Annotated in this window: 198 protein-coding genes, 3 tRNA genes and 1 pseudogene (2 of these 202 only partly in view); 95 read left to right on the top strand and 107 right to left on the bottom strand. The window is 39.0% G+C overall.

What is annotated here, in order from left to right; translation table 11 throughout:
* Together lpxD and L2B55_RS02425 are read right to left on the bottom strand one after the other, a co-directional pair.
* On the bottom strand, positions 1 to 544 hold the 5' portion of the coding sequence (gene lpxD / locus L2B55_RS02430; protein WP_237850316.1) for a UDP-3-O-(3-hydroxymyristoyl)glucosamine N-acyltransferase. It extends 497 nt beyond the left edge of the window; 544 of the gene's 1,041 nt are visible here — the first part of the coding sequence; it begins with the start codon at positions 542 to 544; its stop codon lies beyond the left edge, outside the window.
* Between the two features lie 186 nt (positions 545 to 730).
* Positions 731 to 1,951: an HD domain-containing protein gene (locus L2B55_RS02425; RefSeq protein WP_237848701.1), complete on the bottom strand. Its 1,221-nt coding sequence runs from the start codon at positions 1,949 to 1,951 to the stop codon at positions 731 to 733.
* A gap of 117 nt (positions 1,952 to 2,068) precedes the next feature.
* Here L2B55_RS02425 and porX point away from each other — a divergent pair, with 117 nt between their 5' ends.
* Entirely contained in the window at positions 2,069 to 3,619 is a 1,551-nt protein-coding gene (porX, locus tag L2B55_RS02420; RefSeq protein WP_237848700.1) for a T9SS response regulator signal transducer PorX, read from the top strand.
* A gap of 66 nt (positions 3,620 to 3,685) precedes the next feature.
* Here porX and L2B55_RS02415 read toward each other — a convergent pair whose 3' ends face one another.
* A complete protein-coding gene (locus L2B55_RS02415) occupies positions 3,686 to 4,540 on the bottom strand; it encodes a DUF2911 domain-containing protein (protein ID WP_237848699.1) in 855 nt (284 codons plus the stop codon).
* A 190-nt stretch (positions 4,541 to 4,730) separates the two neighbouring features.
* Between L2B55_RS02415 and L2B55_RS02410 the strand changes: the two genes are divergently transcribed.
* Positions 4,731 to 5,795, top strand: a complete 1,065-nt coding sequence (locus tag L2B55_RS02410; RefSeq protein WP_237848698.1) for an aminotransferase class I/II-fold pyridoxal phosphate-dependent enzyme — start codon at positions 4,731 to 4,733, stop codon at positions 5,793 to 5,795.
* Here L2B55_RS02410 and L2B55_RS02405 read toward each other — a convergent pair.
* From L2B55_RS02405 to L2B55_RS02390, 4 genes are all read right to left on the bottom strand, one after another.
* The gene (locus L2B55_RS02405) at positions 5,778 to 6,476 is read right to left on the bottom strand and encodes a M15 family metallopeptidase (protein WP_237848697.1); all 699 of its coding nucleotides are present in this window, start codon (positions 6,474 to 6,476) and stop codon (positions 5,778 to 5,780) included. The genes L2B55_RS02410 and L2B55_RS02405 overlap by 18 nt on opposite strands.
* A 17-nt stretch (positions 6,477 to 6,493) precedes the next feature.
* Positions 6,494 to 7,720 (bottom strand): alanine dehydrogenase, encoded by a 1,227-nt coding sequence (locus L2B55_RS02400; RefSeq protein WP_237848696.1) that lies wholly within the window; start codon positions 7,718 to 7,720, stop codon positions 6,494 to 6,496.
* A 138-nt stretch (positions 7,721 to 7,858) separates the two neighbouring features.
* Entirely contained in the window at positions 7,859 to 8,293 is a 435-nt protein-coding gene (gene tsaE, locus L2B55_RS02395) for a tRNA (adenosine(37)-N6)-threonylcarbamoyltransferase complex ATPase subunit type 1 TsaE (protein ID WP_237848695.1), read from the bottom strand.
* 54 nt (positions 8,294 to 8,347) lie between these two features.
* A complete protein-coding gene (locus L2B55_RS02390; RefSeq protein ID WP_237850315.1) occupies positions 8,348 to 9,538 on the bottom strand; it encodes a sensor histidine kinase in 1,191 nt (396 codons plus the stop codon).
* Between the two features lie 213 nt (positions 9,539 to 9,751).
* On the opposite strand from L2B55_RS02390, the gene gltX reads away from it, so the two are divergent.
* The 3 genes from gltX (at position 9,752) to L2B55_RS02375 (ending at position 13,339) form a co-directional block, all read left to right on the top strand.
* Complete coding sequence (gene gltX / locus L2B55_RS02385) at positions 9,752 to 11,269, top strand: glutamate--tRNA ligase (protein WP_237848694.1); 1,518 nt, start codon at positions 9,752 to 9,754, stop codon at positions 11,267 to 11,269.
* A 135-nt stretch (positions 11,270 to 11,404) separates the two neighbouring features.
* Entirely contained in the window at positions 11,405 to 12,223 is an 819-nt protein-coding gene (locus L2B55_RS02380) for an N-acetylmuramoyl-L-alanine amidase (protein WP_237848693.1), read from the top strand.
* A gap of 519 nt (positions 12,224 to 12,742) precedes the next feature.
* On the top strand, positions 12,743 to 13,339 hold the full coding sequence (locus tag L2B55_RS02375; protein WP_237848692.1) for a YceI family protein: 597 nt from the start codon (positions 12,743 to 12,745) through the stop codon (positions 13,337 to 13,339).
* A gap of 53 nt (positions 13,340 to 13,392) precedes the next feature.
* On the opposite strand, the gene L2B55_RS02370 is transcribed toward L2B55_RS02375, so the two are convergent.
* The 3 genes from L2B55_RS02370 to L2B55_RS02360 all read right to left on the bottom strand — a co-directional run bounded on the left by L2B55_RS02370 (position 13,393) and on the right by L2B55_RS02360 (position 16,477).
* The gene (locus tag L2B55_RS02370; protein WP_237848691.1) at positions 13,393 to 13,638 is read right to left on the bottom strand and encodes a helix-turn-helix domain-containing protein; all 246 of its coding nucleotides are present in this window, start codon (positions 13,636 to 13,638) and stop codon (positions 13,393 to 13,395) included.
* Positions 13,639 to 13,967: 329 nt separating this feature from the next.
* The gene (locus tag L2B55_RS02365; protein WP_237848690.1) at positions 13,968 to 14,660 is read right to left on the bottom strand and encodes a response regulator transcription factor; all 693 of its coding nucleotides are present in this window, start codon (positions 14,658 to 14,660) and stop codon (positions 13,968 to 13,970) included.
* Positions 14,661 to 14,677: 17 nt separating this feature from the next.
* Positions 14,678 to 16,477 carry a sensor histidine kinase gene (locus L2B55_RS02360; RefSeq protein ID WP_237848689.1) on the bottom strand — a complete coding sequence of 600 codons (1,800 nt, stop codon included), beginning with the start codon at positions 16,475 to 16,477 and terminating at the stop codon, positions 14,678 to 14,680.
* A gap of 133 nt (positions 16,478 to 16,610) precedes the next feature.
* Here L2B55_RS02360 and L2B55_RS02355 point away from each other — a divergent pair, with 133 nt between their 5' ends.
* Positions 16,611 to 17,345: a hypothetical protein gene (locus L2B55_RS02355; protein ID WP_237848688.1), complete on the top strand. Its 735-nt coding sequence runs from the start codon at positions 16,611 to 16,613 to the stop codon at positions 17,343 to 17,345.
* An 81-nt stretch (positions 17,346 to 17,426) separates the two neighbouring features.
* Here the strand turns inward: L2B55_RS02355 and L2B55_RS02350 are convergent, their stop codons facing one another.
* Positions 17,427 to 17,804, bottom strand: a complete 378-nt coding sequence (locus L2B55_RS02350) for a DUF3127 domain-containing protein (protein ID WP_237848687.1) — start codon at positions 17,802 to 17,804, stop codon at positions 17,427 to 17,429.
* Positions 17,805 to 17,854: 50 nt separating this feature from the next.
* Between L2B55_RS02350 and L2B55_RS02345 the strand changes: the two genes are divergently transcribed.
* The 3 genes from L2B55_RS02345 to tsaA are packed head-to-tail and all read left to right on the top strand — an operon-like array spanning position 17,855 to position 20,002.
* Positions 17,855 to 19,036 (top strand): THUMP domain-containing class I SAM-dependent RNA methyltransferase, encoded by a 1,182-nt coding sequence (locus L2B55_RS02345; protein ID WP_237848686.1) that lies wholly within the window; start codon positions 17,855 to 17,857, stop codon positions 19,034 to 19,036.
* Positions 19,037 to 19,094: 58 nt separating this feature from the next.
* On the top strand, positions 19,095 to 19,304 hold the full coding sequence (locus L2B55_RS02340) for a hypothetical protein (RefSeq protein ID WP_237848685.1): 210 nt from the start codon (positions 19,095 to 19,097) through the stop codon (positions 19,302 to 19,304).
* 2 nt (positions 19,305 to 19,306) lie between these two features.
* Positions 19,307 to 20,002 (top strand): tRNA (N6-threonylcarbamoyladenosine(37)-N6)-methyltransferase TrmO, encoded by a 696-nt coding sequence (gene tsaA / locus L2B55_RS02335; RefSeq protein ID WP_237848684.1) that lies wholly within the window; start codon positions 19,307 to 19,309, stop codon positions 20,000 to 20,002.
* Between the two features lie 63 nt (positions 20,003 to 20,065).
* On the opposite strand, the gene L2B55_RS02330 is transcribed toward tsaA, so the two are convergent.
* The 3 genes from L2B55_RS02330 to L2B55_RS02320 all read right to left on the bottom strand — a co-directional run bounded on the left by L2B55_RS02330 (position 20,066) and on the right by L2B55_RS02320 (position 22,037).
* Positions 20,066 to 20,266, bottom strand: a complete 201-nt coding sequence (locus L2B55_RS02330) for a YwbE family protein (RefSeq protein WP_237848683.1) — start codon at positions 20,264 to 20,266, stop codon at positions 20,066 to 20,068.
* Positions 20,267 to 20,396: 130 nt separating this feature from the next.
* Positions 20,397 to 21,215, bottom strand: a complete 819-nt coding sequence (locus tag L2B55_RS02325) for a hypothetical protein (protein WP_237848682.1) — start codon at positions 21,213 to 21,215, stop codon at positions 20,397 to 20,399.
* 141 nt (positions 21,216 to 21,356) lie between these two features.
* On the bottom strand, positions 21,357 to 22,037 hold the full coding sequence (locus L2B55_RS02320; protein ID WP_237848681.1) for a hypothetical protein: 681 nt from the start codon (positions 22,035 to 22,037) through the stop codon (positions 21,357 to 21,359).
* Positions 22,038 to 22,235: 198 nt separating this feature from the next.
* Here L2B55_RS02320 and L2B55_RS02315 point away from each other — a divergent pair, with 198 nt between their 5' ends.
* On the top strand, positions 22,236 to 24,149 hold the full coding sequence (locus L2B55_RS02315; RefSeq protein ID WP_237848680.1) for a YfbK domain-containing protein: 1,914 nt from the start codon (positions 22,236 to 22,238) through the stop codon (positions 24,147 to 24,149).
* A gap of 83 nt (positions 24,150 to 24,232) precedes the next feature.
* Complete coding sequence (locus L2B55_RS02310; RefSeq protein ID WP_237846691.1) at positions 24,233 to 25,537, top strand: IS1380 family transposase; 1,305 nt, start codon at positions 24,233 to 24,235, stop codon at positions 25,535 to 25,537.
* 190 nt (positions 25,538 to 25,727) lie between these two features.
* Here the strand turns inward: L2B55_RS02310 and L2B55_RS02305 are convergent, their stop codons facing one another.
* The 5 genes from L2B55_RS02305 to L2B55_RS02285 all read right to left on the bottom strand — a co-directional run bounded on the left by L2B55_RS02305 (position 25,728) and on the right by L2B55_RS02285 (position 34,026).
* The gene (locus L2B55_RS02305) at positions 25,728 to 27,164 is read right to left on the bottom strand and encodes an efflux transporter outer membrane subunit (RefSeq protein WP_237848679.1); all 1,437 of its coding nucleotides are present in this window, start codon (positions 27,162 to 27,164) and stop codon (positions 25,728 to 25,730) included.
* A gap of 4 nt (positions 27,165 to 27,168) precedes the next feature.
* Positions 27,169 to 30,366: an efflux RND transporter permease subunit gene (locus tag L2B55_RS02300; protein WP_237848678.1), complete on the bottom strand. Its 3,198-nt coding sequence runs from the start codon at positions 30,364 to 30,366 to the stop codon at positions 27,169 to 27,171.
* A 59-nt stretch (positions 30,367 to 30,425) separates the two neighbouring features.
* Entirely contained in the window at positions 30,426 to 31,598 is a 1,173-nt protein-coding gene (locus tag L2B55_RS02295) for an efflux RND transporter periplasmic adaptor subunit (protein WP_237848677.1), read from the bottom strand.
* Between the two features lie 270 nt (positions 31,599 to 31,868).
* Positions 31,869 to 32,327: a hypothetical protein gene (locus L2B55_RS02290; RefSeq protein WP_237848676.1), complete on the bottom strand. Its 459-nt coding sequence runs from the start codon at positions 32,325 to 32,327 to the stop codon at positions 31,869 to 31,871.
* A 148-nt stretch (positions 32,328 to 32,475) separates the two neighbouring features.
* Entirely contained in the window at positions 32,476 to 34,026 is a 1,551-nt protein-coding gene (locus L2B55_RS02285; RefSeq protein WP_237848675.1) for a helicase HerA-like domain-containing protein, read from the bottom strand.
* A gap of 89 nt (positions 34,027 to 34,115) precedes the next feature.
* On the opposite strand from L2B55_RS02285, the gene L2B55_RS02280 reads away from it, so the two are divergent.
* A complete protein-coding gene (locus L2B55_RS02280) occupies positions 34,116 to 35,189 on the top strand; it encodes a WD40/YVTN/BNR-like repeat-containing protein (protein WP_237848674.1) in 1,074 nt (357 codons plus the stop codon).
* Positions 35,190 to 35,192: 3 nt separating this feature from the next.
* Here L2B55_RS02280 and L2B55_RS02275 read toward each other — a convergent pair whose 3' ends face one another.
* Positions 35,193 to 35,402, bottom strand: coding sequence for a DUF3820 family protein (locus L2B55_RS02275; RefSeq protein ID WP_237848673.1), 210 nt, complete (start codon positions 35,400 to 35,402; stop codon positions 35,193 to 35,195).
* A gap of 109 nt (positions 35,403 to 35,511) precedes the next feature.
* A complete protein-coding gene (locus L2B55_RS02270; protein ID WP_237848672.1) occupies positions 35,512 to 36,435 on the bottom strand; it encodes a hypothetical protein in 924 nt (307 codons plus the stop codon).
* Positions 36,436 to 36,733: 298 nt separating this feature from the next.
* Here L2B55_RS02270 and L2B55_RS02265 point away from each other — a divergent pair, with 298 nt between their 5' ends.
* On the top strand, positions 36,734 to 38,263 hold the full coding sequence (locus L2B55_RS02265) for a glycoside hydrolase family 10-like protein (RefSeq protein ID WP_237848671.1): 1,530 nt from the start codon (positions 36,734 to 36,736) through the stop codon (positions 38,261 to 38,263).
* Here the strand turns inward: L2B55_RS02265 and L2B55_RS02260 are convergent.
* The 3 genes from L2B55_RS02260 to nagB form a co-directional block, all read right to left on the bottom strand.
* A complete protein-coding gene (locus tag L2B55_RS02260; RefSeq protein ID WP_237848670.1) occupies positions 38,256 to 39,473 on the bottom strand; it encodes a carboxypeptidase-like regulatory domain-containing protein in 1,218 nt (405 codons plus the stop codon). The genes L2B55_RS02265 and L2B55_RS02260 overlap by 8 nt on opposite strands.
* Before the next feature lie 110 nt (positions 39,474 to 39,583).
* Positions 39,584 to 40,717, bottom strand: coding sequence for an acyltransferase family protein (locus tag L2B55_RS02255; RefSeq protein WP_237848669.1), 1,134 nt, complete (start codon positions 40,715 to 40,717; stop codon positions 39,584 to 39,586).
* Positions 40,718 to 40,837: 120 nt separating this feature from the next.
* Positions 40,838 to 42,769 carry a glucosamine-6-phosphate deaminase gene (gene nagB, locus L2B55_RS02250; RefSeq protein WP_237848668.1) on the bottom strand — a complete coding sequence of 644 codons (1,932 nt, stop codon included), beginning with the start codon at positions 42,767 to 42,769 and terminating at the stop codon, positions 40,838 to 40,840.
* A gap of 240 nt (positions 42,770 to 43,009) precedes the next feature.
* Here nagB and L2B55_RS02245 point away from each other — a divergent pair, with 240 nt between their 5' ends.
* A complete protein-coding gene (locus tag L2B55_RS02245; RefSeq protein WP_237848667.1) occupies positions 43,010 to 44,218 on the top strand; it encodes an anhydro-N-acetylmuramic acid kinase in 1,209 nt (402 codons plus the stop codon).
* 91 nt (positions 44,219 to 44,309) lie between these two features.
* Here the strand turns inward: L2B55_RS02245 and L2B55_RS02240 are convergent, their stop codons facing one another.
* The 5 genes from L2B55_RS02240 to L2B55_RS02220 all read right to left on the bottom strand — a co-directional run bounded on the left by L2B55_RS02240 (position 44,310) and on the right by L2B55_RS02220 (position 53,383).
* Complete coding sequence (locus L2B55_RS02240) at positions 44,310 to 46,808, bottom strand: zinc-dependent metalloprotease (RefSeq protein ID WP_237848666.1); 2,499 nt, start codon at positions 46,806 to 46,808, stop codon at positions 44,310 to 44,312.
* Between the two features lie 102 nt (positions 46,809 to 46,910).
* On the bottom strand, positions 46,911 to 48,179 hold the full coding sequence (locus tag L2B55_RS02235) for an aspartyl protease family protein (RefSeq protein ID WP_237848665.1): 1,269 nt from the start codon (positions 48,177 to 48,179) through the stop codon (positions 46,911 to 46,913).
* A gap of 271 nt (positions 48,180 to 48,450) precedes the next feature.
* Complete coding sequence (locus L2B55_RS02230; RefSeq protein ID WP_237848664.1) at positions 48,451 to 50,739, bottom strand: TonB-dependent receptor; 2,289 nt, start codon at positions 50,737 to 50,739, stop codon at positions 48,451 to 48,453.
* A 135-nt stretch (positions 50,740 to 50,874) separates the two neighbouring features.
* On the bottom strand, positions 50,875 to 51,192 hold the full coding sequence (locus L2B55_RS02225; RefSeq protein ID WP_237848663.1) for a hypothetical protein: 318 nt from the start codon (positions 51,190 to 51,192) through the stop codon (positions 50,875 to 50,877).
* 190 nt (positions 51,193 to 51,382) lie between these two features.
* Positions 51,383 to 53,383 carry a urocanate hydratase gene (locus tag L2B55_RS02220; protein ID WP_237848662.1) on the bottom strand — a complete coding sequence of 667 codons (2,001 nt, stop codon included), beginning with the start codon at positions 53,381 to 53,383 and terminating at the stop codon, positions 51,383 to 51,385.
* Between the two features lie 83 nt (positions 53,384 to 53,466).
* Between L2B55_RS02220 and L2B55_RS02215 the strand changes: the two genes are divergently transcribed.
* Positions 53,467 to 54,363 carry a LysR family transcriptional regulator gene (locus L2B55_RS02215; RefSeq protein ID WP_237848661.1) on the top strand — a complete coding sequence of 299 codons (897 nt, stop codon included), beginning with the start codon at positions 53,467 to 53,469 and terminating at the stop codon, positions 54,361 to 54,363.
* Between the two features lie 75 nt (positions 54,364 to 54,438).
* Here L2B55_RS02215 and L2B55_RS02210 read toward each other — a convergent pair whose 3' ends face one another.
* The 5 genes from L2B55_RS02210 to L2B55_RS02190 all read right to left on the bottom strand — a co-directional run bounded on the left by L2B55_RS02210 (position 54,439) and on the right by L2B55_RS02190 (position 58,103).
* Positions 54,439 to 55,122, bottom strand: a complete 684-nt coding sequence (locus L2B55_RS02210) for a TIGR00266 family protein (RefSeq protein ID WP_237848660.1) — start codon at positions 55,120 to 55,122, stop codon at positions 54,439 to 54,441.
* Positions 55,123 to 55,839 (bottom strand): TIGR00266 family protein, encoded by a 717-nt coding sequence (locus L2B55_RS02205; protein WP_237848659.1) that lies wholly within the window; start codon positions 55,837 to 55,839, stop codon positions 55,123 to 55,125.
* Between the two features lie 8 nt (positions 55,840 to 55,847).
* Positions 55,848 to 56,507: a TIGR00266 family protein gene (locus tag L2B55_RS02200; protein ID WP_237848658.1), complete on the bottom strand. Its 660-nt coding sequence runs from the start codon at positions 56,505 to 56,507 to the stop codon at positions 55,848 to 55,850.
* A gap of 38 nt (positions 56,508 to 56,545) precedes the next feature.
* Positions 56,546 to 57,694, bottom strand: a complete 1,149-nt coding sequence (locus L2B55_RS02195; protein WP_237848657.1) for a M48 family metallopeptidase — start codon at positions 57,692 to 57,694, stop codon at positions 56,546 to 56,548.
* A gap of 133 nt (positions 57,695 to 57,827) precedes the next feature.
* Positions 57,828 to 58,103, bottom strand: coding sequence for a DUF4242 domain-containing protein (locus L2B55_RS02190; RefSeq protein WP_237848656.1), 276 nt, complete (start codon positions 58,101 to 58,103; stop codon positions 57,828 to 57,830).
* A gap of 219 nt (positions 58,104 to 58,322) precedes the next feature.
* On the opposite strand from L2B55_RS02190, the gene L2B55_RS02185 reads away from it, so the two are divergent.
* From L2B55_RS02185 to L2B55_RS02155, 7 genes are all read left to right on the top strand, one after another.
* Entirely contained in the window at positions 58,323 to 58,733 is a 411-nt protein-coding gene (locus tag L2B55_RS02185; RefSeq protein ID WP_237848655.1) for a DsrE family protein, read from the top strand.
* 159 nt (positions 58,734 to 58,892) lie between these two features.
* Entirely contained in the window at positions 58,893 to 59,246 is a 354-nt protein-coding gene (locus L2B55_RS02180; RefSeq protein ID WP_237848654.1) for a hypothetical protein, read from the top strand.
* A 15-nt stretch (positions 59,247 to 59,261) separates the two neighbouring features.
* Positions 59,262 to 59,984: a peptidylprolyl isomerase gene (locus L2B55_RS02175; protein ID WP_237848653.1), complete on the top strand. Its 723-nt coding sequence runs from the start codon at positions 59,262 to 59,264 to the stop codon at positions 59,982 to 59,984.
* Positions 59,984 to 60,751 carry an exodeoxyribonuclease III gene (locus tag L2B55_RS02170; RefSeq protein WP_237848652.1) on the top strand — a complete coding sequence of 256 codons (768 nt, stop codon included), beginning with the start codon at positions 59,984 to 59,986 and terminating at the stop codon, positions 60,749 to 60,751. Before L2B55_RS02175 ends, L2B55_RS02170 begins: the two co-directional genes overlap by 1 nt.
* A 69-nt stretch (positions 60,752 to 60,820) precedes the next feature.
* The gene (gene hutI / locus L2B55_RS02165; protein ID WP_237848651.1) at positions 60,821 to 62,074 is read left to right on the top strand and encodes an imidazolonepropionase; all 1,254 of its coding nucleotides are present in this window, start codon (positions 60,821 to 60,823) and stop codon (positions 62,072 to 62,074) included.
* A gap of 35 nt (positions 62,075 to 62,109) precedes the next feature.
* Positions 62,110 to 62,445, top strand: a complete 336-nt coding sequence (locus L2B55_RS02160; RefSeq protein WP_237848650.1) for a hypothetical protein — start codon at positions 62,110 to 62,112, stop codon at positions 62,443 to 62,445.
* Between the two features lie 24 nt (positions 62,446 to 62,469).
* Positions 62,470 to 63,516 carry a formimidoylglutamase gene (locus tag L2B55_RS02155; RefSeq protein ID WP_237848649.1) on the top strand — a complete coding sequence of 349 codons (1,047 nt, stop codon included), beginning with the start codon at positions 62,470 to 62,472 and terminating at the stop codon, positions 63,514 to 63,516.
* On the opposite strand, the gene L2B55_RS02150 is transcribed toward L2B55_RS02155, so the two are convergent.
* The 3 genes from L2B55_RS02150 to L2B55_RS02140 all read right to left on the bottom strand — a co-directional run bounded on the left by L2B55_RS02150 (position 63,517) and on the right by L2B55_RS02140 (position 66,472).
* Positions 63,517 to 64,092: a 5-formyltetrahydrofolate cyclo-ligase gene (locus L2B55_RS02150; protein WP_237848648.1), complete on the bottom strand. Its 576-nt coding sequence runs from the start codon at positions 64,090 to 64,092 to the stop codon at positions 63,517 to 63,519.
* 12 nt (positions 64,093 to 64,104) lie between these two features.
* Positions 64,105 to 65,397 (bottom strand): HAD-IB family phosphatase, encoded by a 1,293-nt coding sequence (locus L2B55_RS02145; RefSeq protein WP_237848647.1) that lies wholly within the window; start codon positions 65,395 to 65,397, stop codon positions 64,105 to 64,107.
* A 100-nt stretch (positions 65,398 to 65,497) separates the two neighbouring features.
* A complete protein-coding gene (locus tag L2B55_RS02140) occupies positions 65,498 to 66,472 on the bottom strand; it encodes an NAD-dependent epimerase/dehydratase family protein (RefSeq protein ID WP_237848646.1) in 975 nt (324 codons plus the stop codon).
* 522 nt (positions 66,473 to 66,994) lie between these two features.
* Here L2B55_RS02140 and L2B55_RS02135 point away from each other — a divergent pair.
* Positions 66,995 to 68,170: a formimidoylglutamase gene (locus tag L2B55_RS02135; RefSeq protein WP_237848645.1), complete on the top strand. Its 1,176-nt coding sequence runs from the start codon at positions 66,995 to 66,997 to the stop codon at positions 68,168 to 68,170.
* A gap of 1 nt (position 68,171) precedes the next feature.
* Here the strand turns inward: L2B55_RS02135 and L2B55_RS02130 are convergent, their stop codons facing one another.
* Together L2B55_RS02130 and purD are read right to left on the bottom strand one after the other, a co-directional pair.
* Positions 68,172 to 68,786, bottom strand: a complete 615-nt coding sequence (locus tag L2B55_RS02130) for a hypothetical protein (protein ID WP_237848644.1) — start codon at positions 68,784 to 68,786, stop codon at positions 68,172 to 68,174.
* 106 nt (positions 68,787 to 68,892) lie between these two features.
* On the bottom strand, positions 68,893 to 70,167 hold the full coding sequence (gene purD, locus L2B55_RS02125; protein ID WP_237848643.1) for a phosphoribosylamine--glycine ligase: 1,275 nt from the start codon (positions 70,165 to 70,167) through the stop codon (positions 68,893 to 68,895).
* Between the two features lie 220 nt (positions 70,168 to 70,387).
* Here purD and L2B55_RS02120 point away from each other — a divergent pair, with 220 nt between their 5' ends.
* The 10 genes from L2B55_RS02120 to L2B55_RS02080 all read left to right on the top strand — a co-directional run bounded on the left by L2B55_RS02120 (position 70,388) and on the right by L2B55_RS02080 (position 78,711).
* Positions 70,388 to 70,951 (top strand): Crp/Fnr family transcriptional regulator, encoded by a 564-nt coding sequence (locus tag L2B55_RS02120; RefSeq protein ID WP_237848642.1) that lies wholly within the window; start codon positions 70,388 to 70,390, stop codon positions 70,949 to 70,951.
* Between the two features lie 53 nt (positions 70,952 to 71,004).
* Positions 71,005 to 71,331: a DMT family transporter gene (locus L2B55_RS02115; protein ID WP_237848641.1), complete on the top strand. Its 327-nt coding sequence runs from the start codon at positions 71,005 to 71,007 to the stop codon at positions 71,329 to 71,331.
* A 154-nt stretch (positions 71,332 to 71,485) separates the two neighbouring features.
* Entirely contained in the window at positions 71,486 to 71,881 is a 396-nt protein-coding gene (locus L2B55_RS02110; protein ID WP_237848640.1) for a DUF1801 domain-containing protein, read from the top strand.
* A 37-nt stretch (positions 71,882 to 71,918) separates the two neighbouring features.
* Positions 71,919 to 72,050 (top strand): hypothetical protein, encoded by a 132-nt coding sequence (locus L2B55_RS18845; RefSeq protein ID WP_255696541.1) that lies wholly within the window; start codon positions 71,919 to 71,921, stop codon positions 72,048 to 72,050.
* A 233-nt stretch (positions 72,051 to 72,283) separates the two neighbouring features.
* Positions 72,284 to 72,814 carry a c-type cytochrome gene (locus tag L2B55_RS02105; protein ID WP_237848639.1) on the top strand — a complete coding sequence of 177 codons (531 nt, stop codon included), beginning with the start codon at positions 72,284 to 72,286 and terminating at the stop codon, positions 72,812 to 72,814.
* Positions 72,815 to 72,834: 20 nt separating this feature from the next.
* The gene (nosZ, locus tag L2B55_RS02100) at positions 72,835 to 74,805 is read left to right on the top strand and encodes a Sec-dependent nitrous-oxide reductase (RefSeq protein ID WP_237848638.1); all 1,971 of its coding nucleotides are present in this window, start codon (positions 72,835 to 72,837) and stop codon (positions 74,803 to 74,805) included.
* Between the two features lie 133 nt (positions 74,806 to 74,938).
* Entirely contained in the window at positions 74,939 to 75,952 is a 1,014-nt protein-coding gene (locus tag L2B55_RS02095) for a nitrous oxide reductase accessory protein NosL (RefSeq protein ID WP_237848637.1), read from the top strand.
* A 79-nt stretch (positions 75,953 to 76,031) separates the two neighbouring features.
* Positions 76,032 to 77,240: a nitrous oxide reductase family maturation protein NosD gene (locus L2B55_RS02090; RefSeq protein ID WP_237848636.1), complete on the top strand. Its 1,209-nt coding sequence runs from the start codon at positions 76,032 to 76,034 to the stop codon at positions 77,238 to 77,240.
* A complete protein-coding gene (locus L2B55_RS02085) occupies positions 77,237 to 77,944 on the top strand; it encodes an ABC transporter ATP-binding protein (RefSeq protein ID WP_237848635.1) in 708 nt (235 codons plus the stop codon). Before L2B55_RS02090 ends, L2B55_RS02085 begins: the two co-directional genes overlap by 4 nt.
* A complete protein-coding gene (locus tag L2B55_RS02080; RefSeq protein ID WP_237848634.1) occupies positions 77,944 to 78,711 on the top strand; it encodes an ABC transporter permease subunit in 768 nt (255 codons plus the stop codon). Before L2B55_RS02085 ends, L2B55_RS02080 begins: the two co-directional genes overlap by 1 nt.
* A gap of 6 nt (positions 78,712 to 78,717) precedes the next feature.
* On the opposite strand, the gene L2B55_RS02075 is transcribed toward L2B55_RS02080, so the two are convergent.
* From L2B55_RS02075 to L2B55_RS02010, 14 genes are all read right to left on the bottom strand, one after another.
* A complete protein-coding gene (locus tag L2B55_RS02075) occupies positions 78,718 to 79,932 on the bottom strand; it encodes a hypothetical protein (RefSeq protein WP_237848633.1) in 1,215 nt (404 codons plus the stop codon).
* Positions 79,933 to 80,115: 183 nt separating this feature from the next.
* Positions 80,116 to 82,068: a right-handed parallel beta-helix repeat-containing protein gene (locus tag L2B55_RS02070; RefSeq protein ID WP_237848632.1), complete on the bottom strand. Its 1,953-nt coding sequence runs from the start codon at positions 82,066 to 82,068 to the stop codon at positions 80,116 to 80,118.
* A gap of 194 nt (positions 82,069 to 82,262) precedes the next feature.
* Positions 82,263 to 84,467 carry a hypothetical protein gene (locus tag L2B55_RS02065; protein ID WP_237848631.1) on the bottom strand — a complete coding sequence of 735 codons (2,205 nt, stop codon included), beginning with the start codon at positions 84,465 to 84,467 and terminating at the stop codon, positions 82,263 to 82,265.
* A 151-nt stretch (positions 84,468 to 84,618) separates the two neighbouring features.
* Entirely contained in the window at positions 84,619 to 86,997 is a 2,379-nt protein-coding gene (locus L2B55_RS02060; RefSeq protein WP_237848630.1) for a glycoside hydrolase family 38 C-terminal domain-containing protein, read from the bottom strand.
* A gap of 591 nt (positions 86,998 to 87,588) precedes the next feature.
* Entirely contained in the window at positions 87,589 to 89,523 is a 1,935-nt protein-coding gene (locus tag L2B55_RS02055; protein ID WP_237848629.1) for a DUF1565 domain-containing protein, read from the bottom strand.
* Between the two features lie 18 nt (positions 89,524 to 89,541).
* Positions 89,542 to 91,479: a right-handed parallel beta-helix repeat-containing protein gene (locus L2B55_RS02050; protein WP_237848628.1), complete on the bottom strand. Its 1,938-nt coding sequence runs from the start codon at positions 91,477 to 91,479 to the stop codon at positions 89,542 to 89,544.
* A gap of 16 nt (positions 91,480 to 91,495) precedes the next feature.
* Positions 91,496 to 92,311: a sugar phosphate isomerase/epimerase family protein gene (locus L2B55_RS02045; RefSeq protein WP_237848627.1), complete on the bottom strand. Its 816-nt coding sequence runs from the start codon at positions 92,309 to 92,311 to the stop codon at positions 91,496 to 91,498.
* Positions 92,312 to 92,314: 3 nt separating this feature from the next.
* Entirely contained in the window at positions 92,315 to 93,190 is an 876-nt protein-coding gene (locus tag L2B55_RS02040; protein WP_237848626.1) for a phytanoyl-CoA dioxygenase family protein, read from the bottom strand.
* A 13-nt stretch (positions 93,191 to 93,203) separates the two neighbouring features.
* On the bottom strand, positions 93,204 to 94,604 hold the full coding sequence (locus L2B55_RS02035; RefSeq protein WP_237848625.1) for a sugar porter family MFS transporter: 1,401 nt from the start codon (positions 94,602 to 94,604) through the stop codon (positions 93,204 to 93,206).
* Positions 94,605 to 94,640: 36 nt separating this feature from the next.
* Entirely contained in the window at positions 94,641 to 95,633 is a 993-nt protein-coding gene (locus L2B55_RS02030) for a phytanoyl-CoA dioxygenase family protein (protein WP_237848624.1), read from the bottom strand.
* A gap of 413 nt (positions 95,634 to 96,046) precedes the next feature.
* Positions 96,047 to 97,495 (bottom strand): sialate O-acetylesterase, encoded by a 1,449-nt coding sequence (locus L2B55_RS02025; RefSeq protein WP_237848623.1) that lies wholly within the window; start codon positions 97,493 to 97,495, stop codon positions 96,047 to 96,049.
* A 130-nt stretch (positions 97,496 to 97,625) separates the two neighbouring features.
* On the bottom strand, positions 97,626 to 100,361 hold the full coding sequence (locus tag L2B55_RS02020; RefSeq protein ID WP_237848622.1) for a glycoside hydrolase family 38 N-terminal domain-containing protein: 2,736 nt from the start codon (positions 100,359 to 100,361) through the stop codon (positions 97,626 to 97,628).
* 60 nt (positions 100,362 to 100,421) lie between these two features.
* The gene (locus tag L2B55_RS02015; protein ID WP_237848621.1) at positions 100,422 to 102,791 is read right to left on the bottom strand and encodes a GH92 family glycosyl hydrolase; all 2,370 of its coding nucleotides are present in this window, start codon (positions 102,789 to 102,791) and stop codon (positions 100,422 to 100,424) included.
* A gap of 57 nt (positions 102,792 to 102,848) precedes the next feature.
* Positions 102,849 to 104,642 carry a hypothetical protein gene (locus L2B55_RS02010; protein ID WP_237848620.1) on the bottom strand — a complete coding sequence of 598 codons (1,794 nt, stop codon included), beginning with the start codon at positions 104,640 to 104,642 and terminating at the stop codon, positions 102,849 to 102,851.
* A gap of 380 nt (positions 104,643 to 105,022) precedes the next feature.
* On the opposite strand from L2B55_RS02010, the gene L2B55_RS02005 reads away from it, so the two are divergent.
* Complete coding sequence (locus L2B55_RS02005; protein ID WP_237847370.1) at positions 105,023 to 106,369, top strand: IS1380 family transposase; 1,347 nt, start codon at positions 105,023 to 105,025, stop codon at positions 106,367 to 106,369.
* 163 nt (positions 106,370 to 106,532) lie between these two features.
* Here the strand turns inward: L2B55_RS02005 and L2B55_RS02000 are convergent, their stop codons facing one another.
* The 5 genes from L2B55_RS02000 to L2B55_RS01980 all read right to left on the bottom strand — a co-directional run bounded on the left by L2B55_RS02000 (position 106,533) and on the right by L2B55_RS01980 (position 118,018).
* A complete protein-coding gene (locus L2B55_RS02000) occupies positions 106,533 to 108,713 on the bottom strand; it encodes a right-handed parallel beta-helix repeat-containing protein (protein ID WP_237848619.1) in 2,181 nt (726 codons plus the stop codon).
* Positions 108,714 to 108,760: 47 nt separating this feature from the next.
* A complete protein-coding gene (locus L2B55_RS01995) occupies positions 108,761 to 110,830 on the bottom strand; it encodes a hypothetical protein (RefSeq protein WP_237848618.1) in 2,070 nt (689 codons plus the stop codon).
* Positions 110,831 to 111,026: 196 nt separating this feature from the next.
* A complete protein-coding gene (ltrA, locus tag L2B55_RS01990; protein ID WP_237848617.1) occupies positions 111,027 to 112,304 on the bottom strand; it encodes a group II intron reverse transcriptase/maturase in 1,278 nt (425 codons plus the stop codon).
* Between the two features lie 648 nt (positions 112,305 to 112,952).
* The gene (locus L2B55_RS01985; RefSeq protein WP_237848616.1) at positions 112,953 to 114,761 is read right to left on the bottom strand and encodes a RagB/SusD family nutrient uptake outer membrane protein; all 1,809 of its coding nucleotides are present in this window, start codon (positions 114,759 to 114,761) and stop codon (positions 112,953 to 112,955) included.
* A 26-nt stretch (positions 114,762 to 114,787) separates the two neighbouring features.
* On the bottom strand, positions 114,788 to 118,018 hold the full coding sequence (locus L2B55_RS01980) for a SusC/RagA family TonB-linked outer membrane protein (protein WP_237848615.1): 3,231 nt from the start codon (positions 118,016 to 118,018) through the stop codon (positions 114,788 to 114,790).
* Between the two features lie 445 nt (positions 118,019 to 118,463).
* On the opposite strand from L2B55_RS01980, the gene L2B55_RS01975 reads away from it, so the two are divergent.
* The gene (locus L2B55_RS01975) at positions 118,464 to 119,471 is read left to right on the top strand and encodes a LacI family DNA-binding transcriptional regulator (RefSeq protein WP_237848614.1); all 1,008 of its coding nucleotides are present in this window, start codon (positions 118,464 to 118,466) and stop codon (positions 119,469 to 119,471) included.
* Between the two features lie 131 nt (positions 119,472 to 119,602).
* On the opposite strand, the gene L2B55_RS01970 is transcribed toward L2B55_RS01975, so the two are convergent.
* The 7 genes from L2B55_RS01970 to L2B55_RS01940 form a co-directional block, all read right to left on the bottom strand.
* On the bottom strand, positions 119,603 to 121,822 hold the full coding sequence (locus L2B55_RS01970; RefSeq protein WP_237848613.1) for a glycosyl hydrolase family 95 catalytic domain-containing protein: 2,220 nt from the start codon (positions 121,820 to 121,822) through the stop codon (positions 119,603 to 119,605).
* A 43-nt stretch (positions 121,823 to 121,865) separates the two neighbouring features.
* The gene (locus tag L2B55_RS01965; RefSeq protein ID WP_237848612.1) at positions 121,866 to 122,519 is read right to left on the bottom strand and encodes a beta/alpha barrel domain-containing protein; all 654 of its coding nucleotides are present in this window, start codon (positions 122,517 to 122,519) and stop codon (positions 121,866 to 121,868) included.
* Positions 122,506 to 123,519, bottom strand: coding sequence for a sugar kinase (locus L2B55_RS01960; protein WP_237848611.1), 1,014 nt, complete (start codon positions 123,517 to 123,519; stop codon positions 122,506 to 122,508). The genes L2B55_RS01965 and L2B55_RS01960 overlap by 14 nt, the downstream gene beginning before the upstream one ends.
* Positions 123,468 to 124,922 carry a glucuronate isomerase gene (uxaC, locus tag L2B55_RS01955; RefSeq protein WP_237848610.1) on the bottom strand — a complete coding sequence of 485 codons (1,455 nt, stop codon included), beginning with the start codon at positions 124,920 to 124,922 and terminating at the stop codon, positions 123,468 to 123,470. Before uxaC ends, L2B55_RS01960 begins: the two co-directional genes overlap by 52 nt.
* Before the next feature lie 45 nt (positions 124,923 to 124,967).
* Positions 124,968 to 126,185: a mannonate dehydratase gene (uxuA, locus tag L2B55_RS01950; RefSeq protein ID WP_237848609.1), complete on the bottom strand. Its 1,218-nt coding sequence runs from the start codon at positions 126,183 to 126,185 to the stop codon at positions 124,968 to 124,970.
* Between the two features lie 26 nt (positions 126,186 to 126,211).
* On the bottom strand, positions 126,212 to 126,973 hold the full coding sequence (locus L2B55_RS01945; protein ID WP_237848608.1) for an SDR family NAD(P)-dependent oxidoreductase: 762 nt from the start codon (positions 126,971 to 126,973) through the stop codon (positions 126,212 to 126,214).
* Positions 126,974 to 127,040: 67 nt separating this feature from the next.
* Positions 127,041 to 128,348 carry an MFS transporter gene (locus L2B55_RS01940; protein ID WP_237848607.1) on the bottom strand — a complete coding sequence of 436 codons (1,308 nt, stop codon included), beginning with the start codon at positions 128,346 to 128,348 and terminating at the stop codon, positions 127,041 to 127,043.
* Positions 128,349 to 129,012: 664 nt separating this feature from the next.
* On the opposite strand from L2B55_RS01940, the gene L2B55_RS01935 reads away from it, so the two are divergent.
* Positions 129,013 to 129,339 (top strand): DUF1016 N-terminal domain-containing protein, encoded by a 327-nt coding sequence (locus L2B55_RS01935; RefSeq protein ID WP_237848606.1) that lies wholly within the window; start codon positions 129,013 to 129,015, stop codon positions 129,337 to 129,339.
* Positions 129,340 to 130,044: 705 nt separating this feature from the next.
* Here L2B55_RS01935 and L2B55_RS01930 read toward each other — a convergent pair.
* Complete coding sequence (locus L2B55_RS01930; protein ID WP_237848605.1) at positions 130,045 to 131,148, bottom strand: HigA family addiction module antitoxin; 1,104 nt, start codon at positions 131,146 to 131,148, stop codon at positions 130,045 to 130,047.
* Positions 131,149 to 131,203: 55 nt separating this feature from the next.
* Entirely contained in the window at positions 131,204 to 131,524 is a 321-nt protein-coding gene (locus L2B55_RS01925) for a type II toxin-antitoxin system RelE/ParE family toxin (RefSeq protein ID WP_237848604.1), read from the bottom strand.
* A 544-nt stretch (positions 131,525 to 132,068) separates the two neighbouring features.
* Between L2B55_RS01925 and L2B55_RS01920 the strand changes: the two genes are divergently transcribed.
* The 17 genes from L2B55_RS01920 (at position 132,069) to L2B55_RS01845 (ending at position 148,384) form a co-directional block, all read left to right on the top strand.
* Positions 132,069 to 132,284 (top strand): hypothetical protein, encoded by a 216-nt coding sequence (locus tag L2B55_RS01920; protein ID WP_237848603.1) that lies wholly within the window; start codon positions 132,069 to 132,071, stop codon positions 132,282 to 132,284.
* Entirely contained in the window at positions 132,251 to 132,391 is a 141-nt protein-coding gene (locus tag L2B55_RS19020) for an ISAon1 family transposase N-terminal region protein (protein WP_420854513.1), read from the top strand. The genes L2B55_RS01920 and L2B55_RS19020 overlap by 34 nt, the downstream gene beginning before the upstream one ends.
* 341 nt (positions 132,392 to 132,732) lie before the next feature.
* Entirely contained in the window at positions 132,733 to 133,350 is a 618-nt protein-coding gene (locus L2B55_RS01915; RefSeq protein ID WP_237848602.1) for an ISAon1 family transposase, read from the top strand.
* Between the two features lie 199 nt (positions 133,351 to 133,549).
* Complete coding sequence (locus tag L2B55_RS01910; protein ID WP_237848601.1) at positions 133,550 to 134,461, top strand: toprim domain-containing protein; 912 nt, start codon at positions 133,550 to 133,552, stop codon at positions 134,459 to 134,461.
* Between the two features lie 122 nt (positions 134,462 to 134,583).
* Complete coding sequence (locus tag L2B55_RS01905) at positions 134,584 to 134,964, top strand: plasmid mobilization protein (protein WP_237848600.1); 381 nt, start codon at positions 134,584 to 134,586, stop codon at positions 134,962 to 134,964.
* Between the two features lie 50 nt (positions 134,965 to 135,014).
* Entirely contained in the window at positions 135,015 to 135,956 is a 942-nt protein-coding gene (locus tag L2B55_RS01900; protein WP_237848599.1) for a relaxase/mobilization nuclease domain-containing protein, read from the top strand.
* A 26-nt stretch (positions 135,957 to 135,982) separates the two neighbouring features.
* Positions 135,983 to 136,525 carry a hypothetical protein gene (locus L2B55_RS01895; protein WP_237848598.1) on the top strand — a complete coding sequence of 181 codons (543 nt, stop codon included), beginning with the start codon at positions 135,983 to 135,985 and terminating at the stop codon, positions 136,523 to 136,525.
* 272 nt (positions 136,526 to 136,797) lie between these two features.
* Positions 136,798 to 138,411, top strand: coding sequence for a type I restriction-modification system subunit M (locus tag L2B55_RS01890; protein ID WP_237848597.1), 1,614 nt, complete (start codon positions 136,798 to 136,800; stop codon positions 138,409 to 138,411).
* A complete protein-coding gene (locus tag L2B55_RS01885; RefSeq protein ID WP_237848596.1) occupies positions 138,398 to 139,567 on the top strand; it encodes a restriction endonuclease subunit S in 1,170 nt (389 codons plus the stop codon). Before L2B55_RS01890 ends, L2B55_RS01885 begins: the two co-directional genes overlap by 14 nt.
* 50 nt (positions 139,568 to 139,617) lie before the next feature.
* Positions 139,618 to 140,178: a hypothetical protein gene (locus L2B55_RS01880; protein WP_237848595.1), complete on the top strand. Its 561-nt coding sequence runs from the start codon at positions 139,618 to 139,620 to the stop codon at positions 140,176 to 140,178.
* Between the two features lie 4 nt (positions 140,179 to 140,182).
* Entirely contained in the window at positions 140,183 to 140,638 is a 456-nt protein-coding gene (locus L2B55_RS01875) for a helix-turn-helix domain-containing protein (protein WP_237848594.1), read from the top strand.
* Positions 140,638 to 141,090 (top strand): hypothetical protein, encoded by a 453-nt coding sequence (locus L2B55_RS01870; RefSeq protein WP_237848593.1) that lies wholly within the window; start codon positions 140,638 to 140,640, stop codon positions 141,088 to 141,090. Before L2B55_RS01875 ends, L2B55_RS01870 begins: the two co-directional genes overlap by 1 nt.
* Positions 141,091 to 141,192: 102 nt before the next feature.
* Positions 141,193 to 144,048, top strand: a complete 2,856-nt coding sequence (locus L2B55_RS01865) for a type I restriction endonuclease subunit R (protein ID WP_237848592.1) — start codon at positions 141,193 to 141,195, stop codon at positions 144,046 to 144,048.
* 33 nt (positions 144,049 to 144,081) lie between these two features.
* A complete protein-coding gene (locus L2B55_RS01860) occupies positions 144,082 to 145,365 on the top strand; it encodes a putative phage abortive infection protein (RefSeq protein ID WP_237848591.1) in 1,284 nt (427 codons plus the stop codon).
* A 54-nt stretch (positions 145,366 to 145,419) separates the two neighbouring features.
* Positions 145,420 to 146,349, top strand: coding sequence for a DUF6731 family protein (locus L2B55_RS01855; protein WP_237848590.1), 930 nt, complete (start codon positions 145,420 to 145,422; stop codon positions 146,347 to 146,349).
* A complete protein-coding gene (locus L2B55_RS01850; RefSeq protein ID WP_237848589.1) occupies positions 146,333 to 146,791 on the top strand; it encodes a hypothetical protein in 459 nt (152 codons plus the stop codon). The genes L2B55_RS01855 and L2B55_RS01850 overlap by 17 nt, the downstream gene beginning before the upstream one ends.
* Before the next feature lie 522 nt (positions 146,792 to 147,313).
* A complete protein-coding gene (locus L2B55_RS01845) occupies positions 147,314 to 148,384 on the top strand; it encodes a hypothetical protein (RefSeq protein WP_237848588.1) in 1,071 nt (356 codons plus the stop codon).
* Between the two features lie 178 nt (positions 148,385 to 148,562).
* Here the strand turns inward: L2B55_RS01845 and L2B55_RS01840 are convergent, their stop codons facing one another.
* Positions 148,563 to 149,858 carry a J domain-containing protein gene (locus L2B55_RS01840; RefSeq protein WP_237848587.1) on the bottom strand — a complete coding sequence of 432 codons (1,296 nt, stop codon included), beginning with the start codon at positions 149,856 to 149,858 and terminating at the stop codon, positions 148,563 to 148,565.
* Between the two features lie 172 nt (positions 149,859 to 150,030).
* On the opposite strand from L2B55_RS01840, the gene L2B55_RS01835 reads away from it, so the two are divergent.
* Both L2B55_RS01835 and L2B55_RS01830 read left to right on the top strand, forming a co-directional pair.
* The gene (locus L2B55_RS01835) at positions 150,031 to 150,237 is read left to right on the top strand and encodes a hypothetical protein (RefSeq protein WP_237848586.1); all 207 of its coding nucleotides are present in this window, start codon (positions 150,031 to 150,033) and stop codon (positions 150,235 to 150,237) included.
* Positions 150,238 to 150,563: 326 nt separating this feature from the next.
* A complete protein-coding gene (locus L2B55_RS01830; RefSeq protein WP_237848585.1) occupies positions 150,564 to 151,655 on the top strand; it encodes a PDDEXK family nuclease in 1,092 nt (363 codons plus the stop codon).
* On the opposite strand, the gene tnpC (L2B55_RS01825) is transcribed toward L2B55_RS01830, so the two are convergent.
* From tnpC (L2B55_RS01825) to tnpA (L2B55_RS01815), 3 genes are read right to left on the bottom strand one after another with little or no spacing between them, the layout of a single operon-like run.
* Entirely contained in the window at positions 151,633 to 153,174 is a 1,542-nt protein-coding gene (tnpC, locus tag L2B55_RS01825; protein ID WP_237845764.1) for an IS66 family transposase, read from the bottom strand. The genes L2B55_RS01830 and tnpC (L2B55_RS01825) overlap by 23 nt on opposite strands.
* Before the next feature lie 51 nt (positions 153,175 to 153,225).
* Positions 153,226 to 153,555, bottom strand: coding sequence for an IS66 family insertion sequence element accessory protein TnpB (tnpB, locus tag L2B55_RS01820; RefSeq protein WP_255696433.1), 330 nt, complete (start codon positions 153,553 to 153,555; stop codon positions 153,226 to 153,228).
* A complete protein-coding gene (gene tnpA, locus L2B55_RS01815; RefSeq protein ID WP_237845749.1) occupies positions 153,555 to 153,830 on the bottom strand; it encodes an IS66 family insertion sequence element accessory protein TnpA in 276 nt (91 codons plus the stop codon). The genes tnpB (L2B55_RS01820) and tnpA (L2B55_RS01815) overlap by 1 nt, the downstream gene beginning before the upstream one ends.
* A 36-nt stretch (positions 153,831 to 153,866) precedes the next feature.
* On the opposite strand from tnpA (L2B55_RS01815), the gene L2B55_RS01810 reads away from it, so the two are divergent.
* The 4 genes from L2B55_RS01810 (at position 153,867) to L2B55_RS01795 (ending at position 158,386) form a co-directional block, all read left to right on the top strand.
* Positions 153,867 to 154,097, top strand: coding sequence for a hypothetical protein (locus tag L2B55_RS01810; RefSeq protein WP_237848584.1), 231 nt, complete (start codon positions 153,867 to 153,869; stop codon positions 154,095 to 154,097).
* Between the two features lie 410 nt (positions 154,098 to 154,507).
* Complete coding sequence (locus L2B55_RS01805) at positions 154,508 to 155,866, top strand: IS110 family RNA-guided transposase (protein ID WP_237847101.1); 1,359 nt, start codon at positions 154,508 to 154,510, stop codon at positions 155,864 to 155,866.
* Between the two features lie 82 nt (positions 155,867 to 155,948).
* On the top strand, positions 155,949 to 156,932 hold the full coding sequence (locus L2B55_RS01800; protein ID WP_237848583.1) for an HNH endonuclease: 984 nt from the start codon (positions 155,949 to 155,951) through the stop codon (positions 156,930 to 156,932).
* A gap of 221 nt (positions 156,933 to 157,153) precedes the next feature.
* Complete coding sequence (locus tag L2B55_RS01795) at positions 157,154 to 158,386, top strand: AAA family ATPase (RefSeq protein ID WP_237848582.1); 1,233 nt, start codon at positions 157,154 to 157,156, stop codon at positions 158,384 to 158,386.
* Here the strand turns inward: L2B55_RS01795 and tnpC (L2B55_RS01790) are convergent.
* The 3 genes from tnpC (L2B55_RS01790) to tnpA (L2B55_RS01780) are packed head-to-tail and all read right to left on the bottom strand — an operon-like array spanning position 158,372 to position 160,569.
* Positions 158,372 to 159,913: an IS66 family transposase gene (tnpC, locus tag L2B55_RS01790; RefSeq protein WP_237848581.1), complete on the bottom strand. Its 1,542-nt coding sequence runs from the start codon at positions 159,911 to 159,913 to the stop codon at positions 158,372 to 158,374. The genes L2B55_RS01795 and tnpC (L2B55_RS01790) overlap by 15 nt on opposite strands.
* 51 nt (positions 159,914 to 159,964) lie before the next feature.
* The gene (gene tnpB, locus L2B55_RS01785; RefSeq protein ID WP_255696433.1) at positions 159,965 to 160,294 is read right to left on the bottom strand and encodes an IS66 family insertion sequence element accessory protein TnpB; all 330 of its coding nucleotides are present in this window, start codon (positions 160,292 to 160,294) and stop codon (positions 159,965 to 159,967) included.
* Positions 160,294 to 160,569 carry an IS66 family insertion sequence element accessory protein TnpA gene (tnpA, locus tag L2B55_RS01780; RefSeq protein WP_237845749.1) on the bottom strand — a complete coding sequence of 92 codons (276 nt, stop codon included), beginning with the start codon at positions 160,567 to 160,569 and terminating at the stop codon, positions 160,294 to 160,296. The genes tnpB (L2B55_RS01785) and tnpA (L2B55_RS01780) overlap by 1 nt, the downstream gene beginning before the upstream one ends.
* 100 nt (positions 160,570 to 160,669) lie before the next feature.
* On the opposite strand from tnpA (L2B55_RS01780), the gene L2B55_RS01775 reads away from it, so the two are divergent.
* Entirely contained in the window at positions 160,670 to 160,918 is a 249-nt protein-coding gene (locus tag L2B55_RS01775) for a hypothetical protein (RefSeq protein WP_237848580.1), read from the top strand.
* Between the two features lie 303 nt (positions 160,919 to 161,221).
* Positions 161,222 to 161,371, top strand: coding sequence for a S24/S26 family peptidase (locus tag L2B55_RS19015; protein WP_420854530.1), 150 nt, complete (start codon positions 161,222 to 161,224; stop codon positions 161,369 to 161,371).
* 198 nt (positions 161,372 to 161,569) lie between these two features.
* On the opposite strand, the gene L2B55_RS01770 is transcribed toward L2B55_RS19015, so the two are convergent.
* Complete coding sequence (locus L2B55_RS01770; RefSeq protein WP_237848579.1) at positions 161,570 to 161,959, bottom strand: helix-turn-helix domain-containing protein; 390 nt, start codon at positions 161,957 to 161,959, stop codon at positions 161,570 to 161,572.
* Between the two features lie 130 nt (positions 161,960 to 162,089).
* Between L2B55_RS01770 and L2B55_RS01765 the strand changes: the two genes are divergently transcribed.
* Positions 162,090 to 163,004, top strand: a complete 915-nt coding sequence (locus L2B55_RS01765; RefSeq protein ID WP_237848578.1) for a HEPN domain-containing protein — start codon at positions 162,090 to 162,092, stop codon at positions 163,002 to 163,004.
* On the top strand, positions 162,997 to 164,694 hold the full coding sequence (locus L2B55_RS01760; RefSeq protein ID WP_237848577.1) for a hypothetical protein: 1,698 nt from the start codon (positions 162,997 to 162,999) through the stop codon (positions 164,692 to 164,694). Before L2B55_RS01765 ends, L2B55_RS01760 begins: the two co-directional genes overlap by 8 nt.
* On the opposite strand, the gene L2B55_RS01755 is transcribed toward L2B55_RS01760, so the two are convergent.
* Positions 164,691 to 165,407: a hypothetical protein gene (locus tag L2B55_RS01755; protein WP_237848576.1), complete on the bottom strand. Its 717-nt coding sequence runs from the start codon at positions 165,405 to 165,407 to the stop codon at positions 164,691 to 164,693. The genes L2B55_RS01760 and L2B55_RS01755 overlap by 4 nt on opposite strands.
* A gap of 236 nt (positions 165,408 to 165,643) precedes the next feature.
* Here L2B55_RS01755 and L2B55_RS01750 point away from each other — a divergent pair, with 236 nt between their 5' ends.
* Complete coding sequence (locus tag L2B55_RS01750) at positions 165,644 to 165,799, top strand: hypothetical protein (RefSeq protein ID WP_237848575.1); 156 nt, start codon at positions 165,644 to 165,646, stop codon at positions 165,797 to 165,799.
* Between the two features lie 59 nt (positions 165,800 to 165,858).
* Positions 165,859 to 166,788 (top strand): annotated as a pseudogene (locus L2B55_RS19010) (recombinase family protein); the annotation flags it as partial.
* A 586-nt stretch (positions 166,789 to 167,374) separates the two neighbouring features.
* Here L2B55_RS19010 and L2B55_RS01745 read toward each other — a convergent pair.
* The 8 genes from L2B55_RS01745 to L2B55_RS01710 all read right to left on the bottom strand — a co-directional run bounded on the left by L2B55_RS01745 (position 167,375) and on the right by L2B55_RS01710 (position 172,379).
* Positions 167,375 to 167,448, bottom strand: a tRNA-Asp gene (locus L2B55_RS01745).
* Positions 167,449 to 167,509: 61 nt separating this feature from the next.
* A tRNA-Asp gene (locus tag L2B55_RS01740) sits at positions 167,510 to 167,583 on the bottom strand.
* 64 nt (positions 167,584 to 167,647) lie between these two features.
* Positions 167,648 to 167,721, bottom strand: a tRNA-Asp gene (locus L2B55_RS01735).
* A gap of 129 nt (positions 167,722 to 167,850) precedes the next feature.
* Entirely contained in the window at positions 167,851 to 168,291 is a 441-nt protein-coding gene (locus tag L2B55_RS01730) for a response regulator (protein ID WP_237848574.1), read from the bottom strand.
* A gap of 13 nt (positions 168,292 to 168,304) precedes the next feature.
* Positions 168,305 to 169,624 carry a sensor histidine kinase gene (locus tag L2B55_RS01725; protein WP_237848573.1) on the bottom strand — a complete coding sequence of 440 codons (1,320 nt, stop codon included), beginning with the start codon at positions 169,622 to 169,624 and terminating at the stop codon, positions 168,305 to 168,307.
* Positions 169,621 to 170,238 carry a TlpA family protein disulfide reductase gene (locus tag L2B55_RS01720; protein WP_237848572.1) on the bottom strand — a complete coding sequence of 206 codons (618 nt, stop codon included), beginning with the start codon at positions 170,236 to 170,238 and terminating at the stop codon, positions 169,621 to 169,623. The genes L2B55_RS01725 and L2B55_RS01720 overlap by 4 nt, the downstream gene beginning before the upstream one ends.
* 222 nt (positions 170,239 to 170,460) lie before the next feature.
* Complete coding sequence (gene prfA / locus L2B55_RS01715; RefSeq protein WP_237848571.1) at positions 170,461 to 171,534, bottom strand: peptide chain release factor 1; 1,074 nt, start codon at positions 171,532 to 171,534, stop codon at positions 170,461 to 170,463.
* Between the two features lie 77 nt (positions 171,535 to 171,611).
* A complete protein-coding gene (locus L2B55_RS01710; RefSeq protein WP_237848570.1) occupies positions 171,612 to 172,379 on the bottom strand; it encodes a UDP-2,3-diacylglucosamine diphosphatase in 768 nt (255 codons plus the stop codon).
* Positions 172,380 to 172,522: 143 nt separating this feature from the next.
* Here L2B55_RS01710 and L2B55_RS01705 point away from each other — a divergent pair, with 143 nt between their 5' ends.
* Entirely contained in the window at positions 172,523 to 174,637 is a 2,115-nt protein-coding gene (locus L2B55_RS01705; RefSeq protein ID WP_237848569.1) for a prolyl oligopeptidase family serine peptidase, read from the top strand.
* An 85-nt stretch (positions 174,638 to 174,722) separates the two neighbouring features.
* On the opposite strand, the gene L2B55_RS01700 is transcribed toward L2B55_RS01705, so the two are convergent.
* Positions 174,723 to 177,443 carry a TonB-dependent receptor plug domain-containing protein gene (locus tag L2B55_RS01700; RefSeq protein ID WP_237848568.1) on the bottom strand — a complete coding sequence of 907 codons (2,721 nt, stop codon included), beginning with the start codon at positions 177,441 to 177,443 and terminating at the stop codon, positions 174,723 to 174,725.
* Between the two features lie 280 nt (positions 177,444 to 177,723).
* The gene (dcd, locus tag L2B55_RS01695; RefSeq protein ID WP_237848567.1) at positions 177,724 to 178,260 is read right to left on the bottom strand and encodes a dCTP deaminase; all 537 of its coding nucleotides are present in this window, start codon (positions 178,258 to 178,260) and stop codon (positions 177,724 to 177,726) included.
* 195 nt (positions 178,261 to 178,455) lie between these two features.
* Between dcd and L2B55_RS01690 the strand changes: the two genes are divergently transcribed.
* The 3 genes from L2B55_RS01690 (at position 178,456) to L2B55_RS01680 (ending at position 181,970) form a co-directional block, all read left to right on the top strand.
* Positions 178,456 to 179,103: a 4'-phosphopantetheinyl transferase family protein gene (locus L2B55_RS01690; protein WP_237848566.1), complete on the top strand. Its 648-nt coding sequence runs from the start codon at positions 178,456 to 178,458 to the stop codon at positions 179,101 to 179,103.
* Between the two features lie 26 nt (positions 179,104 to 179,129).
* Positions 179,130 to 179,918, top strand: coding sequence for a carbohydrate-binding family 9-like protein (locus tag L2B55_RS01685; RefSeq protein ID WP_237848565.1), 789 nt, complete (start codon positions 179,130 to 179,132; stop codon positions 179,916 to 179,918).
* A 99-nt stretch (positions 179,919 to 180,017) separates the two neighbouring features.
* Positions 180,018 to 181,970, top strand: a complete 1,953-nt coding sequence (locus L2B55_RS01680; protein ID WP_237848564.1) for an LTA synthase family protein — start codon at positions 180,018 to 180,020, stop codon at positions 181,968 to 181,970.
* 147 nt (positions 181,971 to 182,117) lie between these two features.
* Here the strand turns inward: L2B55_RS01680 and L2B55_RS01675 are convergent, their stop codons facing one another.
* From L2B55_RS01675 to L2B55_RS01665, 3 genes are all read right to left on the bottom strand, one after another.
* Complete coding sequence (locus tag L2B55_RS01675; RefSeq protein ID WP_237848563.1) at positions 182,118 to 182,822, bottom strand: DsbA family oxidoreductase; 705 nt, start codon at positions 182,820 to 182,822, stop codon at positions 182,118 to 182,120.
* Positions 182,823 to 182,955: 133 nt separating this feature from the next.
* On the bottom strand, positions 182,956 to 185,517 hold the full coding sequence (locus tag L2B55_RS01670) for a family 20 glycosylhydrolase (protein ID WP_237848562.1): 2,562 nt from the start codon (positions 185,515 to 185,517) through the stop codon (positions 182,956 to 182,958).
* A 174-nt stretch (positions 185,518 to 185,691) separates the two neighbouring features.
* A complete protein-coding gene (locus tag L2B55_RS01665; RefSeq protein ID WP_237848561.1) occupies positions 185,692 to 185,829 on the bottom strand; it encodes a hypothetical protein in 138 nt (45 codons plus the stop codon).
* A 49-nt stretch (positions 185,830 to 185,878) separates the two neighbouring features.
* Here L2B55_RS01665 and L2B55_RS01660 point away from each other — a divergent pair, with 49 nt between their 5' ends.
* Genes L2B55_RS01660 through L2B55_RS01650 form a run of 3 tightly spaced genes read left to right on the top strand, consistent with a single transcriptional unit; the run spans position 185,879 to position 187,411 of the window.
* The gene (locus L2B55_RS01660) at positions 185,879 to 186,445 is read left to right on the top strand and encodes an LOG family protein (protein WP_237848560.1); all 567 of its coding nucleotides are present in this window, start codon (positions 185,879 to 185,881) and stop codon (positions 186,443 to 186,445) included.
* 10 nt (positions 186,446 to 186,455) lie between these two features.
* Entirely contained in the window at positions 186,456 to 186,854 is a 399-nt protein-coding gene (locus L2B55_RS01655) for a VOC family protein (protein WP_237848559.1), read from the top strand.
* A gap of 11 nt (positions 186,855 to 186,865) precedes the next feature.
* Positions 186,866 to 187,411: a YfcE family phosphodiesterase gene (locus tag L2B55_RS01650; protein WP_237848558.1), complete on the top strand. Its 546-nt coding sequence runs from the start codon at positions 186,866 to 186,868 to the stop codon at positions 187,409 to 187,411.
* Here L2B55_RS01650 and L2B55_RS01645 read toward each other — a convergent pair.
* The gene (locus L2B55_RS01645) at positions 187,408 to 187,965 is read right to left on the bottom strand and encodes a hypothetical protein (RefSeq protein ID WP_237848557.1); all 558 of its coding nucleotides are present in this window, start codon (positions 187,963 to 187,965) and stop codon (positions 187,408 to 187,410) included. The genes L2B55_RS01650 and L2B55_RS01645 overlap by 4 nt on opposite strands.
* Before the next feature lie 119 nt (positions 187,966 to 188,084).
* On the opposite strand from L2B55_RS01645, the gene L2B55_RS01640 reads away from it, so the two are divergent.
* From L2B55_RS01640 to L2B55_RS01620, 5 genes are all read left to right on the top strand, one after another.
* Positions 188,085 to 188,978: a polyphosphate kinase 2 family protein gene (locus L2B55_RS01640; protein WP_237848556.1), complete on the top strand. Its 894-nt coding sequence runs from the start codon at positions 188,085 to 188,087 to the stop codon at positions 188,976 to 188,978.
* A gap of 170 nt (positions 188,979 to 189,148) precedes the next feature.
* Positions 189,149 to 190,174 carry an AI-2E family transporter gene (locus L2B55_RS01635; RefSeq protein WP_237848555.1) on the top strand — a complete coding sequence of 342 codons (1,026 nt, stop codon included), beginning with the start codon at positions 189,149 to 189,151 and terminating at the stop codon, positions 190,172 to 190,174.
* Positions 190,175 to 190,253: 79 nt separating this feature from the next.
* On the top strand, positions 190,254 to 190,484 hold the full coding sequence (locus tag L2B55_RS01630; RefSeq protein WP_237848554.1) for a YtxH domain-containing protein: 231 nt from the start codon (positions 190,254 to 190,256) through the stop codon (positions 190,482 to 190,484).
* A gap of 52 nt (positions 190,485 to 190,536) precedes the next feature.
* Positions 190,537 to 190,911: a phage holin family protein gene (locus L2B55_RS01625; protein ID WP_237848553.1), complete on the top strand. Its 375-nt coding sequence runs from the start codon at positions 190,537 to 190,539 to the stop codon at positions 190,909 to 190,911.
* Positions 190,886 to 191,317: a hypothetical protein gene (locus L2B55_RS01620; protein ID WP_237848552.1), complete on the top strand. Its 432-nt coding sequence runs from the start codon at positions 190,886 to 190,888 to the stop codon at positions 191,315 to 191,317. Before L2B55_RS01625 ends, L2B55_RS01620 begins: the two co-directional genes overlap by 26 nt.
* Before the next feature lie 235 nt (positions 191,318 to 191,552).
* Here L2B55_RS01620 and L2B55_RS01615 read toward each other — a convergent pair whose 3' ends face one another.
* Together L2B55_RS01615 and L2B55_RS01610 are read right to left on the bottom strand one after the other, a co-directional pair.
* Positions 191,553 to 192,884, bottom strand: coding sequence for a transposase (locus tag L2B55_RS01615; protein ID WP_237848551.1), 1,332 nt, complete (start codon positions 192,882 to 192,884; stop codon positions 191,553 to 191,555).
* 197 nt (positions 192,885 to 193,081) lie between these two features.
* On the bottom strand, positions 193,082 to 193,762 hold the full coding sequence (locus L2B55_RS01610; protein ID WP_237848550.1) for a YiaD family glycine zipper/OmpA-like lipoprotein: 681 nt from the start codon (positions 193,760 to 193,762) through the stop codon (positions 193,082 to 193,084).
* A 184-nt stretch (positions 193,763 to 193,946) separates the two neighbouring features.
* Here L2B55_RS01610 and L2B55_RS01605 point away from each other — a divergent pair, with 184 nt between their 5' ends.
* Genes L2B55_RS01605 through L2B55_RS01595 form a run of 3 tightly spaced genes read left to right on the top strand, consistent with a single transcriptional unit; the run spans position 193,947 to position 196,261 of the window.
* Positions 193,947 to 195,029 carry a sensor histidine kinase gene (locus L2B55_RS01605; RefSeq protein ID WP_237848549.1) on the top strand — a complete coding sequence of 361 codons (1,083 nt, stop codon included), beginning with the start codon at positions 193,947 to 193,949 and terminating at the stop codon, positions 195,027 to 195,029.
* Between the two features lie 3 nt (positions 195,030 to 195,032).
* On the top strand, positions 195,033 to 195,500 hold the full coding sequence (locus tag L2B55_RS01600) for a hypothetical protein (protein WP_237848548.1): 468 nt from the start codon (positions 195,033 to 195,035) through the stop codon (positions 195,498 to 195,500).
* Positions 195,500 to 196,261 carry a LytR/AlgR family response regulator transcription factor gene (locus L2B55_RS01595; protein WP_237848547.1) on the top strand — a complete coding sequence of 254 codons (762 nt, stop codon included), beginning with the start codon at positions 195,500 to 195,502 and terminating at the stop codon, positions 196,259 to 196,261. Before L2B55_RS01600 ends, L2B55_RS01595 begins: the two co-directional genes overlap by 1 nt.
* Positions 196,262 to 196,283: 22 nt before the next feature.
* On the opposite strand, the gene L2B55_RS01590 is transcribed toward L2B55_RS01595, so the two are convergent.
* The 4 genes from L2B55_RS01590 to L2B55_RS01575 form a co-directional block, all read right to left on the bottom strand.
* Entirely contained in the window at positions 196,284 to 197,087 is an 804-nt protein-coding gene (locus L2B55_RS01590; RefSeq protein WP_237848546.1) for a class I SAM-dependent methyltransferase, read from the bottom strand.
* 87 nt (positions 197,088 to 197,174) lie between these two features.
* The gene (locus L2B55_RS01585) at positions 197,175 to 198,590 is read right to left on the bottom strand and encodes an efflux transporter outer membrane subunit (RefSeq protein WP_237848545.1); all 1,416 of its coding nucleotides are present in this window, start codon (positions 198,588 to 198,590) and stop codon (positions 197,175 to 197,177) included.
* Entirely contained in the window at positions 198,559 to 201,702 is a 3,144-nt protein-coding gene (locus L2B55_RS01580; RefSeq protein WP_237848544.1) for an efflux RND transporter permease subunit, read from the bottom strand. The genes L2B55_RS01585 and L2B55_RS01580 overlap by 32 nt, the downstream gene beginning before the upstream one ends.
* Positions 201,703 to 201,742: 40 nt before the next feature.
* Positions 201,743 to 202,891: an efflux RND transporter periplasmic adaptor subunit gene (locus L2B55_RS01575; RefSeq protein WP_237848543.1), complete on the bottom strand. Its 1,149-nt coding sequence runs from the start codon at positions 202,889 to 202,891 to the stop codon at positions 201,743 to 201,745.
* 306 nt (positions 202,892 to 203,197) lie between these two features.
* On the opposite strand from L2B55_RS01575, the gene L2B55_RS01570 reads away from it, so the two are divergent.
* Positions 203,198 to 205,324: a TonB-dependent receptor gene (locus L2B55_RS01570; protein ID WP_237848542.1), complete on the top strand. Its 2,127-nt coding sequence runs from the start codon at positions 203,198 to 203,200 to the stop codon at positions 205,322 to 205,324.
* Between the two features lie 62 nt (positions 205,325 to 205,386).
* Positions 205,387 to 206,025 (top strand): hypothetical protein, encoded by a 639-nt coding sequence (locus L2B55_RS01565; RefSeq protein ID WP_237848541.1) that lies wholly within the window; start codon positions 205,387 to 205,389, stop codon positions 206,023 to 206,025.
* A 75-nt stretch (positions 206,026 to 206,100) separates the two neighbouring features.
* Here the strand turns inward: L2B55_RS01565 and L2B55_RS01560 are convergent, their stop codons facing one another.
* The 4 genes from L2B55_RS01560 to L2B55_RS01545 all read right to left on the bottom strand — a co-directional run bounded on the left by L2B55_RS01560 (position 206,101) and on the right by L2B55_RS01545 (position 209,785).
* Positions 206,101 to 206,607 carry a DUF192 domain-containing protein gene (locus L2B55_RS01560; protein WP_237848540.1) on the bottom strand — a complete coding sequence of 169 codons (507 nt, stop codon included), beginning with the start codon at positions 206,605 to 206,607 and terminating at the stop codon, positions 206,101 to 206,103.
* A gap of 82 nt (positions 206,608 to 206,689) precedes the next feature.
* Positions 206,690 to 207,181, bottom strand: coding sequence for a DUF4199 domain-containing protein (locus L2B55_RS01555; RefSeq protein ID WP_237848539.1), 492 nt, complete (start codon positions 207,179 to 207,181; stop codon positions 206,690 to 206,692).
* A 500-nt stretch (positions 207,182 to 207,681) separates the two neighbouring features.
* Positions 207,682 to 209,226, bottom strand: a complete 1,545-nt coding sequence (locus tag L2B55_RS01550) for a C1 family peptidase (protein WP_237848538.1) — start codon at positions 209,224 to 209,226, stop codon at positions 207,682 to 207,684.
* 25 nt (positions 209,227 to 209,251) lie between these two features.
* Positions 209,252 to 209,785 carry a YfiT family bacillithiol transferase gene (locus L2B55_RS01545; RefSeq protein ID WP_237848537.1) on the bottom strand — a complete coding sequence of 178 codons (534 nt, stop codon included), beginning with the start codon at positions 209,783 to 209,785 and terminating at the stop codon, positions 209,252 to 209,254.
* Positions 209,786 to 209,895: 110 nt separating this feature from the next.
* Here L2B55_RS01545 and L2B55_RS01540 point away from each other — a divergent pair, with 110 nt between their 5' ends.
* A complete protein-coding gene (locus L2B55_RS01540) occupies positions 209,896 to 211,665 on the top strand; it encodes a DUF885 domain-containing protein (protein ID WP_237848536.1) in 1,770 nt (589 codons plus the stop codon).
* Positions 211,666 to 211,719: 54 nt separating this feature from the next.
* Here the strand turns inward: L2B55_RS01540 and L2B55_RS01535 are convergent, their stop codons facing one another.
* The 5 genes from L2B55_RS01535 to L2B55_RS01515 all read right to left on the bottom strand — a co-directional run bounded on the left by L2B55_RS01535 (position 211,720) and on the right by L2B55_RS01515 (position 218,207).
* Positions 211,720 to 212,520, bottom strand: coding sequence for an alpha/beta hydrolase family protein (locus L2B55_RS01535; protein ID WP_237848535.1), 801 nt, complete (start codon positions 212,518 to 212,520; stop codon positions 211,720 to 211,722).
* Positions 212,521 to 212,541: 21 nt separating this feature from the next.
* Entirely contained in the window at positions 212,542 to 213,846 is a 1,305-nt protein-coding gene (locus L2B55_RS01530) for an IS1380 family transposase (protein ID WP_237848534.1), read from the bottom strand.
* 57 nt (positions 213,847 to 213,903) lie between these two features.
* The gene (locus L2B55_RS01525) at positions 213,904 to 215,025 is read right to left on the bottom strand and encodes a TolB-like translocation protein (protein WP_237848533.1); all 1,122 of its coding nucleotides are present in this window, start codon (positions 215,023 to 215,025) and stop codon (positions 213,904 to 213,906) included.
* 77 nt (positions 215,026 to 215,102) lie between these two features.
* Positions 215,103 to 215,981 carry a class I SAM-dependent methyltransferase gene (locus tag L2B55_RS01520; RefSeq protein ID WP_237848532.1) on the bottom strand — a complete coding sequence of 293 codons (879 nt, stop codon included), beginning with the start codon at positions 215,979 to 215,981 and terminating at the stop codon, positions 215,103 to 215,105.
* Between the two features lie 135 nt (positions 215,982 to 216,116).
* Positions 216,117 to 218,207 (bottom strand): carboxy terminal-processing peptidase, encoded by a 2,091-nt coding sequence (locus L2B55_RS01515; protein WP_237848531.1) that lies wholly within the window; start codon positions 218,205 to 218,207, stop codon positions 216,117 to 216,119.
* 220 nt (positions 218,208 to 218,427) lie between these two features.
* On the opposite strand from L2B55_RS01515, the gene L2B55_RS01510 reads away from it, so the two are divergent.
* From L2B55_RS01510 to L2B55_RS01495, 4 genes are all read left to right on the top strand, one after another.
* Positions 218,428 to 218,706: a hypothetical protein gene (locus tag L2B55_RS01510; protein ID WP_237848530.1), complete on the top strand. Its 279-nt coding sequence runs from the start codon at positions 218,428 to 218,430 to the stop codon at positions 218,704 to 218,706.
* 167 nt (positions 218,707 to 218,873) lie between these two features.
* Complete coding sequence (locus L2B55_RS01505) at positions 218,874 to 220,508, top strand: M1 family metallopeptidase (RefSeq protein WP_237848529.1); 1,635 nt, start codon at positions 218,874 to 218,876, stop codon at positions 220,506 to 220,508.
* A 14-nt stretch (positions 220,509 to 220,522) separates the two neighbouring features.
* Positions 220,523 to 220,831: a hypothetical protein gene (locus L2B55_RS01500; protein WP_237848528.1), complete on the top strand. Its 309-nt coding sequence runs from the start codon at positions 220,523 to 220,525 to the stop codon at positions 220,829 to 220,831.
* Between the two features lie 285 nt (positions 220,832 to 221,116).
* Entirely contained in the window at positions 221,117 to 221,329 is a 213-nt protein-coding gene (locus L2B55_RS01495; RefSeq protein ID WP_237848527.1) for a hypothetical protein, read from the top strand.
* Positions 221,330 to 221,416: 87 nt separating this feature from the next.
* On the opposite strand, the gene L2B55_RS01490 is transcribed toward L2B55_RS01495, so the two are convergent.
* On the bottom strand, positions 221,417 to 222,169 hold the full coding sequence (locus L2B55_RS01490) for a hypothetical protein (RefSeq protein ID WP_237848526.1): 753 nt from the start codon (positions 222,167 to 222,169) through the stop codon (positions 221,417 to 221,419).
* Positions 222,170 to 222,335: 166 nt separating this feature from the next.
* On the opposite strand from L2B55_RS01490, the gene ffh reads away from it, so the two are divergent.
* The 6 genes from ffh to L2B55_RS01460 all read left to right on the top strand — a co-directional run bounded on the left by ffh (position 222,336) and on the right by L2B55_RS01460 (position 228,796).
* The gene (gene ffh, locus L2B55_RS01485; RefSeq protein WP_237848525.1) at positions 222,336 to 223,670 is read left to right on the top strand and encodes a signal recognition particle protein; all 1,335 of its coding nucleotides are present in this window, start codon (positions 222,336 to 222,338) and stop codon (positions 223,668 to 223,670) included.
* 141 nt (positions 223,671 to 223,811) lie between these two features.
* Positions 223,812 to 224,375: a DUF4136 domain-containing protein gene (locus L2B55_RS01480; protein ID WP_237848524.1), complete on the top strand. Its 564-nt coding sequence runs from the start codon at positions 223,812 to 223,814 to the stop codon at positions 224,373 to 224,375.
* A 375-nt stretch (positions 224,376 to 224,750) separates the two neighbouring features.
* The gene (locus tag L2B55_RS01475; protein ID WP_237848523.1) at positions 224,751 to 225,341 is read left to right on the top strand and encodes an RNA polymerase sigma factor; all 591 of its coding nucleotides are present in this window, start codon (positions 224,751 to 224,753) and stop codon (positions 225,339 to 225,341) included.
* Positions 225,334 to 226,596: an energy transducer TonB gene (locus tag L2B55_RS01470; RefSeq protein ID WP_237848522.1), complete on the top strand. Its 1,263-nt coding sequence runs from the start codon at positions 225,334 to 225,336 to the stop codon at positions 226,594 to 226,596. The genes L2B55_RS01475 and L2B55_RS01470 overlap by 8 nt, the downstream gene beginning before the upstream one ends.
* Before the next feature lie 36 nt (positions 226,597 to 226,632).
* Complete coding sequence (locus L2B55_RS01465; RefSeq protein ID WP_237848521.1) at positions 226,633 to 228,489, top strand: M1 family metallopeptidase; 1,857 nt, start codon at positions 226,633 to 226,635, stop codon at positions 228,487 to 228,489.
* A gap of 46 nt (positions 228,490 to 228,535) precedes the next feature.
* Entirely contained in the window at positions 228,536 to 228,796 is a 261-nt protein-coding gene (locus L2B55_RS01460) for a YciI family protein (RefSeq protein ID WP_237848520.1), read from the top strand.
* A 92-nt stretch (positions 228,797 to 228,888) separates the two neighbouring features.
* Here L2B55_RS01460 and L2B55_RS01455 read toward each other — a convergent pair whose 3' ends face one another.
* Positions 228,889 to 229,413: a 5' nucleotidase, NT5C type gene (locus L2B55_RS01455; protein ID WP_237848519.1), complete on the bottom strand. Its 525-nt coding sequence runs from the start codon at positions 229,411 to 229,413 to the stop codon at positions 228,889 to 228,891.
* 233 nt (positions 229,414 to 229,646) lie between these two features.
* Here L2B55_RS01455 and L2B55_RS01450 point away from each other — a divergent pair, with 233 nt between their 5' ends.
* Positions 229,647 to 230,183: a 30S ribosomal protein S16 gene (locus L2B55_RS01450; protein ID WP_237848518.1), complete on the top strand. Its 537-nt coding sequence runs from the start codon at positions 229,647 to 229,649 to the stop codon at positions 230,181 to 230,183.
* A gap of 151 nt (positions 230,184 to 230,334) precedes the next feature.
* A protein-coding gene (gene rimM, locus L2B55_RS01445; RefSeq protein WP_237848517.1) for a ribosome maturation factor RimM crosses the window boundary here: on the top strand, positions 230,335 to 230,686 show its 5' portion. 182 nt of this gene lie beyond the right edge of the window; only the first 352 of its 534 coding nucleotides appear in the window; its start codon is at positions 230,335 to 230,337; its stop codon lies beyond the right edge, outside the window.

Below are 230,686 nucleotides of genomic sequence, written 5' to 3'. Positions count from 1 at the left end.
CGCTACCAATAACGGTTCCTGAGTGGATAATTACATTATTGCCAATCACACAATCTGAATAGATTTTAACACCGGCGAAAATGGTAGTATTATCTCCAATTTTAACATTATCTCCAATATAGGCCTGTGGATAAATTTTAACGTTCTGACCAATTTTAGCATTGTTGCCGATATAAGCAAACGCCCCTAAGTACAGATTATCCCCCACAGTTGCCGATTGGCTAATATAGGATGGCTGTTCGATCCCTGATTTATTTTGTTTAATAGTATTATACTTCTCAAGCAGAATTGAAAAGGCCGAATACGCATCATCAACCCTGATTAAAGTACACAGTACTTCACCAGTTAGCACTAAATCTTTATTAACAATAACTACTGAAGAGTTGGTGGTGTATAGATGTGGTAGATACTTTGGATTAGCTAAAAATGAAAGAGCACCTGTAGTACCTTCTTCAATTTTCGCTAAAGTTGAAACTGTAACATCCGGATTGCCTTCTACAACCCCATTCAATAATTGACCTAATTCCGCTGCGGTAAACAGGATCATGTATATGTGCTTTTTTTAAAAATTTTACAAAGGTGATGAAAAATCCTGCACATTAACAAATGAATATTAAGTGCAAAAGTAATGTTAACAAGTAGAATCCTATTTAAACGGCTGATTGTTTGAATAATTGTTAATGTTAATATGCTAACCTTTTAATTCAATTATTCATGCCACTCATTTTTTTTAAATTTTAACCGAACATAGGTAATATTTCTCAACTGTTTTAGCGAGTGCTTCAATATTAAAATTATCTGAAGCATCAGTTAAATCAATCACAGAGCCGTCTTTCCTCAAAATCTCTATGCTGTCAACTTTTTTATAGGCACTGTTAGAAATCATGTCAGTAAAAACAAAATAATGCACCTCTTCATCCGAAATATCAAAATATTGCTTTACCTGTCGCTTAATTTCTTCAATTCGAGTAATACCTATAGGTTCTTTTTGTATCTCGACCCGATACAGTTTACGGCTTATTAACGATTTACACAGATAAGAAAGTATCTTATCATCATGGTCGGCCCAAATTTTTATGCATGTATTAATATCATGATCATCTAACTTAACAAAATGATCCAGATAGATTTCATCAGATAGGAAACGAGCATGTGCTATCCGGTTGTATAGAAACAATTTAAACGAAGGTGTAGCAAATAATTCAACACCGCGTAAAGCAAGCTCCTTTGCCCTTTTTAAAACTTTGAAGAGCATTGTTTCACCAGCAATCACAGATTTATGCAAATAAACTTGCCAATACATGAGTCTACGGGCAATAATGAACTTCTCTACTGAATAAATCCCTTTTTCCTCTACCACAATCCGATCATTGGCAACATTCAGCATTTTTAAGATTCGGTCGTAGCTAATTACACCTTCTGACACTCCCGTAAAAAAACTGTCGCGGTTCAAATAATCCATCCGATCCAAATCCAACTGACTAGATACCAATTGATGTAAAAAGCGCTTTGGATACCGGTCATTAAAAATATCAATTGCCATGGTAAGCTTGCCATTAAACTCCTGATTAAGCTTATCCATAATTAAAGCTGATATCGTTTCATGATGCACATCTTCAATAATGTAGTTTTCAAGCGCATGAGAGAACGGACCATGACCAATATCGTGCAGTAAAATAGCCACTGTTACGGCTTCTGCTTCAGTTTCTGTAATTTCATTACCTTTTGACCGTAGGGTTTCAATGGCCAAACTCATCAAATGAGTGGCCCCCAAAGCATGCTGAAAGCGTGTGTGCATAGCTCCGGGGTAAACTAAATGCGTCATGGCGCATTGTTTGATATTTCTTAATCGCTGAAACCAAGGGTGCGATAATAAATCGAAAATAATTTCGTATTGTATATTAATGAATCCGTAAACTGGGTCATTTACAATTTTCTTCTTATTGAGCATATCTACATAAAGGCTACAAATTTGGTAAATTTACAGTTGAAAACGCAGCAAGTGTTTCACTGTTTGTTTGATTTATTGTCTTACTTAATCAATTTTAACAATTAAATACTACGAAATATGCAGGAACCTACAATTCTTTGGGCTGATGACGAAATTGATTTATTAAAACCGCATATCCTTTTTTTGAAAGATAAAGGTTATTCCATTAAAACCGTAACCAATGGCAGCGATGCTTTGGATGCTTTTAAAGCGGAACACTTCGATCTGATTTTTTTAGACGAGAATATGCCAGGCCTAACCGGTTTGGAAACCCTAACCGAAATAAAAAATATCAACACTGATGTTCCGGTAGTTTTAATTACCAAAAGTGAAGAGGAGTACTTGATGGAAGATGCTATTGGTTCAAAAATAGATGACTATCTTATCAAGCCCGTTAACCCTAAGCAAATACTGCTTACCATTAAAAAAATACTCGACAACAAACGCTTAATCGGAGAAAAAACGGCATCCGCCTATCAACAGGATTTTCGTAACCTTCTCATGACCTTAAATGACAATTTAAATTATGAGGAGTGGGTTGATGTGTATAAAAAACTTATTTACTGGGAGCTTGAACTGCAAAACCTGGAAGACCAGGGCATGCATGAAATTTTAACCCAACAGAAGCGTGAGGCCAACATGCAGTTCTGTAAATTTGTAGAGAAGAACTATATTAAATGGCTCAACGATCCGGAAAATGCCCCTACCCAATCGCACCAGCTCTTACGAACTAAGGTATTTCCTTTTATAGACAATACACCCACATTTTTTGTATTGATCGATAATTTGCGTTATGACCAATGGAAAATTATTAGTCCGATAGTGAGTGAATACTTTAGGATTGAGAGCGAAGAAACGTACTTCAGTATTTTGCCAACAGCTACCCAATATGCTCGAAATGCTATTTTCTCGGGATTATTGCCAATGGAAATGGAAAAAAGGCATCCTAATTTGTGGCAAAATGACGAAGATGAAGGCGGCAAAAATCTTTATGAAGAAGAGTTTTTGAGTGAGCAGTTCAAACGTTTACGTCGTGATGTAAAGTTTACCTACACTAAGGTTTTAAACTTTGAACAAGGAAAAGATCTTGTTGACAATATTCATACTTTAATTAATAATCCATTTAACGTAATCGTGTACAATTTTGTGGATATGCTTTCGCATGCGCGCACAGAAATGGAGATTATTCGCGAACTGGCATCAGATGAAAAAGCTTATCGTTCATTAACCTTATCGTGGTTTGAAAACTCACCGCTTTTTGAGGCATTGAAAAAGCTGGCACAAAAGAACATTCGCTTAATTATCACTACCGACCACGGAACAATACGGGTAAAAACACCAAGTAAAGTAATTGGCGATCGTAATACCAATACCAATCTTCGTTATAAACAAGGTAAAAACCTAGCGTTTGAGCCCAAAGAGGTTTTTCACGTTAAAAACCCTGCAGATGCCCACTTACCAAAAGTAAATGTTAGCCAAAGTTTTATTTTCGCCAAGGAAGATGAATATTTTATCTACCCTAATAATTATAATCAGTTTGTGAATTATTATAACAATACATTTCAACATGGGGGTATTTCTCTGGAAGAGATGATTATTCCGTTTGTGGTGCTGAGTCCAAAGGGATAATTAGATTATCATCACACAAAAAAGGAGTCCAGAACATTATCGAGACTCCTTTTTTTAATAGTTTAATTATTTTCCACTTTTCGCTTGTGCAATTAACTTATCATTAAGTGCTACATAATCATTATTGTTGGCCTTTGCAGCAACAGATTTTGATTGTTCTGCAGTAGCAATTGCTCCTTTATAATCCTTCATCTTATACTGAATTTTGGCTTTCAGATGCATAACCCAAAAGGCATCAGGCTGTTGTTTTACTGCCTCATCGGCCCAGGTTAAAGCTTGTTTCAAGTCACGATTGGTGTCAAAATAGTAAGATGCCGCCTGGAAATAAGGTTTTTTATCACCTTTCATTGCCTCATCAATTGAAGCCATGATCTTACTATCTATCTCGGCAGTTACAGTAAAATATACCTCAACATTATCCCACATAAGATCAATGTCAGCAGTATTAGCGGTCATATTATCAACCGTCATGGTGAAGGTTTCGACACTAAATGGCAGTTTACGGGTTTTGGCTTTGAATCGAACCACATCCTCTTCTTGCTTATAACCATCAACACCCCAGTTTTTTAAACCTTTATTGATGATTATTTCCCAGTCGCCTTCAGACGGAATGGTGTAAAGAACATATTCACCTGCTGAAATAGCCATGCCATTAATTTTCACATCTTCACCAAATTTAATTTTTGTTGCCGCATTGGCTCCTGTTCTCCACAGTTTACCATAAGGAACTAAATCACCGAAGACTTTACGACCCTTGATGCCAGGGCGAGAATAGGTGAGCTCGATTGACGATAAAGCAAAATCCTGTTTAATAGTTTGAGTAGGGCTTGGCGCAGGCATTTTAACACCTTGAGCCATAGTAGTTGCGCCAGTCATTGCAATAGCAATGGCTGCCAACATAGTAAATAGCGTTTTTCTCATGATGATAGCTTTGATTAGTGGTTCTAAGTTAAGAAAGTCTGTAGTATTAGCAGTTATTATTTTTGTTACTTGGACAATCAATCTTTTGCCCAACCAAGAGACTTTCAAAATCCGATTATAGGTGCTTATATTTTTTCAACTGAATGAATTTTGGTTGTTTCAAAGGCCTCATGTTATTATCTTCGGAAACATGCATAGCCCGCTTAACATAACTGCTCACAATGGCCGAACTGTATTACTAAACAACGAAGAGTTTCTTGTTTTTGCAGGAACTTCATATTTAGGAATTGCACAGAATGCTGATTTTAGAAGTTATTTACTTGAAGGCTTTGAACGATACGGCACCAATTATGGTAGCTCCAGAAGAGGAAACATAATTCTTCCAATTTTTGAGCAAACAGAGAGCTACCTGGCTCGTTTAATCGGCAGTGAATCAGCTGTCACCCTATCTTCAGGCATGCTCGCCGGTCAGTTACTGCTTAAACAATTTGAAGAGCATGCTCATTTATTTATTGCCCCCGGAATACATCCTGCTCTGAAACCTCAGAACTATCACTCTCGGTCTCATTCTTATGAACAATGGACAACACATGTTTTAGAAGAGCTCCATAGGCACAAATTCCCTGAAGCCGTAATCTTTTTAGATACAATAAATATTCTTCATGCAAAGCGATATGATCTTAGCTGGTTAAGCCAACTTCCAACAGACCTAAAACTAATAGTAGTCATCGATGACTCGCATGGATTTGGCTTACTTGGAGAAAAAGGGGAAGGTCATTGGCCTAAATTACCTCAGAAAGCTAACATTGAGCTTATAATGGTTACTTCAATGGGGAAAGCTCTTGGTGTCCCAGCTGGACTAATTGCAGGCACAACTGATCGCATAAATAAAATTAGAGCTGAAGGGATTTTCGGGGCAAGCTCACCTCCTATTCCGGCTTACTTACATGCCTTTATAAAGAGTGAAAAAATTTACACTAGTCAACGCAAGACATTAACCCACCTGACAGAATTATTCAGAATTTTAACTGAACCTATCAGAGATAAATTTATCTCCGAGGATTTGCCGGTCTTTTATATTGAAAACACTTCTGTTGCACCACAACTGCTGACAGACAAAATTATCATCTCTTCATTTCCATATCCAACTCTTCAAAGTAAATTGATAACCCGGGTAGTACTTAACAGCTGCCACACTGAGGAAGATGTTAAATTTTTAGCCAGTCACTTAAATATTTTACTGAAACCTTTGTAGGTCTTCAAAACTTATATCTGTCAACTCAAAGTCCTTCCAGCCATTAAAATCATAATGCCACCATTCTTCCTTATAAACTGTAAAACCGTTTTTTGACATAATTTCTTTAAGCATTTCCCGGTTTTTAAGCACTTTCTTCGAGAGGTTTTTATATTCCGAATGGGCCTTTTCAGTAAAATCGTCAAATGGTGTTGGCATTTTTAGCTCTTTGCCAGTCTTTAAGTTGATAACTGTCAGGTCGACGGCGCACCCTCGATTATGCCTTGAGCCTTTCCAAGGGGCAGCCACAAAGACTGAATCTTTTTGTTTTTCGTAAAAAGCAACCGTTACAGTATAAGGGCGATATGCATCAAAAACTTTCAACCCCAAACCTTTGCTACCCAGCTCCCTCTGAACATTTTGCAAGGCTTTTGCTACCGGTAAACGAGCAAATGCTGCAGCAGTGCTATACATCTTCTCTCCCATAAAGTTATTGGCAGATGCATAACGTATATCGAGTGCAATATTGGGAATAACTTTTTTCAAGTCTATTAAGGCTTTGTTCGAATCAATTTTCAACTCCTGTTTATACAAAACAGTATCTGCAACAACTTTCAACCCATATTTATTAGGCTGAACAGATTGACTGTACACACTTCCTAACCCTATGGAGAATAATGTAAGTAAAAGCTTAAATTTCATAGGCCTAACGTAAACAGTTACACTTGTGCAGCAACAAGCAGGTCCAGATCTTTAAATGGCAGGTTAAACTGCTCTCCTAAATATTTGTTGGTCAAATGTCCTTGATAAATATATACGCCATGACGTACACCTGCTTTATTCCACAGCATATTCTTTATACCTCCATGATCGCCAATATCTGTTAAAATAGGAGTAAAGATATTGGTAAGTGCATAGGACGCCGTGCGTGCAACCCTTGATGCAATATTAGGAACACCATAGTGAATCACGTTATTCTTGAGGAAAACCGGATTGTCATGATTGGTAACATGCGAGGTTTCAAAACATCCACCCTGGTCAATACTTACATCAATAACTATTGAATCAGCCGGCATTTGAGCCACCATCTCCTCGCTTACCACACAAGGCACTGAACCGTTTTTAGCTCTGATTGCTCCAATAGCCACATCGCAAGTTTTTAATGCCTTAAGCAGTACCTTAGGTTGAATAACAGAAGTAAACACCCTTTGGTTCAAACTACTTAGTAAACGGCGCAAGCGATACAATGAGTCATCAAATACTTTTACTTCGCAACCCAAAGCCAATGCCGCACGAGCTGCAAATTCTCCAACAGTTCCTGCGCCCAAAATTACAACCTCAGTTGATGGAATTCCGGTAACACCGCCAAACATCATACCCTTACCATGTTTGCTATTGCTCAAATACTCAGCAGCAATTAAAATAGCTGTGTTCCCCACAATTTCACTCATGGAACGAACTACCATAAAGCTTCCGTCTTCGTCTTTCAAATATTCATATCCCAGCGCTGTAAGTTTTTTATTCATCAACGCTTTGATAGTTTCATCTTTCAGACTTGCTAGGTTTAGAGCTGAAATCAGAGTTTGCCCTGGCTTCATTAGCTCAATTTCAGCCATTGAAGGCGGCGCCACTTTCATTAGAATGTCCGACTGAAACAATGCCGTTCGATCATAGATGATTTTGGCTCCGGCATCGCTGTATTTCTTATCAGAAAAACGAGCACCTTCTCCAGCGCCTGCTTCTACATGTACCTCATGCCCATTACTTACCAGAACCTCAACTGAAGAGGGAGTAATAGCAATGCGCTTTTCCTGAAAAGAGGTTTCACGAGGAATGGCAATAACAAGTTCCTGTTTTTTATGTTTCGGTTTTTGTAACGATTCCTGAGGTTGCATTAATGCCTGTTTTGCAACTTCACTAAATCCTTGCATGGCTGTAGAACTCATTAACTATCTTTTGATTAAAATGCCTTAATTTTCAAAAATAACAAATTATAAGATGCGATGAGTTTCGTAAATTAAGAATTTAGATTTAAGCCCATAGTTAGTTCGCTCAGTGATGAAGTCAAACCAATTTCGGCTATATTAAATAGTGTGTTTAATAAAACTTAATTCCCTTGCTCCATTTTCCATCTCGGTGATAACCACCTCCGTGTAGTTTTCCGGCAACAGGTTAGGAATTTTTGAGGGCCACTCAACAAAACAGTAATTACCGCTATAAAAATATTCTTCATATCCCATATCAAGCGCTTCCATTTCATTTTTTAGCCGGTAAAAGTCGAAATGATAAACTACAGAATGATCTGCGTCATACTGATTAACCAATGAAAACGTAGGACTCGAAACTATTTCTTCAACTCCTAATTCTTTACAAACTTCTTTGATAAATGTAGTTTTTCCGGCTCCTAAGTCTCCATTAAAAATAATTACCCTGTCAGCACCTGCAAAAACTATCAGTTGTTGGGCAGCATCAGGCAAGGCGTTTATATTATCGATTTTAATTGATTGTGATTGCAGCATTAGTGTTGAACGGCTAAATTTCTTGCATCAAAAATAAAAAACCTTAGGTTAAAGTTAAGCTACCTTCTTCCCTGCATTTAATATCACCCTGAAAGTGGTGCCTTTGCCAAGCTCTGAATCCTTAACAAACACCTGGCCTTTATGATAATTTTCAACAATGCGTCGGGTTAGCGATAATCCAAGTCCCCATCCACGTTTGCGAGTAGTGTATCCAGGCTGGAATACGGTTTCAAATTTAGACTTTGGAATACCCGTTCCGGTATCTGTCACATCTATGTAAACGTGAGTTTTGTTTTGAGAAACGTTGAGTGATATCTTCCCTTCATTTGTTCCGATGGCATTAACAGCATTCTTACACAAATTCTCAATTACCCATTCAAAAAGAGGCACACTTAATTCGGCCTCTATCGAATCTCCGTTTACTTCAAACTTGATTTTCTTAGTAATCCGCTTCTCAAGGTAGTTAATAAAATTGCGCACCACTTCTTTTACGTTATGTTTTTCTAAAACTGGCGCTGAACCTATTTTAGAGAAACGTTCGGCAATAATTTCAAGACGCATGACATCATTCTCCATTTCATCCAGTAATTCTGCATCCTTATGACCATATTTTTCTTTCAAAATTTCAATCCATGCCATTATTGAAGAAATAGGAGTACCCAGCTGATGTGCCGTTTCTTTAGCCATTCCAACCCAAACCTGGTTTTGTTCAGAACGCCGAGAAGAACTAAAAGCAAGGTAAGCCAGGATTAAGAACACTGTTATACCGGATAACTGCCGATATGGATAATATTTCAATGAAGTCAACAACTGCGAATCTTTATAATATACAAAGAGTTGCTCTCCAGTGGCAATCTTTATGTTTATAGGGGGGTGTTGATCCTTCATGACTTCCAATTGTTCACGAAAATATAAAGGATCATATGTGCGCGACTTATCATTTGGGTTATTTGTTTTAGTACTATCCAGTTCTTTATACGCAAGAATCTTGTCCTCCGAATCAGCAAGAATTGCAGGAATTTGAGCGTATTTGTTTTGAACATCAGTTAAAAAATCAAGAAAGTGCTCATCATCAACCTCGCTTTTAAGCTTCGTACTAAATGCCCATAACTCTGCATTCCTTCGCTCGCTTTCAGCCATCATACTCACCAAATAATTTGTATAAACAAGTGAAATAGCACCTATGGAAAGTGCGAAAATCAATAGCAATAACTTCCAGCGTCTTTTCTGACTATAAAGATCCATTCTCATTCATGCCAAATTACAAAACCTGCGTGAAGTACAACTTAAAAACAGCAATTTTTAATTGACGTATCAACTATTTCTTTATTCAAATGCTATAATTACAATTTGCACCTCTTTGTAAAACGCCAACATGATAATTTACGGTATATTTGCCACCAGTTTGAAACCGAAAGGCAGGCCTATCTGCATATGTCTTTCACCTCATAAAAATTTATGGCAAATAAAGTAAGAGTTCGTTTTGCGCCAAGTCCAACAGGAGGCTTGCACCTAGGCGGAGTGCGCACGGTTTTGTTTAATTATTTATTCGCCAAACATCATGGTGGCGATTTCATATTACGCATTGAAGACACTGACCAAACCCGTTATGTAGAGGGAGCAGAAGAATATATTGTTGAATGCTTAAAATGGTGTGGTTTGAATCCCGATGAAAGTCCTCAAGTTGGAGGCCCATTTGCACCATACCGCCAAAGCGAACGCAAACCTATCTATCGCCAATATGCCGAGCAATTAATAAATGCAGGCTTTGCATACTATGCCTTTGATACTACGGATGAGCTTACAGCTAAAAGGGAAACTATTCCAAATTTCCAGTATGGCCATGAATTCCGGAATCAAATGCGCAACTCACTTTCACTTTCTCCAAGTGAAGTTGCTTCTCTCATTGAGCAAGGCGTACCACATGTGATACGAATTAAAATGCCAGCAAATGAGACTGTAACTTTCAATGATATGATCAGGGGAGAAGTGAGTTTCGATACAAATTTGGTTGACGATAAAGTATTATTAAAAGCAGATGGAATGCCGACGTACCACCTTGCTGTTGTGGTTGATGATTATTTAATGAAGATATCACATGCATTTAGAGGAGAGGAGTGGTTGCCATCTGCTCCAGTGCATATTTTACTTTGGAAATATTTAGGATGGGAATCAGAAATGCCTTTATGGGCACATTTACCGTTGATTTTAAAACCTGATGGGAATGGTAAACTGAGTAAACGTGATGGTGACCGTTTAGGATTCCCCGTTTACGCCATGAACTGGACCGACCCTAAATCGGGCGATTTGACTAAAGGTTTTAGAGAGTTGGGTTTCCTTCCTGAAGCATTTATCAACCTTTTGGTAATGCTTGGTTGGAATGATGGCACAGACCAAGAGCTTTTCTCATTAAATGAAATGATTGAGAAATTCTCCATTGAACGCGTTGCAAAAGCCGGCGCTAAATTCGACTTTGAAAAAGCCAAATGGTTCAATGCTGAGTGGATTAAGAAAGCCGATACAACGGAATTAAGACCTTATTTTCAACAAATATTAAATTCCAATGGAGTCCCTGTTACCAATGTTGATTACCTGGATAAAGTAACTGCACTTGTAAAAGACCGTTGCGTGTTATTGCCCGATTTTTGGCAGCAGGCCTCTTTCTTCTTCCGTCGCCCGCATACTTTAGAATTGGACGGCATTAAACCTAAATGGACTGATGAAAAAACAGGGTTCTTCAACTCGTTAATTACAGTTTTTGCGCAGGCTCCATCATGGAACGCAACCGATTTAGAAAACGATTTTAAAGCCTTAGGAACTGAAAAAGGTCTGAAAATTGGTGAGATTATGCTTCCATTGCGCATTATGCTTGTTGGAGGAAAGTTTGGCCCGGCAGTTTTTGATATTGCCGAATTGATTGGAAAGGAAGAAACCATTGAGCGTATTAATTTGGCGCTTGCACAAATTAATAACTAACGTACTCAATCTATACGAAAAAGAGGTCCCTGAAAGTTTATACTTTCGGGGATTTCTTTTTTCACTTGGCTTAATTTCATTTCGAGAACTTGTAATTGACCAGCTTAATTCCTTTCTTACACTAACTTTGATTCCATGAACATAAAACTTAACTCTTTATTTCTTACGATTTCAATACTCTTTGCAGTTACCTCCTGTTCTCCAAATCCGTTTGCAGCTAGTGAAAAAACGTATAAACAAAAACTGAAAACATATATTAAAACCTTAAAACAAATGGAACCAACAGCATTGGACTCTGTTGCTTCATCAGACTGGGTGGCCACGGTAAACTTCAATATGCGCAAGCCTAACTTTGTTATTTTACACCATACAGCACAAGATTCATTAAAACAGACTTTAAAAACCTTTACACTAACCAAAACGCAGGTTAGTGCACACTATGTAGTTGGCAGGAATGGGAAAGTGGTACACATGCTTAATGACTACCTTCGTGCATGGCATGCTGGCAATTCAAAATGGGGAACCTGTACGGACATCAATTCTAACTCTATTGGCATTGAACTGGATAATAATGGTAAAGAGGCATTTACCGATGCCCAAATTAATAGTTTACTGTTTTTATTGGGCAAGCTGAAAAAAGATTATAACATTCCGGCTACCAACTTTATTGGACATGCAGATATCGCCCCTACTCGTAAACCAGATCCAAGCGAACTATTTCCTTGGAAAAAATTAGCAGATAAAGGTTATGGCCTATGGTACAGCACTCCGCTTGATACCGTTCCTTGTAACTTTAATGCTCAAGAGGCTTTAAGAATCATTGGTTATGATACCCGCGATTTAAATGCGGCTATTATTGCGTTTAAGCGACACTTTATACAAACCGATTTAAGTCCTGCACTTACCGATTCGACCAAAATGATCTTGAATAATTTGTATAAGCAGTACCAATAGTACAAAAGCTTTAACTATTACAAATGCACAAAAAACAGGCCGTCTAAAAGCCAGTCTGTTTTTTGTGCATTTTTTTTATATCTCTTTATCTCAAACTGACAGAAACAAGAGATCTTTCCATTGCCTCATTTGTCACATTTTAGCTACCAAACAGCACAACCGAAGATATACGCAATACTCGAGCTCCTTTGCCGTTTATTTTTTTGAATTTTCTACAATGAATAAAATTTTCTAATGTTATGCATTTTCAAAAATCACAGCATTATTACATCAACTTAACATTTAAATAATGAAGAGGTTGGATATTTGTAATGTTCAAAAAAGGAAAAAACTTTTCTTCATATACATTGGATTGGATGACCGGCCGGCTGGGAAGTAGGCCGGTTTTTTTATGTTCATTTTTATCTGCACAAGCAATTAACCCAGTTGGCCTCAACTGCACATTAACCATGATTTAGGTCATGAAAATATTAGTAAAAACTTAGCCTATTTGCGTAATAATAAATAATTGAAAGTTATATGCGTAAGTTTTTACTTTTATTCTTTGTAGTATTTTCAATAGGCTCTACAAAAGCAATTGCACAACAATCAACCTATAAGCTGGCTGAAAAGGAAAGCAAAATTTTTATCCATGGTACTTCAAGTGTTCACGATTGGACAGCCCTGTGTGATCAACGTTTGGGTTCGGTTTCTTTGACAATAGAAAAAAACCGTCTTAAGTCTTTGCAAACATTTAGCTTGAGTATAAAAGCTAAATCTATTCGTAGCATCGACGAAAAAGGGGCCTATTATGATGATGTAATGGACGGAAGGATTTGGAAAGCACTTGAAATAGATAAATTCAGCGATATTACCATCAGTCTTAAACAAATAAAAGCAATAAAACCTGTCGCTGATAAAGCAGAAGTTGATGTTATTGCTTTAGTAACTATTCACGGGGTAAAGAAAGAAGTACCTGTAAAAATAGTGGTTGAGACAATTGGATCATCTATAAAAGTTAGTGGTAAAAAGCAGATTAAAATGCTTGATTATGGCGTACAACCACCAACGATTCTACTCGAATTCTTAAAAACGGGGAATGAAATAATAATTGATTTTGAACTGTTTTTTAAATAATACTTGCAAAAGCTATTGTTAAAGATGGAGGGGAATGATTTCCCCTTTATCTTTTAAATTTTAATACAATTGAACAAGCCCGCCATAGAGATATCAAGCGTATAACAAATTAATCGAAGTGTTTTTACTGAAAGATGCTGTTTGCCGGTTTCAACGCGGGCAATATTAATACCTGTGAGGTCATAAAAATCTTTCTGACTAAGTTGTTTCATCTCTCTTGCTCTTTTTATTTCCAGCGCAATCCGAAGCCTGAATTTGGCATCGGTATTTTCCAAATAATCAAAATTAGTGTTGAGCATAAGAGATAGTTGGGATTTAGCATCCAAATTATGCTTATCGCAGTTATAATACAAATTATGTTTAAACTTCAAATAACCAACAAGCTAATTATCAATATCTTAAAAATAAATACCGACTTTTTTGTCAGTTTGTAAAAATATTTTCCCAATCACCATTATAACTCCATAGATTTGATCTAGATTGATTTTTGAATAATTAAGTTACAATCTTCCCCCCATCTGCTTATAACAACATAGACAATTAAACAGTATCTCAAGAGGTTGTCGTTCCTTACAACCTCTTTTTTCATCAAGATAATCTTTACGTTTTAATGTGAAAGAAAAAGAGATTAATAAATCAACTTATAACCTCTTCCATGTACGTTGATAATCTCAATAGAATCATCAGACTTCAGCAACTTTCTGAGTTTGCTAATATAAACGTCCATACTACGTGCATTGAAATAATTATCACTTCCCCAAATTGAAACCAGGGCTTGTTCACGGCTGAGCACATCGTTTTTATGCTTACATAGTAAATGCAGCAACTCTGACTCCTTTGCTGATAGTTTCAGCGCCTGGTATCCATTATGGATTTCCTGAGTAACAGGGTCAAATAACATTGAGCCAACTTTATATTGCTCAGGAAGTTTTTCTTCTTCGGATTGAAGATTACTGCGCTTGAGAAGGGCATTAATGCGGAGAAGTAATTCTTCAATGCGAAATGGCTTGGTTATATAATCGTCACCACCAATGTTAAACCCCTGAATTTTATCCTCTAACATTGATTTGGCAGTAGCAAAAATAATAGGCACACGATCATTTAATTCCCTTATCTCTTTACCTAAAGTGAAGCCGTCCTTTTTAGGCATCATTACATCCAAAATACAGACGTCATAATGGTTAAATTTTTGAAATGTTTCCAATGCTTGTTCCCCATCAACACACAGGGTTACATTATAACCTCCTTTTAATTGAAGGTACTCTTGCAAAATCATACCCAAATTTGGATCATCCTCAACTAACAATACTCTTTTGCCCATATTTTTAAAATCAAAGCTTAATTCAATGTAAAACTTAGTTCAAAAGTACTGCCCTTTTGAGGTTCACTTTTAACCGATATATTTCCTTTTAACAATTTAATTATTGAATACACATAATTTAAGCCCAAACCGAAACCCTTCACATTGTGCAAATTTCCTGTATGAGCCCGGTAAAATTGATCGAACACGCGACTTTGTTGCTCACGTGTCATGCCTATTCCATTGTCTGTAACTCTAATGAGCAATAAGTCACCTAAATTTTGAGTAGCAATAATAATTTTAGGATCCACTGCTGAATATTTAAGGGCATTGTCCAGCAAATTAAAAATCACATTATTAAGGTGTAATTCATCTCCCAAAATAACAGATTCAGTTGCTTGAAAATCGAAATTTATTTGTGCATTTCGTCTTCTAAATTGAAGATCCATGCTATCCGCCACCGCTGAAATGAGATCATGCATCACAACAGGTTTCCTATCTAGCCTTAGATCACTTTTTTCCAAACGGGCAAGACTCAACACCCGCTCAACATAACTACTCAATCGAAGGTTCTCATCATAAATAATACCTGCGTATCTGCTTACCATAGTTTTATCGGCAGCCATTTGTTCATCCCGCAAAGCTTCACTTGCCAACATAATAGTAGCAACCGGAGTTTTAAACTCATGGGTCATATTGTTAATAAAATCGCTTTTCATTTCAGAAAGCTTCTTTTGCCTCAACAACGCAGCTATTGTTACTCCAAAGCAGGCCATAATTACTAAAACAATTAATGAAGAAGCGATGATTATTACTCCCATTTTTTCCATAATAAAATCAGCCTTATCAGGGAACACTACAGTTAATATCCCAGCATTATGCAACACATCCTGTGGGAATAATGTAGTTTGAAAACAATTGTCTTTGCCTTGCAATGTATTCTGTTTAGTTGAAACTGTTTTATAGACAACCTTACTACTATCATTCGTTAATGAAAACTGAAAATCAAGATCAACTCCTGCTTGTTTAAACCCATTTTTTAACAATGAATCAATCTCATGAGGCTTAACTCTGTCCAACAAGGAGCGCTTTTGCACATCAGCCTCTGCAGCAATTCTCTCAAAAACCTCAATCCTTTTTTTAAACCTTGAAACTGAATCAATCCAGGCTCTTACTAATTTATCTTTTTCAACATCTTCTGGTTCATCAACTGTGGAAATTCGTTGTTCAATTCTTAGTTCATGTTGATTTCGAAAATTAGGAGGCATTGGAGGGTGTGGCGGAATATTTTGACTATGAAAAAGGATAATACTGGTATCAATCTTTCCCTCTGGACCAACCCTAACAATTACACGACGCTGTTTATCCGTTAAGACCTTAAACTTTGAGGCAGCGTTTCTCCATCTTTTCGGGTGAGTATAAATCATTTCATCACCTTGTGGTGTAAAAACCATTACCCTTGGGCTATTGAATAAAGAGTCCTTTCTCACCCACTCAGCAGGTTCCGGTGCAAATGATCTAACTATCTTTACCTCTTCAACACTCTTATGATGTTTTATTCTTTTATGCTTCTTTTCTTTGGGAGGAGGAGGAGGCAACTTTAATGCAGAGTCTTTCTCAATCTTTATAATTGGATTTATCCTGGTTTTTATAATTTGAAGAACTTCACCTTTTTCAAGTTTTGCTGCTACCGTTTGTAAAACCGTATTTACTGACTGATCAAACAACTGGGATTTAAGCCGGTAGGAATCATACAAGAAATAACCTTGCATGCACAAAAGCCCTACTAACCCCAAGCCAATGGCAATTACTGTAAATACAAACCCTTTCTTTTTCATAAGAGACTTTATTGATAACACAAAACTAATCAGCAAATTACAGCTACAATAACATTTAACACTTTTTAACATCGCTTTAACAAATTTTCACCATTCACCACCTTACATTTGACAAATAGACACTTACAAAGCGATGAGAAAGACATTATTAATTGCAAGCTTGGCCGCCATCAGCATTGCTGCTTACGCTCAGGAAAAGGAACCCAAGAAAAATGTAGTTTATCGAAAAATTGAAATTAAAGGAAACGACACGATTGTTGACGTAACTAAGAAATATGATCAATTAACCGAAGCAGAACGTAAAGAACTGGATAAGCTTAAAGAATTCGAATTTGGCCCTAACCACCAAAGAATTAAAGTTGTAAAAAAACTGGATAGTGCTAAAATTGCGCAACTTAAAAAAGAAGGCAAATACATTGAAAAAAGTGACACAGAAGTCATCATTTTAAATGATGGTGATCATGGAGTTGTTTCTTGGGCGCCCAAAGGAAAAACCTTTGAAAGAAAACTCTCAACTACTGATAGTGCTGGACGTAAAAAAGTAATTGTGATGCACATAGATGGAGACAGGGAGATTGATGAAGAGGTAATCATTACAAGGCACCCTCCCTTGCCACCACCTCCAGGTGAGCATAGAATGATGTTCCGTAAACGTCTTTCTCCTGATTATAACCTAAATTTCTTATTACCGGCAAAGGGTTCAATACAAGTTCTGGTTAAAGATGAAGATGGAAAAGAGATTCATAAGGAAACTGTACCTAATTTCAATGGCAATTACAATAAAACTATTGAGTTAAAGCCCGGCAAATACACTTTGAGTGTAAGTCAGAAAGGCAAACAGCTACTTAGCTACGCATTCGAAAAGTAACTTCTCTTCGTATAATAATAATGAAAGCCATTCCTGAGTAGTCGGAATGGCTTTTTATTTCTTGGTTAATGTTTTTGTTAGTTAGAATGGAAGATCGTCAGCTTCACCCGCGTCACTTGACAAATCAGGAGGAACAAATGATGGCATCTCATCAACCGGAGCCCCGGCAGCTGCACCAGTTAAAATGTTTACTCTCCAAATTTGAAGTGTATTAAAATAATCGGTCTTACCAGTTTTTGGATTGTTCCAGGCGCGACCTTTTAAGTTGAACGACACTTCCACCATATCACCCACTTTACATTTATCCATTAACGAAACTCTGTCTTGAATGGCTTCGAACTTAATAAACTCAGGATATGAAGGATTTTCCGCGTACTCAATAACTAATTCACGCTTACGAAATGAGGCTGTAACCTCCATCACCTCTGAAATTTCGTGTATTTTACCTTTAATGTCCATAATATTGACGAATTTAGCCTGCAAATTTAACAATCAATTCCTTTTAACAGATGTCTGTTTTCAACAAACCTGAAAAAATAATCATTACTTGTCCTAAACACCTGGCAACATACCTTCGTAGGGAGGTTTTATACCTTGGCTTTGAGATTAGAGACGAAGGGGCAACCTTTATAGAAACTATTGGCACATTAACCGACTGCATAAACCTAAATCTGAATATCCGAACGGGCAACAACGTATTGTATGAACTAAATAGTTTCAGAGCGATGGATGCCGACAAATTATACGATGAGTTAATAAAAATGCCTTGGGAAGCCTGGCTGGATGAAAATGGTTATGTATCGGTTACCTGCAATGTGAACAATCCGTTCATTGACAATACCATGTTTGCCAACGTCAGAGTAAAAGATGCCATTGTTGACCGCTTGACGCAAAAACGTGGTCGTCGCCCAGATTCAGGACCGAAGCGAGACAAGGCTGTCATCCACCTGCACTGGCAAGAGGATCGGGCTTCTGTTTATATTGACACTTCAGGCGAAACGCTTTCAAAACACGGCTACCGTAAACATCCGGGCTTGGCTCCTATGCAGGAAAATCTGGCAGCAGCTGTAATTATGGCAACTGGATGGAATGGCGAAGGTCATTTAATTAACCCAATGTGCGGCAGTGGCACTATGGCGATTGAGGCTGCACTTATTGCATTGAAACGTCCGGTAGGACTGTTCCATGATAATTTTGGTTTTATGCATATTAAGGGCTTTGATGAAAGTGTTTATATAGCTGCACGTCGAAAGGCTCGTGAATTGTCAAGAAAGCTCATTCCGGGAAAAATTATTGCAACCGACTTAAATCCGAAAGCTGTGGAGCTTGCCCGGAAGAACGCCATAACTGCCGGTGTTGAACAATATATTGACTTTGCAGTATGTGATTTCCGTGAAACAGAAGTTCCGGATGGTGGCGGAGTGATAATTTTCAACCCTGAATATGGCGAACGTCTTGGTGATTTTGATGAGCTTGTTGAAATCTACAAAGGTATTGGCGACTTTATGAAGCAAAAATGCAAAGGCTATAACGGATATATCTTTACGGGTAGCCCTAACTTGGCAAAAAAGGTAGGATTGAAAGCTTCACGTAAAATAGAGTTTTATAACTCGAAACTAGAATGTCGATTATTAGAATACGAATTGTACGATGGAACAAAGCGGACAGATGCACGTCCAACTAAAAACTAATTCAGTATGTGGGATCTCCACGCCATATTCAATCAGGTTAAGCCACTACTAAAGGCATATGAATCACCATTTATCGCCCGCTCAAATTATGAGTCGAGATATGAACTATAGTACTGATGTGGAGGCAAAGGATTTCCTTAAACCTAAACTATTGAAAGGAAAACCCTGTTTTCATTTAAAAAAAGAATCAGACAATGAGCTTCTGGCACAAATTGAAGAAGTTCTCGATAAAGGATTTGCATTGTACAAGACCAAGGGCTGGATATAATAATGAACTCATTTACATTTCAACAGATTGGCATTATTCATTCTCCTTTCAAATCGAAGTTCGGAATTCCACGACAGCCAGGGCTATCTCCTTCATCGGTCGCCGTTTTGGAACTATTCCCTCCCTACAATCAACCTGAAACAGTTGAAGGACTAGCAGATTTTTCACATGTGTGGATCGTTTTCGCTTTTCATGCCACTGCCGAACGTGGATGGACACCAACTGTACGTCCTCCTCGCCTGGGCGGAAATGAACGGATAGGAGTGTTTGCTACACGATCTACACATCGCCCCAACCCTATAGGCCTTTCAGTTGCCGAACTGGAACGAGTTGAATTTGACAACGAAAAAGTTCTGATTCACTTGAGAAATATTGACCTGATGGATAGAACCCCGGTTCTAGACATTAAACCGTACATACCTTACTCTGATGCCATTCCAAATGCTTTTGGAGCTTACGCCAGCAACGCGCCACAGCCGAAACTTACCGTTTTTTTTGAGCCAGAGACCGAAATGCAACTAAAAACAACACCAGAGTTGCGACAATTAATTATTGAGGTAATTAGCCTGGATCCCCGACCGGCATATAAAGAAGGAAGAACCGACGACAAAATCTATGGTATGGCGATAGGAGAGGTGGATGTTAAATTCAAAATAAACCAATATGTGGCAACTGTAGTGGCAATTAACAATCAATAAAGCCGGCAGAAAAATATCTTTTGAGTAGCTTGCCTTGATTTATAATGTCTAGGCAAACCTGATTTATTCTTCTTCAAAAATTTCTATCACTCTTCCTATTTGCCCATCTTCCAAACGTACCTTAATCCCACGATGATGGAAGGGAGCCTTTGTAAGCAAATCTTTTACAAATCCACGGGTTCTAATGCCGGTTCGTTGGTCTTTTTTTAAAATAATATCTACTTCCAATCCCGGGTAAATATTGTTTCTTGTTTTTCCGTCCATCTTTAAACTTATTGAGTCCAAAGATAAACATTGATGAAAACATCAATAGTTAAAAAACACAAAAGGCTCCCAAAATGGAAGCCCATTAAAACATACCTATATCAAATATTTTTCTCTTAAACAGCTTATATTAAAACTGATAATAAAAACTCAAATTGAGGAATGAGTTAGTTTTCGTTGAAGTCAGTTCAGGTTGTTTACCCAATACTGAAAGCTGATAAGCTGCCTCAAAAATATAATGAGAGCGGTTATAAGCTAAGGGAAGTTTTAAATTGTATGACATCAAATCAAAATTACTCGAGAACTCCTTTACAGTTTCATCTTGAAATCCACCAGGCAGTATATTTCCAAACAGTCCCTTATTCTTTTTAACAACATATTCATTATAGTAATGCCTTGATCCTCCCACTATTTCAACTCCAGGGCTTAAGGTTATTATATCTCTATCAGAAAAACTTCCCAAGCTAATCTGTTTTGAAACCCCAAAAGTTGCGAAAATATCTTCCTGATCCCCAAAAGCATAATCAACACTCAACCCAGTGCTTAACCACCATGCATAAGTCAATGATGCACTTGCAATGTTATTGTTTGCAGCCTGAAGCATTGGAGACGTAGATGGATAAAATGTGTGTTGGTAATTCAAGTCTGCAGTAACGTTTTTACCAAGATTAAGTTCAAAACCTGCGCCTAAGGCTGTTGCTGAAACAGTAGAACTCTCCTGAGTATTCAACAACTTATAGGCACTTGCCGAAAAATATAATCCAGCTGGAAAGCGTAAGGTTCCATTAGTTAATACATAGGGAAGCCTGCTTTCGCTGGTTTGCCCATAATAATTTGAGTTTGTACTATAAATTGCTGCGAGTGTAAAAGTGGTTTTTGTACTGTCACTTTGAGCAAAGCATTTTAGAGCCGAGAAACAACACAATAAGCTTATGTATAAATATTTCATTTAAAATTTCAGTGGTTTAGTTTACAGTTAAAATTTAATATGGCAAATAGCTTTATTACGCTGAATGTATATTAAAGCAAAAAGTTAAGAGGCTGTCCCAAAATCAATTTTTGTATCAGCCTCTTCAATTGATATTAGTGATTACTTAATACCTAAACCTGCGCCAATGCGTTGCTTAACTTTAATAGTCGGACGAATAGGCTTAACCACTGCGGCCCCTTTTACATGAGTGTTTGCAGCAGCCCCTTTATTTAATGTTGCATCTGCACTTGCCTTGGTATTTTCTTTGACAATAGTAGCTGTTTCCTTACTCTTTTCTTTTTCCTTATTAGATACATCTACCTTAACTCCAGCTTTTACTTCACTAGTTTCTGACTGGGAGTTAGATGAAGCTACTTCACTAACAATAGCACCCTTTGTTGAAGTTTCTGTTTTGGTTGCTGAATGAGCAGTAACACTTACAGTTGCACCATGATTATCTTTAGTATTTTCATCTAATTTAGCTTTTGCAGCATCTTTAATTACAACTGCTGCTTCTTTTGAGGTTTCTGCCTCTGCTTTTGCAGTTTTCTTCAACTCTTCTTTCTCAGCTTTTAATTGTGCTTTTTTCTTTTCTGCAGATTCCTTAAGCTCAGCGTTAACAGTTGATTCTGCCTTTACGTCAGTACTGGTTTGAGATTTTGCAGAAGCATTACTTGTACCGTTTGTTTTAATCTCATTAGAAGATTTAGCAGTTGCATTTACTGAGGTGTTTTGTTTAGTCTGTGCAAATGTTGCTGTTGATAGTAATAATATCGAAGCTAGTAATCCTGTAGTTTTCATATTCTCGTTTTGTTAGTTTTTATACAGCCAAAACTCTAAACTGAATATGAAATGCAAATGAAAATGCATTTTAAAGTAAAAAATTATTACCAATCTTCAACACCCCATATTTCTTAAACCTTTCATGATTCACTAATTTTTTTAAAGTCCTTATGGAATTGTTTTACAAGCCGCATCATAAAGTAAAATTTAATTGCCATGAAAACACTCTTCCATTTATTCACACTGGCAGCACTTTTTGCCTTCACAAACTGCAGCCAGCAGAAAGTTCTGCAAGGCCAAGTAAAATCAGCTGAAACCGGGGCTCATTTAAAAAACGCTGAAATTATACTTAAAGGCACTAAACTAACCTCACATACCAATTTCCGGGGTCGGTTTAACCTTAAATTGAATGACAGCGCTAACGTAATAATCGTTAAGGCTAAGGGCTTCGAACCAAAAGAAATAAAACTAACCGACAATGAGCCTATTGAAGTAATGGTGGTTCCTGAAGGGCATACTCTTTATGAAGTTATTGTTCCTATGAAAGAGAGCATGCTAAAGGAAGAAGATAAAACCATGATTAGGGCTTCAGCACCGGTTAATGATAGTAAAGTATATTATAAACATACACAAGGAATAACTTTGCCAGCTCAGCCTCCGACTCAAGCTCAGCCAAAGTATAATACGGAAGATTATTCTCCTCTGAATGAGAATGGCTTCAAGTTGGTTACTCAAAACCCACTTTCAACATTTTCCATTGACGTTGACAATGCCTCTTACTCCAATATACGCAGGTTTATAAATCAAGGCTCCTTACCTCCGGTTGATGCAGTTCGAATTGAGGAAATGATTAATTACTTCGACTACAATTATGATCAACCAACAAGCATGGCCCCAGTAGCTATTCACACCGAAATGGCTACCTGTCCCTGGAACTCACAACACCAATTAGCACGGATTGGCATACAGGCCCGCAAAGTCCCTATCGATAATTTACCTGCATCAAACCTGGTTTTTTTAATTGATGTTTCAGGCTCAATGGATCAAGAAAACAAACTACCCTTGGTTAAATCCGCCTTTAAACTGTTAGTAGATAAACTCAGATCTCAAGATCGGGTGTCAATAGTAGTTTACGCTGGAGCGGCGGGGGTAGTTCTTCCTTCAACCGAGGGCAATGAAAAAACTAAAATCAAAAATGCACTTAACCAGTTAGAAGCTGGTGGTTCTACGGCTGGTGGCGAAGGCATCAAGCTTGCTTATAACATTGCCCGACAAAACTTCATTGCAAAAGGCAATAACAGGGTGATATTAGCAACCGACGGCGATTTCAACGTGGGAGTCTCAAGCGATGGAGAGCTACAGCGTCTGATAGAAGAAGAACGTAAGAGCGGCGTTTTTCTTTCGGTATTAGGCTTTGGAATGGGCAATTACAAAGACAACAAACTTGAACTGTTGGCCAATAAGGGCAATGGTAATTACGCCTACATCGATAATTTTAATGAAGCTAGGAGAGTTTTTGTTAACGAATTTGCTGGTACACTGTTTACCCTAGCAAAAGATGTTAAACTCCAGATTGAGTTTAATCCACTAATTGTACAATCTTACCGTTTGATTGGCTATGAAAACCGGTTACTAAACGATGAAGATTTTAATAATGATAAAATTGATGCTGGCGAAATTGGTGCAGGACAAACTGTAACTGCTTTGTATGAAATTATTCCTCAAGGAGTAAAGAGCGACTTTTTGCCAGTCATCGACAAACTAAAGTACCAGTCAGAAAAACCTGCTGCACCAATAAACAAAGCTGAACTACTCACAGTGAAACTAAGATACAAAGAGCCTAATGGCGATAACAGCAAACTCATTAGCAATATTCTGCAAAATAAGAGCATTCCAATTGGAGAAAGCAGCAATGAATTAAGATTTGCAGCAGCTGTTGCTGAGTTCGGCATGCTCCTAAGAAAATCTCCATATAAAAATAACGCTAACTACGACCAGCTAATTCAATTGGCGTCCACAGCTCTTAAAAATGACAATGAAGGCTACAAGCACGAGTTTTTACGATTAGTTAAAACAGCTAGAGAATTAACTCTTACCAACGACAAAGCAGTAGTTAACCTAGATCATTAAACCTGAATTATGCAATAGATTATTAAAGTAATCGATAAGTGTCTTTATATTAGTCACCCAAAGCGATTTACAACTTCACCCTGATGGTTAATTTGCCCATAGAGTATTCAGACAAACCCGTAACCCCATTTGGCGGGATGAGTTTACTAAAGCGCATGCTTGATAAGACCCAGATTTATGAACAGCTTAATAAACTGGCACTGCCTGTTGCAGGCTCCAATCGGGGATATTTACCATCGGATATTGTTCGGTCCTTTTGGTTAGGTATTTGGACGGGGGCCAGTCGTTACATTCATTGCGACTGGGTAAGATACGATACGGTTCTTCAAGACATTTTCGGTCTGAAGCAGATGCCTTCTCAGAGCACCTATAGTCGATTTTTCAATAAATTCAATCAAGCCAAAAATACAGAAGTCTTCCCTGCCCTGCAGCAGTGGTTCATGGAGCAGCTGGAAATCAACACAATTACGGTTGATTTTGACAGTACCGTTATTACCCGGTATGGAGAACAGGAAGGCAGTGCCGTAGGTTATAATCCCAATAAAAAGGGCAGGAACTCCCATCATCCTCTGATGGCTTTTATCAGCCAAACCAGAATGGTGGCCAATGCCTGGTTGCGACCCGGAAATACCGCGGCCAGTTCTAATTGCGTAGCATTTATGCAGGAAACCTTTGATTGTTGTCTGCAGGGGAAGAAAGTGGGTTTGGTTCGTGGAGATAGTGGCTTCTATACCGAAGAAATCCTTGATTACCTTGAGCAAAAGCGGCTAAACTACGTGGTAGCCGTCAGAATGTATCCCAATATAAAAAGCGAAGTACTCTGCCGGAGCGCATGGATTACCCTTAGCAAAGGAATAGAGTTGAGTGAAATGACTTTCAGCCATTCACAAGGTAAGCCAAGGCGGTATATTATTGTCAAAAAACGGGTAGAGGATCGGCCTAATTGCACAGGTAAACTTCTTTTTGAGGATATGCCAGGGTATCGGTTTAGTTGCTATGTGACCAATTTGGATTTACCTCTTGACCAGGTATGGAACATTTATAATTCAAGGGCCGATTGCGAGAATCGGATTAAAGAGCTCAAACAAGATTTTGGTCTGGAAAACTTCTGCATGCAAAACTTTTGGGCAACAGAAGCCTCCTTCCGGTTCATCATGGTAGCCTATAACCTGATTAGTCTTTTTAGACACTTTGCTTTAAATGAACACAATAAAGCTACCCACCAAACACTAAAATCCTATTGCTTTGCATTAGGAGCCTGGACTGCAACTCATGCCAACAGAAAAGTGCTAAAAATCTCATTGCCCCTCAAAAAGCGGCAATGGATGGATGGATTATTTGCTAAAATTGACCTGCTGGATGGTAAGTTCTCCTATTCTAATGCATAATTCAGGTTAAAATTGACAAGAAATAACTGCAGAATGAATATAAAAATGATGGTTAAACAACTTGGAGCCCATCCACCTCCCCATGTGGGTAATGTCCTCCACCCCTCGGATTGCTTGCTAGGACAAACGAAACGACGATAATTAAAAGAGCTTGTTCCATGCCTTTAACCTTGAGTTAAAGGCATGGCTTTTAGCGCCATCCCCCGCCTAATGAACGGTAAAGTTCTACCAGTATGCTTAAGCGTTGTCTTTTAATGTCTGCCAAATTCAGTTCGCTTTGCAAGGCTGTTGCTTGAGCAGTCAGCACTTCCAGATAGTCTGCCATTCCACTACTATACAATAAACGAGCATTTTTTACTGCTGATTTAAGTGTTTCAACTCTGGTTTGCTCGATCCTTTCCTGCTCAATGATCTTGTCAACTTTAACTAATGCATCAGTTACTTCGGCTACCGCAACTAAAACTGATTTTCTAAAATCGATTGCAAATTGTTCTCTTTCAATTTTAGCAATTTCATATTGCGTTCTTAATTGTTTGCGCAAAAAAATAGGTTGAGTAATTGCCCCTGCCGCTGTAGCAAACAAAGACCCCGGAACACTGAACCAATTGCTGGCTTCAAACGTGTTTAATCCTCCCGCAGCAGTAATAGTAAGCGAAGGATACATGGCCGCTTTGCTAATCCCAACTCGGGCATTTGCACTTATTAAAGCTAGCTCACTTGCTCTCACATCAGGCCTGTTACTTAATAAATTAGCCGGAACACCTGCATTATATTGTTCTTGAAGCTGCACCCTGTAAATGTTTTGTCTTCTGTCAATTGCCTTAGGCATTTCGCCGATTAACAAACTCAAGGCACTTTCCTGGAGAGCAATATTTTGTTCGAGCTGGGGGATTAATAAAGCAGAATTTAAGCGCTGAGCTTCTGCCTGTTGCACCGCTAACGTTGTTGCAAGCCCAGCATCACGTTGTAAACGAATAACATTTAAAGTGCTGTCATTTAACACCAAGTTATCTTTTGCAATGCGCCTCTGTTCATCAAGCATAAGCAGATTGAAATAACTTTGTGCAACAGCAGCCACAACCTGTGTTTGTATTGCCCTCGCCGCTTCAGTAGATTGCAAATAACCTGCTAATGCAGCTTCCTTTTGGGAGCGTATTTTACCCCAGATATCTGCCTCCCAAGATAAACTTAGCGCCGTTTGATAATCCTTTACATATTTTGAACCTAGAAACTGGCTAGCACTTATTCCACTAAGACTATTATCCGACGGCCTTGTAATTGCTGCCGAAAGCTGCAAGGACAACTCTGGAATGTTTCCCAATTTTGCCTGGCCAAGTATTTTTTCTGCTACCTCTATGCTTTTTATTGCATTCCGTAAATCAAGATTATTATGAATGGCGCTATCGATTAATGTAACCAACTCAGCATCCCCAGATACAATTCGCCATGGCATTTTACCAGCCATATTTGCCGTATCAACCGTTGCAGCTGCGTATTCGCGGTAATGATCAGGCATATTTTGCTCAGGACGTGTATATTTTTCGCTTACCCTGCATGCTCCACCGCCTGTAATCAATCCCACAAACAAAAGGCCTCTTAGCAATCTGTTTTTATTATATCGATTCATTCTATTAACTGTTATGTTGATGAACTGTAGGTGCCATGGGCTCATCCTGATCAGCAAATTTGTTTAGATAGGCCTTACCTGTAATTAACTCTTGCAGGTATTGAAATACAATAAATAATACCGGAATAATAAACACCCCCAATACAACTCCTGCCAGCATTCCTCCTGCCGCACTAATACTTATTGAGTGATTACCAATTGCCGATGGCCCGGTAGCACGCATTAAAGGAATCAATCCAACAACAAATGCAATAGAGGTCATAATAATTGGACGGAGCCTCAACCTGGCCGCTTCAATAGCCGCCCCCATTAAGCTCATTCCTGCTCTGCGCCGTTGAATGGCATACTCAACAATCAAAATCGCATTTTTTGCGAGCAAACCAATGAGCATAATCAACCCTACCTGAACATAAATATTATTCTGTATTCCGGTAAGGTTAATCGCCACAAAGACCCCCAGCATTCCGGTTGGAATAGATAAGATAACCGCCAGTGGAACAATATAACTTTCGTATTGCGCTGCCAACAAAAAGTATACAAAAATTACACACAATGAGAAGATAACAACCGATTGTCCTCCAGACTCCTTTTCCTCCTTACTCATACCTGTCCACTCAAAAGAATAACCCTTTGGTAGCTTTTGAGCTGCCATAGCTTCAACCCGTTCTAATGCATCACCTGTACTGAATCCGGGTTTAGGCATAACGTTTACTGTAATAGAGTTAAACATATTATATCGATCCAATGACTCAGGTCCATAAACACGTTTTAACCTGGCAATTGTATTAATCGGAACCATCTCGCCCTTATCATTTTTAACAAACGCTCCATTTAATCCTGCTTCTGTATTTCTGAATGGAACATCGGCCTGCATCATCACTCGATAGTATTTACCAAAACGATTAAAGTCTGAAGCTATCATCCCTCCAAAATAAGCCTGCATTACCGTCAATAAATCCTTTACATTAACTCCGAGTTGTTTCGCTTTTACTTGATCAACTTCCAGTTCGTACTGTGGATAATCATTCTTGAAAGTTGTATAGGCTACCGCTATTTCTGGTTGTTGCATCAGCTCCATATTAAATGCATAAGCTGTTTGAGTGAATTTATCAAGGCTTCCACCGGTCCTATCCTGCAATACCATTTCCAAACCATCAACATTACCAAACCCAGGTACGGTTGGCAGGGTAAACACAAAGAAATTCGCTTCCTTGATTTGAGATAGTTGTTGCCCCATCAATGCAGTAATGCCCATTACGTCCTTCACCAAACCTCTCTGTTTAAGGTCCCTCAGGTTAGCAAAGGCCACCCCAAACGAAGGACTCGTAGAAAAGCTCAACATGTTAAATCCACTGATACTGATAACATTATTCACAGGATGCAACGCCAGCAATAGGCTATCGGCACGTCGCATAACATAATTGGTACGCTCAAGAGAAGCGCCTGCAGGCAATGAAACTGCTACAGCAGCAAAACCATTATCTTCATTTGGAATAAACCCTCTGGGCGTTGTGATCATAAAGTAAACAGTCGTGGCTGTTATAACAGCCAAGCCTCCCAATGAGACCCATTTATGCCGAACTAAAAACTGCAGACTTCGGGTATACTTAGACGTCATTGCGTTAAAGCCTGCGTTAAAAGCAGTAAAGAATCTTCCCCAGAAGTTTTTTTTATGCTGAACACCATCCCCTCCGGAATGAACATTTTTCAAGAATAATGCTGAAAGAGCCGGACTTAAGGTTAAGGCATTTACCGCCGAAATTAAAATGGCTGTAGCCAATGTAAATGCAAACTGGCGATAGAACACCCCCGTAGGACCGGTAAAAAAGCCAACAGGCAAGAAAACTGCCGACATCACTAGCGTAATGGATACTATAGCACCAGAAATTTCGCCCATGGTAGAGATGGTAGCCTTGCGTGCAGGCCAATGTGTGTGCTCCATTTTCACGTGAACGGCTTCAACTACCACAATGGCATCGTCAACCACAATTCCTATTGCTAATACAAGAGCGAAAAGTGTAAGTAAATTGATCGAGAAGCCAAACAAAAGCATAAAGAAAAAAGTACCGATAATAGCTACCGGAACTGCAATAGCTGGTATTATGGTCGAACGCAAATCCTGAAGAAACAGAAAAACTACAATGAATACCAAAATAAAAGCTTCAATAAGCGTACTCGTCACTTGATCGATAGATTCATCAAGCTGTTTTTTCGTACTATAAATTGTATTGAAATGAACACCTTGCGGAAATGCCTTTTCCGCTTTAACCATCAGCTCATTAATTTGCGATTGCACCTCGTTGGCATTTGATCCTGCTGTCTGAAATACTGCCACCATGGTACTTTGTCGGCCATTGTTTTTAGTGTCACCGGCATAAGTGATTGACCCAAACTCTACTTTTGCAATATCTTTTAAACGTAATATTGAACCGTCATTATTTGAACGAATGATGATGTTTTCATAGTCAACCGGCTTATTTAATTTCCCCTTGTATTTAATCACATACTCAAATGCTTCCCTACTGCCCTCACCAAACTTACCAGGGGCAGCTTCAAGGTTTTGATCATGAATTGCTGCTAAGACTTCTTGGGGGGTAAGATTGTAAGAGGCTAATTGTTGCGGATTAAGCCATATGCGCATTGCATAGTCCTTATTACCAAAAATAATGGCTTGTCCTACACCCGGTACCCTTTTTATTTCAGGAATGATGTTAATTTTACCATAATTCTGCAGGAACGTTTCATCATACATTTTCTCATGAATTTCATCAGCATATAAGCTGATCAGCATAATAAAACTATTCAACTGCTTGACAGTAGTAATACCTGATTGTACCACCTCAACCGGCAACTGGTTGGTTACCCCGGCAACCCTGTTCTGAACATTTACAGATGCTTGATCCGCATCAGTTCCTAATTTAAAAAACACACTTATGGATACTGAACCATCATTACTTGCGGTTGATTTGATGTAAGTCATGTTTTCAACCCCGTTTATAGCTTCTTCCAATGGAATTACTACCGAACGTAACACCGTTTCAGCATTGGCTCCGGGATAACTTGCTGTAACCTGAACACTTGGCGGTGCGATATCTGGAAACTGCGTAATAGGCAACGAATACAAGCCTATCCCTCCTAACAACACCAATATCACTGATATTACTGTTGCCAACACTGGTCTTTCTATGAATTTCTTAAGCATGTAAGTTTAATTGATGTTAACACACCTTTTATTTCGAAGATTCGAAGCTGTACACTTGCTTATTTTTGCAGCTGCGATTTGATTACACTATCAGAATTCATTGGCTTTGGAATGATTTTCATTCCATCCTGTAAGTTGCCAATACCGGCAAATACAACTTTATCCCCTTGCTTCAGTCCTTCTTTAACTACGTAGGTTGTTCCGCTCTTACCTCCTACAGCAATCGGAGTTGCTTGTATTTTATTGCTATCTGCAAGAGTATACACAAATATTTTGTCCTGCATTTCCAAAGTTGACTCCTGAGGGATAACCAATGCTTTTGGATTATTTACTGTAATTCTGATTTTACCGGTATTACCTGAGCGTAAGATACCGTCGTTATTAGCAAAAGTTGCTCTTAAGCTAATCGATCCGGTTGCTTTATCGAACTGGCCATCACCCATTTGAACTTTACCTTTTTGCGGATATTCACTACCATCAGCCAAGATGAGTGTCACTCCCGACAAGTTTTTGAGCTTTTCTTCAAGTGTTTTCCCTGGGTATTGCTCTTTAAAGCGCATAAATTCTGCTTCACCCACTGAGAAGTAACCATAGACTTCATGCACATCCGAAAGCATAGTCAATGGCAACTCATCAGATTTACCCACCAAACTTCCCACACGCTGATTTAATCTGCCAATGAAGCCGCTTACAGGGGCTATAATTAGGGTATACCCAATGTTTACCCTAGAAGAAGCCAGTTGTGCTTTTGCTTGTTCAACATTGGCTTTAGCTGTTTGATAATTTGATTTTGCAATTTTTAACTGAACTTCGGCAATTACCTTGTTCTGAACCAATGGAGTAAGTTTATCAATTTCTACCTGTGCATTTGAAAGACTAGCTTCAGCGGCATGAACTGCGGCAATGGCAGTATTTACTTGTTCTCTATAAACACGATCATCGATTTTGAACAAAGGCTGACCTGTTTTAACGTATTGGCCTTCGTCAACAAAAACCTTTTGCAAATAACCCTCAACCTGCGCCCTAACTTCAACATTAACTCTACCTTGTAATGAGGTGGTATATTCTGTGTAGGTGCTAGCTGGAACTGCTTTGACCGTTATTATGGGCAACTCCTGAGGCTGCATTTGGTACTGGTCTTGCTTTGCTGGCGATTTGCAACCTTGAAGAATTACCCCTGCCGCTATCGTAAGTAATAAGAAATGAATTGCCCTTGACATTTTCTTATCCATAGTTGTATTTGTATTGTTTATGTGAATATTTAATTAAGAATCCAATTTAGCACTGATTCACAACACGTTATATCGGCGATAGTTTTTCTACCTGAAATAACTTTTAATGAAAATTACAAAATAATAAGGGAAAGGGAATGCGGCAGTTTGGGCTATTTCATAAAACGAATAAAAATTTTACCCAGGATAACTATCAGGTTAATAAATAGTTGAAACGAAAAGAGCCAGAAAGACATCTTCCTGGCTCTTTTCGGTTTCATATAAGAAATACTATCCGAACATATTGCCGAAAAAACCACCAATACCTCCAGAAACCGATTTCAAAATATTTTTATCAATGCCGATAAATGAAGCGAATCCATCCAAATCAGCACTGTTACCAGATTCTTTAAACTTCTCAACAATTTTCTCTACTGCAAAAGGAACGGTGAAATCTGTAATTTTTTGTGCTTGGGCTGAATCCATACTCATTCTTGAAGTAAAGCTTTCAATTAAGCCCGAAGATAAAACCTCCATTACCGGGTTGCTGGAATCGGCCGCATCCTTACCTGTTAACAAGCCTATAACATCATCAAGTTTACCTCCAAACACCTGCTTTTTAATAGTATCAACCAATGAGCCGCTGACACACTTTAATGTAGGTTCAATTTGCGCTGCATCTAGACCCAATACCGTTTGCGCATTCTCGACAAACTCTCCTTTTATAGCATTTACAATAGGTTCAAACATCGTTCTTTGATTAAATTTAGAATTGTGAAAGTAGAAAATTTTTCAGAAATAAATTATGCATGCATATATAATTCTGATTCAAAAAGCAAAGTTAAATAAACTTTTAACTCCAACGAAAGAATCTACATTCTACAAACTTTTGGTAACATTAAAACCAACTTTTCTTTCTTCTTGAAGTAGAAGATAAGCCCAAAACTCCTAATAGTCCGCGAGTAACCTCACGAATAATGGTTTGGCCGGCACGGCTATTAATAGCCTCCTCAATCACATTAGGTTCATTGGCCTCCCTTTTTTCTTCCTTGGCTTGTTGCTTGGCCTGTTCGGCTTCAGCCTGCTGCTCTTTTACTTTTGTAATTTTTTGTGTAAGTATTTCAAAAGCGCTCTCCCGATCAATTTCCTCATTATATTCTTTAGCTAAGTCAGACTTATCAACTAATGCATCCATTTCAACAGGCGATAGCACATCCATACGTGATTGAGGCGGAGTAATTAGTGTGTGCGCTAGAGGGGTAGGAATACCCTTTTCATTAAGAACAGTTACCAAGGCCTCACCAATACCCATTTGGGTTAAAATCTCTTCAGTTACATAAAACTCGGTTTCAGGATAGTTTTGAGCTGCTAGTTTAATTGCCTTACGATCGATAGCGGTGAAGGCCCGTAATGCATGTTGAACTTTCATCCCCAACTGTCCTAACACCTCATTCGGCACATCTGCCGGATTTTGAGTCACAAAAAACAATCCCACTCCTTTTGATCGGATCAGTTTTACCATGGTTGTAATCTGATCAAGCAGAGCTTTACTTGCCTCATCAAAAATCAGGTGGGCTTCATCAATAAAGATTACCAACTCAGGCATATCGGCATCACCACGTTCAGGAAATTTCTGATAGATTTCTGCCAACAGACAAAGCATAAAAGTTGAAAAGAGACGCGGCTTGCTTTGTAAATCAACCAATCGGATAATATTAACATAACCACGACCATTTTCATCTTTGCGCAATAAATCCTCAACGTCAAATGATTTTTCTCCAAAAAACTTATCTGCGCCTTGCTCTTCTAATGCAATCAGTTGCCTCAGAATAGCACCAACTGAAGCCGGACTTACTGCACCGTAAGAGGCCTCAATTTCATCCTTTCCTTCAGCCGTAGCATATTGCAATACTTTGCGCAGGTCTTTTATATCTAATAGCGGTAATTTTTTATCATCGCAATACTTAAACACTAATGATAAAACACCCGATTGGGTATCGTTGAGGTCTAAAATACGAGACAACAATACCGGTCCAAACTCTGAAATAGAAGCACGCAGTCGCACACCTTTTTCATCTGAAATCGACATTAACTCCGTTGAGCAACCCTGACCGTTCCATTCAATTCCAATCTTTTGGGCTCTTTCCAATGCTTTAGGGTTTGCTTCACCAGCCTGGCTTATTCCGCTTAAATCCCCTTTAATGTCCATTGCCAATACAGACACTCCTTTATCAGATAGTTTTTCACAAAGCACCTGCAAGGTTTTGGTTTTCCCCGTACCAGTGGCACCGGCAATCAATCCATGACGATTGAATGTTTTCAGCGGAGCCTTAACCTGATTTTTCTCAAGTACCTCTCCATCTAAAATTGATGTTCCCAAAATGATGCTATCACCTGAGAATGTATATCCCGCATTAATTACTTCACGAAATTTTTCATTTTTATCCATAAGGAAAACGTATTATTAAGTTGGATTTGTGATTTGACTTAAAGCTAATTTACATCAAATTGATTAACAAAAAAGATAACACAATAAATATGAACCCAATTAAACTGTTTACCATCGCTCTCTCGACATTAACACCTTTTTCATGTTTTTCCCAAAAAGGTGATATTCAATTATTTAAAACCGATTCTTCAACTCACATCAGAGCCCTTGCAGTTGCAAACGACGATGTTTTATACTTTGGAGGGAGTAAAGGAATGTGGGGCTATACCGTAGATGGAGGGAAGAGCTGGAATATGGGAAAAACCGATCCTGAATGGCAAAAAACAGAATTCAGGAGTATTGCCTTATTACCATCCGGTGAATTATTAATGGCAAATATTGCTTCTCCTGGATATATTTTAAAATCATCAAATAATGGCAGACATTGGCAAAAAGTTTACACTAATAACAACGAAGAACAATTCTTTGATGCAATTACATTCAGCAATAATCAGAGTGGTTGGGCTTTAGGAGATCCGCAAAATGGATGCGTTCAGCTGTTAAAAACTACAGACGCAGGCAACTCATGGACAGCAACAGACTGCAAGTTATTACCCGTTTTAGAAAAAGGGGAAGCGTTCTTTGCATCATCAAACACCTCTATTGATGCTAAAGGCAACCATGTTCTAATTGCCACTGGAGGTCCCAAAGCAAGAGTTTTGTATTCGCATGACAATGGCGCTAACTGGGCAATTACAAGCACCCCAATTCAACAAGGTGAAAAAATGACCGGCATTTTTACTTTAGCAATGTACGACAAAAACAGAGCTGTTATTGCAGGCGGTAATTATGATGATAAAACCAAAACCAACAACACCTTTGCTTACACAACTAATGGCGGCAAAACTTGGCAATCTCACTCTGTAAGCGCTTCAAAAGATGAGACAACCCAATTGCCATTTGTTTCGTGTATCCAGTTTGTGCCGGGAGGGCAAGGCAAAAAACTTTTGGCAGCTTGTTCCCCGGGTATTTATTTTTCAGAAGACATGGGAAAAAGCTGGAAAAAAATAAGCAACGAAAGTTTTTATACACTAAGAATTTCACCATCAGGTAAAACCGCATGGTTTGCCGGCCCTAAAGGCTTAATCGGCAAACTGGAATTAAGTAAATTATCCCTTAAATAGGTACTACTTCATTAACGGCTTTAGGAGATGCTCCAGGCCGTTAAGTTTAATTTCATAGATCGTATGTAAAAGCATGCCCAACTTTCCCGAAGGAAACCCCTTGCTATGATACCAAACAAGGTAAGGTTCGGGCAGATTGCATAAAACAACCCCTTTATATTTACCATAAGGCATTTTCATTGTTACAAGATCTTTCAACAGTTCAGCGTTCACGTTCAGTTATTTATAATAGCCGAAGATACACAATTCACCTTTCGGTTTAAGTAAAAGAAAAAGCGGCTTGAAGGTTATCTTCAAGCCGCTTTGCAATTTTATGCTGTAACTATTTTAATGTAAAGGTTGATGAGCCCAACTTAGCACCTTCAGTAAACAAATTAACTGTATAACTTCCGGCAGCCCAGCCTTCGCTGTTTAACCATTCAATTGCATAATTCGGGTTATTTTTAGCATATACCATTGTAGTAGAAGTGGTATATTCAATTTTTTCACCCCCAATTACTAAATCCTTAGAAGCTTCTGCAGCTGATGTTGATGAAACAATTTTACCTGATGGATCAACAATCTGCATAAAGATCATATACGGACCTTCCTGTGCCAAATCATTTGGAGCTACTGCGAAGTCAGCCACTAAACGATCAACATTTTTAGCACGCACATTGTCAACAAATTTACCGCTGCTCTTACGTTTAAAGGTTTTTGCATTAACAAAAGAAGCTTTAAGCATCGATGCAAGAGTAACCTTGCTGCTCAACTCAGTATTTTGCGCCGTCAAATCTGCATTTTTCTTATTCGATTCATCCACAGAAGTTTTTAGCGTAGTATTTTCTGCTACTAATTGCTCTTTCTCCTGCTTCAGCGTTTCAATCTCAGCAATGTACTGATTGATGGTTTCTTTTAGATTGGCAATTTCTTTCTTCGTTTTTGAAAGTTGAGCTGCATTTAATTTGCCATTACGTAATGCAACCTCCAACTCTTCAATTTTCGCGCTAAGTTCTTTTTCTTTAGCTTCTAAATCGGTAGTTAATGTTTGATTTGAGGATTTAACAGTATTCAATTCAGTTTTAAGCTTTTCAAGCTCTAACTGTAATGATAACTTTTCATCAGTAATCGTGATAAGTTTCGCTTCCTTTTCATTCTTATTTAAGAATAAATAAGCGTTAGCTCCAAGCAATAGCACAATAATGCCTGCGAGGATGTAAATCCAATTTTTAGATTTTGATTCGTCGGTGGTCACTGTATTTTCCATTTTATTAGAATAAGCTTTTAGGTTGTGTTATTTTTTAGTTGTTTATACCATCAATTTTGCAATGCCTGTTATTATTAAAAGACCTGCTGATTTTTACCTACTTTTGCTCCCGAACAATATTTAATTCAATTCTCGGTTAAGTAGGTTTAAAAGTGAATACAAGTTTAGTGCCATCACAATTTAAGCATTTATACTATGTATTAACAGCAATGTTTCATAAAGCCGGGCAATTATTTCCACGCTATGGGAAGCCTGTAAACTAGAAATGTGAGCACGATTAAAATTTGAAGGAATAATAATGACGAACACCCCAAGCCGAATAGTTATCACTTTAATCTTCTTATTGTATTTGTTGCCGGTAAAAGCACAAAACAATCTTCCTCCCAAAAGGGAGCTTAGAGGCGTTTGGATTGCAACCGTAGCCAATATTGACTGGCCAAGCAGTAAACAGTTAAGTGCAACAGAGCAGCAAGATGAGTTCAAATACATACTCGACCAGCATAAACGTACCGGCATTAATGCCATCTTCGGACAAGTCCGCCCTGCGGCAGACGCATTTTATGCAAAAAGCCGAGAGCCTTGGTCGTTTTGGCTAACGGGACAACAGGGGCGCGCTCCTTTTCCGCTTTATGACCCTTTAGAGTTCATGATTGAAGAATCACATAAAAGGGGAATGGAGTTTCATGCTTGGTTTAATCCTTACCGAGCTACACATACTAGTGGCAAAGGCATAGTTGCTCCATCTCACATCACCAAAAAGAAACCCGAATGGTTTTTTAATTACGCTGGTCAGCTATTATTTAACCCTGGCATACCTGAAGTACGTGAATATATCGTATCAGTAATTATGGATGTTGTACGAAATTATGATATAGATGGAATTCACTTCGATGATTATTTCTACCCGTATCCTGAACCGGGACAATACATCCCTGACTGGAATACTTTTAAAAAATATTCTAATGGCTTTACTACTATCGAAGATTGGCGCAGGAATAATGTTAATTTACTTATAAAAATGGTTAACGACAGTATTAAGGCTACCAAACCTTATGTAAAGTTCGGCATTAGTCCTTTTGGCATTTGGAAAAACAGCTATCAGGATGAAGAAGGATCTGATACACGTGGAGGGGCTTCCTACTACAACCAATTTGCAGATTCGCGCAAATGGATAGAAGAGGGATGGGTTGACTACATGTTGCCTCAAATTTATTTTAACACTGGGCACCCAAAAGCAGACTTTGAAACCTTAACCGATTGGTGGGCCAACAATGCCTTTGGTCGTCATATTTATATAGGCATGGGAGCCTACCGTATAGGAAGCGACCCAGCCTGGAGAAAACCTAATCATATGCCTGAACAAATAAAGTATACTCGCTCATTTGAAGATGTTTATGGACAGGTTTATTTTAGCTCTAAATCGCTTACAAGAAACATTCAAGGTTTTACTGATACGCTAAGAAACAATTATTACCGATATGCCGCTCTGCTGCCTACCATGCATTGGATAGACAGTATTCCACCAAACGCTCCACAAAATATCATTGCCGAGCAAACCAACCCTGGAGTAGTTAAAATAAGTTGGGAAGAGCCCTTACCCGCATCAGACGGTGATAAGGCCAGAGGCTATGTGATTTACCGAGTGTCTCAAACTGAGACATTTGACATTAATGATCCAAGAAAAATTATTGGGATAGTTTATAATCAAACTCAATTTGTAGACACTGAACCCAAAACTAAGCAAACATACACCTACGTAGTATCAAGTATTGATCGGATGCAGAATGAAAGCACGGATTATTGCGTAATAACAATTCCGGTCAATTAAGTAGGTTTCCAATAATATTCTCCTGCTCAAATTCGGTTATCAGGCGTTGCTCTAAAGGGTTGCGCTTGATAATTGGGTTATTAAACCAAAACACCGGATCATATGGAGTTTTCCTAATAGACTCATAATCATGCGTTTCCGGATGCATGTTTCTAACCTCCATAGTTGGATCAATTTCAAAAACAAAGAATAGACTTTCAGCAACTAAATTGATTCTGCGCTCTTTATAGATAGTAAACAACGAAACCCTTGTTTTGATATAATCCAGCGAGAGCAGGTCTGCTCCCAACTGTTTAAATCTGACTTCATAATCCAGGCGTGTTTTATCAATAGTCTCAACGTATTCCCGCTCCCACCCCGAAGGCTGTATAAGTTTATTAGTTTTATCGATAAACGTTCCCTGCACTTTTAATATCTCAAATGTATCTTCATCAATAAACATATGCCCATAGGTACTATCATACTTGCTCTTAGTACTTCTATAACTTATTTCTGCTATGGTTTGTCCGGTTGAAGGGTCATTAAACCGATTTACTAACTCATAAATAATACGCGCCCTTTTAACATTGGCTATAGGCTCTGAAATTTCTAAGCTTAAGGATGCATCGGAGTAAATTCTAAACAGCCGGGTAATTATTGATTGATTATAAATATAAACTCTATTGCCGGTGTCTACATCCTTAATACCATAACGGGCCTGTTTTAAGTCCCAAACTTTAACACCGTTATTGTTTGTACAAACATCATAAAAAGACTCCAGTATTTCGGTGCAAATTGAATCGTTGCGATTAAACTGTCTATAAAACGCTCTGCCTGTTAACTGATTTTTTCTAGTCCTAAGGGCTTTGTCTCTTGCTTTGGCAATTAATTCAGTCACATCATCCTTATATCGAACCTTAACCTCTTTAAGCAATATAATTGTTGGAGTTAGCCCAATTACCAATAAGCCCGTATCAGGAACCGGTACCATCTTACTCTCAAACCCTAAACATGACACTTTTATTAATGCCGGCAAACTATCTAACCGAAGCTCAAAAAAACCGGCATCATTTGTTAAGGTCCCCCTGGATTTATCGAATAGTTCAATGCTTGTATAAGATATTGGCTTATTATTATTCAAATTATAGGTATAGCCCTGAATAATAACCTGACTGTAAGCACAATTTATGCAGAGAAGAAATGAAAGTAAGAGCGTTAGATAATTTTTCATGGCTAAAGATTCTATTTAAAATTTAGCCATAAAATTTGAATAATTAAAAACAAATCGCACTGACAATTAACCAATTATCAGTGCGCCTCAAATACTAAAAACCTAATATTTTACACCTTGATAATAATTTTACGTTTGTACATAAACATCATCAAACCTGAAAACACTAACACCCAAATTAGTGCATGAACCAATGAAGCATTAAGTGGGGAAAAATAAGGCACAATAAAAGTATTGTACAAATAGTTAAGCAGGCTCCTTTCTTGTCCATCCGCTCCGCTAACTTTTATTAGCCCGAACGTTTTTACCATGAACCCTGAAAGAAAGAAGGCTGTAATAGCATTCATCCCAAACGCTACGCAAGGCGTTGTAAAGCGCTTATACCCCTGAACATCTATCAGCCAGTAAGACAGAGCAAATACAGCAGCCCCCAACCCGGCAGTATAAAGTACAAAAGAACTGGTCCAAAGTGATTTATTAATTGGAAAGAAAAGATCCCAGATTAAGCCGGCACCAATACTCAACATAGCAAAAACAAACAACCATGATATTTTAATAGCATTATCAATCGGTTTACGCATCCAAATGCCACAGAGTGTACCCAACAAGCCTGTTGCTACTGCAGGCAAAGTACTTAAAACCCCTTCTGGATCCCAGGTTTTAGATTGTTTCCAAACATGGTTGGTTGTAAGAATCAGACGATCTGTCCAAGCAGCCAAATTTGTTCCAGGCTCCATATTAGCATATCCAATGTCTGGCACCGGTATAAATGTCATCAATACATAGTACAACACCAGTAAGGTTCCTGCTGTCCAGGCTATGGTTTTAGGCTTTGCTTTTAAAAAGACGATGGCAGAAATAAAAAAAACTATCCCAATCCGCTGAAGAACACCCAAAATTCGGACACTAGAGAAATCAAACTTCGGATAGAAAGCAAGCAATAATCCTAAGCCGAATAGCTTTAAGCTTCTAATAGTAATACTTTTAAGCGCTTCTGCATGAGCCTCAGGGTTGTCCTTCTTACCAGATAAAGCATAGGCAATAGAAATTCCCACAATAAATAAAAAGAAGGGGAAAATAAGATCCGTAGGAGTACACCCGTTCCATTTTGCATGCTCTAACGGTGGATAAATGTTCGACCAGCTACCTGGATTATTCACCAAAATCATGGCAGCTACGGTTGCGCCTCTAAAAAAGTCTAAGGAGAGCAGTCGCTGTTTCTTTTCTTTAATAACAGTTTGCATTGGTTCTTACTTTATGGCTTGATACTTTTCTTGCATCTGCTAGTTAAGAAAAAGGTTGCTGACTTACAAAAAATGCCCCCGGTAAAACCGAGGGCATCTAGTATTATTTTATTTACATAGTTAGTAATGCCATCTTACAAAGGCTTCCATGGCAGCATAATCAGACAAACCAAGTTTATCGTACAATTGAGCAGTTCCACTGTTACGCTCTTCAGCACGCTGCCAGAACTCGCGAGCATCTTGCCCCTGGAATACCACTCCGTCTTTTTGCGACTGGTGCTTCCATATTCCAAAACGTTTAATCAAAACCTGCTCCGGACTCATTGGAACTGCCATTTCAATTTCATGAATATCCCACTCAGCCCATGCTCCACGGTATAACCACAACCAGCAGTCTTTTATCCACTCTGCATTAGCAGGATCAGCTTTTAACCTTTTTAATGCTTCAAAAATCACATCTAAACAAACCTTGTGAGTTCCATGCGGATCAGCTAAATCTCCTGCAGCAAAAATTTGATGAGGTTTGATTTGTTTAATCAAATCCATCGTGATTTCAATATCCACATCAGTTGGTGGATTTTTTTGAACAGCACCAGTTTCATAGAACGGTAGATTCATAAAATGAGCGTTCTCCTCCGGAATACCTACAAAACGACAGGTTGCTTTAGCCTCTCCCACACGCATCATTCCTTTTATCTGACGCAATTCATGTGTATCTATCTGACTTGTTTTCTTCGCTTTTACAAATGAAGCAATGTCATTATAAACCTTGCAAGCATTGCTATTATCAAAGCCGAATTTATTGTTAAAGTTTACCACAAACTCAGCAAAACGAACTGCCTCATCATCAGCCACGGCAATATTACCTGAAGTTTGGTAGCCTACATGTACTTCGTGGCCCTGATCATGCAAACGTTGAAACGTCCCACCCATTGAGATGATATCATCATCAGGGTGTGGCGAGAAGATAATAACACGCTTTTTAGCAGGCTGCGCGCGCTCTGGGCGAGTTGAATCGTCTGCATTAGGTTTACCTCCCGGCCATCCGGTGATGGTATGTTGTAGTTGATTGAATACATCGATGTTAAGGTCGTGGGCATGTCCGTATTTAGACAATAGATCTCCCATACCGTTATCGTTATAATCTTTATTGGTTAGCTTTAATATTGACTTGCCAAGGGTTAATGCCAGGTGACAAACCGCCTTTTTCGTCATTGCGTTATCCCAAACCACAGACTCAACAGCCCAAGGAGTTTTAATTTTGGTCAACTCACTTGAACATGCTTCGTCAATTACAAAGGTGGTATTAGTGTGCAACTGCAAGTAAGAAGCCGGCACCTGATCAGTAATTGGGCCTTCAACAGCGCTTGCTACAATACTTGATTTACCTTCGCCCCAACCCATTAACACAATTCGACGAGCCTTCATTATTGTTGATACCCCAGTAGTAATGGCTTTGCGAGGCACATTACGCAAACCTTGAAACTCACCGGCAGCCGCCGCACGGGTAACCTGATCTAGGGTAATTAAACGGGTTCTTGAATTTTGCAAGGAACCTGGTTCGTTAAATCCAATGTGACCGTTTCCACCAATTCCTAATAATTGAAAATCAAGCCCTCCTAAATCCTCTATCTTTTGCTCGTATGCGATACAGAAGTCTGCAATTTGCTCCTGTGGTAATGTACCATCAGGAATATTATAGTTTCCTTTAGGTATATCTACATAATTAAACAACTGATCTTCCATAAAACGCACATAGCTATGAACAGAGTCAGGTTGCATTGGAAAATATTCATCCAAATTAAATGAATACACATTAGAGAAGCTCAGTCCTTCTTCTTTATGCAAACGAATTAATTCTTTATACACTTTAATTGGAGTAGAACCTGTAGCAAGGCCCAAAACAACGTGTTTCCCTTCTTGTTGACGTTGACGAATTAAATCGGCAATTTCTTTTGCTACAGCAACTGACGCTAAAGAAGAATTGCTGTAAATCTGGGTTGGAATTCGCTCAAAACGAGCCCTTCCTTGATTTGCTGAACTGTTACTCATATTTAAAGTTTCCTTAAAAAAAATAGCCAAAGTATAGGTATTTGGCAAGCTATTATATGTTTTTTTAAATCAGATTCAAAAATAGCATTTTAAGTTTAATTATTTGTCAATACAATTTCAAAAAAAACTGACACGAAATCCTTCAATTTTTATCAAAATTTCAATATTGCTCGGATTTAAACGATGTTTAGCTAAAGAACTTAAATTTACCTTTTTTCTAACTACAATTACCATATCTCCATGCTGCAGCAAATTGAACGGCTATATCGTATTTCAAAACAAAGCGAACGTCTAATCATCGGACTTATGTCGGGCACATCATTAGATGGATTAGACGTTGCTTTATGTAAAATTAAAGGCTCGGGACCTCAAACTGAAGTTCAAATTCTTCAATTTGATACAATTGGTTTTGATGAAGATTTTAAAGAGGAAATAAGAAAAATATTTGCCAAACCAGAGATAAGCTTCGAACAACTATGCGTTCTCAACCCATGGATAGCCATTAAACACGCTGAGCTCATTACCAAATGTTTAAAAAATTGGAACATAAAGTCAGAAGAAGTTGACTTGATTGCCAGCCACGGGCAAACGGTGTTTCACATGCCTAAGCGTTTGCATCAAAAAGAAAAATTTGGCAATTCAACCCTTCAAATCGGCGATGGCGATCATTTGGCTGTAAATACCGGCATTATTACGGTAAGTGATTTCAGACAAAAACATATTGCCGCTGGCGGTGAAGGGGCCCCTCTAGCCGTTTATGGAGATTATCTCATTTTTTCGAAAAAGGGAGAAAATCGAATCATGCTTAACATGGGAGGGATAGCGAATTTCACTTACCTTTCGGCAGATTTGGATCCGTTAAAGGTATTTTCAACCGACGTGGGTCCCGGCAATACCTTAATTGACGCTTTCGTTCGGAAATATTTTCCAGGAAAGGACTTTGACGAAGATGGAAAAATAGCCCTAAGTGGTAAATTAAACGCAGAACTACTAAACAGTTTAAATGATCATTCTTTCTTTTCTGAAGAATATCCTAAATCAACCGGGCCAGAGTTGTTCAGCATTGCTTATGTTGAGAATGCCATTCAGAAAAGTAACACAGATTTTTTAAAACCTGAGGATATTATTTGCACACTCACTCAGTTCACAATTGATTCAATAGTTACCTCAATCAAGGAGTGTTTTAAATCAAATCAAATACTTCATTTATATTCCAGTGGCGGAGGTATTCATAACCCTGCAATTATGAATGGGCTGAAAGAAAACTTACCGAACTGTATTTTTTATTCAACCGAAGAACTAAATATTTTACCGGACGCGAAAGAAGCTGTATTGTTTTCAGTTTTAGCTAACGAGTTAGTAGCAGGAGAGAAGGAAAACCTATTTGGCAATATGCAACGTGAAATCCCCAAGGTAACAATGGGTAAAATTTCGTTTCCAATGCAGTAATACGTTATAAAAAGCCTAAAAATAAAGAGCCAGGAGTTCGAAATACTAATTTCTTATTCCTGGCTCTTTTTATTATTAAATCAAAACCTTATTAAGATTTCGGATTTAAAATATCTTTTATACGTTGCGATAAATCTTCAAGGTGAGCTTTATTTACAGAAGCATATTTAGGCATTGCTGCAACAATTTGACTTTGTAAAGTTTTCAACTCCATTTTTACTAACGGACGCAAATCAGATAAAGTTTGATCTGGTCGACGCATTTGCTGTGGAATATTTTCCTGATTTACAGGAGTTAACAACTGAGCCAAACGCTCTACATATGCACGTTGTAAGTTTCTGCGATACGTATCGATGTTTTTACCTGTCGCTAATTCAGCCCATACTCCTGCTCTAACATCTTTAAGCAACTCACTAACGGTATAAGTAGTTCCAGGGTTAGTGGTTTCGAATTCAATTAAACGTCCAATTTTATCTCCGTTTAACATACCGTTCAGCACATTTACCTGGGCAGCCCTAACGCGGTCAACCACATTCGACTGATCGAACTTACGCAAAATTGACTGATCAATTAACCAAGTAGGAGTAGCCATTGCCTGTTCATTTAAGAATGCCACAGCTTTCTTTTGAACATCTTTAGAAACCGGCATATATACATCTCCCTTTTGATCGTATGATTTAGGAGTTTCATATACACCACCAATATTTTTAATAACGTGACCCATGTAACGTCCCCATTGGGTGGTTAACTCTCCGTACATTTCTTTTAAATCCCCATAATCTTTGCCTTCTTCATATGTCCACTTTGTTAAGTTAGGCAACACACGCTTAAGATTTTTAATACCGTACATACTGGCTTTTACCGCATCGTTACCTAAATCTTCGTTTTGTGAACGAGGATCAGCAGGATTCGATTCAGTACCAAAGAAATACAATGGATCGCCTGAATGCTTAACAATCATTTTATTCAGGGTAGATTCTTCTTCTTTGGCTGATTTAACACCAGGAATTACACGATATCCCCAGTCAATAGCATAACGGTCATACACACCAATGGCAGGATACAAATTCACTCCTTTGTCTTCAGGTTGTGCAACATAATTAAAACGTGCGTAATCCATAATTGATGGAGCAGTACCCATCTTTTGGGTGAATGTTGCTGAACGTAATGAATCAACTGAATAAGCGAAACTTGAACCAAAATTATGGCGTAAACCTAAAGTATGTCCAACCTCATGAGATGAAACGAAACGAATCAACTGACCCATTACCTCATCCTTGAAGTTCATTGTGCGAGCATCAGGGTTTACAGCCGAAGTTTGAATAAAGAACCAGTTACGAACCAGTTTCATTACGTTATGATACCAACCAATATGGCTTTCAATGATTTCACCTGAACGAGGGTCTGCCACATGCGGGCCATAAGCATTAGGAATGTCTGAAGCAAAATAACGGATTACAGAATAACGAGCATCTTCAGTACTGAACTCTGGATCTTGCTCAGGAGTTGGAGCTTCTTTACAAACAATGGCATTTTTAAAACCAGCTTGTTCAAATGCTTTATTCCAGTCGTTTACACCGGCAATTAAGTACGGGCGCCATTTAGCAGGAGTAGCAGGATCTAAATAATAAACAATTTGTTTCTTAGGCTCCACCAACTCACCGCGTTTGTATGCTTCCATATCTTTAGGCTCTAATCTCCAACGACGGATGTAGTTTGTTCTAGCCACTTGTTGCTCTTCTGCACTAAAGTCAGCCTGACTTTGAGCAAAATACCCAACACGACTATCAAAAAAACGAGGCATCATTGGTACTTTAGGCAACAACAACATCGAATTGTTAATTTCAACAGTTGCTATACCTCCAGCATCCATTGGGTTTGCCCCAGAAATACGATAAGTAAATACATTCTTTACCTCAACATTAATTGGGTAACTTTTTATACTACTGATATATGAGCGGCTTTCATCTGCTCCGGCGATACGATATTTTTTACGGTCAGATTCGGGAAACGAAAATGTAGTATTATCTTTTGCAAACAGGTCCGTAACATCAATTACCACACCTGCGGAGTCTTTTGCAAGGGATTTAATATCCAAACTGCCAATAATTGGCTGAACGTTTGAGTTTTGAACTGACTGGAACATATCAGAGTTCTTATCAACTACTACATCGTAAGAAATCTCACGAATAAATACTTTTTTCTTCTCAAACTTCTCGAAACGTAATACTTTCGAATCCATGATTTCGCCCCCATAACCAACACCGTTAGCAGTTTTAACGGTACGTGTTACCAGCAAAAAGTCACGATTCATCAATGAATCAGGAATCTCATAGAAATAACGATCCTCTACTTTGTGAACGTTAAATAAGCCCTTATCGGTAATTGCCTTAGAAGTGATAACCTCAGAGTAAGGTCTAATACCCGGTTTTGTCATTGGGTTGCCTTGAGGACCTTGTTGAGGCATAGCTCCCATTGGCGCTCCAGTACGCTGAGGCATACCTTTTTGTTGTGCTAATGCCGGCAAAGCAATAGCCCCTGCGAGCAATAGAATGCCCGCAAACTTTAAGTTCTTTTTACAATAGTGCATTGAAGTTTTCTTTTGTAAGGTTAAAGCAACAAAACTACACCTTCACCTCATTTTTTTACTATAAAAGGGAGGGACAACAGAGATTTTACAATAACCAATCTATTACACCCTACGTTTAAGTGTAAGTACTACATAATTAGAGCCTGTCGTGTTTTTTCTGTGGAATTGAATTAACAAGCCTCGGTTGTCTTTTGAACGGAGTAAATTATCAACTTCAGAAACTGGCATTTCTGAAACAGGTCTTAAATTGATGGAAATAATTTCATCATCCTTTTGTAAACCGGCCTGATCAGCAGGTGAACCTGGTTGAACCAATGAGACAAAATACCTGCGCGAATCTTTTGACGAAGTAATTAATTCAAGACCGCTCATATCGTGTTCAAATGGCAGATTAAAATAAGCATTAGGCTTAAGAAACATTTGTGATCGTTGATAATCAAAAATAACCGTAAAACGCTTCAACAAGTCATTTCCGATATTTCCATTTCTGTTATTTGCTAACACTTTAGCCGTAACATCATTATGATTGGGAAACGAAGTAATTACATTATTAACCTCAATATCACTAAAGGCCAAATGTTTAATCCTGCCAATATGCCCATCAATTGGACCACTTAAACCTCGACCTAAAAACGCACTAAGCGTGGAGTCAGGAACTTTAATAGCGGGATTAGTTGAAGGTTCCAGTGAAACAGGATGTCCTGCTCCAGTATCAATTATCAATTTAGTTTTTACAGAGGTATTATCTTTCATAATTACATCGGCAAAAACATAGGCTCTCTGATTTTCAATCAATAATGGTATGGGTTTGCATTTACGAGGTGGTTTAAATTCATCACTATTAAAAACCGTGATCACCTGATTAACATAATTTATCTTTACAACAAAGCTGCTAAAAAAGTCATAGCCAATAATCCCAAATACTGGCATGCCCACGTATGAAGTTAAATCAAGAATATCTTTCGGCAAAATTGCCCCTGCCATGATCGGACATTCTGCTTTACCGATGCTCATGTTCATTCCGGTAACTATTTGAGCTATTAAGTCATCGCCTTCGCCCAAACCTTTAATGGTTACTTGGCGACCCAGCTGGAGATTTAACGAATCTTTTAAAGATGGGTTGGTGATTAATACTATACTTACCCCACTATCGAGAATAAAATTAAATGGTCCTTTATCATTGATATAAACTGGTAGAATGATAAGATTACGATTAAACTCAAATGGCATCGTAAACTGACTCTTATTTTCTTTAATCTGAAACTGATATTGTGAAAAAGCATTTAAACCCGAAAACAATAAAAATACACTTAGCAGGAGTTTCCTGTAGAAGTTTGGTAGCTTAAATGATATGTTATCGTAACAAATCATTTTTTATGGCGGTTTAAGTTTTCGACTAGGGTTTTATGGCTGAGAGCGCTATATATAAATATAACAAAAAACCACCTTTTAAGATTGTATATAGTGTAATATTTTTAATAGATAATTAACTTATTGTTTATTTTAATTACTGCCATTGAGTCAAATAAAAGATCGAGTTAACTACTAGTTAAATTTATATAGCTAAAATTCACTATTACTTTCGGTTTAAAACAAAAAAAAACGACCCAAAAGATCGTCTTTCCTGTAAATAGCTTCATTGCTAATTGGCAAAAGGAACAGTTATGCCAAATGTTATATTTCTACCAATATTTGACACCCCAATTCCTTTGAATCGGCTTAAATGATCTATATAATTCTTGTCAGTTAGGTTTTTGCCCGACACAAATAATGAAACAACAGGTTTACCTGCTTTTGAGTGTATAGTTGCTCCAATTGATAAGTTTAGTAAAGTATATCCATTTGATACTGTTTCAAAAGGATCTACTTTATCTTGCTTAAAGCTTGTTTCTACCCCTAAACTAGCATACAAATCTGTTAATGCTGCCTCTTTTTTCCCTTCAAAATCATATCGTATTGTATTAATTAATTTAGCTTGCGGAATAAATGGAAGGTCTGTTTTTGCTTCGTTGTTAGTTCCACGAGTATAGGCAAAAGAGTTCTCAAAGTGCAGTTGATCAACCGGGTGAACATCAAAACTGAATTCTAATCCTCTAATTGCTGAATTCCCCTGAACATAACGATAAACCGGAAATAACTCTCCATCAACAACAATTTCCTCGTTATTGGTATTCTGATAATAGATATAATCGTTTATGAAATTATAATACCCGTTCAACTCAATTGTAAGGTACTTGCTCACCCAATCCATTGAAGCATCAAATTGCAGACTAGTTTCTTGCTTTAATTCGGGATTACCGATCTCATATCTAAAAGCGCCTTCATGCACTCCATTGGCACTAAGTTCAGCAATATTTGGAGCTCTAAACCCACGACCAATATGACCTTTCAGGTTAATCTTTTCACTTAACTGATGAGTTGCTCCAACTGAAGCTGAGATATTAGAAAAACTGTTTGAAAATGCACTAAAATCAAACTCCTCTTTTCCATTAATTTTCCTTGTATCGAAACGCATTCCTGCATCAATGCTAGTCTTTTCCCATTCCTTTTTAACATAGGTAAATATCCCTCCGGAATACATGTCATATGCTGGGATCAGCGCTTCTTCACCCCTATTACTATTATTCTGAATTATTCCAGAGATTCCAATCACAGGAGCCCAGCCGTTAATTGCCTCGAAGTAATATTTACTGTCTAACGAATAGGTATTCAGATAGAAATAAGCAGAAGGATCTACAATTGATTCTTCCAGCTCCCTGCGTTGATTATTTTGAAAACCTAGTGTGGTTTTTAAAAACCCGCTCCCAACACTAACATTAGAGTTTAAAGCAACCTTCTGATGTGTTATATGCTGAAAAGGAAGAAACAAAGAGCGACTTTTTAAATCAGTTGCCGAAACTGTATTCCCTTCCATATCAACAAATTGTCCATTAGCGTCTCTTTCTCCTTCAGTTAGACCAAGTTTGGAATTAAAACGCGAGTAGCTTAAGTGGGCAAAACCCCAGTTTTTACTGAGTCCGACCATCGCAGCTATATCATCTTCTCTAAAAGCGCTGTTATACACGCGCTCTACAGGAGATTTGTATGACATTGCATTTTTGTATGTTCCGTTAATTCGATAAACAAAGCCATTGGCATTACCGTCAAATTGGATATTTGTTGCAGTTAAACCATTATTAGTTGAGTAATTGGTGGTAAATTGACCTTTTACAGCTCCTGGATTAGCAACCACCGGATCAATTATATTAATAACCCCTCCCAAGGCATCAGAGCCATAAAACAAACTGGCAGGACCACGCAATACTTCTACCTTGGCAGCACCATATTGGTCAATTTCAATACCATGTTCATCTCCCCATTGTTGCCCTTCTTGTTTTACGTCATTATTCAATGTTACTACCCGGTTATAACTCAATCCGCGAATTACAGGTTTGGAAATCGCACTTCCTGTTGTTACCTGAGAAATACCAGGAACATTACTTAAGGCATCAACAATATTGGAAGCCCCGCTTTGCACCAATTGCTGACGGGTCACTGTTTCAATCGGGGTACTGTTTTTTGAATTTTTGCCCATTATCGGAGACCCCGTAACAACAACCTCATCAGCTTCTATCACAGACATTTCGAGCTCAAAATCCACTTTTGCTGTACTTGCCAAATCAACTGTCTGAGTAAGGGTTTTGTAGCCAACACAACTTACGTCAATTAGGAGTTTGACTCTAGGCACATTAGTCAGCAGATAATCCCCGTTATTATTTGTAACTGTACCTACACGCAAACTTGAAACGCCCACGAAGGCACCTATTATAGGCTGCCCATTTTGTTTGTCTGTAACTCTTCCGGTTAAGTTAGCCACAGGAATCACATTCGCTGAAAGACTAACAGCCGAAAAAATAAATGCTATAAAAAAAATTAAGAACTTTGCTTTCATAAATTTCATATATACATGACGCCCGACCTTTCATTTCTGGCAAGCATGCAACTATTTAATACGTGATAATTGGAAATACTAAAATGTGCTTCATCGCATTAAACATTTACTCGACGAATGCAGTGAATCATGAAATTAGAACAAAGCAGGAGGGCCTCTTAACTCCTTAAGGGCAAGATTAAATAATTGAGGAGAAAGGTTTTCTGTTGCAAAAACCTTGTAAACAAAATGATGAACAGTTATTGAGAAATTCTTTTCAACAAGAAAGTCTTTGACAAAGTGAAAATGACAAATCAAACAGGAGGAAGCTTCAGTGCATTCCTTTACCACATGGCATTTTGCAATATCAGTAGAAGCTGCTTGAATTGAAGTATCTGTATCATGATGGTGCAATACGGCAAAAGGAATTTGTGTTATAAGGAATACTAAGAATAGTATGCCCGATAAACTCATCCTCAAATTTCGTTTTTTTGCTGCATGTCTCACACTACAAAAGTAATAGAGTAAATAAAACAAACCAAATCACCGAAAACCGAAACCTTAAGCGTAACAAAGTCTTTATTTTAGCCGACCTGTAAGAGATTTGAAAACCCCTTCTCAAGCATAAAAACAAGGAAGGGGCTTTTGTTTAGTATTTCTGCTGCTAAAACAAGTTATTTAATACGCTATCATCAACAAGATTAGGTATGGTAACCTTCAGAGTAGGCGTTCTATCCATTTCTCTTTCGATAGCAAAACGAGCTTCTTTATTTCGGGCCCAGCTTCTTCTGGCAATACCGTTGTTTACATCAAAAAACAGCATGTTCTGTAATTTCAGGGCAGCCTCGTCGGTTCCATCCAAAACCATTCCGAAGCCCCCGTTAATAACTTCACCCCATCCAACACCTCCTCCATTATGGATTGAAACCCAGGTTGCGCCCCTAAAACTATCGCCTATAACATTGTGAACAGCCATATCGGCAGTAAACTTGCTACCATCGTAAATATTGCTGGTTTCTCTAAACGGAGAATCCGTACCGCTTACATCATGGTGATCGCGACCCAAAACAACCGGAGCTGACAAGAGTCCTTCCTTAATGACTTCATTGAATCTTAACGCAATTTTAGCACGGCCCTCAGCATCAGCATAAAGAATCCGAGCCTGAGACCCTACCACCAGCTTATTTTCTTCAGCGTTGTTAATCCAGACGATGTTATCCTGCATTTGTTGCTGAATTTCAGCCGGTGATTGTGCTTTAATTTCTTCCAAAACTTCTTTGGCAATTCTGTCTGTAATTTGCAGATCCTTCGGATTGCCAGAAGTACATACCCACCTAAAAGGACCAAATCCATAATCAAAGCACATAGGCCCTAAAATATCTTGAACATATGAAGGGTATTTAAAATCGATTCCATTTTCGGCCATTACATCTGCTCCGGCTCTGCTACATTCCAATAAAAACGCGTTACCATAATCAAAGAAGTATGTGCCTTTTGCGCAATGACTGTTAACAGCAGCAGCATGTCGTCTAAGCGACTCCCTTACTTTCTCTTTAAAAAGTTCAGGATTAGAAGCGATCATTCGATTAGCTTCCTCAAAGCTTAGGCCTACCGGATAGTATCCGCCTGACCATGGATTATGTAATGAAGTTTGGTCAGAACCAATTTCAATAAAGATTTGTTCCTGATCAAATCTTTCCCAAACGTCTACAACATTGCCAATAAACGCCAAAGAAACAGTCTCTTGCTTTTCCTTTGCGACCTTCACCCTTTCCACCAACAATCTCATGTCTTCAATCAATTCATCCACCCAGCCTTGTGAATGTCTTTTTCTTGCAGCAGCGGGATTTACTTCGGCACAAACAGTTATACAACCGGCAATATTGCCCGCTTTCGGTTGAGCGCCACTCATTCCACCTAAACCTGCTGTAAGGAAGACTTTTCCTTTTGTTTCGGCATTCTGTCCAAGTTTCTTACGGAAAGCATTCATTACAGTAATAGTTGTTCCATGAACAATACCTTGCGGACCAATGTACATATAAGAACCGGCTGTCATTTGACCGTATTGAGTAACTCCCAATGCATTATATTTCTCCCAATCATCTGGAGTAGAATAATTAGGAATCATCATTCCGTTGGTTACCACAACTCTAGGAGCAGCTGTACTTGAAGGAAACAAGCCCTGAGGGTGCCCACTGTAAATATTTAGAGTTTGCTCATTGGTCATGGTTGCCAAGTACTGCATCGTTAACAGATACTGTGCCCAGTTTTGAAATACTGCACCATTACCGCCATAGGTGATTAGCTCGTGTGGGTGCTGTGCTACCGCTGGGTCCAGGTTATTCTGAATCATCAACATTATTGCAGCTGCCTGCAAACTTTTATTCGGATATTCATGGATTGGGCGAGCATACATAGCATATTCTGGCATGAAACGATACATGTAAATCCTGCCATATTTTTCCAATTCCTCTAAAAACTCAGAAGCCAGCTCTTGATGCCAGTGAGCTGGAAAATAACGCAATGCATTACGTAAACTAAGTTTTTTTTCTTCCTTACTTAATATCTGTTTCCTTATTGGCGCATGGCTTACAGTTGTATCATATGATTTTTTCTTTGGCAATTGAGATGGAATGCCTTGAAGTATTTGCTCTTTGAAAGTCATAACACTATGAGTAAATGGTTTACGCAAAAATAAACGCTACATTTGATACCTATAAATACCATTTTCATCATCAATTAATAACCATGAGTTATCAAATAGAATTACGCCATCTGAAATACTTCCAAGTACTGGCCGAGGAATTAAAATACAGAAAAGCAGCAGAACGACTGTTTATTTCTCAGCCTGGACTTAGCCGGCAGATTAAACAAATGGAAGAACTCTATAAGGTTAGTTTATTTGACAGAACCAAGAAGAAGGTAGAGCTAACAGAGGCTGGTATTTATCTAAAAAAAGAGGCGGATTTTATATTCAACCATCTGGATACCATTCAACAGCAACTTGAAAACATTAGTTTGGGAAAAGAAACCGAAATCCGAATTGGCTTTTTAGGTTCGGCTGCACAAAGGGTCATTCCTGAATTGGTGCTGAAGTTAAATAAAGAATACCCTGGCATTAGGACAGTTTTAGAAGAATTGCCCAATAAATTACAGGTTGAACTTATTGAAAAGAGTAAACTCGACCTAGGCTTTGTTCGCACTCATCAATTTAAAGAAGGCATAGCCAAATACCTTGTGCATCAGGATACCTTTTCTCTGGTGCTACCAATAGACCATCTTTTAAATAAACCCAGTTATGAATCGGTAAAATCACTTCGTTCTGCTCCCTTTATTTTTTTCTCGAGCGAAGACAGTCCCTTTTATCATGATCTGATCATGAGCATTTGCGAAGATCACGGATTTAGGCCTCAGGTTTTTCATAAATCAGTAAATGCATTAACCATTTTTAAACTGGTGGAAGAGGGTTTGGGCATTGCCATTGTACCCACAGGGCTTCAATACGGTTTCGATTTAAAAGTCAAATTTCTGGAACTCACTCATATCCCTCAACGCACCCAATTATTTGCCATATGGAAAGAAAACAATCGAAAACCGGCATTAAAGAATGTTGTTGATTTGTTGACAAAGGAAGCTGTTGACTAGAGTCCGAATAATAGCATAACAAAGAAAGGTGACCAATTAGCCACCTTCTTTATAAAGTTCAATCCCTAAGATTAATTAATTTTTACCCGCCGGACGGAACGGGTGCACCCAACTAATAAACGGACCAATTTTGCGAGTCTGAATCCAAACTTTACCTTTTCCGCTAAAACGACATACCAATCCTTCTCCTGAGAAGAATAAGGATTTATAACCCCCAACTCTCGAAATTTCATATTGCAGTCCCTCGGTAAAGGCAACAATGTGCCCGGTATCTACTAAATAACCGTCCTCAACATCAATTTCAATAATACCTCCGTAAGAGTTAAACCATAAATCACCCTGACCAGAACATTTTATCAAAAAGAAGCTTTCGCCCGAGAAAAAGCCTCTCATCAGGCCTTGAAACTTAGTCTCAACATTAACGGTTTCTGCCGAAGCCAAAAAGGCCGTGTTCTGTAAATAAATGGTTTCATTATTCAAATAGATATGTTCTACATCTCCCGGGCAAGCCGGTGCAATTTGAATATCGCCATTTCCATTTACTGCTGAAAACTCGTTAATAAATAGTGACTCCCCAGTTAAAAAACGAGAGAAACCGCCCTTTAATTTGGTTTTCATTTCGATATTGGTATCCATGGTGGCCATAGCTGCGGCTTCAACCTTTAGTTTCTGCCCGGATGGTATATTGATGGTTACAAAACCATAATCAGGCTTGCAATCCATTTTAAAATCAAATCCTTTTTTATCTTGAGTTTCCATTTATTTCCTTGCTTTAAGTCTTACGCCCAAAATATTTCCGAAAGAGGTTGTGTTGTGCGATTGAATCCATACAGTCCCTTGTCCCTTAAATTTGCATACTAAGCCTTCACCGCCTAAAATAGAGCTGATCCAGCTCTTTCCGGCTTTGCTCAATGAGAAATTCAAGCTTTCTTCAAAGGCAACAATATGCCCAGTATCAACAATATATTCGCCATTAACTTGAACCGGGTAAATGGCGCCAAATGAGTTAACTATTACGGTTCCTTTACCTCTTATTCCTAACCAGAATAACCCTTCTTTAGAAATAAGTGATTTAAAGCCCTGCCAGTTCATATCAATATCAATCTCTGGACTGCTGGCCACGTAAGAGCCTCCTTGTACAATGATTCCCTCACCGTTTAGCTCCTTAACCATCATATCACCGGCGTGCGTAGCTCCTAACCAAACGGTTCCGCCTTGACTGCCTGCCGAATAATGGTTTAAGAAGAAACTCTCACCTGAAATCATTCGTTTTAATCCTTTCATTATACCACCTGAATTCTTTTTATGAGTCGTAGTAGTCATTTGAATAAATGGACTCATTGCAATCATAGCGCCTGCTTCGGCAGTAAACTCCTGACCAGGCATTAGATTAATCTCTGCGGCTGATGATCCTGGACGCATCCTGATGGTTACGTCGAGTTTATTTGTTATAGTATCTGTAATTTGTGCTTCCATGTGAAATCTTATAAATGTTTGTTAACCCATGATGCCAAACCTGCCATGTTGCGGGTCTGCAAATAAATCTTACCTTTTCCTTCTACTCGGGTAACAAATCCCTCACCACCAAAAAGGCTTCCGAAAATTCCTCCTGCCAACTGTGGCTTAAGTTTCATATCCGGCTCATAGGCAACTAAATGGCCTGAATCCACTATGTATTCCCCATTAATTTCCTTTTCGATGATTCCTCCGTACGCACCAAAAACTACTTTTCCCTGTCCCGAAACCTCCAATTTGAAAAGCCCTTCACCTCCAATTAAAGAACCAAAACCAGCCCATCTAACGCCCAATTTTACACCGGGATCTGAAGCAATATAAGCCCCTCTTTGAATGCAATAGCTCTCGCCGTTCAATTCTTTTACATTAATATCTCCAGGGGTAGGTTGAGTTAAGTGGAGACTTAACGATTTATCAGTATTATTGGTAAAATGATTAATAAATAAACTTTCACCACCCAAAAACTTTTTAATTAATCCCCCGAAGAAACCGCCATTGAATTTTGCTGTCATATCCAACTCTGCCGACATACTCGACATGGCATCTGACTCTGCAATGAACGTTTCACCGGGTTCTAGCTCCACCGCTACGTGGGCAAAAACTGGTTTTCCTAGAACAATTAGTTTCATTGTATAGTTGGTTTTAATAAATTATTGACGATTGCGATTTATTTGCTTTTTTGTAATACAGCTTTAAAAGAATTGAAATTCCCAGGCAAAGGTGAAAACCTTAGGTTAATTTTTTTTATTCTTTCTTTTAAATTATCAATACGATCCTGAGTGCTCGGGTGGGTAGATAAGAAAGACAAGTCTATAGTTTCTTCTACCTTTTTATTGAGTTTAGTTTCGTGTTCTTTTTTCAGGGTTTCAAAGAATGAGATTAATCCCTGAGGGTTTATCTTAGCAGCAACAAGGTAATCAAGACCTGTTTCATCGGCTTCGTGCTCAAAAGCCCTACTATTTGAAAGCGAAGCTAGATCACCTCCAATATTGGCAAACGTTCCGGCCAGGGCACTTACATCACCTAGGGTTGCAGCAAGGATGGTAAAAACCCCTATATTATTGATTACACTTCTAATATGATGACGACGAGTGACGTGCGCCAGCTCATGCCCCAAAACTCCCATTACCTCTTCCCACGATTTGGCATTTTCAATTAACCCGGTTTGTACAACAACTTTTCCTCCAGGTAAAGCGAATGCATTAATTGTAGGATCTTTAACAAAATATAAGTCGACTTTGTACCCTTGACTTTCAACTTGTTTGAATAATGGACCAGCAACCTTAACAAATTCCTTCTCTAAAGAATCATTTTGAATGATATTATATTGTAAGGATAGGGCTGTAAAAAGCTTATCTCCCGCAGCTTTCTCCCATTCAACCGGAACTTGAGAAGCGAGTCCTTCCACCATTTTATCTTTTAACAAATAAAGAGCTCCAATTAGTAAAACAACAGCCCCTAACAAAGCAAGAGTTCCTAACATCAATTTGTTCAACATTTTCTTGGCGTAACTGACCTGTTCGTTAAGGTTTCGATTTGCTACAATTACCTCATTCTTTAATACCGATTTATCTGAAGTGTAAATTGATATATTGTCGTGATCTTTATCTCTAAAAAAAACAAAACGATTCCCGGCTCCACCTGCATTAATGATTAAGTTCATCAAACTAATGGAATAGTTAATTGCTTCTGAATCGAAAAACACTCCACTAGCCGTTAAGAACAGATTACCGGAACATCGTCCTCCTGAAATGTTTGGATGAATTAGTATAGCTTGATAGATCTGTGGTTTAATTTGGTTTTCTTGAATAAGCATGGTAAACTACTGGTGATAAATGTAGCTGCCTAAGCTATTTTTTTCAAAAGGAAAACTAATGGGAAAGTTTTCAACAGTATGATTCAATCTCTTTAACAACAAAGGCGGTAAAACCGCCTTTGTTTATATATTATTATGCTTCTGCAGTTGTGGGATCAATAATTTCAGCAACCTTTGATATTTTATTGGCAGGAAACCCGCCAAGTTCGGCATGTTTCTTAACCTCCTCTTCATTTGGTGCGATGTATACACAATATATCTTATCGCCCGTAACGTAACTGTGCACCCATTGAATTTGAGGACCCATTGACCTTAAAACATCGCAAGACTTTTGCGCAATTCCGGTCAGTTCATTCTGGGAAAGATTGCCCACATTAGGGATTTCTCTTTCAATCACAAATTTTGGCATATAACCTCCTGATTAATATTTATTGAAAAAAGATTTGCTGGTCAAAATCACAAAAGCCTTGTAATGATGGAAGGATGTCTTGTTCTTTTAATGAAAAATGAATCTGTATAAATCTATTGATTTACATGAACTTAAGCAATTTAAAATTAAAAGTTATTCAGCAAAAACAGCTTGAAAGCACTCTACATTCAGTAATTTTACACATCTAAATTTATTGCTATGAAAAAGCTACTCATTTTTATGGGGCTCCTGTTCCCATTATTCACTTTTGCTCAAAAAACCGACTATAAAGTGGTATTTGACCTAACGAGTAAGGACACGTCTGATCACCGGTCTATAATAAGGTGGCTAAATGGAATTACAAAATCAACACCTGATGCGAAATTAGAAGTAGTGATGTACTCAAAAGGGCTTGAAATGGTACTTAAGGATAAGTCAGTAGTTGCTGATGACATTTCAAAGTTAGTTGCAAACAAGAACATTTCATTTGTGGTGTGCGAAGCTGCAATGAAAAATCAAAACATCGACAAAAGTCAGCTTTTGCCAAATGTTACAACAGTTCCTGATGGCATTTATGAGATTCTTATGAAGCAAAGGCAAGGCTGGGGCTATATTAAAGCGGCCCGATAAATACGTGGAACAGGCAATTTAGTTATCTCAAATTGCCTGTTTCTTTTTAAACATACCCTCAATTTGAATGAGCCTATTTTAAAATGAAATGGATAATTTAGCGCGTTTTAAAACAAGGGTGCTTTAACACCGTTCTCTAACTTAAATTTATAAATTCAAATGACTCCATCAGAAATAAATATAAAATGGCCCAAACTTCAGACCCGCATTGCTGAGGATTTTGACAGTGATACACCTGACCTTAAAGTAATGCTCTTCCTCATCGGTGTTCAGGAACTAGGCAAAGGGCCAAAGAAATTCTCCAAAAGACAAAAAGAAGAATTGATGCACATAGCAACTTGTCGCTTGTTTAGCGATATGGGCTTTTATGAACTTAAAGGACTTGATCAAGACGGTTGGCCGCATTGGGAACTGGTAAAAAAGATACCAAACTACACCATGCTCGAACAGGAAATGTTAATGAAATCGCTCATTGTGCATTATTTTGAACAACTTTACGATACCTCTTTCTAAACCAATTAAAATTACATGAAAAAGCTTTTTTATACGTTACTTTCTTTTATTGCTCTTTTCAATACAACACAAGCCCATGCTCAAAAAAAACAACCTAATTACTACGTAAAATTTACCACAGATTCTGGAATTTGTATCGCCAGGTTATATAATTCTACTCCACTGCACCGAGACAATTTTATTAAATTAACTCAGCAGCACTTTTACGATAGCCTCATGTTTCACCGAGTAATTAAAAATTTTATGATTCAAGGTGGAGACCCTGATTCAAAACGAGCACCCAAAGACAAAGTATTGGGAGAAGGCGATACAGGCTATACCATTCCAGCAGAGTTTAACGACAGTTTGTTTCATAAAAAAGGAGTTTTAGCTGCAGCACGAGATAACAACCCGGCTAAAGCTTCAAGCGGATGCCAATTTTATATTGTTCAAGGAAAGAAATTTACTGATGCAGATTTAGCTAAGTTAGAACAAACCCGGTTGAAAGGCAGAAAAATCCCGGCTTCACAACGAGAAGTTTATAAAACAATTGGCGGCACTCCTCACCTCGACCAAAACTATACTGTATATGGGGAGGTCGTAAAAGGCCTTGAAATGGTTGATAAAATTGCTTCCACCAAAACAGATGAAAATAACCGCCCTGTTACGGACATAAGAATGAAAGTTGAATTACTTTCAAAGCGTGAAACTAAAAAATTAGAAAAGGAATTAAAGAAGCAGCAAAAGAGCAGTAACTAATGAAGATTATCTCATATAACGTAAACGGTATCCGTTCTGCAATTTCAAAAGGTTGGCTAAGCTGGCTACAAGCTACTGCTGCTGATGTTGTTTGTTTGCAAGAGATTAAGGCCCATCCTGAAAACATTCCACAGGAAATCACCCTACTTGAAGAAATGGGATACAGATATCAGTATTGGTATCCCGCTCAAAAAAAAGGTTATAGTGGCGTGGCAATTTTATCGCGTTTACAGCCGGAGGCAGTTGAGTTTGGCTGTGGACACGAGCAGTACGACTTTGAAGGACGAATGGTTAGGGTTGATTTTGCGGATGTTTCGGTGATGAGTGTATATATTCCCTCCGGATCAAGTGGAGAAGAGCGGCAAAATATAAAGTTTGAGTTTTTGGACTTCTTTATGGAATATGCAACTCAACTACGTTGGAAATATCCTAAATTAATTATCTCCGGCGATTACAATATTTGCCATCGTGCCATTGACATCCACAATCCTAAATCAAATGCAAACTCCTCGGGCTTTTTACCTGAAGAACGCGAATGGATGGAAAATTTTATTAGCAGCGGTTTTATTGACACGTTTCGCCATTTCAACAGAGAACCTCACAATTATACCTGGTGGAGTTTCAGGGCTAATTCCAGAGCCAAAAACTTAGGCTGGCGCATCGATTATCATTTGGTCACAAAAGAGCTTGAGACTAGTTTAAAACGAGCAACCATTTTACCTGAAGCAAAGCATTCAGATCATTGCCCCATACTTTTAGAACTTTAAAATTAACAAGTTATGAGTTTTGGATTAGAAATAACTCGTAATTTGTAACCTAAACCCGGTAATTACAAAATGTTAATCGTCAATATAAAACAGCTTTGCGGTATTCAGCCTGAAGGAAAATTAAGACTCCAAGGAGCTGAAATGGCTGAACTCCCCTCAATTGAGAATGCCTGGTTGAAAATAGAACATGGCAAAATTGCCGACTTTGGCTCAATGGACAACCTTGGGCATACCGAAATGCTTTCTCTGGCTCAAGGCACACAGTCTGAAATTGTAGATGCTCAAGGCAAATTGGTATTACCAACTTGGTGTGACTCTCATACACATTTAGTTTTTGCCGCCTCGCGGGAAGAAGAATTTTTGATGAAGATCCAGGGAAAAACCTACGAAGAGATCACAGCTGCTGGCGGAGGTATTCTTAACTCTGCCCGCAAACTAGCAAATACATCTGAAAGCGAACTCTACGACAGTGCTGCACTTCGCCTACAAGAGGTAATGAGTTTAGGAACCGGTGCTATTGAGATTAAAAGCGGTTATGGATTGAGTTACGAAGCTGAATTAAAAATGTTGCGTGTCATACGGCGCTTAAAAGAAACGTTTCCATTGCCAGTAAAAGCAACATTTTTAGGGGCTCATGCATTTCCACAAGAATACAAGCAAAATCAGGAAGCGTATTTAGACATGCTTCTAAATAGGTTACTTCCAGAAATTGCCGATGAAGGTCTTGCAGATTATATTGATGCTTTCTGCGAACAAAACTACTTTTCAATTGAACAGACCGAACGGGTGATTGAAGCTGGAGCCAAATTTGGATTAAAGGCCAAAATTCATGCAAATCAATTTACCAACTTAGGAGCAACACAAGCATGTGTAAGAAAAGGGACACTTTCTGTTGATCATTTAGAAGTTACAGATAATGCTGTTATTGAATCCTTAAAGGGAGCCTCAACCATGGCAACATTATTACCGTCTTGTTCTTTGTTTATAAACATCCCTTTTGCAAATGCACGGGGAATGATTGATGCCGGGTTAGGAGTAGCTCTGGCTACGGATTTCAACCCAGGGACCACTCCATCAGGAAACATGAATTTAGTTGTCGCATTAGCATGTATTAAAATGAAAATGCTTCCTAACGAAGCAATAAATGCAGCAACCTTAAATGGCTCTTATGCTATGGATTTATCTACGACTCACGGCAGTATTACAAAGGGTAAACAAGCCAATTTAATAATTACAAAAGCTATTCCTTCGGTAAACTTCATACCTTATGCTTTCGGATCCAACTTAATTGATTCAATTTTAATTAAGGGAAGAAAAATTTAGCAAACTGTCTTTAAAACAATTAAAGAAAAAGACTTATGATTTTAGTTTCCAAACGATTTCTTAAAATGCTGACGGGCAATTTTGCTCAAGCCATTACTTTATGGCCGTTTGTGATTCTAAAATCAACTGAACTGAAAAAAGATTGGACACTAATAAATCATGAACGCATTCATTTGCGGCAACAAATTGAATTACTTTTAGTGTTCTTTTATTTGTGGTATGCAATTGAGTTTTTGGCTAGATGGATTATCTGCAGAGATACCAATAAGGCTTACCACCATATCTGTTTTGAGAAGGAAGCTTACCTTAACGACAACAATCCGGAATATTTAAACACACGAAAGCTTTTCTCATTCCTCAAATACCTATAAATTTAACCTGCCAATAATAACACCATGAAACTGCAAGTTTATTCGGATGAGTATATTTTAGGCCTGACCTCCATCCGGGAACACGAAACCAAAATAGGAGAACGCGTATTAACCGTAGCCTCAGTCAATAATCTCCTGGAAGACTTGGTCAATTCTCCCGCCCGATTTGTTTTACTGGGATTACCCGAGGATATAGGAGTGAAGGCAAACCTCGGGCGAACAGGAGCTCATAATGCCTGGAGCGGTGCATTGAAAGCCATATTGAATATTCAAAGCAACGATTTCTTTTCCGGCAGTGAACTATTAGTTCTGGGACATATCGATTTTACAGATCTGCTTGCTGCTTCCGAAAAGCTAAATCCACTCCTGCATGACCAAGCTGCAGAGCTCCGAAAACTGGTTGAAGAAGTAGATAAGCGTGTAATTAAAATCGTAAGACTTATTGCTAAGGCAGGTAAAATTCCAGTAGTAATAGGAGGCGGGCATAATAATTCATATCCTATAATTAAATCAGTTGCCGAAGGTTTACATGAAGCAGGACAACTACCCAACAGAATGATCAATTGCATCAATATGGATGCTCATTCTGATTTTCGTCCATTGGAAGGTCGCCACAGCGGCAATGGCTTTAGTTATGCCTACCACGAAAAATTATTGAAGAATTATTTCATGCTTGGCTTACAGCAGAACTATCAGCCACAAACTGTACTTAATGAACTAAAATCTAATCCAGATTTAGGTTATATAACATTTGAGAGTATTTATCTACATGCCAAAATTGACCTAGCTTCTGCGGTTTTAGAAGGCATTAACTTCGTAAAAGATCTTCCAACAGGTATTGAAATCGATCTTGACACTGTTGTTAACATCCCATCAAGCGCTGAAACGCAAAGCGGATTTATGGTAAATGATGCACGACGTTACATTCATAATACTGCATGCTTATTAAAACCAGCCTATTTGCATATAGCCGAGGGAGCTCCTTCACTTGCCAACAATAACAATGACAATCGGGTAGCCAAAACCATTGCATACCTGGTTAGCGATTTTATTAAAGCGGTAAGAAAATAGTTAAAAATGGATAAGTTGGGTGGGGGTGATACACTCATCGAGCGGAATATCAAACTCATTATAATCCAAAATGGCAGCAATGGGTTCAAATTGAGACAAACCAATTGTTTTAACATCTGATCTGCATTCGATTAAAAACCTGTCATAAAAGCCTTTGCCATAACCAACCCGGTATCCTTTTTTATCAACAGCTAAAAGGGGGACCAATACCATGTCAATTTCTTCTGGCGATACCAGGTTCCCTTTAACCGGCTCAGGAATATTCCAGTCATTTTTTGCCAGCTCCAATTCATCATCCATTAAAAAGTGCATTAACGTTAACGATGAAAAGTTACTTTGGGGAACAGCAATTTTGATATGAGGATATTCTCTTTTTAAAAAGGCTATCAATAACGAGGTATCAGGCTCATGCTTTTCAACAATTGACAAAAATAGGTGTAGTACCTTTATATTCGTAAAATCAATTTGCTTAAAATGCTGCAGTAAAGCGTGATTTATTTGATCAAACTCTCCCTCCGAAAGATTCTTCCTTTTTGAAAGGTACAGCTTACGCAAATATGCCTTTGACGACTCCAATTCTAATAATTCCTAATACAACAACCTGAACTTAATGGTATGCTCAATTTTCTTCAAGGCCTTTATTACCTTTTTATCGTACTCAGTATTTACATCTGTAATTACATATCCTATATGTTCATTGGTTTTAAGGTATTGAGCCAAAATATTAATGCCATGACTGGCCATTACACTATTAATTTGAGCCATTATACCTGGCACATTTTGATGAATATGTATTAAGCGATGAGCCTTTTCTTGTGTTAACAGCTGAATATTCGGAAAATTGGTACTTAAATAACTTGATCCTTTATTGATGAAGTCGGCCATACGTTTAGGAATGAATTCACTATTACGCGGATTATTCTTACGATCGTCAAAAACAACAATCCCCATTTTGGTACACAACTCAAGATTCAGCTTATCTTTAGCACTTCCCAAAAAACCAATTGTTTTAAGTGTTGACGCTACTTGCAACTTTTCAGGCTCTACAATAACATTACTACCAACCAATAACATTCCCACATCCGCTACATATTTTTCTTCAAAAGATGATTTATGACGAATGGAGAAACCATCCTTTTTCAGAATATTGATTGACTCTTCAGGAATATCACCAAGGCATAAACAAAGTATCCTGTTCTTAGGATATGAAATAGCCATTGGCAAATTATTTACATACAAAAACTCATCAAAACTTGGCAAAATGTGATCGGCATTTTTTACCACACTCGATCTTTCAATATTTTCAGTATAAGCAAAGAATTTTTTAATCAACCCTGATTCCTTCAGTTGAAAATCGGAATAACCATCGCCAATGCCGTATAAGTTACCATCCCAATTCAGTTCCTTCAGGAGCTTTACCTTGCCACCTTCCTGAGACAACGGGTTTTCTGTATCATACCCTACAATAGTTCCTTTCTTGTCAAACTCAAAGGTATTCGCATAAATGTTCTCAGGTCTGATTTTGTAATCACTTACAACCGGAGTGATAAATTCCTTAAAGCCGCCTGAGACGATATAAACCTCATCAGAATGCTTCTCAAAGAATTTACGGTTACGCGAAAAAGACTTCGAAACCTTTTTCTTCAATACCTTAACCAATTTTTTAAGATGCTCTTCATTAGCGCCTAACAATTTCACGCGTTCACGCAAGCTTTCTGTAAACGACAAACGCCCTTCCATGGCGGCATTTGTATAGTCTTCAATCTGCTTTAATACTTTATTTTTATCAGGATGTCCATCTAGCGAAATCTTTACCAATTCGTCTAATGCTTCAACCTGGGTAAAGGTACTGTCGAAATCAATGATATATCGGTTCTTCAAAGCTCTATTTCCTTACTTTACTATTAATAGTCACAACAAAAATCTACAATTGTTTCTAATTTTGAAATAAACTTTCGTATTTATTACAAATATAAACGATTTAAAGCTGTGTTTTTTGTCGTGCAACAATATCCACAATACTTTGTTGAACCGGAATAAATGAATGACCAATAGCATTCATAATTCTTTGATTTGAATAGAACTGGATTACGGGAGCTGAAATTGCAGTATCACGGGTTAATGCAGGCTCTTTTCCTGTAATCCATGAAATAAGCTTAGCTGCTCTCCATCCAATTTCTAAATGCCATTTTTTTATGTTGATGGATGGCGCAGGTTTATTCAGGTGATTTGCAATTAGAGCAAACAACTCTTTAAAACTCAGATTATCAGCATTTAAAATAAAACGCTTGTTCGTAATTTTTTCAGTTTCCATCAGTTTTATCATACAGGCACTTACATCCCTAACGTCAACATAGCCACAACCGCCTGCAGCATAAAACTTATTACCTTTATTTATTACTCCAAACAACCGACCGCTTCCTCGCTCCCAATTGTCCATGCCCAAAATAATGCTAGGATTTACAACAACTGCCTCTAAGCCTTCTGCAACTCCACGCCAAACCTCATTTTCACTTTCATACTTACTAATGGCATATGCAGTATTGGTAGGCAGGTATTCAAACTTATGATCTTCCGTTATCAACTCACCAGGTTTGGCAAAACCAATCGCTGCAATTGAACTTACATGCATAAGCTTTTTTACGCCCATAGCTAAACACGCATTAACAATATTTGCAGTGCCTTCAATATTGGTTTTATACATTTCAGCCTTATATTTTGGATTTAATGCAACTTTAGCGGCACAATGATAGACATGCATCACTCCCTGCATTGCATCTTCCAATGAGTGATAATCAAGCACATCGCCTTCAACCCACTCAATTGGTTTATTTTGCAGTTGGAAAGGAATTGAGGAGGAAGCGCGTTTAAGCGCTCTAACATTATTGCCTGCATTTATTAAATCAAGCACCAATTGAGTTCCTAAAAAACCCGTTGCGCCGGTGATAAAAATCATAAATATTTTTTTTACCTCCGCAAGATAGAAATTTTAGGGGAGGACTCTTTTAAGTCGGTGTATTAGTTTTTGAGGAACCTCCGCTTTGCAATAAATTAAGCACGTTAGGCACAAGTGCAGTTAATGCAGTTATAAGGGCTAATATTCTACCCGCAATTTGCTCCTGAGTAACAAAGAAAAATATTCCTATTGAAACCACAGCAATAACAATAGGCAACCTTATTTGCGACCAATTCCTCTTCTGCTTTAAATAGCCTGGTAAATGGAAAGTAAAGTAACGTCTTTAACTGCTGTTCTTTAGTAAACAGTTCTCCTAATTGAGTCATCAAGGGAATAAACTGATACTCCCTGGGTTGATGGTTTTAGGCAGAGACATGGTACTAATATAAATTTCGCCTTTATCACATTGACTTACAATACTTTAAAATAAATTACAATTCTTAGATCAAGCATTAAGGCACAATCCATTTCCTTTTTCCATTTTCCTTCGTTACTTTGTTGCTGCAAAAACCATAGTACCCCATGAATCTGTCTGATTTTCTTTCTCCAATCAATCTTGAATCAATAAATACCTCATTAAAATTTGAGCCGTTCCATTTAGGCAGCGTAATTACCTCTTTTATGGAAGAAGGTAATTTCCCTGACCTGGAAGGAATGAACCTTGCATTAGTAGGAGTTGAGGAAGATCGACTTTCAATCGGAAACGCTGGTTGCGCAACTGCTCCCGATCACGTTCGCAAGTATTTATATAAACTTACAGAAGGTGATTTCAAAGCTAAAATTGTTGACTTAGGCAATATTAGGGCAGGACAAAAAGTACGCGACACCTATGTTGCACTACGGATTGTTTGCGAAGAGTTGATGAAACAAAATATTGTTCCAATCATTATTGGAGGCGGGCAGAATCTTACTTATGCCCAATACCTGGCTTATGAAGGAATAGAACAAAGGGTAGACTTGGTTTCTATTGACAATCAGTTTGATTTAGATACGACCGCTGAAGATCAAGAAACCAATTCGAAATCATACTTAAACAGCATCATCTTACACGAGCCGAACAACTTGTTTAACTATAGTAATATTGGGTATCAAACTTATTTCGTGAGCCAAGATAGCCTGCGCTTAATGGATAAATTGTATTTCGACACCCATCGTTTAGGAGAAATCAATCAAAACCTGCAAGATGCAGAACCGATAATTAGAAACGCCAACATGATTAGTTTTGACGTATCGTCAATTCGTCAAAGCGATGCTCCTGGAAATGGCAATGCTTCCCCTAACGGCTTTTATGGTGAACAAATTTGTCAGTTGTGCCGTTATGCGGGCATGAGTGATAAGTTACTTTCGATTGGTTTTTATGAAGTAAATCCACTTTTCGACAAGAACGGACAAACAGCTCATTTATTAGCCCAAATGATTTGGTGTTTTATAGAAGGTTATTATAATCGGAAACAGGACTATCCTTTTAATCCAACAGAGGATATGACCAAGTACCGCGCTTTCTTAACAACAGATAGCCATGAGGTTATTTTTTATAAAAGCCCTAAGACAGGAAGATGGTGGATGCAAGTTCCATTCCCAAATAAAACCAAAAATGAGCGATTTTACTTAGTTCCTTGCAGCTATAATGATTACCAGATTGCGAGCAACGGCGAGATGCCTGATCGTTGGTGGAGAACTTATCAGAAATTGATATAAATTATTTATTTCGGTATCGGCTAGACATGGAGCCAGAAACCAGGAAGGCAGCCCCGGCAATGAATGCTAACGAGCCTAGTATTATTGCCCAAACTGCTCCGGCACCGCCTGTAATTGAAAAAATTCCCAATAATACTGCGGCTGCCCCAACAATCATTAATGCTGCACCCAAATAAGTTTTTCCATTTTGAGGAGGGACTGGCATTAATACTTTATAATCATAATGTTTTTTGAAAGTATAATTCCTTCGATAAGTTTTATTAGAGTAAAGCTGTTGTTTTTGTTTTGTATTCTCTAGACTTAAAGTTTTGGTTAAAGATCGCTCAGAATCCTGATCTGGCGTTTTGGATATTAAGGACCTATTAAATTGCGGTTCATTAACCGCCATATCGATATTTAAAGTTGAATCCACATCTCTTCCCTCCTTAATCACTTGTAATAAATCAGATTCTTCAATATTATTCACAGCTAAATCACTATCATTTTTCAACTCCGTATGAGTAATTTCAGTTTTAATGGCTGGATTTACTTTCACAAAAATTAGTTCACGAGAACAAGATGTAAAAAGTGAGGCTAAAATCAATAATGGGCAAAGGAGTCTAAAACTGATTTTCATAATAAACGTTTTGTCTCATCAATCTAATGAATTTCTTTATAAAAACATAAAACGGCCCGACAACAAGAGCTGCCGGACCGTTTTATTCACAATGACTATTGTTTATCTATTTTAAATCGAAGCCAATATCGGTACGATAGTATTTACCATCAAAACTGATCTTTTTCGCATTCGCGTTAGAAACAGCCAGTGCCGAAGGGATATCAGCACCAAGTGTAGTTACGGCTATTACACGTCCGCCATCTGTAACTATTTTGCCGTCTTTTTGAGTGGTACCAGCATGAAAAACCATACTACCTTCAACCGTGTCAAATCCTGATATTTCCTTACCTTTTTCATAATCGCCAGGATATCCACCCGAAACCAACATAATTGTTGTTGCAGTACGCTCATCAACTTCAAAAGATTTTTCAGCAAGATTTTCGTTAGCCACACCAAGGAACAAATCAACTAAATCGGATTTGATACGAGGCAATACACTTTCGGTTTCCGGATCACCCATTCGAACGTTGTATTCAATTACGTAAGGTTCACCACCATCATTCATTAAACCAATAAAAATAAAGCCCTTATATGGAATATTATCTTTCTTTAAGCCTGCAACAGTAGGGATAACTATGCGTTCTTCTACCTTTTTTATAAATGCTTCATTTGCAAACGGAACTGGAGAAATTGAACCCATTCCTCCTGTATTTAAACCAGTATCACCCTCACCAATTCGTTTATAGTCTTTTGCAGAAGGCAATAATTTATAGCTTATACCATCTGTTAATACAAATACTGATAGTTCAATCCCTTTCAAAAACTGCTCAACAACTACGGTTTTGCTGGCATCCCCAAATTTAGCATCAGCTAGCATTGCTGTTAATTCGCTCTTAGCATCTTCCAGTGATTCGCAAATTAAAACACCTTTACCTGCCGCTAAACCATCCGCTTTCAATACAATTGGTAACGATTGTGTTTCTAAATATCTCAGGCCTTCTTCCAACTTATCTGCAGTGAAACTTGCATAAGCTGCCGTTGGAATATTATGGCGTTTCATAAACTGCTTAGAGAAATCTTTACTTCCTTCAAGAGTTGCTCCTAATTTCTGAGGACCAATAACCGGAATCAATTTCAGTTGTTCATCAGCCAAAAAGAAATCGTGGATACCTTTCACCAATGGCTCTTCCGGTCCAACAACTACTAATTTGATTTCATTTTGAAGCACAAACGTTTTTATACCTTCAAAATCAGTTGCTTTGATTGCCACATTTTGTCCGCAAGAAGCCGTTCCGGCATTTCCAGGTGCAATAAATAATTGGCTGCATTGTTTACTTTGAGAAATTTTCCATGCAAAGGCGTGTTCACGGCCACCCGATCCGAGAAGTAAAATATTCATGTTAAGTGTATAGAATCTCTTAAATTTAATACCAACAGATTAATGCGTTAGAAATTCATCTAAAGGGGAAAAGATGCATTCGTGCATTAAGAATAGGTGCAAAGATAGAAAAATGGCACAAATCTGACCACAGTATACCAGACACATAGCGCAGATATAACTAAATTTACTGACCTATTGAAAAGGAAGATTAGCTAACTACCATTTACTACTTATAGTTTTGGACATTAAATCAATTATACAAGCCGTTTATACATTACCGGATGGTTCTTTGAAAAAGTTGCAGAAGCAGCTTTCAATGGTGAATTATCCTAAGGGGTACCACTTGTTTCATGCCGATAAAACTGAAACCGATGTGTATTTCATTGCCTTCGGAATTGCCAGGGCTTATTGCTACACGGCTGAAACCGAAGTTACCTTTTGGTTTGGCAAAGAAGGTGACATAGTGCTTTCTTACAACAGTTATATCAGAAACCAACCCGGTTATGAATTCATTGAATTACTAGAAGACAGCACTCTTTTTCACCTAAAAACATCAGCTCTCCATCAGTTATTTAATGAAGATATTCACCTTGCTAATTGGGGACGTAAATTGGCAGAGCTTGAACTGATAAAAACCGAAGCCCGCCTAATTTCCAGACAGTTTAGACCAGCAGGAGAGAGGTACCGGGAATTACTTGAACAGCAGCCAGAGTTAGTACAACGTGTTCAGTTAAGTCACATTGCATCTTATCTTGGAGTTACCCAAGTTACCCTAAGTCGTATAAGGGCTGAAATACGATGATTTTTTATCATTTGTTAAAGGGCAACTAAAAATTAGCTCCGACCTTTGCACCCATGAACTGGATCATATTAATAATAGCAGGATTATTTGAAGTCGGATTCGCTACCTGTTTAGGAAAAGCAAAACTCTCTACCGGAATAGCATCAACCATGTGGTACGGCGGCTTTCTTGCATGTTTAACCATAAGTATGCTATTATTGATGAAAGCCACACAAACCCTACCTATCGGCACTGCTTATGCTATTTGGACCGGCATAGGGGCCGTTGGCACAGTTCTAATGGGCATCCTTTTCTTTAATGAACCGGCAGATTTTTGGCGCTTATTCTTTATTACAACCTTAATAGCATCAATCATAGGGCTGAAAGCAATGGCCAGCTAAAACGATTGATGCGAACATTGCTCTAACTGGCTTTGTGTTTTTTGTTTTGACGATTATATTGGCTAAGAATAAAGCCAACTGACTAGTGCAGAGCATCTCTGTTTCTAAAAAACAAAGAACAGTACAATACAGAACCTTTAAATAAAACCGGGAAATGATAAACAAAGACACCCAAACCTATAACAATGCTCAGCTAAACGAAGAAGACAGGGCAATATGTAATCTGCTATCGCAGGAGATTAGTGGTATTTTACCTGATGCCGAAAATAAAATTTGGCATGCTCATCCCGTTTGGTTTTTGGATGGGAACCCAATTGTTGGCTATAGTAAACTTAAAAGCTGTGTTCGTTTATTGTTTTGGAGCGGACAATCATTTGATGAAGAAACTTTACAAAATGAAGGCAGCTTTAAAGCCGCCGAAGCTCGCTATACCGCATTAAGTCAGGTAAACAAAAATGATTTGAAACGATGGATCGAGAAGTCGAGACATATTCAATGGGATTACAAGAACTTAATTAAGCGTAAAGGCCTGTTGGAAAGAATTAAATAAATGACACTTTAGAGGAGCGGCTTCGCCAAACCCTAAAATGAAAAACATAGACCACAAAAAGCTTCAACAATGTGAAGCTTTTTTATGCGATCCGGATGGTCCTCGCAAAGTTCCCTTTCGTTTCTTTAAAGCCGATGAATTCGCACAGTTAATCGGCTATTTTGTTTAAAGGTAGATCATTCACGGTTTACTACTTCTTGTTTTATAAAGCCCAAAGCCCATTTCGACCACCTGGTTTATTTGCTTAACGAGAATATATTTTTCACCAAACCTAAATTTCTTATCATAATCTCTTCATTGTTTTTTAAAATTATGTATATTTAAATGAGGGGGTTATGATGACAATCAAATGACTTCCAAACTAAAAACACTTCCCTAGTCAACCTAAATGACCTTAATAATATGAAAAAATCTATCATTACAACCCTAAGCCTGATGGCAACAATTCTTATCATCGGCTCTTGTGGTGGAGGCGGATCTACCTCAGAAAAATCTACAAATGAAACAGAACAACCAGAAACAACACAAACTCCATCTGAACAACCTGAAGCCAAACCCGAGTCAAAAGCTGACCCTTCAACTTATGACCCTAAACGTGGTGAAGGAAAATTCAACGAATCCAATGTAAAACTGGGAGCTTTAGATGCAGCGATGGCTGATAAAGGCAAAGCGATTGCCGCAACCAAATGCAACTCATGTCATAAACAAACGGATGAAAAACTGGTTGGCCCCGGATGGAAGGGTGTTACCCACAGAAAAACACCACATTGGATTATGAATTTTATTACCAATCCTGATCCAATGATTTCAAAGGATCCTGAATTACAGGCTCAACTGGAGATATGTTTGGTGCGTATGCCAAATCAAAATCTTAATGATGAGGAAGCAAGAAATATTTTGGAGTATATGCGTCAGAATGACGAAGTAAAATAAAAAATCTCAAATAAACTGCAATGATAAGTAATAAATTAATTGTCGGACTATTGTTCGTTGTGGCAATGTCGATAACATCTTGCAAGCCCAAAGGAACTACTAGCGTCATAAGTGGAGATGCTGCCACAAAAGTCTACGTACCACCGGGCCAATATGATGAATTTTACAACTTCGTATCAGGTGGCTTTAGTGGTCAATTGAGCGTTTATGGCATACCTAGTGGACGCCTACTGCGTGTAATTCCTGTATTCTCCTCTGACCCTGAAAAAGGCTGGGGATTTAATGAAGAAACAAAACCAATGCTCAATACATCACATGGCATTGTACCTTGGGACGACCTTCACCACGTGGAAATGTCACAAACCAACGGCGAAGCAGATGGCAAATGGGTGTTTGTAAATGGGAATAATACTCCAAGGCTAGCGAGAATAGACCTTAAAACATTTCGCACTGCAGAAATCCTGGAACTTCCCAATAGTGGCGGCAACCACAGTTCGCCTTTCGGCACCGAAAACTCTGAATATATAGTTGCCAGTACAAGATTCAGTGTTCCGTCTGATGCTAATCCCGATGTGCCTATTAGTACATATAAAGAAAATTTTAAGGGGCATATCAGCTTTGTAAGTGTAGATAAGGAAACCGGCGAAATGAAGGTCGCTTTTCAATTGAAAGCACCAGGCGTGAATTTCGACCTTGCCCGTGCAGGAAAAGGAAAATCGCATGGATGGTTCTTTTTTAGCTGCTACAATACTGAGCTGGCAAATACCTTGCTGGAAGTAAATGCTTCCCAAAAAGATAAAGATTTCATTCTGGCCATAAACTGGAAGAAAGCGGAAGAATATATCAAAGAAGGCAAAGGGACTAAACAGGCAGTGAAATATTCTCACAACAAATATGACGAAACCACACATACCGCAAAGTCTGAAATGGAAACAGAAGTAACAGTTTTGGATCTTGCAAATACTGAAGGGATTGCTTACCTGATTCCATGCCCCAAATCTCCACATGGTTGCGATGTTGATCCTACAGGAGAGTACATTATAGGTAGTGGAAAGCTGGCAGCACTTATTCCTGTATTTAGTTTTGATAAATTGCAGAAAGCCATTGCCGAGAAAAAATTTGAAACAGAGAAATTCGGCGGCATTCCGGTAATAAAATATGAGGCTGCATTATATGGCGAAGTACAAAAGCCGGGATTAGGCCCTTTACATACAGAGTTTGATGGAAAAGGAAATGCCTATACCTCAATGTTTGTTTCTTCAGAAGTAGTGAAATGGAATATCAAAGATCTCAAGGTATTGGATAGGGCACCGACCTATTACTCTGTTGGGCACTTAATGATTCCAGGTGGTAATACCAAAAAGCCTTTTGGTAAATATTTAGTGGCTTACAACAAAATCACTAAAGACCGATACCTGCCCACTGGACCAGAGTTAGCCCAAAGCGCTCAACTTTATGACATTAGCGGCGATAAAATGAAACTGCTGTTGGATTTCCCCACTATTGGAGAACCTCACTACGCCCAAGCCATACCGGCAGCCTTGATAAAAGACAAACAAGCAAAGATATTTGACATTAACTCAAATAAGCATCAATATAAGACAAATGGTGAAGAAGATGCCAAGGTGGTTCGCGAGGGCAATGCAGTCCATGTATATATGACATCCATTCGATCTCATTTTGTACCGGATAATATAGAAGGCGTGAAGGTTGGCGATGAAGTTTTCTTTCATGTTACCAATTTGGAACAGGACTGGGATGTCCCTCACGGCTTTGGAATTAAGGGAGCTAACAATGCAGAGTTGCTCATTATGCCTGGCGAAACACTTACTTTAAAATGGATACCTGACCGTGTCGGTATCTTCCCTATGTATTGCACAGACTTCTGTTCTGCTTTACACCAGGAAATGTCAGGATATGTACGAGTATCACCCAAAGGAAGTACTCTTCCAATAACCTTTAACTCATCTAAAAAAACGGCTGCTAAATAAAGTTATGTTTAGCATTAGTTTTTAAACATAAAAGGGCAACACATGTATTATATACAGATTGCCCTTTTATTATACAGAGATTTGTTCCAAAATTAAATGCGCGAATTATACTGTGTTCCCAAACATTTCTTAAATGACCAACAAAATTTCAATAGTGTCCAAATTACTGCTAATAATTTCAGCAGTGTTGCTAGCAATTTCCATTTTCGTGCCTATTTGGCAAATAGACCTCCAAGCACCTCAGTATCCTGAAGGTTTGAGTTTGGAGATTTGGGCCAACAAGATCGCTGGAGATGTAAATATCATAAATGGGCTAAATCATTACATAGGAATGAAAACGCTTCACACCGAAGATTTTATCGAATTTACGGTGTTGCCATACATTATTGGCACATATGTTTTACTCTTTTTATTTGCTGCACTAAATGGCACAAAAAAATGCCTCTACATTTCTTTCGGGGCATTCCTCTTATTCGGTATCTTAGCAATGATAGATTTCTGGAAATGGGAATATAATTACGGCCACAATCTCGACCCTAATGCAGCAATCATTGTTCCTGGCATGGCATACCAACCACCACTGATTGGATATAAGCAATTATTGAATTTCGCTGCTTACTCAATGCCTGATATCGGCGGATGGAGTTTAGCAGCTGCAGGCCTACTTGTTTTAATAGCTGTTCTATTGGAAAAAAAGCTGTTCAAATCAGACAAAAACTCAAGCGCTTCCTTTGCTTTTATTTCTGGTATTATTATATTATCATCCTGTGAGGCTGATGGCCCGCAGGCAATCAACCTGAACAAAGATGCTTGCGATTTTTGCAGAATGACCATTTCGGATGGCCGGTTTGGTTCTGAGATGATAACCCGTAAGGGGAGAGCCTACAAATTTGACGATATAGACTGTATGTTGAAATACAGTAATGAGCATAAAGAAGGAAAAGTCAAAAGCTATTATGTTATGGACTATTCAAAGAACAATGTATTAATAGATGCCTCCAAGGCATGGTTTGTTCACCATGCAGATGCCAAAAGTCCTATGGGTGGCAATACAGTGGCTTTTTCTGCTAAAAACGAGGCTGAAGCATATGCCAATAAGCTTGGTGTGCATGTTGAAAGTTGGCAAAAATTCAATAAGAAGCAATAAATCAAGTTATTACAAGAACCTCATTAGCTTGAATACCCATATCTGTAAACGATCCCTTTTAACCGTACTAATAGCCTTAATGCTTTTGGTGCAAAGCAAGGCATTTGCAAAAACTCTGTATGTCGGTGGCGGCAAGCAGTTTTCTACTATAAAAAGTGCCTTGGCTCTTTGCAAGAATGGTGATACAATAATTGTAACCAAAGGCATTTACAATGAAGGCAATATAATAATTGATAAATCCATATGCATGTTGGGCATGTCAATGCCGGTACTGGATGGTGAAAAAAAATACGAAGTACTTTCAATTAAGAGCAGCGGTGTAATTATAAATGGTTTCCGTATACAAAATTCAGGAGAGGGAACACTTAACGATCCTTGTGGTGTTAAAGTTTATAATTCGGACAATGTTAGAATTGAAAACAATGAGCTTCATGATAATTTTTTTGGCATTTATATCCAGTATGGACAAGGTTGCGTCGTGAAAAACAATTTGATTCGTGCGTCTCAAACCTCTCAGCAGCTATCAGGCAATGGCATCCATTGTTGGAAAAGTAGTAACCTGCAGATTATTGGAAATAAAATTTCGGGGCACAGAGATGGAATATATTTCGAGTTTGTAACTCATTCTGTAATATGGAGGAATACTGCCAAGAACAATCTACGTTATGGGTTGCATTTTATGTTTTCGCACAATGATGCCTACTTTACCAATTATTTTAAAAATAACGGTGCAGGTGTTGCCGTAATGTTCACCAATCATGTAGTGATGGCCAATAATACCTTTGAAGAAAACTGGGGGGATGCGGCTTATGGATTATTGCTTAAAGAAATCTCAGATTGTCATCTTTCAGGAAACACATTCATAAGAAACACCACAGGCGTATTTTTTGATGGGACCAACAGGATTTTAGTCGAAAAAAATGTACTCAAAGCCAATGGCTGGGGAATGAGGCTTCAGGCCAATTGCATGGAAAACACCATTTCACACAATAACTTCCTGGCCAACACATTTGATGTAAGCACCAACGGCAGCCTTACCCTCAATCATTTCAATGAAAACTATTGGGATAAATACGAAGGCTACGATCTGGATAAAGATAAAATTGGAGATGTGCCATATCATCCACTCAGCATTTATTCGGTTATTATTGAAAGAGATCCACCCGCTATGCTACTTTTCCGAAGCTTTATGATAAACCTGCTTGACAAGTCAGAAAAACTATTACCTAGCCTCACTCCTGAAAATTTTGTAGATAACAAGCCTTTGATGAAACCATTATTATTATGATTGAAGTAGTTAATGTATCAAAACACTTTGGAAAACTACATGCCTTGAACGGAATTAATCTAAAATTGAACCAGGGTGAATGCATTGCTCTTGTAGGTCCTAATGGCTGCGGTAAAACTACACTTATCAAGACCATTCTGGGTATGGTAATACCTGATGAAGGCAGTATAAATTTTGCCGGTAAAAATATCAAAAACGACAACGAATACCGCAGAAACATTGGATATATGCCACAAATAGGCCGTTACCCAGAAAACATGAGCATAGGTCATGTATTGGATATGATAAAAGGAATCAGGAGCTATAATAAGCCCTTAGATAATGAATTGTATGAAAAATTTGAAATAGGCTCAATGGTCGGCAAAAAAATGCGAACACTCAGTAGTGGCACCACGCAGAAAGTAAGTGCTACGTTAGCATTTTTATTCCATCCCCAGGTGCTCATTCTCGATGAGCCAACGGCGGGACTTGACCCAATTGCATCTGAAATACTTAAGGAAAAAATTATTGCCGAAAAAAACAAAGGCCGCCTTATTCTTATTACCTCACATTTACTTAGTGAATTGGAAGGTATTGTAAGTCAGATCATTTTTATGCAAGATGGCAATTTGGTACTTCATAAGAATGTAGAGGAACTAAAAAGTGGAACCGGAAAGAGAACTATTGCTAGTGCTATCCTTCAGCTTTTAAAAACCGAGAACTAATGATTAAGATTTTGAAATACGTAGCACTGGATATTTTAAAAAATAAAATTATAATCGCTTATACATTTCTATTGATTTTAATTTCACTGAGTGCCTTCAGTTTAGAGGATAATCCTTCTAAGGGAGTGCTGACCGAACTTTCTATTATCCTGCTCACCGTTCCATTAGTGTCCGTCCTGTTTTCTACAATCTACATATATAACAGTAACGAGTTCATTGAACTGCTGATTAGTCATCCAGTAAAACGCAGTATGATTTGGAAAGCGTTATTTACAGGCTTGTCGTTAAGCCTTGTTTTGGCATTTTTGTTAGGGGCAGGCATTCCCATTTTATTGTTCGCTGATTTTTCCGCCGCACTGATGATGACCATTGCCGGCTCATTATTGACCATCATTTTCGTAGCCATAGCATTCTTGACCAGTATGCTCACCCGGGACAAGGCAAAAGGAATTGGAATTTCTATATTGCTTTGGCTGTATTTTGCCCTTCTTTTTGATGGACTGATACTGTTCCTTTTATTTCAACTTTCTGATTATCCTGTAGAAAAATTAGTGGTGCTGCTCAGCAGTCTTAGTCCTATAGATATTTGTCGAATACTTATCTTACTCCAGCTTGATGTATCGGCAATGATGGGTTATACCGGAGCGGTATTTAAAAACTTTTTTGGCACCGATTTGGGGCTTTCCTTATCGTTTTTACTACTTGTTTTATGGATAGTGGTTCCGTTTAAGATTTCTTTGATTAAATTCAAAAAGAAGGACTTGTAAGCAGTATCATTGTTCTTTAAATTGGGATAAGAGCAATCCTAATGCACTGCCCCAAAGTAAAACAGCAATCCCAAACAGCATTTCATTCACAAAAGGTATGGGAATATAGGCAAAGGCTGCAAATCCCTGAATGGCGAGCAAAAGCTCATTGAGAAATACACCTGTTAGAAAAGCAAAAGCTGTTATCATGGCTATTTTGGAAGGATAAATAAATCCTTTAGCAAATAAATAGCCGACAAAAAAGAGACTATAAACTCCCAGGAAAACAAGATGGAGGTAAGCAATCACAATAGGACGGAAACCAAACACCAATTGACTAAGCTGTGGTATAATGGAAATCGTTTGCAGTATAAACTTGATGGTGAGAGCCAATGCTGCCACATAGAAAAACACATTAAGCCATCTATACTGCAACTTTTGTTTCATTTGGCTAAAAATTGGCATTAGTTTAACAAGCAACGAAATCCATGCAGCCAATTGAAGTAAAGTGGCTATTACGGTAACCACGTAAAGCCATAGTGGTATTTTTGCCCAAAGGGTCGACAAAAAGTAGGTAGGAAAAACAGTGAAGGCAAACAGTTGAAAATATTTTTTAATTGGTAAATTTTCAACTGGTAAATTACTCAAAACAATGGCCATCGTTCCAAAAAAGAACCATCCACTATATTGAAAATGCAGATAATAATAAACCGATGCAAGGTAGAGCTCCTGATGGATGTGTTTTGTCACCATCATGTAAACTAAAGTTAGTGGCCCCACAGAAGAGACCACATTAAGCAACAAGCCTGTAACGGCCCATGGCCTTGATTTTTTGTAGGCAATGGGAAAATTCCCCACTTCTTTTATATAGAACACGGTAAATACTAAAGCAATTACAACGGAAAAGGTATAAAATGTAAAGGACACTGGCCCGTATCCCTTAATAGTAAATGCCCCCAACATCCCAAATGCACTAAGCAGGTTGGCCACAATAAGCCTATTGTATTTTTTCACATTCTTTGAAGGCAAATAGGGCTGGATCCCTAAAAGCAGGTTGCTATACAACAAATGACTAACCCAGCCAATTATTGCAAAATGAAAATGAGCAATAAGTAAATTTTTCTGGTTCAAATACGGAAAATCAAAAGCGATTTTATATCGCATAATCATGCCGTAAAGTGCAACAATTACAATGCTGAGTAAACTCAACTTGGCCCATGGCACTAATTTGCTATTCTCCATTTAATTAAGAGTTCCTACTATAACAGTTTAATCTATAGTAAATAAAATTTTTCAAGAAAGCAACTATGGTGATTAGTGGGCAGGTAAATCAGCGACTTTTTAATAGACTATCAAAAGAGCCCTCAGAAAAATCTCTAAGGGCTCTTTTTCGGACCTCATTAATTTAACATCTAAATCTCTGAATTATTTTACTGACCACACTCTTATCAGCTGTTTTCCACTCATCTGAATCTCAAACGCTCCCGGCGATGGATTGGTCGTGTTGCGGATATTACCAAAATAATCGGTATCAATTTTTAAGGCTGATCTATCGGTATTTTCAAATAGTAAATTAGGAACAACAGCCGGACGCAACGATTGTGTTGTCACCAGTTTTCTTGGCTGTTCGGTCAGCCAACCTTTATCGAGGTTAATTTCCAGGTAAATGCCCTCTTTTTGAGTCAATAAACGAGTCATGGCATCAAAATCCTCTTTAACTACAGCGTTGCGTTCTTGTGCATTCTGTTCTTTATATTTTTTCAATTGTTCTTGCGCTTCCTTTCCCATTTCGCCAAATCGCATTGGCTTATCATTGCTAATGGCCCTTACAGCACCTTTAGTATACACATTCCCATCAAAGCTTACCGGAAGGAGCGCTTTACTGTATTGGCTGGCATTACCTCCATTTACAAAAAGATTATTTATAAACTGGACATCCCCTCCGGGGTTATCATGTAATGCAGCAATATAAGTGGAGTGCGGCGGATGAAATGGCGTTAACCGACCATCGTAATTAATAGAGCTGATTTCCCCTCCAAAAATATTATGCACAAAAGCGGCCCCGCTTGAATTCATTGAAATATTGACTTTGGACAATAGCAAATTATTGCTTACCAGCATAGGCCCATGATTCACTTCCAGAAAAATATCGGTGAGGTTGTCATGCATTAGGTTATTCTTTATCTGCGCACCTTGGGCCATCCAATCGAGCCATACGCCTATGTTACTACGATAAATATGGTTTTTAGCTATTTGTACATCTACTGCACCATGGAATTTAATTGCAGCCTGTTCGGCCCCACTAAAAAGGCGGCGAATAAAAATATCATGGATAGTGTTACCCTCAATAGTACTGAAGGCACAACCCATACTGCCTACAATACCTGTTTGTTCACAATAAGCAATGGTATTGTTGCGAACAATATGCCCACCAACGGTTCCCTTACTCCAGCCGAAAGCCAATGCTCTTTTGATGGTGCCTACATAACCTTCTGCTGACTCGGTATCTTTATTATCATAATTATCGCCGTATTTACCCAATGCAATGCCCACGCATTTTGAATACTGAATGGTATTATTTTCGATGATCCAACCACGACTCCAATGCGTACCAATCAATCCCATTTGCTCAGCAGTTGGCGGTGCCCAGTTGGTAGCAGCTTGCTCCATAGTAAACCCACGCACCGTGATAAAATTTATAAAAGGTTTATCGGGATAAAAAACAGTTTGACGAACATTTATTTCTACTAACGCTTCATTGGGATTCACATTCTTGAACTGTGCCCAAATGGTGGTTGTATCAGCATCAACAGAGGCACACCAAAGTGGATTTTTTGCATCGGTGACAGCGTTGATCACTTGTTCTTTTTTTTCGGCCTCCATCAGCCAATCGCCATTCAGGTACACAGCACCACGCAGGTATTTTCTGTCCTTAGGTTGAGGCCAAAACCAATCGCCATGAATGACTTCTTTATACGGATTGAATTTACCAAAAAAACTATTGGGTATCTTAACCACCCAAGTATCATTTTCTTGTTTCTTCCAACCTTTAACAACCTCCGAACCTTTAATTGTTACTTTTTCTCCTTTAGCAGCCTGGTAAACGATTCTTTCTTTTTCGGAGGATCCTCCATGCGGTGGTACAATTTCTTCACGGTACACACCAGCATGAACTGTAATTACATCCCCTGGCATAGCTTTGTTGGCTGCCGCCATAATGGTTTTAAGCGGTTTTGGCCCGCTGCCATCATTTTGATCATTCCCTTTCTCCGACACATGATATTCTCTATAATTGGAAGGCTTAATAATTCCAGGTTTATCATTCGCAAAAACTGCAACACTGCTGATTGTAAGCAGGACAATAAAAAGTCTTTTCATTGAATTCGGGTGTATCATTTAGTCCAAATTATTGTTTTTTTGTTTTGTTTTCAACATAAACGGCATCAATGGTCAGCGACGAGTACTGAATCACAATCATTCCAGAATAAAACTTGCCGGCTCATGCCTACTGATAGCTTGAAATAAAATTAATATGAGTTGATGAAACCGACAATAAACTTCATGTTTTTGTGCTATGGGTTTAAAATTTCGCTGGCGATAATTCGTGATTCATTTTCATTGCCAGCAATTGTTATATACACTTTTTTGTATTTTACTTCTATGAAAACATCTGCAGGTTTATTCAGCGCAAAAATGGTGTTGCCGTTTTTTTTCAAGGATGAAAACCCAGTGACAGCCATCTTTTCAATGTTGTTTTTCTTATCAATTTTTACAGCTGCCAGGCCTATATAATTACCAGAAAATGTCAAGTTATTATGTGTAAAAGTAAAGCTTGTTAAAGCACCGTCCCTGAGGGATTTTGTATCGGTAAATACATAGGAGTTATCTTCGTTTAATACACCATTTTGTAATTCGTTTTTTTTGACACCCAGCTTTGACATTGCCTCCAATGAAAAAGAAGCAGCAACCGATTTCTCTAAAATCTTCTTCCATTCTTCTGTAATATCATTGCCGTTAAAGTCGGTGGTACAGTTTCCTTCTACTAATAGTTTACCACCCTTTTTAAGGTACTCCTGTATAAATTTTGTAGTGCTTTCCCTTGCAAACTGTGGATATAAAAAAACAATTGCATCAAATTCGTGTCCTTGTAAAACCGGCTTGCCATTGGCGCCAATGCGCAACCTGCCATCAGCAATTTCATCGGTAGGAACCAATGCATTAAAATAGCCCGCATCCCATAGCTGGCTTGCCTTTTCTTCTATTTTTAATTTACCATTTATATCGTAGGCGTTTCTTGACAGCGTATCAGGGTACCAGTTAGAAAGCGCCTCCATCCCAAACAATACCAATAATTTTATTTTCGGGAAAGAAGGATTAAACCTGTTTAATAACCGGGCACAATTTTCTACTTTATTGATTTGGGCTTGTGCTGAAGGTTGCTCTATACTTACTCCCCAGCTCTGCACATCATTGATTGCATGGTAATGGGTACGAATGCCATATCTTAAATCGGTTAATGCTTTTGTCCATATTCTGTCAAGGCTTTTGTTATAATACATGTTATACATCGCATTCATTGGATAGCTAAAACCAATTCCAATTTGGGTAGGTTTTGAAGTTCCTTCATCAGTGTGGCCATAGTCCCTTTTAATGTTCCACCAGTTCAGCCCTGTTTGCCATATTTCATCGCCATCTAACGTGTTATGGTGTGTATCATGCAAGCCAATGAACGTATTTTGGCCAAAATAAAGTTTGCCGGCACGGTAAATTTCCGTTTCCAGGCCCATAGTACCGCTACGCATAACGGCCATATAATTATTAATTGCTTTAGCCCTTATGCCTGGATTGCCGACTGGTGCATAACGCATGTCAAAAAATGTTTGCACCAGGTTTAAGCCTGTTTTGGCTTTAAAAACAGAATCCATGGACAGTGAATAGGGTCGTTCCCTGAAAACATTTCCATTTTTTAATTCCCATGCAGGGATAACAGGCAAATTGGTGTACTCATCAAGACCTACACCATCGAACGGTATTTCAGAATATATTTTTAAAGTATTCGTAAGCCTGGCTACAGCTTCGGGATTGTAATTACTCCAGTAATTGTAGTAATGCTGAGTTAGTACATAAACGGTGTAACCTTTCATGGCAGGGCTTTGATCAATTGAAACGGATACGCTATTTCTTGTTTCTGTTTTTTGTACCTGTGAAGTAATATCCTTTAAGCTGCCTGGTATATAAAACCCATCTCCCGATTTTTTAAAAGCATATACCCTGAATAATTCGCTTTTTAACAATAATTGCGTAAGTCGTCTTACATGCTTAGCAGTGGATGTGAATTTGCCTTTGCCATTATCATCCAGTAGTATTTCTCCCTCCTGCACCATCCGTGCTGTATTAGCGATTGGCACGGTATCTTCCGGGGCCCATAACTGAAGCCCTATTTTTAAACCCTTAGCATGTGCATACTTAACTATGTTATCAAAAATGGGGTGCATAGTTTTCGAATCATAGAAATTAACCCCATTTCTTGCTGTCAGAAAAATAAGTGTGTATTTGCTGAAAGCGGAGAGACTGTCAATTTTGTTTTTGTATTTGGTTTCGTCTAATTGGTCTTTTGAGAAAAACCAATAAGCTATCTGCGGATGGTTTATATTGTCAAACGCCGGAATATAATTCTGGACGATTTGATTCAATTGACAAGCCGCTGAAAGAGAAATAAGAAGCGGAATAGTCAGTAATACCAAAAACCGTAAAGAAGTTAGTTTATCTGAAATCATTACAAAACATATTTATATATATTCTTTATAACTGGATGACTTAGTGCTAGCAGTTTTTTTGCGCAAATACAGTAAGACTACTTCATGCAAACAGGGTCAGTCATGGATTGGCCGCATTACGTTTGTTGCCTAAGTAAATCAGTATACTCAATTATTCCAGAATAAAACTTGCGGGCCCAAACCCATTGATAGGGCAACTGAATTTTCCGTTGATAATTTTTATCGTCTTTCCATTTACTTCGCCACGAAGATTAACAGGTGTGGCCATGGTAAAATGTTTTTGTCCCGACAGGGCAATAGCAACCTCTCCCGACTTTCCAGCCATTTCCCATAAACGCAGCAACGTACCCTTGTTGCCATCGGGATCATCACCAAATGCTGTAACCAGTATGCCTTTGCGAGACAACTCTACTCCCTTTTGGGATACAGGTAATGTGCCATCGCCGTTTCCTGCCACTACTGCCTGTAGCGGATAACTTGTTTCCAATGCCGGAACAGTCATGCTTTCAGGCTGTGTTTTATATTTGTCTAATGACCAGATCCTTACACGGGAACTCCAGGAGCCCGGATACCAGTACCGATAATTTGTATTCCACTGGTTATTGTAGAGGTTGAGATATACAACAGGTTTTTTAGGAACAAAATCGAGAGAGAATTTCCAGCAGCCCGGCGTATCCAAACTAATCAGCGGATGATCGATCGGGCACACAGCAATGCCGTTACCGGCAGCATCGGTTAGAGTAACACCCTGACCTACCGAATAAAGGTCTTTGTTGGCGCCTTTCAAAATATCAGTAGCCGGATTCATGATCCCCAGCGGGCGATACACTTTAAAAACAGGATCCTTTATATTGAACGGCAAAGCGAGCCAGTCAGCCTCGGGCCAGTTATCTTTCGCCTTGTTGAGAATGGTTATCTCCAGATCGATATAAGGCTGTCCCTCGGTAAGGGTTACTTTTAATCGTGAGCCGGGTAAATGTCTGGCTGTATCAGCGGGCATTTCAAGGATGGCGGTTTGCTGTAATCCATTGACGTTGATAACCAGTTTTCCTCCGGCTGGAGACGCCATGCGATAAGGAACAACATTTTCTGAGATCATACCAGGCTTGTTAATGCCGGGATGCAGCCAACCTTTCTTTTCCCCCACGGCTTGCTCTCCACGTCCCTGCTGGTAAGCGGCCGTATAGCTTGCCGCCTGCTCATAGGTAAACCGTTCGTTAAAATATTGACCAGTCTGGCGTCCTGAGATATTAGCGGCCCAATCGCGGCCGGTATGTTTGTCAATCAATGATGATATGGTCCCTTTGTTGGCATCGAATGTTATCTTATAGAATTGATTCTCGATGAATTTGTTGGCAGAAATTTGCACAATCTGCTTATCCGGCGCAGGAATAGTTTTGTACCCACTGGGAGGTATATCCTTGACAAACACCTGTTGCCCATTTACCTCTATCAGGCCACTTCGCTGCCAGGGAAGAGGATTATACACGATGATACTGTTGGGAGCAGATTTTACAGATTTTGCAAGCAAGGCGAGATTGTTCTGTTTCAAACGATTAGCGATACTCCATGCGCCACGGCTATAATCTGTTTTATCTTCCCATGATGCTTCCAGATCAGCATATTGGGAAGGCGGCAATTGTTTAAATGCCTCGCCGTATTTGTTAACCGATTTGCTGCCTCCCCAGGTATGCTCTGCATACAAAGCCATCAGTTCATAAGCCTTGGCAACAGAATCGGCAACAGCAGGTACATGCAGCCCCCATGTTTTCAATTGTGTATTGAACGTAGCATCTGTTGCGATCAATGGAGCCGATTGGCGGGCCATGCTCATTCCGCCCGGGTCGCACATACTGCCATGCACCCAGGTATCTGGCATATCGCCTTTCACCACTGGTAAATCAGGGTGTGTCGCCAGCAAGGCGTTGGCAAACTCATCCATCGTACCAACTTTAATTTTCACGCCCGGCATCTTTTTCATTGCTTCATCAAACAATGCTTTTACCTGCGATGCCGTAGGAGGGCCGCTATTATCCAATGTTACAAAAATGGCAGGCCAAACTGCATAAGGCCAGTCAGATGGAGGCAATAATCCACGTCCAACAAAATGCTCACCACCTCCCCACTCATTTGGCCAACGAAGCCCTGTTGTTGTACCGTAAACACTTGAATAGAAGGTCAGCAACCGTGTACCATCAGGTCCTTCCCACCAAAACAGTCCCGGTGTTTGTACAAACCCGCTTGGCCAATTGCACCCTATATGTAAAAACTTCACACCCGCATTGCTGAGAACGGTAGCCAGCTCACGTGAATGAGAAGGCATATCGGTCACTTTCGCTGAATTCGGAAGAGGAAGTTGGTATTGCCTTGTGAGTCGGGAAGCAAAACCCAGTCCACGTGTCACCAATTCCGGTCCGCATAGATCCGTTTCAACAGTAAAGGGCATGGCATGGGTAATAAATTTTCCGGTTCGAAAAGCTTCATCAAGTTTCTGTCGCCGCTCCGCTGTCTGTCCTGGCCAGGGCTCCATCACTTTGGACATCACCCAACCCGGAGCGGTCCATTTGAATTGCTGTTCGGCAGGCAGTGACTTCGATTCGTCCATTACTTTGAGGGCCTTATCGATCATGTCGGTACGGTAATACTGCACAAGATCCTTTACCCGATGGGTGTAGCCAATATCGAAGTGTGTTTTAAACACCACAATAATCTCTTTCACGGCTTTGCTGGGTGTAAAACTTTCCGTTTGTTTGTCCTTTAGAGATGAGGTTTGTGCACAAACTGTTGTTGCTGTAAGATTTAGCGACAACAGGGAGAGTATCCCAATGCAGAACTTGTTCATATTATCTTATTAATGCGTTTGACGTTATGTAGTACCAAATATTGTTATAAACCAGGCTACCGCAAGGATACCGTCCTTCACAAGGCGCAGGTGAAGCTTGTTCAACAACTCCTGAACACAAAATATGTGTGTTTTACCAAAGTTTAAACTGATGAACTCCTTAGATGTCGTTGCCAAAAAAGGAAGGAGCTTGCCTGTCCTCAGGTAGAGGTTACGGCGAAACTCCCTAGATTGAACTTTCCGAAAATCTGATTAGGTATTTTCACCTCCCAAGCATCATTACCGGCCTTCCGCCCATAGTTTAATTCTTTGTTTCCCACTATTCTTTATTTCAAAAGGCCCTGGAGAAGGATTGTCCGAATTACGCTTGTTGCCCAAATAATCGGTATCAATGCTCAACACCTTCCCATCCCGGTCCTCAAAAGGCTGATTGGGAATTATCGCACTGCCGAGCACCGAAGTTGTAACCAATTTTCTTTTTTGCTCAACCAACCAGCTATTATCAAAACAGATATTCAAATAGGCATTGCCATTCTCATTGACCAACCCAACAGCTGCATCAAACTCTGGTTTCATTAGAGCATCTATTTCTGTTTTGCATTGCAGAGCAGGCAGCTCGAGCATTTTTCGACTGCTTTTCCTGTGATAATCAATGGGCTGCAATATGTTAGCACCCTTGACGTACACATTTCCAGCAAATTTTACCGGCAACAACATGCTGTCGCACGGTCTGGCGTTTCCACCATCGACGAATAAATTATTGATAAACTGCAGGCCTCCGCCGGGGTTATCATGAAATCCTGCAATATCTGTAGAATGAGGCTTATGATAAGGCGTTAATCGCTTTTCATAGGTAATTACATCCATCCTCCCTGCAAAAAGATTGTGAACAAAAGCCACACCACTTGCATTCATCTTTAAATTAGTGGGCGACAGCATTACATTATTGCTAATTAAAATAGGACCGTGCGTTACCTCCGTAAACAGATCCCAGGAATTTTCATGTAATAAGTTATTGCTCACCTGTGCTCCTTGCGCCATCCAATCGAGCCAAATACCGAAATAGGTATGATAAATATGATTATTGCAAATTCGGGTATCAATCGCTCCGTGAAACTTGATTCCTGCCATCTCTGCACCACTGAACATGCCTCTCGTAAAAATATCGTGAATTAGATTGCCTTCAATGGTGCTAAAAGAACAGCCCATGCTGCCAACGATACCTACCTGTTCACAATAAGCTATTTGGTTATTTCGAACAACATGGCTGCCAACAGTACTTTTATTCCAGCCATTTGCCTGGGCCCGCTCAACAGTTGCCACATAACTTTCCGCCCGTTCTTCACAGGTATTATCCCATTTGTCACCGTATTTACCCAAAGTAATCCCAGCGCACATGGAGTACTGAATAATATTGTCTTCAATAATCCACCCCTTGCTCCAATGTGTTCCCAGTAATCCCTTTTGTTCTGCTGTACAGGAAGCCCAGTTGGTGGCCGCATGCTCCATAGTAAAGCCACGAACGGTGATAAAATTGATATAAGGTACCTTAGGATAAAATACGGTTTGCCGTACGTTTATTTCAACAGTCTCCCTGTTGGGATCAGCATACTTGAACTGAGCAAATAGGGTTGTAGTAGTTGAATCCACTTCAGCCCACCAGAGCGGATTTTTCAGATCAGCATGCTGCATCACTTCATCTTTGTTTTCAGCCTCCATCAGCCAGTCACCTTTTAGATATACAGCTCCTGTATGGTATTTTCTTTCTTTCGGCTTTGGCCAAAACCAATCACCATGTATAGTGTCGCTATAGGGGTTGAATTTGCCAAAAAAACTATTGGGTATCTTTACCACCCAAGTATCGTTTTCCAGTTTCTTCCAACCTTTGATGATCTCGGAGCCTTTAATCTCTACTTTCTCGCCTTTGGCGGCTTGGTATACGATTCTTTCCTGATCGGAATTGCCTCCTCTTGGGGGTGTGATTTGTTCACGGTAAATACCAGCATGTACGGTAATTACATCGCCGGGCACCGCCACGTTCGACGCCGCCGTAATGGTTTTAAAGGGTTTGCTTAATGATCCGTCATTCTTATCACTTCCATTCACTGACACATGGTACTCCTTGGCGTGAGGAAGTTTATCATTATTTGACTTGTCTTTTGCAAAAGCAGAAAAGCTGCTTAATGCAAATACTGCAATTAATATTTTTTTCATTTTTAATTTACTGACGGGTTACCACACTTTTATCTTTTGTTTTCCGTTTTCCTTTATTTCAAAAGCACCCGGTGAAGGATTGGCTGTATTGCGCTTATTGCCGAAATAATCAGTATCTATTTTCAATGGTGAACCATCAGGGTTTTCAAATTGGGCGTTAGAGATGCGGGCTTTGCCTAAAATCGATGAGGTTACCAAATTTCTCTTTTGGGCCAACCAATCTTTATCCAACGCTATTTCCAGGTACACACCATTTTCCTGCAGCAACAAAGTATCTGCAGCGTCAAATTCATTTTTCACCAACGCATTTGTTTCTGTTGCCAACTGCTCTTTATATTTTTTCATTGTCTCGGCCGCATCCTTTTTCAATTCCCCCATTCCCCTTTTCTCCTTTACACCAATGGCCCGAACAGATCCCTTCGTGTACACATTTCCATCAAATGATACCGGCAATAACGCACTACTATAATTGCTTACATCACTTCCATTTACAAACAGGTTATTAATAAACTGTGCTTCTCCACTTGGATTATCATGAGTGGCTACCACATGTGTGGAATGGGGCAAAAGATAAGGCGTCAGGCGGCTATCATAATATACAATGCTGAACTTGCCGCCAAAAAGATTATGGACGAAAGCTGTACCCTGGGAGTTCATTAAAACGCTATTCTCAGAAAGCGAAATATTGTTACTTACCAAAGCAGGGCCATGACTAACTTCGATAAAAAGGTCCCGCCCATTATCATGCATCAGATTGCCTTTTACCTGTAGCCCTTGCGCCATCCAATCCAGCCACATGCCCATAACCGACCGGTAAATATGATTGCCACTGATGACTACATCCACCGCCCCATGGAATTTTATGGCAGCCTGTTCCCAGCCTGCAAATAATTTACGAACATGAATATCATGGATCTGGTTGTTTTCAACCCGGCTGAACGCACAGCCCATGCTGCCAACGATACCAGTTTGCTCACAATAGGCAATTTGATTGTTTCGCACCAGGTGTCCTCCGACTGTCCCCTTATTCCATCCAAAAGCCAATGCCCGCCTGATTGTGCCTTCATAACCTTCGGCGGATTCAGTATTCTTGTTGTCCCATTCATCTCCATGCTTGCCCAAGGCAATACCTGAACATTTTGAATATTGAACCGTATTGTTTTCGATGATCCAACCACGGCTCCAGTTGGTGCCGATCAAGCCCATTTGCTCTGCAGTTGGTGGCGCCCAGTTGGTGGCGGCATGTTGCATCAAAAACCCTCTTACGGTAATGAAATTGACAAAAGGTTTCTTGGGATAAAAAACAGTTTGTCGTACATTGATCTCGGTGGTTTCCTTGTTGGGATCTACATTTTTAAATTGTGCCCAAATGGTAGTAGTGGTTGCATCCACTTCGGCCCACCACAGTTGATTTTTTTCATCAGCAGCTTTCATTACTTCCGGTTGTGAAGCAGCTTCCATCAACCAGTCGCCGTTTAAATACACTGCACCTGTGTGATATTTCCGTTCTTTAGGTGTAGGCAAAAACCAATCGCCACGGATCAGGTCGCTATAAGGATTAAATGTTCCAAAAAAACTGTTCGGGATCTTTGCTTCCCAGGTATCGTTTTCCAGTTTCTTCCAACCTTTGATGATTTCGGAGCCTTTGATCTCTACTTTCTCGCCTTTGGCAGCCTGGTATACGATTCTTTCCTGATCGGAATTGCCTCCCCTTGGTGGTGTGATCTGTTCACGATAAATACCCGCATGTACGGTAATTACATCGCCCGGCATGGCCGCGTTCGACGCAGCCATAATGGTTTTAAAAGGCTTCGTTACGGACCCGTCATTCTTATCACTTCCATTCACCGAAACATGGTATTCCTTAGCGTGAGGAAGTTTATCATTAGTTGATTTGTCTTTTGCAAAAGCAGAAATGCTACTTAATGATAGTAATAAAATAAAGACTCTTTTCATTTAAAAGCCGGATTTGTTAGTTGTATCGGTTTCTCAACAATTCCATCATATGAACATTCACATCCCATTGATTGCAGATGGGCGATGAATTAGCCGGCAGGTGCACCATATAAGGATATGGACCAAACTCCGGTGCGATCGTTAATAAAGTGTTTTCTTTTTTCTTTCTTTCAACCACCTTATCCCACCAGCTCAGATGCGCATTCAATGCATGCTGCCATTCGGGCATGCGCGGATCCGGAATCTGCGGTCCACAAAGATAACCTACTCTTGCATGGATATGCTCGGTACGCTGAATAGCCAGCTCCATTGTTTCAGCCTGATCTTCTAAGAATGATTCTGCCACACATACCCAATGTGATGCGTCGAGTGTAAGCTTCAGATCCGGTATTTTGTGGAGATATTCTTTGGTTGTATGAGCCGCAAAGGAGAATTTATTACGATGGGTTTCATGCACTACATTCACCCCTGTTTGACGAGTAAACAGTGTTGCAGTCGCTATCAGAGCGCTATTCTGCTCCATGTTAAAAAAGTCGCGACCGGTCTGGGAATTAATCTTTACGCACGGAAAAGACTTTACTTTTTCAAGCCAGGCACTATATAGTTCGATATGTTTTGAAAATTCCGCTTCGACAGTATCGTAGTGTTGTACAATAATCTTCAGCTTATTTTTTTCGGCGACGCTTAGAACTTGGTGCATTTCTTGTTCGCTGGCATTATGAGCCATGCCATATTCAAAGCCGTCATAACCGGCCTCACTTACTTTTTGACCAAAAGCTGCCCAACTTAAGGCTTCACTTCCCCAACGGGGGCAATAAAATTGAATCTCCATAGGTTATAATTCGGTTTTAATTTGTAATACTTCAGGGCGTAAATAAGGCTTATTGGCATCTTCTAATCCTTTCCAGGCATAAGGATCGTCTCCGGCTACCATCACAATGTCTCGCAAATCTTCGGTAGACGGTAACTTTCCATCCTGATCCCAAGGCAACATTGACTCGGCACTCATATAATGATTGACCAAGGCGGTGCGGAAACAATCACTTGTTTTATTACGACGTGAGCTGTGCAGGGTATATCCATTAAAGAATACTACCGAACCTTTTTTGACTTCTACCGGAATCACCTGATCAGAACTGTAAGGAGATACATCAATGGTATCCACATCAGCATATTCATTGGAATCATTCTTCACTCTCCTCATCATATGCCCGGGCCGACCTGGAATGATCCAGAGACAACCATTTTCGATGGAAGCGTCGTCAATAGCGATCCAAACGCCGGTAAGTGATTGGTCGCGAGTAGGAATATAAAACTCATCCTGGTGCCATGCCTGCCCCGCTTTGCCAGGTCCCTTCACAAACAACATGGATTGCATGCACTTCACATTGGGACTAATAACATTCACCAATACACTAATGATCTTTTGGTGAAACAAATACTTATAAATCACCGGGGAAATCTTATGTGGAAAATGAATGGCCACATATTTTTTCAATACTTCGGCATCCATTTCATGCTCGTCAACAGGCAGCAGACCATCTACATCACCGCGATTTCCACGGAAAATAGCTGCAGTTTCCTTTTTTAACTCTTCAGTTTCAAAAGGCGACAAAAGATCAGATGCAACCAGGTATCCATATTCAGCATAGAAAGCGATGTTTTCTTTACTGATACTTCCGTTTTTTATATAAGAATGTTCTCTGTTCATAGTGTAAAATGTTTTATGAGATGAATAACGTCTCAATTTCTTCCAATGATTTACTTTTGGTTTCCTTCACATTATAGAACATATAAACAAAGGCCAAAGCACAGAATACAGCATAAGTAAACATGGTGTAAGCCACACCTAAATGTTTTGTCATTACCGGGAAGCTAAGGGTTACGGCAAAGTCGGCCAGCCACAAGGATAATGTTGCCACTGATAATGCCAGGCTGCGAATAAGGTTAGGAAAAATTTCGGAGATATATACCCAAACCACTGCGCCCATTGTAGCCCCGAACGAAGCAACATATAGCAACATGAAGATGAGTACGATATAATGATCAAAATAACTGTAGCGAAAACAAAGCCCCACTGCTACCAATGAGACTCCCATCAACACGCTGCCTATTAACAGCAGTTTCTTCCTGCCCACTTTATCTACCAATCCAATAGCTATAAAAGTTGATATGATATTAACGACACCGATCGCAATGGTTTGTAATAGGGACGAGGAGCTACTAATACCTGTCTCCTTAAAAATAACAGGCGCATAGTATATGATCGAATTGATACCCGTTACCTGCTGAAATACAGCCACTATTATTCCGATCAATACAACTGGTCTATAGGTTTTGATGAACAGCTGTTTGATGGAAACACTATGCTTAGCGTGAAAACTGTTTTCAATTTCGGCCACCTCTTTTTCGATTGATTCAGTCTCCGAAATCTTTTCAAGAATGGCTGTTGCGGCAGCCTTCTTTCCTTTCATGATAAGCCATCTGGGCGTTTCAGGCACCAATAGCAACAACAGAAAAAACAATAATGACGGTGCTGCCTGCGAAGCAAACATCCATCTCCAGCTATTATCACCCATTCCATCGAAAACATAGTTGGCAAAGTAGGCCACAAGGATCCCGATCACAATAGCCATTTGGTAACAGGCAACGAGCCTTCCCCGCCATTTTGCCGGCGACATTTCCGCAATGTACATGGGTGACACCATAGCTGCTGCACCTACTCCCAAGCCGCCAATCAGACGAAACAGGATAAACACAAATAACTGATGTGAAATTCCTGCTCCTATACCTGAAACCGCAAACAGTAAAGCACACACAATCAGGATGAGTCGTCTTCCATATTTGTCGGCGAAATATCCGGCAAACATTGCCCCTATAGCACATCCTACCAGAATGGAACTTACCGACCACCCTAATATGTATTCATCCATGACAAAGTAGTCTTTTATATAAGGGATCGCGCCGGAAATGATGGCTGTATCAAACCCAAACAATAGTCCACCTAATGCAGCTACGCCACTAACAAGCATAATGAACCACATATTGGACTTGGTGCTTGCTTTGCCTGGCATCGTTGCCTCATCAATTTCGAAGGCAACGGTATTTTTGGTTGAGGTATTCAAGATAAAGAATTTAAAAAGTGAATGGATCGTAGGTTTCTATTTAAGCTCCACTGAATGTGATGCATTCACTATGGAACCATTTTTAAGAACTGGAATACTACTTAAAAGGTCTTTGATTTCGGGATCTTTATCATCGAACAATAAAGGGAAAAACTGGCTGTTAAGCACCAAATCTTGTTCCATAGGCGGAAAGCTGGATAAAGCGTCCATTCGTTCATATCCTGCCGTGTTGCCCATCGTTTCATGTCCCATTGCATTAATAACTATGGCTCTGCGAGATCTTTCAGAATAATTGGCATAGGAGCCGTGCATTGTCAGCGGATGATGAAAACTTGCATAACCCTTAGGCAGTTCATTGGCCACTTTCTTTTCAAATGCAACACATTGATCTTCGGTCAGAACCTGCTTAACTGAATCCATATCGCCGGCAAGACCTGTGATTGGCAGTAAACCCCATTTGTGACTCCCCGGAACATAGTAAAGGCAACCATTTTCTACACTGGCATCATCCAGGCCGATCCAGCAGGTAAGGTGTTGCATCGGTTTGGTAAAAGTCCAGTAAGAAAAGTCCTGGTGCCATGCCACCACGCCACCATGCTTGGCTGGCTTACAAAATAACTGATCGTGAAAAAGCCTGAACGATTGTCCCATTAGCTGGTATGCCGCCATGCGATAGGCTGGAGACCAAATAAGGTCATGAAAGCCTGGTGTAATACGCCATGCTCCAATTGCATGAAAAAGCACTTTATTGGGGTCTTCCGATTCGTTGCTCTCATAATAATAAAACAATTGTTTTTCTTCGCCCGTTACGGATTGCAGCTTTGTCAATTCTTCATTCAGCCGATCTACCTGTTCCTCGCTTAATATCTTAATACCCGAGAGATAGCCGTTTTCGTGAAATGAACGAATTTGTTCCTCTGTTAAGACATATTGTTCCCATTCAGCGGCGCATTTCGGCTGTTCAAATATATTGGCAATCGGGTTGCTGAAATTTGACAGGTCAATAGAAGTGGTTTCATTATTTTTCATAGCCAATTTTTTTATAATGATTTAGGTTATAATTACATATTATCAATTGAGGCACTTAAGCTAAAGTGGATTAATCACAAATCAAAAATTTGCCAAAGCAGTAAAAGTGAAACCAGGCTAGGAAAACGTTTGAAAATACCCTTTCAAACGTTTTCGTATTTTTTCACAATAAGAGAAATCCCAGCCGTTTCTAAAATGGATTAATCCACACTAAGAATGGACTTTAATAGGACAAACCTTGATACTTTGAAAAACGACAGCATTTAATCTTTGAGATGAAAACAAAAAAAATCCCAGCCTCCTCGGAAACTGGGATGATCATTAAAAACATTATCTTATTTCAAGACGATTCGATCTAATTTTTTTGTTTTTTAAGTCTCTCATAAAGGAGACTTAGGAGAGCTACGGGTTTATTAATTTTTATAATTCCAATCAGCGGCATCTGTACGAAAAGGAGCTGCAGGAAGTCCTGCTCCGTTATACAGATTTGGCATAGCTGCTTCGTTCCATGCAAAACGCACTGTGGTAGGCTTGGTAATTTCAGGAGCAGAAACAATAATCTTATTACCCTGAATTTTAGCTGTTGCAGGTACAAATTTGCCATCCTTTCCAGCTATGGTAAACCAGTTTAAAGGCTTACTATCAATAGTTTTTAATCCATCTGAATAAATGAAGGACAAGATGGCTTTATCATTTTTCACCTTCATGCTCTTAAAAACAGGTCCACTGCATACCACCTTTTTATTATAATCATTAGCCATTGAAAGTAAAGCAAGCCTCCTGCCCACTTCCCATTTATAAGATGGGTGAATATCAGTAAGGGTATCCACCAGGTCAGTCACAACAGCCATCCCTGTATGTGGTATCTTTAACGCTTGTGTCTGTCCTTCCCAAAGCTCTGGAAGTGTTTCCGGCATGTGCAGTATGTCATTTTTGTATTTGGAATAATAGTAAGGAGCAATCAATACTGAATAGAAAGGGAGTTTGTTATTTCCCCATTGCTTGCGCCAACCATCAATCAAAGCCTGCATTTTATCGGCATAACGTATTCCATCATTGATCAGGCAATTTGACTCGCCCTGGTACCATAGAAAGCCACGTATTGCAAAGGGGGCTAAAGGCTGTATCATGCTTTTATAATTCATTCCAGGAACAACCTTATCAACCATAAAAGGCGTCTTATCGCGCTCTGCTGCAAATGCGGGTAAAACTTCATAAGCCTCAGAAGGTGTCCACGGCTCAATGCGGCTGCCACCCCATGATGATGAAATGACACCAATTGGTATGTTCAGCTCTGCCTGAATAGATTTTGCGAAATAAAAACCAGCCGCTGAAAACTGCTCTAAGGCCGTACCACCGCATTCATTCCAGCCGGTAGTTGTTACGTCAGGAGTACTTAGTACTTTTTCTACTTTAAATATGCGAATATTGGGATAAGTTTTGGTTAACTCCAGGGCGGAACTGTCCACGCCTTTCTTAGGCTTTGCATAATTGGACTTCAACTTCATCGGATATTCCATATTCGACTGTCCTGAACATAACCATACTTCACCCACAAGAATATTTGAAAGCGTAATGGTATTGCTGGCAGTTATTGTCAATACCTGGGGCTTATCCGAAGCTTTTAAAGGAGATAACATTACTTTCCAATTTCCAGCTATATCGGTTTTCGTCGTTTTTTGCTGGCCCGAAAAAGATACAGTAACACTTTCGCCGGGAGCAGCCCATCCCCATACAGGCACCGGCTTTTCGCGTTGTAATACCATATTACTTCCCAATACTTTTGGGAGTCTGACTTGTGCTTGAATACAAACAGAAGAAGTCAAAAGAAGAATAAGAGTGAATAATGTTTTTAATTTCATTGTTAAAATTACTTTGGATAACTAGGGCCCTTCGTATCAAAAAACGCGCGCTTACGAATTTGCAAACTGTCATATGCCTTTGCATCTTCTTGCGCTCTTATGCAAAGATTAAACAACACTAAAGGTTCCTTTATTTCAGCATAAATGTCAATGGCTGGTTGGCGCCGACCTCAAATGAAAAAGCATTATTAAGAATTGAGATCCCCTTTTCATCCAGTTGATCACCTCTTAAATTACACAAGTATGCCTTTTTGTATGAGGTATTTCCCGGAAGCTTTACCGTGCATTTACCTGGGCTACCTGCCTGTTCCCAGAAACGAATAACTGCGCTATTTCCTTTTTTGTTAAAAGAAGTTACCAGCACACCTTTACGATCCAATTCGAGTCCCCTTTGCATATTGGGCAGTTCACCTGTTGTTGCGTAATTATAAGCATAGGCATTGCCTGAAGGAGCATAAAAAGCGGCGCTTAATGGCGTGCGAGTTTCTTCCGCGGGTGTAACCAATGCAGATTCGGCATCATAGTTTTTATAACTCCAGATATAAAACTTAGCCGCATGCGAACCTTCTACCCACTCAGTGAAATTGGTCCCCCAAACATTATTGTACAAATTGGACAGTACGGTTCCTGTTGTAAGTGCTTTTGTTTTGGAATACACGCCAATGCCGGGTTGATCTATGCTTATGCCGGGTGTATTTGGGCAATTCAGGCCAATGCCACCCTTCTGATCATACATGGCCATCGAGGTGTTCAGAAAATAAAAGTCGTGATTGGTATTGTTCACCAGATCCCTTTGGGGATCCACAATGCCGCCTGTACGTAACAACCGGTATTCAGGTTTATCTAAAGCAAATGGGAATGCTATCCAGCCGGCTTCGGGGTTAGGTATTCCTTTCTTTCCATCCAGCCCAATTGTAATTTCGATATACGGTTGGTTTTCGTACAATGTATAGCTCACCAGGTATTGTTGTGCAGAGCTGTCATTTAACTGGCACATGGCCGTAGCACGTATGATGCTATTATTATTAAGCCATTCTATTTTATTACATTTTCCAGAGGTCCTTAGGGCAGTTTGGTTAGGCAACTGGCCCTTTAACCTTATAAATTCCTGTCCTGACCATACAAGGCTGCTAGGTTTTGCGTAACTCGTGTTATAGGTCTCCACTTGTTCCTGTCCCAGTTGTTGGTACACGTATTCACCAAAAGCATAATTGCTTTTAGCATCGATCAATTCGCGCTTGTTTTGTTTATCAAGAACTGAAAGCAAAGTTCCCGTTGAAGGATTGATTGTTATTTTGAAGAATTTGTTTTCCAACACATTTTTTTGCTCATTGACTGAAAGCGTTGATGACATTTCTTCAGCATTTTCCATCGCAACAAAAGTTTTGTAACCGCCTGCCGGGATTTCGGTTGCATCGAAAGAAAGCAAGTTGTGATCCTGGTAAACAGGTATCACTTTACCGGTTTCCATGTCTTTCACCGCTTTAATGGGCGGTACCTGGTGGGACGGATTTTCATAATAGCTTTGAAATAGACTTACGCGACCGTTTCTTGTCCATGGCAAAGGGTTATAAACGGTTACATGCGAAGTTTTCTCTTTCACTGATTTGGTCAACTCAAAAAGAAGATTCCGCTTTATAGGCCAGATCATTTTTTCTGCTTTTCGTGTGTAAGCCGACTTCTCCTCCCAAGACTTTTCCAGGAAATAATAATTCCCTTCAGCTTTGTTAATCTTGAAATCGTCACCATATTTCCAAAAAAGTTGATGGCCATGTGACAGTGCTCCCCCAAAAGTGTGTTCATCAAAAAGCAACATGTTTTCTGCAGCTGCATTCACATACCTATCAATAGAAACGTCTTTCCCCTTCCAAAAATTCATATGAGTATTCAACTGCTCGGTCACATAGGTTTCACGCTGAAACTTTTTATTCGTTTTCACCTCTTCAGGCATCGACATAAATCCATGAATCCAGGTATCCGGCATATCGCCTTTAATCGTTGGCAATTGCGGTTTTTCCTTCATCAACAAATCATAAAAGTCAGCGATTCTGCCGATATGTATCCGCGCATTAGGCATTTTCTCACGGGCCTCTTTTAACAAGGCTGCTACCTCTTTAGGATCTGGCGCCCCTGTATTTTCGTGCGTATGAATCATGGCCAGCCAGGTTTTGTGAGGCCAGTCTTTCGGCGGTAAAATTCCTGATCCATAATATTGTGCCCAATAAAAGGTAAGTAATTTTGAACCATCAGGCCCTTGCCACCAAAACAAGGTAGGTACATCAGGCGATGCGGAACCTGAATTACAGCCAATATGTAAAATATCGACACCAGCGTTTTTTAGCAAGGTGGGGATAACCCAGGAATGCTCAGGCACATCAGTAAACTTGGCATCGCGGGCAGGTTTTAAACCCAAACGACGATTAAGGTTATCGCCAATTGAAAGCCCACGCACAAGATTTTCCATGTCGCTCGATTCCGTTTCTACTGTAAATGGCAGGGCATGAGAAACTATCCTTTGTTCTTTAATCGCCTTTTCCAGTCGCACTTTGTTACGGGGAGAACAATTATCGAGCATGTACTGGAGTGGCCAGGCGGGAATCGTCCACACAAACCGTTCTTGTTTTGGCAACGAAGCGGTTTGATCAATATAGTCTAACGTTTTTTCAAGCATGGGCCCGCTGTATTTTTGAAGCACGCCTTCTGCCCAATCTGTATAACCAATATCAACATGCATTTTGAACGCGATTACAATATCTGTAACCGTATTATTTGCCGACCCTTTGCCTGCATCAACAGCGCTAATCTGTGCCTTCAACAGTAAAGGAAGCATTAACATTAAAAGGAAAACTAATTTTATTTTTTTCATTGTTATACAATTCGACTATATGAAACAGTATAAGCTGTTTGTTGGTCTTATGCTTGCAAATTACTTTACTAAATTTTCCTTACCATCTTTGAAAATCGGCTTAGAGCCCCATGCTTTGTTGGGTTCAGATCCAAGCTTTATTTTCATTGAACCACCACCTGCAAATTCTTTAAAAGGAAACTCGAAACTGTTCCAGGATTTCCCATTCAATTCTACCGATTGTATGTAGGTATTATCTTTTCCGGCAGGTGATGATGTTTGTATAACGAACTGTTTCTTACCTGGCAGTTTAAACGTGATTTTATCGAAGATGGGCGAAGTGATTTCCAAAGTTGGATTTACATCAACTAGGCCTTGTACATCAAATAGACCCACGGCCATCAAAGTACTTAAAGCACCCATTTGTCCCTGGTCTTCATCGCCCCTGTAACCTGTTGTAGCAGTGGTATCGCCAAAAGTTGCCTCTTTCACTTGTCTTACCCAGTACTGCGTCAACCATGGTGCGCCGGCGTGACTGAACAAATGGCCCATGTGGCAGCCAGGTTGATTGTCGTAATCAACACGGGCAGCGTAGTGTTCACCATGCTCTGCCGCGAAACCTTTATTAACTCCACTTTCAAAATCAGCATTTAATCTATTTACAAAAGCATCATTTCCACCCATGGCTTGTATTAATCCTTTCACATCCTGGGGAACATAATAACTGTAAATAGATGCATTTGATTCAATGAAACCTGGGGTGGCATGATTAGTGCCTTTTTTTGTTCCTACCGGTTCGAAGTTAGTAAGCCAGTTACCCAAAGTGTCTTTGGGTCTTATATAGCCCTTGGAGGCATCAAAAATATTTTTCCAGTACCCGGCCCTTTGCATAAACTCCGGGCAATATTCTTTCTTATTCAAGGTAGATGCCATATTAGCAATACACCAATCCTGGTAAGCATATTCTAGAGTCATAGAAGCTCCTCCGCGGTTATATCCATCACCTCTATCCTTGATCTCAATAGGCACATAGCCGTATTTAAGATACCAGTCGATACCGCCGCCCTCAGGAGTAGGACCGGCTTCATAACCTGCCCTGTCCCTTGTGCCGCCCGGAAACGCATTCTTGTAAGCACCTTTAAAGGCTAGTTCTTTATCAAAAGTTGCCCGTCCGGTCTGGAGCAAAGCTGACAACAGGGGCACTGTCTGATCGCCCACCATCACATAACATTCTTGTCCACCCCAGGATGTTCTGCCCAACAAGCCCATATTCTTGTAGTAAGAAAGAAAAGTGGAGGCCAAATCATTTCCATATTCGGGATATACCATCGACCATAAAATATTAAGGTTCCATTGAGAGCCCCATAAACCATCAGCATCCAGAAAATGATACGACGGAACACCCTTTGCATTTAGCGGAATATATCGAACAACGGGTGCAGGTCCGGTGTTGTCGGTATATGCACCGTTCACATCTTCACTTATTCTGCGGCCAATAGCGGTATGCATTAAATCGGTGTAAAACTTCACCTGCTGCTTCTTCGTTCCACCACTCACTTCAATCCGGCCAAGGTAATCGTTCCATGCCTGCTTAGCCTTTACAACCGCTCCCTCAAAATCCCAATCAGTAATTTCTTTGTTGAGATTCATTTTCGCATTTTCCATGCTTACAAATGAAATCCCTACCTGCATCATGATTTGCTCCCCCTGTTTAAGATTATTGTAGCTGGCATATGCACCTGCTTTGGGATCATCGGTTAGGTTTCCATTAACTAATACTTTTTTTTCAGGATCTAGATCAGCAGCTTTCCAGAAGTTTATTTTGTCGAAGGGCTTACTGAACTTAGCATAAAAGTACACCGTACAGTTTTTCTTTCTCCTGAAGGTGGGCGCGTTTACCGAGTATCCTTCTATTTCAGTGTTGCTTATTTTTTTTGCATATCCCTTCAGCATTTTTACCGGTCCCAAGGCTGCAGTCAGATCCATAATGATATGAGCTTCTTTGGTAGCGGGAAATGTATAACAATGAAAGCCTGCACGCTGAGAAGATGTTAATTCTGCAGTGATTCCATAATCAGGAAGCAAAAGCTTATGATATCCAGGCTTTGCAACTTCACCCTGGTGATTCAATTTGCATTTAGTAGCTTCTAAACCTTGTAATGCCTTACATGGACCAACAACAGGCATTACCGGAATCCCTGCCGTTTGAGTATTATGAATATGACTGAAGTTGAAAATATATTCATCGTTATGGCGATATCCTGCATTCCACAAATCACCGTGATGGGTATCGGGACTTAAAGCCACCATGCCATATGGCAAAGATGCGGCTGCAAAAAAATCAAAGCGAGGCTTTGCAGTGGCCACTAGCGGATTCGCCAGGTCAGCAGGCTTCTGGCCGAATGCTTTTGCGAATGTGAAAAAAAATAATCCCAACAAAAAAACTCTCATATTGTATTTTCTAATCATTAATTGTCTGTATTTATTTACCGTCTAAGCAAGAAGAAATTATTTTTTTGACGAATCAGCCTTCATGGATAAGTCTACGCTTTTGACCAACTTTCTATATTTATCAACGGAAGCGCTCATGCCTTTTGTTAAATGGTATTTAGGACCGATAAACACAAAAGCATACGGTTTGTAAAGGGTAGCGCAAGAAGGATTTTGATTCTTCAGATCTTCATACTGTTTCCAGTAGCGATCATATTTTTCAACGGAAGTTTTAATCTTAGCTTTATTGTAAATGCCCGTTTTATCCCCTTCGAACCCCATAGCCATGATATTCCACCCTTCGGCAATGATCTTATGCAACAACAATCCGTATTGGCTGGACACCCTAACATAGTCTTGGTCAGCTTTATTGCTGATTTGTATCTTCCGGCTTAATGCCTCTATCGACTGCCACATCCTTACCGCTTCATATTTTTCGTCTACGGCTTTTTGCAACAGACCCTGATTGTAATACTTGGAAAATGCATGATACAACGGCCCTTCAGAACTATGTTTATCAACTTCTACAATAGAGTCTATCCCAGCCAGAAACTCGTCTCTCATCCACCATGTCCACCCGTTTTCAAACGGCAGCGCACTACTGAAATGTCCTCTCAGAACAGCTTTCGCCGAAAGCAAACACAATTGCCGAAACCTTTTACGCGAAGCACCCCTGATACCGTTTTCATCCATAAAACGGTCAAACACCTCATCCTCGGTTTGCGCTGTATTGGAAGCCCAATGATCAATTACATAGGCATTGAGCTTACACCAAAATTCGTTGCTGATATAAGGGCCTACCCAGCCTCCTCCACGACTCCAACTCCAAACACCTTTAAAGTTGGGGCTGTTTTTAATATCATTTAGCGATTTATTACCTTTTTGCGGTGTATTGGTTTCATACTCTTCAAAGCCATTGATCACACCATTCATTACATAATTGGGGTATGCTCCCTTTCCTTCGTACTCACGCTGACATTGCACTTCAACAATCTGGGAATGATTGCCGAGCGTTAAGGTAGGATTGAAACTAAAGGTTCTCAGGTAATCACCTTTTGTATGTTTAATAGAAAATATAAGCTGCGGGTGAGGAGTAATATTGTTGACCACATTTAAGTAATAGTCTGGCGACTCGTGCATCCCACCAAAAGACCATGTACGATAAAATATGGTCTTATTTCTTTTCACACACACTTCTTCCCGTAACAGGTTAATTAGTTTGATATGGCTTTGCTCTCTATTGGTAATTGGGTTATTGCCTGTATGATAAGGAACATTGTTTGTGTAGGTTTCCCCTGTGCGGATTACCAACCCATCCAGGTCTGGAAAAGTTTCAAACAATTCTTCCAACATAATTTTATGGATCTCCAATGTTCGGGGACGCTCAAACGATATGCGGCCCAGGCTGTCGCATATTTCATCGTGATACAATTCCACGAGCTTTTTGGGCAATACAATGATGTCGGTAAAATAATATACTTTGATACCCGCGGCATGAGCGGCTTTAATATTCTTTTTTACCGTCTCAGCAGCATTCATTACCCACTGCCATTCTTTGGAACCCTCTGGAAAGATCGCTGGGCTTAGCTTCCTGAAAGTAATAGCAGCATGAGCAAATGTAAAATCATTCATAACCTGCCCGGTATAGCCTTGTTCTGCCAATACTTTCGGGTCATTAAAAATTGATTGGGTTAATGATTCACCTGGGTTATGGTGAACCATATCCAAAATATAACCCTCATTTTTCTTTTGTGAAAAAACTTGCAACGAAAAAATACACAGGGTCAGGAATAATAACAATCGGGCGTTCATGTTAATGATTTTCTCACTTTGATAAATAGCAAACCTACTTTTTCCAGTTCTTTCCAAAATGGATTATCCTATACTAAAGATGGACTTTGTATATAACAACCTTGTTGAAAAAGCTTAAACTAAAGTGGAATAATAACAAATCAAAAAAATGATAGGCAGCTACTTGTAAAATCAGGTTACGAAAACGTTTGAAATTACTCTTTCAAACGTTTTCGTTTTTTTTCACATTAGAGATGTAAATTGTTATCCTTCGAGTCCTAAAAAGGCATAAAGTAAATAGTTTAAACCCAAAAAAGTCATTAGCCTCAATTTCTAATGACCGCCATTAGAAATTAAGAGTGTTAACTTGTTGATAACTATTGGTTTTATACCAATGTAAATTGGAGGAAATTGCAGTAAGTAAACCTTATTTGAACTTGGACCTGAAAATTGACTTTACAGACAAAGAAATAACTCCTTGGTCGGGTATTATTTTGATGAAAAAAATGTTGGACAGGATGGATTTTGAAGCTGCATTGGATCAGTTGCCATTGCCAGCCCCAGGGTCAAACCGGGGGTATTCTCCGCATCAACTCATCCAACAGTTTATGACCAGTATATGGTGTGGGGCCAACAAGTTTGAACATTGCGAGGTAACGCGCCATGATGCGGTCATGAAACAATGCTGGGGTTTCAAACAAATGGCAGGCAGTAAAGCCATCCAGCGCTTTTTTAATAAACATACCCTGGCCACCAACCAGCAGATCTTCACCCCTTTATACCAATGGTTTTTTGGCAATCTGCAGTATGATAATTACACGCTGGATGTCGACTCCACCATCCTTACCCGATACGGCGGGCAACAGGGTAGTAAAAAAGGATACAACCCCCTTAAGCCAGGCCGCAACAGTCATCATCCTTTAATCGCCTTTATAGAGGAAACAAAAATGGTCGCCAACTTTTGGCTGCGAAGCGGCGACAGCTATACGAGCAATAATTTTCAGGGCTTTTTAGCCGATACGATCGAAAAACTAAACGGTAAAAAAATAGGCTTATTCAGGGCCGACAGTGGATTTTACGGTAAAGAAGTATTTGAGTATCTGGAGCAAAGTCCACAAGTGGGCAACTACATCATTGCCGCCCGGCAGTACAAACCGATCCAACAAAAACTCGCCGCACAACACCTGTGGGTAAAAGTTACTGCTGGTATCGAAGTGGCCGAAAGCACTTATCAAAGTCCCCTGTGGGATCAACCCAGAAGGCTGGTCATGGTCCGCCAGCAAGTCAGTGAACGCCCCTGTGCAACGGGCAAAACGCTGAAACTATTTGAAGACGAGGGCATTTATAAAAATTACCGCTACAGTTGTTTTGTCACCGATTTAACCCTGCCGGCACTTCAGGTGTGGAATCTGTACCGGCAAAGGGCCAATTGCGAAAACCGGATCAAAGAACTGAAATACGATTTTGGGGCAGACAGCTTCAATCTTAAAAACTTTGATGCCACCGAAGCGGCCCTGAACTGGGTGATGATGGCCTATAACTTCATCAGCCTTTTCAGGCAGGTCGTGCTTAATACCCAAGTAGAACAACGCCTGAAAACATTACGCTACAAGGTGTTTGCCATTGGCGGGTATATGGTAAAAAACGGCAGCCAGAAAATCCTAAAACTGTCGCTGGCCATGAAACGAAGAGAATGGTTTACCGGCCTATGGAATTGTAATAAAACATTTGACTTGACAAAAACTTAAATCCCTAATGACTTTTTTGGGTTAAAAATAAAAAAGAGTCCCCTGCCAATACATGACAGGGGACTCTGACCAATTCAACCCGTTGGTGCTATTTCAAATGGATTTTTATCCCTTCTTCCTGAGATCGCCCCTAACGCCACAACGCTTATACCATCCTCATAAGCTAATCTCTACCCGTTCGGTTTATAGGAAATTGAGCCATCGAAAATTGCTTCATTCTCTCTGGTTGCATTACGGCTTTCTGCTTCCATTCAGCTGAACCATACACGCCGGCCTCAGCATAGTTGAATGGTTTGAATCCTATCTTCTTGCATAGTTCAAAATTTTTGAAATTAAAATTGAAGGATTCAGGTGCAACAAACATCGGATCCGCTACCAGAGAATGTTGATCCTTTCCCAATTGTCGCCATTTGTCAAAACTGATCGTATCGATTTTAACGTCTGGAGTACGGGTATCCCAATAGCAATTGCTATCTGATAATATGTTCACCCTAGGCCAGTTGCTATTAGTCAGCTCTCCATTTGTGAAATAGATAATATTGCTAGTAAACCTGAATGACAAATGCTTTTCAATCCTGGTAGCAGCCAACTGCGATTTCCCGTTAAAAGCAAAAATATTATTACGGATTATGTTATTCCTTCCAAAGTGTTGGTGAAAGCCCTGGCTCTTGCAGTTGTATACCAGGTTGTTCTCCATCACTATACCAGTTGACCCCTCATCAGTATACAAGCCCCATCCACCATAACTATAGGCATAAATATCATGAACGGTGTTATTTCGGACTACCGTGCCTTCCGATGCCCCCAAAGTATAAATGCCTCCCATATCACTTAAAACACCCCAGCCCAAATGATGAATGTGATTGAAAGAAATGGTATTGCGCTTAGCCGCACTATAAGAATAACCCCAAACCCAGCCAACAGAAATACCTGAATAGTACAGATCAGAAATCTCATTATGACTGACTGTATTATCCGATCCATTCAATATACCAATGCCTACTGCGCAGGGAAATATTTTTCCGCCCCCACTAATAATATTATTATCAATTTTTATTTTTCGGGTCAGATATTTTTGATACCCAATTGAATCAACCGCATCGGTTTTTAAAGTGTCGCTATAAACCGTAATTCCCTTCTGCGGACGAATGACATCGCCAATCTTAATACCTCCAGCACCCAGATCTTGCATCAGGCAATGCTGAACGGCACAGTTGCTGCAAGCTTTTCTGAACCAGAATGCATAAGTACCTGTATGCCCAACTTCACAATTTGCAAAAGATATATTGCTGGCAAAGTCAGCCAGGATAACTGCATCTACCTGTGCCGCAGCTTGCTGGGGCTCTATCCCGTTTACTCCGGTTTGAAACCGGGAAACCTTAAACCGGAGATTTTCAAAACGGATATGTTCAACTTGTTTGCAGGTCTGCTCATTGCCTTGCATGACAATAAACTTGTCCACAATGGGCGCCATAAAACGGGTGTTCTCAATGGTTTCTCCTGGCAAGGGAATATAGAACAATTCTCCGCTACGTGACAAAAACCATTCACCCGGATGATCCAGCGCCTGGCGATAGTTTTCAATGGAAACCAAGGTGTGCCCATCAAGCTTATTCCAAGGCTTCATGCTTTTACCTTCAACATAGAAGCCTGTACTTTCAGTATTAGGATACTGCAATCGCTTTCTCGTATAATCCCATTTATGATAAAAGTTAAATATTACATCATTCCATTCCTTCCTATCAACCGTACTCAGCTCCTTTGCAGCACCCACACTGTCAAGCCCAACCTGTTGAACAGCAAAGCCGGCATTGGCTCCCTGATTATCCAGGATTGTTTCAGTGGCGCTCTTGAGATTATAAAATCCCGTATTAGGACTTACTGCCCGCTGCGCTCTTTTACCGTTCACAAAAAGCTGTTCAAAATACCAACCGAAACTGGCTGTTTGCGGAACAAAGGCTTTCCACAACTGATCATTCACTTTTGTAAAACCCTTTATTTCAATACCTCCATAAAAAACAGGGAATGCACCATCTGCTGCTTTATATACTACGGGCGCTTTTGCACTGCCACCATCGTCGCTGCTGAGTTCAAGCGGTCGCGACATATAATAAACCCCATTTTCAATTATAACATAAATGGTCTCGTTGACAGGGCCAATTTTGCGGAGCTCCCTTATTCTGTCCCTTGCACCATTCAGCGTAAGTAAAGGACTTTGTTTGCTGCCCTTGTTGCTATCTTTCCCATTGGGTGATACATATAAACTGATCCCAAAAACATTGGCCGAAAGCCCCATAAAAATCACCAGGAAATAAACTATACCACTCCAGATTCTTCTATTCATATGATTAATAGTTGTAATAAAAAACACTTAAATATTATTGGATGCGCCTAATGACCATCTTTATAAATTGGCGCAGCAGGTGCATCAAAATGTAAGGTTGGTATTAAAGGTTCATCCAGCGGAACACCGGTTTTCTTTTGTCGTGATACCTTGATTGCCTTTACCGGCGCCAGGTATAAGTTGATCAGTGTTCCTTCGCAGCCTCTGTCGGGCATCATTTCTGCATACACTTTCATACATTCATTAAACATATTCAATACATCGTTGCAGATTGAATTGTATTGTTCATTGCTGATGTTCGGCGCGTTCAACTCATTGGCTTTAATAAATGCCTGAAGATAGATATTGGTGGCTCTTAACCGATTATCCAGAAAAGAAATGGCAGTTTGAGCATAATTGTTTTTATTTCCTGCTGCACAACTAAGTAAAGTCTGCCTTGCTTCTTCGTATTGCTCAAGCATGTCCTTCATTACTTTACCGGATTGAAACTGAAATCCATTTCTCCAATATCCGATCCAGGCAAAACCCAGATTAGAAGTGTACGCACTAAAGGCCTTTTGCAGCAAACTCATGGCTTTGCTAAATTTTTCCGGATCCGATATACCCAGCCGTTGCGCATAGCTTCTGTAAAAAGCTTCGGGAGCTTCAGCGCCATAAATGGTTGCCAGTGCAGCATAACGGGCTATGATACTATTCTCAGAAGTACGCCAATGGTTAAATGCTACGGTGTTCATCCCTCCGAACGATCCTCCATGCTGCTCATTGAGCAATTCATAAATACCTTTTATACCATTTTGCTGCAGATACATCATACCATCAAACTCAAGCCAGGAGTAGATGATGGAATTCTTCCTGTCGTTTGTATCTGGCAGAACTTTTGGAACATTGCGGGCCACATACTCGCTGCCATGCGCAGGCAGGAGACAAATCTTACCGGCAGCTAAATATTTTCTTGCAAGATGATAGGCTGGTGCATTGTATTTGTTGGTACAATAAATGCCCAACTTCAGTGGCGGCAATGAAATATGTTGTTGATTGGCGGCCTCTATTACCTTAATAACATGTCCTATTTGTCCATAGACATAACCAAGATCTGACTGTACCAGCTCAATAGGAGATGTAAGGATACTATCCTTTAAAATTTCTGTGCCGAAGAATGAGCCAAGAATCGTTTTGGATTCTTCAGCAGTGTTTCGGGGGCCCCAGCCACCACTTTCTTCGGTGATCATTTCAATGGCATCGGCCATCGGGTATTGCCGGTATATTTGCTGCAGTGCATCAAGTGTTGGCTGTATATCAGTCGATTTGTTTCTGGGCTCAAACGAAAACTGTACGGTCATGCCTGTCCGTTTGGCTTCTTTCATCACCTCCTGCAGCCACTGCACCGACATTTTGCTTCGCCTGGGCCGGTTATCAAAATAAGGTTCTATCTCCGGTATACAGTATGTTTTGTTGTTATGTACATACTTTTTTATCAGTGCATGATCAGGAATATCATGCCTGTCGCCGTAAAAAAAATTGCCGGCATATACTGTTGTGTCTTTCCTTTTTACTTCGTACCACTGCCCCGGATAACTATGAAACGCAATAAAATTGAAACGCAACCTTGCAAGGTTGCGTATATATTGCTTTGCATCCGATAGTGAATAAGAAGAAATGTCCATGGGGAAATTAATGTGCTGACGGATACCACGATATTTCACCGCAGGCACAATAATTTCGGAATAGTTTTTAATCGCTCCTTTATTGATCCTTCCATCAAGATAATAACCGTTGAACTCAAAAGTATAACCTAGCTTCTCCAACAGCGTGTAAACCGCACAGGGAATATCTTTATCTGCAGCCCCACTCAATTCAATGTATTGCTTTCTGTTTCTGACAAAGCAGTTTACGGCAAAAGCACTTTCCTTTAAGGAGGAATTCTTTTTTAAAGTAATGATCCAATCAACTGATTTACCCATACTGGTGTAGTGCAAATCATCCTTTTTGTCCAGAAAATTCTTTAGTTCAGCTATACTGAAAGCAACAGCTGGATGTCCGCTCCGAGAGACGATTGTGAAATCTGTAGCTTCCGCCATAAATGGTATAAAACACAATAAAAGAAGCAACCTTTTCATTTGAGTAATAATAAAGTCCTTAGATCCGTTTCAAAAATTCGAAATCGGTTATGATAAAGCTGTGCCATACTAAAAATATTGAAAAATGGACAAGAATGGTGTAATATACCCGTCATATCGAGTAGGAAGATAGGGATTATTTCCCTATCTGTCCTCTCACACCACCGTACGTACGGTTCTCGTATACGGCGGTTTGTTAAAATAACGACGGTTGCCCATCGGCTTGCCATTGACAATAATAATGCTGAAAACCCCAATAGCCTTTCTTTTTCCAGTAGCTGATATTCAGCGTTCTAAGTAAAATGGGGCTGTGTGCAACTCTGGCTGCACCTTTACTTGTGTTGCCCCACTGATAGGCCAATGATTTTCCTACTTCGAGTTTTATTAGGTTGGAGACTTTGGTTCGTATCCGTTTCCATCTCCTCCAGGTGTTGATTCGCAATCGGGTTCTTAACCATTCATCAAGTTTCTCCATTTTACTTCTCGCATTGGCGATTTTAAAGTAGTTTACCCAGCCTCTGATGATTTCATCGAGCTTTTTAAGCTTGTTTGCTTCTGGGCTGGGGTTACTTGATTGGGTTATCCTTTTACATTTCGCTTTCACCCTTTGGAAGGGCTGTTCTCCTATTCTAATCTGCCAGCCTTTCTTTGTTTTATAAAAGCTGAAGCCAAGCAGGTAGCTGTTGGAGGGTCGGCTGATTTTCGTCTTTACCCTGTTTACCTTTAGTAGTAGCTCCTTTTCTATGTATTCTATGATTCCGGCAGCTACTCTTTGGGCTGCTTTCTTACTTTGTACATAGATACTGCAATCATCGGCATAACGCACAAATTTATGTCCCCGCTTTACCAACTCCTTGTCCAGCTCATTTAAAATGATGTTGGAAAGCAATGGGCTTAACGGGCTACCTTGAGGGGTACCTTCGCTGCGAGGGCTTAGCACTCCGCCTTCCATTATGCCGCTTTTCAGGTAAAGGCTGACTAGTTTTAGGGTGCGTTTGTCCGCAATCTTCTTACTTAGTAAACCCAGTAGTTGCTGGTGGTTTACCTTGTCGAAGAATTTCTCCACATCCAGCTCTATTATCCATTCCCGGCCTGTGTTAAGGTACTTTTGGGCAGTCATTACTGCCTTATGGGCATTCTTACCCGGCCTGAAACCAAAGCTGTTTTCGTTAAATTCCTGTTCGTACTGCGGAATTAGCCATTGGGAGACCGCTTGTTGCAGCATCCTGTCCACTACACAAGGAATTCCTAGCATCCTTTTGCCGCCCTGTGGTTTGCGTATTTCTACTTTCCGCACGGGTTGTGGCTCATAAGTGCCTTGGAGTATACTTTTCAGTAGGGCTTGATAGTGGGCATTTACATAGGGGCGAAGTTCATCGCTCTGCAGATGGTCAATACCCGCTGCCCCTTGGTTGCGTTCTACGGCAACAAGGGCTCTTTCAAGGTTTCTTCTGTCGAATATTCTCTCTAGCATTACTTTAACCGATAGCGCATTCGGGCAATTCCGTCAGTTTCTTTCATTTTCTGCTAAGCTCCTTCTGCAGTCTACTTTCGGTTTCCGACCTTTCCTCATGCAGACAGTTCTCTTACGTGTTTCGGCTTTTTTTTTTTTTCGCTTCAAATGATTTAGCTGTTTCCTTGCCAATTTTAACATTCAGCCCTTTTCCCAACATTACTTGGAATACTATGGCTTCTGCTGACTTCTGATAACACCAGTGCTTGCATCCCTGCAAGCTGTTTCCGCTTTAGGTTGCGCTTCTCCCGCTGCCAGATTGTTATCAGATCTCTCAGGGTAAGTCTAATCGCTTTCCTCTCATGTAGCCTCTGCATATACATTCATGGCATCTGTGTAGTGTGGGACTTTGATTTCTTTAGCAATCTTATCCTGCCATGACTGCCTCTTATACAGTTTCTGTTCGTAGGCTCGAGAGTTTGCCTTGGGCTTCCTTCAGATTCCTTCTCGCGAAGGACACCCTTGCCGTCGGCTAACACTTCCCACTACAAAGCGTGTTCGGGACTTGCACCCTAGAGCTATTAAACATGCCTGACGCACTAAGAAAAGCTCCCCGCCATTGGGGCGGGGAGCTTCAAACAATATCATAGGTCTATAAATAAAAATCGATTACTTTGGCGAATCCCATCCTGGATTTTGCGTCAACTTTTTGTTGCGTAAAAGATCATCCGTTGGAAGAGGAGAAAGGTAATCCCTATTAGGATTAAATGTGTACCCATTAGCCAAGGTAGCCTGGTATGGGTCAACAAAGCCATTTGCGTCCACCTTTATATTTGTTGGTTTAGGGATTATATTAGCAAAATCCGCTGCATTATACTTAAAACCTTTTGGACGTTTGCCATCAAATAATTTATGTGCACGCCATCTTTTCCAGTCACTCGTTCTAAAACCTTCTCCAGCCAATTCAACCCTGCGCTCTTGTCTCACAATCGCCAAAGCGTCTGATACAGGATAGCCATAGTCAGGCCAGCTTGCCGTTACTGTCGGTTTCACACTGGTCAGTGAAGGCATACCAACGCGGGCGCGAATTAAATCTATATTATCAGAAAGATCCGGGAATGTTCCATTCAACTCAACATATGCTTCCACATAGTTGAGCATCAGCTCTGGTATTCTGAAAGCAATACCTGCAATCTCAGGATCGATATAGTTGCCTTGTAGTGTTGAACTAGGGTTATGCGCTTTCTTTGGTGCAAATCCTGTTATTGTATTCCTGTCAGCACTGCTATTCATCGTAGGTACAGTAAATAACATGCCATTATAAGCTCCAGTATTGTTATTGATCAAATCACCTGGTATAAATACACTTTGTTTGAATCGCGGGTCAAGAAGGCCGGCCATCTGCGTTAAAGAAGCAGTACCCGATGTGTTTACCACAGATGGATCTGTAATATCTATTGAGGTTCCATCTTTTTTTAGGTAACTCTTTACTAAATCCAAAGAGTATGAACATCCACCATAACCATATAACCATACGATATAACCCACCTGATTGGTTACACCCAATGCTTGCGAATAGTTCTTGCTTAAAGTAACCTCTGGGATAGCTTTATAGTCAAATTGACCAAACAGGTTGTAATAAGCCTGTTGTGTTCCACCGGTGGTATATAATTTACCTGCAAACCCGCCACAATCTGTTTTAAACTGCGTGTATGCGTCTATGGCTTTTTGGAACATCTTATTGGCATCTACGCCCGAAGCGGAAGGTGTTCCGGCGTGATATTTAGCCCAGGTTGCTTCATACAATGCTACACGAGATTTATAAATCAGCGCCGTTTCTTTGTTTATCCTGTTTACGCCAACCGCCGATCTTGGTTTAAGGTTAACGATCGCTTTATCGATGAGCGACATAATGGAGTCTACAACCAACGCCCTGGAATCTCTCGGCTTATACAATTGTTCGGTATCTTTATCTGATATAACGTGTGAATACCAGGGCACATCACCAAACGCAGCCACCAGTCCATGATACCTCATTGCTTTCAAAAAGCAAGCTTCCCCATAAGTTTGCTGATACTTTGCGAATGGCTCCGGACAACGTTGATAGTTATCGAAAAACGTATTGATTTGTCGTATAGCAGCAAAGTTCCATCCACCACCGGTAGCTGGGGTAGTGGAGACTTGCCCATTCATATACGTGTTGTAGCTCGTTGCAAGAACCATATTGTCTGAGGTTTGGTCGGCTGTATAGTACCCCATCCCGGTTGGAGATAGTTGACCCGGCAACCAATCATATAAACCTGTTATATAGGCCTCCAGTTCCCCAGGAGTTTTCCAAAATTCAGCTGTAGATATCTTATCAAGCGGAGCTCTATCCAAAAAATCATCCACACAAGAAGAAATAGAAACAATTATACTGAAAGAAGCACCCCACATGATGGTTCTCCTTATCATTTTCTTAACGGACTTATTTATCATTATCGTTCGTTTTTTTATATTATCAATTAAAATCCAAGATTCACACCAAATGAGTACGTTGCCTGTTCCGGATACATTTGGCCTCCGTTCACGAACTCAGGATCTATGTAATTAGGCAGCTTCGACAACACGCCGATGTTCTCTGCCGAGAAATAAAGGCGACAGTTCTGAATTTTCGCGTGTTTTAACCACTCATTCGGCAAAGTATAGGTTGCCATTACGTTTTTCAAGCGCATATAGGCACCACTCATCATATACCTGGTATTGGTCGCGAAGTTTTTAGCACCTTGACCACCTGCATTGCTATAAGGCCTTGGGAAATAAGCATCTACATTTTCACCTAAGTGTGCAAGAAGTCTTGGGTTGCTATTGGCATCTCTATAATAGTCCAGTTGTTTTCCTTGATATATACCCGTTCCAATCGTACTGCCGGTGTACATATTTCCCCAATAAAAGTAACTACTTGACATAAACAAGTCACGCTTGCCTACACCTTCAAGGAATGCAGACACATCTACACGTCCTGCTTTGGGAATGCTATAACCGGTAGCCAGGTTGAATGCGAAACGGTAGCGAGGCGTACTGTTTCCGATCTTGCGCAAGTCACCGTGGTTTTCAAGGGTTAAATTACCTGCTGATATTAAACCATCACCATCAAGGTCTTCATACTTCACGTCACCTGGATACCATTGTGGATGGATCTTACTCTGACTCACAATTGGTTGTGCTCCAGCTGTCGGTACGGGAGCTGCAAAGTCATTTGCGTTCAGTAAGCGATTAGAAGTGTATCCCCAGATCTCACCCAATTCTTTTCCAACATACCATCCACTTAGAGAGTTGACTGTCGTATTGTATTTGGTTACTTTCGACAACGCATCCGACAGGTTTACACCTACACTGTAGTCCCATCTGCTGGTGATCTTATCTGTCCATTTTACTTGCGCTTCCCAACCTTTGGTTTCCATTGCAGCATTGTTTACTGGCGGAGCAGTATCACCTAATACATTTGGCAGAGGAGTAGGCGGACCGATCATATCCCATGATAATCTATTGAAATAATCAAACTCTGTGGTTAAGCGGTTGTTTAGGAAGCCTAATTCCAAGCCAAAGTCAGCCGTGGTAAACTTTTCCCAGGTACGTTCAAAGTTCAATATGCCCGGCATACTCACAAAAGGCAGACGTTTGCCGTCGAATATCCATGCTGACTGGGGAGAGCCTGCCATGGTAGATATGTGCTGAAATCCCGTCTGACCCTGGTTACCCACGGTACCATAGGACGCTCTTAATTTCGCACGATTGACAACCGGCTCGATCACTTTCCAGAAATTTTCGTTACTCATATTCCAGCCCGCAGATACCGACGGGAAGAAGCCCCAACGCTTATCAGCTGCATAACGGCCGGAACCATCGTATCGTCCATTCACTTCAAGCAAGTATCTATCGTTATAATTGTAATTAAACCTTCCAAAGACACCAGCAACCGCATTATCGTTAATCTCATCGGTAAGGAAAGGAGTTGTTCCGTACGAAGTAGCGATTGAAGGCATATCGATAATGTAAAGGTTCAGGTTAGAACCAGTCAAGTATTTCGCATTATTCTCTTCAATTTGGGCGCCCCCTTGCACTCTGAAGTTATGTTTTCCAAAGTTATGTTCATAAGCTGTATAGCCCTGAAGAGTCCTGTATGTTCCCAAAGAATTTGTTTTAGCTATCTGGGATACATCTGTAAACTGAACCGGGTTGAGCGCTCCGTTAGGTGCTATTTCATAAACAGGTTTACGAAGCGTCTGGTTGTCATTAAAGGCCACACGCCAGGTACCGTCAACATGTGCCGTCCATCCCTTTGCAAGATCAAGATCCAGTCCTAATATATTATCCAGGAGATGGCTTTTATTATCAGAGTTACCACCTTCCTTTGCCGCAAGAATCTGCGACAGGGCGCTATATTGTCCTGTAGTATTTTTTACCGGAATGGTTGGCCACGCTCCGTAAGCAAATTGATAGAACCTGTTTCTATCATTATCTGTCCCTGTTGGGGCTAATGTGTTGGATAATGAATAACGGGTACGATAGGTCAGCTTCATCCAGTCATTTACCTGTGCAACCAATCCTCCATTGAAATTATACCGTTTGTACTTGTCTATATCTTCTATAAAATTAAAAACACCCGGTTGATCCACAAAAGAGGCAGAAACAAAGTAGTTGACCTTATCAGTTCCACCTTTTACAGAGAAATCATGCTGCTGACGAAATGAAGTGCGAAAAAATACATCAAACCAATCATTGTTGTTATATGTTTGGGCGGCATTACTCCATGCAAGTCCATTATTAGGATTCAGTTGTTCAAGGGTATATTTTCCAGGATTATTTACATTATCCTGAATCATATCCAAAACGGCTGGTGTGAACAATTGAGCACTTCCACTATTTGCAAACGCCTGATTTCTGGAGAGCGCAAAAGTATATGAGTCAACAGTGTGAGGCGTTCTCACATTAGAAACATTTGCAAAGTTTACACTATATGTAAATACAGGCTTTTCATTTTTCTTGCCCATTTTGGTAGTAACAACCAGTACACCGAAAGGGGCGCGGGCGCCATATACGGCAGCGGCAGCGGCATCTTTCAATACCGATACACTTTCGATATCATTTGGATTCATCGCATTGAAGTCCCCCATAACCGCAGGAATCCCATCAATCACCACCAATGGTGTAGTTGCGCCACTTAAAAGAGCTTGTCCCCTGATTTGAACGGTGGGGCTTGAGCCCGGGGTGTTACCGCCTGCCGGTGTGCTGAACATCAAGCTGGGAGCCGTGCCTTGCAACAGGGCGCTGGGACTGGTTACAGGGCGATTTTCCAATTGTTTGGAGGTAATCACATCGACTGCGCCTGTAACATTTACTTTCTTTTGGGTACCGTAAGCCACTACCACAACGTCCTTTAAGCTCGTTGCTTCTTCTTTAAGCACAACACCTAGAACAGTTGCTGAACCTATCGTGATTTCTTTTTGAATAAATCCGATACTTTTAAAGACCAGGATTTTTCCTGAATTTACTTTAATTGAAAAAGCTCCATTAGCATCCGTTGTGGTGCCATTGGAGGTTCCTTTTTCAAATACCGATACAGCAGGTATCGGCAATCCGACTTCATCCCTTACCTGTCCGGTAACCGTCTTGGTTGCCTGAGTTTGTGCAAATAAAAGCGCTGAATTACAGAGCATTATACACACAATCAGAAATTGTAGAGTTTTTCTCATAAAATAATTAAAAATTGATTTAAAATGGTTGTATCACTCAATTAATTCCCTTAAACTAAAGTGGATTAATTGCAAATCAAAAAGCTGATAAAGCCGTAACCAGTGAAACCAGGCTACGAAAACGTTTGAAATTACCCTTTCAAACGTTTTCGTATTTTTTCACACAAGCGAGGTAAATGGGTATTAATTGTAAACGTTTTTGATTCATTTCTTTTTTAATAAGGTCATGTTATTTAAGATTTTAGAGCAACAAAAATTATAGTTCTAAAACTGGCAGACAATGGATTATACTTGGGATCTTATGGATTATTGTTGCGTAAATAAAATCTGAAATTTGTGAAATGAGGCTACGAAAAAGGTTGAAAATGCTCTTTCAAACGTTTTCGTATTTTTTTTCACACAAGAGATGTAATTTGTTTTATCTTTCGAGCCCTAAACCACGAATATGAAGAGGTCTGCACCCACAATTAAAGAAATTGCCCAAAAGTTAAACATTTCCGTTTCAACCGTTTCTAAGGCAATTCATAATCACCCGAGTATTGGTTTAACAACTAAAGAGAGGGTGCAGAAACTTGCCAAGGAGCTTAATTATGTACCCAACCAAGCAGCGCTACATTTAAAGCATCAAAAGTCCTCGGTTATAGGTGTTATTTTACCAAAGCTTATCGACCAGTTTTTTTCGCTTACAGTTAATGGAATTGAAGATTATGCATTGAAAAATAATTACAACGTATTTACTACTCAATCGCATGAAAGTTTAACAAGGGAGAAGGAGCTCGTTGCAATTATGCAACGTGCCCAAGTTGATGGCGTCATCGTTGCTGTTTCAAAAGAAACCACGTCGTACGATCACTTTAATGCTTTAGAAAATGCAGGAATACCCGTAGTGTATTTCGTTCGACAACCTAAAGAAGCCATGTTACATAACTGGGTATCGAGTAATGTTTATGAGGCAGCAGGTAAAGCAGTTGATTTTTTGATTGCTCAGGGCCATACTCGAATCGCCCATCTAAAAGGGCCTGATTCTTTGCTTACCAGCAAGCATCGTTATGATGGTTATATGGAGGCCCTGGGAAGGAACAACATTGCCTATGATGCAGACCTGGTAAAAATATGTGACCTAACAAAAGCAGGAACCCAAAAAGCAATGAAAGAACTACTACAGGTGGATGAACCGCCTACCGCAGTTCTTTGTTTTAAAGATTATATGGTGCTTGATGCAATGCAGTTTCTGAGGAAACAATCACAAACCAATCAAAAGAAAATTGAGTTCATTGGTTTTGGAAACTTGCCAATGTTTGAATATTTTGATGAAAAACCACTAGCATCGTTGGATGAACGGCCATATGAAATAGGTGAAAAAGCTATTTCTCTCTTATTAAAGTTAATTAATGGTGCAACTGAGGAAGGCATTCAAAATATTAATTTAGAATGCAAGCTTATTGTGCATTAGACCTTCGGAGTTTAAGCCTTCGAATTCATCTTCGAGGTAAATCAAATGTTCAGCACTAATAGCCCGGTACACCCTTCGAAAAAAGAAGTTTTTGAAATGGCCCGGGCTTCAATTTTTAGCGGTTGGTTAATTTAATGTTTTCCCCAATAATTATTTCTTCCATCTTGCTTCACAGCATCAGCCTTTAACAATAAGTCTGAAGCATTTCTATATAAAACAACTTCTTCGCCTTTCTTAAGTTGCAAAGAATAAGTGTCATTCCCTAAATCCTTCAATTGTACCTGGCCTTTAATCTGTAGCTTTCCCTCTATATTTGGACGAATAATACAAGGCTCACCAGCCAAGCTTTTTATCTTTACCCATTTTGTTTCTCCGTCTTTTCGAACCGCACTGATTAAAAATGCGCCTTCCGTTCTTAAGTTTTCAAATGACAGATCCTTCCATGAAGATGGAACTGCAGGGAAGATCCTGATCTTATCACCCCAGCTTTGTAATAGTAACTCCTGAATAGAGGTAGCGGCAGCCAGCGGTGTTTCAATTACAGGCCCTTCTTCTAAATACATTGTATTAGGTTTCGTATAGCCGAATAATTGATTCAGATAGTCAAGAGCTTTATCACCTTGGCCCATTACGGCATGTATTGATGCACTGCCTGTAAATGAAAATCCGGCAAATTCCGATTTAAGACTAAGCCAATGTTGCAATGATTTTTCTATCAGCGGCCTGTTTTCTGGTTGCTCCCAATTCATGATGCACAAAGGATGAATCATCAGCATGTGTGAATAATGACGGTGGGATTTATTAAATGCCACATCCCGGCCTATCCGCAAGCCATTGGTGTCCGTAGGATAATCGGTAAGATTGATCAATACATCTTTCCATCGTGAAGCAAGGCTATCACTCGGATTTAGCTTTAATAAAGTTTCACAGCCCCAACGAAACAATGACAAATCATAATTACAATCTCTGGTGGTACCACCGGGGTATTCTGGCGAATAAGTATGCGGCAAATGCCATTTACCATCCTCTTCTTTCCTCATCACATCAAGGTAATAGTTGATACTTCCCTTTAATAATGGAAAAAGTTTTGTTTTTACACTTTCGTCCATAGAATATCGGTACTGCAACCAGTAATTATATAGACACCAGGTAAGATTTCCCAACTCGAGGTCCGATTCTGAAGCAGTTGTATCTCGTATTGGGTTCACTTTTATCGAACTGGACAAATCACTCGTAGCAGCGCGGCCCAGCGCCAGCGCATTGTGTCTGTATACTGCCGGCACATTCCTGCTCAGGTTCTCTTTGCCCTCATCAATCATTTTTACAAGCCCATTGGCTAATTCCAACTGATTGGCTGCGTAAAGCGGCGAATAGGTCAACTGAATATTCAGGTTAAACCAATAAGCCGGCCATGGTGTATGCCGATACCAAGGGCCCATCAAATCTAAGGCTGGTTTCCCTTCCCTGGTGGCCGATGCCAGTTTATATTGCTGTATCCAATAAAAACTTTCCATTCGTGCATCGGGCAGCGATATAAAACTCTGCGGATAATAATGATGCCACCATTGTCGGTGTACATTCAATAATTGCTGCAAGTTATCTTTTGCGGCATTGCTGACGGTTTGTACAGCTTCATCAGCGGAGGATTGTTTTCTATTGATAGCAACTGAAAGGTAATATATTCTACTGTTCGCTTTATTGTTTTCGGCCCATGCCGTAGTGTAGTCGCCGCCGGCAAGCATCGGCTGCTTACAGTATTCAACAGCTCCAGCCGTTTCAAGAATGGAGGGCGGATTAGCCACATATCCATTAGGAGCCTTCCTGAATTTTGTGCGGCCGCTAATGGAAACTTCGGGGTGAAACTGCCATTGAAATTTTCTTTCACCGGCACTCACTTTCGTTTCAAAAACAATAACGTTCATCTGTGAAAGTGTATAGGTGCGCCATTGAATCGTTCCTTTATCGGTTACAATCGTTCCATTTGCTTCAGCATTCCATAAATAAAGCCGGGCGGTATTCTTTATAATTTTTCCTTCCGGTCTGAGCTCAAAATGTCCGATGGGTAAACGAGCTTTTTGAAATGCCGGCGAACCTTCTCTTCCATCTACTACATCCGTACGACCAACCTCCAGGCGCAAGGCATTGCTATCCTTCATGTAAAGCATAGCGCCAAGCAAACCATTGCCGGTAAAAACTCCTTCTTCCCATTTGGTAGTAAGCGTATCAAACACCAAATCATTGCGGGAAAGGAATTTTTGCCAATTGATAACAGTAGTATTTGATTGAGCAAAACCTGCTTGCACAAGGAATACTGATATGATGAGGAAATAGAAAATCTCTTTTTTGTTCATTTGTTGTTTAATGTCATCGGTCGTTTTTTATGCCAACACCAAATTAATAAACGCAAATCTCTTGTAGTACACGTGTAATCTCATCATACTTATTAGCAGCTATCCAGTCGTTTTTAATTAAACTACTCCCCAAGCCCATGGCAATAACATTATTGTCCACCCATTTATCAAGTTCAGCTTGTTTAGCCTCGATTCCGCCGGTGACTATAAATTTAGTATCCGGAAAAACATCTTTCATGGCTTTGGAGAAACCAACACCCAATGCATTTGCTGGGAATAACTTGATCAGACTACAACCCAATTGAACAGCTTTGTTTATTTCTGTTGGCGTCATACAACCGGGAACCCACAATAGTTCTTTTTCCAAACAAAAAATACCTGTTTCTTCATCCATTGCTGGACTTACAATAAAGGCGGCGCCTGCTTTCCAAAAGCATTCTGCTTCTGCTTTGTTTTTAATGGTTCCTATTCCAAGAATCATATCCGGATAACGTTCCAATGCATGAACTCGAAGTTGAGAGAAGTTCTGTAAAGCATTTCCCCCTCTATTCGTAAACTCTACAACCCTAATTCCGCCATCATAACAAGCTTTGAGCAACTTAAGGCACACTTCTATGTCTTCGTGATAGAACAAAGGCAAAATCTTTGATTTAGTAAGTTCCTGAATGGTATTTTTTTGTTTGTTATGAATTTTCATATACCAATTGTTGAATGTTTTCAAAGGGAGTTGTGTTACAATCTCCCAAGACAAAAAGTTTACTAAAGGCTGAAGCAGTGGCAAATTTTAAGGTAACCGAATAAGGAAGCTGATCTCTTAGACCTAAGATTAATCCAGCCATAAAAGCATCGCCCGTTCCAACTTTATCAACTATTTTATTAGAAGAGTAAACTGACGAAATATAATATTGATCGGCATGTAGTGAGGAAAAATAACGAATGGTGTTCTCATGCACTGAAAAACGATACGTATAAGCCACAGCTTTGCAATTTGGGAATTGCTGTTTTAGTTTTAAAGCCGATTCCTCACCCGCATTCAAATAAACGGAGTCGTTTAGATTTTCACCGCCAACACTTGAACAAACCGGAATACCCAGCATTTTTTCAGCCGCCCACATATTGCCCATTACTATATCACAAAAGCTCACTAGCTCAGGCATCACCTCAATAGGCTCAACACCATAGTTCCAGAGCTTTGAACGATAATTTAAATCAACTGAAGTTGTGATCCCCAATCTCTTTGCATAGACCAAAGCTTCTTTACAAATATCTACATGAGCTTGCGACAAGGCCGGAGTGATTGCGCTCCAATGAAACCAATCTACATTATGAAAGACTTTTTCCCAATCGATTAGACCTGGTTTCAATTCTGAAAAAGAAGAATGTGCCCGGTCATAGATCACTCCCTGATTTTTTAGATCGGCTCCCTGAGTAAGATAATAAGCTCCGATTCGATTTCCGCTCAACATAACTGAATCCGTTTTGACTCTGCGCTCTTTTAGTTTAGCTAAGACCAGTTGTGTTAAATCATTATCAGGCAGAGTGGTCAAATAAGAAACATTTTGCCCCCAGCGACCTAAAGCAGAGGCTACATTAAGTTCCGCTCCTCCTATAAAAAAACCAGCATTTTGTTCCTCTAACTCAGGACTTATTCTGAATAATAGTTCTCCAAAGGTGAGTATGTTTTGGGTATTGGACATTTAAAGTTGAAATAGTTTATTGCGTTGTAATAGCTGATATTCTCAATTAATTCTCCTATTCCAGGAATATCGTTTGGCAATATTCCCTGCTCCATTTCCTGGCCAAGTTTGGCACATAAAATTCTTCTGAAATAATCATGACGTGAAAAAGAGAGAAAGCTGCGAGAATCAGTAAGCATGCCAACAAAACAACTTAGAAGACTTATATTAGAAAGGGCGTCAAGCTGTTTTTCAATGCCATCTTTTTGATCCATGAACCACCACGCAGCCCCATATTGAACCTTCCCTTTAATTCCAGCCCCTTGGAAGGAACCGGCTAACGCTGCAAACCTTTCGTTATCTGCAGGAGAAAGATTATAAAGGATTGTTTTGGCAAGTTGATTATTTTGATCTAACTGATTTAGGAAAAACGCTAAACTTTCCACCTGCGAAGTGCTTCCTATAATATCAACACCTGCATCAGCTCCCAGTAAGTTTAGTAAACGGGTATTCACATTTCTGAGTGCTCCTAAATGAAATTGTTGCACCCATTGCTTTTGATGATAAATTTTGCACAGCTCTAGTAATAAAACCATTTGATAGTTTAGAACTTCCTCTTCAGAGAGAATATAAGTACCTTCTATCGCCTTTTTCAACATTACATCAGCTTTGGTAAATGAATAATCTTTACAAAAAGGAATGGCTTTCAAACCGTAATCGGCCAAACTGCAACCATGTTCTGCAAAAAAATCGATACGGTTTTGGAGGGCAAGTAAAAGATCACTCAAAGATTGTATAGACACACCAGCCGTGTCTCCCAATTTTCGAAGATATACCTGAAAATCAGCTTGATCTATCTGAAAAATTTTATCGGGCCTAAAGGTTGGAAGCATTAACACTTTATTCTGCTCCCTTGCCATTTGCCTGTGCCATTGTAAATCATCCGTTGGGTCATCCGTCGTGACAATCACTTCAACTTTAAACTTATTTAGCAATCCTTGAGGTGAAAACTCCGGTTGCTGCAATAAATTGTTGCAGTGTCGATAGATAGCCTCTGCATTTCCTTCATTTAATAATTCATTTACCCCAAATGGATTTTTTAATTCCATGTGCGACCAGTGGTACAAAGGGTTACGAATGGTATGAGGCACAACCTTTGCCCACTGAATAAACTTCTCTTGATCAGTTGCGTTCCCTGTTATATATTTTTCATCTACACCCATTGTTCGCATAGCTCTCCACTTGTAATGATCTCCCTTTAGCCATATATCAGTCATATTTGCAAAAGGGGTATTAGTTGCTGCAATTTCAGGAGAAAGGTGATTATGATAATCGACAATAGGCATATTTGCCGCATGCTGGTGATAGAGTATTTGAGCTGTTTTACTGGTAAGTAAAAAATCTTCGTGCAAAAATGTTTTCATGGATTTATTCTAAATGTCCAGGACGATTAAAACGATTTTAAAAGACTACATAGAACTAACAATGCCCAACTCAAGTCCTCTTAATTCGGCAAGTCCTTTTAATCGGCCAATTGCGGAATATCCGGGGTTGGTAAACTTGTTTAAGTCATCAAGCATTTGATGTCCATGATCAGAACGATAAGGGATTGCATGCTGTACTTTTTGCTGAATCATTAGCAGCTCTTTCATCACACTAAACATATTAACATCACCGCCCAAATGGTCAGCTTCAAAAAAGTTTCCTTCCTTGTCCTTACTTACATTCCGCAGATGAACAAAATGAATGCGATCGCCAATGGATTTAACTATTTCAGGTAGATTATTCTGAGAAGAAGCTCCTAATGAACCGGAACAAAAACATATTCCGTTTGCAGGAATATTTACCTCCTTTAAAATAAATTCAAAATCTTCTTTAGAATTCACCACACGTGGAAGCCCTAGGATATCAAATGGAGGATCATCAGGGTGAATAGCGAGTTTAATTCCACACTCTTGAGCAATCGGAGCTATTTCTTGCAAGAAATATTTTAGATTTTCCCGAAGTTCGGCTTGGCCAATATGCTCATAAGTAGCAAGTGCTTTTCGAAGGAGATCCAGAGTCAGTTCTTCCTCACCAGGAATACCAAGTAAAACAACAGAAGTCAATCGCTCAATTTCTTCTGTCGACATATTCTCAAAACGTACAGAAGCTTTATCAAGTGAATCACTACTGTAATCGTTTTTTGCATCCTTTCGCTGCAGAATATGAACATCAAATACAATTAAATCAAGCCAATTAAAATACAGCGCTTTAGCGCCATTAGGCATTTCATAATTTATAGATGTGCGGGTCCAATCAAGCACCGGCATAAAATTGTAGGTAACTATATTGACACCACATTTTGCCAGATTTCGTATTGTAGTTTTATATTTTTCAATGTACTCCTGATAATTTCCGCTATGCGTCTTAATAGTTTCGTGAACAGTAACACTTTCTACCACTGACCACCGAAGCCCGCTACCTTCAATTTCTTTCTTACGCTTCATAATCTCATCCACTGGCCACACTTCTCCGTGAGGGATATGATGTAAAGCTGTAACAACACCTGTAGCTCCTGCCTGCCTTACATGCTGTAAGGATACCAAATCATGTGGCCCAAACCATCGCCAGGTTTGTTCCATCATTTTTAATCCTGATACATTTAAAGTATCAATATTTATATTGTTGTTTTCTAAAAAGTGCATTTTGTAAAAATTATTCCAAGGAGATTTTAAAAACCAATAGAGTTACCTCCATCAACGGGAATGGTCACTCCTGTAACAAATCGGGCCGCATTTGATGCCAGGTATACAGCAGTATGGCCTATATCCTCCGCTTTTCCGAAAGCAGCCATAGGAGTACGTCCTAAAACCTTTGCTTTTCTTTGTGGATCACCATCCATTGCTTTCAACATCATCGGTGATTCTATGAATCCAGGAGCAATGGCATTAATTCGTACTCCGAATGGTGAAAATTCAGATGCCAAGCCCATAATCATTCCCTTCACTGCAGATTTTGACGCTGAATAAGGAGCCACGCGATCAATACCATACATAGCAGTCATGGATGAAATCATGATGATAGAACCTTGCTTACGAGGCAACATTCTTTTCGCGCATTCGCGTGTCAAGGCAAATACTGCATTTAAATTTGTATGAATAATTTGATTAAAATCTTCGTCAGTAACCTCTATCGCGGGTTTTTTCATATTAATTCCAGCGTTATTTATTACTATATCAATCGGGCCATAAGCTTGCTCAACCCTATCAACAAGAGCAGGAATTGTATTAAGTTCATTTATATCGTGAACTATATATTGAGCATTTTCGCCTAACTCTTTTACTGCCTCTAATAAAACAGGTTCTCTTCTGCCAGTAATTATTACTTTGGCTCCAGCATTACACATGGCCTGCGCCATCCCAATACCTAAGCCGGTGCCCCCACCTGTGATCAGTGCCAATTTGCCTGTTAAATCAAAAGGATTTATTGTCATTTTTAATTTGTTTTGACGAATGACTAAAAAGTCTATTCAGATAAATAATTGTGTTTGTATATTTTTATTAGGCCGTTGTTAAGACTTGCGTCGTTTCTTTTTTGTTGCTTAACTTGGGTGCAATAACAAATAAAACCACCCAGGCCAATAGGTAAGCGAATCCACATACAACAAATAAGATATTGTATCCCGTATTCATTGCTCCTATTGATTTATAATATTCTAATAAACTTCCGACAAGGAGAGGGAATGCAATGCCGCCTATTGCTCCAGCCATTCCACCTATACCTACAACCGAGCTTACTGCTTCCTTTGGAAAAAAATCAGAAACAGTAGTGAAAATATTTGCTGACCACCCTTGATGTGCTGCTGAAGCCAAACTAATCAATCCAACTATCACCCATAATTGATGTGTAAATTGTGCAGTTACAATTGGAAATACACAAAAAGCAAGAAGCAACATGGTGCTTTTACGGGCCTGAGTAACCTGCCACCCTCTTTTTATCAGATAAGACGATATATATCCTCCGACAATGCTTCCTATACTAGCGGCTGTATATATAATTATCAAAGGCAGACCTGTTTTTTTAAGATCTAATCCAAAAGAAGAAGCAAAATAAGATGGCAGCCAAAACAGAAAAAACCACCAAACCGGATCAGTAAGCAACTTTCCAATTGCAAATGCCCAAGTATGTGGCATTTTTAATAAGCTTACGATTGATATTTTTTCTGTTTGAAAAACCATTTCAACTTTACCATCGTCTTGTTGTATATGATGTAATTCTTTTTCACTTAAACGTTTGTGTTTTTGCGGAATCTCATATAAAAACCACCAAAACAATAGCCAAATAAACCCTAAAGCTCCTGTATAAATAAATGCTTCCTGCCAACCAAAACTGGCCACTATAAAAGGAATTACAGCAGGCGCTACAATTGCACCGATATTAGCTCCCGAATTAAAAACTCCTGTAGCTACAGCCCTTTCTTTTTTGGGGAACCATTCTGCCACAGACTTAATTGCCGATGGAAAATTACCTGCTTCGCCAACACCCAAGGATGCTCTGGCTACAAAAAAACCGAAAGTGCTGCGCGCCAAAGCATGTCCCATAGCAGCCAGACTCCATAATATAATTGATATGGCATACCCTAATTTAGATCCAATTTTGTCGACTAAACGACCAAAGAATAAAAGCCCTAGTGCATAGGATGCAGTAAATCCCATTACAATAAAACTATAATCCTTTTCCGTCCAATTGAACTCTTTTTCCAATACAGGCTTTAACAGGCCAATTATCTGCCTATCCATATAATTGATGGTTGTAGCGAAGAAAAGCAACGCACAAATTGACCACCTGTATTTGCCAATATTTTGCATAGTTTGGTTTAAGTATAAAGTATTTTTAATGTCTTTATGACGACTGAAAATAGAATGGTTAAGTTTATAAAACAACTATGAAACTTTTATAAATCCTCTAAGAAGTCAGGAAAACGTTTGAAGATGTCGGTTCAAACGTTTTCCTGATTTTAAGATAATTTGAAGGTTAGGATTTTATTAGAGCCATAGGCATTATTTTTTTGATTAAGGAGAAGAAAGAAGGGGGGGCGAGAAAATCCAAGCTTTTAACCCAACTTAAATTTTGTCTGTTTTGGGATTGATAAAGCTTAGATAGTTTTTAATGACGTTATTAGTACGAATAGGAAAGTGGCCATTAGTTGGCTACTTGTCCTCTCACACCACCATAAGTACCGTTCGGTATACGGCGGTTCCTTAATTTAGTTTTCGAGCAGTCAAATAACTTTTCGTCAAAGAGGGATATCCGGCGTCTTTTAGCCGACTATTGGTAAAGGATGTCGACAGTATCCAGCTATTGGCGATGTGCCAATAGCCTTTTCGGGAGTTTGAAAACTCCCATGCCCTGGACCGACTAATACCTAATTTTACCAAGTTCTGCATCATGCGGCCGAGTACAAGCACGTTGCGATGGGGCTAATCGCTGTACTTAATGAAAGAATTAGCTTAAACCTTAGTAAAATTAATTATGAGCCTGTTGTCTAGCAATGATTATGGCCGGATATTAACCGATCTGAAAGAAAAAATCAGACAGGCCCGACTAAAAGCAGCTGTAGCTGTAAATACCGAATTGCTAAGTGTGTATTGGGAAATCGGCAAAACAATATTAGAGCAGCAACAAACAGAAGGTTGGGGAGCTAAAATCATTGATAGGTTAGCAGCCGACTTAAAAGCAGAATTTCCAGATTTTAAAGGCCTATCCATAAGAAATCTCAAATACATGAGGGCTTTTGCAGAAGCCTATCCCGATTTACAAATTGTGCTACCCCCAGGCTACACAATTACAGAACGATGAAAATAAATCTATAACAATTGTGCAAGTGGCACTTGCACAATTTGAAGATCAAGAAAAAGTGCAAGCGCAACTTGCACAATTAACTTGGTACCATCACATTTCTTTATTGGATAAGGGTTAAGGATATCAACGAACGTCTGTTTTATATCCGAAAGACTATTGAAAACGGCTGGAGTAGAAATGTAATGGTACTTCAAATCGAGAGCAACCTTTACAAGCACCAAGGGAATGCCATTACCAATTTCGCTAGCACTCTGCCGGCATTGCAATCCGATCTTGCTACAGAAACACTAAAGATCCTGTTTTCGCATAGTGGCAACGGGAACGGGTGTATCACCAATTTTTAAATAATTAAAAATCAATAGCGTCCTAAACGATAAAAAAGAAAGGGAAGGCATTAAGGAACAGGATGGCGGGATTTTAGTCACCCTTTATAGAAATCGCTATACCGAAGATCAACTTAAAAATCTAGGATTAAATGATAGACAAGTAAAGGCGGTCTTATATGTAGCAGAGCATAAAAGTATCACTAATAGTGGATATCAAACGCTTTATAATACTTCTGAAAGAACTGCACTACGTGATCTTGAAGAGTTGGTAGAAATAAACATTCTCATTAAAAGTGGTCAGAAAAAAGGTACAGTGTATAAAATTAGCTCTGGCGGATAAATGTACTACCAAGACTATGGAAGCTTTACTAAATGTTTACTGCAGTGCTCTGTCAATCGAGGTTTTAATTTTATAGTTACCGGTTTCTTTTGAATAGCGCCCGTAAATTAATGCGGGATGAACTCCTACCTTTTTAGCAAAATCATACACGTGTTTTGTATTATGAATGGTGCTTTTGGCTGTAAAATCTTGCCATGCATGCTTATCTATTAATGCGTCGGCAGAAAACTGATTGGCTTCAATTTCCTCCTTACTGTTGCCATATCCGTTATCACTATCTTCTAAGTCTATAAATTCGGCCGTGTTATTATTTACCAGGTGCAAGAAAATGTGTCCTAACTCATGCATAATGGTAAATGCAAAATTATCAATACGCAGGTGCCTTAAACTGATGCCGACTGCAGGATTGCCATTGCTCCAAAATGAGATACCGTCAATAGCACATTTATCTGGTTTTTGCTGAGCAACGAGTTTAATTCCGTGCCTGCCGAGCGTCAGCTGAGTCAATTCAACCGTATTTTTATTAGCTCTAAATATTTGCTTTAATTCTGCTAATAACTGCTCCTTCGAGCTACAATCAAATGCTGCTACGCTTAGTTGGGTAGCCTTGTAGTTTACTAACTTTACCCAGCCAATTAGGTTAATTTTATCAATTTCTAATTTTTCTGATTTACGAAAACAGGCATAACTCGTTTTGCTGTACACGCTGATTAATTCGTCAGAATTTTTAGCTCCATAGATAGTAAACACCGTTTCTATATCTTTTAACGGATTGCCACTGATGACACTGTGCTTTTTATAGAACTTTAATGGGATATAATTTTTAATCATATCCCATCTGTCCATGGCCTCCAGTTGGGCCCTGTTTTTTTCTTTAATGCGGGCAATAGCTAAATCAAAACCACTTTGTAAATTCATCCACAAATCCGCATCCATTTGTAGCGCTTTACCAATACGGAGGGCAATATCGGCATTTATTCCTCTTTTGCCTTTGATGATTTCATTCAATTGGGTGCGCGGAATACCTGTTTGTAGTGCAAAGTCTTTTTGTTTTATAGCGTTTGCCTCGAGTTCTTCCTTTAAAACTTCGCCCGGGTGAGTGGCATTTGCCGGAACAAGTTCTTTAATATGAATAGTCATAGTGTTTTGACTGTTTTTTTACAAGGCAGCCTTCCTTTTTAAAGTTTAACAAAACCTATTGGTAATGATTACTTAATTCTTCAATCTCCAACAAGATGATTTCAAACGGCTCTTCATTAGCGGTAACTTCTTCAAAGATGATTCGGTATTGCATATTTACACTTACCGAACTTTTGCCTCTTAAATTACCTGTTAACTTTTCATAGCGAAGGGTTTTAAATTGAAATGCTTGTTCTATATTCTGTAATGACTTTAACTTATCTATCGTTTTTATATACTGTTTTATTAGTGTGGGGTTGGATTTATATGCTTTATCTGTTATTTTCTTGCCTTCATATAAATCTGCCAACACTTGCTTCTTAAAACTAATTTCCATTAAACTTTCGAAAGGTAAATGTGCAACAAAAGTAACTAAAAATAACTATAAAATATTCACGATTTTGTGAATATTTTACTGAATTGTTTACGGCTTCATGCTTTATTTTAGCTTGCTTTAGGTTCCGCAACTTGTCCGGGTGAGCCAACGCTAAATCCCTCAATCACTTTCTGTTTTTTAATTACTGAAAATCCAAAATATAATGGATTAATTTTTTGGGAATTTGGTCGAACAATTGTCGCGTGCGAATCAACAGTTATTAAATCTTCGGGCAACCTTTTTACAATTGCAATGCGTCCCAAAGTTCCTACTCCTGTTGAGTTAACAAGGATATCATATAAGTTAACTTTTTTTGCACTGGCATTTTTTGAGAAATTGTCATGCCTCCTACTAAACTCAAATAGTACCTTATTTTCTCTAATACATTTTTGATTTAATACACATCAAGCTCCGAAGTGAGTTTTAGCAACCGGGCGGGGTAGGATCAGACTCAAAGTTGTGGAGTTAAGGATAAAAGATGATTTTTGTGGAGTAAGAACTTATTATGCACGACTCCTTTCAAGCCCTTCTTCATCTGATTATTCCCGAAGGTGTTTCTGACTATTTCAAACTGGTTGATCATAAAGAACAGCCCAATGCCCTTCATTTTTACCTGGAAGAACTCAATACCATTAAGGTTTTTTCGATGAAATTATTTTACAGGATTTTCCCATCCGGGGTCGGGAGGTGTTCTTGCATGTTAAACGTCGCCGGTGGATGAATCTGGACACCCAGAAGGTAGTTTACCGCAATTGGGAGGCAGTAGCCAAGGGAACGCGAATCACGAAGGATTTTGCGGCTTTTTTAAAAGCAATCAGCCGATACTAAAGCCCACAGCCTGCAAACAATCGGTTCTTTTTACGGCATTAGCGGTAAAAAATTGCAACGGTATTACCGGGACAAACTTAGTGACTACTCTGTTTGGAAAAATAAGGATATGGCTCGCAAAGGACTTATTTTTGAACAGAACATTGGCCCTTTTCTATCCATCGATGAAACTTCCCTCTCCCAGGGGGAGCTCTATACCGCGAAGGGACCAAATCCGAGAATATCATCCCTTTGTTGCAGAAAATCCCCTTAAAGCAACGTAAGCAAGTACAAGAGATCACTTTAGATTTAGCGGGCAACAAAGCCTGATTGCTAAAAAAAGCTTTCCCAATGCCACTCAGGTGATCGACCGCTTCCATGTTCAACAGCTGGCCACAGAAGCCCTGCAAGAGATACGGATTAAATACCGCTGGGAGGCAATCGAGGCAGAATATCAAGCATTGGAAGCGGCTAAACTATCCAAAGCAACCTACCACCCTCCAGTGCTTTCCAATGGAGATACCTTAAAACAACTACTGGCCAGGAGCCGGTACCTCTTATATAAGCAGGAGGCTAACTGGACTGCTGAACAAACCGAACGGGCCCAACTCCTCTTTGAAAAATACCCTACCCTAAGAAAAGCCTATGATTTAGCGCAGAAACTATCCTGGATCTTTCAGGACAATCGGGATAAGCTCTATGGGTTTGCAAGATTAGCCCGATGGAATGAGCAGGCGGAACAGTCTGGATTCAAGTCCTTCAATACCATCTCCCGAACGATCATCAATCACCACAAGAACATTCTCAATTATTTCGACAACAAAAGCACCAATGCCTCTGCCGAATCGTTCAATGCGAAAATTAAGGCCTTTCGAGCACAATACAGAGGAGTGGGAAATGTCAATTTTTTCCCTTTCAGGCTTGCTAACTTTATGCTTAGTCCACAGGTTTTGATCCAGATCCGTTGGGTATCTCTCTAAGGAAGTATATACAGTTAGCTATATACACTTGCAACAAAAACGCCCTTAGAAGCTAATCTAAGGGCGAATTTAAGCGGACCTTAAAGTACAAATATCGAACCTTTTCTTATTGGATTTAAAGCGATTAGCAAGTATAACCGTCTAATAATGGTTGTTTGTTAATCGCTTTTTTATTTCCTATTAATTAAAAACTAGGACTATGAAAAAGCTAAAAATTAGGGCTGCGAAACAAATTGATTTAGTTGATTATTTAGCCTCATTAAATCATCTACCACAAAAGACCCGGAATCAGGATTATTGGTATCTTTCACCATTAAGAGCAGAGCAAACGCCTTCATTTAAAATAAATCGCAAACTTATTGTGTGGTATGATCATGGGCTCGGTCAAGGAGGGAATCTGATTGATTTTGGTATTCTCTTTTTTAAGTGTTCTGTCAGTGACTTTCTTGAACGTTTGGCTCAGCATAAATCCTTAACCCCTTTTTCTTTTCACCCGCCTCTTTCTCTAGTTGATGAAAAGAAAAACACAGATGAAAGTAAAATCGTTATCCTCAATTCGCGTTCGCTTGCGGATAGATCTTTAACGGATTATCTACAATCCCGTTGTATTCCTCTCCAACTTGCAAGCTCTTCCTGTAAGGAAGTTGATTTTTTACTATATGGCAAGATGCACACAGCAATTGGTTTTCAAAACAATTCAGGAGGATATGAATTCAGAAACAAGGATTTCAAAGGTTGTTGTTCACCCAAGGATTTTACCCTTTTTGAGAATAACAGCAAAGAAATAAATGTTTTCGAAGGCTTTTTCAACTATCTGTCTTTTTTAACAATAAATCATAGGTTAAAAATGCAGTCTTCCAACTTCCTAATTCTAAACTCGCTTTCTTTCCTTAAAAAAGCAGTTCCGATCATCGATAAACATGACAGAGTAAACCTTTATTTAGATCGAGACCCAAACGGTATTCAAAATACTCAGCAACTCTTAAAATTAGATGAGCGTAAGTACATCGACCAAAGTCTCTTATACCAAAATCACAATGATTTAAACGATTGGTTAATTCATAAAAAACAAGACATAAAACACAGTCAAAGGATAGGAAGAAAACTGTAACGATTAGCAGTAGCCAGCTATGTTTTGGTATAACCAAAACGGCTGGCTCTCTTCATGCTATCGCATTCAGAGAGAGGATTTTTTTCATGCTATCGCATTCAAAAAATTAGAGGGAGGATAATATGCAAACGCAGATTGTTGTCAGAAAAAACAAGGGTGGTCGACCTAAAAAGACTGTAAAAAAAGATCAGTTGCTTGCAGTCAGGTGCACCTTGTATGAACGTAGGATTATTGAGGCTAAGGCCAATAGTGTGAGCCTTTCTGTTTCAGAATACTTTCGAGAAATAGCAATTAATGGGAAAGTTGATAAACGGCTAAAAGTACTGCCCAAAGAAGTGCTTTTATTTACTGCAACGCTGAATCACTTAGCAGCCAATTTAAATCAGATTGCAAAGAAACGGAATGGGATTGAAGAGTTAAGCGTATTGGAACGGGCAGAATTAAAAGTACAATCAACCCAAGCTAAAGAATTGGCATCGGCAATAAAGCAGTATTTATTATGATCGGACATGTATCTATTGGAAAATCCTTTTATCACTGCATCAGTTATTGCTTGGAAGATAAACAGGAACTTTCTGAACAGCAGAAAAAATCTTTATCGCTTAGTGATCATTTGCAGCATATAGACCGTGCAGAAATACTTGCCTTTAACAATTGTTTTGGAAACAAACGTGAACTGGCTAGTCAATTTAAGGATGTGCAAAAGCTAAGTAAAAGAGTAGAAAAGCCGGTTCTTCATTTATCCTTGCGACTGGCTCCTGATGAAATCCTTACTAAAAACCAATTGATTGAAATCGGCCAGGCTTGCGCAAAAGAGTTTGGCATAGAGGATCATCAATACATCTGTGTATTGCATAAAGACACTAAAGAACAGCATATACACATCGCAGCAAATCGCGTAGGGTTCGATGGTAAGGTTGCCTCTGACAGCAACAACTATAAACTCATGGCAAACCTTTGCCGTCGATTGGAAAAGCAATATCAACTGAAAGAAGTCTTAAATCCTCGAGCGTTTTTATCTCCTAAGGATCGAATGCTTCCTAGATATGATCAGCGTAAAGAAAAACTAAAAGCGGACATTAAATTGACCCTGTCTAAAGTCTCTCAGTATTCTTTATTTGAAAAAGAAATGAAAGTAAAGGGCTATATCGTTATTAAAGGCCGGGGAATCTCGTTCATTGATTCTAAGAAAGTAAAGATCAAAGGCAGCGAAGTGGGGTATTCTCTATCAAAAATTGAAAATACTCTCTTAATGAATCAAAAATTGAAACAACTGGAACCAAAACAATCTGATACATCATTTATCAACCATACACTAAGTGAGAAAAACAACTTAATGAATCACAAAAGTATTTTGTTGGGTGGATTTACGGAAAACAGCTCTTCAAATTTACTTCACCAACTTCTAAAAAATGAACCAGAGGTAGCAGAAACCAATCCTCAACTATTAAAAGAAACTAAGCGCAGAAGGAAAGGATTAAAGATTAATAGATAATTGTTTGATGATTAAAAAGATGCATTATGGAAAAGAAAACCGAAACAATTGCAAAAGAAACCCTTGAAATAGTGTTGGAAGAATTCACGAAAGAGCAGCAAACAATTAATCAGACTGTAAACGATTTGATTTCAGCTGTTAATGAACTGAATGGCAAATTCGACAGTTTTCAGAAAAAGCGGTCCCTCACGGAAAACAATGCTGTAAAAATTGATATCATGCCTATCCAGGAAATTATAAAAAGCGGCATTGTTGATATGAAATTAATAGTAGGCTCCCAGCCTAAGAGTATCATTAAAAAATTTCAAATCTTATTATTTCCCGAACAGGACGCAAAACTCTTTTATAAAGTCGTTTTCAGCCGTTGGCTGCTTTGGCTCGTACTTCTTTTGTTTATTACCAATCTTTATAAGTGGGGGATTCATTGGAGTGAAGCCCAGCAAACAATTAAAATTAAACAATTGGAAAATGAACGGATTCAAAAAGCTTGGGATTATCTCTATAAAAAAAATGGCAAGGGGGTGAAGCGATTAATGGATGAGGCCATTTCCAATAGTGAACAACAATAGACGCCTATTACACTTACTCAAGGCATAAGGCCCTGAAACTTATACATAAACCTGTATTGTATGAGCGAAGAAATTTTAATGATACCGACACTAGCTCATAAGAGGCTCAAATTTGAGTCTAAAAACCTTTGCAAATGTGCTAAGGCTATATAGGTGCGTTGCTAATTGCAAACGTCAGAAAACGTAATTTTACCTATAGAATTGTTTCCCCGGTTTTCGCTAATTTGCTCCACTGAAGCAAAATCATTTCTGCTTATAAAATTATTCTACAAATGTCTGAAGATCAAAAACGAATACTCGAACAACAATTATGGAATATTGCCAATACTTTACGTGGCAAAATGGATGCTGATGAATTCCGTGATTATATATTGGGTTTCATCTTCTATAAATATCTTTCTGAGAAAATGCTGATGTATGCCAACGACATTTTAAAGGAAGATGGCATTACGTACAATAATATCAATGAAAATACGGATGAAGGCCTGGAATACTTAGCCGCCATTAAAGAAGAATCACTTTTAAAGCTGGGTTATTTTTTAAAGCCGACGGAGCTTTTCTCTGAAATTGCCAAACGAGGTAACTCCATAGCCGATGATGAAGAAGCTGATGTGAAAAGTAATTTCATACTGGAAGATTTAGGCAAGATCCTCAACAGCATTGAGCAAAGTACCATGGGTACCGACAGTGAAGATGATTTCGATAATCTGTTTGAAGATCTCGACCTCACCTCAACAAAATTGGGTCGTACAGAATCTGCTAAAAACAGTTTGATTGCCAAAGTACTTGCGCATCTGGATAAAATAGACTTCCAGTTAAAAGATGTTAATTCAGATGTACTGGGCGATGCTTATGAATATCTGATCGGGCAATTTGCCAGTGGCGCCGGCAAAAAAGCAGGTGAGTTTTATACGCCGCAACAGGTTTCAAAAGTATTGGCCAAACTGGTTACTACTCGTAAAACCCGCTTAAAATCAGTGTACGACCCCACCTGCGGTTCGGGTTCATTGTTATTACGAGTTGCCAAAGAAGTGGATGAAGTTTCTAACTTTTACGGACAGGAATTAAACCGTACTACCTATAATCTGGCACGCATGAACATGATTTTACATGATGTGCATTATCAAAAGTTCGACATAAAACAGGAAGACACGCTGGAACACCCGCAACACATCAACGAACGCTTTGAAGCCATTGTGGCCAATCCACCATTCTCTGCCCATTGGAGTGCCAGCCCATTGCACATGAGCGATGACCGTTTTAGCCAGTACGGCAAACTAGCCCCGGCAACCAAAGCCGATTTCGCTTTTGTGCAGCACATGATACACCAACTGGCCGATAATGGAACCATGGCTGTAGTATTACCGCATGGCGTTTTATTCCGTAGTGCAGCCGAAGGCCATATACGCCGGTATTTAATTGAGGACCGCAATTACCTGGATGCTGTTATAGGTTTACCCGCCAATATTTTTTATGGCACCAGCATACCTACCTGCATTTTAGTTTTTAAAAAATGTAGAGAAAACGAAGGCGATATTTTATTTATTGATGCCAGCAAGCATTATGGTAATGGGACTAATCAAAATTATTTAAGAGAACAAGATATTGATAAAATCATTACCACTTACCGCGAGCGTTCGGCAGAGGAAAAATACAGCTATGTAGCCAGCCTGGAGGAAATAAAGGGAAACGATTTTAACCTCAACATTCCACGTTATGTAGACACCTTTGAAGAAGAGGAAAAGGTTGATTTACAGACTATAGCTCAAAAGCTAAACGATTTAGAAAACGACATAAAGGCTACCGATGCCTCAATTTTAGATTTCTGTAAACAATTAAATCTTGTAACTCCATTTTTAACCTTAGAAAGTAATGTCATTCATTAAAAAAGCACCTACCCTACGTTTTTCTGAGTTTAGCGGAGACTGGGAAGAAAAAAAACTGAGTGATATATTTGAAAGGATTTCACTTCCAGTTGAAGTAGATGAAACTAAATTATATCAGCAAATAGGAATTCGTTCACATGGTAAAGGAATCTTTCATAAGGATTATGTAACAGGGGCATCCTTAGGTAATAAGCGTGTCTTCTGGATAAAGGAAAATGTTTTTATAGTAAATATTGTTTTTGCCTGGGAGCAAGCTGTAGCCAAAACAACAATGAAAGAAATTGGAATGATAGCATCCCATCGATTCCCTATGTACCAACCAATATATGATAAGTTAAGTCTTGATTATATACTTTATTTATTTCTAACTAAGAAGGGTAAAGGTTTATTAGAAATGGCTTCTCCTGGAGGAGCAGGGAGGAACAAAACACTTGGTCAGAAAGAGTTTGAAAGATTGAGAATAATTATTCCTTCACTTCCTGAGCAACAAAAAATCGCTTCCTTCCTTACCGCCGTGGATGATAATATCCAACAATTGACTAAGAAAAAAGCACTCTTAGAACAATACAAAAAAGGCGTTATGCAGCAACTCTTTAGCCAGCAAATCAGGTTTAAAGATGAAAACGGCAATGATTTTCCAAAATGGAAAGAAAAGACGTTAGGAGAATTATGTAATATAGTTAAAGGGGAGCAATTAAATAAGAGTGAGTTACGTGAAATAGGAAAATATCCAGCACTTAATGGAGGAATTGACCCATCTGGCTACACGGATGAATGGAATACGATTGAAGACACTATTACAATTAGTGAAGGTGGTAACTCTTGTGGTTATGTTAATTACATGAAAACCAAATTTTGGAGCGGCGGACATTGTTATTCCCTTTCAAATCTAGTTGAAGGACTTAAAAAGCCGTTTCTATATCAAATTCTTAAATTTAATCAGAATGAGATCATGCGTTTAAGGGTTGGTTCTGGACTGCCGAACATTCAAAAGAAAGATATTAATTGTCTCAAATTACTTATTCCTTCTCCTGATGAACAGGAAAAAATCGCAAATTTCCTATCTGCAATAGATGATAAAATCAAACTGGTTACCATTCAGTTAGAAAAAAAGCAAACGTTTAAAAAAGGATTATTGCAGCAAATGTTTGTATAATATGTCTAAAAAAAGTAACATTGAGAAAAATAAACCTATAAGTTGATTTAATGAAAATAGTCTCTATCTTTGCAGTCATTAATGAAAGCTTATATTCAGTAGCATTCGATGATAAAACAACCGATGAATTCAGTGACTTATTTAACAATTGGAACGATGTTGAATATTTGAATGATTTTTTCGAAAAACATCAAACTGACTTAAAAAGTGGCTTTTATAAAGATATATATGATGATATATCCATTGAGCAGGCAATCCAGATTACCCTGGATGAAGCTGAAGAATTAGAAAATACCATAAAATCAATTGCGTCCTCAGGTTCATCATCATTACAAAGTATTTTCAAACCATTAGACAACGGAGCGTATAAAATAACCCCTCTTCAAAAAAGTAAAGCAACAGGTTTAAATAGGAAAAGTTGGCTCAGAATTTATGCTATACGTATAGGTCCTAATATGTTTGTTGTTAGTGGAGGGGCAATTAAGCTGACAGAAACGATGGACAATAGAGAACATCTACAAGTAGAATTGAGAAAGTTAGAAATGTTAAAAAACTATTTAACTGAAAAAGGTGTTCTCGACCAAGATGATTATGAACTACTAGAACTATAAGGCTATGGCAGTAGATAATTTAAAAGAAAAACTAGCGGGATTAGTTTCAAAAGAGCCATCTCAATGGGTCGCTGATGTACAATACCGCGAAGAGAACAAAAGTTGGTTAAAGCGTTCACAAGCAATTGCGATAATGATCACCAAAACGCTTCGCGAACAAAGAAAATCACAGCTCGATTTAGCCAATGCAATGGGTGTATCTCCTCAGCAGGTAAATAAAATAGTTAAAGGCAAAGAGAATTTAACCCTTGAAACCATTGCTAAAATAGAACAAGCTTTAAATATTGAATTAATTTCAGTTCCTAAATACACAATCTCTAAAGTTTATACGCCAGAACAATTTGTAAGAACTGAAATTATGAAGATAGAACAATTCTATCAGGCTAAAAGTGATTTCTCTGAATTACAATCTTTTGATACAGAACTTACTTCAACTACACTTTTTAAAATGGCTTGTTAATGGTAGAGAAAAAAGAAATTGGTTTTATCCTTCAACACATAGCAACCAAACAATTTGCGATGCTGGAAGTAACTGTTCAAACAACAGAAGAAGTAAAACTAGAGACAGCGTTAAACTTTGGTATTGATAAAGAAAATCAAACAATTGGTTTGTTTGCCAAATTTGCATTTGAAATAAAGAGTAAACCTTTTCTTCTAATAGAAATACTTTGTCAATTTAAGATTCATCCCCAAGCATGGGAATCTTTTAAAAACAAAGAAACATCAGCCATTGTAGTTCCAAAGAATTTCATGACACATTTAGCGATGATAACAGTTGGAACAGCAAGAGGTGTTTTACACGCAAAAACAGAAAATACACCGTATAATAATTTTATTCTTCCAACAATTGATGTTACAGAAATCATAAAAGAGGATATTGTTTTCAAAGAAGAAATAAAAGAATCTAAATAATTATTAATGCTATTAAGATAAAAGGTCAATCATATTGGCCTTTTGTTGTATAATAGCAACCGCAAATTACTAGCATCTACTTTAAACATTTATCAATATAAAATGGGAAAACAACCTGAACAAGAGTTAGAAGATAACTTAGTGAAGCAATTGGTTGCATTAGGACATCGTTTCGTTGCTATTAATGATGAAGCTGCTTTACTGGCTAATCTAAAATCCCAATTAGAAAAACACAATAACACTACCTTATCAGCCAATGAGTTTGAGAAAGTTGTAAACCATCTTAACAAAGGCAATGTATTTGAGCGGGCCAAAGTATTGAGAGACAAAATGCAGTTCACTAAAGACAATGCTGAAACCGCTTATATAGAGTTTATCAATCAGGAGCATTGGTGCAAAAACGAGTTTCAGGTTACACAACAGGTTAGCATGGAAGGGCCCTACAAAAACCGTTATGATGTAACTATCCTCATTAACGGTTTACCGCTGGTGCAAATAGAACTTAAACGTCGCGGCTTGGAGCTTAAAGAAGCCTTTAATCAGGTTAATCGTTACCACCGTCATTCATTCGGGACTTCCAATGGCTTATTTCAGTTCGTACAACTCTTTGTCATTAGTAATGGGGTAAACACGAAGTATTATGCCAATAACCGCTTTCAATCTTTTAAGCAAACGTTCTACTGGTCGGATCACTTCAATAAAAACATTACCCAATTAGAGGAGTTTAGCAAGGTTTTCTTAGAACCTTGCCATGTGGCCAAAATGATCACTAAGTACATCGTATTAAATGAAACCGAAAAAATACTGATGATACTCCGCCCCTATCAATATTATGCTACCGAAGCATTGATAGACAGAGTAAAAAACAGCACCAAAAACGGCTATATATGGCATACAACAGGATCAGGTAAAACGCTTACTTCTTTTAAAGCCAGCCAAATTTTAATGCACTTGCCGCAGGTGCATAAAGTGGTTTTTGTGGTCGATCGTAAAGATTTAGATTATCAAACTACGAAGGAATTCAACAGCTTCTCTAAAGGTAGTATTGACGGAACTGATGATACACATGCCTTAGTAAAACAGTTTTCAGATTCAACCAAACTCATTGTCACTACCATTCAAAAACTAAATTCGGCTATTAGTAAGCAACGCTTTTTAGAGCGTATGGAAAAGCTGCAAGAAAAACGCATCGTCTTTATTTTTGATGAATGTCACCGCAGCCAGTTTGGCGACACGCATACCCGTATCAAATCTTTTTTCAATAATCATCAACTATTTGGGTTTACCGGAACTCCAATTTTTGCCGAAAATGCAGTAGCAAATGAAAAAGGAAAACGCACTACCAAAGAATTATTTGATGAATGCCTGCATAAATATGTAATTACCGATGCCATTAAAGACGAAAATGTGCTGAAGTTTTCAGTTGAATACGTGGGTCGGTACCGGGAGAAAGAAGGCAGTCAAACAGAAATAGATATTGAAGTTGAGGACATTGATACGCAGGAACTTTTAGAAAGCCCGCAACGATTAGGCAAAATTGCCGATTATATTATTGCGCAGCACCCCCGCAAAACACATAGCAAAGAGTTTACGGCTATGTTTTGCGTAAGCAGCGTTGATACACTGATAAAATATTACGACATCTTTAAGTCTAAGAAAGACAATGGTGAGCATTCTTTAAAAATCGCTACTATATTCTCATATGGAGTGAATGAAGATGATAAAGATGCTACAGGTTTTATTCCTGAGTTTGAGTTTATGGCAGCCGAACCGCAAGCCCTTTATCAATTAAATACCCACAGCCGCGATAAACTGGAAGCATACATTGGCGATTACAATAAGCTATTTAATACCAAATTCTCCACTAAAGACAGTCAATCTTTCTATAACTATTATAATGATATAGCTAAGCGTGTTAAAGAACGTCAGATTGATGTTTTGCTGGTTGTAAACATGTTTTTAACAGGTTTCGACAGCAAGACATTGAATACGCTGTATGTCGATAAAAACCTTAAATACCACGGTTTAATTCAGGCATTTTCACGCACTAACCGCATACTTAACGAGCAAAAATCTCAAGGTAATATTGTTTGTTTCCGTAATTTAAAAAGGGCTACTGATGATGCCATTGCTCTATTTTCCAATAAGGACGCCAAGGACATTATCCTGATGGAACCGTATGAAGATTACGTTACAAAGTTCAATCAGGCATTTGATGCGCTTATAAAAATTGCCCCAACTGTTAACAGTGTGGATGATTTAGCGAGTGAAGTGGAAGAATTAGAGTTCATAAAAGCGTTTAGAGAGTTAATGCGCTTAAAGAACGTCCTAAGCACTTTCGCCGACTTTAGCTTTGACCAGTTAGCCATGACCGAACAAAATTTTGAGGATTATAAAAGCAAGTACCTCGATTTGTATGACAAGGTTAAAAATGAAAATGCCAAAGAAAAAGTTTCAATTTTAGAGGATGTAGATTTTGAATTGGAACTTATTCATCGTGATGAAATAAACGTTGCCTATATACTTCAATTACTGGCAAAGTTAAAAGACAGCAGCCCGGAAGAGCAAACCAAGCAGCGAAAAGCCATTATCGACATACTGTCGGGAGAAGTTCAGCTTCGTAGCAAAAAAGAACTGATTGAAAAGTTCATCCTCGAAAATATACCTCATATAGAAGATGCGGAAGATATTCCTCAGTTTTTTGATGATTTCTGGGATGCAGAGAAGGTAAAAGCCTTCAACGCCTTATGTGCAGAAGAAAACCTAATGCCCGAAAAGCTGCAGGAAGTAATCGGTAATTATTTATTCACCGAACGAAAACCCCTACGCGATGATGTATTTGAAATACTCCAGGAAAAACCCAAACTCCTCGAACGCAAAAAAATCATCGAAAGAGTCCTATCCAAAATCATCAACTATGTAAATACATTTATTGATGGAGTTGATCGGTCGGCGTAATTATTAACTATACAATTAAAAATATCACTACCAATGCAAAAACAACAAATTGAAGAGCTCTTACAAAAACTTAAAAAATTAAACTGGTTATGGTGGCTTGTCGGCCTATTGGGCTTCATTACAATAATAATAACCGCGATTTTTATTTACTCGGTATCAGCTGAGTTTACTTGGGGGCTCACCGGTAATTCAAAATGGACAGAAACTGGTCAAATAGGCGACTTCTTTGGAGGAGTCATTGGCACTTTAGTCTCAACAATGGGGTTCATATTTGTTTACCTTAGTTTCAAGCAACAAGCTGAAACATTAGTCAGCCAGCAAAATGCTATTGAAAAACAGGATAAACAATTTGAAAAGTCACAGATTGAAAATCGGTTTATTGAATTGATAAAACTTCATAAAGAAAACTTATATGATATTGTTTATGAAGTCGATAATGTAATTAAGAAAGACCGAAAAGCAATTGATTTTATATATAGCCAGGTTGAGGCTTGTTATAAAGAAGTAGCTCCATTTTTCAAGAATTGTGATATTCACTTAATATTCCAAAGTGAATATTTTAATAAAACTGCTTCCATTAACTTAAAAAGAACAGGTTTTGACCTTATTAGATTAGCACATATTGACATTGCTTATTCCATCGTATTTTTTGGAACATCATATGAGGATTTAAGTGCATTATGTAAATTATTTGAAAATAAATATCAAAGCGATTTTATTTCAAAAATTGCGTCGTTTATAAGCCTAAAACCTTATAATAAGAATTTGTTAAGACATTGGAGCGAAATCAAGAAAGATCCTTCTCAAACTCTTGAAGAGTTACATCTAATTAATTCAGGTAGAGTTTCCATATCAGATATACTTTTTGGTTTAGAAGAAACAACTCCCATCCAAGACTTGCTAAATGAAAAGCCGTACCGAAAATTCTACGGTGGTCATCAATATAAACTAGGCCATTATTTTCGTCATCTTTTTCAAACGGTTAAGTATATAAATGACCAAGAAAATCTAACATACGGTGAGAAGTATAATTACATCAAAACACTAAGGGCGCAGCTTTCAACAATTGAGCAATATTTAATTTTCTTTAATTCATTATCATTTATGGGAAGAGCATGGGAGCTGGAGTATGTTAATAAGGATGCTTCAGATTACGAAATCAACAAATGGTTAATGACAAAGTATAATTTCATTAAAAATCTACCTGATTTATTTTTGCTTAATGAGATTAATATTAAGCAGTACTATCCGGAAATTCACTTTGAATTTGAAAATGAACCAACTGAAAGGGAAGGGTTAAAACTTAAATTTCATTAATAAATAAAGTTCATTCTATAAAAACATAATTTCTTAGTATAAAAACAATTTACCGTGGCAAAAAAGAAAAAAAGATTAGAAGTAGTGACCGTAACACTCCGTGTGAATGATTATCGCGAATTTACATTTGCTGATTTCTTAATGGATCCCGAAATATCAGAGCGTGATATTAAGCTATCTGATAGATACGTAAGATTGAAATACCTTGAAGATTGTGGAGACTACATCGTTGGATTGGTCCAGACAACAAAAATGCAATCAACACCGCCTAAAAATAATGTAACAACTGGGGTGCTTTCACCATTAGGTTTAACTAATGTAGAAGGTCTTGCCTATCCTAATGTTTTTTTGTTTGAAAAACATCGCGGAATTCTGTTATATGAAATTAGCAAAGAAGGAACCTACCTAAATCAGTTTGAAGACGTGATTTATAGGTTATCAAACGACACATGGTATAAGCCATTTGATATCAATTTTAAAACTGTTTACAATGTAGATAGCCTCGAAAAATTGCTTTCAATGGGCGAGAAAAAAACACTTGAAATTGAAGTTGCTAACCCTGATTATTTAATACGTAAATCAGAAAATGAAGGCAAAGCGGTTGGAGAAGTTCTAAAACCAGGTAAAGATTTAGGTGCGGACAATTTTAAAATTATTGCCAGTGTGGGTGCAAGAACCTCGCATGTTTTGAATGGAGGATTTATAAATAGTGTTCTTTCTGGTTTTCAAAAGCTAATCCCTCAATCTGACGGCGCTGTTAAACATATAAAATTAAAAGGGTACACTACCGAAAACAAAGATTCATTAACTGAAGTAGACTTGGTGATTGATACCATGAAATTATATATTAAAGTTAATGAGCGGAAAAATATGGCGGATTTACAGCCAACTGAGCGCAAACAAGAAATTCAAAGTGCTTACAGGTCTGCGATTCCAGATTTTGATTTATACTTTAATAAATTAGAACATGCAAAACTCGAATAAATCTGATCGATATTATTTAGAAAAGTATGGTCCACTTCTTCTTTCTACAGTTATTACAGTATCCACTGCCTATTTTCAATTGTATAAAAAAATGGATTTGGAAAAGCTTTTAGATAAATCAATTGATTTTTCGGCCATCTGTTTTGGGTTTCTAATCGCAGTACTAACGCTTATTCTTCAAAGCGATAGTTCTTCTGTTAAAAAACTTAAAGAATTTAACAAGTTCAATGATTTAATAAAATACAACAAAATAGCGGTGTTACTATCTGCAATCGTTTCTGTAGCGGCAATATTGTTACTCTCAACAAAAGGTATGATTGAATCTTTTTGTTTAGTTAAAACTATACTATATAACTTGTTAATATTTCTTCTATCGTGGCAAGTAATCGAGGTTTTTAAATTTTTAAGACTATTTTACCTTATTATTTTAAGTGCAAAATAATTTTAAAAAGATATATTAGTTAAAGAAAATCCGGCACCCCGCCGGAATGTTTTTCATAGGTAGATATGTCCTGCTCATTTAGTTGAGTAGGCTTTTTATTTGTGGCAAACACCTTAAATCTCAATTCTAACTTTTTATATCAAAAAATTCCCAACTAGAAAGTCTACTGTCCTTTAATATCCACTGCTCCACTAATACCTTTATTTTTTATTACAAAAGTGAAATAATGTTTACAAAAATCGCATTCATTTAATGCCGAATTTTAGCTTAACACGCATTGTTGTTCTGCTTACAATAGCGTCCACGATGTTCCCAAAGAAATTCCCCAGCTCACACTCATTTGCCCAACGAGTGCGTTTGATTCTGCATTCAGTCTGTAACTCCGAATGGTAAAATATTATTTCCTAGCTGTTTAGATCAAGAGATAGTTAATCCAACATCTTTTAAGTTCTTTTGTGGTGTCATAAAGCACGTTAAGACAAATACTTCTACTTTTAGTTGATTTAATTTAATCAGCTATATATGTCCTCCATTCAACTCAGTCGCCAAGAACTTTATGAATTAGTATGGTCTAAACCACTATCCACAATTTGTAAAGAATATCCTTTAACTCCCGTTCAATTGCAGAAAATATGTAAAAAAATGGCGATCCCATTACCTCCCAATGGTCATTGGATCAAATTAAAACATGGTAAAGTATCACCCAAAGCTGAACTTCCAAATGGTTATGAAGGAGAGGACACCATCAACCTGCAGACCACTGATATTGATCCACTCGTTAAAGACATTCTTGAAACACCAGGTTTCACATTAAAAGTACCCAACAAATTAATCAATCCAGATCAGCTAATTTTGGAGGCTCAACATTCATTTTCAGAAAAACCATCCCCCTATCAATCGAGTCCAAATCAAGGTACAGGCCCGCACTGTATAGATATTCGAGCAACCCCTAAAAATGCTAATAGAGCATTAAGAATCATGAATACGCTAATAGGTAACTTTAAAGCAAGAGGATTTACAATAGAAGTCCGAAATGGATTTACCTATGTAACCAAAAGAAATGTCAGTCAAAAAATTCACCTCCGTGAGACCAACAAAAAAGTACCAACAAACGACAAATGGAACCCTTACCGCTTGGAGCCTACTGGAGTTTTAGCGTTTAGTATTGATGATTATAGAAACGCCGTTTGGCAGGACGGACAAACCTTACTAGAAGATAAGTTGCTCAAAATTTTTGTTCGGTTGGAAGAAAAAGTCAGCGAATTAAATGAAACATGGAGAAAAAACAGAAAGTATTTCGCAGCCTTGGAAGAAATAAAACGATTAGAACAAGAACAATTAAGACTAAAACAAAAAGAAATCAGTGACTTTAAGGATTTATTAGATCAGGCCCGACGTTGGAAAGAATCAATCCTAATTCGTGAATATATAAATGCCCTTGAGAAAACTGAGAATCCTTCCACCGATAAAAACTGGTTCCAATGGGCACTCCAAAAAGCAGATTGGTATGATCCACTTATCAATGCAGAAGACGTGTTGCTCAAAGAAGTAAATAAAAACACATTAAGTTTCCCTGATAATAATAAGCCTTAGTACTCAAATCAACTATCTACTACTTAAGCCTCAGTTCTCCGAGGTCTGCCGAAGGGAGACCTTGGAGTTCAAATAAAACGGAAGACTTTGTTTGGCCGATATGTCACATCCTGAAAAAGTTTACAGGTTTAGATTAAGCCTGTTATGTGTTGCCAGCCTGCAGTTTTCCATCCGGTTATCATTGGTTAAACTCGTTTTCTGAAATATTTTGAGAACTAAAAGTATTCATAGTATTAGTTGCAATTACGTCAAGTTGAAGTTGAAAACTTGGAACCCTATAACCATCAGAAGTGTTTTGCAGGTTAAAGTTCATAATATCATTTCCTTTCTCATACATTGGGTTTCTCAAGAATTTACCCACACATTTTCCTTTTTCGACTTTTGAGAACCAATCCTTGCCATAAGCAATTTTTAAATAATAAGTCCCCTCTGGTATGTTACGTATTTTGTATGTTGAGCCACTATTTATGAAAACATAGCGAACACATTTATCTGTTCGCAAGTTCATCACTTTTATTGCAACATCAGTTCCACCACCCACCTGTACTTCAAGATAATTATCAATTTTACTTTTCTTTGGAATAAAATTGTAGCAAGATGGGAGTTGCCCATTATTTACATCTTTTTCTTCCCAACCCTCGGCACGAAGTTTTCCTTTTTCTTGTTGAAGTTTTTGTTCAGGTGTCGATTCATACACATGGTTTGAACTTGAAATAGGTGGTGGTATTGATCCCTGATTGCCTCCCACAAATGTATTGTTCAAATCACCGTCAGATGGTCGGTTATCTGACACTGTCGAGTTTGAAGAATTTGAACCATAATTCAAAACAACATAGAACAAACTGATTGCTGCAATAACTACAAGGCCTTTGAAACGTGGTATCCAAATATTCCTATATTTATGATGTTTGGTGAAAGTGTAAATTTGTTGAATAGTGTTGTTGTCCGCCCCTGCAAGGGTTGCAAGTTTAGGAGCAAGCTTTTCTACATATTGATAATCAAGGCTTTTAAGACAAATTGTTACCTTGTTAATAATTTGATTGTTAGTCTTGATATCTCCACATGTAAGTAGAAAGCTAATAGTGTTGGTCGAAAGTAGGTCGTTTAATGAATTATAAAGTGCCGCTTGATTTATTCTTCCTTTGTCAACGTCACTTATCTTTTTCCTGACATCTTCAAATGCAGAAAGAATCAATTGCGGTGTTATCACTGGCTCTTGTTTCGGTTTAGCTTGTTGGTTTTGATAGTTTGCAGTCTGCTGACTCTTTTTATATTTCCAATTATAGCTTTCCCTTTCTTCAGGTGATGATAGGATAGAATATGCCTCAGTTATTTTTTTAAAAAAGTCTTCAGAGTTTTTATCACCAGGATTTCGGTCAGGATGATACTTTAAAGCAAGCTGTCGATATGATTTCTTAATTTCGTCTGTTGTAGCATTAGGTAAAACTCCTAGCAGTTTATAGTAATCTGTCATTGCCAGTTAATTGTTTATAACAAAAATTAGTACAACGAATATAAGTATTGGTTGTTTAATTAAACTGATGATTAAGTATTTGTGATTAGTTCACTTAAATAAAACTTGTCTTGCCGATAGGTTAAAACCACCCCACGGCAGGTTCATAGGCATTCCTCAATCGTCGCCAGCAATGGGTACGCCAGCCTATAAAGTAACAATTCACATTAACACTTTATACCCTTCGGGTGCCTGGTGGCAGGCTGTCATACCCATTGCTTTCGGCTCCTCATTCGTCATAGCAGCTCCCTCCGTGCTGGTAGCCGCTTCATTCCGTTTAGCCTCGTGCCTCGGCTCACTGCATTCAGCCGCTACCATCCCGGCCGCTGCTCGTGTTTAGGCTCGGCTGCTAAGTCGGTCAGGCTGCGCAAACCGCCCTCGTACCTCGGGCTGCTGTTTGCTCCCACCATTCCCTCCACTCGCAAGCGGCTCGCGGCACAAGGCCAACGCACGCTCAAGGCTGTTTTACCTGCGCTAGCCAACCGCACCTGCTACCTATTGCTTAAACTTTAGCTAATTAATTTTTTAGTAATTTGATAAATAAGAAACATTAGTATTTAGATATGAAATAAATGAACTTTTTAATTTAGCAAACCATACAAAGTTCGTTTAGCAATCGTTACCAGCAAGGCTAAACGAACGCACAATCCGACATTTCGAAAATACATGGGAACAATAAAAAGTAATGAACAGTGGGTTCAAGAAGCAATAAAAATTCATGGTAATAAATATTGCTATGGTAAGGTTGTCTATATGGGTAATAACGAAAAAATATGTATAATATGCCCAGAACATGGAGAGTTTTGGCAGACACCCAGTAATCATTTATCCGGCAAGGAATGTTTGAAATGTTCTTATGAAAAGAGAGGCAAAAAACTAACAAGTACAAATCATAGATTTATAGAAAAAGCCAAAAAAGTACATAATGACAAATACGATTACTCCAAATTGGTATATGTAAATGCAAAAACCAAAGTTTGTATCTCTTGTCCTAAACACGGTGAATTTTATCAATTACCATCAAAGCATTTGACTGGAAATACGTGTCCAAAATGTGCTGATGAAATGAGAAACATAAACAATACCAAAACAAGTAACGAATTCATTGAAGAATCTAAAATCATACATGGAAATACGTATTGTTATGATAAAGTGGAATATATAAATGCTAAAACTAATGTTTGTATAATCTGCGAAAAACACGGTGAGTTCTTATGCTCTCCAAATAATCATTTAAGAGGAAAAGGTTGTCCAAAATGTGTTGGTAAAAATAAAACCACAGAAGAGTGGATTGTAGAAGCTAAACAAATACACGGAGATAAATACAACTATTTTAAAGTTGATTATAAAAAATGTGACACGAAAGTATGCATTAATTGCTTTGAACACGGAGATTTTTGGCAAGTAGCTCAATATCACTTGAGTGGTAATGGTTGCCCAGCCTGTAAACAAAGTAAATTAGAAAACGAAACTTCAACAATTTTGAATAAATTAAATGTAAAATATGAAAGACAATACAAACCTTTATTTTTAAAAAATGGTAAAGGGCAACAATCATTAGACTTTTATCTTCTCGATTATAATATTGCTATTGAATGTCAAGGTGAACAGCATTTTAAACCTATTGATTTTGCAGGAAAAGGTGAAAAATGGATGAATCAATTATTTGAAAAAAATAAAAAAAGTGATGACAGAAAACTCAAAAAATGTGTATCCGCCCGACGAACCCCGTCTTTTAAAGTTCAGTTAATTTCTTAAAGTTCTGGGGATAGAGGTCCCGGATATTCTTGTGGTTGATGGTCATGATGTTTTCCAGTGCGTATTTTAACCACCCGAAAGGATTGACCTCATTTTTCTTGCAGATGGCAAAGAACGAATAGATCATCCCCGCCCGCGCAGCAGCCTCATGCGTTCCTGCAAACAAAAAGTTTTTGCGTCCCAAAGCGATGGGGCGTATGGCATTCTCGATGGCATTATTGTCGATCTGCAGGCTGCCATCCTGGAGATACACGCTGAGCTTATCCCATCGTGCCATGGCATAGCGCATCGCCTTTCCAATCTGGCTTTTGGGCAAGGTGTTTTTTACCTCGGCGAAGATCCATTTACCGAGCTCGTTGAGTACCGGAAGTGCTTCATCCAGACGTAATTGCTTGCGTTGATCGGCCGGCAGCTGTGCTTCTTTAGCTTTGCGCTCCACCGCGTAGAGCTGCTGGATCAACTCGAGTGCTTTAGCGGCCCTGACCTTATCGTTTTCCAGTGCCCGTTCAAATTCCCTTCGGGCATGCGCCCAGCAGGCTACCGGGATGACCTCGGGCCGCTGGCCTATTTTTTCGTATACGCCGTAGCCATCACTTTGGAGATACCCCTTAAAGTGCGCCAGCATTTCTTTGGTAGCTACTGCACCGCGAGTAGGCTGATAGTCCATCAGGACCAGTCCGTCCAGTGGAGCATGATACACCCAATACCAGCCCAGGTGACAAGCTCCTTTCTTATCACTTTCTAGCACCTTGATGGTCGTTTCATCGACCTGCAAATAACCCTTGGCTTTGATGTCGAACTTGAGTTGCTCAAAGAGCGGTTCGAGTCGTTCCAGCCCTTGTTTGACCCAGCCTTCGAGCGTAGAGGAGGCAATGGGGATGTTTTCCCGGGCAAACCGCTGCTTTTGTCGGTACAGCGGCAAGTGATCCACATATTTATCGGTCAGGATCATGGCCAGCAGGCCTGCGCCCGGAATGCCCTTGTCGATTACTCGTTCGGGAAGCTCTCCGGTGGTGACCCCTTCACCGCTTTTGGCAGCATATTTATAGCGGATATAACGGCGGATGAAGAACCGGGCAGGTTCACACTCCAGCTCTTCAGTAACTTCTTTGCCGATGCATACCATTTCCGACAGATCACCCTGGGGATAGATCTCCACTTCCTCTACCGGTAAATGAGCCGGAAGGGCGGCGCGGCCTTTATGGGCAGACTGTCTTTTACGGGTATAGGTAATCTGTTCTTTGATGGTTTCTTCCTGAAGGGCCACTTCTTCTGCCGGAGCTTCAAATGGCAACACACCTTGTGCGGGATCGCCTTCGAAGCGTTCACGCTTCTGACCGAATTGCATTCGCTTGAAAAGCTCAACCTGCTGTTTAAGGTAGTCGACCTCTTCCTGAAGGGAAGAGTTGATTTTTTGGTAGGATTCAATGGCGGCATCTCTCCTTTCAATGGAGGTATCTTTCTCCTTCAAAAGAGCAATCAGGTTCTCTTTTGAGAGGTTTTCCAGTGCCATATCCATGACGTGAAAATAAGCAAAAAACCGCATTTGGGCAAATAAAAAGGCACTTTTTTATACTTGGTAGCGGCGTAACTGTCGACTCTTTTGCACCTCGACCCCTTCGATCATCAGCACCAGATCCGCCCAGCTCAGCTGCCCTTTGGACGATGCCGGGAAGGTCCCCTCTTCCAGGCGCTTATAGTACAACACAAAGCCTCCGTGTTCCCAATGCAGCAGCTTGATATGGGTGCGCTGCCGGTTTAGAAAGACGAAGACGTCCCCACTGGTAGCATTCCCCTTGAGCTCCGAAGCAACCAAGCCACACAAGCCGTCGAATGATTTGCGCATATCGCAGTGTCCCTGGTACAGCAAATACCGATGAGAAGAGTTCAGGCTAAACATCAGTAGAGGCGGATCAGTTCAGCAAGGAGATGCACAGGAGCGGAACTTGCGTTAAGCCGTACGCCATTAGGATAGATGATCTCAAGGGTTGCTGAGACCGCTTCAGTTGGGGGAGTGATGGCAATAAAACCTGTTTCAGTCCTTGCTTTACATCGTGCCACCCAGTTGGCAAACGTAGTTCGCTTTACCCCGATCATTTCACAATAAGCTTGCTGGGTTAACCCGCTTTCTTTCCATTGCTGCACGGCTAGGCGCATTTGCTCTATTTTTTTCATCCAACAAAGAAAAGATACCAGGAGGAAACTGTAAAGATGGGGTTGGTCGGGTGCTTACAAAAATGTTTAGCTAATGATATAAAAATGATTTATGTTATAGACAATGAAGAATATCGTAAAAACAAATATCATTTTGATATTGCAGAACCCTTTTCAGGTAATGTGAGTTATGAAGTTATACATATAAATCATTTTGAGAATCACATAAATCGTTTAGGAGAAATAGCTCGTTTTTTCGGAATAGAAATGATGAAGAACGGTGATTAACAGCCTGACCTACAAAAGCCCTGCTGGTAACACGGGTTTTGCGTCAGGCGGGCTGACGTGCAAACTTAGAACTTTGTGCTTCTAATGAACTTTTGTAATTAATTGGACTTTTATGCTTCGATAACCCGCCCGAACGCAAAGCCCCAAAACGTTAGAAGTAATCCATCCTATTTCAGAGGAATTGACTCCTTGGGCTAACGTAAAGGTCTATCACAATCTGGGCAAATTCATTAAATTAGGAAAGCTCTTTGCAAGGCCGTTTTAAAAAGTGTCGCTATAAAGCACGGGCGCAATCCTGGTTGAGATGTTTGCCATGACTTCATTGGTGGCCCTCCATAAAAGAGGGACCCCGTTCAGAATATTTTCTTAGCCAAAAGCACATCTCCAAAGAGTTTCTAAACTGTTAACACATGGAACAGGAATCGATTCCAATGGAAGTGGTCAATGCTCATGCGGCAGGAGTCGACGTGGGCAGCCGGTCGCACTGGGTGGCTGTGGGACAACAGCCGGAAGAGGTCAGGGAATTTGGGGTGTATAACCAGGATCTCTTTGCCATGGCCCAGTGGCTCGGGGAGAAAAAAGTCAAAACAGTAGCGATGGAAAGTACAGGCACCTATTGGCAAAACCTTTATGCCGTACTCATAGCCAAAGGCTTTCAGGTCGTGTTGTGCAACGGAAAATTCACCAAGAACATTAAAGGGAAAAAGACGGATGTAAAAGATTGCCAGTGGATCCAGAAGCTGCACACGCTGGGCTTGTTAAACAGCAGCTTTTTACCCGATGAAGCGACCGAGCAACTGCGCACCTACTGTCGTCACCGATCCAACTTACTTCATCAGGCGGCCTCTACCTCCAAAAAAATGCAGAAATACCTTCGATTGCTCAACTTGCGACTGGATGTGGTGGTCAATGACATTTGCGGACTTACCGGCTTAAGCATCATTCGAGCCATTTGCCAAGGTGAATCCAATCCGCAAAAGCTAGCTTCCCTGCGACATGGCAACTGCCGAAAAAGTGAACACGAACTTGCCCTGGCCCTGCAAAGCAACGGCAGAGCCGATTACCTCTTTGCCTTGCAGCAGGAACTGGAGACTTATGATTACCTGCAGGAGAAGGTGCTGCAATGTGACGTAAAAATAGGCGAGCAGCTTGAAAAGATTATTGGCAATGACCCCAATAAAAACCAGCATCAACTCCCCCCTAAAATCTATAAACGCATTAATAAAAACAGCCCAAAAGACATTGACTTGAATCTGAAGTCCTATCAAATGTTCGAGGGAGTGGATTTACTGGCCATCGAAGGAATGAGTTATTCAACGGTACTTTCCTTAATGAGCGAAGTTGGTTTAGCAGGCATTCGGAAGTTTGGCAATGCCAAGCAATTTGCCAGCTGGTTGCGCCTGGCGCCCAACAACAAGGTGAGCGGGGGGAAGGTACTCTCAAGCAAAGTGCCCAAGGGAAGTAACCGGCTAAAAATAGCCTTGCGAAATGCAGCCAATGCCATTGGCAACCTGAAAGACTCCACACCCTTAAGGGATTTTTTTCAACGGATCAGTTTCCGAAAGGGACGTGTGTCGGCCATCAGCGCTACTGCCAGAAAGCTGGCCGTGATTATCTGGAACTTACTGATTAAAGGAGCCACTTACATTAACCCAGCAGGTTACCTGTTTTTGGATCAGAAAAGAAAACTGGGCATGGTGAAACGGATTCGGAAACAAATTGATAAATTCGGCCTGACTAATGAAGAATTGGGCTTTAATAGCCTTTAAAACATCTTTTCTTGAAACGTTAGTCAGAATGCTATAACGACACCAAAAACCTGAATAGACAAGCAAATAAGACACATTTACAATGACTGACGGAGATAAAAAAAGACGAGCCATTTTTGATAAGTTTGCCGACAACTTAAAACTGTTGATTGACATTGGCATTCTGCAAGGAATTACTCCAAAGTATGACAGGACATATATCTGTCCAATTTGTAAAGACCATTTTTCAGTTGACGCATTAAATCAAAGCATAGTAAACCCTCTGACTTTAGAAGATGCTCCACCGAAATCACTTGGTGGTAAAGCAAATATTTTGACTTGCAAGACATGTAACAATTCTTGCGGACAAAAAATTGATTACCATTTGACAGAAAGAATGAGAGAACTTGACCATTCTCAATTTTTGCCTAAAACCGTGTTCAATGCAAAGTTTGAGCAAAACGGAATGGTTGTTCAAGGCACAATTAGAATCGAGGAAGACGGAACAATTACAGCAATTCACAAAAACAAAACAAACCAACCGTCTAAACTTGCTACATTTATTAAATCAATTCTTCCGAACAGAATTATAAACTTGATTTTTTTGAAAAAACAAGTTGACCCATTTAGATTGCAATTGGCATTACTTAAATCAGGTTTCTTACTAACTTTTTCCAAGTATGGTTATGCATTTATTCTTAATGAATCTTATGATCGTATTAGACAGCAGTTAAGAAATCCTGACGAACAAATTTATCCGACAGAATTTTGGTTTCAACCACCGTATCCAAGAGAAATTTATGGTGTTCCATTTATTATTGAGCAAGGACTTGAGGCAATCTTACCTATTTTTCCATTGACAACTATCAGTTGTGAAAGACCTTTCGCCACAATAATCCCCTTGGCATTTAAACCAGTTGAAGAAACGATTGCAGAACTTAAAAACCGATTCAAACAGACAAGTCAATTCGTAGTGACAATGGATCCCATGGGACCGGACACCGACTACTTGACAAATGTAGAAGCAATAACTAAAATGATGAATTGGATTGATGGAAAAACAAACAATAAAAATCATTCAGTATAACCGTCTTAAAGTGACATCACACGATCTAGAGTGAAGCTCATATGCCTAACAGTAGATTTGCAATAGGTGTGGTTTCGTATTTAGCAGACAGTTTTGAGGTGCCCGTAAGTTTTATGTTCTGCATAAAAAATTGTGGCAAGAATCCCGCCAATCCCAAACCATCAAACCGTTAGCGGTCATTCTAAGGACAACCTGTGTAGCTATTAAACAACCGACAAAAAATGAATATAAAAACAGTTTCTATAAAACATTTCAGAGGTATTGAGGACTTACCTCCATTCCACTTGAAAAATCTATCGATGTTGGTTGGCAACAACGGTACCTCAAAAACTTCAATTTTAGAAGCTATTAACTTTGCATTATCTCCAAGTTTTTTGTCAGGAAGAATTAAACACACGGACTTTTTTAAAGGACAAGAACACCCAATAGAAATAACTTTAGAATTTCAGACACCTTTCAAAGTAATGCTTCCTGACGGTTTTCAAAAGCAAGAAGTTGATTGCAACAAAGTCTATTTGAAAGTAAAAAAGCGTGACAGAGCTGGTAATGGTAAGGCATTTTCAGACATAGTAGTGGTTGAACATTACGTTGTCCCTGTTGCACCTCGTACCACTGATAAGGGTTGGGAGATAGATAGAAAAAATCGATCAAAGTTTAAGTTTGATCACAGGCTTTTGACCTATCCAGTTGAAACAGAAGGACTTCCGAGAAGTTATTACTACGGAAAAAATCGTGAGAAGCAAATTCAAAAAGGCTTTAACTCATCCATCTCATCCGTTTATGACGATTTTAATTGGCGTTTTATAAAAGAAGTTAGAAAAGAAAATGAGGTAACATTTGATGTTACCACGCCAGACTTTTTTGCTAGAAAACAAGCTATTGAAAATGAAATAATCCAAAAAATTGACGAAAAGGCAATTGAAAAAACATTCAATAGTTTAAACAAAAAACTGGACGATTTAGGGATTGCAAATATTGGAATTTCATTCTTTGACGGAAATGCACCATTTGACACGGCATACCTTAATCAAAAACTCGAAGGATTAGAAATTCCTGTTACACAACTTGGTTCAGGAATCGAAATGATAATTTCACTTTTATTTCTTGAAACTTTAGCCTCTTTATCAAAAGAAAACTTCATTGTAATTATTGACGAACCTGAATTGCATTTGCATCCGACACTACAAAACAAGTTTATAGCTTATCTGATCGGGCTTTCTGCGAATAATCAGGTTTTACTATCAACTCACTCACCTTACTTTTTCAAAAATAGTATCACAAATCAAAATATTGAATTGCTAATTTCAAGTAAGGACACTGGGGAAGTGATTGTTGAAAATACAGGAGCAAACTTTGGTCTATTTCCGTGGAGCCCATCTTGGGGTGAAATAAATTATCAAGCATATAATTTACCGTATCCGCCCGACGAACCCCGTCTTTTAAAGTTCAGTTAATTTCTTAAAGTTCTGGGGATAGAGGTCCCGGATATTCTTGTGGTTGATGGTCATGATGTTTTCCAGTGCGTATTTTAACCACCCGAAAGGATTGACCTCATTTTTCTTGCAGATGGCAAAGAACGAATAGATCATCCCCGCCCGCGCAGCAGCCTCATGCGTTCCTGCAAACAAAAAGTTTTTGCGTCCCAAAGCGATGGGGCGTATGGCATTCTCGATGGCATTATTGTCGATCTGCAGGCTGCCATCCTGGAGATACACGCTGAGCTTATCCCATCGTGCCATGGCATAGCGCATCGCCTTTCCAATCTGGCTTTTGGGCAAGGTGTTTTTTACCTCGGCGAAGATCCATTTACCGAGCTCGTTGAGTACCGGAAGTGCTTCATCCAGACGTAATTGCTTGCGTTGATCGGCCGGCAGCTGTGCTTCTTTAGCTTTGCGCTCCACCGCGTAGAGCTGCTGGATCAACTCGAGTGCTTTAGCGGCCCTGACCTTATCGTTTTCCAGTGCCCGTTCAAATTCCCTTCGGGCATGCGCCCAGCAGGCTACCGGGATGACCTCGGGCCGCTGGCCTATTTTTTCGTATACGCCGTAGCCATCACTTTGGAGATACCCCTTAAAGTGCGCCAGCATTTCTTTGGTAGCTACTGCACCGCGAGTAGGCTGATAGTCCATCAGGACCAGTCCGTCCAGTGGAGCATGATACACCCAATACCAGCCCAGGTGACAAGCTCCTTTCTTATCACTTTCTAGCACCTTGATGGTCGTTTCATCGACCTGCAAATAACCCTTGGCTTTGATGTCGAACTTGAGTTGCTCAAAGAGCGGTTCGAGTCGTTCCAGCCCTTGTTTGACCCAGCCTTCGAGCGTAGAGGAGGCAATGGGGATGTTTTCCCGGGCAAACCGCTGCTTTTGTCGGTACAGCGGCAAGTGATCCACATATTTATCGGTCAGGATCATGGCCAGCAGGCCTGCGCCCGGAATGCCCTTGTCGATTACTCGTTCGGGAAGCTCTCCGGTGGTGACCCCTTCACCGCTTTTGGCAGCATATTTATAGCGGATATAACGGCGGATGAAGAACCGGGCAGGTTCACACTCCAGCTCTTCAGTAACTTCTTTGCCGATGCATACCATTTCCGACAGATCACCCTGGGGATAGATCTCCACTTCCTCTACCGGTAAATGAGCCGGAAGGGCGGCGCGGCCTTTATGGGCAGACTGGCTTTTACGGGTATAGGTAATCTGTTCTTTGATGGTTTCTTCCTGAAGGGCCACTGCTTCTGCCGGAGCTTCAAATGGCAACACACCTTGTGCGGGATCGCCTTCGAAGCGTTCACGCTTCTGACCGAATTGCATTCGCTTGAAAAGCTCAACCTGCTGTTTAAGGTAGTCGACCTCTTCCTGAAGGGAAGAGTTGATTTTTTGGTAGGATTCAATGGCGGCATCTCTCCTTTCAATGGAGGTATCTTTCTCCTTCAAAAGAGCAATCAGGTTCTCTTTTGAGAGGTTTTCCAGTGCCATATCCATGACGTGAAAATAAGCAAAAAACCGCGTTTAGGCAAATAAAAAGGCACTTTTTTATACTTGGTAGCGGCGTAACTGTCGACTCTTTTGCACCTCGACCCCTTCGATCATCAGCACCAGATCCGCCCAGCTCAGCTGCCCTTTGGACGATGCCGGGAAGGTCCCCTCTTCCAGGCGCTTATAGTACAACACAAAGCCTCCGTGTTCCCAATGCAGCAGCTTGATATGGGTGCGCTGCCGGTTTAGAAAGACGAAGACGTCCCCACTGGTAGCATTCCCCTTGAGCTCCGAAGCAACCAAGCCACACAAGCCGTCGAATGATTTGCGCATATCGCAGTGTCCCTGGTACAGCAAATACCGATGAGAAGAGTTCAGGCTAAACATCAGTAGAGGCGGATCAGTTCAGCAAGGAGATGCACAGGAGCGGAACTTGCGTTAAGCCGTACGCCATTAGGATAGATGATCTCAAGGGTTGCTGAGACCGCTTCAGTTGGGGGAGTGATGGCAATAAAACCTGTTTCAGTCCTTGCTTTACATCGTGCCACCCAGTTGGCAAACGTAGTTCGCTTTACCCCGATCATTTCACAATAAGCTTGCTGGGTTAACCCGCTTTCTTTCCATTGCTGCACGGCTAGGCGCATTTGCTCTATTTTTTTCATCCAACAAAGAAAAGATACCAGGAGGAAACTGTAAAGATGGGGTTGGTCGGATGCTTACAATTTACCGACAATTGAATTCCATAATGAACTATATGGCTATTTGCAAGAGGCTAATGCTGTTTCATCGGAGAAAGCAGTTGAAGCCTATTTTTTAGGCAAAGGTCAGATAAAAACTAAACAGTGGAAACGACTACAAAATGGACAAGTGGGAAATCCTTATGACGTAACACTTATGACCTACATTCGAAATACCATTCATCATCCTGACAATACTATCAATTTGCCATACACGGAAACAGAATTGGACAGCTCTATTAAAACAATGATTACCATTTTACAAACTCCATAGAAAGACAGATGAAAAAGAAAGAACCCCTAACAGCGGTTTTGTGCAATACGGGGTGATGTTGTAACCGGATATGATCACCATTTAATTATCTTTACTATCAGCCGTGGGTTGTGTGCTCCGAAAACCCGCAGTGGAACAAAGCTGCGCCCGACCTACTTTAAATTCATTCAGCCCGTCAACAGAGTTATTGCCCAAAAATAAAAGATACATCAAAGTTAAGGGGCTTACTCAGCCCCCTTTCTTATACCCTCCAAAAGACTTCTATATAACCATTAAGCGACGACCTCTTTCAGCACCTACTTTATTGAAGTCCATGGTCATGCATTTAATGAGGTCGGAGTTGAAAATGGAGACATTTTGGTTATCGAACTATCAAGAACAGGTATGGATGGCAATCTTGTTGCCTTTGTATTAGATAATGAATTAGCAGTGCGCAACTTAACAAGCAAGTAGATTGGATGTATCTCACTACATCCAATCCCAGGGTCAAACCCATAAAACTATCCCCTGCATTGAATATTCAATATCAAGGGAATGCAAAGAGATTGAATATATATAGCGAAACGAAAGGTGAATATATAAGTTGGGAGATGTTTAACCTATGTTGTTTTAAAGCACAAAAAGAATAAAACAAAGTTTATTAAGAATTTTCTAATCTTTTTTACCTTTCAACAACTCCACTTTTTCTCTTTCGCTTTGCAATAGCCTCTCATACAATTCAACAACTTTATCTAATGGATTAAAAGTTGGATTGTAAAAAACTGAAGCAGCCTGATCATGATTATTCACAGTATTGGCAATGATGTTGATTACAGCTTCATCACTAAAGTTTTTAATGCCTTCTACAGGAACGCCTAAAACCTTTGCGATTTTTTCTAATGTAGCCTCTTCAACTTCTTCGCTTTGTTCAATTTTTGATATCGTTTGTTGACTCACGCCTAATTCAAGAGCTAGTGCTTCTTGTTTCATTCCACGAAATTCACGGATTCGGCTAATCTTACGTCCAATATGGGATTTGTATGTAGATGTTGATGCTTCCATACTTTCAAATATATTAACTTTTAACTTAAGTAAGAAACAACTTTATGGTTGTAAAATACAACCCATAGTGGTTCGCTACAGTCTTTTCCTCACTGAACTTTGATCACATCACCTCTAAAACACTTTTATTATGAAAAAGCATTTTAGTTTCGTTTGCAGTGACCAAGATAAAGCATTGCAAATCCTGATTAAAGCCCTTGTTGAAAAATATAAACCAGAACGGATTCTTTGTTTTGGCAGGGTTCGATCAAGCAATCAAAGCTCTAGTTGTTTTCTAGCTTCATGCGATCAGTCGACTTATCATTATTTCTTATTAATGATTACATCTGAAAGCACCCGAATTGAACACCAGGTTCAGGACTTTGTGAATTATCACTTCACTGCTGGAAAAATCACTATTCTGTCTCATGGAAGAGAAACGATTCATGAAGCCGTATTAAAGAACAGTCGTTTCTTTTCTACTGTTTCAAGCCAAGGTTGTTTACTGTATGCATCTGATGGATTGTTTCATCCTACTATTGCTCCTGAACTGAATCCTATACAAACCTTTGAAAAAGCGAAGAAGCATTATGAACATCGTTTCCCTATGGCAAAAGGCTTTTTAAATGCTGCAATGGAAACATGGGATAGCGGCCATTACAATGTGGCAATTTTCATTCTGCATCAGGTAATGGAACAGTCATTAGCTGCTTTAATCCGTGTATACATTGCCTATCGTACCGATATTCATCATTTAGGAAGGCTACTCGACCTTTGCCGTTGTTTCTTAACGGAACCGGATGCCTTATTCCCCAGAAACACTAAAGAAGAACAACGTTTATTTATGCTGCTTAACAACAGCTATTCGGCAGCACGCTATAAGGATTCTTTCGATGTCAGCGGGCAGGATGCTACCCTGCTTTATGAAAAGGTAGGTGTGTTTTTAGAAAGTGTGGAACACCTTTGCAAAAATCAACTTGCTGCATTTGAAAAAGAGGCAAAGGAGCAAAAATCTATACTGGAAGAGACTAACTCCCTTTTAGAAATGGAGGTTTGTCATGGCTGAACGTAATAAAAAAATGCAGTGGGATTTCGATCTGGCGGAATTAACTGAACCTTATATCCTTTCTTTTGAGAACAATGATTTCACATTAACTCAAGAGGTGCTCAACAAGCATTCGGACTACCGACAAAATAACCGTCGTTATGTCTCCGTTTCTACCGAAGAACTGGCTTTTCAAGACGGCATCTTAAAAATTCGGGTAAGCATACATGGTGATACTGAAGAATTACTTTGCTTGAAAGTTACCCCAAAAGACTTATGGATATGGTGCAGCAAAATGGGCATTAACAATACACTGAGTCGTCATGCTTATTTTGGATTGAACAGTTACGTATTTATTGGCGGTGCTAACAGTTTCAAACCTTATTACTGGCCTGAGTTTTCTAAAGAAAAAAACAAGTTCCTCAACATCAGCAAAACATATTCAAGTTTCAACATTCAGGTAAAACCACAGTTTGGGCAGTTCTTTCGTCCCGGAGTTACTTTACTTAATGATCCAGAAGTTTACGATACAAACTTTCTTCCACCTGCTTCTGTACAATCTCATCTTGCAGGTGAAACGATTGTTGGGTACACTCTGGCCCATACCAGTCTGCGCTCTTATCACTCTCAGCATTATCCTTTTTTGATTCCCTTTTGCGGTAAGGCCAGTAAAGACCGTTCTTCTGTTGTAACGTTTGAAACGTATTTACAGCAACTGGCAAAAGAACCTGTTTTACTATATACCGATGAACAACAGGTATTAAATGCTTATTGCACTCAAATGCAAAAGATCGCATTGCTTAATCAAACTGTTGGGAATGATCTGGTGAAAGAAACTAAAGAAGAACAACTAGCCCGAAAAAAGTTGCTTTTTGGCTATTGGCAGGCCGTTTTGCCATTAATCATTAAACAGCGTTTTACTTACCGTCATTACTCTTATGGAATGAAAAACATAAAGGGTAAACCTCGTAAACTGGAAATGCTGGCTTGTAGCTTTTCTCACGAGGATCCAAGGCTTTCCTTTTATATGTATGATAAAGGTGATCATTACTTATTACGCTTGAAGATTAAAATAAACAACAGATATGCAGATTTGAATAACTTGCGTATTCCCTTCTTTCTGGCCGGCAACAAGAACTGCTTGTATTTACTATCATCATTGCTAGATGAAGAACTAATAGATTTGTTCCATCAGTCAGATTATAAGCTTTCCATTCTAAAAGAGCATTTCAAAGACTTTTACGAAACATATTTAGTCCATTTAAGTAATGCCTATCCATTGACCCTGGTAGGAGATCATGAGAAAAATGGAACCTCTATCCGAAATCATACTGTACTTTGTCAACAGCCTGTCCTTCATTTCTCAAGACAGGAAAACATGGTGTTCCTAGAGCCCTGCATGCGTTATGAAGATGGTACGGAATGTAATGTATTGCAAAACGGTACACTCTTTTTTAGAATGGAGGAGAATGGATTTCTTGTATCCCGGCGGGACCTAACGATTGAAAAGGTCTATAAAGAACTAATTGTTTCGTTGCATCCTGATTTTAAAATGCAGCAAGAGCATCAGATTCTTTCATTGCCATTTAATGCCGTCACTAAAAGTTGGATAAAAGGAGTATATAATCTGCTCGAAAAGCATGCAATAGAGATGACTGGTCTAGAAGAGTTATTGCCTACAGGAAATAAGCAAACAATCAATATTTATTAGTCTTCACTTTTCTTTAAATTAGTTATCGAGCTTTCTACTTCTTGCATAATGTTATCAGCCTGCTCACTCGTGTAGTTCTCATGCAGATAGTCAAGAAATTCGGCCTTTGTTTGATCTGTTTCCCATTCCATGACAGTAAGACTCAACAATGGCCATTTCTTTTTCTTCTGCATAAAGCCATATAAGGGTAAGTATGGTGGTGCGTAATAGAAAGAATTTTCAATCAGTTTATCATAAATAAGCTTGTTCAATGCTCTTTTCAGATCTCGGACCAAATCATACGACGTGGAAAACTTGCTTCCCTGACGTATAATTGAGCCTAATGCAGGCATTCCTTCATCGTGAAAAAAGATATACAAATAGTTGATAAAACCTTCTTCGGTAACATCACAAAGGTCTTTGCTGTAAAATGTATAATCCTCTTTGAATCGATCCAATGAGAAGTCAGCTTGGTTTTTGACAATAATAAACTCCATCAAGCTGTTTTCTTTTTCTATGATCTCTTCGATTGTCGGACCATGTATTTCCCCACTCATGAAAATACCGTAACGAGACTTGGAGAATAATTCAAAACAGGAGCTTTTAAAAAAGATAGTTTTCCGCTCATGAGTAAGCTGTACATACAAGGGATAGGTTGGCCTTCCGTGAAAGAAAACTTCTTTTAAACGGTCATTAAAATAGGCTTTGTAACTAATTTTATACGTCTTGCTCATTTTGCTTGCTTTTAGGAGCTTTTGATATCCTTACTTTATAGCCAAAGCACTCAAATCATTGCAAAATCATTCAAACTTCATGATACATCCGCTTTGCAATTTTTGTAAGATTCAAATCAAAAGTAGAAAAAGTTTTGGTAAAACATAAACTATCAAAACAAAATCGTATCTTAATCTTAGAAAGGAGTTTACGTTATCATTGTTATGTGAAACGGATTATTTTATAAGGAGGACCAATGGAGAAACTAAAACCGGAGCAAATTATGGAGCATCTGCAAAAAAATGGAAGAAAAGTAAGTATTGAAGAAGCGAGTCAAATTCTTAATTTTCTTAGAATGCTGGCCAATATTATAACTAAAAGATATTTGCAGCATTATGAAAACCCTAATTAAATAAAGTGTGGAGTAAAACTACCCATCTACTCTACTTGAACTGACAAACATGATGGAATATGTTAATAGCTAATTTATATATTCGAGTATCTACCGATGAACAAGCTGACAAAGGATATTCTCAACGAGATCAAGAGGAACGATTACGAAAGTATTGCGACCATAACAATATTTCTATTCGAAAAGTGATTAAAGAGGATCACTCTGCTAAAACATTTGAAAGACCAGAATGGTCAAAGATGTTATGGCATCTACGTAAGAATAAAGGTCAAACCGACCTCATCCTATTTACTAAATGGGATAGATTTAGTCGCAATGCCGGCGATGCCTATCAAATGATTAGCACTTTAAGAAAGTTAAATGTAGAACCTCAGGCGATTGAACAGCCGCTGGATATGACAGTGCCCGAAAGCAAAATAATGCTGGCTGTATATTTAGCTACCCCAGAAGTAGAAAACGATCGCAGAGCCCTAAATGTAATCCATGGTATGCGTAGAGCCAGGAAAGAAGGTCGTTGGATGGGAAAAGCTACGATAGGATACATGAATAAATCAAAAGAGGATGGGACTAAATACATTGCCCCCAAGGAGCCTGAGGCGAGTATTATGCGATGGGTATTTCATGAACTTGCTGAAGGCCGATATAATACTGAACAAATTCTAAAACTTGCCCGGCAGAAAAAACTAAGATGCAGTAAGCATAACTTTTGGCTTGCTATACGCAATCCTATGTATTGTGGCAAAATCTTCATTCCAAAATATAAAGATGAGGAAAGCATGCATGTACAGGGATTGCATGAACCACTTATTACAGAAGAACTTTTTAATGCGGCTCAGGATATACTAAATGGACGTTCAAAAAACCAAAGAACAAAAGTAATCGCCGATGAAGCATTACCATTAAGGGGCTTTTTAATTTGCCCAGATTGCGGAAAAATGCTTACAGGAAGTGCCTCAAAAGGAAGGAACAATTACTACCATTACTATCACTGTACATCCGCTTGTGGTTGTCGATTTAAGGCTTCAGTAGCTAATACTCTTTTTACCGAAGGATTAAGAAAATTTATTCCTCGCGATGAAATGATACCCATCTTTAAACAAATAATAATTGAGGAATACAACGATCTTACCAAGTACCACAGAATCGAAAGAAATCAAACATTAAATCAAATAAAAGAGTTAAATGACCGTCTTAATAAGGCCAGACAAAAGCTATTCTTAGAACAGATTGAAGCTAATGACTTTAAGATCATGAAGATTGATTGTGAGAAGGCTATTGATGAACTTGAACGCCGATTATTAGGAATGTCTTCAAACAATCCAAAAAGTATTAATCAATTGCTTGAAAAAGGGGTATCTAATCTTATGAGGTTGGATTACATTTATGAGAATGGCACTATATTAAAGAAGAGAGAAGTAATTGGTTCGATTTTTCCTGAATATTTAATATTTGATGGATTCAATTATCGAACCGCAAGAATCAATGAAGCCGTGAAGTTTATTTACCTGATTAACAACAAATTAGATGAAAATAAAAAAGGTACAAGCACCGAAATTTTCGACTTGTACCTTAACGCGGTCCGGACGGGACTCGAACCCGCGACCTCCGCCGTGACAGGGCGGCATTCTAACCAGCTGAACTACCGAACCAAGATTTTTATTTACAGAAACCTTCCGTTTCCTCTTTTTGAAGCCGCAACTTCTTTTGTTGCGGTCCGGACGGGACTCGAACCCGCGACCTCCGCCGTGACAGGGCGGCATTCTAACCAGCTGAACTACCGAACCAAGATTTTTATTTACAGAAACCTTCCGTTTCTTCTTAACTGAAGCGTCCGCTTCTTTTTAGCTGCGGTCCGGACGGGACTCGAACCCGCGACCTCCGCCGTGACAGGGCGGCATTCTAACCAGCTGAACTACCGAACCAGTGTCCCTCATTTTGGGACTGCAAATATAGTTCGTTTTACCTAAACTGCAACAATAAAATGCATTTTTTTGAAAAGAATCAAAAAAATGCATTTTAAAGGATCTGATATAACCAACGTTAGAGAATTTTTAAACAAACACAGTGACTGGAAATGTCTCCTTATACAATCTGTGTATCTCCTGTAACTTAGCCTCATCTAATGGCTTACCCATAAATGCCTTAACTATTTCATTTTGTTCAGCTCTAGCCTGATCCTGTGGGTCTAGGGTAGAACTTAACAAAACAATACAAATTAATTCTTTTGCAATTGACGGCAACAATTTCAGATGCTCCAAAAACTGAAAACCATCCATTTCTGGCATTCGTATATCTAACAGAATTACCTGAGGCAGTGCGTCTGGATTATGCTGATTCTCTTCAAAAAACTTTAATGCCTCGGTAGCCATGCCGAACTCCAAAATCTCCCTTGAAAAATTATGCTTCTTTATAAAATAAGAAGCCACGTAACGATGCATCTCCGTGTCATCAATCATCATTACTTTTTCGAAAGTAAATGAATTGTTTTCCATAGTATATCTAATTTTAGCTCGCTAAGTTAGGAATTGTAATTACCACCTTAGTTCCTAAGCCGGGTTTCGAATCAAGAGTGATGCTTCCAGTGAGTTTTTCAACTGTTTCTTTAACAATAAATAGGCCTAAGCCCGAGCCTGTTGATTTTTCAGAAACACGATAGAACATGTCAAAAACTTTTTGATGATATTCTTCGCTAATACCAATACCGTTATCAAGCACTATTATTCTTGCCTGCTCTTTATCAACTGTAACACTGATTTTCACATAAGGATCAGAACTCTTTTGATCGTAGTATCTAATTGAATTTGAGATAAGATTATTTAGGATAACCGTCAAACGCCCTTTATCTGAATAAAACAAATCATAGGCATAAACATCAGCTCTCACATCTATCTTATTGTTTGCACCATTCATGTACAATAGGTTCGATGTTATTTCTTCGATAAGCTTTTTAAGGTCAACATATTCATTCTTAACGTCTTTCCTAATATTTCTTGAGTAATCCAAAATCTCGGCAATGAAATTATCGAGAACGCTAATTCCACCACGCATCATTTTCATATGTTCACGAGTAAGAGGCTCACAGGTCTCTGCTTCTGTAATCTCTATCATTCCTTGTAATGAAAGCAATGGCGCTCTTAAATCATGCGAAACACTATATACAAACTTATCCAATTCGCTATTTGCCTTTATGGCGGCTTCTTTTTGAGCCTCAGCCTCTGTGTACAAATCAGCCATTTCTAAGGCTTGCTGCAACTGATTATCGTTATAAACTTTAATGTAGTATGCCCAGGTTCCACAAATAATAAAAATAATTGCCGCCAATGCGACGTGGATGAAATAGGTCATTAAATCCATATTCTGCAACTGGGTAAAATACTTGGTTTGTCCGGTATATTGCAGGTAACCAAATACGGCATGGTGCCCAACTACAACTACGACAAGTGGAATTTGCAGTCGCCAGTTTTGATACATGATTAAGATGGCACTTCCTATAAATGCAGTAAAGTGCATCTCAAACATTCCATGCATTTGATAAATGTACTGAGCCATGAAAACGGCCAGCACAGTGCTAAAAACGTACTGATTCAACTTTGTGTTCGGCAAGCCAAATTTAGCTATACCATAGGCCAAAACAGACAAACTGCCTACACCTATGGCCACGGACCAAGTGTTATAAAATGTGGCAAAAAAGAGTCCGGCAAAAAAATACATAAATAGGATGTAATCCGCCCAACGATCTGAGCGCTCTTGGATTTCTTCAATGTTCTGATCCAGCATTAGTAACTGAACCGGACGATTCAAGGCAACGGTGTTTTCGTTTTTCATTTTAAAGTACATTTAGGTATCTGACAACCATAGGCTTTTAAAGCCAGCTCATCAAATACTGGTTTGGAATTATTGTTTAACAAGGAATCTAGGGCGAGCTGAGCAAAAGCAGTCTTTTTATTTGTACAATAACGGGTAATGTTGTAATTACCCCGATAATAAAGCTTTTGATCAGCATCTAAAATCACTGCCTGCGGTGTAGAATAAACTCCGCATGTTTTGGCAATTGCATTATCAAAATAAACAGGTAGATCTAGTCCGAAAGAACTAAGTATTTCTTCTTTGGTATAATCTTCATCTTCACGCATTACAACAATAGCAAATGCAACCTTATCTCCATATTGCTGCACCAGAGATTTGAAATGTGAAACATTAAAGCGTGAACACGGACATTCAGGATTATAGAAATGCAAGAAAAGCGGTTTCTCTTCTTGATTAGTAATTTTTTTATTCAATGCTACTCTTTCACCCACATCAACCGAATGATAATTCGCTGGAATAGGAGTAGGCAAGTTATACACCCACTCATTATACCAGAATATAGCGGCTATACCGCATAAGATTGCACACAATCCAATGGATACAATCCAGGTTCTTAGATGTTTGTTTTTCAATTTAAATGGTTTAATCGGTAAATCAGTTTGGTATTTGCAGGGAGCGCCAACAAAGGTAAGCTAAAGTTTTTTTATTTAACTGTCAAGTTATTTTATTTAACCCTGAGTGGATTTTCTTAACATACTGAACTTCGTACTTAAAATCAGCTATTCTTGCCCATCGCACAAAACAGAAAAAGCCCGGCGGTGCCGGGCTTTCTCTATTTTGTTAATTACTATATTTTAGGCTACGGACCCTTCTTTCATCCGTTCAGCATTTTCAGCCAGTTGTAAGGCATCAATAATATCCTGAATATCTCCATCCATTACTGCTGAAAGATTATAGATTGTTAAGCCAATACGGTGCTCTGTTAAACGACTCTGAGGGAAATTGTACGTACGAATTTTAGCGGAGCGGTCACCGGTTGAAACCATCGTTTTGCGCTTCTTAGCAGTTTCTTCAAGATGTTTTTGCAATTCCATCTCATAAATACGCGAACGAAGTACACTAAGTGCTTTTTCAAAGTTCTTGATCTGAGACTTCTCATCCTGACACTGCGCCACAACACCAGTTGGTATGTGGGTTAAACGTACTGCAGAATACGTTGTATTTACCGACTGACCACCCGGACCTGATGCGCAGAACAAATCTTTACGAATATCATTCATATTAATTTGAACGTCAAACTCATCAGCTTCTGGCAGTACCACTACTGATGCAGCCGAGGTATGAACACGACCCTGCGTTTCTGTGGCAGGCACTCGTTGCACGCGGTGTACACCTGACTCATACTTCAGCTGACCATATACATCCTCTCCGCTTACATTGATTACAATCTCTTTATAACCACCCGCAGTTCCCTGGGTTTCATCAACTAGTTCGGTTTTCCAGCCTTTCGTTTCGCAATAGCGCATATACATACGGTACAAATCGCCGGCAAATAAGCTGGCTTCATCTCCACCTGCACCACCACGAATCTCAAGAATTGCATTCTTTGCATCCTCCGGATCCTTAGGAATCAGCATCACTCGAATTTCCTCTTCCAGTTCTTCACGTTTCGGAAGAAGTTCGTCCAAATCCAACTTAGCCATCTCTCTCAACTCCTCGTCCTTTTCGTTGGCTAACATATCCTTGTTGGTTTCAATATTGCTGACAACTTTTTTATATTCTTCAGCCTTTTCAACCACTTTGGTCAACTCTTTATATTCTTTATTAAGCGCCGCGAAACGTTTCATATCGCTCATTGCTTCCGGGCTCGACAATTGCTGTTCTACATCTTGCCAACGTTGTTTGATGGCATCCAGTTTATCAATCATAACTATAAATCCTTAGGGATTAATTTAGGGCTGCAAAGTTACGCTTTTATACTTAAACAGCGAAATGTATCTGATGTTTAGGGATTTAAAGATTTCTCTTTCTCAAAAGATTTAAGTTCCACATTTTCACCATCAAACACAGCATAGGTGTTAAAATGAATCCACTCGCCTAAATTTATGTACCGGCTTTTCTCCGAAAGTTTAATATCCAGCGGCAAATGACGGTGACCATAAATGAAAAAATCAAAATGTTCCTTTTGAAGAATTTCTTTCGAATAAATAACCAACCACTCGTGTTCCTCTCCTAAAAACTCCTCTTTATTATCATTGGCAATGCGACTGCTGCGACTCCACTTATCAGCAATACCAATTCCTAAGTTAGGATGCAAACGCGCAAACAACCACTGACAAACACTGCTCCTAAAGAACTTCTTTAATAGTTTATAGGTAGAGTCACCAGGGCCTAGCCCATCGCCATGGTGTATATAAAGTTTCTTTCCGTTAAGTTCTATAATTTTCTCGTTAGAAATGATTGATGCTCCCAATTCCTGTTCAAAATAATCGAACATCCACATATCATGATTCCCTTTAAAAAAAGTAAGTTTTATTCCACTATCGGCAAGCTCTGCGAGTTTACCCAATAAGCGAATAAACCCTTTGGGAACAACAGTTTTATACTCAAACCAGAAATCAAATAAGTCACCAACCAGGAAAACCTCAGCAGCATCCTGTTTAATAAGATCGAGCCATCGAATGATACGAGCTTCACGTTCACGGCTTTTTTCATAAGTTGGAACACCCAAATGAAAATCAGAGGCGAAGTAAATTTTCTTTCTTTCTAGCAAGGGATAATTTATTTTTCTGCAAAGGTATAAAAACCTGTCAATAGCCATTAACTCGCAAACATGCCGTAACTTTTCACTTACAGTTGTATTTGTATACCAAACAATGTTCTAATTTTATTTCCCTAATCCCAAAACCGGTTTTAATGAAAAAGCAGTATTTATTAATGTCGGCCCTTGCAATCAGTACCGCTGCAATGGCACAGCAAAAAACTATGTTAAAATATCCTGATACCAAGAAAGATAACACAGTTGACAATTATTTTGGAATCTCAATTGCAGATCCGTATCGTTGGTTAGAAAACGATACCGCTGCTGCAGTTAAAGATTGGGTAATTTCCCAAAATAAGATTACTAACAATTATCTCTCGCAAATCCCTTATCGTGACAAGATCAAAAAACGTTTAACAGAACTGTGGAATTATCCTAAATACTCAGCACCGTTTAAAAAAGGAGAAAATTATTTCTTCTATAAAAATGACGGCTTACAAAACCAGGCCGTTTTGTATTACCAGCAAGGCTTAACGGGAGAACCTAAGATTTTCCTTGACCCGAACAAACTTTCTTCTGACGGAACTATAGCGTTAAATAATATCACTTTCTCAAAAGACAACAAATATGCAGCCATTGGCACTTCAGCATCGGGCTCAGACTGGGTAGAGATAAAGGTAATTGACGTGGCCACCCAAAACCCTACCGGGGATGTAATCAAATGGGTAAAGTTTTCTGGAGCTACCTGGTGTAAGGATGGATTCTACTACAGCCGCTATGACGAACCTGTGTCGGGCAAAGAATTCTCAAATCAAAATCAATTTCAGAAAGTATATTATCACAAGCTAGGCACTCCTCAATCGGCAGATCAATTAGTATTTGAAGACAAAGTGCACCCCTTACGTTATTTCGGCGCCGTTGTTACTGAAGATGAGCGATTCCTTGTTGTGGTCGCTTCAGAAGGCACGCATGGAAATGAGTTGTATTGGAAAGATTTAACCAAAGGTGACGATTTCAAACTTTTATTCAAGGGCTTTGAAAACGATTATGATATTGTGGATAATGATGGCGATCGCCTATTGGTTCTTACTAACAATAATGCTGCTAATTTCCGATTAATTTCTGTTGACCCTAATAACCCCGATCCTTCTGGCTGGAAAGAGATTATTCCACAATCTAAAGATTTGTTGAATGGCGTTTCAACAGGAGGGGGGCGTTTATTTGCTTCATACCTAAAAGACGCAAGCACTCGTTTGCATGAACATGAAATGAACGGTAAGTTAATTCGTGAAATTAAACTGGAAGGCATTGGAACGGCAAGCTTACCTTCAGGAAAAAAAACCGACAAAGAGTTCTTTTACACTTTCAGCAGTTTTACGAATCCAGGCACTATTTACCGTTATGATGCAGCAACCGGCAGATCTTCAGTTTTCCGCAAAACGGAGATCAACTTTAACATTGCCAATTATGAAACCAAACAGGTATTTTATACCAGTAAGGACGGCACCAAAGTTCCAATGTTTATTGTTCATAAAAAAGGGTTGAAACTAGATGGTTCTAACCCAACATATTTATATGCATACGGAGGTTTCAATATTAGCCTAACGCCATCATTTAGTGTATCTCGCCTTGTATTGCTTGAAAACGGAGGAGTTTTCGCTCTTGCCAACCTACGCGGAGGCGGTGAATATGGAGAGGCTTGGCATAAAGGTGGTATGATGGAGAAAAAACAGAATGTATTTGACGACTTTATTGCAGCCGGAGAATATTTAGTGAAAGAGAAATATACTTCGCCTTCAAAACTTGCTATCGCTGGAGGATCAAACGGCGGTTTGTTAGTTGGCGCTTGTGAGATTCAGCGCCCTGACTTATTCAAAGTTGCTTTTCCTGCTGTAGGCGTTTTGGATATGTTACGCTATCATAAATTTACCATTGGCTGGGGCTGGGCTGTTGAATATGGATCTAGTGAGAAGAAGGAGCAATTTGACTACCTAATTAAATACTCTCCGTTACACAACATTAAAACAGGCATAAACTACCCTGCAACCATGATTATCACTGCTGATCACGACGATCGTGTTGTTCCTGCACACTCCTTTAAATTTGGGGCGACCTTGCAAGAAAAACAATCGGGCGATAATCCAATTTTAATCAGAATTGAAAGCAAGGCAGGGCATGGCGCAGGAAAACCAACTTCGAAAATAATTGAAGAAGCTGCGGATGTTTGGTCGTTTATGTTTTGGAATACAGGGGTTACTCCTAAATACTAATCACAGATCATTACTTATACCAACACAATGAGGCTGCCTTGTAAAGCAGCCTCATTTGTTTATTGATAGGTTGTCTCGGTAGCTATTAATTTTTCGGTGCAACACTCATTGAATGTCTTCCATGTCCGATATTACCCTTCGCACTTACACCTTCAATAATTGCAGTATAAGAAGTTGAGTTATCGGCGGTAAAGAATGAGAACTTTGCTATGCCTTCAGAGTTGGTTCTCACTAGTCCATTCCAATATATTGTGGTTCTGTAATCAGGTACATTGGGCTTATTTTCCTGATCATATTTCGGCATATAGAACTTTTTAGAAACGTGATATCCAATGGGATAAAAACTAAGTAAACCTTTTTTGTAATAAGCGCCACTTAAAAACTTACCACGTTTGGTGTAAACTGCAATCACACCATTTGCTCCTCTTGATCCGTAAATGGCAGCACTTGGGCCCTTCAGAAAATCGATCGAGGCAACATCATTTGGATTAATCATTGATAACCAACCTACATCAGTTTCCGTTCCATCTAGTACAACCAAAGGACTGGTGCTACCAAAAATTGTATTCGGTCCACGAATTAACACATCATTACCAATTACTTGCACCCCTGCCACACGGCCTCTTATTGCGTCTAGTAAATTCCCCGAACTAATGGCAGAAGACTTTGCGATATCATCTGCAGTAAGAACTGCATCTGCATGAGAATAAAGTTTGGTCACACCAAATTCATCCGATTTTATTCGAGTACTGTGAACAACTACTTCACTAAGCAGCACTGATTTACCTCCAAATTTTGATCTTTGGTATTCAAATGGCTTTTTGTTGGCTATTATGTAAGTAGCCAATTGTTTGTTCACATTTTCAGGAGTAACCAAATGATTAAGTGGCGCAGGATGGAAGGGTTCATTTACCTCAATATCTACAGCTTTGCCACCTTTCTCATTACGTGCTTGCAATATAAAACGAGTACTATCAGGAAACTCGATTCCTGAAATTCTAAATACTCCTTTTGCATCTGTTGTGGCTGTTTCAAAGACCTCTTTGTTTTTAGCACTAAAGAATGTAACTGCCCCATTTTTAACTGCCGTATTATCAGACATCGTAGTTACTTTACCAGAAACCTCCATTCCAATATCAATTGGATAGGTAGTCTCAGGTGCCTTACCCGCAACAATATCACTCCACTCAAAGCGGCGCCAACCCTGTGTCAACATTAAAAGATCCAGATCGTATTGAGCATTTGTGTTTTTAGAGTCGAAATAATAACCAGGCTGCTCTACTGTTCCTTTCAAATCTGAGGTCAACAATAAGTTTGATAATATATTTCCATCATTAGGATTGATTGTCACTGAATGATCATCAGTTACCGCAATAGAAAAATCACCTTCAACGGGATTGCCAAATATATCTTTAACTGTTACAGTCATGTCCACCTTTTCTCTTGGATCATATACTTGTTTATCAGTACTTAGCTGAACGTTGAGACCATCATTCTTGTTAATGAATAACAACCTCTCAGCTAATGGAATACCGTCTAATGTAAAAATCGTTATTTGAGCTATACCTGTTGGAAATCTATCCTTAGGAATACTTATCTGATATGCTTTATCTTCCAGGCGCTCATTGGCTGTATAATACACGGTACCATAGGCTTGGCCTACCAAAACAACTTCTTTTTTGGTGGCTTGAAATGCTTTGGAAGCCATGATCATTCCTTGTATGCGGTCTGCTGTTTGGTTTCGTAGGTTAAGTACAACTCCATCCGAAATAGCCGCCGGCAATATCACCCTTTGTTCTGCCCCTGAACGATTTTTAAAATAAGCGGTATACTTTTTTCCTGGCTCCGGAATCATTGCAATTTTACCTAAACCCAGGTGCTTGCTCTTAAAATCGGTTACACGATTATTGTCCTGGTCAGCTATATACCCATCTACCTCAACTCCAATTCCATGTGCATCAATTGCTTTAAACGCAATAATGTTTGGCAAAGACTCAACCAAATAGCCGCCTTCTGGGAAAAATTGCAAATCAACATCAGGGGAGAAGTAAGGCAAGTAAAATGATTTAACAAATGGCAAGCCATCATAATTTATTGAAGTGATAATACGTTTGTGAGCATAGTTAGCATTATTGGTATTCTCTACAGGAATTCTAATCTCGCCAGCATCACTGGTTTCCACCTTGCCTTTTGAACCGGTTCGTCCTACCATAATAACCTCATAGCTCACATTTTTACTTTTGATAGGCTGACCCTTCTCATCTTTAAATTTGATAACTGCCATAACTTCGTTAGGTTTACCAGAGTTGTCATATTCATATTCAATAGTCGTATAAACATTGGTAAGCCTTGAGTTACCCACCTTAATTTCCTTAGTAAAGAAATAAGCTTCGTCAACGTTCCTCATCCAGCTTGTATAAGCCCTTAGCCTATATGTTCCTTCTGCAATTGAATCATTTAAACTAATGGTTCCAGTAAACTCGCCACGATCTTTTTTAAGCATCAATTGCTTAACTACTTTTTCCTCGCTGTTAAGCATATCAACATATATCAACTTACTTAGCTGAGATGGGGTATTATCATTGGCATTTACCAAATATGCTTTGAAGAAGATATCATCTCCTGCGGCATAATAAGGTTTGTCAAAGTGTACGTATACCTTTTCTTGCGGTGTTTTAAGGTACATTTCTTCCAGATTCTTGGTAATTTTCTTTATCAGAGGTGAACCGTCATTAGGAAATCGGGCCGAAACAGCAACAACTCCTACGCAAATACAGGCTAAACCAAATATGAGTACCTTTTTCATGTCCAAAGAAGTTTATATGAAGGGCAAATATTACTTACGTAACGTCTTCTCACTTTAAAAGGCAAACAAGCCTTCTAACATTGGATCATACCGCCACAAAATAAGAGGAATAAGAATGGGCGCCTACAACCCATAGTTAAATCACTTGTATGTAAAGAAAATTTACGAAAAATAAGGCAGGAACCGAAGCGACGGTATGTAAAAAAAAGAATATAAAACCCTAAAGGATAAAGTTTTACAACATTAGCAATAAAAGAAAACAGTTTTTAGTGATTTTACACTAAAAACTGTTTTTCCACATCATTGACTCTACCGGTTTTACGGTTCTATCATTATATTTTGCATTTTGCTTTTTGTTGTAGAAGTTTTCCACCTCACCTTCTACTACAAAGTAGATTAATTGCCCAATTGGCATGCCGGCATAAATACGAACAGGCTGTGCACAAGAGATTTCCAGTGTCCAGGTATTGCAAAACCCAACATCGCCTTTACCGGCTGTAGCATGGATATCAATTCCCAAACGGCCTGTACTTGACTTGCCTTCCAAAAATGGCACATGGGCATGAGTTTCGGTATACTCCAACGTAACCCCAAGGTATAGTGTATTGGGTTGAAGAACAAATCCCTCTTCTGGAATTTCGAAATGCTCAACGGCATTATGTTTACGCGCATCCAATTCACGATTCTTGTAAGTAGCCAGATATTTCCCCAAATGCACATCATATGAATTGGTTCCCAAATACTTACGATCGTATGGCTCTATGACTATCGTTCCCTTCTCAATTTCTTCAAGTATGCGTTTATCTGTAAGAATCATTTAGTTTGATTTTGAGTTTAAATATAGTTTTTTTTATCATTCTACCTTATAAATAAGCTCAACAAGCCGAGCGTTAATATTTTATTAATTTTACAATATAGTGTAGACTTTGATTGCTAAATTGTCAGCCATTTAATTCAACAGTTTGAAAGTAACTAACAACAAATAAACAACTGGTAATTAAGACCTACAACAATGGCCATTGTTCTACATAAAATAATTGATACCGACACCGAGTTCGCAATTTGGAAAATTGAAGAGCCCGCGGAGTTGTTGTATTCCAAACTGCAGTTGGATCAATCGGAAAAGGAAGTTTATGAGACCTTAAGCAAAGGAAAGAGAGAATTGCACTGGCTAAGTAGCAGAGTTCTTTTACGTACACTCATTAACACGCCTGATTTTATCAAAACCGGACTTGATGAACATCATAAACCTTATTTGGTAAATTTTCCACATCATTTTTCATTAAGCCATTCATTTGACTATGCAGCAGTTATGATTAGCAAAAGCAAAAAGGTAGGTATTGATATTGAATTGGTAAAAGATAAGATCTTACGTATTGCCGATAAGTTTTTAACCCCAGAAGAGTTATCGTTTATTGATCCCAAACAAACGGTAAAACACCTGTATGCTTGTTGGGCAGCAAAAGAGGCTTTATATAAACTATTTGGCAAAAAGGGGGTCAGCTTAAAAGATGATATCCTGCTACAACCTTTTACATTTGATGTAAATGGAACAATTGGGGCCAGTATCCTGAATAACAATTGCAATACCGACTTCGAAATAAGTTATCTCCAGTTTGATGGTTACATGATTGCCCATGTTTGCAGCGAAAACACCTAGTAAAAAACTTCATTTATACATTAGTAATGATTTCCCCAAAAGCTATTCTCTCTTCAATTTTCACATTTTCCACACTTGCACTTTCAGCTCAAAACATAATTCCGCCCAAAGAATACTCATGTTTAAAAACCGAAAAATCTATAAAAATCGATGGAAACGGTTCAGACCTGGCTTGGCAAGAAGCCCAATGGTCGAGCGTTTTTGTAGATATTGAAGGAGACAAGCAACCTGCTCCGTTTTTAAAAACACGAATAAAAATGCTTTGGAACGATGTCGGTCTATCCATTTTGGCAGATTTGGAAGAACCTCATGTGCAAGCTTCAATCACCCAAAGAGATGCAGTCATTTTTCATGACAATGACTTTGAAGTGTTTATTGACCCCGATAATGATGGCATTAATTATTATGAAATTGAAATAAATGCGCTGAACACCGTTTGGGATCTAATGCTGAGCAAAGCCTATAGCAAAGGAGGGAAGCCCGACAATAGTTGGACAGCCATGGGTTTAGAAACTGCAGTAAGCATCAACGGCACATTAAACCAACCCGCCGATAAAGATTCAAGCTGGACTGTAGAAATGATGATTCCATGGACGGCATTTAAAGAAAACCGTTCCCCCAAAAAAGGCGAGCAATGGAAGATTAATTTTTCACGTGTACAATGGAGATTTGATGTTGAAAACAATAAATACGTTAAACGAAAAAACAGCAGTACGGGAAAATCTTTACCTGAACTCAATTGGGTCTGGAGTCCAATGAGTGTAATTAACATGCACATTCCAGAACGTTGGGGATGGCTTAAGTTTGAAGACTAAGTGTCTGAGAAAAGTCGTTTTAAGGTAAAAATATTAATAATTTAATAATCCATAATACACACTTGACTAACTTTGCCCGATTTTTTAATTTTCAACCAAATGGGGCAAATAACGCATTCAAAATCTGAAGGTTACAATTTATATACTGCGCTATTATTACGCTTATTGCTTGTCATGTTGCTCATGTCAGCATGTAGGCTGTTGTTTTACTTGTTCAATCAAACACTTTTTCCTATTGATCAAGCCAGTCATTTTGCCGGATTATTTATCGGCGGATTAAAGTTTGATTTGGTGGCAATTCTTTATGTAAATGCACTCTACATAGTTGCCTATTTACTGCCTTTTCGATTTCGTTATAATATCATTTATCAGAAAACTTTAAAATGGTTGTTTGCTGTTACTAACACGTTGGCCTTTGCTGCAAACTGTATTGATTTCATTTATTTCAAATTTACATTACGCCGTACCTCCTGGACGGTTTTCAAAGAGTTTTCAAATGATAAGGGAAACTTTAAACTGGCTTTCCAGTTTTTTATTGATTACTGGTACATTGTTCTTGTTTTCATATTACTAGTAAGTGTTTTAATCAAGGCGTACAGCGCCATAAAAATAAAACCTACTCAAATCAGCAGCAATTGGGTGTATTACCCGGTCGCAGTAGTTTTACTTGGCTTAGGTTGTGGATTATTTGTGGCTGGAGTACGTGGAGGCTTTCGTCACAGTACCCGACCTATTACTCTAAGTAATGCTGGTGAATATGTAAATACGCCTGCCGAAATCGGAATTGTATTGAACACTCCCTTTTCAATCATTAAAACCGCTTCCAAAAAAACACTTAAAAAATTAAATCATTTCAGTTCAGAAGCTGAACTAAATCAAGTTTACAGTCCTAATCACCATCCAAACCCAGACAGTGCTTTCAAAAAAGAAAATGTTGTTATCATCATTTTGGAAAGCTTCAGTAAAGAGTTTTTCGGTGCATATAACAAAGGGCTTGACGGAGGAACGTACAAGGGATATACTCCTTTCCTTGACTCGTTAGTTGGACAGAGTAAATCCTTTAAATGGTCGTTCGCCACAGGCAAAAAGTCAATAGATGCAATGCCTTCAGTTTTGGCCAGCATCCCCTCAATAGTTGAACCTTATGTGCTGTCGAGTTATTCAGGCAATAAAATAAACAGCATTGCAAGTTTGCTAAGTAAAAAAGGATACGACTGTTCATTCTTTCATGGCGCTCCAAATGGCTCAATGGGCTTCCAAGCATTTGCAAAAATGGCCGGTTTTCAGCACTACTATGGAAAAACGGAGTACAATAATGATGGTGACTTTGATGGCATGTGGGGGATTTGGGATGAACCATTCTTTCAGTTCTTTGCCAATACCCTAAACAAAAAACAGGGTCCGTTTATGGCTGCAATTTTCTCCGTTTCCTCGCATCACCCGTTTAAAGTTCCTGCTCAATATGAAGGCAGATTTCCAAAAGGGAAGGAGGAAATCCATCAATGCGTCGGCTATACCGATAATGCGTTGAGAAAGTTCTTTGTTACTGCTTCAAAAATGCCATGGTTTAATAATACTTTGTTTGTAATTACTGCCGATCATACCAGTAATCAGGTTACTCATGATGTGTACAATACAAGTACCGGATCTTTCTCAGTTCCTATTATCTTTTATAAGCCAAACAGTAACTTAAAGGGCATTGATAATAAGCTGATCTTTCAAACTGATATAACGCCGTCTGTTTTAGGATATCTGCATTACGATGAGCCGTATTTTGCCTTTGGAGAGGATGTATTAACCAAGAATAACCCTAATCACATTGGTGTAAACTACAATGGCGTTTTTCAATTATATAATGAGGGCTATGTTCTGCAGTCTAACGACAAAGGACCATTTGCTTTGTACAATTACCAACAAGATCCACAATTAAAAACCAACCTCTTAAACTCGCATCCAGAAGATGCTAAGAAATTAATAAGGTTTAACAATGCCTTTATGCAGCAGTATAACAACCGAATGATTGATGACAAGCTGACGGTTCAGGACAAGTAATAAAAAAGGGATGATTTTATTTGCTAAAATCATCCCTTTTTCAATTATTTCTAAAAGTGGAAATATAAGTCCGGAAAGAAGAGAAATTTATAAGTAGGCACCACCCTGCTGTCCACTCTTACAAAAGATTCAAACAATGTACTCTATCTAAATTTCACAGCTGCCTTCAGGCGTACATACACCCCTGGCAGTTGATTGATTAATATCCAAAACAGGCTTAACCTCTGCCCATGCCTTATTTAAGGTTTCAGTAAATACCTCCAAGGGTTGCGCTCCCGAAACACCGTACTTACGGTTAAAAACAAAAAACGGCACTCCCTTAACCCCGATTTGTTGTGCCTCCTGCTCGTTCACACGTACATCATATCCAAATTCATCAGATTCCAACATCCGCTTAACTTCATCTTCTTTTAATCCAATCTCCGCCCCAAGCTCCACCAAAGTAGGATGGTGGGCAATATCTTTACCCTCTGAAAAATGAGCTTTCAGCAAGCGTTCTTTGGCAGCGTCCTGAAATCCGTTTTTCTGTGCCAAATGTATAAGACGGTGAGCATCAAAAGTATTAGCAGGTATATTTTTATTGAAATCAAATTCAAGACCTTCCTCGGCAGCCATTGCGGTAACATTCTCACTCATTTGCACAGCCCACTCGCGGTCTCGTCCATATTTTTCAGCCAAACGGGTATAATGATCCTTGTTCTTCTCATAATTCGCATTTGGATCCAGCTCAAAACTCCTCCAAATCACCTCAACTTTATCACTATCAGGGAAATCCGCCAATGCATTTTCCAGCCTTCTTTTCCCAATATAACAAAACGGACAGGCTATGTCCGACCAAACTTCTATCTTCATTATCTTTTGCTTTTATCTAGTCATCAACAAAAAGTAAACTTGATAGTTTTAAAAAATTTGAAATAGTGTGATTATTAAAACAGGCGCCGAGGTTATTTCAGCGCCTGTTAATAATAATAGACATGTATTTTGATTATTGATTTACAACCCTTTCAGTCCTTCCTAAACGTCCGGCTGCATCAAACACTCTTAATTTAATAACACCTTTTTCTGTTATTGGACCAGTGTATGCTTTACTCTTTACACTTGGCTCTGCTCCATTAGTGCTATACCTGATTACAAAACCCGGCAACTGTACATTAGCTTTTACTACTCCATTTTCAACAATAGCACCAACTGTCGGAATGCGATATTTCCAGCCTCCTCCATAATAATTTAACCGAGGTAACTCTCGCTTACTAATTACATTGATAAACACTGACCAAGCATCAGCATATTGCACTTCGGCTTTTGCAGGATCCTTTTCTTCAGCCCAATCTGGAGATTTTGACCAGGCTCTTTCCGCTAGACCTAATAACTTAGGAAGCAACATATATTCATAACGTTCAACGTTAATGATCGTTTCTGACCACAATAAGCCCTGCAAACCAACAATATTTGATTTTCCATAATCAGTTAAACGCTCTTTATTTGCAATCGACGCTGGTGTAAAAGGATTACCCATACGATCTTCTTTGATGTTCTTCAAATAATCAAAAGGAATGAATGAAAACGGCTTATCAACATCAATAAATCCTCCCCAATAGTATCCTTGTTCTTCAAATGATTTATTGTATGACATATCAAAATACATATTGCTTACCGGCGACAAAACTATTTTATACCCAGCATTAGCTAATTTATAGGCCAGGTCTTCGGCTCCCCAGCCAATTACATTATTCCATACATCGAGGTGCACATTCTGATTAGTAAAATCCGGATTGGCAACCCAATGAGAGTTTCCATCAAGCTTGGTTTTACGCATACCAACTTCTTCCCAACCATAAAGATAAAGTCCTTTGCTTTTTATCAATTTATTGACCTTATCAAAATAATAACACCATAAATCATCAGTATTTTTAACTGAAGGGTCCTGTTGCATTAACTTTTCAAACGCCGGTGATTTTTCCCATGAACCAGCAGGAACCTCATCTCCGCCCATATGGATAGTTTCTAAAGGAACTCTAGCCTCTTTATACATAGCAATGAATTCATCAATTACTTTTTCAAGAAAGGTATAGGTTGATGGAAGCGCCGGATCCATAACATTATCAGTCCAGCCTTGCACTGAACTATGTACTGATTTGTCATTAATATCACACAACAAATACTTTTCGGCTTCCTCTCTTTTGCCTTCTTTCATCAACCGATCATAGCGCACACGCATAGCCACTACAGAAGCGCGTGCATGCCCGGGAGTTTCAATCTCAGGAATCACCTTTATATGCCTCTCATTTGCATACTTTAGAATCTCAATAAAATCACCTTTTGTGTAGAAACCACTTCCTGATGTGGAGTTGTCGGGGCCAGAATTAAATGAAGGAGGCAACTGCTCTTTATCAAAATTCTTATGCCCGCGCTTGCCCCCCAAGTCAGTAAGTTCCGACAAACCCTGAATCTCAATACGCCAGCCTTCATCTTCACTAAAGTGCATATGAAAAACATTTATTTTATAAAGAGCTAGTAAATCCAATGTTTTCAAAATTTCTTCCTTAGTTTGAAAATTTCGGCCCACATCAAGCATGAAGGAACGCCAATCAAAGCGTGGCTCGTCCTTAACTTCAACAAGAGGCAATGAGATACTTTTTTGAATTGAAGACCATACATGAGCCGGCATCAGCGATTTTAAAGATTGAATACCATAAAATGCCCCTGCCGGTGTTGACGCTGAAATTACAACACCATCAGGCGACACATTAAGCTCATAAGCTTCCTTATTCATTTCTTTTTTACGTAGCTCTATAGCTCCTTTATTTCCTGAAATAACTCCAGACTTCCCGAATACTTTCTTTAACTCTACTGCCAAATAATTAGCTTCATTAGCAAATAAAGCATCAGCACTTATATTTAGTCCGGGCTTCATCTCAAAAACTCCTTCGCTCTCAAAATATGATACAGGTGTCGGAAAAACCTTTGTTAGCTTTTGAGCTGGAATGTCAGCAATTGATTTATTACGGTTATAAATGATTTCTGGGGTAGTAACAGGATAATTATCGTTAGGAGTACGTTTCATTTGGCGCAACTCTGTTGATGCAATTACTTTAACGTTGGTTAAAGGATATCCGTTTTGCGGAGTATCATCCCATACCAAGTACAAGCCAGAAGGAGCATCGGCCCTGTTTAGCGACCAATCACTGGCAAGCATTTGAACGGCAACCGATTGGCTTGGCATAAGTCCATTAAAACTTGCTGTTGGAACTAGTCGGACCAAATCACCATTAATCCTCTCAAAGCGTAACTCCTTGTATGCAAATTTTGTATCAATCGCTCGAGGAAGATTGAAATAAATGCTCCAACCTTTGGCTGGTAACTCAACCTTAGAAGTATTCGTTAAGATAAACTCTGATAAATAATTAGATGATTGCTTGTAGTTGTTTTCTATCAATCGCCACTGAATGTTTAATCCAGTAACATTAAAATCATGTTTTACAATTTGTGCATTGGCATGATATATCAAGCCAGTACAAATCAATATGCTTAAAACTTGTTTTTTCATGAATAAATAGTATTGATATTCTATATAAACTGGTAAAAATGGAAACAGAAAGCCGATTTAGCTCTTTACCTACTTAACATAATTTGATTAAAAAAAGCCATTATTTTAAATAAATGCTAATTTATTTTGAAAACACTACACTTATATTTTGACTTTAATATGTTTGATAAAATTTTATTTGCCATCAAAATTCCAGTTGAAATGAATCGAAACGAAAAGTTTTGTGCCCAATAATTTCTCATCGTAATAATTATTCTTTTCATTTAGTTCCTTACAATTGATTATTTTAATAGCAATAACTGTAAAGTTCATTTTTATATTGACATACATTTAGCATCTGTGCTATTTTAAACCTTCATTTATGAAAAGTATTTGTGTATTCTGCGGTTCAAGCAACGGCAATGATGAAATTTTCAGAAAAACAGCCCGAGAACTTGCCATGATTTTGGTAGATAAGCATATAACCTTGGTGTATGGAGGAGGGAACATTGGCCTTATGGGTGAACTAGCTCGCACAGTTCGTGATTTAGGAGGAAAGGTAATAGGCATTATTCCTGAATTTTTAATGATCAAGGAAGTGGGGCTGGTTGAAGGGTGTGAATTACACATTGTTGAGAATATGCATCAACGAAAATCATTAATGGCCGAATATTCTGATGCTTTTTTAGCCCTCCCTGGAGGCATTGGAACCTTAGAAGAATTCTTTGAGGTGCTTACCTGGAAGCAACTTCACCTCCATAATAAACCGGTGGGTTTGTTGAATTCCAATGGTTATTACAATCATCTGCTAAACTTCCTTCAATATACTCGCGACAGCGATTTTTTTAAAGATCGGGGCTTAATGAAGGTAGGTGAAAAACCTAAAGAGTTAATGGACCTTTTATTGCACGAACATGCAGGAATTAGCACTAATTATGACCTAATCTAATTTTAAGAATATGGAAATTGAATTGGGAAGAACCATTTTGCTTGTTAATGATTATGACGAAGCTTTTGACTTCTATCAGCGCATTTTAAATGCTAAAAAATACATCGATTATACCACAAGCGAGGGATTGCGATTTCTGCATATTGTATTTGAAAGCAATACGGCAGGGATTTGGTTTCTGAAGGCAAGTGCCGAAGAGCAGCAAAAATTGGTTGGCAAGCAAACCAATGGTCAGCCTACTTTAGTTTTCTATACCGACGACATCACTAGTTTCAACGATCGTTTGATAGAAAACAAAGTGACAATTAAAAGAGAAATTGTATCAGGAAATGGCTATCATTTTCTCCATTTCCTCGATCTTTACGGTAATGAACTTGTGATGGTCGAACTAAAGCAGCAAGAAGATTAAACTTTATCCATATGAAAATTACAATACTATCAGATATACATGATAACGTTTGGAACTTAAATGCCCTTTTTGATTTCATCAAACATACCGACGCACTAATTTTCTGTGGTGACATTTGCGCTCCATTCATGTTAAGCATTCTGGCAAAAAATTATTCAAATCCAATCCACATGGTCTTTGGCAACAATGATGGCGACCGATTTAACTTGTTGGGAAAAGCGATACAGCATCCTCATGTTAAGCTATATGGAGAGGTAATGAGTGCTGAGTTGGATGGAAAATTGTTTTATGTGAACCACTACCCTGAAATTGCACTGGAAGTTGCACGATCAGGCGAATTTGATGTGATCTGTTACGGTCATGACCATGACCATGCCATTTTACAACATGAAGATTATTTGGCTATTAATCCTGGAACTGTCATGGGATTTGCGCCCCGTAAACTTGCAGCTTGTCCCGCTACTTTTGTAATATATGACACTGTAAGCAACAGAGTAGAGAGCTTTGAAATTATAACTGGCCCAAACGGTAAAAGCATTGCTCCATTCGGCAATTAGGAGTTCTCATTAGTACCACTTTCAGATGACTCATTTTGATATTTTCGGATTGTCCTTTCAAAATCCCGTATTATTTTATTCCTGTTAAAGCGATGATCCAATACCATTGCCATTATTATTCCGCCAACCCAAATTGCCAATGCAGAAAGCAAAGAGAACCCTAAAAACAAATAGCCAATGGTTCCAATCGTAAAAAAGCAAAATCCCATTAGCGAATAAAAGTTGGATTGTTTCAATTTTAATATTAACCGTTCTTCTTTATAGTTAAGCTGAAAAGGGAAGGTGAAAATTGGCAGCCAAAAAAAATAGAAATAGCTTTTAAGCTGTAAACTAAGCTCATTATGAATGTTTTCGGCAATAAATTGTTCAGCCTTTTTAAACTTGGAAGTTATGTAATCTTTAATTTCTTGCTCTCCCAGGTTCCGATTTTTCAGTTCTTCAAAAGCTACACGAACAGCCAAATCAGTATAATTCTCTCTTGCATTTAGCAAATCGAGCAGCTCTTCATTCGTATAACGAGCATAAAGCTCCGTCAAGTCTTCTTTTTCAGACATCTGATTAAACTACTGGTAATTAATATTAACCATTAATTTAGCAAATACCTTTTTGATTTTAAAGTTTTGTTTTCAATTAGTTATATAGAAAGTGTAAATTAAGAAAAACATTTATCAGCATGATTAAACTACTTAAAGACGATAGATTTACAGTAACCACAGGCAAGGGATTCAAACTACATAAATTTGACCCGGACTTTTCCATAGATTTCGTATCGAAAGAAAGCGCAGGAGAGCTAATGCAAGAACATATACAACGCATAGCGGCCTTGCAGGAGAAACTTTATGCAGCCGATAACCACTCAATCTTAATGATTTTTCAGGCAAGAGATGCAGCAGGGAAGGATAGTACAATAAAACATGTAATGTCAGGCATTAATCCAACAGGTTGCCAAATCGTGAGTTTCAAAGCTCCTTCTTCTCATGAGCTTGACCATGATTTCCTTTGGAGAACAAGCGTACATTTACCTGAACGCGGACGCATTGGCATATTCAATCGTTCTTACTACGAAGAAGTTTTGGTAACCAAAGTACATCCTGAATTTATCCTTAACCAGCGACTCCCGGGGGTAAATTCCCCGGATGATATTGATAAAAAATTTTGGCAAAAACGGTACGAATCAATAAGGAATCATGAAAAACACCTTGCAGAAAATGGATATGTCATTCTTAAATTCTTTTTAAATGTCTCAAAAAAGGAGCAAAAAAAACGTTTTTTAGAACGAATCGTTGAGCCTGACAAGCATTGGAAATTTAGCTACGGTGATTTAAAAGAGCGCGGATTTTGGAATGAATATCAGAGCGCTTATGAGGATATGATCGAAGAAACTGCAGACACGCATAGTCCTTGGTTTATTATACCTTCAGATAAGAAATGGTTTGCGCAACTGGCCGTAGCTCGCATACTTCTGGAAACCCTCGAATCTCTTGATTTAAAATACCCTACTTTAAGCAATGAAGAACAGGCCTTACTAAAAAAGGCAAAAGAGGAACTTGAATCCGAAGAAGATTAATAAAATTCATCCAAAACACTTAGGAGGGGAGGTTTTTTTGTTTAGTTATGCCCTATCATAACCTACTTTAATCGGATATTTAAGTTTAAACAATTAGAGGGTAGATAACCTTTTAAGGTACATTTTTTTTCTGGTTCAATTATCCTTATCTTTCTAAAAAACCTCTTTTCATGCCGTCATTCTCCTTAAAAGAACGCAACAACATCATTCTTATCATCCTAATTGCTCTTGGTGCCTTTTTATTTTATGCGTCACTAAGTGTAATAGAAGCCGTGCTAGGCGCTATTATCTTTTACACTATTTTTCGCCCATTGCACCTCTTTGTGGTAGAAAAAAAGAACTGGAAACCCGGTCTGTCATCCATAATGATTATAATTCTATCATTCTTCATTATTGTAGTTCCCTTTTTCTTTACCATTTCAATGGTAGTAAACAAAATCCAGGAGTTCAGCAACAACACGGCATACATAAAAGAGATCCTGGCAAATATTGACCGTTTTGCAGCTGAAAAGTTAAAGCAGCCTAATTTGATACAAGATATTTATGTTAAAGCTCAGGGAATAGCTGTTCAGGTATTTTCGAGTGTATTGGGTCGAGTGGGGCAAGTAATACTCGAAGTGTCCATCATGTACTTCCTGCTTTACTTTATGCTTGCTGATTATAAACGCTTCGAATTATCATTAATTAAATACTCTCCACTTTCAACGAGCAATAGTGTTCGGTTTGGCAAAGAAATTAAAAACATGACCTACTCTAATGTCTTGGGACAAGGTTGTATTGCACTAGTGCAAGGAAGTTTACTAACCATAGGCTTTTTTATATTTAAGATTCCTGATGCAGTATTCTGGGGTATTATTTCAGTATTTATTTCGTTTCTACCAGTAGTTGGTACTCCACTGATTTTTATCCCTGCAGCAATTCTTCAAATATCAAACGGCGATACATTTTCAGGAGTGGGAATTTTGCTTTGGGGCATACTCATTATTACTAATGTTGACAATGTACTTAGGTTTTTCATCTCTAAATGGTTTGCAAATACCCACCCCATTATCATTATTGTTGGAGTCATAATTGGTATTCCCATCTTCGGAATTTTAGGCTTGGTATATGGCCCACTGCTTATTTCAAGCTTTCTAATTATGGCAAATATTTATGCAGCAAATAGGCAAATTTTAAAAGAAGAAGAAGTAAATTAAGGAATAATTTGTTAGTCGCGAACAATGTTTTGGCACTAAAATTCGTAATATCTATTATATAACTAAAAATTGAAAAGCTATGAATGATAACACAAAAGCAATGATGGCCTTCTTTGCAGGCCTGGCAGTTGGTGCCACCCTGGGCATTTTGTTGGCTCCTGAAAAAGGATCTGATTTACGCGACAAAATCGGTGACTCTTTAAAGAAAACCGGTGATGATCTGTTGGGTAAAATCAATAGCGGAATTGATTCTGCGAAAAGCCGCTTCTCTCAAAAAGTGCAACAAGCCTCTGATGAGCTTGGTGTTTAAGTAACTTTCGGGGTAGTGCAATCGGTACTACCCTTTAAATCAGCTCTAGCCCATGAATGAACAAAAAGAACAACTCGAAACATTATTAGAAAACATAAAGGATTACATAACCCTACGGGCAAGGATAGCGTCACTTACAATTGCAGAAAATACCGCCAACCTGTTAGCCACTCTCATTACAAACGGAATAGTAATTTTATTTATACTGCTGTTTTGCATCTTTGGTAGTGTGGCACTTGCTTTATGGATTGGTAAGGAATTACAAAATCATGCCCTCGGTTTTGTTATAGTTGCAGGAATATATCTGATTCTTGTCTTGATTTTTATCCTAATTAAGGATAAATACCTCAAGAAGCCTTTAACAAATACTGTGGTTAAGAACCTCTTTAAAAGCAGCAGCTATGATAAAGTTGACAACCAAAATTGAGAACATTGAACAACTCCGCGCAGAGCGTGCCCGATTAAAAACTTTAGCCGATGCTAAAGAGGAGGAGCTTAATCTTCAGTTTAGAGCGATAAATGAAAAACTTAAACCCATACAAAAGGCGCTAGGATTTTTTACGAAAGGCGAGGATGGCGGTGCTATGGGATCTGCACTTATCAGCGGAGCTAAAAGTTTATTGCCATATTTGCTTAGCGGGTTATTAACCGGCAGAAAACGTGGATTTTTCGGGGCAGCAACTGCCGTAGGCGGTGATTTGCTTTTTAAAAACCTTAAAAATGTCGACATAAGTAAGATCTCGGATTTTATTGGCAATATATTTAAAAGCAAAAAGAAGATAGACAAACCAGGAGATGAACCAATTGATTGGGAACACGAAATTTATACATAATCCAATTATGATATAAAATAGGACGGGACTCTTGGGAAATTCCGAAGAAAGCGGCAATCCAAATAAAATTTGGGTTGCCGCTTTCTTTCTTTGTGGCAGTTTGAGTAGGCCAGCACGACCAACTTGTGGATAACTGGGCAGGATTTGTGGAAAAGGGTCGAAATTTTGAAAAAAACGATGCAACAGGGCACACTTTGCCCTTGCGGGATTGCTTGGGCAGCTGTGGCAGGAGGTTTTAGGCGGCTAAATCGGGAGCTTGGGCCTTCTCCCGCTTAGTGACCATGCGCACGACCGCGGTCATCACCCCAAAGAACATCCAAAGGGTTTCATTAGCCTGGTTACGTGCCTTGATGCGCCGCAGATCGTAGTGATTCTTTTCCGTTCCAAAGCTACCCTCCAGCCGGGTGGAACGTTCTTTATTCAACAGGGCTCTCAGGGTTTTCTTTTCCGGCGTATCGCCTCTGCCTTTTTGCACAAAGCCGGTAGCAATCTTCCGCTCGCTCAGGTATTTTCGATTGGCATTGGTGGCATAAATCCGGTCGCCTGCAAATTGATGACAGGTACCGAACAGGCGCCCATGTAGGGCTAGCGAAGCTTCTACTCGCTTACATTCATTATAAGCCGCATAGCTGTAATGTTCAATGATATTGATCCCATCCACCTGCAGCATGTGCACTTTGGCCCCAAATTCACAGGGTTTGTTTTCCTTGCCCCGTACAATGGAACGCACAAAAGGCTTGTACAGGGACAATACCCTGTCGGGTAGTTTCTTACCGGGATTTTCCAACAAGAACCGCTGCTCCTTTAACACTTGCTCCACCAAGTCAAAGCGTTCCCGGAGCCGCCCGGCCAGTTGCAGCCTGTCGCCCATTAAGCGAAAAACATCCTTAATCAGGCCATTCAAGCGGGTGAGTAACTTGATTAACTGCTGGCAGCGACGACGTGACTTGCGCTGGCTTTTCTTACGGAGTAAATTGAAAGTCGATTGTTTGAGTTGTTGTTCATTAAAAGCGTTTTTAGCCCGCTTTAGCTTACAGGATTTCAACAAATCTTCGTATAACTCATGACTGAACAGGCAGCAATCCCACAGCAGTTTCACACTGGTAGGGTATTTCATGTCGCTTTCATACACGGTGGCATCGCAGAGCAAAACCTGCGTTTCCTTCAGCTGCGGCCTCCAAGAACGAATCAGTTCTTCCTGAAACAGCTGCAAATCCAGGTGTTTGGCCACATAACTGCGGATTCTGGAGACCAGGGTGACATCCTTGATTTGTTCATTATCGGCCAGGCGCATGCCGCAAAACAACTGCATTTGCCAATTCCCGTTCAGGTGTTCAATCAACTGCTCATCACTCAGACCGGTATAGGACTTCAAAAACAACAAGGCCAACATGCCCTCTGGGGCCAGCCAGGCTTTAGCGCCACGCGCACTGCCCTTGGCCGGTAAGAGGGCTGCCAAGCGGTCCAGTGGAAGTACCTGGCGGAGTTTGCCCAAGGAAGTCGTCTGAAAAATAATTTCGCGGGGACTTTGCAGTTCGTTGACAGGAAATAAGTAGTTTTGCAGCATATTATTTTGTTGTTTCGCAAAACCAAAATAATGAAAAACCCCGATTTGGCCTCATTTGAGACTTTTTCGGGGTTATTTTTTTGAATTCAACACAATTAATAGCTGTGTTTCAGGGAATTGTAATTTTCAAAGACTCCCTAGGACAGGCGTAGATTTTTACATCAACTCCCGTCTTATTTTGTTAACCTTTAATTCAGTTATTTCTTTTGTTGTTGTTTTGCTGCTTCTTGTTTCAGTTTATCATTAGCAACAATATAAAACTCAACACGGCGATTTTCTTGGCGGCCTGCAGCTGTAGTGTTATCTGCAACAGGTTTAGTTTCACCCATACCCTGTGCCATCATACGGTTTGCTTGCACACCTAATGAAGTTGCATAACTCATCACTGATTCGGCACGCTTCTGCGATAAAGTCACGTTGTACTCATCCGCACCGGTATTATCAGTGTGGCCCTGAATCTGAACATACGTATCAGGATATTTAACTAAAATTTCTGACAACTGCTTTATCGCGCTTTTAGATGCTTCTTTTAAGTCGTATTTATTAACATCAAAAAGCACCTTAGATTCAAAAGTAACTTTTAGGGCCTCTCCGTTATTGATCTCTTCAACTTTAGCATTTGGTATTGTTTCTTGGATTTCCTTCTTCTGTTTATCCATATACTTTCCTATATAAGCTCCACTCACACCACCAACGGCTCCCCCAATTAAAGCTCCAATTGCAGTGTTTCCGGCAGCTTTACCAATAAGTGCTCCAATTGCAGCTCCTGAGCCCGCACCAATTGCGGCACCCTTTTGCGTTCCGGTCATGTTCTTACATCCAGGCATTACGCTGGCAATAGTAATAAGAGTAGCAAGTAACAATGCTTTAATTTTCATAAGAATTTATTTTTTAAGTATAATTTACGAATGTTATTTAACAACAATAAGCGAGCCGCTATAAGAAATTTACCACCTTTATAAAGATGCAATTCGGCTGCAAAAATCGGTATTTTATCCGTTAAATGCAGCAATTTATCAGCAATAATTACCTAAATGGTTCTGTATGTTCTATTTTAGAATCATGAATAGCAGAGAAACTCAACATATAACCGAAAATCATTCCGTTTGGTATTATAATTTTAAATACAGCAAAACTGGGGTGATTATTGCCCTTGCAATTTGTGCACTTAACTATTTCCAAGATTTTGAGCTATCTCGAAAAAGCATTTTCATTTCTTTTTTGTTCTCAATGGTGATTACTCTCACCATTACCAATCTTATTTACCTTTCCTACTGCCTCCTTCAAAGAAAATCAAAACCTTCACGATGGAACATTATACTTGATTTTTGCCTGATGATTATCGGCATTGCTTTGGCCACTGAGCTTTGCTATTTCGTAATTTATTTGGTTTATGGCAACTGGATTCCATTGAATAAACAAGTCGCCTCGCTTGCATTTAACCTTTTTTTAGGTTTTATCATAGGAGGCTATAAGCAGATAAATACTTTGCAGAAGGAAAACTACGAGCTCAAACTAAAGAATGCAGATTATCAACTCACTAAACTCAATGAACTAAAAACCAGGGCTGAGTTGGAAGCATTACAATCCAAAATTAACCCGCATTTTTTATACAATTCTCTTAACTCTATTGCTTCGCTAATACATCAAAATGCTAACAAAGCTGAGGAAATGGTGCTCAAACTCTCAAAGCTATTTCGTTATGCAATTAACTCTTCTGATGAAAACTACGTTTCACTTTCCTACGAAACGGATATAGTAAAGACATATCTTGATATTGAAGCTGTTCGTTTAGGCGAACGGCTAAATATTTCAATTAAAATAGAAGAAGATCTACAGAACGAATGCATCCCCCGATTCCTGTTGCAGCCATTAGTTGAGAATGCTATAAAACATGGAATTGCAAAAATCAGCACCAACGGCCTTATTGAAGTAGGGGCTACTGCATTGACAAATAACAGACTGAAGCTTTGGGTGGCTGATAACGGGCCTGATTTTCCAACCGAAATAATGCCCGGATATGGCTTACAATGCACATTTGACAAGCTTAGACTACTTTATGGCGACGATTATGAATTGAATATTTTATCGGGCATCCACAAAAGAATTCAGATTATTATTCCGAAATTCGTTGCTAAACCTTAATACATGAAATTCATAAACCGCTTCTCGCTGCATATTCATTTTAAGCAGCCTTACCTCGATTGGTACAACTCTATTTTTCCGGCAGAGGCCTTCGCATCTATTGAAGAAATCAATCAGACTGAGAAAACAACCTATTTGATTCCGGTATTTGACAGTGATGATGAGATTGATGAATATCTGCAAGAGAACTTTGAGCAGTTTTTCATTGATGAATTATTCTCAGTTTCAATGGAGCAAGAAAATTGGCCTAAAGAAATTACGTGGGAAACCTTTAATGAATGGTTTGAGATCGATGTAACTCCAATGGTTGTTGATTACGGAGAGGATGAGCTTATAGACGAGGGGGAAGGTTTTTCGGATTTCTGGGAAGACGAGGAACCAGAGAATGAAAGCGACGGTTCTGAGGATGATAATATTGATTTTGACAGTGATGATAAAATCCGTCATTTACCCAAACCTCCTCAAAATTGATGCATCAATTCAAAACAATAATAATAGATGACGAACCATTGGCCCGTAATCGTTTAAAACGGTTACTGGCCTCGTTTCCTAACTTGTTCTTAATTGAAGCAGAAGCTGCCAACGGAGAGGAGGGGTTACAATTAATTGAAGAACTGCAGCCCAATCTTATCTTTCTGGATATTGAAATGCCCTTGCTCAATGGATTTGAAATGTTGAGCAAGCTGTCATACATCCCTTTAGTGGTTTTTACAACTGCTTTTGATCAATATGCAATAAAAGCTTTTGAAGAAAATTCAATTGACTATTTATTAAAACCGATTGAACTTGAGCGCCTAGAGCGTACTGTTGCCAAACTTCAGAAATTTACTCCTCAAACGGTCCATAACAATACTTCTTCGTTAACAGCGCTAATTGAAAGGTTACAACCTAAAAAGGAGCTAAAATCCATTCCGGTTAAGATTGGAGACAAAATTCTATTGATAAAAACAACTGATATTAGCCATATTGAAGCCGGAGACAAGTATGTTTCGTTGAAGACTTTAAAAGGGGATGCTTATTTAACTGATTACACACTTGCAGTCCTTGAAAATAAACTACCCGATAATTTCACACGAATACACCGGAGTTGCATTATCAACACCGAAAATCTGAAAGAAATTCGAAAAGGTTTTAATGGCAGTTTATTTGCCATTATGAATGATTTAGAAGGATCAAAGATTACCACCAGCCGCAGCTACACAGATAACCTGAAGCGTTTCCTTGAAATTTAACCTTCATCCCCGAGTTTAAGCCTTATTTCGTTTTTGTTGCTTCAATTGCATAAACCATTGGAAGTTTATTTCCTATCGACTTTATCCTAAATTTTCCAGCTTCAAACTCCTCCATATTGCTAAAGCAATTGTAAGGCGAATAATCGAACTCCTTGAATGTTTTTATTTGAAGTCCATGAGTTAACAACGCGGTAAATATTTCACTCAAGCTATGATTCCACGAAATGGATTGATTGGTAATCTCTGCTTCCTTATCAGCATAAGAGCCTTGTGTTATTTCTATTATTGGATCGGCATTAAAATAACTGTAATTGATCCGCTCAAAATTATCATCAAACATCCAAAGAGTAGGATGAAAATCAACAAACACGAATCGTCCTCCGGGCTTAAGATACTTTGAAATTAGCGCTGCCCATTTGTCAAGATCTGGCAACCAAATAATTGTTCCGTAACTGGTAAATACTATATCAAACTGCTTGTATAAATGGGAGGGCAAGTCATAAACATCACAGCAAATAAATTCAGAATTTAAATCAAGGCGATTTGTTAAGCTTTGAGCAGCTAAAATCGCTTTGTCTGATAAGTCCACACCCGTTACACTGGCGCCCATCCGAGCAAATGATAAAGAGTCTTGCCCGAAATGACACTGCAAATGAAGCATTGATTTCCCGCGCACATCACCCAACAATTCAAGTTCAATTGTATTCAAAGAAGATTTTCCTTGAAGAAACCCTTCAACATCATAAAAGGCTGACTTTAGGTGATAATCAACCTTATCATTCCAAAGCTTACGGTTAGTTGCAATATAGTTTGAATCAGAATTCATGAGCTAATTTATTGAAGCTACTGCTAAAATAAACTAAATTGTTTATCCTTTAAATCATTTCTAATTGAAATGATCAACATGCCTTATTTACCAGCCTCCTCCTAAAGCCTTATACAATTGCACTGTTGCCGCTAATTGATTTTGTTTAGTAAACGACCGATTTAATTCAGATTCATACAATTGCCTTTCCGACTCAAGCACCTCTAAATAGGTAGTAAATCCTCCATCATAACGTGCGCGGGAAAGCAGAACGATATTCCTGTTGGCAATCACTTCCCGATCACGGGCAGAATACTCATCCCGATAACTTCTTACTGCCTTCAATGATGACTCTACATCTCCTAAAGCGATAAGTACAGTTTTTTCATATTGATACAATAGTTGCTCCGTACGCTTTTTCTCAATTTCAACACGTCGTTTGTTTTGTCCGAATTGGAAGATTGGCCCCAGCAACTGACCAGCAAAGCCTGTTGCAAGAGAGTTGTTTTCTAGTAATGTACCTAAATCTGCACTGGCAACTCCAGCAAAACCTGTTAGCGACAGAGTAGGAAACCGAAGAGCTTGAGCCACCCCAATCAATTCGGTTTGAGCAATTAAGTTTTGCTCTGCAGCGTTAACATCGGGACGCTTTTCAAGTACAGATGAGGGTAACCCGGCAGGTATCTCCAATTCAATCTGCTGTTCTGAATTTTGAAAACCTCTGATTAAGGCTGATGGATTTCGACCTAACAATACATTTAAGGCACTTTCAACAGCCACAATATCACGCTCTATAGCCGGAATGTTTGCTGCTGCAAATGCAACTTGTTGTTCCGCTTGAAATTTATCAATTTCTGCCACATAGCCCTTTTCAAACCTTGCACTAATAAGCCTATAACTTTCTTCTCGGGCAGCCACCGTATTCTTCGATATCTCAAGTCGCTCATCCAGTCCTCGTAATTGAAAATAAAGGCTGGCAACATCTGCTACCACACTGATGGTTATAGCCTTTTGGTTATCTTCATCCGCCAATAATTGGGCGTAAGCCGAACGATTAGCATGACGAATTCTTCCCCATAGATCCACTTCCCAACTTAAGGTCCCCAACAAACTATAGGCTTCTCCATCAATTCCAATGCCTGTTGCTTGTGCATTTTCATTCACTTTATTGTAGCCACCCTTAACGTCATATCCGATAGAAGGGTAGAGATTGGCTTTGCTAAAGCCCAACACGGCCCTTGATTCTTCAACACGTGCCACAGCCGTTTTAATATCTTTATTTTGTTCTAATGAGATTCTTATAAGGTTTTGCAATGCCTTATCCTTATATAGTTCCCACCATTGAATATTGGCAACAGAATCACGACGTAAGGAATCTGATTGTTGAATAAAACTTGAAGGCACCCCTAAATCGGGTCGAGTATATTTTGGACCAACCAGGCACCCTGTGAGCAGGAACAAAATACCGGTAAAGATGAGGAGTCGGTTCATATTAGCTTCCTGTTTGTTGGTTAGTACTATCATTTTTCTTTTTACCCATTGACTCTATCCAGGTAAAGAATGAAGGAACAAATAAAACCCCAAGTATTGTGGCCACAAGCATTCCTGCAAACACGGCCATACCAATCACCTTGCGAGCTTCAGCAACAGCCCCGGAAGCAGTCAGCAATGGAACAACACCCAAAATAAAGGCAAATGCAGTCATAAGAATCGGTCTAAATCTAAGCTTCGCTGCTTCTAGTGCAGCATCCATAACTGGCTTGCCATGTTTTTCATTCGCCTCTTTGGCAAATTCAACGATAAGAATTGCATTCTTTGCCGCCAGACCTATTAGCATTACCAATCCAATTTGGGCAAACACGTTATTCTGATAGCTGGAACTAAAGAAGCTGCAAAGCCATAGTCCTAAAAAGGCTCCCAAAACAGCAAACGGCGTTCCCAGCAATACGCTAAATGGCAGCTTCCAACTTTCATATTGTGCTGCCAGAATTAGGAACACAAACACAAGTGCTGTGGCAAACATAACTCCTGCAGTACCTTCTGCAGCCTTCTCCTGATATGACATATTGCTCCACGAATACTCCAGATCCTTTGGCAAGACCTGGGCCGCAGTTTCTTCTAATGCTTTTAATGCTTGTGAAGAGCTATAACCCTCTGCAGGCGTTCCATTGAGTTCGGCTGCCCTGTACATATTAAAGCGATTAGTAAATTCAGGCCCTATGGTGTCAGTTACAGTAACCAAAGTACTTATTGGAACTATTGAGCCATTTTTGCTTCTGACAAAAAACAGGTTTAGATCTTTAGGACTGGTCCTGTAGTTAGAGTCGGCCTGAACATATACCTTATATTGTCGGCCAAACTTATTGAAGTCGTTAACGTATGCACTACCTAAATAAGAAGATATGGTACTGTTTAATTCAGACAAATCAACTTCCAGTTTTTCTGCTTTATCAAGATCAACCGACACTTTTTTTTGTGGCACATTAGAGCGGTAGGCGGTAAAAATTCTTCCAATCTCAGGTCTTTTTGAAGCTGCTGCAATAAATTTCCTCGATTCGTTAAACAGATATTCAGGAGTATTTCCTGTTTTATCCTGAAGCATAATGGTAAAGCCGGCGCCTGTTCCCAAGCCAATAATTGGAGGAGGACCAAATGCAATTGCAGTAGCTTCTGTAATCTCACGAGCAAATTCAGTATTTGTTTGCTTTATAATGTCAAAAACTGTGTGTTTCCTTTCATCCCATGGTTTTAGAGCCACAAACACAAACGCAGTATTGGTTGTATAAGCTGATGTAACCATACTGTAACCCATAATTGTAGTATAATACTGAATCCCATCAATCTTGCTAAGAATCTGTTCTATTTTATGAGCAACTTCATCGGTCCTGCCTAAAGATGATGCATCCGGCAACTGGATATTAAGCATATAATATCCCTGATCTTCTTCCGGAACAAATCCTGTTGGAATTAATTTACCCAGCATAACCACTCCAATAACAACAATCGCTGTAAAGATTATTGCCCGAAAAGATTTCTTTACAAACCCCTGCACAATGCTTACATATTTATCTGTGAATGACCCAAAAACTCGGTTGAACCAATCAAAAAACTTATCCAGCCACCCTTTGCTTTCCTTTTTGGGGCGAAGTAACATTGCTGATAAAGCTGGACTTAGAGTTAAAGCATTGAATGCCGAAAAGCCTACAGAAATAGCAATGGTAATTGCAAACTGCTGATACAATCGACCGGTAATACCTCCTGCCAATGCAACAGGAATAAAAACGGCAGCCAGAATCAATGCTATTGCCACCACCGGCCCTCCAACTTCTTGCATCGCTTTACTTGTAGCGTCCCTCGGACTCATGCCATGTTCGATATTATGCATCACAGCTTCCACAACCACAATCGCATCATCAACCACTATCCCGATGGCAAGCACTAAACCAAGCAGTGAAAGTACATTTACTGAAAAGCCTAATAACGGAAACACCATAAATGTTCCGATCAAGGAAACTGGAACTGTGAGCAGCGGAATAAGGGTGGCCCTCCAATCCTGTAAAAAAATAAACACCACCAGGATTACCAAAACAACTGCCTCAAAAAGAGTGTGAATAATTTCTTCAATCCCTACAGTTACCGATGCAGTAGTGTCAAGCGAAACATCATATTTCAAATCAGGAGGAAAACTTTTTGACATATCATCTATAGCAGCTTTTACTTTACCTGCAACATCCAATGCGTTGGATCCAGGCAATTGATATACGCCAATAGTTGCTGCTTGTTTTTGGTTAAGTCGGCTATAAGAAATGTAGTTTTCAGATCCTAGTTCAATGCGGGCAACATCTTTCAGTCTAACCATAGCACCCGCAGCACTTGATTTTACAATGATATTCCCAAATTCTTCTTCGGTAGCTAAACGATCTTGTAAACGAATAGTATATGTATTGTCAACTCCTTTTGGTGAAGGAGGTCCTCCAAATTTTCCTCCAGGAACTATTGCGTTTTGTTTTTTTACAGCGTTAATAATATCATTTGCAGTCAAATTTAACTTCGATAATCTGTCTGGATTTAACCAAACGCGCATAGAATAATCATAACCTCCGAACAGAGTGACATTCCCGACTCCTGAAATACGCGCAATACGGTCTACAATATTTATATTGGCATAATTGCTTAAGAAAGCGCCATTATAAGAGCCATTTGGAGAAGACAATGAAATCAATAGCAAGGGGAAAACAAGGGACTTTTTAGTAGTAACACCATAGCTTTTCACTTCAGAAGGGAGTTTAGCATTGGCTTGTGAAACCCTGTTTTGGGTGAGCATATTCGCATTGTCGAGATTTACACCAACTTCAAATGAAACCTGTAAGGTTAAGGAACCATCGCCGGCATTTACTGATTTCATATAAAGCATTTGCTCAACACCGTTTACCTGTTGCTCAATTGGAGTAGCAACGGCCTGTTCAACATTCACAGCACTAGCCCCTGTATAAACCGACGTTACCTGAATCATTGGCGGGGTAATTTCGGGATATTGAGCAATAGGGATATTACGCAGCGTTAACAATCCCATTAAAACCATTACTATTGAGATAACCATGGCCACAATGGGCCTTCTGATAAAAAACTCGCTCATGAAGTTGTGTTTTAGATGCGATTAATAAGCAGAAGCATTTTTATATCCCTTTCCCAGGAAATGTTGGCGTCCATTTAGCTTCAATTGGTGTAACTTTTGAATTATCGTTTAAGGCCATTGTACCGATAAGGGCAACTCTCTCATTTGGCTGAAGACCTTTAGTGATAATCCACATGTCGCCAACACGTGGCCCAACTTCCACGATACGTACCTTAAGTGTATTTGTTTTGTCTACTACAAAAACCTGGTACAAACTCTGGAGTTGATTTATGGCTCGCTGTGGCACCACAACAACGTTGGGATAGTTACCTGTAAGTAATTCCACTTTTACATATAATCCCGGTCGCAATAAGCCTGATTGATTAGCAAATGATGCTTCGATTGTGATGGAGCCAGTTTCCGGGTCAATTTGACGGTTGGCAAAATCAACCTTCCCCTTTTCATTAAAGATCGTATTATCAGGGAGAATTAAGGTGACGTCTTGCCTACTAGCTTGACTTTCTTTGTAGTTTCGTACAAACTTTAAAAACTCGGTTTCATTAACCTGAAAGCGAACCCTTATTGTTCCTGTTTGTGAAATTGTAGAAAGAATATTTGAACCAGCCCTACTAACATAGTCTCCAACTCGTACATTGGAAATTCCAATGATTCCATCAATAGGAGCATGCACCTTGGCATAACCTAGTTCAATTTTAGAGTTTCGTAATGCAGCTTCAGAGACTTGTTGCCGAGCAACAGCAGCATTATATTCAGCTTTAGCATTATCCAAATCCATCTTACTAAGTGCATTCATGTCGGCAAGGGGCTTTACCCTGTTTAGCTGACTTTTAGCCCGGGCTACCTCTGTTTTTGCTGAAGCGACATTGCCAGCAGCTTGATCAACCCGAGTTTGATACTGAATATCATCGATAGTATAGAGTAAGGAGCCTTTCTTTACTTTTGTTCCTTCTTTAAAGTACATGCCGGTAACCCAACCTTCTACACGAGCTCGAATGTCGACATCAGCCAACCCATATGTCTGGCCTACATATTCCTGGTAAACAGGAACGGATGCTTGTCGTGCAGTTATCACCGAAACTTCCGCAGGAGGGGAAGCTTTTATAGTTTTGTCTTTACAGGCAGATAAGGTTGCTAGAATTGCAAAGCCACAAATAGTCTTTCTTAAGATTAGGCAATTATTCTGAATCATTTTGAGAGCATAAACTACCTTAATTTAATAATTTATAAATTCATTTACTATAATCCACAGAAGTAAATATTAATTATTACGCAATAAACCTCTATGCTTTAGCAGTTTACCCTTTTACACCTTCAATTGTGATGCTTATTTCAGCTCTATTTTATTCTAAGCCCTGTCTCAATAATTCTTTTAGGGCAAAGTGTACTCACCGATATAATCTTACCATTCATCAGAATATATCCCTCGTTCATCGGTAAAGTGTTTATTAAGGAAGCTTTTGTTATCAACTTTGGGTCACTAACACTGACACAATTAATGAAAACTTTTTTTACCGCTTTTACATTCCTGATAAGCATTTTAACAATGAATGTTTTTGCACAAACAAAAATTTCGGGCATAATAAAAACCCAAACGGGAAAGCATCTAGCCGGAGCAGGTATAGCAATCAAGGACTCATATGACGGAGCAACCTCTGATAAAGAAGGAAAGTTTACATTCTCTACCGATGAAAAAGATTCCAAACTGTTAGAAGTAACCATGATTGGTTATGAACCCTATTCTAAAACCATTTTGCTCAATGGCACTAATATTAATCTGATAATCGAATTGGTTGAAACGGCAACAGAACTTAATACCGTTGTGGTAACAGCCGGAACAATGGAAGCCAATGACACCCGCAAAATGGCTCAATTGAAATCATTAGACATTGCCACTACTGCAGGAGCAGAAGCAGATATAATTTCTGCCCTCCAGACCTTGCCCGGCACACAAGCCACTAGCTCTGAGCAAGGTCTTATGGTACGTGGCGGCACCGCCAGCGAAACGAAGGTGTACTTTGATGGCATGATGATTAAGAATCCTTACCTAAATGACTTGCCAGATATTGCTTCTCGCGGACGTTTTTCACCATTTATGTTCAACGGAGTAAGCTTTAGTGCTGGCGGTTATTCAGCTCAGTATGGCCAAGCCTTGTCATCTGTATTGGTTTTAGACAGTAAAGATCTTGAAACGAAAACTACAACAGGTCTTAGTTTGATGAGTGTGGGTGGGGGACTTTTACAAACTAGCAGGTTCAAGAATAGTTCACTTCAATTTGGAGGACAATACATCAACTTAACACCTTACTATGGATTGATTAAGCAACAAGCAAAATGGAATTATGCACCGCGCAGCTACAGTGGCTCTGTAAACTATAAACTGAAAACCGGAACTACTGGTTTGTTTAAGTTATATTCAGAGTTTGCCAGCGGTAAACTTGGACTGAACTATGACAATCTTGACGCCCCAAACAAGCCCCACAGCTACTTCAACAAAAACAACAATTTACTTATAAACAGCACTTATCGCCAGTTTTTGTCAGATAAGGTTAAGATTGATGCCGGACTTGCCTTTAGTACTGACAACGATAGTATGAAGTTAAGCGCAAATAATATCGGTGACTATGATAGGATGGGAGAAGCACGTACTATGGTTACTTATTATTATGGTACTTTATCAAGCTTAAGGGTAGGGGCAGAGTACTACAATTCGTATAAGCATCAGCGGTTTGATTACAAAACACGAAGTATTACAGATAATCAATCTGCTGCATTTGCTGAAACAGATTATTATTTCAGTCGTTCACTAGTTGCCCGTTTAGGTTTGAGAATCGAAAATTCAAGCCTAATGGAAAAAGTCAACATTGCACCTCGTTTATCACTGAGTTATAAGTTGAATGCAAATTCGCAATTATCATCAGCTTATGGAAAATTCTATCAAAGCCCAATCGATACAATTCTAATAGCCCACCAAAACCCTGATTTGGGATATCAATCTTCGGACCATTATATTCTTAATTATCAATACACAACTGATAAGCGAACTTTTCGTGCAGAATTGTACTATAAGGATTATAACAAGCTCATTAAAAGCGACGGTAGTTCACATACCAACAATGGAAGTGGCTATGCGCGTGGCATTGATATCTTTTGGCGCGACAGAAAAACCATTCCTACAGCTGATTACTGGATAAGCTATTCATTTTTAGACACAAAACGCAGTTATAGAAATTTCCAGACTACTGTTCAGCCTTCGTTTGCCGCCAAGCATACATTGAGCCTGGTTTATAAACAATACCTTACTGCTATGCACTCCCAAGTAGGCTTTACATACACTTTCGCTTCCGGACGCCCATACTACAACCCAAACAATGTCAATTTTATGGCAGACATTACCAAAGACTATCACAACCTTAGTATGAATATCAGTTATTTGACCCGTCTTTTAAATCAGTTTACGATTGTTTATCTATCTGTAAATAATGTTGCCGGATTTAAGAATATATATGGTTATAACTATTCTACAAATGGATCCATTCGTAAAGCAATTGAACCTCCAGCTCGACGCACTGTATTTTTGGGTATGTTTATTACCATTGGAGGCTCTGACTTTAACGCCATGTAATTCCGACTTTATTAATCAATAGACTAATACTAAAACTTTATTCACTTATAACAACCACAATCATGAAAACTACTTTTTTAACTATTGCAGCAATAATTTCTACATCGATAGCCTTTGCCCAAAGTCCTAACTTTGAAAAAGGCATGAACCAAGGCTTTGAAATGATGAAAGCCGCCAAAAGCAGTGAAGAGTATTTATCCAGCTCAAACTTTTTTGAGCGCGTTGCTACAACTGAGAAAAACAACTGGTTACCCTTCTACTACTCTGCCTATAATCTGCTCATCAGTGGAGTCATGGAAAAAGACAACTCCAAAAAAGACGGCATCTATGATAAGGCTCTTGACCTTACCTTACAAGCATCGACATTGCAACCGAATACCTCCGAAATTGAAACATTAACTGGCTATATTAAATTGATGAAGGTATATGTTGACCCAATGAACCGATATATGGAAATTCAACCAGCAATAACTCATTTACAGAAAGCTAAGGAACTGGACCAATCTAATCCACGTCCTGTATTTATTATAGCTCAGAACACTTTTTATACCCCAGAAGCATATGGTGGAGGTAAGAAAATAGCACTCCCTCAGTTGAAAGATGCTATGGAAAAATTTGAAAGCTACAAACCGGCTAATGCATTTGCCCCTAATTGGGGAGCCGAGCGCTGTAAATTTCTTTTAGATGAAGCTCAGAAGTAGTTTTGAAGAACTAAAATAAACAAGGCGCGTTTACAGAGTTGAAAATGCGCCCGTTTTATTATTTAAGAAACGTTATTAATGTTTGAAGCTAATTTTATCTCCTTCAGATATGCCAAATTTATCACAAAACCCTCCGATAACCTCCACAACATATTGTGCATTTTTTTCTGAGCTTAAGTCTTGTTGTTCGTTCAATGGTTCTGCATTTTTACGAATTTTAACAATTTCCTTATTCTCATTCACATAAATAAGATCTAATGAAATAAAGGTATTGTGCATCCAAAAATTTTGCGGCTCAGCTTTATCAAAAGTGAAAAGCATCCCTTGTGTATCAGCCATTGATTTTCTGTACATTAACCCTTGAGTTCTTTGCTGCTCATCATCGGCTATTTCAATATCAATTTTTCTAATCTCATTGCCGTTTTTGCCAATAAAAGAAAGTTCCCCTTCTTTCAAGAACTTTGGCTCAGGTATCTCAGACAAACTCTCATTTGACTTAATATTTTCTTTTTTAGTTTCGCCTGTACAAGACGCTAAAAGCATCCCGGCAATTATAAACAAAGGTATTTTTTTGCTCTTCACGCTGTTAAAAATTAGTCATTAGATAGTTAAACGATTTTGCACTGTATTTATGATGGTAAATATAAAGTAAAAAGACTCTTACTTATTTTTCTTTTGCAGAAAAAAGGGCAAGCACGAAGCTTATGATTAGCCCAATAAACATGGTCCCGGCAAACGACTTTTGCATAAAACTCTTTAAGCTATAATACTTTTGGGCTTCAATTCTTACATGGGCAACATCTTTCCCCGCTCCGGCAAATTTATCCACTGTATACTCTACCATAAAATGGGAGTATTCAGGGTTAATAAACTTGAAATATAGCATTATACTGAATATACTTATAACGGCACAAATTACCGTAATCAACGCTCCAACCTGCATTGATTTCCAGAATCCCAGTTTCTTTCCCGATTCAAATAACTTCTTCTCAATCAGCGCCTTTCTAATACCCAGTATTGGAATAGTAATTGACAACAGAGTAATATAGGGGTGAATAGCAACATATCGATCATGGAAACCCAAAAGGTATTCAGCTACTAACCAACAAAAGTTTACGAAACTGATAATCAACGCCCATTTAAACTCCGTTTTCATCGTTCTTTAATTCATTACTTTCAGCCACCACCGTTTTTAAGCGTATTTTGTAGAGTAAGGTATCCACATTTACGGAACAACAATCTACTTTAAATCGCTTAAAAATTATAGCTATGTCAAAAAAGAAAAGAGCACTTTGGCAATTGGATTAGACACAGCTAAAATCAGGGAGTTCGCAGAGAAGTTAAATACTCTCATTGCCAGCTATCAAGTTTTTTATCAAAACTAACGTGGCTTTCAGCGGATATTAAAGGTGAAAAGTTTTTTTGAATTACACTTAAAAATTGAGGAAATTTACACTTCATGAAATAGCTGAAAAGGGATGGATGAAACTAGTCTGCACCTACTAATGATGAAGGAACCTGCTCGATTATGAGCAACTATATCTCCCTGCAGGAAAAACGGGCTTGGGTGTAATCTGCCTATGTGGCCTAGTTTGTAATATGTTCTTGCAGACACGATGCATAAAAAACTCCCGAAGCTTTCCGGGAGTTTTTTTACTATTTTAATATCTCAACCACCACTGCAATTGCTGCGTCTGGTTTATTAGCCGGCGCTTCAAACGAAATTTTCTGCCCGGCACTAAAACTTACATTCGAAACATTCATTGAGCCTAGAGCATTTCTTAACTTGTCAGGATAAGAGCTTCTTCCGGCAGCATTTATGGCCTGATTCAACTGTACAAAATCAAGCGGCTTTTTGGTCACAACAACCGCCATTATGTCTTTTCCTCCAACTTCATCAATTTGCATAGAATAATCCTTGGGAAATAATCTTGCCCCTGTTATACCACAATAAGGAGAATGTTTAGATGTATAGGGAAACAGAATAGTGCTTTTCCCTAATGAATCCTGGAACACATAAGTGTAGCACTCTATACTATTATTTACTTCTATTTTAAACTTAGTCCCCTTTTTTACGTGATTTGCAGTAGTAAAGACATTATTGCTTTTAGAATTTAGCGGGATATAACTCTTAGTACTATTATCAACTAATGCCACACTTACCTTAAATTCATTAGGCTTTATCTCGCCCTTTGAACCCATAGGATAAACGCCGTAAGCTTCCTTGGCAAAACGAACAAAATCATTATAGCGCACCCATCCAAATCCATTTTCTCCCCACTCCGGCCCCCAGCTATTCATAATTTGAAAAGCTCCGCCTTCAAGGTAATCATCATAACCGACGATACACATGGCATGTCCTCCAAACCCACGCATCGAATAATCTGCATTTGTTGGATGCCATACCTTTTGTCCCATCATATCCTGCATGAAACTTCCTCCCACCATCATTCCAATTACCACCGGGGCCCCCTGTGCAAGATTTTGACGTATGGCATTTAAGTCAATAGTATAATCATCCCCTCCTAAAGTAAGACGATTGTAGCCCAACATAGAGTACTGCTCGGCAGCATTCAATTGAGATGAGTTGGGCATTTTACTGCAATCTTTATCTGTATACGGAAACTGGTTGAATGGCAGGGCTCCGGTCTCTTTTAGTGATTTCATTGCCTTGATAATGTACGACCCTTGGCAACCATCCATTTTTATCTGATTATAAAGGAAAGCCGGACTAAATGCTATTTCATTTGGATTGCCTCCTGTTCTTTTCGATTCAAGAATTGTTCGGGCACCATATGCACTTGACCACGCCACACACGAACCTTGCTCTCCCTGATTTAAACGATCAGGACAAAAGTCTTGAAGCGTCACTCGTTCAGGCAAGGGGTTTTTATCCTTGTCATAAGCCAAAGGCTCAAAAACTTCTGCTTTATCATATTGTTTAATGTCGAAATTGGCTCCGGTGCTTAGCACATGTGCTGCAATTTGAGCTATATTTCCGCCACCAGAGCATCCTCCTTTAAAAAAATAGAATGCGCCACCAATAACCAACACCACTAACAAAAGCTTGGGATTTTTCAACAACAGGCTTAAAAGCAGCGCTATTAATCCTCCACCGCCTCCACCGCCAGAAAATCTACCGCCACCACCTGGAGGGCCTTGTGATGAGCTATCCTCATCTTTGACCATTCTTATAGGCATAGTATTAGGGTTTACTTATCCTAATTTATTGATTTTTAACGAGTAAAATATGACCCAAATGATGTTTTCCATGCCAAGCATATATTAACACGACTTCTGCAAGGGTAAGCGAACTACCTTTTTCTGGATGAAAGAATGTACGCTGAGAATCCTCATTATTCATAGATCTTAATAGAATTACCCAGCGCTGGTGCAATGCTTTTAGCAACTGAACGGAGACATTTACCGGTGTTAGAGTAGTGTCCTTCAAATTAGCCCAGCGATCTTCGAAGTACGGACGAATAGTTGGATTTTCTTCTGTAAGTGCTAGCTTAAATCGGACATAAGCATTCATATGGCTATCAGGAATGTGATGAACCACTTGCCTGATTGTCCACCCTTCGGGACGGTAAGGGGTATCTAATTGCCTATTGCTTAAGCCCTCTAAGGCAGCTTCTATTTGTATTGGAAGTTCTGCAATTTCTTCTATAGCATTTTTTATCTGCTGCGGGGAAACAACATCCGGTTTTTCAAATTTTCCAATTGGATATTTCAATTCTTCTAAATTTTGAGTGCTCATATTTCAAACCGATTTATTTAAGACCTTAAATTACATCTTTATCAATTCTATTTGCTCCTTCGTTTTTTATAAATTCGTTCCCAGACGAATCGAGATTAACAATCAACAGCATGAAGAAAACCACCTCAGCACTTTGCATTGCGTTGTTGGCCGGGGCCTGTAGTAACCCGGATAGTAAACACGAAGAAAACTCAGTAGCATTTAACAAAATGCTCGATCATTACTGGGAAGAGCGCATGAAGCTATTCCCGCTCGAAGCCACTGCAAACGGAGATAATCGATATAATGATCAACTTCCCATTGATGGCAGCACCGCGTTTCTAAAGGAATCGAAAGCATTTTTCACTAAATACAGCAATGAGGTTAAAAGTTTCGACAGAGAGAAACTAACAGACGAGCAGAAAGTCAGCTTCGATATTTTCAAAAGGGAAATGGAAATATCCATTGAGGGCTTTAATTACCATAGCGAATACCTGCCAATCAATCAGTTCACATGCATGCCTTTGTCTTTCCCACAACTTGGATCAGGAAGTGGTAACCAACCTTTTAACACAGTGAAAGATTATGATAATTTTTTAGGCAGAATTAATGGGTTCACTATTTGGGCGGACACAGCAATAGCCAACATGCGAATTGGGATTTCGAAGGGTTATATTTTACCTAAATCGTTGGTGGTAAAAATTATTCCGCAAATGGATGCAATACCATGCAATGATATAACTAAAAGTATTTTCTATGAGCCCATTGCAAAACTTCCGCTCGATTTTAGTGAAGCCGACAAAAAACGTATAATGACGGCTTATACAAAAGCCATTAGTGAGCAAATTAATCCAACTTATCAAAAGCTGGCAACATTCTTTAAAAAAGAGTACTTGCCTAAAGCTCGTACCACCTCTGGCATTGATGCCATTCCTCAGGGAAAAGAAGCTTATCAGTATTTAATTAAGTATTGGACCACCACTAACAAAACACCTCAGGAGGTTTACAACTTAGGCTTACAGCAAGTAGCTAACATTCGATCAGAAATGGAAAAAGTGAAAACTGCGGTTGGTTTTAAAGGGGACCTTAAATCATTTTTCAATTTTGCCAATACTGATAAACGCTTTATGCCTTATAAAACTCCAAAAGAAATTATTGACGCATTTTGGGCAATAAAAGCAAAAGAAGATCCTCAATTGAAAAAGCTGTTCAGCCACACCCCAAAAATGAAGTTTGAAATTCGTCAAACAGAAGCATTCAGAGCTGCATCAGCAAGCCCAGAGTATTTGCCAGGCTCTCCAGATGGTAAGCGTCCCGGGATATTTTATGTCCCGATTCTTGATGCTACCAAATTCAATACTGTGGGCATGGAGACTTTATTCTTACATGAAGCCATTCCGGGTCATCATTATCAAAACGCTCTTCAAATTGAGAATACGTCCTTGCCGGCTTTTCGTCGTTTTGCATGGTACGGAGCTTATGGTGAAGGCTGGGCATTGTATGCTGAAAGTTTAGGCAAGGAATTAGGCCTATTTTCAGACCCATATCAGTATTTGGGTCATTTAAGTGATGCCATGCTACGTGCCATCCGGCTGGTAGTTGATGCAGGTTTACACACCCAAGGGTGGACAAGAGAACGGGCTATCCAATTCATGATGGATAATATGCGTATTTCTGAGGCAGAAGCTACCTCGGAAATAGAGCGCTATATGGCTATTCCTGGACAGGCCTTATCATATAAAATAGGGCAGTTAAAAATTCGTGAGTTACGGGCAAAATATGAAAAACAAATGGGCAACAAATTCAATATTGCCGAATTTCATAACCAGGTGCTAAACGATGGGTGTCTGCCATTGGACGTTTTAGAGTCAAAGATGGACAGTTGGGCGGCAAAACAATAAACTGCAGATATATAAATGAAAAGAGGCTTAGTTGATTTTAAGCCTCTTTTTCATTTAATTCTTGCCCATTTCTGATTTTAAGTGCTTCGCGAAAAATTTCTCCATTGCACCATAAAAGTCCATTCTGTTTTCCTGATTCGAGAAGCCATGCCCCTCGTTGTCTTTTACTATGTATTCAACTTCAATGCCTCGCTTACGCAAAGCCTCCACCATCTGGTCCGACTCGTTTTTGTTTACCCTTGGATCATTGGCTCCCTGGGCTATCAATAGCGGAACCTTAATCTTATCGGCATGCATCACAGGTGAAACTTCTGCCAGCATTACACTATCCGCTTTTGGGTCACCCACCATCTCATAAAACATTTTACGATAAGGCTCCCAATACGGAGGAATTGTTTTCATGAACGTAAACATATTTGCCACGCCCACATAATCGACCGCACAAGCGTACAGGTCCGGCGTAAAAGTTATGCCGGCAAGCGTTGTATACCCACCATAGCTACCCCCATAAATAGCAATCCGATTTTTATCGGCAATACCCTCCTTAATCAACCAGGCAACGCCATCACTTACATCGTTTTGCATGGTTCGACCCCATTGCTTAAATGATTTGGTCCAGAACTCTTTGCCGTAGCCGGTTGAACCTCTAAAATTCATTTGTAAAACCGCATAACCTCGATTTGCTAAAAATTGAACTTCCGGGTTTAACCTCCATTCATCCCGAGCCCATGGTCCACCATGTGGGTTGATGATAACCGGCAAATTCTTGGGCTCAACCCCTACAGGAAGCGTTAGATAACCGTTAATCGTTAAGCCATCTCGCGAAGTATATTTAATTGGTTTCATTTCGGCCATATGCTCTTCTTTTAACCTGAATTATGCATTAGAATAGGAGAACTTACCATCCAGCAGGTCAATTTTAGCAAATAATCCATCCATCCATTGCCGCTTTTTGAGGGGCAATGAGATTTTTAGCACTTTTCTGTTGGCATGAGTTGCAGTCCAGGCTCCTAATGCAAAGCAATAGGATTTTAGTGTTTGGTGGGTAGCTTTATTGTGTTCATTTAAAGCAAAGTGTCTAAAAAGACTAATCAGGTTATAGGCTACCATGATGAACCGGAAGGAGGCTTCTGTTGCCCAAAAGTTTTGCATGCAGAAGTTTTCCAGACCAAAATCTTGTTTGAGCTCTTTAATCCGATTCTCGCAATCGGCCCTTGAATTATAAATGTTCCATACCTGGTCAAGAGGTAAATCCAAATTGGTCACATAGCAACTAAACCGATACCCTGGCATATCCTCAAAAAGAAGTTTACCTGTGCAATTAGGCCGATCCTCTACCCGTTTTTTGACAATAATATACCGCCTTGGCTTACCTTGTGAATGGCTGAAAGTCATTTCACTCAACTCTATTCCTTTGCTAAGGGTAATCCATGCGCTCCGGCAGAGTACTTCGCTTTTTATATTGGGATACATTCTGACGGCTACCACGTAGTTTAGCCGCTTTTGCTCAAGGTAATCAAGGATTTCTTCGGTATAGAAGCCACTATCTCCACGAACCAAACCCACTTTCTTCCCCTGCAGACAACAATCAAAGGTTTCCTGCATAAATGCTACGCAATTAGAACTGGCCGCGGCATTTCCGGGTCGCAACCAGGCATTGGCCACCATTCTGGTTTGGCTGATAAAAGCCATCAGAGGATGATGGGAGTTCCTGCCCTTTTTATTGGGATTATAACCTACGGCACTGCCTTCCTGTTCTCCATACCGGGTAATAACGGTACTGTCAAAATCAACCGTAATTGTGTTGATTTCCAGCTGCTCCATGAACCACTGCTGCAGGGCAGGGAATACTTCTGTATTTTTGGCTTGATTGAATTTATTGAAAAATCGACTATAGGTGCTCTGAGAAGGCATCTGCTTCAGACCGAAAATGTCTTGAAGAACCGTATCGTATCTTACCCAGTCGCAATGAATGTAACGACTGGCCCCCGTCCAAATACCTAACCAAAAGGACCGAACAATATCCGATGGTAAATATCCCCGATTGGAGCCTGCAACTGGCAGTGCCAGTTTATTAAGCTGTTCATAAATCTGGGTCTTATCAAGCATGCGCTTTAGTAAACTCATCCCGCCAAATGGGGTTACGGGTTTGTCTGAATACTCTATGGGCAAATTAACCATCAGGGTGAAGTTGTAAATCGCTTTGGGTGACTAATATAAAGACACTTATCGATTACTTTAATAATCTATTGCATAATTCAGGTTTAACCAAGGGCGAGTATTTGCTAATAGCTCAAGCTTTCCTGTATTAACATCATAATAGTAGAATTTATTAAACCGATCTGCTCCTACGTAAAAAACAATTTTATCCTCGTTTTTATTGAATGACATCACGCTAATATTCTTATCTCCCACCTTTGATTTAAGGTCGTCGAGAATTTTCTTCGCCTCATCATCCAAAGCCACCAGCTCACTTTTCCACGAAGTATAACCTACCACCATCAGTTTCTTTTGTTTCCTTGAATAATCGGCAAATTCAATGTCATAATCGGGATTTGAATAAACAGTTTTTATTTCTTTGCCTTTTTCCAAATCAAACACCACAAGTTCATTTTTATCACGGCCTCGGTTTGAAATAGCATAAACATATTTGTTATCAAAAGTGAAAAACAAGGGCATAACAGATTCCTTAAAATCCGTAGTAATTGATGTTTTGAAATTATCGGTTTCGTTATTGCGATAAAGAATTGAGGTTTGAACACCATCCGTGACCGCGGCCACCCTCAATTTTCCATCGTGATCAACCATCCATCCGGTTATATTTCCAGGATTCTCGTACAACATAGTTGCTTTTCCGGTGGCTAAATCAATTTTATATGGATCAAACACTTCTGCATTCCGCTTATTGGTTTGAATAATCACATGTTGATCATCAGAAGAAAGATCATCAACCAATTCAGTACGGTAACCTGCCTGGGTAATTTCCATTGGTTTAGTTCCATCGGCATTTACAGCAAAAAGCTGGAAGTTCTCATTGCCTCCTACATCCTGGAAATACATGATCTTATTAGCTTTCCAAAAGTAATTTCTGATATCGCGTTTAAGGTCATTCGTAATCCTAATGGCCTTATCGGTCCCGATCTTCTTAACAAAAACATTTAGCCGGGTTTGATAGGGTGCTAAATACGAAATGTAGTTGCCGTCTGGGGAAACCTTAAATCCGGTCATCGCCGGATTTTTGAAGAAGTCCTCAAGAGGAATTTGCGGAACCTGATCCACCGACCTTTGCCTTGCTGCAAAAGCAAAAAATAGCACCACCAAAACTGGAAGTGCTATTTTAAGTTGAGTATTAAATTTCATAGAAAACAGGATTGATTTACTATGAATTTAATAATTTACATTTGATTTACAGATGTTAAAATCAAATCCCTCTTGTTTTATTTACGATTAAGAATATAAATCAAAGAAGAGTATTCTCCAGTTTGTTGAGCCTTGATATTTGATTCGAGCCCCATTAAGAATGCTGAAAACCATTTTTTACGTCCACATTTATTTTGCTCACTTAACAAGCTCACATAAAATGAATCAAATATCATTGGTTTAGTTTCTTTTAGCTCAAACTCATGATTGCCAAAAAGTTGTTTAACTGATTGTTGAGAAAAGTGATAAAGATGACGAGGAACATCATAAGCAGCCCAATATTTCCCGTAATGCAAGGCATCATACGAATTATAATTAGGCACTGCTATAATTAATACCCCAGTTGGAGTAAGCAATTCTTTTAATCGTTCAATAGTGGCATTTAAGTCTGGCATATGCTCAAGAACATGCCACATGGTGATTACATCAAATTTCTGCCCGTTTAGTTCAGCATCAAAAAGTGATGGGTAAATGGATTCCTGCACTTTTTCTTTTGCCAAAGCCGAAGCTTTTGCGCCTGGCTCAACACCTTTAACTTTCCAACCAGCCTGCTTACAGACCGACAAAAAAGCCCCTGTACCGCACCCTATATCTAGCAATGCGCCCTTAGGGTGCTTCGATTCAACCAAAGCGAGCTTCTTTTTTAATGAATAGTTTCTTATCCAATTATAGATCTTTTCAAACAAACTCTTATTTCCATCAGTATGAGAAATATAATCATCACTCTCATAATACTTGCCCAGGTCTTCAGCCTTTGGTCGTGGTGTGGTTATCAGCAACCCTGTTTGTTCATCAATTTTAATTGAAAACTCATTTCCACTAACCGTATAATCTTTAGCAGAAATAAAATCCGAAAGTGTATTGTTGTTTATTGGTGAATGCAAAATATTTTCCATTAGTTTGGTTGGTTATCCCTGAAAAAGGGAGAGCAAAGAAAATCAAATTCCGAGATTTCAACAAGCAACCTTACTTAATAAAACAGGTCGAATGAAATATATCATCCGACCTGTTTCTATTTAAGCTTTTAGCTTTTACTTTTTAGGAAGTGTTTCTGCAATTGTATTAGCAACTGACTTGTTAATCAGCTCAGCAGTAATTTGCAGACTTTCATCTTTCACATAATCATTTTGAAGCGGAACTCTATCGGAGCCTTTAGCAACAGGTTTTTCTCCTAAAAGTTTTCTTCGTTGATTATAACGAACCAACTCCTCCTCCTCTTTCAAATCACGCTCCTTCTTCAATTGGTCTATATTCAGCACAACTGTTTTGCGATTGGTATTTAGCTCAAACTCCTTAATATCTTCAAGCATATACTTATACTCTGAATTTGCTTTCATACGCTTATCATGATCTGCTTCGATGACTGGTTTCAGCACATTTAGCTGCCCAACAGGTTTATATGGCGCTTGTGAGATTTGGTCCCATGGCAAGGCAGTAGGCTCTGAACTTTCACCAAATAAATTAGCCGGGAACATGCTTGGGAATGTAATATCAGGAATTACCCCCTTGTGTTGAGTACTTCCACCGCTAATACGGTAAAACTTAGCAATGGTAAGATTTAATTGACCCAAGTTATCAGGTTTATTTACCAGTTCATTAATTTGAGCAGCAGTTTGTACAGTTCCTTTACCATAGCTTTGCTCGCCGATTACCAATCCACGTTGATAATCCTGAATTGCGGCAGCAAAGATTTCAGAGGCTGATGCACTGAAACGGTTGACCATCACTGTCAATGGCCCTGAATAAGCAATTTCAGGATTTAAATCTTCATTAACCTTTACGTTGCCATTTGCCTCACGCACTTGTACAACCGGTCCGGTTTTAATGAACAATCCGGTTAGCTCTATTGCTTCTTGTAATGAACCTCCACCATTATTGCGCAAATCAATCACAACACCGTCAACACCCTGTGCTTTAAATTTGATAAGTGCATTCTTTACATCGCGAGAAGTTGAGGTATAATTCGGATCTTTTTTGCGCATTGCATCCCAATCAATATAAAACGCAGGAACGCTGATTACACCAATCTTATAAAGTTTTCCGTTATAATTCACCTGTTTAACTTCACTCTGCGCTTGTTGTTCACTTAAAACAACTTTTTCACGCACAAGAACAATGGTTTTCGGTGCTGAATTTACGTCAGCACCTGAAGGAATGATCTGCAGACGAACAACAGTGCCTTTAGGTCCGCGAATTTTACCCACCACATCATCGATTCTCCAACCTACCACATCTTCAAATTCCCCGTCCTTACCTTGTGCAACAGCAATAATTCGGTCGTTTGGCTGAACTTGCTTGCTCTTTTCAGCAGGACCGCCTTTTGTCAATTGCACAACCTTGGTATAACCCTCATCGTAGCGTAAAGTGGCCCCTATACCTTCCAGCGCTCTTGACATTTCAATTTTAAAGTCTGCAGAATTTTTAGGCGACAAATAAACCGTATGAGGCTCTACCGTTGAAGAGAACGCATTCATATAGGCCTCAAAAACATCTTCGCTTTTCAGTTTCGACAACTGGGTTTTGAGGTTTTCGTATCTTTTCTTAATGATATTATAAGCCTTTTGCTCATCTTTACTAAGCAACTTCTGTGTTATAAGCTCATAGCGGAGGCGCTTGTTCCAGTAACTATTTAAATCGGCTGTTGTACTGAACCAAGGCTCTTTTTCTCTATCCAACTCATAAGAATCCGTAGAGTCAAGGTTCATTTTAGTTTTAAGCAAACCAAGTGCGTAATCTATCCGCTCACTTAATCGATTTGCATAATGGTTGTAGATATAATAACCCGCAGTTAGATCGCCTCCTTCGAGTTGATCATCAAGCTTGTATTTATATTGTTCAAAATCTTTTACGTCCGAAGCTAACAACGAAGATCTGCCTCCATCAAGGTCTTTCAGATATTTATTAAAAACCTGCACAGACAAAGAATCATCCAGTTTAATTTTTTTATAATGGTACTCTTCTATTGCACCTGTAATTACTTTGGCCACTAAATAATGCTTAGGTTCGGGCTGCAAATTGAACTTCCCCGAGCCTACATCAGCGGTAACTTGTGGAGGTGTTGCCGAGCAAGAGCTGATTACGAACGAAAACGCCACAGCTTCTAACATCAATTTTCTTATCATTCTCTTTTAGGATTAGGATCTTGTATTCTATTAGTTTTAACGTTTTTTTACCAAAAACGAATAATTACGCAATTTTAATATTTAGAACAAATAATCTACAAAAAAGTATTCATCTAAAGTAGATTTTTATTCATTACAGGTAACAATGTTGATGTACAAAACCTGGTATGTTCTATAGAGTATTTATTTTTACAACTTGCAAGTTGTTTTTAACTGGAAAATGACGAACAAACCATTAAGGAGGCATCCATCACTGGTTCCCATTTCACAAATGCACCATGATGTTTTACTGCTAGCACAATTGCTCAGCCCCAAAATGCCAATTTATAAAGGCTTGCCTCAATCCAAAGCTGAGCGTAAGGACTATGCAATTAGTTTTTTAATCATCGGCTTAAACCCTATTTTAAAAACGACCAATACAAACTATTTACCCATTTTAGTGGTCACGACGCTGAAATTGATCAATTATTTAAAGAGGTTTCAGAAGAACAAGAGCTGATTATTCAGCTTTTTGAAGAATTGTCTGCAAGCAAGGACGACGAAATACTGACGACAAAAATCAGCACTCATTTAACCCACAATGTTCGCTTACAGGAACGAAGACTTTTCCCACTTATACAACAACGCATTGAACACACTATTTTAATCAACTTTAAACTATAACGTATGAACATTCGAAAATCATTCTTTTTGATTGCGGCTTCAGCGCTTTCCTTCTCTGCTAAGGCCCAACTGATGGATGGCCCCCGTCATTTTACCCGGGCCGATACACTAAGGGGAACTTTAAGCGCCGAACGTTCTTGCTATGACGTCACCTTCTATCATTTGGACATTAAAGTTGACACCGAACAACAATCGATTGAGGGATATAATGATATTACTTTTAAAACTGTTAGCGATTTTAAACGTATTCAGGTAGACCTTTTTGCCAATATGAAGGTTGATAAAATTGTTTGGAAGGGAAACGAACTCCCTTACAAACGTGAGTTCGGAGCGGTGTTTATTGATTTCCCGGAAAAGATTAAAGCCAATTCAACCCAAACCCTGCGTTTTTATTATTCAGGCAAACCAATGGTGGCCAAACGTGCTCCATGGGACGGTGGTTTTGTCTGGACAAAAGACAAAGCTGGCGATACTTGGGTCGGAGTGGCTTGCCAGGGAACAGGAGCAAGCCTATGGTGGCCTAACAAGGATCACCAAAGTGATGAACCCGACAGTATGATGATCAGCATTGCTGTTCCAAAAGATCTGATGGACGTTTCAAACGGAAGACTACGATCAACACAAGACCTTAACAATGGTTATGTAAAATACAATTGGTTTGTAAGTAATCCAATAAACAATTACGATGTTTCTGTAAACATCGCCAAGTATGCTCATTTCAGCGACAAACACAATAACCTCGATTTAGACTATTATGTACTGCGGGAAAATTTGTCCAAGGCCAAAGAACAGTTCAAACAAGTGAAATCAATGCTAACCTGTTTTGAATACCGTTTTGGTCCTTATCCCTTTTATGAGGATGGGTATAAACTGATAGAAACTCCTTATTTAGGAATGGAGCACCAAAGTGCTGTAGCATATGGCAACAAATACAAAAACGGGTACTTAGGAAATGATTTAACCCATTCAGGAGTGGGGACCAAATTCGACTTCATCATTATTCATGAAAGCGGGCATGAGTGGTTTGGCAACAGTGTTACCTCTAAGGACATTGCCGACATGTGGATACATGAAAGTTTCACCAATTACTCTGAATCTATCTATGCTGAATGCGAATTTGGATACCAGGATTATCTAAAACACATTAATGGTTACAAACAAAGCGTACATAACGACAAGCCAATTATTGGCCCTTATGGTGTAAACGAGGAGGGGTCGGGAGATATGTATTACAAAGGTGGATTAATGTTGCATACTATCAGAAGCATTGTGGGTGATGAAAAATTCTTCGAAATGCTTAAAGGTGTTCCGACTAAATTCTGGCATCAAACGGTAACAACCGATGACATTGTTAATTATGCCAATAAAAAAACAGGAACGGATTTAACCAAAGTGTTTTATCAATATTTGAAGTATACCAATATTCCAACGCTTGAGTTAAAAGAAATAGATGGGAATGTAAACTATCGCTGGAAAGCTGATGTTGCTGGTTTTGATATGCCAATTAAGGTTGCTTTAGCTGATAAAAAATGGAGAATTATTAGGCCAACCTCAACATGGCAACAACTTTCAGCTAAAACCACAGCTGATGTAAAAGTTGCCGAGGATCTTTATTATATCAATGTTAAAAGATTTTAAGTAATTCGTACTGTATGAATACCACCCAAAAGAAATACACAGACCTTGCCATTTGTCTTATTATGGACATACTTGGCATGAGTACTTACTCTATTCCTCTGATTGGTGAGGTAGGCGATCTCTTTTGGGCTCCGTTTTCGGCCACAGTTTTCTTTTTTCTATTCAAACGAAAATTTGGATTGATTGGCGGTGCATTTAATTTTCTTGAAGAGATTTTGCCAGGTTCCGACGTTATCCCAACCTTTACACTTGCCTGGGTAGGTAAATACCTGATTGGTAAACAGCAAGAAGAACCGGACGAAGGATTAAAAAAAATCGAGTAAAATACTTTTTGTATACAAAGCTCGTTCTACATATAGAAAATTTAAGTATTATTGGGACGAAGATTTAAATATTACTGGGTTGAAAGATTATGGTTGCAGAATTACATAAATTGGTAACACCGGTTAAAAGCCTGATTAATCGTTTTTACCGTTGGATGAATAAATAATATTAATTGATAAAAAAGCTTATCTGTTGCTTTTTGGGTAATTTTTCTATTTTTGTGGCTGAGTATTTATAAACAGGTAATTAACCTTTTCAACCTCAAAAGGAGAACTATAAATCAGATGAATAGAAAAGATAATTTGATTCCGAGACTGATGACATTTAATTTAATTATTGCCATCATTTTATTTATTGTTGCATTGGCAATATTTAGTTATAGCGGTCATGCCGCTCAAACAACATTTATTGAAATATTGGGAAAAGTTTACTTAACCATGTTTGCAATTGAACCATTTGCCGTTGCATTTTATTTATACTGGCCAGAAGGAGAATAATCCTTATTAATCCATCATATTAAGGTAAATAAAACCCGCTTAGTATTTAACACTAAGCGGGTTTTATTTTTCTGCACCTCGTTTCTACTAAAATTCAACTTCCACGTTCATAATTTGAGGGTTTATTATAGCTTCTTTCATAGAATATTTTAGAACCCCACTCTTTTTATTGCCACTAACAGTCATATTAGAAGCATTATAGCGTTTTATTGGTTTTGGAAATATTAATTCGAGTGTAAAGTTGGCATCCATTCCAGCATTATTAACCATATCATAAACAGCTTCGTTCTGTTTCATGTTATTCCTGAATAACACCGTATCCACTTTTCGTTTAAAATATCCTTTCCTATACTCATATGTAAAATAGTCAGACGTTAAACCCGATGTATTCCCGCTAAATTGAGCGCCTCCGGCCGGCATTGCTCCCCCAAAAGAAGCCTCCTTGTCAAAGTTTTGCAACCAAAAACGAAGTTCTTTCTCGTTAGAAGCCTGTCCGTTAAAATTGATCTTCATTAAATTGTTCATCATATCAACCTGAGCCTTCATTGTTGTAGATGCAAGCATCTTCAGCGCGTCCTCACTTTTTTGCTTTTTCACACTGTCCGGCACGGTTTCAATCATGGTAACCGTTGTGTCGATTTTCCGCGAAAAACTGACTGATTGTTGAACCGAATCTGGAATAAATGCCTTAAGCATACCAATACCTTTACTAAAATCTATGCTGTAAGCAATGGTCCCCCCTCCGTTATCCTTAAATTCTATTCGTTGAACTGAATCGTAGCAAGAAGTTAATAATATTGTAAAAGAGCAAAACAGTGCGAGTAGTTTAATGGCTTTCATAGCGCAACTTTTGAGTTATGGCTAAAAATGCACAAAAACATTCAATATCGATGTGCTTGGTCACAAATAATTGTAGCAAATATATAGCCTCTATGCAGTAAATGATTCCTAATTAGCAATAAAATATTAACTTTGCAGCCCTTGAAATCAGATTATTACTGAAATTATGTTTGATAATTTATCCGATAAGCTCGACAGGGCATTTAAAGTTCTGAAGGGCCACGGCAGCATTACAGAAATTAACGTGGCTGAAACTGTAAAAGAAGTGCGTAAAGCCCTTCTTGATGCCGACGTAAACTATAAAACCGCAAAAACCTTTACTGATACGGTAAAAGAAAAAGCGTTGGGTATGAATGTGCTCACCTCTGTTTCTCCGGGACAGTTAATGGTAAAAGTTGTAAATGATGAGTTAGTAGAATTAATGGGAGGTAACGTTTCAGAACTTGACCTGAAACAAAACCCATCAATTATTCTAATTGCTGGTTTAAATGGTGCTGGTAAAACAACATTTACCGGCAAATTGGCCAATTTTCTAAAAACTCAAAAGGGGAGAAAGCCTTTTCTTGTAGCCGCTGACGTTTATCGTCCGGCAGCTATTGACCAATTGAAAGTGCTTTCTGACCAAATTGGGGTTCCCGTACACACCGACTACGGATCTAAAGACCCAGTTAAAATTGCACAGGAAGGTATTGCTCAGGCAAAAGCCCAAAATTGCAATGTTGTAATCATTGATACCGCAGGCCGATTGGCTATTGACGAGGAGATGATGAATGAGATTGCCGAAGTTAAGGCGGCCACTAAGCCACACGAAATTTTATTTGTGGTAGATTCAATGACTGGCCAGGATGCGGTAAATACAGCCAAAGCATTTAATGATCGTCTTGATTTTACGGGTGTTGTTTTAACCAAATTAGATGGTGATACACGAGGAGGTGCGGCACTTTCAATTAAATCGGTAGTACACAAGCCTATCAAGTTTATTGGTACAGGAGAAAAAATGGATGCAATTGACGTATTCTACCCTGACCGTATGGCTTCGCGTATTTTGGGAATGGGTGACGTGGTTTCACTCGTTGAGCGTGCACAGCAACAGTTTGACGAAAAACAAGCCGCCGAACTCCAAAAGAAAATTCGCAAAAACAAATTCGACTTTAACGATTTCCTTTCTCAATTGAATCAAATCAAGAAAATGGGTAACATTAAAGATTTGATGGGAATGATCCCTGGAGTAGGAAAGGCCATTAAAGATGTTGACATTGACGACGATGCATTTAAGCATATTGAGGCTATTATTCAGTCGATGACCCCGCTTGAACGCGAGAACCCTGAATTAATTAACGGAGGTCGCCGTAACCGAATTGCTGCAGGCAGTGGAACTTCCATTACTGAAGTAAATAAGTTATTAAAACAATTCGAGGATATGCGCAAAATGATGAAAATCTTTGCTGACCCCGGTCAAGCAGCTAAAATGATGCGTAATATGCCTAAAATGAAACGATAACAATATTTTAAATACTTAAAAGCCCGTCAGCCATTAATTTCTGACGGGCTTTTTACATTTTATCCCATCCAGTCCTATTAAATTTCTATTTCTATTGAAATATCATTAACCGGACTTCGATTCGTTATATTTAAAAAGATCATGAAGAATTTACTGCTATTTGCTTTACTTATTATCGAAATTTCTTGCTCCGGCCCAAAAGTCACTGTTCAAGACACTCCAGCCAATACCGACTGGAGTCAATTTAAAACTTATGCGTTCTATAAACTCGATGCCAGTGGTGATACAATTTCTTCAAATTTTAGTGAAAGGACTCAGATAATTAAGTCCGCCCTAACAGCAGAACTGAATAAAAGAGGCTTAGTACAAAATGACAGTTCACCTGATTTGTTAATTAATATTGGCTTAGTGGTTAAAGAAAAAGTAAGCACCCGGCAAACTAGCTTTACCGACCCTGACAGACCAAAGTACATGGGGACTCGTAATTATTCGTGGAAAAGCGAAACCGTAGAGACCGGCCGTTACCGTGAAGGATTTGCTACATTCGATTTTGTTGATACAAAGGCTCAAAAATTACTATGGAGTGCCGGCGCAAACGGAATCATCCCTGAGAAAACCGAGAGCATAAAAAAGAATGTTGATAAAATAGTTATGGAAATTTTAAAAGATTTCCCTGTCAAACCTATTACGACAGAAAATAAATAATTTTTATTGCATCAAAGCCAAATTTTGTTTTATTTTTTTATTTTTCGGCGCAATAAACCAAATCCACTATGAAAACCTTTAACAGGCTAATTATTTGGACCGGCGTAATCAGCTTATTCCTGTTTGTGTGCGGTATATTCCTGAAAATTAATCAATGCTCTATCTCTGATGAAGCCTCCTTTGTAGGTCTCATAAGTATGGTAGTTTTTCTTTGCAGCGGCTTATATTTATTATGCTGGCGCCTCTATTCAAAAATTAACAATCTCGAATAATTTCCCTGCTTTACCGTATTTGGCACGACTTAAAACAGGTCGTACCATAATTCCTATTGGCTTTTAATTGCAATATTTCTAACTTTCCCCATAGATTCTATTCATGTTTATAAAGCTATTCAATAAACCCAAACCGAAAGAAGATTCGGAGTTACTTGCCTTATACCGCCGTACCGGTGATATTTCGCATTTAGGGGAATTGTATGGACGATATATGGAGCTCATTTTTGCAGTTTGCTTTAAATACTTTAAGGATGAAGAGGAAAGCAAAGATGCAGTGATGCACATTTTTGAGAAAATCTCGAGAGACCTTTTACATCAGCATGTAACCAATTGGAAATCCTGGATACATGTTGTGGCCAAAAATTACTGTCTTATGCAGCTCCGGTCTAAGAAGTACGCCATCGAGCAAAGTATGGCGGAAATAAAAGATGAGGATGATGAGTATATGGAATTTGCTTCTGACGAGCATCATAATGGTATAAATGACAAGGAGTTTGCTCTCCAAGCTATGGAAAAATGTATCCATCAGCTGCCGGAAGAGCAAAAAATATGTATAAACCTTTTCTATTTGCAGCAGAAAAGCTACAAAGAGATTGTGGACATCACGGGTTTCGATGCCAATAAAGTGAAGAGTTATATTCAGAATGGCAAGCGTAACCTTAAAATTTGTGTAGAAAAGAACAATGGCTAAGTTGCATAAAAATATTGATCCTGAACTTTTAGCCAAAGAGCTAAAAGAATTAGCTGGGCAAGATATTGCTCCGGAGGAACTGCAACGCATGCTCGAATCGGACCTGGAGCGCGATGCACTTGAAGGATTTATTGCCATGAAGAAAACCGGCGTTAATACCAATAAGGCGATTGTTGATCTGCAACACCAATTAAATCAAAAACTCAAGGACCGAAGCCGTCAGCGAGAGTTGCCATGGCATAAGTTAAGTATTGCTGCAACAATTGCGGCCGTAGTAGGGATTGGTGCTTTTTATATTATTAAGAAGCAAAACAATGACAGGTTAATGGCATCACGGGAAATTGACGAACTGTTTCTGGTTCATTCAAATGACACACTGTTAATTTACTTACCGAAAGAGGCATTGGCGCATCAGCAAGAGATCACTCAAAATATCGTAAAAACATCGATTTCTGACTCTAAACGTCAGCTTACAGTTAAAGACAAAAAGGATATTGTAAACCCTAAGCCAACCACTCCGGCTGCTGTTATGACTGCTCCAACTGCAGCACAGGCTGCTGCTATTGAAGTTGATACCTCAAAAGCCATTCAAGGGCTCTTGGCCGAAACCGTTATTGCAAAAAGGAGCGTGGCTAAAAGTGCCCTCCGCGAAACTTTGATTAATAAACAGTTGGGCATTCACATTCAGGCAATTGATCTTTTAACCAACAAACCGATTGAGAATGTTAAAGTACAGGTGTCAGGCACACAAACCACTGCGCTAACCAATACCGAGGGAGAGGTTAATCTGCCTACTTCGTCGACAAAAAGCGAGGTTACCTTAAGCAAGGAAAATTATATCACTGAAACTATTAAACCGAAAGAAGCCCAGCAAAAGTTTATTTACGGATTAATGCCTGACGTTAAGAAACTTGCCAAAGTAGCAGTTGAACAGTTTCTTACCAAACCCAACCCGGAAAATGCACCGCCTAAACTGGCGATAGAAGACGCTTCATACCGTATTTATATAAATAAAAACATTGCATACCCAAAAGAATTTACAGAAATGGGGCGGGAAGGAACTGTTGAGCTGGAATTTACTGTTAATACGAATGGAATGTTGAGCAATTTCAAGGTGTTAAAAAGTATGGGGCCTGAATTTGATCAGTCATCAATTGAGGCACTAAAGCATGGTCCTCTATGGATTCCTGCTATAGTTAATGGAAAACCTTCAACGGCGAAGGCTCGCTATTATGTTAACTTTATTCATCTGTAATAATTAAACCAAAATAGATAGTACTAACCCAAAACCATGAAAATAAAATATATTGCTTTGCTTTCGTTGGCAATCTTAGCCTGTAAGCCCGAAAGAAAAAGCTCCCCAAGAGAGAAAACACCTATTAGACCAAATGATATTCACAGTTTTTCCAATCCAACGGAAGCATGGGTAAAACACCTTAACCTTACCCTTAGTGTAGATTTTGAAAACAGGCAATTATTGGGAGTTGCCGTCTGGGATATAGAAACAAAAGAAAAAACAGAATCCATTGTTTTTGATACCAACAATTTACTGATTGATAGCGTTAAGGTGGATAATCAAACAACGGCATTCAGCTTAGGCCATGAAAAGAAATATTTAGGGCGTCCTTTAAATATTACAATTGGCCCCAAAACAAAGAAAGTGGCCATCTGGTATAAAACGTCACCTAAGGCCGAAGCCCTTCAATGGCTTAATCCCCAACAAACTGCCGACAAAACTCATCCTTTCTTATTTACTCAGTCACAAGCCATTTTGGCCCGAAGCTGGATTCCATGTCAGGATAGTCCGGCAATACGATTTACCTACGATGCTTCTGTCAAGGTTCCTTCGAACTTGATGGCATTAATGAGCGCGACCAACCCTATAGGCAAAACCAGTAATGGACAATTTCAGTTCAAACAAAAAAATCCTATATCGTCATATTTGTTGGCACTCGCAGTTGGCGATCTTGAATTTCGCAGTTTGGGTAAAAATTCAGGCGTATACGCTGAGCGAAGCATGATAAAAAAATGTGCCTGGGAATTTGCTGGTTTACCCAAAATGATAGAGGCAGCAGAAAAACTATACGGACCTTATAGATGGGGACGTTATGATGTATTGGTGTTACCACCAAGTTTTCCATTTGGCGGCATGGAGAATCCGGAACTAACCTTTGCTACGCCAACTATTATTGCCGGCGACCGCTCGTTGGTTAGCCTGGTGGCACATGAACTGGCTCATTCATGGAGTGGAAACCTGGCAACCAATGCCTCCTGGAACGATATGTGGCTAAACGAAGGCTTTACCGTTTATTTTGAGCGCCGCATCATGGAAGCAATGGAAGGAAAAGATTACACGAATATGCTTTCGGTGTTAGGATTTCAGGAACTTCAGGCAACAATTACTGATTTAGGCCCCGCCAGCGCAGACACCAAACTCAAATTGAATCTTAAAGACCGCAATCCAGACGATGCAGTAGGAGATATTGCCTATGAAAAAGGATTTTGTTTATTAAAAACGATAGAAAATAATGTAGGCAGAGCACAATTTGATGCATTTTTAAAGAAATATTTTAGCTCATATGCCTTTAAATCCATTTCCAGCGAAGAGTTCATTGACTATTATTACAAAGAACTTATTGGCAACAAAAAAACCTTAGCTAAAAAAATTGATATCGAGAATTGGGTTTTTGAACCCGGACTACCGGCCAATTGCCCTAAGTTTACTTCGTCACGATTCATTGCTGTTGATACTGCATTAAATCAATGGGTAAGGGGGAAAGGCGCTGCTTCCTTAAACACTAAAAACTGGAGCTCGCATGAGTGGCTGCACTTTGTCAGGCATTTACCCAACACACTTTCAACTGAAAAAATGAAAGAATTGGATAAGGCCTTCGGATTTACAAATACCGGAAACAGTGAAGTATTAACGGCCTGGTTAACCTTAGCGATTAACAACCATTACGTAGAGGCTTACCCTTCACTTGCTCGTTTCTTGAATCACGTTGGCAGAAGGAGATTCTTGCTTCCCCTTTACAATGCGTTGACAACAACAGAAGAAGGAAAAAAAATGGCCCGCGATATTTATTCAACCGCCAGGGTAAACTATCATTTTGTATCTCAACAAAGCATTGATGAATTACTGAAATAGTTACTCAAAAGTAAAATCATATTTAACCTTATCCTTATTTAAAACAATGAAAGCAGTAATAATAGGAGAATCCTCAAACGCAACAATGGATACCATTATGTCAGTTTATCCAAGGCATAAATCAATTGTAGATAAATACATAAAGAGTGGTGATGTAATTGGGATAGGTCCTTTTAGCGATATGGGAAACATGGCCATATTTAAAACTCGCGCGTCAGCTGAAGCATTTGTTAGAGAAGATCCATTTATTCTTGAAGGAATTATAAAATCGTACGTAATTAAAGACTGGAAGGATGAATTAATTTAAGGAAGGGCAGTAGCTCACTCCTTCTCGTGCGCGTCTAACGCGCACGAAAAACCTCTGTAGCCAAAGTGTTCGACGTTGGCCATTATGCTGAATTAAAGTAATAATTCGGCAACTTCCTCCCAATTATTAACCCGTTCATAATCTTTAATAAAATGATTATGCGGAGAACTATATAAGATAGGACGTCCTTTAAACTGAGAAAAGTTACGGATGCGGTCATCAATCATAATATCGGCTCCAATTATTGATTTATCTCCACAAAAAACAATATGGCGCCAGTCAATAAACGGAAAATATTCAGCTAACCAGTCATACTTATCTTCATAAGAATTTCTAAATTCCGAAGCCGCACTAGCAACAAACACCTCGTACTTTTTATTCAATTCTTTCACCACTTTCTGGGCGTCTTTCATAACCGGCAAATCTCTAAAGAAGCCTTTTTCGTTTATCCATTCATGAACTTTTGGCTTTAATTCGGCAGGCACTGCTTGCGACAACTCTTTTCCGGTAAGCATCTCTGATGTAATTTCAAACCCTTCTCTTTCCTTAAATCGGTGGATGAATTTGGCCCAGGTATCGGCCATTACCTCATCCATATCAATTGCTAATTTTATCATACATAAACTTTAATAGTGTAAATATAACCTACAACTTGCTCAAATTATTGTTAGTTTATCATTAATAAATAAAACCTCTGCCGTTGGCAGCTGGAAATAAACTTCCGTTTAAAATCCTTCATAAATAGTTATCTTTTTTATCCTTACACTGTTATGTGAACAAAAAAATGCTTACTTTTGCGGTCCCTTTAGCGGAGATAAAGGGGATTTTTAAACTTTAAAAACTTAAAAAAATGCCTGCAAAAATTAGATTGCAAAGACACGGTAAAAAAGGTAATGCTTTTTATCACATTGTGGTGGCGGATTCACGTGCTCCGAGGGATGGTAAATTTATTGAAAGAATTGGTTCTTATAACCCAAACACCAACCCGGCCACAATTGACCTTAACGTAGACAAAGGTGTTGAATGGTTACAAAACGGTGCGCAGCCTACTGACACTGTACGTGCTATCCTTTCATACAAAGGTGTATTGTACAAAAAACATTTATTAGGTGGTGTTACCAAAGGTGCTTTAACCCAAGAACAAGCTGAAGCTAAATTTACTGCTTGGATAGAGGCTAAAGAAACTAGAGTTAACGCTAAGAAAACCGGTTTAGTAAACGCTGCTGCTGACAAAGCAAAAGCACGTTACGCTGAAGAGGTTAAAATCAAAGAAGAAAGAGCTGCTGCTATCGCTGCTAAAAATGCTCCTGTTGTTGAAGAAGCTCCTGCCGAAGAGGCTCCTGAAGCACCAGCAACTGAAGAAACCAACGAAGCTGCTGCTGAATAAGCAAAACTTCAATAGTATTATAAAAATAGCGAGGCTCAGTGTCTCGCTATTTTTGTTTATATAAAAACGGATTGAATTGATTCTTTTTAAAGTTAGTTCCTAAAGTATTGCCCGCTCAGACTCAGGACCACTATTTATTAAACTATTTAACATGAAAGCTGAAGATTTTTTTTCAATAGGATACATATCCAAAACTCAGGGATTAAAGGGAGAAGTGCAGGTTTATCTTGAAGAAGATATTTTAGACAGTTACTTTAGTAAAAACACCCTGTTTGTTGAGTTAAACGGCAAGCCCATTCCTTATTTCATTGAGAACATGCGCTTTCAAAAATCAGTTGCTTATTTTGGGCTAGAGGATGTGAACTCAATTGAAGAGGCAGCAAAGTTAGTCGGCAAAAAAGTGTTGATTCCTAAAAAATTGCGCCCGAAACGAAAAACAGGTGAATTAACCTATAAAGACTTAACCGGTTATTTTGTAACTGATGAAACTAAAGGCGATCTGG

Origin of the sequence: Solitalea lacus (genome assembly GCF_022014595.1) — a bacterium.
GTDB lineage: Bacteria > Bacteroidota > Bacteroidia > Sphingobacteriales > Sphingobacteriaceae > Solitalea > Solitalea lacus.
Note: the sequence above shows the minus strand (reverse complement) of the source record. Positions and strands in the feature narration are given on the sequence as shown.

Coding starts and splice junctions, on each gene's coding strand:
- L2B55_RS02425 (WP_237848701.1), bottom strand. CDS start 1,951: ATGCTCAATAAGAAGAAAATTGTAAATGACCCAGTTTACGGATTCATT.
- porX (WP_237848700.1), top strand. CDS start 2,069: ATGCAGGAACCTACAATTCTTTGGGCTGATGACGAAATTGATTTATTA.
- L2B55_RS02415 (WP_237848699.1), bottom strand. CDS start 4,540: ATGAGAAAAACGCTATTTACTATGTTGGCAGCCATTGCTATTGCAATG.
- L2B55_RS02410 (WP_237848698.1), top strand. CDS start 4,731: ATGCATAGCCCGCTTAACATAACTGCTCACAATGGCCGAACTGTATTA.
- L2B55_RS02405 (WP_237848697.1), bottom strand. CDS start 6,476: ATGAAATTTAAGCTTTTACTTACATTATTCTCCATAGGGTTAGGAAGT.
- L2B55_RS02400 (WP_237848696.1), bottom strand. CDS start 7,720: ATGAGTTCTACAGCCATGCAAGGATTTAGTGAAGTTGCAAAACAGGCA.
- tsaE (WP_237848695.1), bottom strand. CDS start 8,293: ATGCTGCAATCACAATCAATTAAAATCGATAATATAAACGCCTTGCCT.
- L2B55_RS02390 (WP_237850315.1), bottom strand. CDS start 9,538: ATGGATCTTTATAGTCAGAAAAGACGCTGGAAGTTATTGCTATTGATT.
- gltX (WP_237848694.1), top strand. CDS start 9,752: ATGGCAAATAAAGTAAGAGTTCGTTTTGCGCCAAGTCCAACAGGAGGC.
- L2B55_RS02380 (WP_237848693.1), top strand. CDS start 11,405: ATGAACATAAAACTTAACTCTTTATTTCTTACGATTTCAATACTCTTT.
- L2B55_RS02375 (WP_237848692.1), top strand. CDS start 12,743: ATGCGTAAGTTTTTACTTTTATTCTTTGTAGTATTTTCAATAGGCTCT.
- L2B55_RS02370 (WP_237848691.1), bottom strand. CDS start 13,638: ATGCTCAACACTAATTTTGATTATTTGGAAAATACCGATGCCAAATTC.
- L2B55_RS02365 (WP_237848690.1), bottom strand. CDS start 14,660: ATGGGCAAAAGAGTATTGTTAGTTGAGGATGATCCAAATTTGGGTATG.
- L2B55_RS02360 (WP_237848689.1), bottom strand. CDS start 16,477: ATGAAAAAGAAAGGGTTTGTATTTACAGTAATTGCCATTGGCTTGGGG.
- L2B55_RS02355 (WP_237848688.1), top strand. CDS start 16,611: ATGAGAAAGACATTATTAATTGCAAGCTTGGCCGCCATCAGCATTGCT.
- L2B55_RS02350 (WP_237848687.1), bottom strand. CDS start 17,804: ATGGACATTAAAGGTAAAATACACGAAATTTCAGAGGTGATGGAGGTT.
- L2B55_RS02345 (WP_237848686.1), top strand. CDS start 17,855: ATGTCTGTTTTCAACAAACCTGAAAAAATAATCATTACTTGTCCTAAA.
- L2B55_RS02340 (WP_237848685.1), top strand. CDS start 19,095: ATGAATCACCATTTATCGCCCGCTCAAATTATGAGTCGAGATATGAAC.
- tsaA (WP_237848684.1), top strand. CDS start 19,307: ATGAACTCATTTACATTTCAACAGATTGGCATTATTCATTCTCCTTTC.
- L2B55_RS02330 (WP_237848683.1), bottom strand. CDS start 20,266: ATGGACGGAAAAACAAGAAACAATATTTACCCGGGATTGGAAGTAGAT.
- L2B55_RS02325 (WP_237848682.1), bottom strand. CDS start 21,215: ATGAAATATTTATACATAAGCTTATTGTGTTGTTTCTCGGCTCTAAAA.
- L2B55_RS02320 (WP_237848681.1), bottom strand. CDS start 22,037: ATGAAAACTACAGGATTACTAGCTTCGATATTATTACTATCAACAGCA.
- L2B55_RS02315 (WP_237848680.1), top strand. CDS start 22,236: ATGAAAACACTCTTCCATTTATTCACACTGGCAGCACTTTTTGCCTTC.
- L2B55_RS02310 (WP_237846691.1), top strand. CDS start 24,233: ATGGTTAATTTGCCCATAGAGTATTCAGACAAACCCGTAACCCCATTT.
- L2B55_RS02305 (WP_237848679.1), bottom strand. CDS start 27,164: ATGAATCGATATAATAAAAACAGATTGCTAAGAGGCCTTTTGTTTGTG.
- L2B55_RS02300 (WP_237848678.1), bottom strand. CDS start 30,366: ATGCTTAAGAAATTCATAGAAAGACCAGTGTTGGCAACAGTAATATCA.
- L2B55_RS02295 (WP_237848677.1), bottom strand. CDS start 31,598: ATGGATAAGAAAATGTCAAGGGCAATTCATTTCTTATTACTTACGATA.
- L2B55_RS02290 (WP_237848676.1), bottom strand. CDS start 32,327: ATGTTTGAACCTATTGTAAATGCTATAAAAGGAGAGTTTGTCGAGAAT.
- L2B55_RS02285 (WP_237848675.1), bottom strand. CDS start 34,026: ATGGATAAAAATGAAAAATTTCGTGAAGTAATTAATGCGGGATATACA.
- L2B55_RS02280 (WP_237848674.1), top strand. CDS start 34,116: ATGAACCCAATTAAACTGTTTACCATCGCTCTCTCGACATTAACACCT.
- L2B55_RS02270 (WP_237848672.1), bottom strand. CDS start 36,435: ATGGAAAATACAGTGACCACCGACGAATCAAAATCTAAAAATTGGATT.
- L2B55_RS02265 (WP_237848671.1), top strand. CDS start 36,734: ATGACGAACACCCCAAGCCGAATAGTTATCACTTTAATCTTCTTATTG.
- L2B55_RS02260 (WP_237848670.1), bottom strand. CDS start 39,473: ATGAAAAATTATCTAACGCTCTTACTTTCATTTCTTCTCTGCATAAAT.
- L2B55_RS02255 (WP_237848669.1), bottom strand. CDS start 40,717: ATGCAAACTGTTATTAAAGAAAAGAAACAGCGACTGCTCTCCTTAGAC.
- nagB (WP_237848668.1), bottom strand. CDS start 42,769: ATGAGTAACAGTTCAGCAAATCAAGGAAGGGCTCGTTTTGAGCGAATT.
- L2B55_RS02245 (WP_237848667.1), top strand. CDS start 43,010: ATGCTGCAGCAAATTGAACGGCTATATCGTATTTCAAAACAAAGCGAA.
- L2B55_RS02240 (WP_237848666.1), bottom strand. CDS start 46,808: ATGCACTATTGTAAAAAGAACTTAAAGTTTGCGGGCATTCTATTGCTC.
- L2B55_RS02235 (WP_237848665.1), bottom strand. CDS start 48,179: ATGATTTGTTACGATAACATATCATTTAAGCTACCAAACTTCTACAGG.
- L2B55_RS02230 (WP_237848664.1), bottom strand. CDS start 50,739: ATGAAAGCAAAGTTCTTAATTTTTTTTATAGCATTTATTTTTTCGGCT.
- L2B55_RS02225 (WP_237848663.1), bottom strand. CDS start 51,192: ATGAGTTTATCGGGCATACTATTCTTAGTATTCCTTATAACACAAATT.
- L2B55_RS02220 (WP_237848662.1), bottom strand. CDS start 53,383: ATGACTTTCAAAGAGCAAATACTTCAAGGCATTCCATCTCAATTGCCA.
- L2B55_RS02215 (WP_237848661.1), top strand. CDS start 53,467: ATGAGTTATCAAATAGAATTACGCCATCTGAAATACTTCCAAGTACTG.
- L2B55_RS02210 (WP_237848660.1), bottom strand. CDS start 55,122: ATGGAAACTCAAGATAAAAAAGGATTTGATTTTAAAATGGATTGCAAG.
- L2B55_RS02205 (WP_237848659.1), bottom strand. CDS start 55,839: ATGGAAGCACAAATTACAGATACTATAACAAATAAACTCGACGTAACC.
- L2B55_RS02200 (WP_237848658.1), bottom strand. CDS start 56,507: ATGAAACTAATTGTTCTAGGAAAACCAGTTTTTGCCCACGTAGCGGTG.
- L2B55_RS02195 (WP_237848657.1), bottom strand. CDS start 57,694: ATGCTTATTCAAGAAAACCAAATTAAACCACAGATCTATCAAGCTATA.
- L2B55_RS02190 (WP_237848656.1), bottom strand. CDS start 58,103: ATGCCAAAATTTGTGATTGAAAGAGAAATCCCTAATGTGGGCAATCTT.
- L2B55_RS02185 (WP_237848655.1), top strand. CDS start 58,323: ATGAAAAAGCTACTCATTTTTATGGGGCTCCTGTTCCCATTATTCACT.
- L2B55_RS02180 (WP_237848654.1), top strand. CDS start 58,893: ATGACTCCATCAGAAATAAATATAAAATGGCCCAAACTTCAGACCCGC.
- L2B55_RS02175 (WP_237848653.1), top strand. CDS start 59,262: ATGAAAAAGCTTTTTTATACGTTACTTTCTTTTATTGCTCTTTTCAAT.
- L2B55_RS02170 (WP_237848652.1), top strand. CDS start 59,984: ATGAAGATTATCTCATATAACGTAAACGGTATCCGTTCTGCAATTTCA.
- hutI (WP_237848651.1), top strand. CDS start 60,821: ATGTTAATCGTCAATATAAAACAGCTTTGCGGTATTCAGCCTGAAGGA.
- L2B55_RS02160 (WP_237848650.1), top strand. CDS start 62,110: ATGATTTTAGTTTCCAAACGATTTCTTAAAATGCTGACGGGCAATTTT.
- L2B55_RS02155 (WP_237848649.1), top strand. CDS start 62,470: ATGAAACTGCAAGTTTATTCGGATGAGTATATTTTAGGCCTGACCTCC.
- L2B55_RS02140 (WP_237848646.1), bottom strand. CDS start 66,472: ATGATTTTTATCACCGGCGCAACGGGTTTTTTAGGAACTCAATTGGTG.
- L2B55_RS02135 (WP_237848645.1), top strand. CDS start 66,995: ATGAATCTGTCTGATTTTCTTTCTCCAATCAATCTTGAATCAATAAAT.
- L2B55_RS02130 (WP_237848644.1), bottom strand. CDS start 68,786: ATGAAAATCAGTTTTAGACTCCTTTGCCCATTATTGATTTTAGCCTCA.
- purD (WP_237848643.1), bottom strand. CDS start 70,167: ATGAATATTTTACTTCTCGGATCGGGTGGCCGTGAACACGCCTTTGCA.
- L2B55_RS02115 (WP_237848641.1), top strand. CDS start 71,005: ATGAACTGGATCATATTAATAATAGCAGGATTATTTGAAGTCGGATTC.
- L2B55_RS02110 (WP_237848640.1), top strand. CDS start 71,486: ATGATAAACAAAGACACCCAAACCTATAACAATGCTCAGCTAAACGAA.
- L2B55_RS18845 (WP_255696541.1), top strand. CDS start 71,919: ATGAAAAACATAGACCACAAAAAGCTTCAACAATGTGAAGCTTTTTTA.
- L2B55_RS02105 (WP_237848639.1), top strand. CDS start 72,284: ATGAAAAAATCTATCATTACAACCCTAAGCCTGATGGCAACAATTCTT.
- nosZ (WP_237848638.1), top strand. CDS start 72,835: ATGATAAGTAATAAATTAATTGTCGGACTATTGTTCGTTGTGGCAATG.
- L2B55_RS02095 (WP_237848637.1), top strand. CDS start 74,939: ATGACCAACAAAATTTCAATAGTGTCCAAATTACTGCTAATAATTTCA.
- L2B55_RS02090 (WP_237848636.1), top strand. CDS start 76,032: ATGCTTTTGGTGCAAAGCAAGGCATTTGCAAAAACTCTGTATGTCGGT.
- L2B55_RS02085 (WP_237848635.1), top strand. CDS start 77,237: ATGATTGAAGTAGTTAATGTATCAAAACACTTTGGAAAACTACATGCC.
- L2B55_RS02080 (WP_237848634.1), top strand. CDS start 77,944: ATGATTAAGATTTTGAAATACGTAGCACTGGATATTTTAAAAAATAAA.
- L2B55_RS02075 (WP_237848633.1), bottom strand. CDS start 79,932: ATGGAGAATAGCAAATTAGTGCCATGGGCCAAGTTGAGTTTACTCAGC.
- L2B55_RS02070 (WP_237848632.1), bottom strand. CDS start 82,068: ATGAAAAGACTTTTTATTGTCCTGCTTACAATCAGCAGTGTTGCAGTT.
- L2B55_RS02065 (WP_237848631.1), bottom strand. CDS start 84,467: ATGATTTCAGATAAACTAACTTCTTTACGGTTTTTGGTATTACTGACT.
- L2B55_RS02060 (WP_237848630.1), bottom strand. CDS start 86,997: ATGGAGCCCTGGCCAGGACAGACAGCGGAGCGGCGACAGAAACTTGAT.
- L2B55_RS02055 (WP_237848629.1), bottom strand. CDS start 89,523: ATGAAAAAAATATTAATTGCAGTATTTGCATTAAGCAGCTTTTCTGCT.
- L2B55_RS02050 (WP_237848628.1), bottom strand. CDS start 91,479: ATGAAAAGAGTCTTTATTTTATTACTATCATTAAGTAGCATTTCTGCT.
- L2B55_RS02045 (WP_237848627.1), bottom strand. CDS start 92,311: ATGGAGATTCAATTTTATTGCCCCCGTTGGGGAAGTGAAGCCTTAAGT.
- L2B55_RS02040 (WP_237848626.1), bottom strand. CDS start 93,190: ATGAACAGAGAACATTCTTATATAAAAAACGGAAGTATCAGTAAAGAA.
- L2B55_RS02030 (WP_237848624.1), bottom strand. CDS start 95,633: ATGAAAAATAATGAAACCACTTCTATTGACCTGTCAAATTTCAGCAAC.
- L2B55_RS02025 (WP_237848623.1), bottom strand. CDS start 97,495: ATGAAATTAAAAACATTATTCACTCTTATTCTTCTTTTGACTTCTTCT.
- L2B55_RS02020 (WP_237848622.1), bottom strand. CDS start 100,361: ATGAAAAAAATAAAATTAGTTTTCCTTTTAATGTTAATGCTTCCTTTA.
- L2B55_RS02015 (WP_237848621.1), bottom strand. CDS start 102,791: ATGAGAGTTTTTTTGTTGGGATTATTTTTTTTCACATTCGCAAAAGCA.
- L2B55_RS02010 (WP_237848620.1), bottom strand. CDS start 104,642: ATGAACGCCCGATTGTTATTATTCCTGACCCTGTGTATTTTTTCGTTG.
- L2B55_RS02000 (WP_237848619.1), bottom strand. CDS start 108,713: ATGAATAGAAGAATCTGGAGTGGTATAGTTTATTTCCTGGTGATTTTT.
- L2B55_RS01995 (WP_237848618.1), bottom strand. CDS start 110,830: ATGAAAAGGTTGCTTCTTTTATTGTGTTTTATACCATTTATGGCGGAA.
- ltrA (WP_237848617.1), bottom strand. CDS start 112,304: ATGCTAGAGAGAATATTCGACAGAAGAAACCTTGAAAGAGCCCTTGTT.
- L2B55_RS01985 (WP_237848616.1), bottom strand. CDS start 114,761: ATGATAAATAAGTCCGTTAAGAAAATGATAAGGAGAACCATCATGTGG.
- L2B55_RS01980 (WP_237848615.1), bottom strand. CDS start 118,018: ATGAGAAAAACTCTACAATTTCTGATTGTGTGTATAATGCTCTGTAAT.
- L2B55_RS01975 (WP_237848614.1), top strand. CDS start 118,464: ATGAAGAGGTCTGCACCCACAATTAAAGAAATTGCCCAAAAGTTAAAC.
- L2B55_RS01970 (WP_237848613.1), bottom strand. CDS start 121,822: ATGAACAAAAAAGAGATTTTCTATTTCCTCATCATATCAGTATTCCTT.
- L2B55_RS01965 (WP_237848612.1), bottom strand. CDS start 122,519: ATGAAAATTCATAACAAACAAAAAAATACCATTCAGGAACTTACTAAA.
- L2B55_RS01960 (WP_237848611.1), bottom strand. CDS start 123,519: ATGTCCAATACCCAAAACATACTCACCTTTGGAGAACTATTATTCAGA.
- uxaC (WP_237848610.1), bottom strand. CDS start 124,922: ATGAAAACATTTTTGCACGAAGATTTTTTACTTACCAGTAAAACAGCT.
- uxuA (WP_237848609.1), bottom strand. CDS start 126,185: ATGCACTTTTTAGAAAACAACAATATAAATATTGATACTTTAAATGTA.
- L2B55_RS01945 (WP_237848608.1), bottom strand. CDS start 126,973: ATGACAATAAATCCTTTTGATTTAACAGGCAAATTGGCACTGATCACA.
- L2B55_RS01940 (WP_237848607.1), bottom strand. CDS start 128,348: ATGCAAAATATTGGCAAATACAGGTGGTCAATTTGTGCGTTGCTTTTC.
- L2B55_RS01935 (WP_237848606.1), top strand. CDS start 129,013: ATGAGCCTGTTGTCTAGCAATGATTATGGCCGGATATTAACCGATCTG.
- L2B55_RS01930 (WP_237848605.1), bottom strand. CDS start 131,148: ATGACTATTCATATTAAAGAACTTGTTCCGGCAAATGCCACTCACCCG.
- L2B55_RS01925 (WP_237848604.1), bottom strand. CDS start 131,524: ATGGAAATTAGTTTTAAGAAGCAAGTGTTGGCAGATTTATATGAAGGC.
- L2B55_RS01920 (WP_237848603.1), top strand. CDS start 132,069: ATGCACGACTCCTTTCAAGCCCTTCTTCATCTGATTATTCCCGAAGGT.
- L2B55_RS01910 (WP_237848601.1), top strand. CDS start 133,550: ATGAAAAAGCTAAAAATTAGGGCTGCGAAACAAATTGATTTAGTTGAT.
- L2B55_RS01905 (WP_237848600.1), top strand. CDS start 134,584: ATGCAAACGCAGATTGTTGTCAGAAAAAACAAGGGTGGTCGACCTAAA.
- L2B55_RS01895 (WP_237848598.1), top strand. CDS start 135,983: ATGGAAAAGAAAACCGAAACAATTGCAAAAGAAACCCTTGAAATAGTG.
- L2B55_RS01890 (WP_237848597.1), top strand. CDS start 136,798: ATGTCTGAAGATCAAAAACGAATACTCGAACAACAATTATGGAATATT.
- L2B55_RS01885 (WP_237848596.1), top strand. CDS start 138,398: ATGTCATTCATTAAAAAAGCACCTACCCTACGTTTTTCTGAGTTTAGC.
- L2B55_RS01880 (WP_237848595.1), top strand. CDS start 139,618: ATGAAAATAGTCTCTATCTTTGCAGTCATTAATGAAAGCTTATATTCA.
- L2B55_RS01875 (WP_237848594.1), top strand. CDS start 140,183: ATGGCAGTAGATAATTTAAAAGAAAAACTAGCGGGATTAGTTTCAAAA.
- L2B55_RS01870 (WP_237848593.1), top strand. CDS start 140,638: ATGGTAGAGAAAAAAGAAATTGGTTTTATCCTTCAACACATAGCAACC.
- L2B55_RS01865 (WP_237848592.1), top strand. CDS start 141,193: ATGGGAAAACAACCTGAACAAGAGTTAGAAGATAACTTAGTGAAGCAA.
- L2B55_RS01860 (WP_237848591.1), top strand. CDS start 144,082: ATGCAAAAACAACAAATTGAAGAGCTCTTACAAAAACTTAAAAAATTA.
- L2B55_RS01850 (WP_237848589.1), top strand. CDS start 146,333: ATGCAAAACTCGAATAAATCTGATCGATATTATTTAGAAAAGTATGGT.
- L2B55_RS01845 (WP_237848588.1), top strand. CDS start 147,314: ATGTCCTCCATTCAACTCAGTCGCCAAGAACTTTATGAATTAGTATGG.
- L2B55_RS01840 (WP_237848587.1), bottom strand. CDS start 149,858: ATGACAGATTACTATAAACTGCTAGGAGTTTTACCTAATGCTACAACA.
- L2B55_RS01835 (WP_237848586.1), top strand. CDS start 150,031: ATGGGTACGCCAGCCTATAAAGTAACAATTCACATTAACACTTTATAC.
- L2B55_RS01830 (WP_237848585.1), top strand. CDS start 150,564: ATGGGAACAATAAAAAGTAATGAACAGTGGGTTCAAGAAGCAATAAAA.
- tnpC (WP_237845764.1), bottom strand. CDS start 153,174: ATGGATATGGCACTGGAAAACCTCTCAAAAGAGAACCTGATTGCTCTT.
- tnpB (WP_255696433.1), bottom strand. CDS start 153,555: ATGTTTAGCCTGAACTCTTCTCATCGGTATTTGCTGTACCAGGGACAC.
- tnpA (WP_237845749.1), bottom strand. CDS start 153,830: ATGAAAAAAATAGAGCAAATGCGCCTAGCCGTGCAGCAATGGAAAGAA.
- L2B55_RS01810 (WP_237848584.1), top strand. CDS start 153,867: ATGGGGTTGGTCGGGTGCTTACAAAAATGTTTAGCTAATGATATAAAA.
- L2B55_RS01805 (WP_237847101.1), top strand. CDS start 154,508: ATGGAACAGGAATCGATTCCAATGGAAGTGGTCAATGCTCATGCGGCA.
- L2B55_RS01800 (WP_237848583.1), top strand. CDS start 155,949: ATGACTGACGGAGATAAAAAAAGACGAGCCATTTTTGATAAGTTTGCC.
- L2B55_RS01795 (WP_237848582.1), top strand. CDS start 157,154: ATGAATATAAAAACAGTTTCTATAAAACATTTCAGAGGTATTGAGGAC.
- tnpC (WP_237848581.1), bottom strand. CDS start 159,913: ATGGATATGGCACTGGAAAACCTCTCAAAAGAGAACCTGATTGCTCTT.
- tnpB (WP_255696433.1), bottom strand. CDS start 160,294: ATGTTTAGCCTGAACTCTTCTCATCGGTATTTGCTGTACCAGGGACAC.
- tnpA (WP_237845749.1), bottom strand. CDS start 160,569: ATGAAAAAAATAGAGCAAATGCGCCTAGCCGTGCAGCAATGGAAAGAA.
- L2B55_RS01770 (WP_237848579.1), bottom strand. CDS start 161,959: ATGGAAGCATCAACATCTACATACAAATCCCATATTGGACGTAAGATT.
- L2B55_RS01765 (WP_237848578.1), top strand. CDS start 162,090: ATGAAAAAGCATTTTAGTTTCGTTTGCAGTGACCAAGATAAAGCATTG.
- L2B55_RS01760 (WP_237848577.1), top strand. CDS start 162,997: ATGGCTGAACGTAATAAAAAAATGCAGTGGGATTTCGATCTGGCGGAA.
- L2B55_RS01755 (WP_237848576.1), bottom strand. CDS start 165,407: ATGAGCAAGACGTATAAAATTAGTTACAAAGCCTATTTTAATGACCGT.
- L2B55_RS01750 (WP_237848575.1), top strand. CDS start 165,644: ATGGAGAAACTAAAACCGGAGCAAATTATGGAGCATCTGCAAAAAAAT.
- L2B55_RS01730 (WP_237848574.1), bottom strand. CDS start 168,291: ATGGAAAACAATTCATTTACTTTCGAAAAAGTAATGATGATTGATGAC.
- L2B55_RS01725 (WP_237848573.1), bottom strand. CDS start 169,624: ATGAAAAACGAAAACACCGTTGCCTTGAATCGTCCGGTTCAGTTACTA.
- prfA (WP_237848571.1), bottom strand. CDS start 171,534: ATGATTGATAAACTGGATGCCATCAAACAACGTTGGCAAGATGTAGAA.
- L2B55_RS01705 (WP_237848569.1), top strand. CDS start 172,523: ATGAAAAAGCAGTATTTATTAATGTCGGCCCTTGCAATCAGTACCGCT.
- L2B55_RS01700 (WP_237848568.1), bottom strand. CDS start 177,443: ATGAAAAAGGTACTCATATTTGGTTTAGCCTGTATTTGCGTAGGAGTT.
- dcd (WP_237848567.1), bottom strand. CDS start 178,260: ATGATTCTTACAGATAAACGCATACTTGAAGAAATTGAGAAGGGAACG.
- L2B55_RS01690 (WP_237848566.1), top strand. CDS start 178,456: ATGGCCATTGTTCTACATAAAATAATTGATACCGACACCGAGTTCGCA.
- L2B55_RS01685 (WP_237848565.1), top strand. CDS start 179,130: ATGATTTCCCCAAAAGCTATTCTCTCTTCAATTTTCACATTTTCCACA.
- L2B55_RS01680 (WP_237848564.1), top strand. CDS start 180,018: ATGGGGCAAATAACGCATTCAAAATCTGAAGGTTACAATTTATATACT.
- L2B55_RS01675 (WP_237848563.1), bottom strand. CDS start 182,822: ATGAAGATAGAAGTTTGGTCGGACATAGCCTGTCCGTTTTGTTATATT.
- L2B55_RS01670 (WP_237848562.1), bottom strand. CDS start 185,517: ATGAAAAAACAAGTTTTAAGCATATTGATTTGTACTGGCTTGATATAT.
- L2B55_RS01665 (WP_237848561.1), bottom strand. CDS start 185,829: ATGAACTTTACAGTTATTGCTATTAAAATAATCAATTGTAAGGAACTA.
- L2B55_RS01660 (WP_237848560.1), top strand. CDS start 185,879: ATGAAAAGTATTTGTGTATTCTGCGGTTCAAGCAACGGCAATGATGAA.
- L2B55_RS01655 (WP_237848559.1), top strand. CDS start 186,456: ATGGAAATTGAATTGGGAAGAACCATTTTGCTTGTTAATGATTATGAC.
- L2B55_RS01650 (WP_237848558.1), top strand. CDS start 186,866: ATGAAAATTACAATACTATCAGATATACATGATAACGTTTGGAACTTA.
- L2B55_RS01645 (WP_237848557.1), bottom strand. CDS start 187,965: ATGTCTGAAAAAGAAGACTTGACGGAGCTTTATGCTCGTTATACGAAT.
- L2B55_RS01640 (WP_237848556.1), top strand. CDS start 188,085: ATGATTAAACTACTTAAAGACGATAGATTTACAGTAACCACAGGCAAG.
- L2B55_RS01635 (WP_237848555.1), top strand. CDS start 189,149: ATGCCGTCATTCTCCTTAAAAGAACGCAACAACATCATTCTTATCATC.
- L2B55_RS01630 (WP_237848554.1), top strand. CDS start 190,254: ATGAATGATAACACAAAAGCAATGATGGCCTTCTTTGCAGGCCTGGCA.
- L2B55_RS01625 (WP_237848553.1), top strand. CDS start 190,537: ATGAATGAACAAAAAGAACAACTCGAAACATTATTAGAAAACATAAAG.
- L2B55_RS01620 (WP_237848552.1), top strand. CDS start 190,886: ATGATAAAGTTGACAACCAAAATTGAGAACATTGAACAACTCCGCGCA.
- L2B55_RS01615 (WP_237848551.1), bottom strand. CDS start 192,884: ATGCTGCAAAACTACTTATTTCCTGTCAACGAACTGCAAAGTCCCCGC.
- L2B55_RS01610 (WP_237848550.1), bottom strand. CDS start 193,762: ATGAAAATTAAAGCATTGTTACTTGCTACTCTTATTACTATTGCCAGC.
- L2B55_RS01605 (WP_237848549.1), top strand. CDS start 193,947: ATGAATAGCAGAGAAACTCAACATATAACCGAAAATCATTCCGTTTGG.
- L2B55_RS01600 (WP_237848548.1), top strand. CDS start 195,033: ATGAAATTCATAAACCGCTTCTCGCTGCATATTCATTTTAAGCAGCCT.
- L2B55_RS01595 (WP_237848547.1), top strand. CDS start 195,500: ATGCATCAATTCAAAACAATAATAATAGATGACGAACCATTGGCCCGT.
- L2B55_RS01590 (WP_237848546.1), bottom strand. CDS start 197,087: ATGAATTCTGATTCAAACTATATTGCAACTAACCGTAAGCTTTGGAAT.
- L2B55_RS01585 (WP_237848545.1), bottom strand. CDS start 198,590: ATGATAGTACTAACCAACAAACAGGAAGCTAATATGAACCGACTCCTC.
- L2B55_RS01580 (WP_237848544.1), bottom strand. CDS start 201,702: ATGAGCGAGTTTTTTATCAGAAGGCCCATTGTGGCCATGGTTATCTCA.
- L2B55_RS01575 (WP_237848543.1), bottom strand. CDS start 202,891: ATGATTCAGAATAATTGCCTAATCTTAAGAAAGACTATTTGTGGCTTT.
- L2B55_RS01570 (WP_237848542.1), top strand. CDS start 203,198: ATGAAAACTTTTTTTACCGCTTTTACATTCCTGATAAGCATTTTAACA.
- L2B55_RS01565 (WP_237848541.1), top strand. CDS start 205,387: ATGAAAACTACTTTTTTAACTATTGCAGCAATAATTTCTACATCGATA.
- L2B55_RS01555 (WP_237848539.1), bottom strand. CDS start 207,181: ATGAAAACGGAGTTTAAATGGGCGTTGATTATCAGTTTCGTAAACTTT.
- L2B55_RS01550 (WP_237848538.1), bottom strand. CDS start 209,226: ATGCCTATAAGAATGGTCAAAGATGAGGATAGCTCATCACAAGGCCCT.
- L2B55_RS01545 (WP_237848537.1), bottom strand. CDS start 209,785: ATGAGCACTCAAAATTTAGAAGAATTGAAATATCCAATTGGAAAATTT.
- L2B55_RS01540 (WP_237848536.1), top strand. CDS start 209,896: ATGAAGAAAACCACCTCAGCACTTTGCATTGCGTTGTTGGCCGGGGCC.
- L2B55_RS01535 (WP_237848535.1), bottom strand. CDS start 212,520: ATGGCCGAAATGAAACCAATTAAATATACTTCGCGAGATGGCTTAACG.
- L2B55_RS01530 (WP_237848534.1), bottom strand. CDS start 213,846: ATGGTTAATTTGCCCATAGAGTATTCAGACAAACCCGTAACCCCATTT.
- L2B55_RS01525 (WP_237848533.1), bottom strand. CDS start 215,025: ATGAAATTTAATACTCAACTTAAAATAGCACTTCCAGTTTTGGTGGTG.
- L2B55_RS01520 (WP_237848532.1), bottom strand. CDS start 215,981: ATGGAAAATATTTTGCATTCACCAATAAACAACAATACACTTTCGGAT.
- L2B55_RS01515 (WP_237848531.1), bottom strand. CDS start 218,207: ATGATAAGAAAATTGATGTTAGAAGCTGTGGCGTTTTCGTTCGTAATC.
- L2B55_RS01510 (WP_237848530.1), top strand. CDS start 218,428: ATGACGAACAAACCATTAAGGAGGCATCCATCACTGGTTCCCATTTCA.
- L2B55_RS01505 (WP_237848529.1), top strand. CDS start 218,874: ATGAACATTCGAAAATCATTCTTTTTGATTGCGGCTTCAGCGCTTTCC.
- L2B55_RS01500 (WP_237848528.1), top strand. CDS start 220,523: ATGAATACCACCCAAAAGAAATACACAGACCTTGCCATTTGTCTTATT.
- L2B55_RS01495 (WP_237848527.1), top strand. CDS start 221,117: ATGAATAGAAAAGATAATTTGATTCCGAGACTGATGACATTTAATTTA.
- L2B55_RS01490 (WP_237848526.1), bottom strand. CDS start 222,169: ATGAAAGCCATTAAACTACTCGCACTGTTTTGCTCTTTTACAATATTA.
- ffh (WP_237848525.1), top strand. CDS start 222,336: ATGTTTGATAATTTATCCGATAAGCTCGACAGGGCATTTAAAGTTCTG.
- L2B55_RS01480 (WP_237848524.1), top strand. CDS start 223,812: ATGAAGAATTTACTGCTATTTGCTTTACTTATTATCGAAATTTCTTGC.
- L2B55_RS01475 (WP_237848523.1), top strand. CDS start 224,751: ATGTTTATAAAGCTATTCAATAAACCCAAACCGAAAGAAGATTCGGAG.
- L2B55_RS01470 (WP_237848522.1), top strand. CDS start 225,334: ATGGCTAAGTTGCATAAAAATATTGATCCTGAACTTTTAGCCAAAGAG.
- L2B55_RS01465 (WP_237848521.1), top strand. CDS start 226,633: ATGAAAATAAAATATATTGCTTTGCTTTCGTTGGCAATCTTAGCCTGT.
- L2B55_RS01460 (WP_237848520.1), top strand. CDS start 228,536: ATGAAAGCAGTAATAATAGGAGAATCCTCAAACGCAACAATGGATACC.
- L2B55_RS01455 (WP_237848519.1), bottom strand. CDS start 229,413: ATGATAAAATTAGCAATTGATATGGATGAGGTAATGGCCGATACCTGG.
- L2B55_RS01450 (WP_237848518.1), top strand. CDS start 229,647: ATGCCTGCAAAAATTAGATTGCAAAGACACGGTAAAAAAGGTAATGCT.